The sequence below is a fragment of the Elongatibacter sediminis genome, assembly GCF_037892215.1.
Lineage (GTDB): Bacteria > Pseudomonadota > Gammaproteobacteria > Xanthomonadales > SZUA-36 > Elongatibacter > Elongatibacter sediminis.
In genome coordinates this window covers 1-230,686 of record NZ_JAZHOG010000001.1, presented here as the reverse complement: position 1 = coordinate 230,686, position 230,686 = coordinate 1, and the positions used below count along the sequence as shown (strand labels likewise).

181 protein-coding genes and 1 tRNA gene (1 of these 182 cut by a window edge) are annotated in these 230,686 nt (G+C 63.7%); 107 read left to right on the top strand and 75 right to left on the bottom strand.

What is annotated here, in order from left to right:
* Positions 1 to 933, bottom strand: the 5' portion of a protein-coding gene (locus tag V3330_RS00910) for an amidohydrolase family protein (RefSeq protein WP_354693490.1). The gene continues 519 nt to the left of window position 1, outside the view; only the first 933 of its 1,452 coding nucleotides appear in the window; it begins with the start codon at positions 931 to 933; its stop codon lies off the left edge, out of view.
* A 234-nt stretch (positions 934 to 1,167) separates the two neighbouring features.
* Here V3330_RS00910 and V3330_RS00905 point away from each other — a divergent pair, with 234 nt between their 5' ends.
* Positions 1,168 to 2,628: an amidohydrolase family protein gene (locus V3330_RS00905; RefSeq protein WP_354693489.1), complete on the top strand. Its 1,461-nt coding sequence runs from the start codon at positions 1,168 to 1,170 to the stop codon at positions 2,626 to 2,628.
* 6 nt (positions 2,629 to 2,634) lie between these two features.
* Here the strand turns inward: V3330_RS00905 and V3330_RS00900 are convergent, their stop codons facing one another.
* On the bottom strand, positions 2,635 to 3,546 hold the full coding sequence (locus V3330_RS00900) for a LysR family transcriptional regulator (protein ID WP_354693488.1): 912 nt from the start codon (positions 3,544 to 3,546) through the stop codon (positions 2,635 to 2,637).
* A gap of 162 nt (positions 3,547 to 3,708) precedes the next feature.
* On the opposite strand from V3330_RS00900, the gene V3330_RS00895 reads away from it, so the two are divergent.
* The 6 genes from V3330_RS00895 (at position 3,709) to V3330_RS00870 (ending at position 14,264) form a co-directional block, all read left to right on the top strand.
* Positions 3,709 to 4,626: a dihydrodipicolinate synthase family protein gene (locus V3330_RS00895; RefSeq protein ID WP_354693487.1), complete on the top strand. Its 918-nt coding sequence runs from the start codon at positions 3,709 to 3,711 to the stop codon at positions 4,624 to 4,626.
* On the top strand, positions 4,623 to 6,464 hold the full coding sequence (locus tag V3330_RS00890) for a DUF885 domain-containing protein (protein ID WP_354693486.1): 1,842 nt from the start codon (positions 4,623 to 4,625) through the stop codon (positions 6,462 to 6,464). The genes V3330_RS00895 and V3330_RS00890 overlap by 4 nt, the downstream gene beginning before the upstream one ends.
* 87 nt (positions 6,465 to 6,551) lie before the next feature.
* Complete coding sequence (locus V3330_RS00885; protein WP_354693485.1) at positions 6,552 to 8,834, top strand: TonB-dependent receptor; 2,283 nt, start codon at positions 6,552 to 6,554, stop codon at positions 8,832 to 8,834.
* Positions 8,835 to 8,883: 49 nt separating this feature from the next.
* The gene (locus V3330_RS00880) at positions 8,884 to 10,176 is read left to right on the top strand and encodes an amidohydrolase family protein (protein WP_354693484.1); all 1,293 of its coding nucleotides are present in this window, start codon (positions 8,884 to 8,886) and stop codon (positions 10,174 to 10,176) included.
* Positions 10,177 to 10,709: 533 nt separating this feature from the next.
* Complete coding sequence (locus V3330_RS00875) at positions 10,710 to 12,935, top strand: TonB-dependent receptor (RefSeq protein ID WP_354693483.1); 2,226 nt, start codon at positions 10,710 to 10,712, stop codon at positions 12,933 to 12,935.
* Between the two features lie 18 nt (positions 12,936 to 12,953).
* Complete coding sequence (locus V3330_RS00870; RefSeq protein ID WP_354693482.1) at positions 12,954 to 14,264, top strand: amidohydrolase family protein; 1,311 nt, start codon at positions 12,954 to 12,956, stop codon at positions 14,262 to 14,264.
* A gap of 94 nt (positions 14,265 to 14,358) precedes the next feature.
* Here V3330_RS00870 and V3330_RS00865 read toward each other — a convergent pair whose 3' ends face one another.
* Positions 14,359 to 16,605 carry a S9 family peptidase gene (locus tag V3330_RS00865; RefSeq protein WP_354693481.1) on the bottom strand — a complete coding sequence of 749 codons (2,247 nt, stop codon included), beginning with the start codon at positions 16,603 to 16,605 and terminating at the stop codon, positions 14,359 to 14,361.
* Positions 16,606 to 16,867: 262 nt separating this feature from the next.
* Between V3330_RS00865 and V3330_RS00860 the strand changes: the two genes are divergently transcribed.
* The gene (locus V3330_RS00860) at positions 16,868 to 17,320 is read left to right on the top strand and encodes a VOC family protein (protein ID WP_354693480.1); all 453 of its coding nucleotides are present in this window, start codon (positions 16,868 to 16,870) and stop codon (positions 17,318 to 17,320) included.
* A 9-nt stretch (positions 17,321 to 17,329) separates the two neighbouring features.
* On the opposite strand, the gene V3330_RS00855 is transcribed toward V3330_RS00860, so the two are convergent.
* A complete protein-coding gene (locus tag V3330_RS00855; protein WP_354693479.1) occupies positions 17,330 to 18,352 on the bottom strand; it encodes an alpha/beta fold hydrolase in 1,023 nt (340 codons plus the stop codon).
* A gap of 264 nt (positions 18,353 to 18,616) precedes the next feature.
* Between V3330_RS00855 and V3330_RS00850 the strand changes: the two genes are divergently transcribed.
* Together V3330_RS00850 and V3330_RS00845 are read left to right on the top strand one after the other, a co-directional pair.
* Positions 18,617 to 19,378, top strand: coding sequence for a hypothetical protein (locus tag V3330_RS00850; RefSeq protein ID WP_354693478.1), 762 nt, complete (start codon positions 18,617 to 18,619; stop codon positions 19,376 to 19,378).
* 85 nt (positions 19,379 to 19,463) lie between these two features.
* Complete coding sequence (locus V3330_RS00845; protein ID WP_354693477.1) at positions 19,464 to 21,485, top strand: ExeM/NucH family extracellular endonuclease; 2,022 nt, start codon at positions 19,464 to 19,466, stop codon at positions 21,483 to 21,485.
* Between the two features lie 72 nt (positions 21,486 to 21,557).
* Here V3330_RS00845 and V3330_RS00840 read toward each other — a convergent pair whose 3' ends face one another.
* Complete coding sequence (locus tag V3330_RS00840) at positions 21,558 to 23,039, bottom strand: amidohydrolase family protein (RefSeq protein WP_354693476.1); 1,482 nt, start codon at positions 23,037 to 23,039, stop codon at positions 21,558 to 21,560.
* A gap of 115 nt (positions 23,040 to 23,154) precedes the next feature.
* Here V3330_RS00840 and V3330_RS00835 point away from each other — a divergent pair, with 115 nt between their 5' ends.
* Complete coding sequence (locus tag V3330_RS00835) at positions 23,155 to 24,519, top strand: sodium-dependent transporter (RefSeq protein WP_354693475.1); 1,365 nt, start codon at positions 23,155 to 23,157, stop codon at positions 24,517 to 24,519.
* Between the two features lie 86 nt (positions 24,520 to 24,605).
* Here the strand turns inward: V3330_RS00835 and V3330_RS00830 are convergent, their stop codons facing one another.
* From V3330_RS00830 to V3330_RS00815, 4 genes are all read right to left on the bottom strand, one after another.
* On the bottom strand, positions 24,606 to 25,721 hold the full coding sequence (locus V3330_RS00830; protein WP_354693474.1) for a DUF4397 domain-containing protein: 1,116 nt from the start codon (positions 25,719 to 25,721) through the stop codon (positions 24,606 to 24,608).
* Between the two features lie 190 nt (positions 25,722 to 25,911).
* Positions 25,912 to 26,238, bottom strand: a complete 327-nt coding sequence (locus V3330_RS00825; RefSeq protein ID WP_354693473.1) for a ubiquitin family protein — start codon at positions 26,236 to 26,238, stop codon at positions 25,912 to 25,914.
* Positions 26,235 to 27,419: a sialidase family protein gene (locus V3330_RS00820; RefSeq protein ID WP_354693472.1), complete on the bottom strand. Its 1,185-nt coding sequence runs from the start codon at positions 27,417 to 27,419 to the stop codon at positions 26,235 to 26,237. Before V3330_RS00820 ends, V3330_RS00825 begins: the two co-directional genes overlap by 4 nt.
* A 69-nt stretch (positions 27,420 to 27,488) precedes the next feature.
* The gene (locus tag V3330_RS00815; protein ID WP_354693471.1) at positions 27,489 to 28,589 is read right to left on the bottom strand and encodes a ThiF family adenylyltransferase; all 1,101 of its coding nucleotides are present in this window, start codon (positions 28,587 to 28,589) and stop codon (positions 27,489 to 27,491) included.
* Between the two features lie 227 nt (positions 28,590 to 28,816).
* Here V3330_RS00815 and V3330_RS00810 point away from each other — a divergent pair, with 227 nt between their 5' ends.
* Positions 28,817 to 29,296 (top strand): DUF6265 family protein, encoded by a 480-nt coding sequence (locus V3330_RS00810; protein ID WP_354693470.1) that lies wholly within the window; start codon positions 28,817 to 28,819, stop codon positions 29,294 to 29,296.
* Here the strand turns inward: V3330_RS00810 and V3330_RS00805 are convergent.
* Complete coding sequence (locus V3330_RS00805; RefSeq protein ID WP_354693469.1) at positions 29,263 to 29,853, bottom strand: class I SAM-dependent methyltransferase; 591 nt, start codon at positions 29,851 to 29,853, stop codon at positions 29,263 to 29,265. The two genes, V3330_RS00810 and V3330_RS00805, sit on opposite strands and share 34 nt — an antisense overlap.
* A gap of 29 nt (positions 29,854 to 29,882) precedes the next feature.
* Positions 29,883 to 31,358 carry a PepSY domain-containing protein gene (locus tag V3330_RS00800; protein ID WP_354693468.1) on the bottom strand — a complete coding sequence of 492 codons (1,476 nt, stop codon included), beginning with the start codon at positions 31,356 to 31,358 and terminating at the stop codon, positions 29,883 to 29,885.
* Positions 31,359 to 31,713: 355 nt separating this feature from the next.
* Between V3330_RS00800 and V3330_RS00795 the strand changes: the two genes are divergently transcribed.
* The 3 genes from V3330_RS00795 (at position 31,714) to V3330_RS00785 (ending at position 34,443) form a co-directional block, all read left to right on the top strand.
* Positions 31,714 to 32,364 carry a hypothetical protein gene (locus V3330_RS00795; protein WP_354693467.1) on the top strand — a complete coding sequence of 217 codons (651 nt, stop codon included), beginning with the start codon at positions 31,714 to 31,716 and terminating at the stop codon, positions 32,362 to 32,364.
* A gap of 126 nt (positions 32,365 to 32,490) precedes the next feature.
* On the top strand, positions 32,491 to 33,285 hold the full coding sequence (locus V3330_RS00790; RefSeq protein WP_354693466.1) for a cyclase family protein: 795 nt from the start codon (positions 32,491 to 32,493) through the stop codon (positions 33,283 to 33,285).
* Positions 33,286 to 33,315: 30 nt separating this feature from the next.
* Complete coding sequence (locus V3330_RS00785) at positions 33,316 to 34,443, top strand: hypothetical protein (RefSeq protein WP_354693465.1); 1,128 nt, start codon at positions 33,316 to 33,318, stop codon at positions 34,441 to 34,443.
* 38 nt (positions 34,444 to 34,481) lie between these two features.
* On the opposite strand, the gene V3330_RS00780 is transcribed toward V3330_RS00785, so the two are convergent.
* Complete coding sequence (locus V3330_RS00780) at positions 34,482 to 35,396, bottom strand: MBL fold metallo-hydrolase (protein WP_354693464.1); 915 nt, start codon at positions 35,394 to 35,396, stop codon at positions 34,482 to 34,484.
* Positions 35,397 to 35,407: 11 nt separating this feature from the next.
* Complete coding sequence (locus tag V3330_RS00775; RefSeq protein ID WP_354693463.1) at positions 35,408 to 36,340, bottom strand: MBL fold metallo-hydrolase; 933 nt, start codon at positions 36,338 to 36,340, stop codon at positions 35,408 to 35,410.
* A 280-nt stretch (positions 36,341 to 36,620) separates the two neighbouring features.
* Here V3330_RS00775 and V3330_RS00770 point away from each other — a divergent pair, with 280 nt between their 5' ends.
* Positions 36,621 to 37,664, top strand: coding sequence for a hypothetical protein (locus V3330_RS00770; protein WP_354693462.1), 1,044 nt, complete (start codon positions 36,621 to 36,623; stop codon positions 37,662 to 37,664).
* Positions 37,665 to 37,673: 9 nt separating this feature from the next.
* On the opposite strand, the gene V3330_RS00765 is transcribed toward V3330_RS00770, so the two are convergent.
* The 3 genes from V3330_RS00765 to V3330_RS00755 are packed head-to-tail and all read right to left on the bottom strand — an operon-like array spanning position 37,674 to position 41,423.
* On the bottom strand, positions 37,674 to 38,084 hold the full coding sequence (locus V3330_RS00765; protein WP_354693461.1) for a hypothetical protein: 411 nt from the start codon (positions 38,082 to 38,084) through the stop codon (positions 37,674 to 37,676).
* 13 nt (positions 38,085 to 38,097) lie between these two features.
* Entirely contained in the window at positions 38,098 to 39,063 is a 966-nt protein-coding gene (locus V3330_RS00760) for an isopenicillin N synthase family dioxygenase (RefSeq protein WP_354693460.1), read from the bottom strand.
* Between the two features lie 5 nt (positions 39,064 to 39,068).
* Positions 39,069 to 41,423 (bottom strand): TonB-dependent receptor, encoded by a 2,355-nt coding sequence (locus V3330_RS00755; RefSeq protein ID WP_354693459.1) that lies wholly within the window; start codon positions 41,421 to 41,423, stop codon positions 39,069 to 39,071.
* A gap of 265 nt (positions 41,424 to 41,688) precedes the next feature.
* On the opposite strand from V3330_RS00755, the gene V3330_RS00750 reads away from it, so the two are divergent.
* The gene (locus V3330_RS00750; RefSeq protein WP_354693458.1) at positions 41,689 to 42,591 is read left to right on the top strand and encodes a LysR family transcriptional regulator; all 903 of its coding nucleotides are present in this window, start codon (positions 41,689 to 41,691) and stop codon (positions 42,589 to 42,591) included.
* A gap of 25 nt (positions 42,592 to 42,616) precedes the next feature.
* Here V3330_RS00750 and V3330_RS00745 read toward each other — a convergent pair whose 3' ends face one another.
* Both V3330_RS00745 and V3330_RS00740 read right to left on the bottom strand, forming a co-directional pair.
* Positions 42,617 to 43,027, bottom strand: coding sequence for a GtrA family protein (locus tag V3330_RS00745; protein WP_354693457.1), 411 nt, complete (start codon positions 43,025 to 43,027; stop codon positions 42,617 to 42,619).
* Positions 43,024 to 43,713: a glycosyltransferase family 2 protein gene (locus tag V3330_RS00740; RefSeq protein ID WP_354693456.1), complete on the bottom strand. Its 690-nt coding sequence runs from the start codon at positions 43,711 to 43,713 to the stop codon at positions 43,024 to 43,026. Before V3330_RS00740 ends, V3330_RS00745 begins: the two co-directional genes overlap by 4 nt.
* Positions 43,714 to 43,903: 190 nt before the next feature.
* On the opposite strand from V3330_RS00740, the gene V3330_RS00735 reads away from it, so the two are divergent.
* Positions 43,904 to 45,451, top strand: coding sequence for a glycosyltransferase family protein (locus tag V3330_RS00735; RefSeq protein ID WP_354693455.1), 1,548 nt, complete (start codon positions 43,904 to 43,906; stop codon positions 45,449 to 45,451).
* 12 nt (positions 45,452 to 45,463) lie between these two features.
* Positions 45,464 to 46,471 (top strand): threonine ammonia-lyase, encoded by a 1,008-nt coding sequence (locus V3330_RS00730; protein ID WP_354693454.1) that lies wholly within the window; start codon positions 45,464 to 45,466, stop codon positions 46,469 to 46,471.
* A gap of 3 nt (positions 46,472 to 46,474) precedes the next feature.
* On the opposite strand, the gene V3330_RS00725 is transcribed toward V3330_RS00730, so the two are convergent.
* Positions 46,475 to 47,860, bottom strand: a complete 1,386-nt coding sequence (locus tag V3330_RS00725; protein WP_354693879.1) for a sodium-dependent transporter — start codon at positions 47,858 to 47,860, stop codon at positions 46,475 to 46,477.
* Positions 47,861 to 48,015: 155 nt separating this feature from the next.
* On the opposite strand from V3330_RS00725, the gene V3330_RS00720 reads away from it, so the two are divergent.
* The gene (locus tag V3330_RS00720; protein WP_354693453.1) at positions 48,016 to 48,456 is read left to right on the top strand and encodes a hypothetical protein; all 441 of its coding nucleotides are present in this window, start codon (positions 48,016 to 48,018) and stop codon (positions 48,454 to 48,456) included.
* A gap of 231 nt (positions 48,457 to 48,687) precedes the next feature.
* Positions 48,688 to 50,172 (top strand): M20/M25/M40 family metallo-hydrolase, encoded by a 1,485-nt coding sequence (locus V3330_RS00715; RefSeq protein WP_354693452.1) that lies wholly within the window; start codon positions 48,688 to 48,690, stop codon positions 50,170 to 50,172.
* Here V3330_RS00715 and V3330_RS00710 read toward each other — a convergent pair.
* Positions 50,121 to 51,449, bottom strand: a complete 1,329-nt coding sequence (locus V3330_RS00710; RefSeq protein WP_354693451.1) for a dipeptidase — start codon at positions 51,447 to 51,449, stop codon at positions 50,121 to 50,123. The two genes, V3330_RS00715 and V3330_RS00710, sit on opposite strands and share 52 nt — an antisense overlap.
* A 162-nt stretch (positions 51,450 to 51,611) precedes the next feature.
* On the opposite strand from V3330_RS00710, the gene V3330_RS00705 reads away from it, so the two are divergent.
* Positions 51,612 to 53,759 (top strand): prolyl oligopeptidase family serine peptidase, encoded by a 2,148-nt coding sequence (locus V3330_RS00705; protein ID WP_354693450.1) that lies wholly within the window; start codon positions 51,612 to 51,614, stop codon positions 53,757 to 53,759.
* A 33-nt stretch (positions 53,760 to 53,792) separates the two neighbouring features.
* Entirely contained in the window at positions 53,793 to 56,060 is a 2,268-nt protein-coding gene (locus V3330_RS00700) for a TonB-dependent receptor (protein ID WP_354693449.1), read from the top strand.
* A 187-nt stretch (positions 56,061 to 56,247) separates the two neighbouring features.
* On the opposite strand, the gene V3330_RS00695 is transcribed toward V3330_RS00700, so the two are convergent.
* From V3330_RS00695 to V3330_RS00675, 5 genes are all read right to left on the bottom strand, one after another.
* Positions 56,248 to 57,849: an IPTL-CTERM sorting domain-containing protein gene (locus V3330_RS00695; RefSeq protein WP_354693448.1), complete on the bottom strand. Its 1,602-nt coding sequence runs from the start codon at positions 57,847 to 57,849 to the stop codon at positions 56,248 to 56,250.
* A 225-nt stretch (positions 57,850 to 58,074) separates the two neighbouring features.
* The gene (locus V3330_RS00690; protein WP_354693447.1) at positions 58,075 to 58,551 is read right to left on the bottom strand and encodes a methylated-DNA--[protein]-cysteine S-methyltransferase; all 477 of its coding nucleotides are present in this window, start codon (positions 58,549 to 58,551) and stop codon (positions 58,075 to 58,077) included.
* Positions 58,548 to 59,498, bottom strand: a complete 951-nt coding sequence (locus tag V3330_RS00685; RefSeq protein WP_354693446.1) for a DNA-3-methyladenine glycosylase family protein — start codon at positions 59,496 to 59,498, stop codon at positions 58,548 to 58,550. Before V3330_RS00685 ends, V3330_RS00690 begins: the two co-directional genes overlap by 4 nt.
* Positions 59,499 to 59,751: 253 nt before the next feature.
* Complete coding sequence (locus V3330_RS00680) at positions 59,752 to 63,219, bottom strand: S8 family serine peptidase (protein WP_354693445.1); 3,468 nt, start codon at positions 63,217 to 63,219, stop codon at positions 59,752 to 59,754.
* 521 nt (positions 63,220 to 63,740) lie between these two features.
* Entirely contained in the window at positions 63,741 to 65,420 is a 1,680-nt protein-coding gene (locus V3330_RS00675; protein WP_354693444.1) for a formate--tetrahydrofolate ligase, read from the bottom strand.
* A 215-nt stretch (positions 65,421 to 65,635) separates the two neighbouring features.
* Here V3330_RS00675 and V3330_RS00670 point away from each other — a divergent pair, with 215 nt between their 5' ends.
* The gene (locus V3330_RS00670) at positions 65,636 to 66,970 is read left to right on the top strand and encodes a serine hydrolase domain-containing protein (protein WP_354693443.1); all 1,335 of its coding nucleotides are present in this window, start codon (positions 65,636 to 65,638) and stop codon (positions 66,968 to 66,970) included.
* Entirely contained in the window at positions 66,967 to 67,446 is a 480-nt protein-coding gene (locus tag V3330_RS00665; protein ID WP_354693442.1) for a YybH family protein, read from the top strand. The genes V3330_RS00670 and V3330_RS00665 overlap by 4 nt, the downstream gene beginning before the upstream one ends.
* Before the next feature lie 55 nt (positions 67,447 to 67,501).
* On the opposite strand, the gene V3330_RS00660 is transcribed toward V3330_RS00665, so the two are convergent.
* Complete coding sequence (locus tag V3330_RS00660; RefSeq protein WP_354693441.1) at positions 67,502 to 68,218, bottom strand: DsbA family protein; 717 nt, start codon at positions 68,216 to 68,218, stop codon at positions 67,502 to 67,504.
* A gap of 382 nt (positions 68,219 to 68,600) precedes the next feature.
* On the opposite strand from V3330_RS00660, the gene V3330_RS00655 reads away from it, so the two are divergent.
* From V3330_RS00655 to V3330_RS00590, 14 genes are all read left to right on the top strand, one after another.
* Complete coding sequence (locus V3330_RS00655; protein WP_354693440.1) at positions 68,601 to 69,464, top strand: hypothetical protein; 864 nt, start codon at positions 68,601 to 68,603, stop codon at positions 69,462 to 69,464.
* Positions 69,465 to 69,483: 19 nt separating this feature from the next.
* Positions 69,484 to 69,897, top strand: coding sequence for a DUF6152 family protein (locus V3330_RS00650; protein WP_354693439.1), 414 nt, complete (start codon positions 69,484 to 69,486; stop codon positions 69,895 to 69,897).
* A 303-nt stretch (positions 69,898 to 70,200) separates the two neighbouring features.
* A complete protein-coding gene (locus V3330_RS00645) occupies positions 70,201 to 70,770 on the top strand; it encodes a gluconate 2-dehydrogenase subunit 3 family protein (RefSeq protein WP_354693438.1) in 570 nt (189 codons plus the stop codon).
* On the top strand, positions 70,763 to 72,340 hold the full coding sequence (locus V3330_RS00640) for a GMC family oxidoreductase (RefSeq protein ID WP_354693437.1): 1,578 nt from the start codon (positions 70,763 to 70,765) through the stop codon (positions 72,338 to 72,340). The genes V3330_RS00645 and V3330_RS00640 overlap by 8 nt, the downstream gene beginning before the upstream one ends.
* Before the next feature lie 159 nt (positions 72,341 to 72,499).
* Positions 72,500 to 74,914, top strand: a complete 2,415-nt coding sequence (locus V3330_RS00635) for a TonB-dependent receptor (protein WP_354693436.1) — start codon at positions 72,500 to 72,502, stop codon at positions 74,912 to 74,914.
* Between the two features lie 2 nt (positions 74,915 to 74,916).
* Positions 74,917 to 75,891: an alpha/beta hydrolase gene (locus V3330_RS00630; protein WP_354693435.1), complete on the top strand. Its 975-nt coding sequence runs from the start codon at positions 74,917 to 74,919 to the stop codon at positions 75,889 to 75,891.
* A 153-nt stretch (positions 75,892 to 76,044) separates the two neighbouring features.
* A complete protein-coding gene (locus V3330_RS00625; protein WP_354693434.1) occupies positions 76,045 to 77,061 on the top strand; it encodes an AraC family transcriptional regulator in 1,017 nt (338 codons plus the stop codon).
* A gap of 239 nt (positions 77,062 to 77,300) precedes the next feature.
* Positions 77,301 to 77,774, top strand: coding sequence for a DUF6644 family protein (locus V3330_RS00620; protein ID WP_354693433.1), 474 nt, complete (start codon positions 77,301 to 77,303; stop codon positions 77,772 to 77,774).
* A 9-nt stretch (positions 77,775 to 77,783) separates the two neighbouring features.
* On the top strand, positions 77,784 to 78,263 hold the full coding sequence (locus V3330_RS00615; protein WP_354693432.1) for a DUF6644 family protein: 480 nt from the start codon (positions 77,784 to 77,786) through the stop codon (positions 78,261 to 78,263).
* 77 nt (positions 78,264 to 78,340) lie between these two features.
* The gene (locus tag V3330_RS00610; protein WP_354693431.1) at positions 78,341 to 78,988 is read left to right on the top strand and encodes a HupE/UreJ family protein; all 648 of its coding nucleotides are present in this window, start codon (positions 78,341 to 78,343) and stop codon (positions 78,986 to 78,988) included.
* 2 nt (positions 78,989 to 78,990) lie between these two features.
* Complete coding sequence (locus tag V3330_RS00605; RefSeq protein WP_354693430.1) at positions 78,991 to 79,593, top strand: hypothetical protein; 603 nt, start codon at positions 78,991 to 78,993, stop codon at positions 79,591 to 79,593.
* Between the two features lie 175 nt (positions 79,594 to 79,768).
* Positions 79,769 to 81,118, top strand: a complete 1,350-nt coding sequence (locus V3330_RS00600; RefSeq protein WP_354693429.1) for an amidohydrolase family protein — start codon at positions 79,769 to 79,771, stop codon at positions 81,116 to 81,118.
* A gap of 96 nt (positions 81,119 to 81,214) precedes the next feature.
* A complete protein-coding gene (locus V3330_RS00595) occupies positions 81,215 to 83,428 on the top strand; it encodes a TonB-dependent receptor (protein ID WP_354693428.1) in 2,214 nt (737 codons plus the stop codon).
* A gap of 4 nt (positions 83,429 to 83,432) precedes the next feature.
* The gene (locus tag V3330_RS00590; protein ID WP_354693427.1) at positions 83,433 to 84,749 is read left to right on the top strand and encodes an amidohydrolase family protein; all 1,317 of its coding nucleotides are present in this window, start codon (positions 83,433 to 83,435) and stop codon (positions 84,747 to 84,749) included.
* 88 nt (positions 84,750 to 84,837) lie between these two features.
* On the opposite strand, the gene V3330_RS00585 is transcribed toward V3330_RS00590, so the two are convergent.
* The 3 genes from V3330_RS00585 to V3330_RS00575 all read right to left on the bottom strand — a co-directional run bounded on the left by V3330_RS00585 (position 84,838) and on the right by V3330_RS00575 (position 89,353).
* A complete protein-coding gene (locus tag V3330_RS00585; RefSeq protein WP_354693426.1) occupies positions 84,838 to 85,554 on the bottom strand; it encodes a PrsW family intramembrane metalloprotease in 717 nt (238 codons plus the stop codon).
* Between the two features lie 90 nt (positions 85,555 to 85,644).
* Positions 85,645 to 87,030, bottom strand: coding sequence for a M20/M25/M40 family metallo-hydrolase (locus tag V3330_RS00580; protein ID WP_354693425.1), 1,386 nt, complete (start codon positions 87,028 to 87,030; stop codon positions 85,645 to 85,647).
* 85 nt (positions 87,031 to 87,115) lie between these two features.
* A complete protein-coding gene (locus V3330_RS00575; protein WP_354693424.1) occupies positions 87,116 to 89,353 on the bottom strand; it encodes an ATP-binding protein in 2,238 nt (745 codons plus the stop codon).
* 157 nt (positions 89,354 to 89,510) lie between these two features.
* Here V3330_RS00575 and V3330_RS00570 point away from each other — a divergent pair, with 157 nt between their 5' ends.
* Complete coding sequence (locus V3330_RS00570) at positions 89,511 to 90,743, top strand: response regulator (RefSeq protein ID WP_354693423.1); 1,233 nt, start codon at positions 89,511 to 89,513, stop codon at positions 90,741 to 90,743.
* A gap of 30 nt (positions 90,744 to 90,773) precedes the next feature.
* On the opposite strand, the gene V3330_RS00565 is transcribed toward V3330_RS00570, so the two are convergent.
* The 9 genes from V3330_RS00565 to V3330_RS00525 all read right to left on the bottom strand — a co-directional run bounded on the left by V3330_RS00565 (position 90,774) and on the right by V3330_RS00525 (position 102,102).
* On the bottom strand, positions 90,774 to 91,853 hold the full coding sequence (locus tag V3330_RS00565; protein ID WP_354693422.1) for a class I SAM-dependent methyltransferase: 1,080 nt from the start codon (positions 91,851 to 91,853) through the stop codon (positions 90,774 to 90,776).
* A 27-nt stretch (positions 91,854 to 91,880) separates the two neighbouring features.
* A complete protein-coding gene (locus V3330_RS00560) occupies positions 91,881 to 92,780 on the bottom strand; it encodes a PhzF family phenazine biosynthesis protein (protein ID WP_354693421.1) in 900 nt (299 codons plus the stop codon).
* Positions 92,777 to 93,814 carry a threonine aldolase family protein gene (locus V3330_RS00555; protein WP_354693420.1) on the bottom strand — a complete coding sequence of 346 codons (1,038 nt, stop codon included), beginning with the start codon at positions 93,812 to 93,814 and terminating at the stop codon, positions 92,777 to 92,779. The genes V3330_RS00560 and V3330_RS00555 overlap by 4 nt, the downstream gene beginning before the upstream one ends.
* Positions 93,815 to 93,833: 19 nt before the next feature.
* The gene (locus V3330_RS00550; protein WP_354693419.1) at positions 93,834 to 94,955 is read right to left on the bottom strand and encodes an aminotransferase class I/II-fold pyridoxal phosphate-dependent enzyme; all 1,122 of its coding nucleotides are present in this window, start codon (positions 94,953 to 94,955) and stop codon (positions 93,834 to 93,836) included.
* A gap of 28 nt (positions 94,956 to 94,983) precedes the next feature.
* Positions 94,984 to 95,727 carry a ZIP family metal transporter gene (locus V3330_RS00545; protein ID WP_354693418.1) on the bottom strand — a complete coding sequence of 248 codons (744 nt, stop codon included), beginning with the start codon at positions 95,725 to 95,727 and terminating at the stop codon, positions 94,984 to 94,986.
* A 34-nt stretch (positions 95,728 to 95,761) separates the two neighbouring features.
* Positions 95,762 to 96,919 (bottom strand): lipocalin-like domain-containing protein, encoded by a 1,158-nt coding sequence (locus V3330_RS00540; protein ID WP_354693417.1) that lies wholly within the window; start codon positions 96,917 to 96,919, stop codon positions 95,762 to 95,764.
* Positions 96,916 to 99,417, bottom strand: a complete 2,502-nt coding sequence (locus V3330_RS00535; protein ID WP_354693416.1) for an FtsX-like permease family protein — start codon at positions 99,415 to 99,417, stop codon at positions 96,916 to 96,918. Before V3330_RS00535 ends, V3330_RS00540 begins: the two co-directional genes overlap by 4 nt.
* Positions 99,414 to 100,106 carry an ABC transporter ATP-binding protein gene (locus tag V3330_RS00530; protein ID WP_354693415.1) on the bottom strand — a complete coding sequence of 231 codons (693 nt, stop codon included), beginning with the start codon at positions 100,104 to 100,106 and terminating at the stop codon, positions 99,414 to 99,416. Before V3330_RS00530 ends, V3330_RS00535 begins: the two co-directional genes overlap by 4 nt.
* A gap of 130 nt (positions 100,107 to 100,236) precedes the next feature.
* Positions 100,237 to 102,102, bottom strand: coding sequence for a C1 family peptidase (locus tag V3330_RS00525; RefSeq protein WP_354693414.1), 1,866 nt, complete (start codon positions 102,100 to 102,102; stop codon positions 100,237 to 100,239).
* A gap of 229 nt (positions 102,103 to 102,331) precedes the next feature.
* On the opposite strand from V3330_RS00525, the gene V3330_RS00520 reads away from it, so the two are divergent.
* Both V3330_RS00520 and V3330_RS00515 read left to right on the top strand, forming a co-directional pair.
* On the top strand, positions 102,332 to 102,925 hold the full coding sequence (locus V3330_RS00520) for a peroxiredoxin-like family protein (protein WP_354693413.1): 594 nt from the start codon (positions 102,332 to 102,334) through the stop codon (positions 102,923 to 102,925).
* 319 nt (positions 102,926 to 103,244) lie between these two features.
* A complete protein-coding gene (locus V3330_RS00515; RefSeq protein WP_354693412.1) occupies positions 103,245 to 103,856 on the top strand; it encodes a hypothetical protein in 612 nt (203 codons plus the stop codon).
* A 25-nt stretch (positions 103,857 to 103,881) separates the two neighbouring features.
* On the opposite strand, the gene V3330_RS00510 is transcribed toward V3330_RS00515, so the two are convergent.
* Entirely contained in the window at positions 103,882 to 105,342 is a 1,461-nt protein-coding gene (locus tag V3330_RS00510; RefSeq protein WP_354693411.1) for a pyridoxal phosphate-dependent decarboxylase family protein, read from the bottom strand.
* Positions 105,343 to 105,634: 292 nt separating this feature from the next.
* Between V3330_RS00510 and V3330_RS00505 the strand changes: the two genes are divergently transcribed.
* Positions 105,635 to 106,075 (top strand): VOC family protein, encoded by a 441-nt coding sequence (locus V3330_RS00505; protein WP_354693410.1) that lies wholly within the window; start codon positions 105,635 to 105,637, stop codon positions 106,073 to 106,075.
* Between the two features lie 68 nt (positions 106,076 to 106,143).
* Here V3330_RS00505 and V3330_RS00500 read toward each other — a convergent pair whose 3' ends face one another.
* Entirely contained in the window at positions 106,144 to 107,694 is a 1,551-nt protein-coding gene (locus V3330_RS00500) for a cryptochrome/photolyase family protein (RefSeq protein ID WP_354693409.1), read from the bottom strand.
* 91 nt (positions 107,695 to 107,785) lie between these two features.
* Between V3330_RS00500 and V3330_RS00495 the strand changes: the two genes are divergently transcribed.
* Entirely contained in the window at positions 107,786 to 108,205 is a 420-nt protein-coding gene (locus V3330_RS00495) for a DUF6491 family protein (protein ID WP_354693408.1), read from the top strand.
* Positions 108,206 to 108,240: 35 nt separating this feature from the next.
* Here V3330_RS00495 and V3330_RS00490 read toward each other — a convergent pair whose 3' ends face one another.
* Positions 108,241 to 109,179, bottom strand: a complete 939-nt coding sequence (locus V3330_RS00490) for a LysR family transcriptional regulator (protein WP_354693407.1) — start codon at positions 109,177 to 109,179, stop codon at positions 108,241 to 108,243.
* 109 nt (positions 109,180 to 109,288) lie between these two features.
* Between V3330_RS00490 and V3330_RS00485 the strand changes: the two genes are divergently transcribed.
* A complete protein-coding gene (locus V3330_RS00485; RefSeq protein WP_354693406.1) occupies positions 109,289 to 109,627 on the top strand; it encodes a hypothetical protein in 339 nt (112 codons plus the stop codon).
* A 166-nt stretch (positions 109,628 to 109,793) separates the two neighbouring features.
* Complete coding sequence (locus tag V3330_RS00480) at positions 109,794 to 111,098, top strand: mechanosensitive ion channel family protein (protein ID WP_354693405.1); 1,305 nt, start codon at positions 109,794 to 109,796, stop codon at positions 111,096 to 111,098.
* 38 nt (positions 111,099 to 111,136) lie between these two features.
* Here V3330_RS00480 and V3330_RS00475 read toward each other — a convergent pair whose 3' ends face one another.
* The 6 genes from V3330_RS00475 to V3330_RS00450 all read right to left on the bottom strand — a co-directional run bounded on the left by V3330_RS00475 (position 111,137) and on the right by V3330_RS00450 (position 119,994).
* On the bottom strand, positions 111,137 to 112,477 hold the full coding sequence (locus V3330_RS00475; RefSeq protein WP_354693404.1) for an MFS transporter: 1,341 nt from the start codon (positions 112,475 to 112,477) through the stop codon (positions 111,137 to 111,139).
* A 10-nt stretch (positions 112,478 to 112,487) separates the two neighbouring features.
* Positions 112,488 to 113,573: an NAD(P)/FAD-dependent oxidoreductase gene (locus V3330_RS00470; protein WP_354693403.1), complete on the bottom strand. Its 1,086-nt coding sequence runs from the start codon at positions 113,571 to 113,573 to the stop codon at positions 112,488 to 112,490.
* Positions 113,574 to 113,717: 144 nt separating this feature from the next.
* The gene (locus V3330_RS00465; protein ID WP_354693402.1) at positions 113,718 to 114,491 is read right to left on the bottom strand and encodes a sterol desaturase family protein; all 774 of its coding nucleotides are present in this window, start codon (positions 114,489 to 114,491) and stop codon (positions 113,718 to 113,720) included.
* A 158-nt stretch (positions 114,492 to 114,649) separates the two neighbouring features.
* Positions 114,650 to 117,790, bottom strand: coding sequence for an ATP-binding protein (locus V3330_RS00460; RefSeq protein WP_354693401.1), 3,141 nt, complete (start codon positions 117,788 to 117,790; stop codon positions 114,650 to 114,652).
* 98 nt (positions 117,791 to 117,888) lie between these two features.
* Positions 117,889 to 118,809: a DMT family transporter gene (locus V3330_RS00455; protein ID WP_354693400.1), complete on the bottom strand. Its 921-nt coding sequence runs from the start codon at positions 118,807 to 118,809 to the stop codon at positions 117,889 to 117,891.
* A 12-nt stretch (positions 118,810 to 118,821) separates the two neighbouring features.
* Positions 118,822 to 119,994: a PrnB family protein gene (locus V3330_RS00450; protein WP_354693399.1), complete on the bottom strand. Its 1,173-nt coding sequence runs from the start codon at positions 119,992 to 119,994 to the stop codon at positions 118,822 to 118,824.
* A 119-nt stretch (positions 119,995 to 120,113) separates the two neighbouring features.
* Here V3330_RS00450 and V3330_RS00445 point away from each other — a divergent pair, with 119 nt between their 5' ends.
* Positions 120,114 to 120,971 carry a mechanosensitive ion channel family protein gene (locus V3330_RS00445; RefSeq protein ID WP_354693398.1) on the top strand — a complete coding sequence of 286 codons (858 nt, stop codon included), beginning with the start codon at positions 120,114 to 120,116 and terminating at the stop codon, positions 120,969 to 120,971.
* Here the strand turns inward: V3330_RS00445 and V3330_RS00440 are convergent.
* Positions 120,937 to 121,509, bottom strand: a complete 573-nt coding sequence (locus V3330_RS00440; protein ID WP_354693397.1) for a pyridoxamine 5'-phosphate oxidase family protein — start codon at positions 121,507 to 121,509, stop codon at positions 120,937 to 120,939. The two genes, V3330_RS00445 and V3330_RS00440, sit on opposite strands and share 35 nt — an antisense overlap.
* 166 nt (positions 121,510 to 121,675) lie before the next feature.
* Positions 121,676 to 121,879 (bottom strand): dodecin family protein, encoded by a 204-nt coding sequence (locus V3330_RS00435; protein ID WP_354693396.1) that lies wholly within the window; start codon positions 121,877 to 121,879, stop codon positions 121,676 to 121,678.
* Positions 121,880 to 121,995: 116 nt separating this feature from the next.
* Here V3330_RS00435 and V3330_RS00430 point away from each other — a divergent pair, with 116 nt between their 5' ends.
* From V3330_RS00430 to V3330_RS00355, 16 genes are all read left to right on the top strand, one after another.
* Positions 121,996 to 123,237, top strand: coding sequence for a cation:proton antiporter (locus V3330_RS00430; RefSeq protein ID WP_354693395.1), 1,242 nt, complete (start codon positions 121,996 to 121,998; stop codon positions 123,235 to 123,237).
* Positions 123,238 to 123,528: 291 nt separating this feature from the next.
* The gene (locus V3330_RS00425) at positions 123,529 to 124,887 is read left to right on the top strand and encodes a sigma-54-dependent transcriptional regulator (protein ID WP_354693394.1); all 1,359 of its coding nucleotides are present in this window, start codon (positions 123,529 to 123,531) and stop codon (positions 124,885 to 124,887) included.
* Positions 124,888 to 125,088: 201 nt separating this feature from the next.
* A complete protein-coding gene (locus V3330_RS00420) occupies positions 125,089 to 125,382 on the top strand; it encodes a PRC-barrel domain-containing protein (protein WP_354693393.1) in 294 nt (97 codons plus the stop codon).
* A 156-nt stretch (positions 125,383 to 125,538) separates the two neighbouring features.
* Positions 125,539 to 125,811 carry a DUF4404 family protein gene (locus V3330_RS00415; protein WP_354693392.1) on the top strand — a complete coding sequence of 91 codons (273 nt, stop codon included), beginning with the start codon at positions 125,539 to 125,541 and terminating at the stop codon, positions 125,809 to 125,811.
* Between the two features lie 271 nt (positions 125,812 to 126,082).
* Positions 126,083 to 126,373, top strand: coding sequence for a sll1863 family stress response protein (locus V3330_RS00410; protein WP_354693391.1), 291 nt, complete (start codon positions 126,083 to 126,085; stop codon positions 126,371 to 126,373).
* An 82-nt stretch (positions 126,374 to 126,455) separates the two neighbouring features.
* Positions 126,456 to 126,989, top strand: coding sequence for a MarR family winged helix-turn-helix transcriptional regulator (locus V3330_RS00405; protein WP_354693390.1), 534 nt, complete (start codon positions 126,456 to 126,458; stop codon positions 126,987 to 126,989).
* Positions 126,990 to 127,034: 45 nt separating this feature from the next.
* A complete protein-coding gene (locus tag V3330_RS00400; RefSeq protein ID WP_354693389.1) occupies positions 127,035 to 128,804 on the top strand; it encodes an N-acetylglutaminylglutamine amidotransferase in 1,770 nt (589 codons plus the stop codon).
* Between the two features lie 28 nt (positions 128,805 to 128,832).
* Positions 128,833 to 130,587: an N-acetylglutaminylglutamine synthetase gene (gene ngg, locus V3330_RS00395; RefSeq protein WP_354693388.1), complete on the top strand. Its 1,755-nt coding sequence runs from the start codon at positions 128,833 to 128,835 to the stop codon at positions 130,585 to 130,587.
* A gap of 4 nt (positions 130,588 to 130,591) precedes the next feature.
* Positions 130,592 to 131,716 (top strand): osmoprotectant NAGGN system M42 family peptidase, encoded by a 1,125-nt coding sequence (locus V3330_RS00390; protein ID WP_354693387.1) that lies wholly within the window; start codon positions 130,592 to 130,594, stop codon positions 131,714 to 131,716.
* Between the two features lie 183 nt (positions 131,717 to 131,899).
* Positions 131,900 to 132,073 (top strand): hypothetical protein, encoded by a 174-nt coding sequence (locus V3330_RS00385; protein WP_354693386.1) that lies wholly within the window; start codon positions 131,900 to 131,902, stop codon positions 132,071 to 132,073.
* 165 nt (positions 132,074 to 132,238) lie between these two features.
* Entirely contained in the window at positions 132,239 to 133,804 is a 1,566-nt protein-coding gene (locus V3330_RS00380; RefSeq protein WP_354693385.1) for an NfeD family protein, read from the top strand.
* A gap of 34 nt (positions 133,805 to 133,838) precedes the next feature.
* Complete coding sequence (locus V3330_RS00375) at positions 133,839 to 134,585, top strand: slipin family protein (protein ID WP_354693384.1); 747 nt, start codon at positions 133,839 to 133,841, stop codon at positions 134,583 to 134,585.
* The gene (locus V3330_RS00370) at positions 134,582 to 135,712 is read left to right on the top strand and encodes an alpha/beta hydrolase (RefSeq protein ID WP_354693383.1); all 1,131 of its coding nucleotides are present in this window, start codon (positions 134,582 to 134,584) and stop codon (positions 135,710 to 135,712) included. Before V3330_RS00375 ends, V3330_RS00370 begins: the two co-directional genes overlap by 4 nt.
* Before the next feature lie 50 nt (positions 135,713 to 135,762).
* Positions 135,763 to 136,173, top strand: a complete 411-nt coding sequence (locus V3330_RS00365; protein WP_354693382.1) for a GFA family protein — start codon at positions 135,763 to 135,765, stop codon at positions 136,171 to 136,173.
* Between the two features lie 154 nt (positions 136,174 to 136,327).
* The gene (locus V3330_RS00360) at positions 136,328 to 138,013 is read left to right on the top strand and encodes a trypsin-like peptidase domain-containing protein (RefSeq protein WP_354693381.1); all 1,686 of its coding nucleotides are present in this window, start codon (positions 136,328 to 136,330) and stop codon (positions 138,011 to 138,013) included.
* Between the two features lie 51 nt (positions 138,014 to 138,064).
* On the top strand, positions 138,065 to 138,259 hold the full coding sequence (locus V3330_RS00355; RefSeq protein WP_354693380.1) for a hypothetical protein: 195 nt from the start codon (positions 138,065 to 138,067) through the stop codon (positions 138,257 to 138,259).
* An 86-nt stretch (positions 138,260 to 138,345) separates the two neighbouring features.
* Here V3330_RS00355 and V3330_RS00350 read toward each other — a convergent pair whose 3' ends face one another.
* The gene (locus V3330_RS00350; RefSeq protein WP_354693379.1) at positions 138,346 to 138,792 is read right to left on the bottom strand and encodes a hypothetical protein; all 447 of its coding nucleotides are present in this window, start codon (positions 138,790 to 138,792) and stop codon (positions 138,346 to 138,348) included.
* A gap of 249 nt (positions 138,793 to 139,041) precedes the next feature.
* Between V3330_RS00350 and V3330_RS00345 the strand changes: the two genes are divergently transcribed.
* A tRNA-Ser gene (locus V3330_RS00345) sits at positions 139,042 to 139,131 on the top strand.
* Here V3330_RS00345 and V3330_RS00340 read toward each other — a convergent pair.
* The 4 genes from V3330_RS00340 to V3330_RS00325 all read right to left on the bottom strand — a co-directional run bounded on the left by V3330_RS00340 (position 139,132) and on the right by V3330_RS00325 (position 143,426).
* A complete protein-coding gene (locus V3330_RS00340; protein WP_354693378.1) occupies positions 139,132 to 139,461 on the bottom strand; it encodes a hypothetical protein in 330 nt (109 codons plus the stop codon).
* A 150-nt stretch (positions 139,462 to 139,611) separates the two neighbouring features.
* Entirely contained in the window at positions 139,612 to 140,061 is a 450-nt protein-coding gene (locus V3330_RS00335) for a GNAT family N-acetyltransferase (protein ID WP_354693377.1), read from the bottom strand.
* A 133-nt stretch (positions 140,062 to 140,194) separates the two neighbouring features.
* Positions 140,195 to 141,007, bottom strand: coding sequence for a universal stress protein (locus V3330_RS00330; RefSeq protein ID WP_354693376.1), 813 nt, complete (start codon positions 141,005 to 141,007; stop codon positions 140,195 to 140,197).
* On the bottom strand, positions 140,997 to 143,426 hold the full coding sequence (locus V3330_RS00325) for a Lon protease family protein (protein ID WP_354693375.1): 2,430 nt from the start codon (positions 143,424 to 143,426) through the stop codon (positions 140,997 to 140,999). The genes V3330_RS00330 and V3330_RS00325 overlap by 11 nt, the downstream gene beginning before the upstream one ends.
* 302 nt (positions 143,427 to 143,728) lie before the next feature.
* Between V3330_RS00325 and V3330_RS00320 the strand changes: the two genes are divergently transcribed.
* The 4 genes from V3330_RS00320 to V3330_RS00305 all read left to right on the top strand — a co-directional run bounded on the left by V3330_RS00320 (position 143,729) and on the right by V3330_RS00305 (position 148,804).
* Positions 143,729 to 144,607, top strand: a complete 879-nt coding sequence (locus V3330_RS00320) for an FAD binding domain-containing protein (protein WP_354693374.1) — start codon at positions 143,729 to 143,731, stop codon at positions 144,605 to 144,607.
* Positions 144,608 to 144,619: 12 nt separating this feature from the next.
* Complete coding sequence (locus V3330_RS00315; RefSeq protein WP_354693373.1) at positions 144,620 to 145,093, top strand: (2Fe-2S)-binding protein; 474 nt, start codon at positions 144,620 to 144,622, stop codon at positions 145,091 to 145,093.
* Between the two features lie 32 nt (positions 145,094 to 145,125).
* Positions 145,126 to 147,459 (top strand): xanthine dehydrogenase family protein molybdopterin-binding subunit, encoded by a 2,334-nt coding sequence (locus V3330_RS00310; protein WP_354693372.1) that lies wholly within the window; start codon positions 145,126 to 145,128, stop codon positions 147,457 to 147,459.
* Positions 147,460 to 147,553: 94 nt separating this feature from the next.
* Positions 147,554 to 148,804: a DUF3179 domain-containing (seleno)protein gene (locus tag V3330_RS00305; protein WP_354693371.1), complete on the top strand. Its 1,251-nt coding sequence runs from the start codon at positions 147,554 to 147,556 to the stop codon at positions 148,802 to 148,804.
* A gap of 51 nt (positions 148,805 to 148,855) precedes the next feature.
* Here V3330_RS00305 and V3330_RS00300 read toward each other — a convergent pair whose 3' ends face one another.
* The 3 genes from V3330_RS00300 to V3330_RS00290 are packed head-to-tail and all read right to left on the bottom strand — an operon-like array spanning position 148,856 to position 151,591.
* Positions 148,856 to 149,437 carry an SRPBCC family protein gene (locus V3330_RS00300; protein WP_354693370.1) on the bottom strand — a complete coding sequence of 194 codons (582 nt, stop codon included), beginning with the start codon at positions 149,435 to 149,437 and terminating at the stop codon, positions 148,856 to 148,858.
* A 25-nt stretch (positions 149,438 to 149,462) separates the two neighbouring features.
* Complete coding sequence (locus V3330_RS00295; protein ID WP_354693369.1) at positions 149,463 to 150,662, bottom strand: vWA domain-containing protein; 1,200 nt, start codon at positions 150,660 to 150,662, stop codon at positions 149,463 to 149,465.
* A 2-nt stretch (positions 150,663 to 150,664) separates the two neighbouring features.
* Positions 150,665 to 151,591, bottom strand: coding sequence for an AAA family ATPase (locus tag V3330_RS00290; RefSeq protein WP_354693368.1), 927 nt, complete (start codon positions 151,589 to 151,591; stop codon positions 150,665 to 150,667).
* Between the two features lie 328 nt (positions 151,592 to 151,919).
* Here V3330_RS00290 and V3330_RS00285 point away from each other — a divergent pair, with 328 nt between their 5' ends.
* Genes V3330_RS00285 through V3330_RS00270 form a run of 4 tightly spaced genes read left to right on the top strand, consistent with a single transcriptional unit; the run spans position 151,920 to position 158,778 of the window.
* Positions 151,920 to 154,088 (top strand): DUF1302 family protein, encoded by a 2,169-nt coding sequence (locus tag V3330_RS00285; RefSeq protein ID WP_354693367.1) that lies wholly within the window; start codon positions 151,920 to 151,922, stop codon positions 154,086 to 154,088.
* A gap of 23 nt (positions 154,089 to 154,111) precedes the next feature.
* A complete protein-coding gene (locus V3330_RS00280) occupies positions 154,112 to 155,425 on the top strand; it encodes a DUF1329 domain-containing protein (protein WP_354693366.1) in 1,314 nt (437 codons plus the stop codon).
* Positions 155,394 to 156,422: a WD40/YVTN/BNR-like repeat-containing protein gene (locus V3330_RS00275; protein ID WP_354693365.1), complete on the top strand. Its 1,029-nt coding sequence runs from the start codon at positions 155,394 to 155,396 to the stop codon at positions 156,420 to 156,422. The genes V3330_RS00280 and V3330_RS00275 overlap by 32 nt, the downstream gene beginning before the upstream one ends.
* A gap of 1 nt (position 156,423) precedes the next feature.
* Positions 156,424 to 158,778 (top strand): efflux RND transporter permease subunit, encoded by a 2,355-nt coding sequence (locus tag V3330_RS00270; RefSeq protein WP_354693364.1) that lies wholly within the window; start codon positions 156,424 to 156,426, stop codon positions 158,776 to 158,778.
* Between the two features lie 21 nt (positions 158,779 to 158,799).
* Here V3330_RS00270 and egtD read toward each other — a convergent pair whose 3' ends face one another.
* The 3 genes from egtD to V3330_RS00255 form a co-directional block, all read right to left on the bottom strand.
* The gene (egtD, locus tag V3330_RS00265) at positions 158,800 to 159,771 is read right to left on the bottom strand and encodes an L-histidine N(alpha)-methyltransferase (RefSeq protein ID WP_354693363.1); all 972 of its coding nucleotides are present in this window, start codon (positions 159,769 to 159,771) and stop codon (positions 158,800 to 158,802) included.
* Between the two features lie 4 nt (positions 159,772 to 159,775).
* Positions 159,776 to 161,044 carry an ergothioneine biosynthesis protein EgtB gene (gene egtB, locus V3330_RS00260; protein WP_354693362.1) on the bottom strand — a complete coding sequence of 423 codons (1,269 nt, stop codon included), beginning with the start codon at positions 161,042 to 161,044 and terminating at the stop codon, positions 159,776 to 159,778.
* A gap of 182 nt (positions 161,045 to 161,226) precedes the next feature.
* Positions 161,227 to 161,847: a TetR/AcrR family transcriptional regulator gene (locus V3330_RS00255; RefSeq protein ID WP_354693361.1), complete on the bottom strand. Its 621-nt coding sequence runs from the start codon at positions 161,845 to 161,847 to the stop codon at positions 161,227 to 161,229.
* A 172-nt stretch (positions 161,848 to 162,019) separates the two neighbouring features.
* Between V3330_RS00255 and V3330_RS00250 the strand changes: the two genes are divergently transcribed.
* From V3330_RS00250 to V3330_RS00235, 4 genes are all read left to right on the top strand, one after another.
* A complete protein-coding gene (locus V3330_RS00250; protein ID WP_354693360.1) occupies positions 162,020 to 163,249 on the top strand; it encodes an efflux RND transporter periplasmic adaptor subunit in 1,230 nt (409 codons plus the stop codon).
* Positions 163,246 to 166,434, top strand: a complete 3,189-nt coding sequence (locus V3330_RS00245) for an efflux RND transporter permease subunit (RefSeq protein WP_354693359.1) — start codon at positions 163,246 to 163,248, stop codon at positions 166,432 to 166,434. The genes V3330_RS00250 and V3330_RS00245 overlap by 4 nt, the downstream gene beginning before the upstream one ends.
* 7 nt (positions 166,435 to 166,441) lie before the next feature.
* A complete protein-coding gene (locus V3330_RS00240) occupies positions 166,442 to 167,641 on the top strand; it encodes an NnrS family protein (RefSeq protein ID WP_354693358.1) in 1,200 nt (399 codons plus the stop codon).
* Between the two features lie 84 nt (positions 167,642 to 167,725).
* Positions 167,726 to 168,178: a CBS domain-containing protein gene (locus V3330_RS00235; protein WP_354693357.1), complete on the top strand. Its 453-nt coding sequence runs from the start codon at positions 167,726 to 167,728 to the stop codon at positions 168,176 to 168,178.
* Between the two features lie 48 nt (positions 168,179 to 168,226).
* On the opposite strand, the gene V3330_RS00230 is transcribed toward V3330_RS00235, so the two are convergent.
* Positions 168,227 to 169,012 (bottom strand): hypothetical protein, encoded by a 786-nt coding sequence (locus tag V3330_RS00230; RefSeq protein ID WP_354693356.1) that lies wholly within the window; start codon positions 169,010 to 169,012, stop codon positions 168,227 to 168,229.
* Between the two features lie 119 nt (positions 169,013 to 169,131).
* Between V3330_RS00230 and V3330_RS00225 the strand changes: the two genes are divergently transcribed.
* Both V3330_RS00225 and V3330_RS00220 read left to right on the top strand, forming a co-directional pair.
* A complete protein-coding gene (locus V3330_RS00225) occupies positions 169,132 to 171,747 on the top strand; it encodes an amidase (RefSeq protein WP_354693355.1) in 2,616 nt (871 codons plus the stop codon).
* Between the two features lie 132 nt (positions 171,748 to 171,879).
* Entirely contained in the window at positions 171,880 to 173,787 is a 1,908-nt protein-coding gene (locus V3330_RS00220; protein WP_354693354.1) for a TonB-dependent receptor plug domain-containing protein, read from the top strand.
* A 15-nt stretch (positions 173,788 to 173,802) separates the two neighbouring features.
* Here the strand turns inward: V3330_RS00220 and V3330_RS00215 are convergent, their stop codons facing one another.
* Positions 173,803 to 176,673 carry a hypothetical protein gene (locus tag V3330_RS00215; RefSeq protein WP_354693353.1) on the bottom strand — a complete coding sequence of 957 codons (2,871 nt, stop codon included), beginning with the start codon at positions 176,671 to 176,673 and terminating at the stop codon, positions 173,803 to 173,805.
* Between the two features lie 99 nt (positions 176,674 to 176,772).
* Here V3330_RS00215 and V3330_RS00210 point away from each other — a divergent pair, with 99 nt between their 5' ends.
* A complete protein-coding gene (locus V3330_RS00210; RefSeq protein ID WP_354693352.1) occupies positions 176,773 to 178,092 on the top strand; it encodes a DUF6498-containing protein in 1,320 nt (439 codons plus the stop codon).
* 4 nt (positions 178,093 to 178,096) lie between these two features.
* Here the strand turns inward: V3330_RS00210 and V3330_RS00205 are convergent, their stop codons facing one another.
* Entirely contained in the window at positions 178,097 to 181,252 is a 3,156-nt protein-coding gene (locus V3330_RS00205) for a CHAT domain-containing protein (RefSeq protein WP_354693351.1), read from the bottom strand.
* A gap of 60 nt (positions 181,253 to 181,312) precedes the next feature.
* Here V3330_RS00205 and V3330_RS00200 point away from each other — a divergent pair, with 60 nt between their 5' ends.
* The 7 genes from V3330_RS00200 (at position 181,313) to V3330_RS00170 (ending at position 189,683) form a co-directional block, all read left to right on the top strand.
* Positions 181,313 to 182,239, top strand: coding sequence for a vWA domain-containing protein (locus V3330_RS00200; RefSeq protein ID WP_354693350.1), 927 nt, complete (start codon positions 181,313 to 181,315; stop codon positions 182,237 to 182,239).
* On the top strand, positions 182,236 to 183,165 hold the full coding sequence (locus V3330_RS00195; protein WP_354693349.1) for a vWA domain-containing protein: 930 nt from the start codon (positions 182,236 to 182,238) through the stop codon (positions 183,163 to 183,165). The genes V3330_RS00200 and V3330_RS00195 overlap by 4 nt, the downstream gene beginning before the upstream one ends.
* 67 nt (positions 183,166 to 183,232) lie before the next feature.
* A complete protein-coding gene (locus V3330_RS00190; RefSeq protein ID WP_354693348.1) occupies positions 183,233 to 183,640 on the top strand; it encodes an FHA domain-containing protein in 408 nt (135 codons plus the stop codon).
* Entirely contained in the window at positions 183,637 to 184,398 is a 762-nt protein-coding gene (locus tag V3330_RS00185) for a MotA/TolQ/ExbB proton channel family protein (RefSeq protein ID WP_354693347.1), read from the top strand. Before V3330_RS00190 ends, V3330_RS00185 begins: the two co-directional genes overlap by 4 nt.
* Before the next feature lie 11 nt (positions 184,399 to 184,409).
* Positions 184,410 to 185,921, top strand: a complete 1,512-nt coding sequence (locus V3330_RS00180) for an FHA domain-containing protein (RefSeq protein WP_354693346.1) — start codon at positions 184,410 to 184,412, stop codon at positions 185,919 to 185,921.
* Positions 185,918 to 188,338 carry an SUMF1/EgtB/PvdO family nonheme iron enzyme gene (locus V3330_RS00175; RefSeq protein WP_354693345.1) on the top strand — a complete coding sequence of 807 codons (2,421 nt, stop codon included), beginning with the start codon at positions 185,918 to 185,920 and terminating at the stop codon, positions 188,336 to 188,338. Before V3330_RS00180 ends, V3330_RS00175 begins: the two co-directional genes overlap by 4 nt.
* A 4-nt stretch (positions 188,339 to 188,342) precedes the next feature.
* Entirely contained in the window at positions 188,343 to 189,683 is a 1,341-nt protein-coding gene (locus tag V3330_RS00170; RefSeq protein WP_354693344.1) for an ICP22 family protein, read from the top strand.
* A 38-nt stretch (positions 189,684 to 189,721) separates the two neighbouring features.
* On the opposite strand, the gene V3330_RS00165 is transcribed toward V3330_RS00170, so the two are convergent.
* Together V3330_RS00165 and V3330_RS00160 are read right to left on the bottom strand one after the other, a co-directional pair.
* Entirely contained in the window at positions 189,722 to 190,585 is an 864-nt protein-coding gene (locus tag V3330_RS00165; RefSeq protein ID WP_354693343.1) for a hypothetical protein, read from the bottom strand.
* On the bottom strand, positions 190,564 to 192,519 hold the full coding sequence (locus V3330_RS00160) for an MORN repeat-containing protein (protein ID WP_354693342.1): 1,956 nt from the start codon (positions 192,517 to 192,519) through the stop codon (positions 190,564 to 190,566). Before V3330_RS00160 ends, V3330_RS00165 begins: the two co-directional genes overlap by 22 nt.
* Before the next feature lie 253 nt (positions 192,520 to 192,772).
* On the opposite strand from V3330_RS00160, the gene V3330_RS00155 reads away from it, so the two are divergent.
* The 7 genes from V3330_RS00155 to V3330_RS00125 all read left to right on the top strand — a co-directional run bounded on the left by V3330_RS00155 (position 192,773) and on the right by V3330_RS00125 (position 201,978).
* Complete coding sequence (locus V3330_RS00155) at positions 192,773 to 193,138, top strand: zf-TFIIB domain-containing protein (protein ID WP_354693341.1); 366 nt, start codon at positions 192,773 to 192,775, stop codon at positions 193,136 to 193,138.
* Between the two features lie 136 nt (positions 193,139 to 193,274).
* A complete protein-coding gene (locus V3330_RS00150) occupies positions 193,275 to 193,541 on the top strand; it encodes a DksA/TraR family C4-type zinc finger protein (RefSeq protein WP_354693340.1) in 267 nt (88 codons plus the stop codon).
* 47 nt (positions 193,542 to 193,588) lie between these two features.
* Positions 193,589 to 195,712 (top strand): hydantoinase/oxoprolinase family protein, encoded by a 2,124-nt coding sequence (locus V3330_RS00145; RefSeq protein ID WP_354693339.1) that lies wholly within the window; start codon positions 193,589 to 193,591, stop codon positions 195,710 to 195,712.
* A complete protein-coding gene (locus V3330_RS00140) occupies positions 195,705 to 197,333 on the top strand; it encodes a hydantoinase B/oxoprolinase family protein (protein ID WP_354693338.1) in 1,629 nt (542 codons plus the stop codon). Before V3330_RS00145 ends, V3330_RS00140 begins: the two co-directional genes overlap by 8 nt.
* A 324-nt stretch (positions 197,334 to 197,657) precedes the next feature.
* On the top strand, positions 197,658 to 198,401 hold the full coding sequence (locus V3330_RS00135) for an ABC transporter ATP-binding protein (protein WP_354693337.1): 744 nt from the start codon (positions 197,658 to 197,660) through the stop codon (positions 198,399 to 198,401).
* 7 nt (positions 198,402 to 198,408) lie between these two features.
* Entirely contained in the window at positions 198,409 to 200,772 is a 2,364-nt protein-coding gene (locus V3330_RS00130; RefSeq protein WP_354693336.1) for an ABC transporter permease, read from the top strand.
* Between the two features lie 3 nt (positions 200,773 to 200,775).
* Positions 200,776 to 201,978: an efflux RND transporter periplasmic adaptor subunit gene (locus tag V3330_RS00125; protein WP_354693335.1), complete on the top strand. Its 1,203-nt coding sequence runs from the start codon at positions 200,776 to 200,778 to the stop codon at positions 201,976 to 201,978.
* A 29-nt stretch (positions 201,979 to 202,007) separates the two neighbouring features.
* Here the strand turns inward: V3330_RS00125 and V3330_RS00120 are convergent, their stop codons facing one another.
* The gene (locus tag V3330_RS00120) at positions 202,008 to 202,805 is read right to left on the bottom strand and encodes a hypothetical protein (protein ID WP_354693334.1); all 798 of its coding nucleotides are present in this window, start codon (positions 202,803 to 202,805) and stop codon (positions 202,008 to 202,010) included.
* A gap of 113 nt (positions 202,806 to 202,918) precedes the next feature.
* On the opposite strand from V3330_RS00120, the gene recQ reads away from it, so the two are divergent.
* Positions 202,919 to 204,778, top strand: coding sequence for a DNA helicase RecQ (gene recQ / locus V3330_RS00115; protein ID WP_354693333.1), 1,860 nt, complete (start codon positions 202,919 to 202,921; stop codon positions 204,776 to 204,778).
* Positions 204,779 to 204,847: 69 nt separating this feature from the next.
* Here recQ and V3330_RS00110 read toward each other — a convergent pair whose 3' ends face one another.
* Positions 204,848 to 205,495 carry a YceH family protein gene (locus V3330_RS00110; RefSeq protein WP_354693332.1) on the bottom strand — a complete coding sequence of 216 codons (648 nt, stop codon included), beginning with the start codon at positions 205,493 to 205,495 and terminating at the stop codon, positions 204,848 to 204,850.
* Between the two features lie 85 nt (positions 205,496 to 205,580).
* On the opposite strand from V3330_RS00110, the gene V3330_RS00105 reads away from it, so the two are divergent.
* From V3330_RS00105 to V3330_RS00085, 5 genes are all read left to right on the top strand, one after another.
* Positions 205,581 to 206,402, top strand: a complete 822-nt coding sequence (locus V3330_RS00105; protein ID WP_354693331.1) for a M90 family metallopeptidase — start codon at positions 205,581 to 205,583, stop codon at positions 206,400 to 206,402.
* A 123-nt stretch (positions 206,403 to 206,525) separates the two neighbouring features.
* Positions 206,526 to 208,229 carry an Aq_1262 family (lipo)protein gene (locus V3330_RS00100; RefSeq protein ID WP_354693330.1) on the top strand — a complete coding sequence of 568 codons (1,704 nt, stop codon included), beginning with the start codon at positions 206,526 to 206,528 and terminating at the stop codon, positions 208,227 to 208,229.
* Between the two features lie 223 nt (positions 208,230 to 208,452).
* On the top strand, positions 208,453 to 209,901 hold the full coding sequence (locus V3330_RS00095) for an alkaline phosphatase PhoX (protein WP_354693329.1): 1,449 nt from the start codon (positions 208,453 to 208,455) through the stop codon (positions 209,899 to 209,901).
* Between the two features lie 408 nt (positions 209,902 to 210,309).
* On the top strand, positions 210,310 to 211,047 hold the full coding sequence (locus tag V3330_RS00090; RefSeq protein ID WP_354693328.1) for a M12 family metallopeptidase: 738 nt from the start codon (positions 210,310 to 210,312) through the stop codon (positions 211,045 to 211,047).
* A 121-nt stretch (positions 211,048 to 211,168) separates the two neighbouring features.
* A complete protein-coding gene (locus V3330_RS00085; RefSeq protein ID WP_354693327.1) occupies positions 211,169 to 211,663 on the top strand; it encodes a hypothetical protein in 495 nt (164 codons plus the stop codon).
* A gap of 106 nt (positions 211,664 to 211,769) precedes the next feature.
* On the opposite strand, the gene V3330_RS00080 is transcribed toward V3330_RS00085, so the two are convergent.
* Positions 211,770 to 214,943 carry a CHAT domain-containing tetratricopeptide repeat protein gene (locus V3330_RS00080; RefSeq protein ID WP_354693326.1) on the bottom strand — a complete coding sequence of 1,058 codons (3,174 nt, stop codon included), beginning with the start codon at positions 214,941 to 214,943 and terminating at the stop codon, positions 211,770 to 211,772.
* Between the two features lie 132 nt (positions 214,944 to 215,075).
* On the opposite strand from V3330_RS00080, the gene V3330_RS00075 reads away from it, so the two are divergent.
* Positions 215,076 to 215,675 carry an RNA polymerase sigma factor gene (locus V3330_RS00075; protein WP_354693325.1) on the top strand — a complete coding sequence of 200 codons (600 nt, stop codon included), beginning with the start codon at positions 215,076 to 215,078 and terminating at the stop codon, positions 215,673 to 215,675.
* Entirely contained in the window at positions 215,668 to 216,336 is a 669-nt protein-coding gene (locus V3330_RS00070) for a hypothetical protein (protein WP_354693324.1), read from the top strand. The genes V3330_RS00075 and V3330_RS00070 overlap by 8 nt, the downstream gene beginning before the upstream one ends.
* A 300-nt stretch (positions 216,337 to 216,636) precedes the next feature.
* On the opposite strand, the gene V3330_RS00065 is transcribed toward V3330_RS00070, so the two are convergent.
* The gene (locus tag V3330_RS00065; RefSeq protein WP_354693323.1) at positions 216,637 to 217,077 is read right to left on the bottom strand and encodes a DUF6524 family protein; all 441 of its coding nucleotides are present in this window, start codon (positions 217,075 to 217,077) and stop codon (positions 216,637 to 216,639) included.
* Positions 217,074 to 218,003: a transcriptional regulator GcvA gene (gcvA, locus tag V3330_RS00060; protein ID WP_354693322.1), complete on the bottom strand. Its 930-nt coding sequence runs from the start codon at positions 218,001 to 218,003 to the stop codon at positions 217,074 to 217,076. The genes V3330_RS00065 and gcvA overlap by 4 nt, the downstream gene beginning before the upstream one ends.
* 182 nt (positions 218,004 to 218,185) lie before the next feature.
* Here gcvA and V3330_RS00055 point away from each other — a divergent pair, with 182 nt between their 5' ends.
* Positions 218,186 to 218,401 (top strand): hypothetical protein, encoded by a 216-nt coding sequence (locus V3330_RS00055; protein ID WP_354693321.1) that lies wholly within the window; start codon positions 218,186 to 218,188, stop codon positions 218,399 to 218,401.
* A 432-nt stretch (positions 218,402 to 218,833) separates the two neighbouring features.
* Positions 218,834 to 220,258 carry a cyclic nucleotide-binding domain-containing protein gene (locus V3330_RS00050; protein WP_354693320.1) on the top strand — a complete coding sequence of 475 codons (1,425 nt, stop codon included), beginning with the start codon at positions 218,834 to 218,836 and terminating at the stop codon, positions 220,256 to 220,258.
* Here V3330_RS00050 and V3330_RS00045 read toward each other — a convergent pair.
* The 3 genes from V3330_RS00045 to V3330_RS00035 form a co-directional block, all read right to left on the bottom strand.
* The gene (locus V3330_RS00045) at positions 220,237 to 220,836 is read right to left on the bottom strand and encodes a DUF924 family protein (protein WP_354693319.1); all 600 of its coding nucleotides are present in this window, start codon (positions 220,834 to 220,836) and stop codon (positions 220,237 to 220,239) included. The two genes, V3330_RS00050 and V3330_RS00045, sit on opposite strands and share 22 nt — an antisense overlap.
* Positions 220,833 to 222,119 carry an amidohydrolase family protein gene (locus tag V3330_RS00040; RefSeq protein WP_354693318.1) on the bottom strand — a complete coding sequence of 429 codons (1,287 nt, stop codon included), beginning with the start codon at positions 222,117 to 222,119 and terminating at the stop codon, positions 220,833 to 220,835. Before V3330_RS00040 ends, V3330_RS00045 begins: the two co-directional genes overlap by 4 nt.
* Positions 222,120 to 222,216: 97 nt before the next feature.
* The gene (locus tag V3330_RS00035) at positions 222,217 to 223,614 is read right to left on the bottom strand and encodes a phospholipase D-like domain-containing protein (protein ID WP_354693317.1); all 1,398 of its coding nucleotides are present in this window, start codon (positions 223,612 to 223,614) and stop codon (positions 222,217 to 222,219) included.
* 148 nt (positions 223,615 to 223,762) lie between these two features.
* On the opposite strand from V3330_RS00035, the gene V3330_RS00030 reads away from it, so the two are divergent.
* Positions 223,763 to 225,163 carry an NAD(P)/FAD-dependent oxidoreductase gene (locus V3330_RS00030; RefSeq protein WP_354693316.1) on the top strand — a complete coding sequence of 467 codons (1,401 nt, stop codon included), beginning with the start codon at positions 223,763 to 223,765 and terminating at the stop codon, positions 225,161 to 225,163.
* 15 nt (positions 225,164 to 225,178) lie between these two features.
* Here V3330_RS00030 and V3330_RS00025 read toward each other — a convergent pair whose 3' ends face one another.
* The gene (locus tag V3330_RS00025; RefSeq protein ID WP_354693315.1) at positions 225,179 to 226,252 is read right to left on the bottom strand and encodes a sulfotransferase family protein; all 1,074 of its coding nucleotides are present in this window, start codon (positions 226,250 to 226,252) and stop codon (positions 225,179 to 225,181) included.
* A 322-nt stretch (positions 226,253 to 226,574) separates the two neighbouring features.
* Here V3330_RS00025 and V3330_RS00020 point away from each other — a divergent pair, with 322 nt between their 5' ends.
* On the top strand, positions 226,575 to 227,780 hold the full coding sequence (locus V3330_RS00020) for a CaiB/BaiF CoA transferase family protein (RefSeq protein ID WP_354693314.1): 1,206 nt from the start codon (positions 226,575 to 226,577) through the stop codon (positions 227,778 to 227,780).
* Positions 227,781 to 227,880: 100 nt separating this feature from the next.
* On the opposite strand, the gene ypfJ is transcribed toward V3330_RS00020, so the two are convergent.
* Positions 227,881 to 228,765, bottom strand: a complete 885-nt coding sequence (gene ypfJ, locus V3330_RS00015) for a KPN_02809 family neutral zinc metallopeptidase (RefSeq protein ID WP_354693313.1) — start codon at positions 228,763 to 228,765, stop codon at positions 227,881 to 227,883.
* 352 nt (positions 228,766 to 229,117) lie between these two features.
* On the opposite strand from ypfJ, the gene V3330_RS00010 reads away from it, so the two are divergent.
* Positions 229,118 to 229,651: a cupin domain-containing protein gene (locus V3330_RS00010; protein WP_354693312.1), complete on the top strand. Its 534-nt coding sequence runs from the start codon at positions 229,118 to 229,120 to the stop codon at positions 229,649 to 229,651.
* 73 nt (positions 229,652 to 229,724) lie between these two features.
* Positions 229,725 to 230,264 (top strand): hypothetical protein, encoded by a 540-nt coding sequence (locus V3330_RS00005; RefSeq protein WP_354693311.1) that lies wholly within the window; start codon positions 229,725 to 229,727, stop codon positions 230,262 to 230,264.
* Positions 230,265 to 230,686 lie beyond the last annotated feature (422 nt).

Genomic DNA, 230,686 nt, shown 5'->3' with positions numbered 1-230,686 from the left:
CGGGTGCAAAAAAGATTCAAACAGGCTGGCAGTCGGCACCACGGTGATCCCGCCCTCGATCAGCTCCTCGATCAGGGTATCTCCCTCCGGTATCGGATCCTCGAGACCGTGGATGATCGCCCGCGACCCGATGTCGACCGCCCGGTGGTACTCGTGCAGGTTGATGGCGTGGGAATACAGCGGCATACCGTTCTCGCTCGCGACTTCCGCGATGGCCTGCAGCATGTCGTCCGGCATTTCCACGTGGGTGCCCTGGGAACCGAGGCCGTCTTCGATGATGAGCTTGAAACCGTCCACGTCCGCGTCCACCAGTTCCAGGGCCATGCGGCGCGCGGCGGCGGCATCTTCGAGTGCGCCACCATGGCGGCTGCCCCAGCCGTCGACCGGCTTGAAGGATTCGCCCAGCGCGTAAATCGTCGGCGCGACCAGTTCGCCGTTGCGCTGTGCTTCGCGCCGGGGGAGGATCCATTCATTGGCCGCCGACACGTTAAGAACCGTGGTTACACCGTTGTAAAGAAAGGCTTTTGGCGTGTGGTCGACGACCACGGTTTTCTCTTCGGGACTCAACTGGAAAACGATTGGAAACTGCAGGTGCACGTGCGTATCGATCAGGCCGGGTACGACGAATTTGCCGGTGCCGTCCAGGATCCGTGCTCCCTCCGAGGCTTGCAGGGATTCGCCGATGGCTTCGATGCGGTCGCCGCGGATCAACAGATCGACACCCGGTTGCGGGGCGGCGCCGGTCCCGTCGATGACGGTGGTGTTACGAATCAGAACCGTCTCGGTTCTCGGGTCGGCCTTGCCCGGATGCGCCTGGGCCGGACCTGACTGGCTCGTTTCGGTGGTCGCGCCGGCCGCCGGGAACGCGGTCAGCCAGAACGCCACCGCCAGTGCGGCATGTGTCAGGCGGCGGGTAACTGGATTTCGGATCATGGGGATTGGCTCCTGGGTGATTCCGAGGCGGCCGGGAGGTCACGATGGTGCAAGCCGGCGCGGTCTGGGGCGAGTACTCGGTGCTCTTTCATTGTCGGCGGCGTATTTTCCGGCGTCAATGACAAATGGAATTCGGAATTGTTGCGTCGCCCGCAACGCATTCGGGGCAAGGTGGAAACCCGGTTCTGGCTCGTCGCGTTAGGATGAAGTGATCGGTTCTCGGTTGAGGTACGCATGATGATGCACGTCTGGATTCGCAGGTGCCTGCAGTTGGCGGTGGTGTTGTCGTGGGCGCTGTCCGGCGTTGGCTGGTGTGGCGGCAACGAGGATGCGAATGCGCCCGTGCCGGACGAATCCCGGGCCTGGCTGATCATGGGCGCCACCCTGATCGATGGCACCGGCCGCCCTGCGGTCGAAGACAGCGTGATTTACATCGTCAATGGACGCATCCGGTATGCCGGGCCGCGGGCGATGATGGGGCCGTTGCCGGAGGCCAAAGTCGTTGATGCGGCGGGCAAATTCGTGGTTCCCGGCATCGTCGATGCTCATGCGCATATCGACTCGCTCGGCGGTGTCCCCCTGCAACCCGATCAACAGGAAATCGTTCGCGATTACACCCCGTTGGCGTTCCTGTACCACGGTGTGACGACCGTGCTGAACATGTCGGCCCACGATCTCGATCGGGTGCTCGAGATGCGGGAACAGGCCCGGCGGGAACCGGCATCGCTGCTGCCTCGGATTTACACCGGCGCGGTCGGATTCACGGCCGCAAACGGCTGGGGAAGCCGCCACGGCGGCGGTTTGACCGTGGATTCGGATGTCGACGACAGCCTGACGCGATACCGCTCGCTGGACGTCGATCTGGTCAAGATCATCGACGAGGACGGCCTGGGAAAGGCCGGCGTATTTCCGCGTATTCCGGCTCAACACGCAGTGGAAATCGTTTCAGCCAGCAAGGCTGCCGGTCTTCCCGTGTTCATTCACGCCACTGACGAGCGCGAATATCTGAGTTCCATTGCCCTGGGACCGCGGGTCATCGCGCACGGTCTGGTCACACCGCAGGAACCCGGCAGCCCAATCGTCCGGGGCCTGCGGGAAAAAGGCATATTCGTTGTCCCGACAATCGTCCTGTTCGAGTCGTTCTACCGGGTCGTGGACAATCCCGAGTTACTGAACGACCCCCAACTCCGAGCCAGTGTTCCTGATTTCGTCCTGGATGCATTGCGTGACCCGGCGAATATCGCGCGCGTTTTCGCCCGCATGGATGAGGTGCTGGAGATCGACGCGCTGGACTGGGGCCGGGCCGCTGTGCCGGACCTGGAGGCCAACGTGAAGCGGTTCGTGGACGCAGGCATTCCGATCGCCGTCGGCACGGACGGGGGAGGGGCGGTGGTGCATTCCTTCCAGGGCTATAACGTGCCCCGGGAAATGGAGCTTCTGGCGCAATGCTGCCTGGACCCGCTGCAGACGATCGTGGCGGCCAGTGGCAATGCAGCGCGCATCATGGGAGCCGAAGAGGAATTCGGCACCCTGACCGAAGGCCGTTCGGCCGACCTGTTGGTGCTCAACGCCAATCCCCTGGCCGACATGCGGGCCATCCGCGATTTCGACTACCTCATGCTGCGCGGACATCTGATTCGCCGTCAGTATCTCAGCTATGCGGCCTTCGTCGCGCGGCGCGGCGCGGGGCACTGACGGGATTCAGGGCGCCGGCAGAAACGGCATGGTGGCCTCGATTTTCTGCAGCAGCCGTACCGCTCCGACCGGTAGCTGACGTCCCAGGCGGGTGATGACGCTGGCGCTGGTTTGCATCAGTTCCGGGTTGTCGATGGGGACGGCCGCCAACACACCGGCGGCGATTTCGGTGTGCGCGGCGATGGTCGGCAGGATCGTGATGCCCAGCCCCGAACGGGCGAATTCCTTCAGCGCCAGCAGCGAGTTGCTGACCAGGACCGGGTTCAGGAATACGTGTTCTTCGGATCCCGCGGAATGGATCATCTGGCTGATCCTGAAGGACTGCTCCGGCAGACCCAGTCGTTCGGACTTCAATTCGGAAAGTGTGACGGATTCGCGTTTGCTGATGGGGTGGCCGGCCTTGACGATGACTTTCATCGGCTGATCCGACGAAGCCCGGACCCGGATCTTGGCATCCGGTTCGGGCTGAAAAACCATGCCCATGTGGGCCTCGTCCTCCAGCACCATGCTGACCACGTCGGCGGTACCGGCCGTGGACATGACGATGCGGATTTCGGGGTATTGGGACATGAAACGCTGCAGAACGTCGAGCAGCAGATCGCCGATCAGTCCTTCGCCGACGGCGAGACAGACAGTGCCGCCTTTCAGCCCCTTGAGATCGCGGACCTGGGAAATGAACGCTTCCTGCTGAGTGGTGAATTCACGGTAGTAGGTGAGCGCGATCTCACCGGCCTCGGTGAGTTTGAGGGGGCTGCGATTGCGTTCGATCAGCGGTACGCCCAGTTCTTCCTCGAGTTGCGCGATCTGGCGACTGATGGAGGAGGGTGCGACGTTCAGGTTTTCGCTCGCGGCCCGCATGGTGCCGCCGCGTACCGCTTCGGCGAGATAACGCAGGCGATTGTCGTGAAATCTTGTCATGAACTCGGGAAATGCGGCCCTTGTTTTCGGTGGGTGAGAATACCTGTTGCGGTTTTTGCAACAGATTCGAATATATCTTGTTATTGATAGATCATTCAAGCACTCGTAGCCTACCGCATGAGGCACCTGCCAAATAGAAGACAATCGGGGAAAAGACTGACAGTGAACCGGGATTCCGTTGACTGGCGCGGTTATATGCCGGCCATAACCACACCTTTTGACGAGCACGGCGAACTCGACCTGGGGGCTTTGCGCTCCCTGCTCGAATGGCTGGCCGGCGAGGGCATGCATGGGCTTGTCGTCGCCGGTACCACCGGTGAATGGTTCAGCATGACCGCGGACGAGAAGGCCACTCTGTTCGGCGCGGTCGGTGAGGTGCTTCGGGGCGATCTGCCGCTGATCGCCGGATGCAATGCGTTTACCGCCCAGGAAGTGGTGCGCAACGCCATGACGGCCGAACGCAGCGGATTCGACGGCATACTGGTGACGCCACCGCCCTATGTGCGGCCGTGCGAACGTGAGGTGATTGCGTTTTACGAGGACGTCGACCGGGAAACGCCGTTGCCGATCTGCATCTACAACTGGCCGCCGGGAACCAACATCGACCTCAGCCGTGAGACGCTGGAGCACCTGTCGGATCTGGAGCACGTGGTGGCGATCAAGAATTCCACAGGCAGTCCGGCGCATTTCATCGACGTGATGCGTGCGCTGCGGGACAAAGTACGAATTTTCGGCATTCCGATGACCGAAGAAGGCATGCAGCTGGTGCTGCAGGATGCCGCGGACGGAACCATGGGCGCCGGTGCCGTGCTGGGCCGCACCCAGCCCGAGTTTTATAACGCGCTGTGGGCCGGGGATACCGAACGCGGGTTGGCGGCCGCACGCCAGGACACGCGCATCATGCGTGAATGGTTCCGGCCCGACTACACGGCGCGCTACGGGTCGGCACAAGCCATTTTCAAAACCGCGCTCAACCTGCAGGGATTGCCCGGCGGGTATCCGCGCCGCCCCATTCTGCCGCTTCAGGAGTCCGAAGTGGCGATGGTGCGCACCACGCTGGAGGAACTGGGACGCCTATGAACGAAGCCCGCAGATTCTCATCAACCACTGCCTGGCACGACATGGACGGAGCCTGCGCGAAAAGCCGCTGGCCCCGGGTCGCGACCGGACTGGCCCTGGCCATTTGGCTCACCGCCTGTGGAGACCGGGAGTCGACTCCCGCCTCCGCTGACAGTGCTGCCGGGCCTGGCTCCGAGGTGGCGTCCACCCTGCAGACTCAAGTGAATGCGTCGGAACGGCTCGACGAACTGGTGCAGCGGTACGCCGATGCCGACCGGGCGGCTCGGGACCGCAGCACACTGACCGACGTCTCGGCCGCCGCTTTCACGGCGAAGATCGCGGCCAAACGGGAACTGCTGGAAGACCTGCAAGCAGTGGATTCGGCTGCTCTGAGTGCCGAGGAACACATCGACCAGCGCGCCCTCATCGGCCAGCTGGAATCCGAAATTCACATGGCCGAGGCCCGCCGCATCTGGGAAAACGACCCCACCCTGTACGTGCCGGCCCGCCAGATCGGGCGACTGATCGAAGTGCAGTCGGCGGAGGCCGCGGCCGGACAGGCGCAGTCCCTGCAGGAGCTGCTGGCGCAGATTCCGGACCGGCTGCAGACGGCACGGGACAACCTGCGGCACCCCCCTCAGCGGTTTACCGAGGCCGCGCTGTTCCAGACCCGTGGTTCGCTGGACAGCCTGCGCAACGAAGTGGGCCCACTCGCTGATGCCGCCGCCGATTCCGAGGCTTTCTCCACGGCGCTCGCCGAGGCGGTTGCCGCGCTGGAAGCCTACGAGCAATACCTGGAAGGCGACCTGTTGCCGCAATCCACCGGCTCCTGGGCCATCGGCAAGGCCAACTACGATTACATTCTGCAGCACCGCTGGCTGATGGACGCCGACGCGGATGAAATCCTGGCGCGTGGCCGCCAGGCCTTCGCCGATACCGAAGCGCTGGCGCAGGAAGTCAGCGAACGCATTAAACCCGGCGTTCACTGGAGCGAGGTCTACGAAACGCTGAAGGACGAACATCCGCCCGCGGACGGTATCAAGGAGGCTTACCAGGCCGCCATCGACCGGGCCCAGGCCTTTGTGATTGAAAACCACATCGTGACCCTGCCGGAAGGGGAACGGGTAATCACCGTCGACACGCCGCCGGCCATGCGCCGTTCATCGCCGTTTGGCACGTTCCAGATGGTCGACCCCTTCGGCGAGGATCTCGAGGGCCGACTGGTGCTGACTCCAATCGAAGACTGGATGACGCCCGAACAGCAGGCCGAGCGCCTGCGCTCCCATCACGATGCCTGGATTCCGATCATCGCCGTGCACGAGGCCTATCCGGGCCATCACGTGGACGGTCTTAAAACCCGCGAGAATCCCCGTCTCCTGCGCCGCATCATGCGGGAACCGATTTTCTCGGAGGGCTGGGGCCTGTTCACCGAGGAAATGATGTTCGAGCGTGGCTTCCTCGAAGGTGACGACGTGCGCCTGACCCAGTTGCGCAACCGCCTGTGGCGGGCGGCCCGGGTCATTCTCGATGTCAGTCTGCATACCGGGCAGATGAGTTTCGAGGAAGCGGTCGACTTTCTGGCCGACAAGGTGCGTTTCGAGCGCTACGCGGCCGAACTCGAAGTCGGCATGTACGTCGAACGCCCGACCTACGTGCTCGGCTACCTGATCGGCATGCAGGAAATCATGAAAATTCGCGAGGACTGGATTGCGGTGAACGGGGAACCCGATCCGCCCAGCGAGTTTTACGATCCGTTGCTGAACGTCGGTTCACTGCCGCCCGCGCTGGTACGTGAATCGATGCTCGGCACATCATCCGGAAAGGGTGCGTCCGCCACTGGAGCACAAGACGCGCCCTGAATACCGGTAAACTGGACCCCTGGGGACGATAAATGGGGACACGCAGACCACGATAGCCAATGTAATTTGGAAACTGAGGAAGGTGCCATGAAATCCAGTCTGAAAAGCCTGTCAACACACACACCAACATACCGGCCCGCCCGGAACCGTCTCACTCTGGCCTTGCTGCCCGCACTGGCGGCAATGGCCGCCGGACCCGGCACCGCCTGGGCCCAGGACCAGGAGCAGGGCGCCGACGGCTTGTCGATCGAAGAGGTCATCGTGACCGCCCAGCGGCGCGAGCAGAACCTGCAGGACGTACCGATCGCGATTTCCGCGTTCAGTGCCAACGATATCGAAAAGGCCATGTTCGCCGACGTATCGGATTACCTGGTGCAGACGCCCAATGCCAGCTTCATTTCAAACGGTGCGCGGTCGCGCCGCTCAATCAGTATTCGAGGCATCACGAGCTTCGCCGGTCCCGGCACAACCGGCTTTTACATCGACGATTTCAGTGTTTCCAACAGCACCATCAATCCACCGATCATGGACATCGAGAGGATCGAAGTGCTGCGCGGCCCGCAGGCGACCTATTTCGGACGCAATGCACTGGGCGGCGGTCTGAGCATCACCACGCAGAAGCCCAACACCGACAGCTTCTCGGGTTCGGCGATGATCGACTACTCGCGCTACGACACGCTCGACATGGAAGCGGTTCTGAATGTGCCGGTGGTCGAGGATACGTTCGCGATGCGCTTCAACGCCAAGTCCAGCAGTTCGGACGGCAACATCAGGAACATCAACCCGATCGGCGGTGGTAACGACCACGATTACGATTACATCCGGGCCGCGGTCCGCTGGACCCCGACCGACAATCTGACGATCGATGCCTCGTTCGGCTACGCCAATGAGAGCGTGGGCATGCGCGAAGGTGTGCCCTCCGGCGTTCTGTCGTTTTTCGGGGCCTTCCTCTACAACGGTACGGCGCCGATTCCGGGAGTTCCCGGCCCGGCAACCGGTGACCCGGACGGTGTTGGCTTCTGGCCGGACAACACCAACCGGACCAACTTCAATACCAACCAGGATGTCGGCACCGCGATGCGCAACGGCGTGCTTCGGGTCGATTACGAACACGGCGATCTGCTGTTCACCAGCATCACCGGTTACATCAACTCGGACTTCACCCTGGCCGGTGACATCGACGGCAGCAGTCGCGATTACTTCAACGAGTTCCGTAATAATCAGAACCAGAGCGCCAGCACAGAGTTCCGCGTGCAGAACACCGGCGACAGCGCCTGGCACTGGAATGCCGGTGTCATCTACGCCGAAGACGAAGGTGAAGGCTGGAACCGCACCCTGGTGGGAGCGGAACAACTCTTCGGCTTCCCGGAAGGTGGTATCATCGATCGCTCGGATACTACCAGCAAGAACAAGTATTGGGCGGTGTTCGGCCAGATGGACTACGATGTGAACGACCAGTGGACCGTTTCGGTGGGTGGTCGTTACAGCAAGGAGAAAGTGAAAGAGAACATCCAGGGTTTTTCCGGAACGCTGGTCACCAACCTGCAGTTCTCGGACACCTTTGATGATTTCTCGCCGCGCATCGCCGCCACCTTCCGGGCCACGGATAACATGACCTGGTATGGCACGATTTCGAAGGGTTACAAGTCGGGCGGCGTGCAGGAAGCCCCGATTCCCGAGTTCCAGACCTTCGACCCGGAAACCCTGTGGAACTACGAGATCGGCCTGAAAACCGATCTGTTCGATTCGCGCGTGCGCCTGAATGCAGCCGTGTTCTACATGGACTGGGAAGACCTGCAGGTGGCCTTCCAGGAAAATTACCGCGACGAGAACGGCGACTTCCAGTTGTTCGGTGGTGTGAACAACGCGGAAAAGGCCACGTCCAAGGGTGCCGAACTGTCGGCCACCGCTCTGGTCAGCGAGAACCTGGTGGTGAACTTCAATGTCGGCTACCTCGACGCAACGTTTGACGATTTCGTCGCCGTGGTCGATTCACAGAACTACGTGCTGGACGGTGAGACGATTCCGAATTCGCCGGAATGGACCATGAGCGCCGATGCCGAGTACAGCTTCCGGTTGACCGATGCCGTGGATGGTTGGGTTCGCCTGGAGTGGGTCTATCGTGACGAGATCGAGCCGACCGTGCCGTCGGTGGTATACGCCGGATTCCCCTGGGACGTACCCAGCTACGATTTCTTCAACCTGAGAGTCGGCCTGGAACGGGATAATTTCCGGATTGTCGGTTACGTCGAGAATCTGTTCGACGAAGACTACTACACCAATGCGTACCAGAAAGCGTTCGCCGGCGGCCTGTTCATCGAGCCGTCCTACCAGAACTATGGTGTGCGCGTAACGTACAGCTTCGAGTAATAGTGACCCCCGGGGCCGTTCGCGGCCCCGGGCTTCATGGGGTAATCATATGAATCGAATTACGAAATTCGCCATCGCCTTCTCGCTTTGCCTGATCGGGGGTGCTGTATCCGCGGATGAACACGGATCTACCGTAGCCCTGGTGGGCGGCTCCGTCGTCGACATCGACAGCGGGGATTCCGTTACCAACGCCGTGGTGCTTGTCGAAGGTGAACGCATCGCCGCGATCGGTGAAGCGGGCGAGGTAGATGTGCCGGATGGTGCCGAGGTCATCGACGTCAGCGGCCACTGGTTGATTCCGGGCCTGATGAACATGCACGTTCACTACGGACTGAAACTGCCGGGCAAGATGTCCGCTGAACTGGCCAATGAAACCGAGGGTGAATTGACCCTGCGCATGGCCAAGAATGCTTACGACTCGCTGCTCGCCGGCATCACCACCACCCGGTCCCCCGGCGACTCGATGCACGGCGACCTCGCGCTGCGCAAGGCCATCGCGCGCGGGCAGGCGCACGGTCCGCGAATTTTCAGCGCCGGAGAATCCCTGGTGATCACCGGCGGCCACGGCTCGGAAGCCGGTGAGACCTACGTCGACGGTCCTTACGAATTGATGAAGGCGGCACGCCGTGAAATCAGCGCCGGAGCCGACTGGATCAAGATTCTGATTTCCGGCGGAATCGCCACCAACGGCGGGGACATCGCCCAACCGCTGATGACGCCCGAGGAAATCAATGCCGTGATCGACGCGGCGCACCGCTTCGGTGCCCAGGTGGCCGCCCACTCGGGTTCGCCCCAGGCGACTTCGATTGCGGTGGATGCCGGCATCGACAGCATCGAACACGGCTATTTTCTGGATCGTCCGACCCTGAAGAAAATGGCCAAGGCCGGTACCTGGCTGGTGCCCACCATCGTGGTCAGCCAGCCCGCGACGGCGCCGTTCTTCGAAAAGATCGGCTCGCCCCAGTGGTACCTGGACCGCCGGACATCGGTGGGCAAGGAACACTGGAAAATGCTGCAGACCGCCATCGAGGAAGGCGTCAACATCGGTCTGGGCACCGATCAGCTTCCACACGAGCCGAATGACGGCACCACGGCCACGGCGCGTGAGGCGCAGTACTACGTGGAAGCCGGCATGACGCCGTTGCAGGCGCTGCGTTCAGCGACCATCGAAACGGCCCGCATGCTGGGCGCCGAGGACGAGATCGGCTCGCTGGAACCCGGCAAGTATGCCGATATTCTCGCGGTACCGGTCGATCCGACCGACGACATTAAGGCACTTCGTACCATCCTGCTGGTGATGAAAGGGGGTCACGTTTACCGTAACGATCTGGCCACACGCTGAGTCAATGACCAACGGGATTCCCTCCCGTCGCCCAGCAACCGCCTGAGGTACGAAGTTTGACGGGCCGGCCATGCCGGCCCGTTTTTTTTATGCGTCCGTATGCCGTGAAAAAATCGTTGCTTCACAGGCAACGGCACGGTTGTTCCAGCCTTATTGTTCATTCCTTGCCTGCGCCTTAGAGTGAAGTCTGAAAATAGCCTGGCGCCCAATACGATTGTCTCGAGGCTGAACCATCGATTCCTGGAGATTCTTCGATAGCGGATAAAGGACGACCCGCGCACTCGTATCTGTTTCTGATTTGACTCCGACGAGCATTCATCGCCGCTGAATTTTCCGGCGTCATGTCGCGTTTTGAGTCCTCCGGTTAACGAATTTGCCGGCCGTTTCCGGCCGGGGCGCGCTGTGCCTGAATTTGTCCGAAAACCCGTGGAGTCAGCGGCTTTTCGGAGTTGTTCATGAAGTGTGAAGAGGAGAATTTGATGTCTTGCAGTACCAGTAAGAAATTCCGCCGGCAACTGTCAGCGGGGAAGGGAGTGAAGGCAGTCGGGCGGACGATGCTGGTGGCGATGATCACGGCGCCGTTCGCATCGTCTGTCGCCTTGGCGCAGGACGGGAAGACACTCGGGATCGAAGAGGTCGTGGTAACGGCTCAACGTCGCGAGCAGAATCTTCAGGACGTGCCCATTTCCATTTCGGCATTTACCGCCAACGATATCGAAAAAAGCATGTTTTCGGACGTCGCCGAGTATGTAACCCGCACCCCTAATGCGAGTTTCATCTCCAACGGTGCCCGTTCGCGCCGTCAGGTGAGTATCCGGGGCATCACCAATTTCCTGGGCTTCGTGGGTTCTTCCACTACCGGGTTTTACGTGGACGATTTCAGTGTGGCCGCGAGTACGATCAATCCGCCGATCATGGATATCGAACGGATCGAGATCCTGCGCGGGCCGCAAGCGACCTACTTCGGCCGCAATGCGCTGGGCGGCGGCATCAGCATCACTTCGAAGAAGCCGCATGACGCCTTCGAAGGCTCCGCGATGGTGGATTACTCCCGTTACGACACGCTGGATACCGAGGCGGTGCTGAACGTGCCGCTGATCGGGGACACACTGGCAGTGCGCTTCAACGCCAAGAGTATTTCCTCCGACGGCAACATCAAGAACATTAACCCGGTGGGCGGTGGCAACGACCAGGACTATGACTACATCAAGACCTCCGTGCGTTGGACGCCCACCGACAAGCTGACCATCGACGCGATGTTCCAGTACGCGACCGAAGAGGTTGGCATGCGTGAGGGCATTCCTTCCGGCGTGTTCTCGGACTTCGCCGGAAACGTGCTCTACCGGGATGTGTTTCCCGATCGTGATGGTGACGGGAGGGGTGACCCATTCGTCGATACGGTCGGCTTCTGGCCGGACAACACGAACCGCACGAATTTCGATCGCGCGCAGAGCGTCGGCACGAACCTGCGCAACGGGGTCGTGCGGGTGGACTACGAACACAATGACCTGTTGTTCACCAGCATCACCGGATTCATCAACTCGGACTTTTTTCTCTATGGTGACATCGATGGCAGCAGCCGCGATTTCTTCTACGAGAGACGCAACAACGAGCGTGAAAGCTTCAGCACCGAATTTCGTATTCAGAACACCGGCGACAGCCCGTTCCAGTGGAACATCGGTGCGCTTTATGCCGAAGACGACGGCACCGATTTCAATCGGACCCTGGTCGGTGCGGAAATGCCTTTCGGCCTTCCCGAAGGCACGCCTGTGGGGGTAACCGATGAGCTTTCCGGTACGGACAGTTGGGCGATTTTCGGCCAGGTCGACTATGACCTCAGCGAGCGCCTGACGATTTCCGGTGGTGGACGGTACAGCGAGGAAACCAAGACCTTCAGCATCAGCAGCGTGGTCGGTGTGGCCGAACAGTTTCTGACCGCCAAGGACACGTTCACCGATTTCTCGCCCCGCGTGGCCCTGACTTTCAGAGCTTCCGATGCCGTGACCTGGTACGGCACGATTTCCAAGGGCTACAAGTCCGGTGGCGTGCAGGTCGCCCCCAATCCGGAGGCGGAGACCTATGACCCCGAAGAGTTATGGAACTACGAGATCGGGCTGAAGACCGAACTGTTTGATCGCCGGCTGCGATTGAATGCGTCGGTGTTCTACATGGACTGGTCGGATCTGCAGGTGGCCTTCCGGGAAAATCTGATCAACGAGGACGGTGACTTCGTCCAGTTCGCCGGGGTCAACAATGCCGATTCCGCAAGCTCCAAAGGCGTTGAGCTGACGGCGTCGGCACTGTTGTCTGAACAGTTTCAGGTGAATTTCAATGTCGGTTACCTCGATGCGGAATTCGATCAATTCGTCGCGCTGATCGACGGTGACAACCGGGTGCTGGACGGCCAGGTGATTCCCAACTCACCGGAATGGACGATGAACGCGGATGCCCAGTACGACTTCCGATACTCCGATAACTGGTCCGGTTATGTCCGCCTGGAATGGAACTACCGTGATGGGATCAAGCCGACCACCACGTCGCTGATCTACTCCGGTTTTCCCTGGGACGTACCCAGCTACGACTTCTTCAATCTGCGTATCGGCGCGGAACGCGATCAGTTCCGCGTGGTGGCCTACGTGGAGAACCTGTTCGACGAGAAGTACTACACCAATGCTTACCAGAAAGCGTTCGCGGGCGGGCTGTTCATTGAGCCGTCGTATCAGAACTACGGCGTTCGTGTGACGTATTCATTCGAATGACCAGACAGGAGAATCAGTATGAGAAACCTCATGGTTAAAGCGGGGGCGCTGACGCGCCTGATGGTCTTCGTTTCGATTGTTGCGGCGACGGTAAGCCCCGCCCAGGCCGCGCCTGAGCGTGTGGCTCTGGTCGGCGGCACCGTGGTCAACCTCGACGGCGGACCGGCCCTGACCGATGCGGTCGTTCTGGTTCGGGGAGATCGCATCGAGGCCGTCGGTACACGCGACGAGATCGTCGTGCCCCCCGATGCGTATCCGATCGATGTGGACGGAAAGTGGTTGATCCCGGGCCTGATGAACATGCATGTTCATCTGGGCCTGATACTGCCGGGGAAAATGGCCACCGAACTCGCTGGTGAAACGGAAGGGGAACTCACCCTGAGAATGGCGGACAATGCCATTCGGACACTCGAGGCCGGTGTCACCACCATTCGATTGCCTGGTGACACGGCGCATGGCGACCTGGCGCTGAAGAAGGCTATCGCGCGCGGTATCGCGCACGGACCGCGGATCTTCAGCGGTGGTGAGGCTGTGGTTGTAACGGGTGGCCACGGTTCGGAATCCGGAGTGATTTTCAACGATGGGCCTTACGAGTTGATCAAGGCGACCCGTCGGGAGATCAGTGCCGGAGCCGATTGGGTGAAGATCTTCATCTCCGGTGGCATCGCGACTGATGGCGGGGACATTTCCCAGCCCCTGATGATGCCCGAGGAAATCCACGCCGTGGTGGATGCCGCACACCGGTTCGGTGCGCGAGTCGCGGCCCATTCAGGGTCGCCACAGGCCACCGAAGTCGCTGTGGACGCCGGCGTCGACAGCATCGAGCACGGCTACTTCCTCGATCGCAAGGTATTGCGCAAAATGGCGCGAGCCGGTACCTGGCTGGTACCGACCATCGTCGTCAGCCAGCCTGCCACCGAGCCCTTCTTCCGTGAACTCGGTTCTCCTCAGTGGTATCTCGACCGGCGCGACTCGGTGGGCAAGGATCACTGGCAGGCCCTGCAGACAGCGATCGCCGAAGACGTGAACATCGGCCTGGGTACGGATCAGATGGCCTTTGAGCCCAACGACGGCACCAGCGCGACGGTTCGTGAGGCGCAGTATTACGTGGAAGCGGGCATGACGCCGTTGGAGGCGCTGCGTTCAGCAACCACCGAACCGGCTCGCATGCTCGGTGCCGAGGCCGACCTCGGTTCGCTGGAAGAGGGCAAGTTCGCAGATATCGTGGTGGTGGATGGTGATCCGGCTGAGGATATCTCAGCGCTCCGTGACATCCTGCTGGTCATGAAAGGCGGACATGTTTATCGCAACGACCTTGGCGCCAGGTGACTGACCGGCGGCTTCACGCCGCCTGGGCACAAGAAGGGCCGGCACTACTGCCGGCCCTTTTTTTGCGCGTCTTACGCCTGGCGCGTGCCGGGGCTCAGAGCTTGTCGTGGAAGTAGTTCGCGATTTTCGTGTAGACGTGTTGCCGTGCGCCTTCGATGCCGTGATGTTCGTTGGGGTAGACCATCATGTCGAACTGTTTGCCGGCCTTGATCAGGGAGTCGGCGAACTGCAGGGTGAAGGCGAATTTGACGTTCTCGTCGCCGGTGCCGTGGATCAGCAACAGGTCGCCCTCCAGACGGTCGGCGAAGTTTTCCAGGTTCACGGCCGCGTAACCCTCCGGGTTGACGTCGAGCTGGTCCATCCAGCGTTCCACGCCCACGGCCTGGTAATTGATCAGGTCGATGACCGGCGCGACGCTGACACCCACCTGGAAATGCGGGGCACCCTTGGTCATCAGCGCGGCCGCGAGGTAGCCGCCTCCGCTCCAGCCCCAGAAGCCGATCCGCTCCGGGTCGACAAAAGGCAGTGAGCGCAGGTAGGTCGCGCCCTGAACCTGGTCGAGCACGGCCCATTTGCCGTATTCGCCGTAGGTCAGGTTGTAGGCCTGTTTGCCACGGCCGGCGGTGGTGCGGTTGTCCATACACCACACGAGGTAGCCCTGGGCGGCCATGTGACGGTGCCACAGATCACGCTGTGCGCCGCGAGCGCTGCCCCAGCGGTTGACCACCATCTGCGAGCCGGCGTTGCCGTAACCGTAAGACACCACCGGATAGCGTTTCGAAGGATCGAAGCCGGGCGGCTTGATCATATAGGCATTGAGGGTGATGCCGTCATCGGTTTCAAAGGTGAGGAATTCCGGATTCGGCACCGCGTATTTCGCCAGTCCCGGCAGATCGTTTTCGATCAGCGTACGCACGACATCGCCACCCGGGCGGCGCAATACCGTACGCGGTGGCGTGCTTGCATCCGACCAGGTTTCGATGACCAGGTTGTGGTCCGGGGAGAATGCCCAGGTGGTCCAGCCGTCGGATTCGGACAGCTTTTCGACATCCCCCCCCTCGAGTGAGACGCGGTAGACGTGCTGGTTGATGAATCCGTCTTTCTTGCCCGTGAAGTAGAGCCAGCCGTTGGCCTCGTCCACGGTCAGCAGCGAGGAAATTTCCCAGTCGCCGGAAGTGAGGCGGGTCTCGTTGCCGTCGTAGTCGTAACGGTAGGCGTGCCGGTAGCCACTTTTCTCCGAGGTCCAGACGAAGGCATCCTGCTCACTGAAAAACGTGAGATCGCGGGTGATTTCGATCCAGGCCGGATCGGTGTCGGTGACGATGACGCGGCTGGCGCCGGTGGTGGTGTCGGCCAGCAGCAGGTCGAGCCGGTCGTGATCGCGGCTCAGTCGCTGGATGGCGAGGGTGTCACTGCGGCGGGACCAGTCGATGCGGGGAATGTAGTCGTTGGGGTTATCACCCGTATCCATCCAGGTGGTTTCGCCGTTCGCGAGGTCGTAAACGCCAATCCGGTTCACCGCGTGCTTTTCCCCCGTGTTGGGGTACTTCATGGGCCGCACTTCGGGGTATTTGCCGAGTTGGTCGATCATGTTCCAGACCGGCACCTCGGTGGCGTCCAGGCGCCAGAAGGCGATTTTCGAACCGTCCGGTGACCAGTGCCAGGCGTTGCGGAAGCCGAATTCGGTGCTGCCGTAGTCGAAAATGCCGTTGAAGATATCGGCGTTGCCGTCCGTGGTCACGGCCCGCGTGTCGCCGCTCACCAGATCGGTGATGAACAGATTGTTGTCGCGGACGAAACCGACGTGCCTGCCGGCCGGTGAGAGCTGCACATTGCGCAACTGCGTGTTGCCGCCATCCAGCGCGCTGACCGTTCCCGTTGCGACGTCCACCACGTAGTGAGGGCCCTGGAAAACACTGTCCCAGGTTCGTTCGCGGGGTCCGTCGAGCAGCAGGAAGCGGCGGTCCGGCGACCAGGTATGACCCGACACCGCGATGGCGGCGCCCTCGAAGTCAAGGGCTGCGGCCGGCACGGCGGGTTCTTCACGGCCGGTTTCGAGATCGTGGCGAAAAATCAGCACCCGGGCGCTTTCCGCGCCATTGTCGGCGGCGCCGCCCGAGGCGCTGGTGCGCAGAAACGTGAAGCCGGAACCGTCCGGGTCCCATTGCACATCGCGCAGCCGCTCAGTGTGGAAGTCCGGGCCGGAAAATATGGGTTCCAGCGGCAGCGGAGGGCGGTCATCGGCCCGGCTGTCCGCGAAGGGCAGGGTGAGTGGCAGGATGAGGGCCAGGGTGAAGGCGCGTATCGTGGTGGCTGAGGTCAGCAGATTGCAGTGGCGCATGGGCATCTCCCGCAGTTCGACTAGGTAGGCTGGTGTTCCACCTTAAACAACGGATCGGCCGGGTCCATTGCCATCGTGTTGAAATCTTATTGCGTTTTGCGCAACTGTTTCGCTCGCGCAGGGCACGGTGCTGCGTGCGTGTCCCGATGAGGGGTACCATGGACGGCTTCAGCCACCCACACTCTGATCACGGGAGAATTCACCGATGGGGCATGCAAACCCGAAGACGCCGAAGATCGGCTGGTCAATCACCGCAGTACTCATGACTCTGGCGGTCCTGACGGCCGCGCCGGCGATAGCCGGGACCGAGGCCACCGCATCGGTCGATGAGACGGTCACGTTTTTCTACTACGATGACATCGACGCTCTGGTCCCGTTCTACGAGGGCCTGCTCAAGCTCGAAAAAACCATGGACGAGGACTGGGTCAAGATTTACCGGTTGACGCCGGGTTCTTCGGTGGGGCTGGTGGCCAATGGCCGCGGCCTGCATGCCGTGTCGGAGGACAAACCGGCCATGTTGAGCATCGTGACCGATGACGTCGATGCCTGGTACCAGCGCCTGGTGTCCGCCGGGGTGCCGGTGGTCAGCGAATTGCCGCCCGAGGACAGCGAAGCCGGCGAGGGCCGCGCGCCGGTGCGTGGATTCGTCGTGACCGATCCGGGCGGTTATACCGTGGAATTCTTTACCTGGCGCAAGCCGGAATCGTCCGAATAGGAAACTTCCTCAGTCGTAGTCACCGCCCCGCTTGACTTCGGTCCAGCGGGCGCGGCCGGCGATCTGCTCATCCACTTCCCGGATGAAAGCGCCGACCCGCTGGTTGAAGTCTTCCGGGGCTTCGAGCATGAGCAGGTGATCGACGTCCCCCATCAGGTGATAGCGTGTGTTGGGCCACAGTCGGTGGGCTTCCTGCGCGCCGGCGATGAAGAAGGGATCGCCGTGTTCGGCGACGATCAGCAGGATCGGCTGGGCCATGGTGGCCATGTCCGGAAAGTCACGGGAATTCCAGGGACCGATGTGCGTGGCCGAGGCCATGTCGGACCGCTGTGGATTGGCGGACACCCGCGGACTGTAGGCGTCGACCATGCGATGCAGCACCGGACGTACGTCGTCTCGCGACTGGGCGATACGGGTGAATCGCGAGGTCTTGGCCCGGTCGCGGCCCGCAATGACCTGCTCGAGCGTCGGTGCGGGGCCGTGCAGCGCGGTCACGGCTCCGTGGAAAGCGCTTTCCTCGGTAATGGGACTCAGCGGTATGGTGGCATCGGCAAAAGTGATGCTGCGTACCCGCTGCGGGTAGAGTTTCAGAAAGCGAATGATGATGGCGCCACCGCGCGAATTGACCACAAAGTGCGCGTCGTCGATGCCGAGGTGACGGATCAGTCCTTCGAGGTCGTTGGCGTGCGCGGTCTCGGAATAGCCGGTGAGCGGATCTTCCGACTGTCCGTGCCCGCGCCGGTCGTAGCTCACGAACAGGTAGTCGCGGCTGAATGCGTCAAGCTGCTGGCCCCACAACTCGTGGGAATAGCCCTCGCCGTGAACAAAGATGACCGGTGTGCCCGCGCCTTCGAGGCGGTAGGCCAGTCGCACCCCGTTGACCCGGGCATGGCGCAGTTGGTCGGCATCCGCCGCAATGGCGCGCGTGTAGCCGGGATCGGCGGTGGTTTGCTCGGCGATGGCGGGCAGGGTTGCCGCGAGCATTGCCGCGAGCGCGATTGCGACCCGCACGGCCCTGATGGATCGGGACATCGTCTTCTCCTTGCGGCTTGGTGCCGTGTGACCGGACCCTGACCATACCGCCGCGCGGGCCGGAACCGCAATACCACCGGCCGGGCGGGGCGGCCGGCCCGCCATTTCCTGTTGCAGTGAATGCACGGACCCCTGCGGATGGGTGCAACACCCGTGCGCCCGAATGGGCCCGCGTGCACGTCTTGGGCTAGAATCGGAGCGATCCCCCGTCATTCGGGATCTTCACGATCACACCGCACCTCACTAAGCCATTGGGAACAAACCATGAATTTGAATTCAGTCAACGCGATCAGCCGCCGCTTCGGTTTCCGGTCTACCGCTCGCCTCGTCCTTCTTGGGCTTGCCCTGGGCCTGGGTAGCGGATCAGCGGTCGCCGGCGATGCGACAGCCGCGGAAACCGAAAAACAGGTCACCGGCCTGTGGCTCTACACCGGGCTCACGACTTCAGGCGGAAACGAAATGCCGCTGACCGGCGTCTTCCTGTTCAAGGATGACACCTTCATTCAGCACGCGGTTTTCAACGGTGAGCCGTTGGAAGCCCAGGGATCGATGGCGCATGCCGGTCCCTACCAGGCGCACGCCGGTTACGTGCACCTCGTCGCCGAGCAGACCATCAGCACCAGTGGTGGCGAGAACCCGTCCCTGTCGTTCCAGGCCAACACGGAGCACGATGTCACCGTCGATCGGGACGGCGAGTCCCTGAGCCTGGTGTTCAGCATGGGTACCGGCACTGTCCAGGATTTTGAATGGGTCGGCCCCGGCGAAGGCGAATTGTATCAACTCGAAGACGGCGCTTTCGCCCTGGTCGACGGTCATTTCGTACTGGTCGAAGGTGATGCCGACGCCATCGTTTCGGGCTACGGCACGTACGATCGTGACGGAGAAAACCTGAGCCTGAACGTGATTCTCTGGACGGATGCCTCCTCGGAAGGCGCCACCAACGTGGCTGACGTGACCATCGAAGCCACCTTCGACGGCACCACCCTGACCCTGGCCGACGGTCGGTCATTCAAGGTCGAAAGCTGATCTGAGCGATGGGCGCCCGGGCCGGTTCCGGTTCGGGCGCCTCACCGCCCGGTCGGGCCTGCGCCGTGGTGACGATGAAACCGTGATGACTGCAGCGCGCAGCCATGGAATCGTCGGATGGCAGGTCGCCCTTCTCGTCGCGCTTGTTGTCCTTCTGGCTGGCGCGGCCGTTTTTCTCATCGTCAATCCCGATTCCGGCGCGACCGGGACGGGCGTTCGTACGACGGATCGGTCAGCGTCTCCAGACGGTTCAGTCCAGGCGTTGCAATCGATGGGGGCATGCGGTGATCCCGCAACGCTGATTTCGGCGGTTCAGGGTGACGGGCCGGTCAGCCCGATGGCGGGTGAGCCGGTCGTGATCGAGGCCGTCGTGGTCGGCGATTACCAGGAGACCCGCGAGACCCGGCCGTCGCGTCCTGAATTGCAGGGCTTTTTCGTACAGGAGGAAGACGCGGATGCGGACGGGAGTCCGTCGACTTCGGAAGGCCTGTTCGTTTTCGATCCGGGGAAGAGGCGGGAACTGACCGAAGGCGACCTCGTTCGTGTTCTCGGGACGGTGGCTGAATTTGCCGGTAATACGCAACTCGCGGACGTCCGGGCGATGGCCCGCTGCGAGCCCGCCGGCCCCGTGACGCCGGCGGTCATCCATCTGCCGGTAGCGCCGGACTTCGCCACCCGGGATGCCTACTTCGAGCGCTTCGAGGGGATGTGGGTCCGTTTCGACCAGCCTCTGACCGTCACCGGACAGGGGGACCTCGCCCGCTACGGACAATTGCGCCTGTCGCAGGGCGGCCGGCTGCGGCACTACGGGCAGGACGGCGCATTGCCCCTGTCCCGGGAGGGTTTCGCCAGGACGTCCGACGAACAGGCTCGCCGCAGCCTGCTGCTGGACGATTTCAATACGCAGCAGAACATCGATCCGGTATGGCACCCGCAACCCGGAGGCTTCGCGGTCGACAACGCGATCCGTACCGGCGCCACGGTTCACCGGCTCTCGGGGGTGCTGAACTTCAGTTTTGGACAATGGACCGTGCAACCGCGTCGCTCGGAAGCCGTGATCTTCGACAATCCGCGACGGCCGGCGCCGCCACAGCGCTCCGGCGACGTGATGGTGGCGGTGCTCAACGTGCTGAACTACTTCAACGGTGACGGGCGGGGTGGTGGATTTCCCACCGCGCGTGGTGCGCACTCGGAGGCCGAACTCCAGCGCCAGACCGACAAGCTGGTGGCGGCCATCGTGGCGCTGGACGCCGATGTGCTCGGCCTGCTGGAACTGGAAAACGATGGCAATGCAGAGAATGACGCCCTGCCGGCACTGACGGCCGCCGTCAACGCGGCCCTGGGTGCTCAAACCTATGCGTTCATTCCGGCCGGGCGCAGCGGTGGTGAGGACGAGATCAAGGTCGGGATGATGTTCAAGCCCGGGGTCGTCGGCCCCTCCGGCCCTTCTCGGGTATTCGCGGAACCGGCTTTCACCGACCCGAACGCAACGGGTGAGCAACGCAACCGCCCCGCGCTGGTGCAGACCTTCACGCCGGGGCCTTCCAGCGGCACAGCGGGGCGTGAATCCTTTACCGTGGTTCTGCTGCATCTCAAGTCCAAGGGGTCGCTCTGCGGGCCGGGCGATGACAGCGACATCCAGGGCAACTGCAACGGCACCCGAACCCGGGCAATAGAGGTGCTGGTCGACTGGATGGACACGAACTCGTTGTCTGCGGGGGATTCCGCCGCGCGGGCAGAGCGCAACATCCTGGTAATCGGCGATTTCAACAGTTACTACCGCGAAGATCCGCTGCAGGTGCTGCGGCGGGCGGGCTATGTCGATGTGCTGGATTCCTCCGCCCACAGCTTCGTGTACCGCGGTGTGGCCGGAGCTCTCGACCATGCGTTGGCCAGTCCGCAGCTGGCGTCCCGGCTGGCGGGTGGCGGGGTCTGGCACATCAATGCCGATGAGAACCGGTTGCTGGATTACAACGACACGGTCCGTGACAGCGGGGAAAAAGCGCACGAGGTGCGGCCCGGAAGCAGACCTCTGTACGCGCCGGACCCCTACCGCAGTTCCGACCACGACCCCGTGTGGGTCGGCCTGTACTTCAGCGACCCGTGATGGTCCCGGCGCCGGCGGTCCGGACGCCAGGGATCAGATCGTTTCGCGCAATCGGGGCAGCCCGGTAAATCCTCACGGCGCGCCTGTGCCGCGCAGGGCACGGCCGGGGAATACGCCGTCGACATGGTGGCCATCGCGAACCACGAAAGTGCCGCCCACGAGCACGTGGGTGATGCCTGCCGATGCCTGCATGGGCTGGGTGTACGTGGCGCGGTCGATCACCCGTTCGGGGTCGAACACCGTCAGGTCAGCGTCCGCGCCTGCCGCGATGCGGCCCTTGTCGGCCATCGCGGGAACGAACGGCGCCAGTCGCTGCGCCGGCAGCCAGCTCATTTTGGCCAGGGCGGTCATCAGGTCCAGCGATTGCCTTTCGCGCACGTGGTGTCCGAGCACCCGTGCAAACGTACCGGCACCGCGCGGGTGTTCGCCGCCGGTTTTCCAGCTCAGTCCGTCCGAGGCGATGTGGGCGGCCGGATGCGATATGGCCAGGTGCATGGCCTCCTCGGGAATGAAATGCGCGATCACGGCGGTGGTCTCGGCCGGGTAATCGGGCGCCCGGTAACGCTCGAAGGTTTCGCGGGTGAGACGCTCGCCGGTTTCGGTCCACACCAGGTCTCCGTAGCTCATGCCGAGTCGTTGCTGCCAGCCGCTGTCGAACGCGGCGGAACGCAGGCTGGTGCTGCCGGCGGTATAGGGATAGGCCTCGGTGGTCACGTCCACGCCGGCCGCCCGGGCACCGTCGATCAGGGCCAGCGCGATGGCGGTGTCGGCCAGGGCCGATGGGGTGATGTGCACGATGTGCAGGGCGGCGCCGGTTCCGGCCGCGTTGGCGAGTACCTCCTGGATGGATGCGAGGTTGCTGTGTGGCGGATTCCACTCTCCGCGGGCACGCCGGACGTGTACGGTCACCGGCAGGCGGTGCTCGGCCATCAGATCGAAAATGGACCAGACTTCGTCATAGCCCGCGCCGGGTGTGTATTCCAGGCCGAGTCCGGCGCCGATACCGCCCTGTGACAGGCCGTCTCTGAAACGGGCGAGGATTTGCCCCAGTTCGTTGGGGCCGGCTTCGGCGTAGGCCCAGCGCTCCGGTTCTTCAGCCTCCGGCCACAGGGCCTTGCGGATGCCGTGGTGGGAAACGGACACTCCGTAATTCAATACGGCGTTTCCGGAGCGTTCCCGGTACCACGATTCGACCGGGTAGCGTCCACCTTCGAGGTCGAGGGCGGTTGTAACGCCGTCGCGGGCCTGCAATCGATTGGCCTGATTGTCCTGGCCGTGCGCGTGGTAATCGACAAAGCCGGGTGTGACCACCAGACCGTTCAAATCGATGATCTGGATTCCTTCCAGCGGTTGCTCCGAAACCGCTTCGATGCGGTGGCCGGAGATCCCCAGGTGGCGTGTGGCATCCAGCCCGGTCGCCGGGTCCATGACCCGTCCACCGGCCAAAACGATGTCGTAGGTTTCAGCCGCGACGGCGACGCTGAACCCGCTCCCAAGACAGACCGACAGAAGCAGCGCTGCTGAGAGGGATCGGATGCGGATGAAAAGGTTCATGTTCGAGGTCCTGTCGGGTCAGCACGGATGGGTCGTCGCAACGAATGCCGCAATGGTACCCTAGGTCCGCCACACGGCGAGAAACCCAATAAAATCCGCATCAAGGGGTCACAGCATGGATCAATCCGGTCAGCACGAAACCTGGTCGTCCCGCAGCGCTTTCCTGCTTGCCGCCATCGGGGCGGCCGTGGGATTGGGCAACATCTGGCGTTTTCCGTATCTCGCCGGGGAAAGCGGTGGTTCGGCTTTTGTCATGGTCTACCTGCTTTGCGTGGCCGGCGTGGGTATTCCCATCCTGATCGCGGAACTGATGATGGGCCGGCGCGGCGGTTTGAGCCCGGTCGGAACGATGGCTGCACTGGCGCGGGAAGCCGGCGCCAGCCGCCATTGGCGCACGGCCGGTTGGCTGATGGTTCTGACGATCTTTCTGGCTGGAACTTTCTACTACGTGGTGGCCAGCTGGGTGCTGGCCTACATCGGCCTGGCGGCGCGTGGAATGTTCGCCGGCATAGACGGTTCGGGCTCGCAGTCCCTGTTTGCTGAACTGCTGGCCGATCCGTGGCGGCTGTCGTTGTGGTTCGGTGTGTTCATGGCGTTGACGATTTTCGTGGCGGCCAGCGGTATCCGGGCCGGGCTGGAACGGGCCGTGCGCCTGCTGATGCCGTCGCTGTTCGTGCTGCTGGTGGTCATGGTGATCTATGCCGCGGTGGCCGGGGATTTCGCCCGGGGCTGGCGTTTCCTGTTCCATTTCGATGCGTCCAAACTATCGGCCTCGGTGGTTCTGGCGGCCATCGGCCAGGCCTTCTTCACCCTTGGCGTCGGCCAGGCGGTCATGATTACCTACGCCGCCTACATGCCCAAAAACGTTCGCCTGTCTTCGTCCGCCTTTATCATTGCGGGGGCGGACCTGCTGGTGGCCCTGCTGGCCGCACTGGCGATCTTTCCCATCGTATTCGCGGCCGGGCTGGAGCCCAACTCGGGACCGGGGCTGATCTTCGAAACCCTGCCGGTCGCCTTCGGTCAGATGCCCGGTGGCCGTATCATCGCGACCGTTTTCTTCGTGCTGGTCGGCATCGCGGCCCTGACCTCCACCATCTCGGGGGTCGAACCCATCGTGTCGTGGGCCGAGGAGCACCGCGGCTGGAGTCGGCGCCGGGTTTCGGTCGCGGTGGGCCTGGCCATCTGGCTGGTCGGTCTGGGGTCGGTGTTCTCGTTCAACATCTGGGCCGGCTACAAACCGCTGGGGATGCTGCCGGTATTGTCCGAGAAAACGGTTTTCGATTTGCTGGAGTACGTGACAGTGAACGTGTTGATGCCGCTGAACGGGTTGCTCATCGCGGTGTTCGCGGGCTGGGTCATGTCGCGGGTACTGGTGTCGGATGAACTGGGTATTGCCGACGGCCGCCGCCTGGCGCTGTTGCGCTTCCTGCTGCGTTTCGTCGTGCCGTTGGCCATTCTCGCCATCTTCGTGTCCCAGTGATTTCGTTTACGGCCCGAATCTTCCGGGCGGCAAATAAAAACGCGGGGCCAGGCAGGCCCCGCGTTTAACGTGATGTGCGGTGCGGCTTACTGCACCAGCGTGCACGGGAGGGGCTGGGTCAGACGTTTGCCGGTGTAGATTTCCGGCGCTTCGCCGTCGAGGGTAACCCTCGCGGTGGCGTCATTGCACCCGCCGATTTCGAAATCGATGGTGCCGATGCGCTCGGTCAACACTTCCTGTCCGTCCTGCGGTCCGCCGCCGGTGCTCAGGAACAACGCGGTTTCGGCGGTGAGGCCGTCGAACGCACCAGGGGTGGAGCACTCGAAACCGTTGTCGCCAACATCTTCCTGGCAGCTGTCGAAGGTCAGGAACAGGGGATTGCCCGCCTCGTCGTAGGTGTACCAGGTGCCCACCAGGCGATTCTGGGACGGCATGGGCTGCAGAATGAAGCCCTGGCCGGATCCCTCGAGGATGTTCCACCAGCCGTTGGCGCTGTTGTCGACCGGCGTGCGGGTGGCCAGTTCACCCACCGGGAAGGCCAGAATGCCCAGCGGTTGATTGATGCCGTCGCCGATGGCGTACAGGGTGATGTTGCCACCGGCCGGAAGCATCGCGGGCAGCGGGTCGATGAAGTTGACGGAACCGTCGTTGGACGCGACCTTGAGATCGTACTCGCCCGCGGGGAGTTCAAAAAAGCCACTGGTAACGCCATAGGGCACGCCGACCAGTCCGTTGACCACGTCACCTCCGGCCGTGCGGATGGAAACTTCGGTATCGGCCGGCGCTGCGGCGAAAGGGGCCGCGTGCACGACGCGAACGTGAACCGTGGCCGGTGGCGCCATGGCATTCGCATCCTGCAGAGCCAGCAACTCGAGGTCCTGGGTACTGCCGTTGCCCACGGCGAATACGCTGTAATCAGTGTCGTCCTCGAGGCTGAACATGCCGGACATGACGGCGGTCTGCGTGCCGGCGGGAAATACTTCAATCATGTAATCGCCCGCATCCAGTTCCACATAGTCGACGAAGTCCTTGTACAGGACGCCGGTGAACGTGGTCTCGCCGTTGATGGCGATGTCGACCGCGGTGTCTTCGATTGCCGGCGCGAAAGGGGCGAGATGCAGAACGGCAACTCGCGCCGCGCCGAACGCGGGTTGGATGCCTGCACACAGCAGGGCGATCAGTGCATAACGCAATACTTTCATCGAATCAGCTCCTTCGAAATCGTGCCCGAGACACGTGCGGATTGAGTGGCTGTCGATGCGGAAGGTAACGGGATGATCGTGACCGGACCGTGAAGGCTATGTGGCGGCGCTGTGGAAGCGCGGTCGACTGTGCCGAAGCCGGGGCCGAACGGATCGGTCCCCGGGGTCGGCGTTGCGGGGGGATTCCGGCTCAGCCGCCGGATATGGCGCCGACGATCATGAACGGCTCGGTGCCGCGGGCGATGGGGTCCGGCAGTGGCTGGTCCGGCGGATCGTGGCTGATGTCCCGGGAGCAGGCGAAGAAGCGCACCTTGGGACGGCGTTCCCGGGTGACGTGGTCGCGCACGGTGCCGCGCAGCATCGGGTAATGGCTTTCCAGCGCATCGAGGATGGCGTCACGGGTGACCGGGCCGGGCACCCGCAGGGTGAGCTCCGGTTCGCAGCGCGCCAGGGTCTGCAGGTGATGGGGCAGGGTGACCCGGACCCGGCTGCCGCCATCGCCAGCCGCCGGGTTCACGCCAGGGTCTGCACTTCCACCGAAAGCACGGCGGGCAGGTCGCGCACGATGGGTTGCCAGTGGTCGCCTGAATCGGCCGAGGCATAGACCTGGCCCCCGGTGGTGCCGAAGTAGATACCGCAGGGATCACGGTCATCCACCGCCATGGCGTCCCGCAGAATGTTCACGTAGCAGTTCTTCTGCGGCAGTCCGTTGGTGAGGGCTTCCCAGTCGTTGCCGCCGCTGCGGCTGCGGTAGACGCGCAGCTTGCCTTCCGGCGGGTAGTGCAGCGAATCGCTTTCGATCGGCACCACGTAGATGGTCTCCGGTTCGTGCGCATGTACCGCGATGGGGAAGCCGAAATCACTGGGCAGGTCGCCGCTGACTTCATACCAGTTGTCGCCGGCGTCGTCACTGCGCATCACGTCCCAGTGCTTCTGCATGAACAGCGTGTCCGGGTTTTTGGGGTGGATGGCGATGCGGTGCACGCAATGGCCGACGGGGGCCGTGGGGTCGGGAATGTACTGCGAGTGCAGGCCCTGGTTGATGGGTTTCCAGCTCTGGCCGCCGTCATCGGTGCGGAAAGCGCCCGCGGCCGACACGGCCGTGAAAATCCGGTCTTCATTGTTGGGATCGATCACGATGGTGTGCAGGCACAGTCCGCCGGCACCGGGCTGCCATCCCGGTCCGGTCTCGTGGCCGCGGAGCGCGGCCAGTTCGTGCCAGGTGGTGCCGCCGTCGGTGGAACGGAACAGGGCGGCATCCTCGACCCCGGCGTACACCGTATCGGGGTCGGACAATGAGGGTTCCAGGTGCCAGACCCGGGCGAACTCCCACGGGTGCGGGGTGCCGTCGTACCACTGGTGGGTGCTCAGCGGGCGGCCTGTTTCATCGGACGTGTCGTACACGAAACGGTTGCTTTCGCCCTGCGGCATGCCGGATTCGGATGTCTCGGGGCCGTTTGGCGAGCCGGGCTGGTGCCAGCTTCTTCCGCCGTCGTCGGAGCGCTGGATGATCTGTCCGAACCAGCTGCTGGACTGGGAAGCATAGATGCGGTCCGGATCCGCCGGCGAGCCGTTCATGTGGTAGATCTCCCAGCCTGCGAAATGCGGGCCGTCGACTTTCCAGGTTCGGCGGTCGTCATCGGACGTCAGGATGAAGGCGCCCTTGCGGGTGCCGACGAGAACTCGGATTCCGGTCATTTGTCTCTACCTCGTGTGCTGGGTCTCTCCTCGTTGATCGAACGGGCGCGCGTCAAATCGACATCGACTTCAATTACCGATGAAACGGGCATAAATGCCCCGCGCGACCGTGGCTTCGTCCGTGCCCTTGACGATGGCGCGGCCATCGGCGAACAGGGTGACTTCGAAAGGCTGTCCGTTGTCGGTGAGTTGGGCGCGCAACATGAATTCGTTGACCTTGACCTGGCCGTGGCGGCGCAGGCGTTCGGCGATTTCCTCCAGTCCTGCGTTGCCCCCTTCGCTTTGCCGGTGCCGGAGTTGAACCGCGTTGCGGCCACACAGCGCGGCCGCGGTGGAGCCGGCTTCACCATCGAGATAGTCGAATCGGCGCTGCCGGCAGCACGGGCAGTTCGTGGACTCGCGAATGGCGCCGATGTCCAGTTGGGTGATGCTGTTGGACCACAGGTCGAGATTGAGCAGCCGGGTATTCACCCGGTCCAGGTTGCCGGTCAGTATTTTCAGCGCTTCATTGACCTCGAAGGCGGCGACGATGGTTACCGCCGGGCCAATCACGCCCACCGTGTCGCAGGTCGGGTTTTCGCCGGGTCCCGGGGCTTCGGGAAAGAGGCAGCGCAGGCAGGGTGTGGCGTGACTGCCGGCCGGTGAGGTCTCCCACCAGGCCGTGCCGTCCGCGCTGTGAGGCAGTATCGCGCAGGCCATGCCGGTGGTGCCCACGGCCCCGCCGTAGACGTAGGGAATGGCGTGCTTTACCGCGCAATCGTTGACCAGATAACGGGTCTCGATGTTGTCGAGACCATCGACCAGGATGTCGGCATCCGCCGCCAGGCGGGCGATGTTGGTGTGGTTGATGTCGTCGACGATGGCGGTGACCTGCACCTGGGAATTGATGCGGGCGATTTTGCGCCGGGCCGCCTCGGCTTTCGGCAGGCCTTCGGCGACGTCATCCTCGTCGAACAGGACCTGCCGTTGCAGATTGCTGAGTTCGATGAAGTCGCGGTCGACGATGATCAGGTGGCCCACACCGGCGCGGGCCAGTCCGTCGGCGGCCACGGTGCCGAGTGCGCCGCAGCCGAGTATCAGGGCGGTGGATTCCGCCAGCCGCCGCTGGCCGGCCTCTCCGAAGCCCGGTAACAGCATCTGGCGGTTGTAGCGACTGAGATCGATGGTCATGGTCCGATGTGAATGATTCCGCGGCGAGTTGCGCCGCCGCGCCTGGCCTGGCCCGGACCTGACCGTGTCAGGAACGGCCCGAATCCGGTTCAAAGCCCTGGATTCAGCCTAGCACGGCATTTGCATGCCTGTCGTTTCGGCGCCGCGAAATTCGACACGGCGACTGATTTTTGATGCGGCCGGGAAAATTTGGGCTATTCTGACAGGGAAAATCAACGGAGCCTACCGTGAACCCGTCCTTCCGCGTGCTCGTTTTCGCCGCTGCCGCCTTTCTGCCCTCCGTGCCGGTGCAGGCCGAAGGCTTGCAGCCCGATTGGCTGCAAGGGCGTTGGTGCCGTGATGCCGGCGGTATGCTGACAGAGGAAACCTGGATGGCTCCGCAGGGCGGGGAAACGATCGGCATGTCCCGCACCGTGAAAAATGACCGGATGGTGGGCTTCGAGTACGTCAGAATCGTCAATGGTGCGCACGGTCCGATGTACGTGGCCCAGCCCAACGGTGGGACAGCGGTGTCTTTCATGCTGACCCGTCGGGATGAAACCCGCCTGGTTTTTGAGAATCCGGCGCACGATTTTCCCCAACGTATCGAATATCGGCGGGATGGCGATCGGCTCCTGGCCGAGATTTCGGGTCCGGGTCCGGATGGCGATACCGTTCGGGTGCCGTTCGAGTATCAGTTGTGCGGCGGGCGGCGGCCCACGAGCTGAGCCAGTGCGACCTGGCGCCCGTCCGGATCCCGCAGCCGTCCTTCGAACGAGTACTCGATGTCCAGTCCCGTGGCGGCTTTCTGCAAATCGCCCGGACGCACCCGGAATGCCGGATTGGAGGGGCCGGCGAGGTCTTCGCCTGATGCGACCCGGAGGTGTTCCTCGCACATCAGAAAGCCCCCGGGCGCGAGCCGGTCGCACAGACCGTTCAGCAGCGGCAGATTCACGTAACGAACCATCAGAATGAGTTGATACTCGCCTGTCGTTTCGAGTGGGCTGTCGAAATCGTGCTCGATCCAGTGGATTTTCAGCCCTGCTCCGCGGGCCATGGCGCGGCCCCGTTCCAGGCCGGCAGCCGAAATATCGACGGCATCGACTTCAAATCCCCTCGCGGCCAGAAACAGGGCATTGCGCCCGGCGCCGCAGGCCACATCCAGGGCTTTGCCGCACGGGATTTTTTCAATCCACCGCTCGAGTAGCGGGGTCGGGTGCTTGCGGTCACCGTACGCGCCTTCGCGGTAGCGGCGGTTCCATTTGCTGCGGTCGGTGTCTGACATGGTGTTCCCCGTGGGCCGTGTTTCCGCGTTCAGGTGCCGTGCAGTCGCCGGCTGGCGCGCAGGCGGCGATTGCGGCGCAGCCGGCGCACACCCATCCAGGCACCGGTCAGGCACGAAATGCTGACGCCACCCATCAACATCAGCATGAACATATCCCAGACCGGCCGGCCACGCAGGAATGCGCTGAAGTCACCCCGGTGGAGTCCGTAGTGCAGCCATCGATACCAGCGACGTTCGGCGTCGATTTTCAACACGAGTTCGCCGCTGACCGCGTCGAGGTAGTAGCGGGTCTGACCGGGATCGTCGAACACGATGCGGTACACCGGGAAGTCACGTCGATCGTGATGTTCGTAATAGTAGTTGTCCTCGTCATGCAGCAGTCCGGCGTCAGCGACGGCCGTATCGGGCCTCAGTCGGGCCGCGAGCGCCTGCCATTGCTTGGGTGTCAGGGGCCGGGTCACCAGTCGCTCGTCCAGCCGGGTTTTCGCACCCTGGCGATTCAGGGTCAGGACGGCAAATTCACCGCCGATGGAACGGCCCTCCAGGCGAACCCATTGCGCGCCTGCGGCGGTCGGGCCCAGGCGGTCGATGAACCGTTCCAGCCGGGCGGGATCGATGCCCTGATCGTGCAGGCGGGCCTGCTCGGGCGCGGCACTTTCACCTTCAAGCATGCCCCAGGGGTTCATCGAAAACAGTCCGCTGACAACCCAGCTCAAAACCAGGATGCCGAAAACCAGGCCGCTGTAGTGATGCCAGAGCGAGGCGCCGCGGTAAGGCGAACGTCGGCCGTTGCTGCGCGCCTTGTATTGTTTCAGGCCGACGTAGAGCCCGATTACCGTCAGAAAGATGCCGATGAAGGTGAGCCAGGTGACGACTTGCGCCCACACGGCCGTGTGCTGGCGGAGTATCGTCGGATAAAGCCAGTGAGCAACCGCGCCCAGCCAGTTCCAGAAGCGTTGATGTGCGGTGGTGACCTGGACGACCTCTCCCGTGGTGTCCGAAACATACCATTCGGTTCCGGCTTCATCGCCGGCAGCAAAACGGTGCAGCGGCCGGTGCGGGTTGTACGCCGCATAGACAGTCCACTGATCGTTGTACAGCGCTCCTTCGTAACTCAGCGACCCCTGCACGCCGGCCCGTTCCTGCCAGGCTTCCGAGGCCCGGCGGATGCGGTCCGGCCCGGGTGCGTCGAGCCGCTCACCGCGGGCGAGGTCGAACTGCGGTCCGATCCGGCGCGGGTTGGCCGACTGGAGTTGAAGTACCGGTGTTCCGGCCAGCATCTGGATGCGGAAGCCGGTAAATGACGGGGCGGTGTCGAGTGCCCCCGGGGGTAAATGGCAGCAGGATGTGAAATCCAGAGGGTCGAGATTGGCCAGTCGGTCACGCTCACCGAGTTCCGGGTATTGCACGTACATCATGACGATGCCCGACAGGCACCACATCGCCATGATCAGACCGATGGCGATGCCGAGGTATCGATGCGTGAGAAACAGCCAGCGGATCATTCGTCAGTCGCGTTGCGGGGGAGCCGGATTCAGGAGCGGTCATTGTAAAGAGTTGCACGATCCGGGGCGCTGCAGGTGGCCACCGGCGGATCGTTCGTGCTTCCATTCGACCGAATCCGCATGCCGCCGTCTTGCCCGGGAGCGAGCAGGTTTATCCCGCGAGCGCTTTGTCAGTTTCCCGTGACCGCGACGCGGTGCAACGAGCGGAAGCCGCGATGGACTTGATCCGATGGAACCCGCAGGTGAATCAGCGGTCTGTTGGTGCAGTGACGCCGCAATGTGAGGGGCGTGTGTCCGTCGGTCTCGGTATCCCATTGCCGTCAATCCGTTTCTTTCCTTCCTGCCGGAGATTTTCATGTCGTTTGATTGTCGTGCTGTATTCAGATCCGCTGGCGCCTGGCGAGCGCTACTCGCTTTGCTTGTGTTGATCCCGGTACTGGTGGCCTGTGGCGGAGGGGAGTCGGAGCCGGCGAAGTCGGAATCCGTGGCGCAGGAGCCGGTGGCCCCGCCTCCGGCGAAGCCCGCCAGAACCGCACGGGATCCGGAGTTGCCGGATCCGACGGGACTGTTGGCGGCCCATGTTGACGGCGCGGAAATCCGCTGGCAGGTCGGCGCATCATCGCGCGGTCCGAGCCGCAGTATGTGGGAGCCTTTGAGCCCGGGTGTGATCCGGGTGGTATTGCACGGTGAGAACGGCACCGATTCGAACGCCGGCCCATTACAGGTGGAGTTCCGGCTTAACGGTCTCACTGCCGACTCGCGAATCACGTATGCGACGGTGACCCGTTGGCCCGAAGGCCCCAACGGTGCCGCAGTCGTGTCGAAGCCGGGCTGGATCACGCTGGAACTGGATTCGGTGGTGAAGAAAGGCGCGGCACTGGAACTCGCGGGGCGATTCTCCGGCCGGCTTCCGGCACCGGCCACGGGGCCCGAAACATCCGGGTCCCGGGTTCTGGTTGAAGAGGGCCGTTTCCGGGTCATGGTGCCACGTAAGCCTTATCGTTAGACTTTCATTCGAACGAACCAGTCCGGCTGGTACAATCGCTGCAATCAATACCAGTTGCGGCGACCCATCCAGAGTGGTTGTCGAATGAAGCGAGTGCGCGCGATGGCGCGTTCAGGGAGGATGAAGATGAACGGGCGGAAAGGATTCATGTGCTGTGTGGGCCTGGTGGCCTGTGTGATGATGCAGACGGCGGGTGCCGACGAGCCGGCATCCCGTATCATCGATCTCACGCATTCGTACGATGCGGACACGGTGTTCTGGCCCACCGCCGACGGCTTTAGTCTGCACAGCGATTTCAAAGGCACGACCGAAGGCGGATGGTATTACGAAGCCAATACCTTCTGTACCGCGGAACATGGCGGCACCCACCTCGATGCGCCCATTCATTTCGCGGCGGGCCGTCATCATACCGATGAAATTCCGCTGGAACGGCTGATCGGACCGGCCGTCGTGATCGATGTGAGCCGGCAGGCGGCGGCGGATCGCGATTACCAGGTCTCGATTGCCGATTTTGAGAACTGGGAAGCCCGGCACGGCAGGCTGCCGGACAACATAATCATTCTGTTACGCACCGGTTTCGCGGCTCGCTGGCCGGACCGGGCGGCGTACATGGGCACCGACGAGCGCGGTCCGGACGCGGTGGCCAAACTGCATTTTCCGGGCCTGCACCCCGATGCGGCCCGCTGGCTGGTCACCCACCGTTCCGTTCATTCGATCGGACTGGATACGCCCAGCATCGACTACGGTCAGACCGGCAATTTCGAGACACACCAGGTGCTCTTCGAGGCCAACATACCGGCTTTCGAGAACGTGGCGGCGATGGACGAGTTGCCCGCCAAAGGCTTCGAGGTAATGGCCTTGCCGATGAAAATCGGCGGCGGCAGCGGGGGGCCGTTGCGCATCGTCGCGCGCGTGCCCTGAGCAGACGGTTCGCGCGGGCGCGAGACTGACATGGCCACGGACCGGCAGTCGATGGCGCCGCTCCCGCGGTCTGCTCTGCTATTGGCCGGACTGTTGACGACTCTTCCGGCCCTGTCGGCTCCGCCGCCCCGATTCCCGCCAGAAGCCGTGTGGCATCAGGATGTCAGCGAAGCGCCGGTGCATCCCGGTTCGGCGGACATGATCGCCACCCTCGAGGGTCTGGGCGGTTTCGGCGGCACGTCGTTTACCCGGATGCAGATCGATTTCAGTCTGCAACTCGTTCATGCCGGGCCGGACAGTCCCGTACGCACCATCGTGGCCCATCCTGACGGTTACTACAGCCCCGACTGCGATCCACCGGGTACGTCCATGCCGGTTCCGGCCGACGCGGCCATCGAGGGTGTGTCGGGTCTGGACTGCGACAATCTCGGCAATGACTGCCACCTGCTGGTGGTGCAGGGCGATCTGCTGTACGAGGCCTATCGGGCGACCGCGTCCGGACCGGGGCAACTGGAAGCCCAATGCCTGGCCGTCTGGCGCCTGGACACGACCTACCCTCCTGAGGGTCGGGGCGAACACTGCACCAGTGCCGACGCGGCGGGATTTCCGATGGCGCCGCTGTTGTTCAATGCCGATGAAATCGCCGCGTCCCTGGCCGTCGACCCGGCGGGCGGGGGTGACCTCGGTCACGCCATCCGTTTCGTGATCCGCAATGAACGCATGGCCAGCGATGAATCCCTTGGCGGGGTGGGTGGGCGTCTGTATGTCCGGCCCGCATCCCACGCAGGTGGGCCGAGCGGTCCCGCGGCTTCGGTCCCTTACGGTTCGCGGCTGCGCCTGCGCGACGATTTTCCGCTGGACGGATATTCGCCGGCGGCACGGGTCATCCTGCATACTTTCATGCGCTACGGCATCGTACTGGCCGACGGCGGCAATATCACCCTGACCGCGGAAAGTGATCGCTACACCAGCACCAAGTGGTCGGAGCTGGGCATCGATTCGCGCGTTTTCGACCTGACGCCGGGCGCCGCCGACGTCACGGTGACGGATTTCGAGGTGCTGGACACCGGCCCGCGCATCGCCGAGACCTGGGACTGTGTTCGCACCGAACTGCCGCCACCCGCGCTATTCGGCGATGGTTTCGAGTCCGTTCCCTGATACGGCCCGCGGGCCGGTTGAAGCTCGCCGGCAGGTGTTTACAGGCTGACTTCGTCGGCCAGAAGCGCTCGCGCTTCGGGCGTGTCCTCCAGGCCCCAGCCGCCCATCAGGTAGTGGTGCACGACGCGGATGGCCATCTGGCCGATGTGTCCGTCGAAGCCGTCGAGGTCGCCATAGGTGTCCGCCAAAGCCGCCCCCACGAAGCCCTTCATGGGTTCGTACAACCAGATCGGCACGAAGTTCATGAAGGCGTTCTGGCATTCGATCATCACCGCCTCGATGAAATCGCAGCCGCGTTCGAAACCGGCGCGGTCGGTGAGCTCGAACCGGCCGGGAACGAACCGGTCCCAGTCGAGTTCGAGAAAGCTCCGCATGAACGGTACGAAATTGGCGAAGTGATAGTCGGGCATGAAGCCGTAGCGGGCGTTGGCCAGGATGGTATCCGAGGAGAACAAGACTCCTTCATCCCGGAAGTACGCCGCCAGGTTGCCGGAGCCGTGGGTGGGCCCGGGGTTGAGCAACTCCAGTTTCACTCCGTCGATGTTCAACTCGTGGCGTTTGCCTTCCAGCACCAGGGTCGCGGGAAGCTGGCCCTCGGCGGCGCGCGCCTTGATCACCTTGGCGCACAGTACATCGGCGACGATTTCGGCATCCGGAGCGAAGTCGGCCGCGAAGCCGGCATGGTCGAGGTGGTCGTGCGAGTAGATGACGGTCCCGACCGGCTTGCCGGGCACCGCGGATTCGATCGCGCGGCGATAGGCCCTGGCCCGGCCAGGAGTGCCGAAGGTGTCAAAAGCGATGACCTGGCTGTCGCCGGCCGCGAACAGGGTCCGGCACTGCCCGTCGGTGACGCTGAACAAGCGCTCGGACAACGCCTCGATCTGCATCTCCGGCTCGTGCGCTAGGTAAGCCTGGGCGGCCTCGTGGGTGAACATTCCGCGATTTTCGGGCATGGCTTTGGTCCTCACAGGGGGCTCAGGGCCGGTTTGATATTGCCTTCAATGCCCCAGCCGCCGGTCAGGTATTCCTGCATGTAGCGGCTGAGATTCATGGCCGCGTACTCGTAGTAGCGGAATTCATCCCGGTAATGGGGGCCGAGATGTTCGTCGGTCCAGGCGTTCAACTGGTCCCAGTCGTGCGGATCCACGCCCGCGACGATCGCTTCCTGCGCGAAATCGAACAAACGCTCCCAGTAGTCGAGGATTTCGATGAACCGTTCCCGGCTGACCGCCCAGAAATGACCCGGCACGAACAGGTCCCAGTCGAGGCTGAGGAAACGCTTCATGACGGGAACGTAATGCGTCAGGTGCCAGTCCATCAGCGTGGTGTAGCCGACCCCGTCGGCCACGGTGTCGACCATGAACAGGGTGCGGTGCTGCGGGAAATAAGCGGCAACGTTGCCATCGCCGTGGGTCGGTCCGGGGTAAATCAATTCGAATTGGCAGCCATCGATGTCGTACTCGGTGCGCTCACCATTCCAGGTTTCGTTCGCTGTTTTCTGGCCGCTGGAACCCCGCGCGTCGATGACGGCATTGGCGTATTCGTGGGCGATGATGTGCGCTTTGGGAGCGAGATCGGCGGCGTAGCCCGTGTGATCGAGGTGTTCGTGTGAATACACAACGGTTTCGACCGGCTTGTTCGGGAACACCCGGTTCATCGCGCCGGCGTAGGCCCGTGCCGTGCCCGGAGTGCCGAAGGTGTCGAAAGCGATGACGCTTTTGCGTCCTTCAACGAAAATGGTCCGGTAAATGCCTTCGCTGGCTGTCCAGATATTGCCACGCACCGGCTCGTAGCATATGTCACGGTACGCACCCTGGATCGGCAGGTCGCCCTTCAGGGTGAATATGCCGTAGTGCTCGCCGCAGTGATGTTCGTGGGGTTCGGAATCGCTTTCCATCGGGCACTCCTGTTGGGTTCATTCGTCCAATGCCGGGGCAGGTGAGCGCGCTCCGCCAGGCATTCGGTGAAACGCGTTTATACCCTTTTTGAGCTGTGCATCTCAACGTGGGCGGAGCCGCAGGTGCCTGAACGAGGTCGGCCGGCCGCGTTGCCGTAGCCATGCATTGGAGGATCCGTCTGCCTCATCGCAGTCACTTTTCATCCGGGCGACTATACTGAGTGCAAGGGCGTGCTTCGCCGCGTGCTTCGAATTCCCTGCTAACCATCGGGAGCGCTTCATGAACCGGAAAGCCAGCGTATGTGGCCTGTTCGTGATGGCTGCCCTGGTCGCATCGCCGGCGTACGCGAATTCAATCCGCAAACTGGACATCTCGGCGCTGGACGGGTACGGCGATGCGCCACGGGTGCGCGTGTACTCCACCGACGGCGAGAAATGGAATGCCGTGGACGCTACCGTCGCCGCGCGCTTCAAGGTGAAGCTGAACGCCAAATGCCGTTTCGAGGGCAAGGGCAATAAGGCTTACGAGGGTGATCTGCAGGTCGCCGGGTTCGACATTATCGGTGATACCGACCCGGCCGACTTCATGATTCCGCACTCGGGGACGGCGGAAGCGACCTTCCGATACGCCGGTGGGGAAGGGCAGCCGACCGACCCGGTCGAGGTCTGTGCTACCGAACTCAAAAAGCGCCTTTCGGAAAATAAAAACCTAACTAAATATAATATCTTAGCTAAAGGTTTTAAGGTTAATTATCCTGGGGCCTTCGAGGTCAAATACCGCATGTACTGTCATGCGACCGGCCTGGGGCGTTCGGACCTGGGTTCGGACACGACGCTGGTCAATGCGCGTATCGAGTGCGCGGCATCGGACCTGGCGGAGAAAAAGATTCCGCCGCCCCCCAAACGGGCCAAACTCAAGCCGGCACGTGCCGGCAGACTCCTGAGCGATGTGCGCTTCACGGCCGAGCCCGAGGAGCACCATGGCACCTGTCCGGTAGGCGTTCGCTTCCATGGAAAAATCACCGCGACGCGGGCCGGCGAGGTGCGCTACCGCTACGTGAGTCACGATGGACGTGAGTCGCCCGAATTCACGCTGACATTCGACGCGGCCGGTACGCGCTCGACCCGAAACTGGTCACGGACCATCGCCAAACCCGATCCGGGCGGGCAATTGGCTGATACGTCGGGTGAGGCATCGGATTGGGATGTGCAGGGCTGGTACCGGATTGAGATTCTGGCGCCGCCGCCCAAGGCATCGATCACGGCGCGCTACAGAATCGACTGCCAGGATCCGGCACCGGCGCGTCTGATCCGGCAGAACTGAGGCGGACGTTCAGTCCTCGCCGGCCGCGCGGGATTGAAGCAGGGCCTGTCCGGTCCGCAACACCTCGTTCATGTCCTCGAAAACCGTGAGTTCGCCCAGCACGATGTGCGGCGGCAGCGGAGTGTAGTTGTCGAAGTCGCGTTCGAGATCGGCGCTGCGCTCGGCGTCGTTGTGCAGGCGCATGAAGCCCGCCAGTCCCTCGGCCGTGTCGAATACGAGCCACACCGTGATGTAGCAGTCCGCGGACTCCGGTTTGCCGTCCATGCCGAAGGTGTCATGCTGCACCATGACCCGCACCGGCATCAGTTCGTTGTTCTGCTCGTAGGTGGCGATGCCCAGGGGCATGTGGACTTTCGCCCAGTGCTGAAAATCGAAGGACTCCCCGGGCTTGCGCGGGTAGCGGATACTGACGGTGTGCATGGTCGGGAACTCCTTAGTCATAGGCCTTGCGGAAACTGTCCATTACCTGTTCCCCGCAGGTGGTGGGCTCATCGCGCGGGGTTTCGCCTGGCCGGACGACCGGAATGATCGGAGTGTCGAAATCCGGGTCCACGAACATGGCGATCGACTGGCGGTAGCGGTCCGAACTGTTGACGACGCGGTGCTGGTTGGACAACAGCCGGCGGTTGGTCCATTTTTGCAGGCAGTCGCCGACATTGACCACGAAGGTGCCGGGGATCGGGTGCGCGGTGACCCACTCCCCGTCACCGGACAGAACCTGCAGTCCGCCCACTTCGTCCTGGCACAGCAGGGTCAGCACACCCCAGTCGGTGTGCGCGCCGATACCGAACTGGTCCTCGCCCAGGTTCTCCGGCTGGGGTGGATAGTACAGCGCCGAGCCGCGGGCGATGCAGCGGTCGAAGTTGCCGCTGAAGTAGCCGGGTTCGATTTCCATGGCGAGGGCGAAGGCGCGCAAAATTTTGCGCCCGACTTCGACACAGGCTTCGAAATAGTCGTTGAGGACCGGCTTCATGTCCGGCAGGAATTCCGGCCACTGGTTGGGTCCGACCAGCGGCACCGAGGCCAGTTCGTCCAGGGTGGGGCGGTCGAATTCACGGCCCCACAGGAAGGTTTCCCGGAAGTCACGACGGGTGTTGCCTTTCATGATTCCGGTGTAGGGCTCGATGTAGCCGCGTTTCTTCTCCGTGACCCGGACGGAGTTCTTGGCTTCCAGTGGGCTGGCGAAGAAACGGCCGCTGATGTCAAAGGCGGCCTTGATCAGTTCCTCGGGCACCCCGTGATTGCGTACGTAGAAGAACCCCACGCCGTTGGCCGCCTCGCCCATTTGTTCGGCTACGGTCAGTTCGGCCGCGGGGTCGGTTCTCCCGCCGGTAAGCGCGGCGATGTCGATCACCGGGATGGATTCGATCGGAATCCGCTTGGCTTTGGCAAAATTCATGTCAGTCAGAAGTAGTTGTAGCGAACGTTGATGCCGAACCAGCGCGGCTTGCCAGGCACCAGTGAATTGGCTCCGGTCGCGTTGGAGAGATCGTAACCAATCGTGAAGTAGCGCTCATCGTTGATGTTGTTGACGAAGGCCGCCACGTCCCAGTGGTCGTCGGCGCTGCTCCAGCCCAGCCGGAGGTTGCCGATAAAGTAATCGGGCATGAGCGAGGCGTCGAAATTGCGAATGTTGTCCCAGAATTCGTCGGCGTAATTGAAACTGGCCTGGGCATAGACCTGGCCGCCGAACACGGTCTGCGGCCAGTCGTAGCGAATCAGGCCGGCAAGCTGGATCTCGGGCGTGAAACTGGGTTCGCTGTCGACGAAAATGCCGGGGCCGATCTGCACGTCATAGATCTCGGCGTCGATCCAGGAGAAGTTGAACATCAGGCTCAGATTCGGCGTGGGCGAGGAGAACAGTTCGACTTCCACGCCGTGGTATTCGGCGTCGACGTTCTGCACCCAGCCGGTGATCTGGCTGAAGAAAAAGCCCTGGTAGTCTTCGTAGTCGTAGTAATAGGCGGAGCCGTTGAGGCGTGTGGTGCCGCCGAACAATCCGTCCCACTTGAAGCCGGCCTCGTAGGCCAGCAGGATTTCCTCGTTGTACGGGATGTTTTCAGGGGGGAAGCCGGCGCCGAAGGTGAACGGCGCGTTGAAACCGCCGGCTTTCACGCCGCGGTTGATTCCCGCGAAGACGAGCAGGTTATCCGTCGGCTGCCAGTCGAGCTGCAATTTGCCGCTCCAGAGGTTTTTGTTCTGGGTGTGTGCGCGCTGCGGTTGCGGCGAAAACAGGGGTGTGTGGGTTTCCAGAGTCAGGGGGTCGGTGCTGAGGAAAAAGGTTTCCTCACCTACGAAATCCTTGTTCTCGCGAATCAGGCGCAGGCCGCCGATCAGGGTCAGGCTGTCGCTGAGGTCGTACTCCAACTGGCCGAACAGGGACCAGGAATCGGTTTCCAACTGGGTCAGCGCAGTGTCCTCCCAGGGTACGCCGGCCAGGGGCAGAAACAGGTCCTGCGGGTCGGCGGTGATGGACACGCCGGTCTCGAGGTCGATGTTCAGGTAGTACGCTCCCGCCACCCAGCGCGTGCGGTCGAATTCCCCGTTCAGCCGCACTTCCTGGGTGAAGGTGTCGGCCTCGGCTTCGAACAACACGTTGATGGTGGAGGCGGGGCCGCCGTCGGCCGGCAGTCCCTGGAATTTCTCGAAGGATTTGTAATCGCTGATCGCGGTCAGGGTGGTCGAGTCGGAAAGTTGCCAGGTCAGTTTTCCCTGGACGCCCCAGGTGTCGGTTGAGTTCAGGTCTTCAAAGGCGAAATCCATGCCGCATTCGAGGTCCTCGTAGTCCTGCGGTGTGCAGCTCGGACCGTAGAGATTACCGCCGGGTGGCCGCAGGAGGTCGGCGTCGAAGGACAAGGGGTGGTCGATCGGCGTGCCGTCGGGTGCGATGGCTTCCCGGGTCTCGTTCGGGCCGGCGACGATCGTGCCCACGTGATTGCCGGCGGCATCGAAGATCGGGACGGTGGGCAACTCGAGGAACGGCGAGGTACCTTCACGGGTCCGCGCGAAGCTTCCGATCAGTAGCACATCGACATCATCGTTGGGTTCGAAAAGAAGTTGGCCGCGCAGGCCAAGGGTGTCGTCGTTGAAGGTATCCTCACCGCCGTATTCCAACGGGTTGCCATCGAGCGTGACGAAGCGTTCCGGGTAGTCGTTGTCCAGCACTTCATCGTAGTAGCTGTAGAGCACGGACATGCGCCCCGAAACCGTGTCGGACAGTGGGCCGCCGACGGCGCCTTCGAACCGGATCTGGTTGTAGGACCCGTAGGTGAAGTCGGCAAAGCCCTCTGCTTCCCGGGTGGGGCGCCGGGACACGTAGTGGACGAGTCCGCCGGTGGCGTTGCGGCCGAACAGGGTGCCCTGTGGCCCCTTGAGGATTTCCACCCGGTCGAGGTCGAACAGGCCGAATACCTGTCCCTGGCCGAATGCCACGTAGCTTTCGTCCACGTAGACGGCGACCGGCGCTTCGGTCTGGTCGTTGAAGTCGTTCTGGGTGACTCCGCGGATCGTGAACAGGGTTTTCTGGCCGCCGTTGTTGCCGCTGATGTGCACGCCTGGCGTCATGCGGGCGATATCGAAACTGTCCTCGAAACCCAGTTCCTTGATCTGAGCCCCGCTGAAAGCGGTGATCGTGATGCCGACATCCTGGATGGATTGTTCGCGTTTCTGCGCGGTCACGATGATTTCCTCCAACAGTCCGTCCTGAGCCGTGGCGGTGGTGGTCGTGAGCAGGGCGCTGCCTGAAAGAGCAATGGCCATCAGGACGCAGGTCCGGGCCCTCCGGGCGCGGCTTACGTTTGTTCGTGTTCGAGGTGGGCGGGCAACAAGCTGAATGCGCGATTCCATGACACGATCTCCTCATGAATGTCCAGTGATGGCGCGGACCGGTAAAAGGGTTCACCCGTCGGCCGGTGGCGCGGCGTGTGCCGTCTCGGTGTTGTGGCGAAAAAGTATAGTTTTATGAATCAATATTGATAATATGCATTCAGGAATAATATTGTTTATTTGAGGTAAACAATCGGTCATGAAGCACTGGGATCAACTGCATACCTTCGTTCACGTGGTCGAGAGTGGGGGGTTTTCGTCGGCGGCGGCCCGGTTGGGGGTATCCAAATCACTGGTGAGCAAGCGCATTTCCAGTCTCGAGCAGTCTCTGGGGACCCAGTTGCTGTTCCGTACGACTCGGCGCATTCACCCCACCGACGCGGGCCAGAATCTGTTTCACAAATGCGAGCACCTGTTCTCCAGCCTGGAGGAAGCAGAGCAATCCGTGCGCAATCTCGAAGACGCGCCACGCGGGCATCTGCGCATCGTCTGTACCGATATTCTGGGGGAGCGATATATTTCCCTGGCCGCGGTGCGGTTCGGACAGATCTATCCGGAACTCAAAATCGACGTGCACGTCACCAGCCGGATCGTCGACCTGGTGGCCGAAGGGTATGACCTCGCCATTCGATACGGACGCTTGACGGATTCCTCGTTGAAGGCGCGCAAGGTCTATGAACTTCCCCATGTCGTGGCGGCCGCGCCCGCATACTTCGAGAAGCATGGGCGTCCGCGCCGCATCGAGGACTTGAGCCGGCACAGTTGCCTGGTCGCCACCTTCGATCCATGTGCGACCTGGCGCTTTCGCCAGGCGCGCAAGACGGTCAGCATCGATCTGGACGGCAACTGGCGCAGCAACAACGCTTCCGCCCTGATCACCGCTGCCGTGGAGGGACTGGGGATCTGCCGTCTGCCCGAGCTGTACCTGCGCGACCACCTGGAGGCTGGCCGGCTGGAGCGTATCTTCGATCGCTACCAGTACGAGGGTTTTCCGGTCTGGCTGGTCTACCCGAATACTCGCTACGTATCCGCGAAGGTTCGCCTGTTCATCGACTTTCTGTGCGAGAACATCGAAAACCTGACCGGAGCGGGGACGGGCTGAACCGTGCAATCCGGGGCACGCCGCGCTAGCGCGACCGGTTTTCTCCGCCGTTACGGTTCGTGCCGGGGGAACGAAACACGTAGCCGGCGCGCGCGCCGAAGTTCCAGAAAAAGACCGATCCGGTCGCCAGCACTTTCACCAGCAGCATTTCCCATCCCAGCAGGCCGATGCCCGCGTACAGTACGGCCTGATGCAGGGCGAGCCCCACACCGCTGATCAGAAATACGAGGCCGAATTCCTGGCGCAGACTGAAGCGCACCCCGCTGGTGAACACGAAGCGGATGCTCAGGAAATAGTTGAGGGCGGTGGCGAGGATGAACCCGAGCGCGCCGACCAGAAGGTAGGGATAGCCCAGAAGTTTGGCGAAAACGGCGAAAATCAGGAAATCGACCACCGCCGCGGTGCCGCCCACCAGCGCATATCGGACAATTTTCACGGCCGCAGGTTGTATTTGAGAATGCACCAGATGGCGCGGAAACCGTCGCGCCAGCCTATTTTCTTGCCTTCCTGGTAAGTGCGGCCGAAGTAGCCGATGCCGACTTCGTAAATCCGGTAGCGGCCGCGGGCCAGCTTGGCCGTGATTTCGGGCTCGAAGCCGAAGCGGTTTTCCTCGATCTCGATGCTCTGAATGACTTCGCGCCGGAAAGCCTTGTAGCCGGTCTCCATGTCGGTGAGATTGAGGTTGGTGAACATGTTGGACAAAAACGTGAGCAGACCGTTGCCCATGCGGTGCCAGAAATACAGCACCCGGTGCGGGCGGTGACCCATGAAGCGCGAGTCGAATACCACGTCCGCCTGGTCGTCCAGAATCGGCTGGATCATGGCCGGGTAGTCGGCGGGATCGTATTCCAGGTCTGCATCCTGCACGATGACGATCTCGTGCCGGGCGGCGGCGAAGCCCGAACGCAACGCGGCCCCCTTGCCCTGATTGCGTTCGTGGTAGATAACCCGGGCCAGCTTGCCGTCCACCTGTTCGCGCAACAGGTCAGCGGTGCCGTCCGTGGAGCCATCGTCGATAACGATGATTTCCCGTTCCGGGCCCGGCGCCGCGCGCACGGAATCGATGACCCGGAGCAGGGATGCTGCTTCGTTGTAGCACGGAATGATCACTGACAGCCTCATGGTGGAGCGCTTCCTTTCGAACCGACCCTGGCGTGTAAGAATAGGCGAAGCGACCCGCTCGTGGCCAATGCGAGTGGTTGATGCGCCATGACTCGCGAAGCCGCGGGAACGGTACGGGTGGCGGCATCCGTGGACGTGAGCGGGTATTATTCGTGCATGCCCGTTTCCCCCTCCAGTGCCGTGGCCGGATATGGTGCCTGACCAGGCGCAGCCGGATCACCGGCCGGCGCGGGGTGGGGTTCTGGCCCTGCTCGCCGTCACGCTGCTGTTCTCGGTTGTCTGCGTATGGATGGTGACGCCGGCACCGCCGGCGGGGTTCCATTGGGACGACACCTGGTATCTGCTGATGGCTGAATGGCTTTCGATGCGGCCGGATACCTGGGAACTGGCCTGGACGATGCTGCATCTGCGCCAGTACCCACCCCTGTTTCCGTTTGTCCTGAGTCTGGCGGGCGCCGGCCTGGGAAATACCGGCACTGCCTACCTGCTCAACGCCGTAATACTGGCCTTGGCGGGTGGTCTGGCCATGTTCTGGTTCCGGGTGGAGGGCTTCGCGCTGGCGGCCGCCGTGTTCGGTGGCATCCTCGTCGTATTCAATCCGGTCGCGCTCCACTGGCTTCCGGCCCTTTTTTCCGAACACCTCTACCTGTTACTGACCACCGCGGTTCTTCTGCTGGCGGCATTGCGCCGAGACTGGATGCCGCTGTGGCTGGTTCTGGGTATTCTGCTCGGGCTCGCCGTTGCGACGCGGACCACGGGGTGGGCACTGGTCGGCGCGATCACCGTTCACCTGGTGATTGCGCGCAAACCGGTCTGCCTCGTTCTGACCCTGATTGGCTTGACCGCGGGCTGGTTGACGATCCCGTATCTGATGGTCGGTTTGCCGGATGCGCCCGGTTACCTGGATCAGTTCACCGAGCTGCCCTATGAACCCGGTGTGGCTTTTCTCGTTGATCAAGCGCTGGCGCTGTTCCGGGGCTGGTCCGACTTGTGGGGGTCCACCCTGGCCGGCCTGCTGGTGCTGGCATTCGCGCTGCCGGGCTGGTGGCTTCGCTTGCGGAAAAATCGCCCCGACGCCTGGTACGTTCCAGCCTACGTGGCCATACTGCTTGCCTGGCCGTATCCGGAGCACATGAACCGATTTTTGTGGCCGTTGGTGCCTTCCGTTGTCGTCGCCGTGCATGCGGTTTTACCACGGTGGCGCCGGTGGTCCCTGCGCGCAGCCCCGGGTTCCCTGTTACTTGCCATCGTGGTGCTGGCGACAGTGCCTGACGGACTGTACCGCAGCGTCAGCCGCCTGGTCTCGCCCCCGCCGACCGAGCTCTCCGCTCTGTCACGCATGAATGAATGGACCCGCAGTGGCGATCGGGCCACCGGGATCGAGGTGCTGCGTGCCCGGCAGCAACTCATCGCGGACGCGCAGCGCATCGGGGAACTGACCAGTCCGGCATTCTGCGTGTACAGCGAATTGCCGGCGCTGATCACCGCACAGGCCGGCCGCATGGCGGTGGCGTCTCCGTGGGAGAATCTGCAAGAAGCGGCTGACGCGGATCAGGAATGTCCTTATTATTACCTGATCCCCTCCGGATTGCCCGGCTCGACCCCGCAGGCGGTACGGACTTTCGGCGCGCCACATGAGGAACTGTTTCGTTCGTTCACGCGGGTTGGCGGTGAGGAGGAGGTGCTGGGCATTTTCTATTCGCTCGTTCCTCCGTCTCGTTCGGGTTCCCCTCAATGACGAAGGATTGCAATGACTGCTGGTAGTGATTCGGGCCACAGGGTCCGGGTGGGCTCTGAACTGAAGGCTCCGGATGCATCGGAAATCCGCGCGGCGCGCGGCCGGATTGACGGGATTGCCATACGGACACCGCTGATCCGGCTGAACTTCGATTCCGACCCGGCGGAGATTTATCTGAAGCTGGAGAATCTGCAGCCCATCGGGTCCTTCAAGGTACGGCCGGCCGGCAATGCCGTCGCGGCGCTGGATCCGACCGTGCGGCAGGAAGGGGTTTACACGGCCAGCTCAGGCAACATGGCGCAGGGAGTGGCCTATGCGGCGCGCGCTCTGGGCGTGCCGGCGACCGTGTTGCTGCCGGCACACGCACCGCTGGTCAAGGTGGATGCCGTGGAGCGATTCGGCGCAACCGTGCGGCCCATGGGCGACGATGAGTGGTGGCGGGTGCTGGATGATCATGGTGATCCCGATCAGGCCGGCACCTTCATTCACCCGGTGGCGCATCCGGACGTGGTGGCGGGGGATGCGACCGTCGGTGCTGAAATACTGGAAGACCTGCCGGACGTGGACACCGTGGTGGTTCCGTTCGGCGGCGGCGGACTGATGGCCGGTGTCGCCAGCGCCATGCGGGCGCTGAGCCCCGGAGTTCGTGTGCTTGCGGCCGAATCCGAACACTGCGCGCCGCTGGCGGCCAGTCTCGAGGCGGGCCGGCCGTTGGAAGTTCCCGGGCCGCCGACCTTCATCACCGGTATCGGTATCGGCAGGGTGCTCGAGGAAATGTGGCCCCTGGTCTCCGGTCTCGCCGACGGTGCGGTCGTGTCGTCCCTCGACGAAATCGTCGCTGCCATGGCCTTGCTGTTCGAGCGTAACCGGGTGGTTGCCGAAGGTGCCGGAGCGGCCCCGGTGGCCGCCGCGCTGGCCGGCCGGGCAGGGGCGGGCAAAGTCGTGTGCGTGATTTCAGGCGGAAATATCGGCGCCGCGCCGTTCTGCGATGTGTTGCACGGCGACGTGCCCGGTCCCTGAGCCTCAGCGGCCGAGCAGGTTGGTGCCGGCGATGATCAGAATGGCCACGGGCAGCACGTAGCGCACCAGGGCGTACCACAGTCGAAACACCACACCGTCGCGCAAACCCAGTTCATCGCGAATCGACTCGCGCCGCATCACCCAACCGGCGAACAGCGCGATCAGCAAGCCGCCGGCCGGAATCAGCAGATTGGCCGCGGTGAAGTCCAGCAGATCGAACAGGGTGCTGGTCTCGAAACCCGGAATCCAGGACAGGGGATTGAAGCCGGACAGCACGTTGAAGGACAACACGGCCATCAGGCCGCAGAGCCAGGCGATGCCGCCAATGATCACCGCCAGCGCCGGCCGGCCCATGCGCCGGGATTCCACCAGGCGCGAAACCACCGGTTCCAGCATGCCGATGGATGAGGTCAGGGCCGTCATCAGCATCAACACGAAGAACACGGTGCCGAAGAATGCGCCACCGGGCATGGAGCCGAACGCGATGGGCAGGGTCACGAACACCAGGCCCGGGCCTTCGCCGGGTTCCAGGCCGTAGGTAATGACAAGCGGGAAAACCACGAGTCCGATCAGTATCGCGACGCTGGTGTCCGCCACGGCGATGGTGCAGGCCGCGCCCGGTATCGAGATTCGCTTCGGCATGTAGGCGCCGTAGGTAATCAGGGCGCCGACCGCGATGCTCAGCGAAAAGAAGGCCTGGCCGATGGCCATCAGCACCACGGTGGCGTTGACCTTGCCGAAATCGGGTTGAAACAGAAAGCGCACGCCGCTCATGAAGTCGGTGGTGAACAACACGTAAACCAGCAGCACAACGAGCAGCACCGCGAGTCCGGGTATGAGCAATTCGACCGCGCGCGCAATGCCGGCATTGACACCACGGGCCACGATACCGATCGTGATACTGATGAACACGGTGTGCCAGAACAGCAGGCGCCACGGATTGGAGGTGAGGGTGGCGAAGAACGCGCTGGAGGACTCGGCGTCGGCACCGGCGAACATGCCGCGACCGGACTGGATGGCGTAGTCGATCACCCAACCGCCAATGACGCTGTACAGCATCAGGCCGACGAACGGGGTCAGAACCGAGAGCCAGCCAAGCAGCACCCAGAACCGGCTGGCGCCTTCCTCGGTCGCGAGTTTCTGCATCGAGCGGATGGCGCTGTTGCCGCCCCGCCGGCCCAGGGCGATTTCCGCCGCCACCAGCGGAATGCCGATGATCAGCACGCAGGCGGCATAGATCAGTACGAAGGCCCCGCCGCCGTTGACCCCGGTGATGTAAGGGAAGCGCCAGATGGTGCCGAGTCCGATGGCGCTGCCCACGCAGGCCATCAGGAATGCGCCGCGTGACTTCCAGTGTTCGTGTACGAAGGGTTCGGCTGATTCGGCGATGACGGCGGTCCCGGGTTTGTGATTATTCGCGAGTGTAGCGCAATCGTACGTGCATCATTAGCATGGGTGCTCGGTGCCGCCGGCGTGACGGGGCGGCGCGTCGTTTACGAGAGCGCTCGATACCGCCAGTCGACCGGGCTTCAAAGGAGAATTCAATGGATATCAGTGATGCGTACTGCCACACCTGTTCGTGCGTCGTCGAGGCGCCGGCGCAGGTCGCGTTCGATTACATGTCGGATGGCATCCGTCAGGGCGAGTGGACCTTCGGAAGCTGGGATCGCCGTCAGGTGGATGAGCACCTCTTCTCGGGCCGGTCCATGTTCGACGACAAGGAAACCTTCATTCGCATCGATGCGGATCTGGAGAGCGGGGTGATCCGGTACGCCATCGGCGACGATCCGAAGAACCTGCTCAGCCGCAACATGGCGCGGATCGTTGCGGGACGGGATCTCGGCTGGCCGGGCGAGCGCTGCCTGGTCACCCTGATGGCCTGGCGCGCGGAATTCATGAGCGATGACCGCTGGAAGCAACTGTGTGTTTCCCACGAGACCCAGATGTTCATCATCAAGGCACGTATCGAATCAAACCCGGACTAGCCCCCAAAAAGAACGAAAAGAATGGGGTCAGAGTAAAGGGACAGAGTGGCGCACTCTGTCCCTTTACTCTGACCCCATTTTTACTTAACTATTTGCAGAGCTTTGGTCCGGCGCGGCGCCTGATCTGGCAAAATAGCGGATGACTCGCTATTGAACGTGCAATCGAAGGAGCCAAGCCCCTTGAGAAGATTTTCTGGAATTGTCAGGTGTGCCATGCCTGGAATCGGAAGAATGTGTGTTGCAGTCTGCCAACCTGCATTTCTGTTCTTGTTGTTGGCATATTCCGATGGTGCCGAAGCGGAACCGGATGCATCCGAGCTTGCCGGGGCTTTTCTTGCCAGTACGCCGCTTATGGAGGACCTGCGCGTTCTGAGTGACGAGATTGGCGGTCGTATCACGGGGTCAGCCGCCAATGAGCGGGCGATCGAGTGGGCTGTGGAACGATTCCGTTCAGTGGGGCTCGCGGTGGAAACAGAGCCTTACCAGATGGAGCGCCGCTGGTTGCCCGGGTCTGCTGAGGTTGCCATTCAGGGCGACGGGGTACGGTTTGCACCTCGCGTTGTGGCAGTGCCGTTTTCAACAGCAACTCCATCGGAAGGAGTCACTGCGCCACTGCTGTACGGTGGGTTTGGTGAGGAGGAGGATTTTCAACGGATGGGGAATACTCTCGATGGCTCCTTCGTGCTTATCGAGACCCGTGAACTCAGGGACGAAGACGGCCTGTTGAATGGCCTGTTTGTCCAGTATGCACGTGCACGGGATATTGAGCTTGAGGCATTCAGGTCGGGAGCCGCCGGCATTGTCTACATGTCAACCCGGCCGAAGGGCCTTTTATACCAACACAAGGCATTCCTGGGACCCAGGAACGCTCACCCCATGCTGACCATGGAACGGGAGGGTGCGCAACGGGCGGTCAGACTGTTGCAGGCCGGAAAGGCGCTCGAGATTACCGTCAATATCGATGTGAACTCGGGTGGCTCGTATACCAGCGCCAACGTGGTGGCCGAGCTGCCGGGTTCAGAGTTGCCCGATGAAATTGTGCTGTTGGGTGCGCATCTCGATTCCTGGGGGCTGGGGACGGGCGCATTGGACAACGGAGCCAACGTTGCCGCCGTGATTGATACGGCCCGCCAGATACAGAGGCTTGGGCTGAAGCCCCGACGGACCATACGTTTTGTTCTGTTCAATGGTGAAGAGCAGGGTCTTCAAGGGTCTCTGGCATATGTCCGGCGCCATAACAAAGAGCTCGATCGATACGTGATGGCGATGGCAATGGACCTGGGTACTGGAAAAATCACTGATTTTTTTGCCAACGGCCGATCTGAATTGGAGCCGGTCTTGCAGCAACTGTTAGCGCCGGTGGAGGGGCTGGGGCCTTTTCGTTTTGTCAATGAACTGGCTACCGGAACGGATACCTTTGACTTCATGCTGGAGGGCATAGCGACAACGGTAGCGTTCCAGGCAGCCAGTAATTACCCATCCAACTATCACTCCGAGTCAGATACTTTTGACAAGGTTGACCCGGTGCAACTGCGCCTCAATACCAGTGTCATTGCGACATTGACCTATGGGTTTGCCAATGTCGATGTGACGTGGCGCCGGCACGATCGAAAACAGGTTGAAGCGCTGGTCAACACACTTGAACTGAAGGAGGTTCAGAAAGACTACCCACCCTGGCAGGAATGGTTTTCGGGATCACGGGGCCGTTCGGACTGAAGGCAGGCAGCAATTTCTTCTGCTGCCCGGAGTGCTCTGAGCAGGTTTCCGCTCCAGATTTTGCCTATTTCCTGCTCGGAATAGCCGCGCCGCTGAAGTTCTTCGGTGACCGCCATTGCCTCGTTTTCCTCCATCCAGCCGCTTACACCTCCGGAAGGAAAGTCTGAGCTTATGCCCACGTGATCGATGCCTACGGTATTGATCACGTGGTCTATATGGTCAACAAAATCGGAGACGGTGGCGCGCGGCCATGTGTCGTCCAACTCGATCACTCGTCTGCGGTATTCTGCTAGATCACGGCCGGTGGCTTTTCCAATAGCAGCCATGCTGGTGAATCCCATGTCGGTTTCTATTTTGCCGATGGCTTTTTTCTTTTCGGCTGGCACCTTGCGTAAATACGTTGCATAGGCCACCACATTGACCACACCTCCAGTGTCCGCCACTGCGGCCAATTGTTCGTCATCCATGTTTCTGGGAAGGTCGAACAAGGCTCTGGCGCTGGAATGTGAAGCGATAACCGGTGCGACACTGAGACGGGCAGCCTCCAGAGAGGCCTTCTTTGAAAGGTGTGAAACGTCGACCAGTATGCCCAAACGGTTCATCTCTGCGATCACCTTGCCGCCGAATTCGCTAATGCCATTGTGTTCAACCAATGCATCATTGAATTCCGCCACGGGATAGGATGAGTCCGCAATGTCATTGTGACCACTGTGTGCCAGTGTCATGTAACGGGCACCTTGTGCGTGGTATTCGGCCAGTAACGATAAATCCTTGCCGATGGCGTAGCCGTTCTCAATTCCGATAAGCGCGACCAGACGGCCGGCCTGGTTGATTCTATGGATGTCATCGACCGAGTAGGCAATCTCGATGTCTTCCGGGTACAGAACTTCCGCCATGCGGTGAATGGCAGCAAATTTATTCCGTGCGGTGGCCTTCGCAGCGGCATAGTTTTCGGGCGTTCTTGCCGACTGGCCCACGTATACCGTAAAGAAGGCGGCATCCAACGCCCCTTTCTTCATTTTCGGGATACTGACTGGATCGTCAGTCCAGACGCCGGGGTCGACATTGCCGGTGGCAAAATCAGAGGGTATGTCTACATGGGTGTCGATGGTAAGCAGGCGTTCATGAAGTGTTGACAGACCTGCCGGTTTCGTTTCTTCCGTCGTGCCTTGGGCCAGGTCTGCTTGACTGGTAAACGGGAGCAAGGCCATCAGCAACGAGGCAAGAAGCGGGACGAAAATTTCTGGCGAATTCACAAAATCATTTTTTCGGAACAACGGTTGGTTTCCCTTTGCTGTGTTCGGGTTTTTAACAGGAGGGGTTAAGCTTATACTAAGCACATAAATGCATATAAGAAATCATGCGCTGATGTGTAACGCGTAAAGTCCCCCGCGCAATTTTTGGGCCTGTGTGGCCGTTCAAGCCGATGGATGATTGTAATGGCCGCTACATCGGAAACAACAGGCGTAATAAAATTCAGGGTGTTCCTGCGCGGCGCTGTGGTTCTCGTGATTGCGCTGGGTACCCTGGTCTCCGTACTTTTCCCGCCCCGGACCGTCAGCAGTGACGAGCTGAATCTTTTCCAACCGGCAGATGTATTCGACCTTGCGTTCGCTTTGGACCCGCGCATCGCGCCTGATGGAAAACGAATTGCATATATTCGCCATTCTTTTGACATCATGACGGATCGCAAGCGCAAGACTTTGTGGCTTGCGGATCGGGCAGGAACGAAAGATCGCGAAATTCCCACGGAAGGAATCAACCCCGATTCGCCACGCTGGTCACCTGACGGGGTTCGGCTTGCCTACATCTCCAGCAATAACCGCCCGGCAAAGGATGGCAAGCGCGGGGGCAAGCACCTCGTGGTGGTTTACCAATTGATTACGGGCGAATCCACGGTTGTCGGCGCATTTGAGCACCTTCCCTCGGCGCTGGCGTGGTCACCCAATGGTGAGCACCTTGCCTTTCTGAAATTTGTCCCGGCAAAAGTGGCACATCCACTGGTGAAAATGCCCGACAAACCGGCAGGTGCGAAGTGGGCGGAGCCGGCCAGGGTGATTGATTACCTGGTTTACCGAACCGACGGCGTGGGTCTGACGAATCCGGGATACACACATCTGTTCGTCACCCCGGTCGATCCGGCAGAGGGTGCAGCCAGGCAACTCACGTCGGGTGAATTCAACCATGATGGACCGCCTTCATGGAGTGTCGATTCTCAAAAAATATACCTTAGCGCCAATCGTCGGCCTGACTGGGAATACGATGCATTCGACACGGAGATTCATGAAGTTGCCATTGCGAGCGGCGAGGTTAAGGCACTTACAGACCGAGCCGGCCCGGACAATCACCCAGTTGTATCGCCCGATGGATTGAAAATTGCCTACACAGGGTTTGATGACAGGCACAGGAGCTACCAGAAAACCGAACTCTACGTGATGAATACAGACGGTAGCGGCAGGCAGCTGATTACCGGAGAATTTGATTACGATGTACATGATCCGGTGTGGCGGAGCGATAACCGCGGTCTGTATTTTCAGTATTCTGCGCAAGGAGTCACCAGGATTGCCTTCACCAATTTGGTGGGTGAGGTTTCGGAGTTGGTGCGGAACGTGGGCGGCACGGTGCTGGACCGACCGTATGCCAGCGGTTCTTATTCCGTTTCCAGGCAGGGCGACATCGCATTTACCCTGACGGGAACCCATCGTCCCGCGGATGTGGCGGTAGCTGGCAGAGATTTGGAGACACCCAGGCAACTCACCCGTTTCAATGACGATCTGCTGAAGCCTAAAAGTCTTGGGACCGTTGAGGAAATACGGTTTGAATCATCGCTCGATCAGCGCTCCATTCAGGGGTGGGTAGCAAAGCCCCCCGGTTTCCGGTCAACGCGCAAATATCCGCTTATCCTGGAAATTCACGGCGGGCCGGACGCTAACTACGGTGATCGCTTCAGCGCTCAGAATGAGTTGTTTACCGCTGCCGGCTACATGGTGTTATTTGTCAACCCGCGAGGTAGCACCAGTTATGGCACCGAGTTTGCCAGCCTGACCGATCGTACCTATCCTCGGGATGAATTTTTTGATCTGATGTCGGGGGTTGATGCACTCGTCAGTCAGGGTAATGTCGATGAACAGAATCTGTTTATTACCGGTGGAAGCGCCGGTGGTGTTCTCACAAGCTGGGTGATCGGGAATACCGACCGTTTCCGTGCAGCCGCGGTGGTGAATCCGGCCATGAACTGGTCCAGTTATGCACTTACCACGGACCGTTATGATGTCTTTAGCAAGTATTTCTTTCCCGGTTTTCCCTGGGAGTATCCGGAACATTACTGGAAACGCTCACCCCTTTCGCTGGCCGGCAATGTCAGCACGCCCACTCTTCTGATAACGGGGGAAAAAGATACTCGAACCCCGATTTCAGAAACCGAGCAATTCTACCAGGCGCTGAAATTACGGCGGTTGGAAACGATGATGGTGCGTATTCCCGGCGCCGGTCACAACCTGGCCGTCCGTCCCAGCAACCTGATTGCAAAAGTGTCCCATATCATTGCGTGGTTTGAGAAATTTCAAACCGAGTCTTCTGTTGATTAAACCTGAACCACAGCCACAAGGAAATTAAGAGAAATGAGAAGAAAGATAGGAGAAAGTCATCTCGCGCTATTGGTTGCCGTTTCGGCAGGCCTGGGTGTGCAGGCACCGCTTGCAAGTGCACAGCAGGAGGCCGCTCTTGAAGAGGTGATCGTAACGGCTCAAAGGCGCGAGCAGACGTTGAGGGATGTGCCTATAAGCATTACCGCGTTTACCTCTGCATCGATTGAATCAAATATGATCAAAAATGTGGAGGATTATTTTGCAAAAGCACCCAACCTTTCGATCAGCGATGGAGCCACGCGGTCCGGCAATGTTTCGACCTCGAGTCACGGGCTGGCCATACGAGGTATCAGCAACGTAGGTGGTGATTCACTTTCCTACGGGTTTTACATTGATGACTTCAACACCACGCGTGCCACGGTCAATCCACAACTGGTCGACATGAGCCGGATTGAAATTCTGCGTGGCCCCCAGGGAACGTTTTTCGGACGAAATGCATCAGCTGGCGTGATCAGCCTCACGACCAACAAGCCCAATGAAAACCTCGAAGGCAATGTGTCCGTGCAATATGGCAGCTTCAACACCTGGGAAACGGTGGGAACCGTCAACTTGCCGGTGTCGGACAAACTCATGTTCCGTGCCAGCGGAAAAATCGCCGGAAGTGACGGCTATGCAGATAACTATCATCCTATTGGCGGGGACAACGGTTATGACCACAAATTCGGTCGTATCGCGGCCCGCATTCTTCCCACCGACAACTGGACCATTGACCTGACAGCGACCTTCAATGACGAAGAGCAGGATGATCTTGGCCTCATTGCCACGGGTGTTTACGTGCCGGGTGCCATTGGTGGTTTCCTGTGTTCGGTGGCCGCGCCGCAATGCCCGCATGATACCGAATTCGGTATTTACCCGGAGAATACTGACCTGTATAGCCATAACAATCCGCTGGTGGTGAAAGACGAGTATCAGATGTACACGGCGAATATTGTGTGGCAAGGCGACAACCTGAGGTTTACCAGTGTCACGGGTTATATCAATACCGATTTTCACCGCGACGGTGAACTGGATATGGGTAGCCTTGACATTGTCAACGAAGATTTCGAAGACATCGAGAAGACCGCTTTCAGCCAGGAGTTCCGCCTGCAATCCACCCATGATGGACCATTCAACTGGATCATCGGCGGAATCTGGGCCAAGGACACCCATGACGAAATTGAATCCATCAATTTCGGCGCCGACCAAACCACGCTGGATACTTTTGGAGTGTTTCCGCATTTCATCATTGAACTCAGTACGGTGGACCGGACAATCAAGAGCAAAGCCCTGTTTGCTGAAGGCACCTGGCAGGCGACGGATAAGCTGACTCTGACCGCCGGTGCGCGCTGGTCGCAGGACAAGATTGAGTTGAGTCAAACGAAAATCGATTTTGAAAGCCTTCTTCCGCCGCAATCGAGTTCAGACACATGGGAAGATATTGCACCCCGGGTTACGGCCTCCTATGCGTTTTCCGATACGGCCAATGTTTACGCGACCGTCGCCAAGGGCTGGAAATCCGGTGGCATCAATCTCGAACTGACGACGCCCGATGATGCGGTTAACAAGTTTGACGAGGAAGTGCTGTGGAATTATGAAATTGGCATCAAATCGAACTTCTTGAATAACCGGGTTCGCGCCAATCTGGCTCTGTTCCGAATTGACTGGGAAGATGTGCAGGTTAATGCAAGCCGTCTTATCCTGGAAGACGGGGAGCTCAGGAGCGTTCAGGGTGTCAGTAATGGGGCCAAAGCCACCAGTCAGGGTTTCGAGTTTGAGCTACAGGCCTTGCCGACTCCGCAGCTGGCACTTGGGTTTAACGCAGGTTACCTCGACGCCGATTGGGATGAGTTTGAAAATGCGGTTACCGGTTATGGCGAACTGGATCTCTCTGGCCAGCAGTTGCCCAAAGCGCCAAAGTGGTCAGTCAGCGCAGATGCCCAGTACAACTTTCCACTGAACACGGGTTGGGAAGGGTTTGTACGTGCCGAGTTCAGCTATAAAGACGATTACCTTTATGATGTGAATGGCACGGCCGGAGCGTTGCTTGGATATGAATTTCCGTTCCTTATTCCGAGTCACAGCGTTTGGAATTTCCGCGCCGGGATCCAAAATGACAAGTACAGGCTGGTCGCGTACGTACAGAATGCGTTTGACGACAATTACTACACCTCAACCTTCGACTTCGGGTTCTCAAACGGTGCATCGGTAGTCCCCAGCTACCGGTCCTATGGAATCCGGGGTACCGCGTATTTCGGTAAGTAATTCGGATTTGATGACAGGCGGAGGGCAGCGTTTGGCTGCCCTCCGCCTGCCCTCGATGGGCGAAAAAAAACGGGGTCAGAAAGAATGGGGTCAGAGTAAAGGGACAGAGTGCGCCACTCTGTCCCTTTACTCTGACCCCATTTTTATTGGGGGAACGCCGGGCGTGGGCCCGGCGTTCTTCTCAGGTTCAGGTAAACCGGCGGAATCCGATGACGCCGAAGCCGAGCATCAGCAGGGCCAGCACGGCCAGGCCGTATTGGTTCAGCGTGGGGATGCCCTCGAAGAACACCGTGTTGGTGACGGTGCAGGAGGCGCCCTGTCCGGCGCTGACGGTCAGGTCGAAGCAGCCGTTGTCGACTTCGATCGCCTGATCGTAAACCCGTTCCTGGACATAGCATGTGGATTCGGGGAAACCCGGGATGACCTCGGCCGTGCGCATATCCGTGCCCGGACCGTCGCCATAGAATCTCTTGCACCAGTTGGCGCCGATCACCACAATGCCCTGCGGACCTTCCTGGTTGAAGAGGAAGCGTCCGCAATCGCCCGGATCATCGTCGTCATCGTCATCGCCCTGGATGACGTCGACGTCGTTTTCACCGTTGAGATCCGTGCCATCGATGATCTCGTTTTCGCAGTACAGGGTCAGGTCGTAGTCGAGATTGACGCCGCTGCCGTCGGTGGAGCCTTCGAACACCCAGTCCTTGGTGATGACGACATCGACCGGGGCGGGTGAATTGGTGATGACGCAGTTCAAGCGCCCTCCAAATTCCAGGTTTTCGTAGGCACATGACTCGTCGCTGGTGTCCGCGCCGGTGTCGTACTCCACGTCATAGCCGGGAATTTCAGCCTCGGTGATTGCACAGTCCAGTTCGCCTTCGTCGAATTCCTCGACGACGAACAGTACCCCTTCGGTCTCGGAAATCATCGCGGTCTGCTCGAGCGGCAGGCCGGTGTTGCACGACAGGGTGACTTCGACATCCGCGGTATTGCCGTCGGTGAAGTGCTTGCGCACGCGGAACGTCGCCCGCTCCGCCGGTGCGGCGCTGCCCGCGACGAAGGCCAGGCCCACGTCGAGACCGCTACCCAGGCCGGTATCGCCCACTTCGGTGGCCTCTCCCGTGCTGGTGTTCACCGTGTACAGGATTCCATCATTGTCGACGGCGTACAGCGTCTGGCTATCCGGATCGTACGCGACACCGATGTCATTACCGTCGCTGATATTCACCGTATCGCCGATCGTGGTCCAGGAGTCGGTGCCGGCATCGTACCGGACGAGATTCTCGTCGTTATCGATCCCATAAACGTAATTGTTGACGGGATCGGCAGCCAGGCCTTCGGTGTCGCTTCCTGGCGTAGGTGCCAGTTCCGTAACGGCTCCGGTTGCCGGGTTGATCGAGCAGAGATTGTCACTGTCAGAGCCGTAAAGAACACCAGTTTCGGTGTTGTAGGCGAGGCCGCGATCACAATTGGATCCCATGTCGTCGGTGATCCGGATGTAGCCGGAGCCGTCGATGTTGACTTCGTCGAGATTATCGCTGTTGTCCACCGAGTAGAGGAAGGTATGGGGTGACGGGCTTGGCGCCAGGCCTTCAGCGGAGGCGTCGATCGAGCCGGTCATGCCGATCTGTGTGACGGCAGCCGTTGTGGTGTTGACGGTGTAGAAGGCATCGCTGCCCTCGTCGACGACCAGGTACAGCGTGCCCTGGGCGGTTGCGCTTCCCGCGGTCAGTGACAAAGTCGCGAACAGCAAAACAGCGACCCATGTGGATGGCCGGATGATCGATTGCATGACGGTTCTCCCTCGATGATTGGCCTAGACTATAGGATGTTCTGGTTCCCCGGCAAGGCGTGGGCGCCGGACAGCCGCTGCGTTGGGTCCAGCCGGGTCACCAGTCATGCTCAATCACATCGCCCAGACACCGGCCCTTTGACAAGGACAGTCCTGTTGCGTGTGATTCTCGAGGGCGGGCGTAGAATGCCGAGAATGACGGTCCGGCGCGGATTTGCCGGGGCGTCATATCCCGGGGCTGCGTTCCAGCCGCAACAGAAAGCGTTTGGCTTCGAGACCGCCGCCAAACCCGGTCAGGCTGCCGTCCGCGCCGATGACCCGGTGGCAGGGGATGACCAGCGGTAAGGGGTTGCGGCCGTTGGCCGCGCCCACGGCGCGGACCGCCCTGGGGCGCCCGATGGCGCGCGCGACATCCGCGTAGGAGCGGGTCTCGCCGTAGGGAATGTCGAGCAGCGCGTTCAGGACCTCACGCTGGAACGGGGTGCCGATGGGGGCGAGTGGAAGTTCGAACTGCTGGCGGCGGCCGGTGAAGTATTCGTCCAGTTGTTTTCGCACGGACGAGAATGCGTCGTCGTCTCGGCGCCACGTTGACGCCGCCTCGATCCGGCCCTTGCCGGTGGGAAAGCCAATATGGCGCAGGCCGGTCTCGTCGGCCGCCAGTAGCAGGCAGCCCAACGGGCTTGGACATTCAGTGTATTTCACGCTCGATTCGACTCCTGTTCGGTGGCGGGCAGGGGGCTTGCCGGCGTGTGGCGATCACGGCCCTGCGACACACCGGGGCGGTTCGACTCCCCGGGGCAGTCCGGAACACCGGCTTGTGCCCACAGGTGCATCGCGGCGTAGGCGCGCCAGGGCCGCCAGGCTTCGGCCCGGGTTTCCAGCTCGCGTTGGCCGCGGATTCCAAACAGCGATTCCGCGGCACGCAGCAGCACCAGGTCGCCGGCCGGGAAAGCATCGGGGTCGCCGCCCACGCGCATGGCGATGTAGTTCGCGGTCCAGGGTCCGATCCCGGGCAAGAGGGTCAATTGGCGTACCCGTTCCTCCGGCCGGCCTGTATCGAGTTCGACCCGCCCGTCCAGCACCGCACGCGCGAGTTCGCGGATGGCCCTGGCTCGCGCCCCTGGCATCGGCAGGTCACCGGGTTCGATGACGGACAGTTCCCGCGGCGAGGGAAACACGCTTCCCTGGGTGTCGCCGGTTCCGTAATCCCGGGCGATGCGGCCCATGACGGTCGTGGCCGCGGTGACCGAAATCTGCTGACCGACCACGGCGCGCACGGCGATTTCGAACGCATCCCAGGCGCCGGGGATACGCAAGCCCGGTCGCTGCCGTACGATAGCCGCGAGCCGGGGATCGGTTCTCAGGCCGCGTTGAATTTCGTCCGGGTCGGCGTCGAGGTCGAACATGCGGCGCACCCGGCGGACCAGCGGTTCAGGCGGGACGGCGCCGGTCAGATCGATTTCGCAAATCAGCCGGTCATGCCCGGGCATCCGAGCCACGCACAGGCTGCCGGTGTTTCCGCTCAGCCGGATATGGCGCCGGTAGCGTCCGCCCGAAACGTCTTCGACGCCCGGAATGGCGCGCCGGGCCAGAAAGCCGAGCACGGCGTCGAAATCGTACGGTGAGCGATAGTTCAGGTGAAAAGCCATGAGTGGGTTTTGCGTTGATCCTGCACGTTAGCGAGCGATCCCGATCAGGCGGATATTGAATTCTGCCCGCCGATATCGCCTGGTGTCCGCTGAAGCCGGTCATGTTAGCCCGCTGCCGGGTGACCGGCCAGCCGGAAATGGCCGGTTCTTTGCAAATGGCACTGCCTCGGTCGCGTGCCGGAAAACGACGTGCCGGCACGGAACACATTTCAGGGCGGATCACTTCCAGTAATTCCGGGTGGCAGCTCGCGGTTCAGAAGGTCGCCACGGCCAAAGCGCAGTTCGAAGTTTCAGATTCGCAGACCTCGTAGACGTAGGATTGTCCACCGCCTTTGACGCCGATGTTGTCGATGTGACTGCCGTCATTCGCGGTCGTGGTCGGGGCTCCGCCGTCGCGCCGGATGTCGACATCGGGTCCGCTGAAGTTCTGCCACGTCAGCTCGACGTGCTGCACACCCTTGACCTTATAGGGCCGGGCATCGAGCTGCAGGTCGCCGGGCGGGGGCGGCGGAGGGCTGCCGCCGACGGAAAGTGTCACCGTCGCGGTGTTGCTGAGGTCGCCATCCTGGTCGATGATCCGGTAGGTGAAGGCGTCCTCGCCGGTGAAGCCGGCATCCGGCGTGTACGTGAACGTGCCGTTGTCGGCCAGGCTGAGTGAACCATCCGCCGGCAGGGTATGGCTGTCGATCGACGAGGGGCCGTTCCCCGGGTCGTCGTTGTCCAGGACGTTACCGCTGACCGCGCTGTCGGCATCGGTGGCATAGGCGTCATCCACGGCCGCGGGGACCTGATCGATGTCGTTCTGGCTGACGACGACCGAGTCGCCGGCGGTGTTGGATCCGCTGTCGTAGGTGGCTCCGGGTTTGACCAGCTCGGTGACGGTAAACCGGACGCTGGGCGTGTTCTGTTTCAGATTGCGCTTGGAGACCGAACAGCGACCGTCGCCGCCCGTCGTGCAGGAATCGCTGCCATTGGCACCGTCGCTCCAGTTTCCTTCTACCGTGACACTTTCTTCGGGCTGGTCGTCCTGGTCGGCGATCGCAACGCCGACGGTCGCGGTCCAGCGGCCCTTGGCCGGAGGTTCGGCCGCCGTTTCGAATCCGTCGATGTAGATCATTTCCGATGACGGGGCCGCGGTCGTGAACGACCAGACGGGCCCGGGGGTGTTGCCGTCGGCATTGACCTCGTCGATCCGCCAGAAATAGGTGGTCCCCATCTGCAGCGGCCCGGGATCGTAGCTGGTGCCCGGGTGGTTGCCGCGGAACTCGCTGCCGCCCGGCGGGTTCACGGTGCCGAAATAGACATCGTGGGAATCGGCCAGGGTTCCGGGTGACCACGCCAAATCGGTGTCGGTGGACTGGTCCACCGCGCCGTCGGTGGGGCTCGGGCCGGACGGCGGTCCGGGCGGGTCGCCGGCGGGCGGATCACCGCCGAATATTTCCAGTTCGATGTCGTCGACCTGCCAGTAGTCGCCCTGGGTCTCGCCCAGGCTGTCGAAGCGAAAGCGCAGGATCACGCCGGTCTCGCCGGCGATCGTGTTGCTCAGGTCCTGCACGTAGCGGGTGGGGAAGGGATTGAAGCCCTGCCAGGTCCAGACGTTGAGCCAGTTGCCGCCACTGTCGGTGCTGGCGTCGACGTTGATGGACTCGAAGGTGTCCATGGAGAACCGGCTGCTGAAGCGGAGAACCGCTTCTTCGGCCGCTGACAGGTCCAGCACCGAGGTGCGCAGCGAGGTTACGGTCCGATGGGAGAAGTTGTTGTCCACCATGGCGAACTGGCCCGTCCCGCCGGTCAGGTTGTCGTAGCGCGGATCGCCATTGACGGGGGTGCGGATGGTCCAGCTCACTCCGCTCACGGTTTCCACCGACCAGCCGGGCGGCAGCCCTCCGGAAAAGTCCTCGTCGATGATGAAGCCGCTGCTGACCGGTGGCGGGGGATCGACGCTGATGATCAGGGCGTAGTCCTGCGGCAGGCTGTCGAGCAGGGTGCTTTTGTGGCCGACTTCGACGGTGTAGGAGCCGATGCCGGCGTCCACGATGCGAACCTGCTCCACGTTGTCGCGAATGTTGTCGCCGGTCGTGGCCGCCGCCGCGGGGTTGGCCGGGTCCAGTACCCAGGGCAGCCAGGTGCTGCCGCCGCGGATGATGCGCAGATCGAGGTCGTTCACCAGCATCAGATCGGTTGGATCCAGCGCCGGGGCCGCCGGCGTGCCCGGCGGGTCGGGCCACACCAGCGTCGCCGTGAGCACCGCTCCCGCCTGCGATACCGTGACCGGGTAGCTGTCCTGGGCGCCGTTGAGAAGTGCGGCCTCGATGATCTGGTGGTCCGCGCCAGCGCCGCTGATGACGTCAGCGGCGGCCAGGGTATTCAGCAGGCCCCAGCCGAAAGCGTAATCCGGTCCAGGAGCGGGACCCGATTCGTCCGCGGTATGAATCGCCAGCGCCTTCAGCGTGGCGGCCCGAAGATACTGACCGGGACCGTTGAGGTTTTCGTAATGTTGTTGCAACAGCAGCAGGGATCCGCTGACATTCGGTGTCGACATCGACGTGCCTGCGGCCAGGGCGTAATACGGGTCGTCGGGCCAGGCCGAGAACAGGAAGACGCCGTTGCCGACCAGGTCCGGCTTGATGCGGCCGTCGTCGGTCGGTCCCCAACTGCTGAATTCGGACATCACCACCTGGGACGGCCCGCCAATTTCGGAATAGCCGCCCGGCAGGTCGTCAACTGCTCCGACCGTCAGGATGTTCTTGGCCACGCTGTGGGTCGGCAGGCAGTCGTAACCGGCGGGCGCGCAATCGGCCGGGCGGGGCAGGGTCGAGGTGGCCACGAAGTTGCCGTCCTGATCGATGATGGTGTATTCCTCGCCATCCGGCGGGCCGTAATCCGAGCGGTCGTTGCCGGCGGCCTTGACGATCAGGTAGTACGGGGCGTCGAAGGCGATCTGGTCCCACAACTGCGATTCGGAATCGTAGTAACCGAAATTGGGATCTTCCAGGTCGGTGTCGGCTGCGCCGCCGATCCACCACCAGTTGTCGGGTGGCAGGTCGCCGATGTGGAGCCAGCCGGCCGCGACCCCGTAGGAGTGATTGGAGACGAGTTGCCCGCCGGCCGCTGCGGCGGCCATTTCCGCGGTGTCCGAATTCCAGTCGTAGGCATTCAGGTGCGCCGCATGGGCCATGCCGCGGGAATCGATGAAGGCGTTCCCGGCGCCGATCAGGGTGCCGGCCACGTGGGTGGAGTGGCCGCTGACCTCGGCGGGGGTGTCGATCTGGGTCAGGCGGCCGGTGAAGTCGGGGTGGTCCGGGAATACCGCGCCCCCGTCCCACTCGGCCATGGTCATGCCGGCGCCGTCGAGGTTCAGTCCGGCGGAACCGCCGGGCCACACTTCGTCGGTGGAGGTGGTGTCGGCCGCGACGATGTTGTTGGTGATGTAGAAGACCGGCCCGATGCCGGGTGCGATGCGCTGCAGTTCCAGCACCCGCTCATCCGCGAGAATACGGCGCAGGGGCAATCCCGCGGAGGTGGCGAATGCGCGCGCCTGTCGCCGGTCTTCGGAGTCGCGTTGCAGCAGTGCCGTGGACAGGGCCTGAAGCCGGTCCTGCCGCGTTTCGAGCGCGACCGTGCTCTGCGCCGCGGCCGTGCCGGCCAGCGCGGTTGCGATCAGTCCGGGCAGGAACAAGGTCGCAAGCGTGTGAGGATGTCGCGATTTCGACAGTGTCATGACCATGCGAGGTCCTTGTGAGTCCCCTGTCATCGTACGGCCGACCGGGTCCACTTCTGGTTCCGTCTCAGACTAAGTATAGGTTTTATCTCACGGCCTGCCGGAATGTGACCATTCGCGTCATGCGGCGACGAGACTAGTCAGTGCGACATGCGTCGGGGGTGCCGAAAAAATTTTTGTAAATTTAGAAAAAAGCCGAAAAAACAATAAGCTGAGGCAATTCACTTGTTCTGGCGCGAATGTTGCATACATATAGCTGTGGTGTCAGGACAATGGATGAACACATCCCCCCCCGACACGGAAGCACACCGCGACCCGTTTCCCGGGTTGCCGAGGAGGTTCTCTCGTCACGGATGACGCTCAGTCTCTAACAGGGGCGCACCGCACTTCAGGGAAGAAGACAGGTTTGGACACGGCGGCCAGGGACGTGCTGCGCAGGGATGCACGTTATGCGAACTGGCGACGTGGCACTGCGGACGGTCGCGCCGCTGGTTCGCTTTTATTCGGTACTCCGGGAACGATCAGAACAGTCCTTCAATTTCCCGATCGGCATCCACCCGAATGGTTTCCGAAGACGGTCTGCGCGGCAACCCGGGCATGGTCATGATGTCGCCGCAGATCACCACCACGAATTCTGCCCCGGCTGCCAGCCGAACCTCCCGGATCGGCACATCGTGGCCGCTGGGCGCGCCCAGTAGCAGGGGATCGGTGGAAAAGCTGTACTGCGTCTTGGCCATGCACACCGGAAAGCGGCCATAACCGGCTGCTTCCAGCGCGGCGAACTGCGCACGAACCTTCTTGTCGGCAATGATGTCTTCGGCTCCGTAGAGGCTCCGGGCGATGTGTCTTGTTTTGTCCCACAGTTTCATGTCGTCGTCGTACAGGGTGCGGAACTGCGCGGTCCGGCTGTCGACCCGTTCGACCACGCGTCCGGCCAGCTCTCTGGCACCCGCGCCGCCGTTTCGCCAGTGGTCGGCTACCACGCAGTCGACACCGAGTTCCTCACAGCAGGACTGGATGACCTGGTGTTCGGCCGGTGTGTCGGTGGTGAACCGGTTGATCGCGACGATGAGTGGTACCCCGAAGTGGCCCAGGTTGCGGATGTGCCGGCCGAGGTTGGCGCAGCCCTTGCGCAGGGCGGCGCAGTTCTCGCGCTCGAGATCGTCGCGGGAAACGCCGCCGTGCATCTTCAGGGCGCGGGTGGTTGCAACCAGGACGACGGCGGCAGGGCGCAGGCCCGCCTTGCGGCACTTGATGTCGAAAAACTTTTCGGCCCCGAGGTCGGCGCCGAAGCCGGCTTCGGTGACCACGTAGTCCGCCAGTTTCAACGCGGTGCGGGTGGCGATGACCGAATTGCAGCCGTGTGCAATGTTGGCGAACGGTCCGCCGTGCATCAGTGCCGGGTTGTTTTCCAGGGTCTGCACCAGGTTGGGCTGAAATGCATCGCGCAGCAGCGCGGTCATGGCTCCAGCGACCTGGAGGTGTTCGACGGTGACCGGACGGCGATCGCGGGTTTCACCGATGACGATTCGCCCGATGCGATCGCGCAGATCTTCGAGATTCGTGGCCAGACAGAAAATGGCCATGATCTCCGACGCCACGGTGATGTCGAAACCGGTTTGCCGTGGCACGCCGTTGCCGGGTCCTCCCAGTCCGCTGGTGATCTCGCGCAGGGCGCGATCGTTCATGTCCATGACCCGGCGCCAGGTGACCCTTCTCGGGTCGATGTCCAGGGTGTTGTCCCAGTGGACGTGGTTGTCGATCACGGCCGAGCACAGATTGTGCGCCGCACCAATGGCATGGAAATCGCCGGTGAAGTGCAGGTTGATGTCGGTCATGGGTACGACCTGCGCGTAGCCGCCACCCGCCGCGCCGCCTTTCATGCCGAAACAGGGTCCCAGGCTCGGTTCGCGCAGACAGATCATGGCCTTGCGCCCGATTTTGCACAGGGCGTCGCCGAGGCCGACGGTCGTGGTGGTTTTTCCCTCGCCGGCCGGGGTGGGCGATATCGCGGTGACGAGAATCAGGTGACCGTCGTCGCGGCTGTCCAGTTGATCGAGACAGCGGTAATGGATCTTGGCCTTGTCGTGGCCGTAGGGCACCAGGCCGGACGGTTCGATTCCCAGTCCGTGAGCGACGGCCGCGATGGGCAGTTTCCGGGCGGCGCGGGCGATTTCCAGATCGGAAGGCTGTGTGGGCATCGATGGTTTCCTGCAGAGAACCGGTGCCCGCTTCGTGTCCGGCGCGGGCAGGCCGGGTCGTGAGGGTTTCAAGAGTGCCAAAATCCACGGGCGCTGTCTCGGGTGGATTGCGGTCGCGGGATATTGCCTGCAATCAGCGGATTGCATCCGGTGTGTGTAATGCGTCTCATGCGGAGGTATACCCTGACCGGGGCCATCCCCGACGGAGTCTTCCGATGACGTTGTTACCAGTCCGCCCGAAGTTCATGCCGCGCCTGGCGGCTTGCGCCTTGCTGTTACTGCTGGCCACACCGGCCGGGGCGCAGGCACCCGACGGTTCGGTGTCGCCGCCGCGTGGCATCCCCGTCTCCGAGGCGCGTGATGGGCTGCCGGCCGCCTTGAGCTACCTGATGCGCCAGGGCTTCACCGCGACGAATGCCTATTACACCGGCGATCCCAATCTCTACACGTTTTTGCATTGGGAAGAGTTCATTCCGCACAACCTGGTGCGGCGAAACGGCGCGGTCAGCGTTCTGAGCACCCGCCCCGACGAACGTGTGGCCGGCGTGCGGGCCGAGTCCTCGCTCGGTGAGATGCCACTCGACGCGCTGATCGAAGACCCCCGTTCGCGAATCCAGGGCTGGCTGGTGGTTCATCGGGGCCGCATCATATTCGAGACTTATCCGGGCATGCGTGAGGACGACCACCACCTGTGGTTTTCCGTGTCCAAGACACTCGCCGGACTCGCCGTCGGACTGCTCGAGCAGGACGGTCTGATCGATGTGCAGCTCCCCATCGACGATTACCTGCCGGAAATCGGCGCCAGTCACTGGGGCGGAATTCGCATCATCGACATCCTGGATATGGCCAGTGGTCTGGACCTGCACGAGAACGAGCAGTCACGTACCGACCGATTCCACACCGTGGGTGCATTTTTCCGCATCGAACTGGGGGATACCAGCGACCTGGGGCAGTTGACCTCGGACCAGATCCTGTTTTCCGCCGGCGAGGCGAAGCCGCCGGGTGAGGTGTTCGAGTATTCGTCCCTGAACACCAAGATGCTGGGTCTGCTGGCCGAGCGGGTTTCGGGTCAGCGGCTGGCGGACTTCTTGAGCGAGCGGGTGTGGTCGAAAATGGGGGCGGAGGGTGACGGGCTGCTCGGCGTCAACCGGGAAGGCGGTCCGGCTGTCTACGGCATGATGTCCAGCCGGCTGCGCGATCTGGCGCGCTACGGCATGTTGTACACGCCGTCCCGGACCGTGGTGGCCGATGGCCCCGTGGTGCCCGAGGCACTGATCGAGCGCATCCAGACCGGCTGCCGGCATGAACTCTATCGCAAGGCACTGGAAGCGCGGGGCGCCTTCGACCCCGGTGCCGAACGCCGCTGCAATTCCCGCCAGTGGGACGTGGTGTGGGACGACGGTGATCTGTACAAGGGCGGAGCGCGCGGCCAGGGCCTTTACGTTTCGCCGGCGCGCGATCTGGTGGTGGCGTGGTTTTCCACCACCTCGGAGTCGGGCTGGATGAATTACGCACGGGCCATCGCCAAGTCCCTGGAGCCGAGGCCATGAGCCGGCTGATGATCTCCAGAGGCGCCCTGGTCGCGGGCCTGGCCCTTGCCGCGGTGCTGGTTTCGGCCCGGGCCGGCGCAGATTCCTGGAGCGCCGAGGAGCGTGCCGTCATCGCAGCGATGCAGCAGTGGGAAGTTGCGGTGGAATCCGGTGACTACGATGCCTTGGCTGATCTGTATACCGAAGATGCCATCTACTATCCCAACCAGGTCGCGCCGGTGATCGGCCGGGACGCGATCATCGAGCGCAACCGCGGTCGCGGAAACCGGGGCACCGTCGAGATTACGCAACAGGTCGACGATGTCGAAATCAAGGGTGACTGGGCGGTTTACTCCTGCGCGGCGCGGGTGGAAGTCGATGGCGGTGCCGGAGAGTCCGCGGTGGGGCACGTCCGGGTGCTGCTGCTGATGGAGCGCGGCGCTGACGGACAATGGCGTATTCACCGGGATATCGACAACCAGCCGCCGGCATCCTGACGCCGGCCGGCTCATCGGCTTTCAGGGCGGTTCGGCGTACGGCCAGGCGTGATCCTCAGGACAGGCGCGGCACGGCGCGGATCAGATCGTCGCGCATCTGGTCGAAGGTCGCGTAGCCGCGCGCCAGCGGATGATGGCGCGCGCCGACGCGTACGAACACCGTCGGGTAGCCGGTGACGCCCCAACTCCGGTTCAGGCGAAATTCTTCGAGGGTTTCCGCACGTACGTCATCGCTGTCGAATCGTTCGGCAAAGACACTGTAATCGATGTCGAGTTCGGCGCAGATGGGACGGTAGAATTCCACCGTTTTTGGATCTTCGTTGTCCACGTAGAAGCGCCGCTGCACCGCGTAGAAGAAGTCCATTTCGTTTTCCGGTGCCAGCGGCCGTGCGGCCACAACGGCGCGGCAGGCGGGTTCGGTGTCGTAATCGAAGGACTCGCGCTCGAGCAATTGGTAACGGAATTCCTGGCCGGTCATCGTTGCGATCTCACGCCAGTGATGTTCAAGGAACTGCTTGAACTGTCGATTCCAGGCATCGCCGCCGCCGGGACGCAGTCCGCCCACCACGAGGCGGAAAGGAATGGCGTTTTTGTGGCCGAATTCGTGCAGCTGTTGCAGGTTGGGAGCGATGCCCCAGCACCACGAGCACATCGGATCGCCGACATACACGATTTCCTCGGCGGCTTCGGTTGGCGCGCTCGCCCCGGGTTCTTGCGGTACGGGAGCGGGGGCGCAAACGCCTGTTTCCAGGTCACATTCGGGTGTTTTCATTCAAGCCTCGCGGATGGCGGACAAATTGAAAGAGTCTTCGGCCGCCCGTTGGGGGCCTCGGCGTCCTGCGTGGTGCCGGGGCCGGAATCCGGCCGGGCGGGCCGGCTTGCGCTGGCGCTGCGGCCGGGTGAACATGGGCTCATTACAGCGGACGTTTTCAGCAAATTCAAGCGGCGGGAGGGCCGGCAAATCGGCGCCGGAGCAGTTCTGCGGCGCCGGGATAATGGCTGCAATCTGCGGATAGCCGGGAGTTGCGACTGATGCGACGGTAGTATCCGGAGAAGTGCTAAAGTCGGTGTAATGGCAGATTACACCTCAATATCGGGAAATGAATCTGGAGCGATCAATGTCATCCTGTAAACCATTCAGGCAATTCGTGTTCGTGGCTTTTGCCGCTGTACTGCTGAGTCCTGTTGCGGCTTTGGCGGAAGAGGACTACGCCGAGGAAATCCAGCGGATGAGGGAACTCGGGCTGCAGTACGACTCGGCCTGGGAGATGTATCAGGCAATGAAGGAGAAAGCCAATGGCGGTCAACCCATGACCTGGCCGAACCTTCCGGACTGGAGCGGGGTCTACACTCGTACCAAGGGCGGCACCGCGTTCGACCCGGACGGCCCGCCGCAGGGCGAGCCGCCGAGCACGGCGAAATTCACGCCCGAGTATCATGCGAAGATGATGAAGACGGTGGAGGATCGTAAACGCGGGGTTGAATACGATCCGCTGAGCCAGTGCATTCCGCCGGGTTATCCGCGCTGGCTGGATATGCCGTTTTTGCGTGAGTTCATTCCCACCCCGGATCAGACCTGGATGTTCGCCGAAGCGTTCAACAGTATGCGGCGCATTTATACGGACGGCCGCGACCACATTCCCGAAGAAGACCGTTATCCCACTGAAAACGGGGATTCCATCGGCTTCTGGGACGGGCAGAAACTGGTGACGCACACGAACCAGTTGATGGCGCACATGTACGAGCGTGCTCAGGGGTTCTATACCGAGCAGGTCGAATCCGTGGAGATCTGGGAAAAGATCGATGATGCCACCCTGGTCGGACACGTCTGGGTTTTCGATCCGCCCGCGCTGGAGGAACCCTGGTACACGCGTCAGAGCTACACCAAGCTCGCCAACGACGACAAATTCCTGCGCATTCGTCACTGGGCGTGCAAGGGAAATCCGAATAACGATGTCGTCGAAACCGAAGAAGGTGGTTCGGATTTCAGCGATTTCGATTTTATTGAAAATGATTGAATCAGAGAGGTAGATTTCGATGAGAAATATGCATGTTGCCGCGCTTGCCATGATGCTGGGTCTCGCATCGGTGCCGGTCGCCGCGCACCACTCCGGGTCCATGTTCGAACCGGAAAAAACCGTGACCATGACCGGTGTGGTCAAGGAATTCCAGTACACCAACCCGCACTCCTGGCTTATCGTCACGGTGGCCAACGACGACGGAACGACGTCGACCTGGGGCTTCGAGGCCGAAGGGCCGAGCACCTTGCTGCGCGCCGGGATCCGGAAAAGCGACTTTTCCCCGGGCACGGAGATCACCATCACCGGCCGGCCCATGCGCGACGGGCGCACGGCGGCCTACTGGGTGAACGCCGTGCGTGCTTCCGATGGGAAGGAATTCAATCCCGGAGCGGGTTTTCAGGTTGAAGGCGCCGACAAAGGTTCATTCTGAGGAGTTCTTCCTCACGTGGCGGGCCCGCCTGCGGGCGGGACCGCTATTGACTGCCGATCGTAATCGCCCTGGCCCGGATCATCCTTCCGGGCCTGATTTTCCTTCCCGTTTTCGATGGTCTCTGGAAAATGCCGAGGGCGGTCCGAACCGTTTCGTCACCACGACGCGACTGAAGTTACTCCCCCGTTTCAAGGTCTGGACCACTGCCGTGTCTGCACGGTGGGGATCAGCCGCTGCGTTCTTCGGATAGGCGCAGGTTGGTGTGCGGGTGTGTAATCGAACAAACTGCCGAGGAACTTATTCGTGAAAATTACCAGACGATCATTGGTCGACCGGGCCCTCAAAGGCTCGCTGCTCGCCCTGACGTTCAAAGTCGGTGGCGCGTCGCTGCTGCTCACCCCCGCCGAGGCGCGGGCGCAGGACGTGCCGTTGCAGAAGCTGTCCGCCGAGCAGGCCAGAAGGCTCGGCGTGCTCGCCGAAGGCATGGTCCCGGGTTCTGAGGAACTCGGCGTGGTGCACTTCCTCGACCATCAACTGAATGCCGATCCCAACGAAGCGCTGCTGATCGCCAAGTATTTCCAGGTGGCGCCGCCGTATTTGAATTTTTATGCAAGGGGACTCGAGGTCGCCAACGGCATGTCGCAGTCCGCGACCGGGAAGTCGATCGAGGAACTGGATGCGGCCGCACTGGAGCAGTTGATTGCTTCGATGGCGCCTCCCGGGACCGTGGTCGAGGAATTCCCGATTTTTCTTTTCTACCTGTGCCTGCGGTCGGATGCCATTGACGTGGTCTACGGCACGCCGGACGGTTTTGCCCGTCTGAATGTCCCGTACATGCAGCACATCATGCCGCCGGAGGGTTGGAATGGCTAAAGTATTGGAACCGGTCGACACGGTTGTAGTGGGCACCGGCGCGGCCGGAAGTCTCATGGCGGCTGTCCTCGCCGAAGGGGGCAAGAGTGTGGTCGTGCTGGAACGTGGCAAGGCCCGCAAGATGGAAGATCTGTACAGTTCGCAGATCTGGGCGCGGCGCCTGAAATGGGGCTCACCACACGTTGCCGATGCAGGCCCGGACAGCATCTGGTTCAACTTCAATGCCGGCCACGGTTATGGCGGCGCCGCCATTCACCATTACGCAGTGTGGCCGCGCTACCACGAAGACGATTTCGAGGAAAACAGCCGCTACGGCCGTTCCCTGGACTGGCCGTTCAGTTACGACGAATTGCGCCCGTATTACGACCAGGTGCAGGAAGAAGTCGGTATGGCCGGTGACGCGGAGAAGGAAATCTGGCGGCCGCCGGGTGACCCGTACCCGTTGCCGCCGGTTCTGGTGAGTAACCACGGCCAGGTGCTGGCGCGCGGATTCGAAGCCATGGACATGCACACCGCGCCGATTCCCATGGCCATCCTGACCCGTCCGTACAAGGGTAGGCCGGCCTGTATCTGGGACGGTTGGTGCGATGCCGGTTGCCCCATCGGCGCACTCGCGAATCCGCTGGCCATCTATCTGCCGAGGGCGCAGAAAGCCGGTGCCAGGCTGCAGCCGAATGCGCACGTCACCCGCGTGATGATGGACAAGTCCGGCAAGAAAGCCACCGGAGTGGAGTATTACACGCCCGAAGGCGAAGCCTTCATTCAGCCGGCCAAGGCGGTTGTCCTGTGCGCCTTCACCGTGGAGAACTCCCGCATCCTGCTCAATTCCGCCGATTCCAACCATCCCAACGGCGTCGGCAACAGCAGCGAGACCCTGGGGCGCTACCTGATGGCGCATCCCGCGATCGGGGTTACCGGGCTGTTCGACGAGGACATGCAGAACTACCTGGGCGCCACCGGCGGCCAGTTGCTGTCCCAGGACATGTTCGACAAGAAGGGCGACCCGAACGGGGCGTTCGGCAGCCGGCAATGGGAGATCGGTCTGGCACTGAAGCCCAACGATATGCTCGGAATCGGCATGACGCGGCCGGATATCTTCGGCGCCAAGCTCGAAGCCTTCATGCAGGACGGCGCCCGACACATGGGTTCCATGGTCGGCGTGTGCGAGGATGAGCCGCTGATTACGAACCGTATCGAACTCTCCAGCCAGAAGGACGCCTTCGGTTTCCCGCTGGCGAAAGTGGTTTACGAAATGAGCGCAGAAGGTCGCAAACTCTGGCAGACCGCTGCCAAAGAGGGAGTCGATATCTTCAAGGCCGCCGGTGCCCGCGAAGCGTGGCACGGTCCGCCGGGCGGTCAACACATCATGGGGGGAACCATCATGGGGAAGGACCCGGCCTCGTCCGTTCTGAACGGGCACGGCCAGGCGCACGATGTCGACAATCTGTTCGTCGGCGGGCCGGGTGTCTTTCCCACGAGTTCCTCGATCAACTCCACGTTCACCGCGAAAGCCATGGCGATGAAGTCGGCACGCTACATGGTGGACAACTGGAGTGCTTTGAGCGGGTGAGCGAATTGCCTGTGAACAACCGGCACACGGCCGCCTGGCCGTGTGCGCATCAGAGCCGTTCGTAAGGAGGCGCGCGGATACAACAATTTTATTGCCAAGACCGCACCAGACGGCCACGCGATGACGAGCACACACAGCGAGTACGCGAGGAGTGTCAAAATGAGTAGAGGCTTATCACTTTGGGGGCCGGTGGTGGCCCTGTCAGTAGCGGGTCTGCCCGTGGGGACTTACGCTCAGAGCAATTCAGGTGCTTCCGCACTTGAGGAAATCGTTGTAACTGCACGAAGGCGCGAGGAAAACCTGCAAGAGGTTCCGGTGTCCATTCAGGCGTTTTCCGGCAATGAACTCGAACTGCGCGGGCTCGAACGGGTGGAGGATGTGGTCGCCGCGGCGCCCAATGTGATGGTCAGCGCGGGCCCCAGTACGGCATTCAATACCTTCGCCATGCGCGGCATTCCCCGGGCCGGTTTCTTCGTTGACGACGTCTGGCAGCAAAGCTCCATTTCCCTGTCGCAACGCAGCGTGATGGAACTGGACCGGGTGGAGGTGCTGCGCGGACCGCAGGGCACCCTGTACGGTCGTGATACCACGGGCGGTGCGATCCGGCTCTACACCAAGCTGCCCGCCGACACCTTCGGTGTGCGTGCCCATGCCACGGTCGGCAACTACAGCCGGCGGGACCTTGCCCTGTTCGCGGATCTGCCGATTTCCGAAACGCTCAAATCCAAGATCTCGATCACGAGTTCCGAGCGTGACGGTTACATCGACAGCATCACCATCGACAACTCCTACGGTGACATCGACGATCAGCACGTGCGTGGCGACCTGCTCTGGACGCCGAGCGAGACGTTTTCCGCCCGTCTGTCGATCGAGGACATCCAGTTCGAAGGCACCCAGGCCAATGTCATTCGCACGATTTTCGACCCCGGTGAACCCGGTATCGACGCCGGTTTCGTCGACCCCGTGGACCCGGGGCGGACCATCTTCTGGGTGCCCAATTCCCAGTACTATCAACTGGTCGGCGTGCCATTCAACTGCCACACGGACTGCATGGATTTTCCCGGCGGCCTGGTGGGTGACATGGAAAACCGGTCCGACTTCGAGGGGCCGGGCATCATCATCGACCTGCAGAACTTCAACCTGGATCTCAACTGGGACATCACCGACAGCATCAGCGTACGGTCCCTGAGTCATTATCACGAGCAATGGTCCTGGGACTACAACAATTTCGTTCCCTCCACGGTGCACTACTTCTCCCAGGGCAGCGTGCGCGACCGGGACGGCTGGACGCAGGAAATCCAGTTCACCGGTGATCACGACCGGTTCAACTGGGTAGTCGGTCTGTACGGCTGGGAAGAAAACCTCGACAACCACTTCATGCGCTGGGCGCTGTGGGAGTTCGCGACAGGTGAGCTCGATTTCAACGACGTGACAAATTCCCCGGAATGCCAGTCGTGGAATCCGGCGAGCGGTCTCGCACCCTGCATCCAGGTGCCGCCGTCGCAGGATTCGGCCACGCGTGAAGAGGAAGAGGGCTATGCTTTCTTCGGTGAGCTGACGTATCACGTGACGGACCAGTTCTCGGTCACGTTCGGCGCCCGCTACCACGATCAGAAGAACGTCGACTACACGGCCGTGTTCGGCCCGCAGACCGCGCTTCGTACCGACATCCCGGGCCGCCTGCCCGGCGGGGACGCGACGGCGTTCGCGGGGCTGATCGATCCACTCGAAGCCAAGTTCGACCAGGATACCTATCGTCTGGCACTGACTTACCAGTGGAATGACGACATCATGACCTACTTCGGTTTCTCGCAGGGCTACAACGCCGGTGGTATTTCGCGGGTGCAGATTTTCGACCTGGATAACAATGCCATCGTGTTCGATTTCCCGTACGAGCCGGAGCAGATCGACAACTACGAGTTGGGTCTGCGTTCCGACCTGCTCGACGGTACCCTGCGCTTGAATGCAACGGTGTTCTTCACCGAGTGGGACCAGATCCAGTTGGATGGCACCGTGGTCAATCCGTTTACGGGCGTGGTGCTGCCGACATTCGTGCGCACCAACGCGGCGGCCGCGGAAGCCAAGGGTCTCGAGGTCGAGGCCACCTGGCTACCAAATGCCAACTGGCAGTTCGATCTGGACTTCGGAATCCTCGATACGGGTTACACCGACATTGCCGAAGGATCGGAGCTGACCCTGGATGCACCGTTCGGCATGGCGCCGGAGCTGCAATACAGCTTTGGTGGGCAGTACAACGGTGCGTTCTCCGGCGGTACGGAATACGTCCTGCGGCTCGACTACATGTGGACCGATGGTTACAACCGGACCTATGTGCCGGGCGACCACAGTACCCGCTATACCGGCGGCAAGTACGAGCAACCTTCGTTCGGGCTGCTCAACGCCCGGGTGACGTTCCGGCCGGCCGACAATTGGGAAGTGTCGGTATTCGGCACCAACCTGACCGACGAGCGCTACACCGATGGCGGCTTCATGAGTCCGCTGCTGCAGGTCGACGATGGCACCATCGGCCGTCCGCGTGAGTATGGCGTCACCGTCCGCTTTGAATGGGAGTAAGTATGTACAAGAAGTTGTTCGTTCGGCGGTTTCGTTACGTTATTGCGGCCGTCGTGGCTGTCGCCATGTCCACTCCGCTCGCCGCCGATCCGCGAGACCGTCCGCATGTTCATGTGGGCGGCGGATTGTCGCATGTCCCGCATACCTTCACCCTCCAGGTGTGGTATCGCGATATCGTTTATGACGAGGATGCGCCGGACACGCGGCTCACCAGCCTGGATGTGTACACGGCGAATGAACCGGAACCCGATTCCCCCGTCATGGTTTTCGTGCACGGAGGGGGGTTCCGGGTGGGAGACAAGGCCTCGTCGAAGGATCTCGACCCCAAGCCCGAATACTTCGTCAGCAAACTGGGCTACGTATTCGTCAGCGTCAATTATCGCCTGCTGCCCGAAGGACGGCATCCCCGCAACGCCCAGGACGTGGCCAACGCGCTGGCCTGGGTGCACGAGCACATCGCTGGATTCGGTGGGGACCCCGAGCAGATTTTCCTGATGGGACACTCCGCCGGCGCCAGTTTGGTGGCGACGGTGGCCACCGATCCGGTTTATCTGCGCGAGGCCGGCAAGGACCTGGGGCTGCTCAAGGGCGTGATCGCGAATGAAGGCGGCTACGGGGTGGACACCGGCGTCGAAGCCAACACCCAGCGCTACGAAGGCCTGTACGGGCCGGATTGGCGGGACGAGGTCGCGGTTGCACGGGTACGGCCGGATAGCGGCATTCCGCCGTTTATGATGGTGCATGTGGCCGGTGTCGAATCCCTGGTGCCGGGCTCCGATGCGCAGGCCCGCGGTCTGGCGCAGGCGCTGCGCGAGGCGGGTGTTCAGGTCAAACTGCTGGCTGTGGACCACGTGGAACACTTCGGAGCCAACGAGCGCATGGGAGAACCCGGAGACATCATCACCGTTGAGCTGGAACGGTTTCTCGATTCAATCACCGGCCGAGCTTCGCCGGCCCAGTGGACCTCTGCCCGCTGAGCGATGCTGCGGGGGCAAGTACAGGGACGGCATTGAGCTCCATTCGGGGAGTGACGGCCCGGGTTTTTCGGCCGGGGAGTGAAGTTTGACAAAATCGTTACCGATATGCGTTAGGATGTTCGCACCATGCCAATTCGTTCAGGAGGTAAGCGAATGAACATGGAACTGGCGAGTTCCACCGCGCACCTGGCCGGTTTCAATCCGTACACCACGGATGATCTTGACGCAGCCCGCGAGCACATCGGCGGCCTGTTCGTGCCGCATCATCTCGACGTGGTGGGCTGTAACCAGGTCCTCGACGTGGTGATCAGCCAGGCCGAGTTGGAAGGCGTGTCACTGATCTATCACCGTCACGGGGCGTGCGTGAGCGTGCAGCCCCGGCTGTTCGAAGACTTTTTCCTGCTGCAGATTCCCCTGCGCGGCGAAGCCTACGTGACAGTCGACGAGAAACCGATCTACTGCCATCCGCGGCAGGCCGTGATGATATCGCCGACCCTGGGTGTCGATATGAAATTCGGGCAGGGCTGCGAGCAACTGATTGTGCGGGTCGAGCGCTCGGATCTCGAACGCCAGATGGAACAGCATCTGGGCCGCCACCTGGGATTGCCGGTCGAGTTCGCGCCGGCGGTGCCCCTGACCACCGCACCGGCGCGTGAAGTCACCAATCTGCTGCGTTACATGGCGATGTCGCTGACTCAAAGCGGCGGCATGCTGGAATCTTCCATCGCCAAGAAGCACATGTCGTCGCTGCTCATCTCCGCGTTGATCAACTGCCTGGATCACAATTACCAGGAAGAACTGATTTCCGGCAAAGCCGCGCCCCGGCCCGCCTACATCAGCAAGGCGCAGGAATTCATGCGGCGCAACTTCGCGGAGGCCATTGGCCCGGCGGACATCGCGGAGGCGGCGGATGTGAGCACCCGCGCACTGTTTGCCGGTTTTCGCACCTGTCTCAACACCACGCCGATGCGCTATCTGAAGGAGATGCGCCTGGACATGGTTCACGACGCCCTGCGCCGCATGGAACCGCGCAGGACCTCGGTGACCACGGTGGCGATGAACTACGGTTTCTCGCACCTGGGCCACTTCTGTGCGGCCTATAAACAGAAATTCGGCGAATTGCCGCGTGACACCCTGCGCCAATCTTCGTCGGGGAAGGTGCTCAACTGATCGGTCCGGCGGCGTGCAAGCGCTCTTCGGCGATGTGAATACCCCCTTTTGCTGGCCTCTGTCCCGCCACCCGCCTGCGGTGTGTGGATAAGTGCTGCGATTTGGGGATTGCCAACGGGACGGAAGTTTGGGCTAATAGCCTTCGCAAAGTCCCTGGCGGCCTGGTCGCAATGGGGTCCGGGCAATTTGGGAGTCGCGGCAGTGACTCACCGGGAGACAAGGAAAGGAGAATATCAATCGTGCTTGACTGGCTCGAAAGCACCGCGGTCGCTCGCATGGTGCAGGAAACAATGTGGGGCTATCCCATCGTGTTGAGTTCACACGCGGTGGGGATGGCGATTCTGGCCGGAATCGTCCTGATGATGAATTTCCGGGTACTCGGCCTGGCGCCCGGGATACCGCTGGATTCGTTGAGGCCGGTATATCGTGTGGCGCTGATCGGACTGGTGATCAATGTCATCTCCGGCACCATGCTTTTCGTCGCGAACGCCAGTGGTTTTGTCGAGAGCACTCCGTTCTGGCTCAAGATGGCCATGCTGGTCGTCGGGATCACCCTGTTGATCATGATGAAACGGCGGATGTTTGCCTCTGGCGGTGTGTTGGAACCGGGCGGCGGCGTCAAGGCGATGGCCGCGCTGTCGAGCGTGGCGTGGTTGGGCGTGATCGTGATGGGTCGTCTGATCGCGTACTGGGACGTTCAGGAATTCTACTAGGGGCACGGCATGGACAGCATTCTCACTTGGATGGAAAACAGCGCTCCGGCGCAGTTTATTCTGGAAACGCCCTGGGCTTTTCCCACTCTTGAAACCCTGCATTTCATCGGTCTGATCCTGCTGATCGGCTCGCTGTATGTCGTGGATCTGCGGTTCCTCGGTCTGGCGCGGCGAATCCCCTTGGACGCGGTATTGAAGTTCGTTCCGGTTACCGTGCTCGGATTCGTGATCAACCTGGTCACGGGCGTTCTGTTCCTGTTCGCCGATCCGTTCCGCTACTACCCCAATCTGGCGTTCCGGCTGAAGATGCTGGCGGTTCTGCTGGCGGGACTGAACCTGCTGTGGTTCAAGTTTTCGGTGAACCTGGATCGACTCGCCGCAGACCCCACGGCCACACCCGCCTTTACCCTGAGGCTGATTGCCGGCCTGTCGCTGCTGTTGTGGACGAGCGTCATCGTGTTCGGCCGCCTGATTCCCTACCTCGAGTGATAAACGGCGTAACCCCGGCTTGGCGGAGGCGGTCTTTCGGCGCCGGTCACCCGTGGAAGCTCGGGCTGGCGGCATGCGTGGCGGCCGCGGGTTTGTGGCCGCTGGTACTGGCGGCGCACGATGTCTCCCGCAGCGACTCCGTGTTCCTGATGCAGAACAGCGGTACGGCGGTTCTGGCTTATCTCTACCTCGGGGCCAAGCATATGGTCACCGGGGTGGATCATCTCCTCTATCTGGCCGGCGTGATCTTCTTCGTGCACCGGGTGCGCGAAGTCGCGCTGTACGCGACCCTGTTCGCACTGGGGCACAGCACGACCCTGCTGGTCGGCGTGCTCGGAGGCGTGCACGCCAATCCCTCTCTGATCGATGCGGTCATCGGTCTGTCGGTGGCCTACAAGGCTTTCGAGAACATGGGAGGCTTCAGGCCGTTGGGCATGCAACCGGATCCCCGGGCCGCGGTCGTCATTTTCGGTCTGTTCCACGGCTTCGGGCTGGCGACCAAGCTGCAGTCATACAATCTCGCGCCGGACGGCCTGGTGATCAACATCCTGTCCTTCAACCTGGGGGTCGAACTGGGGCAGGTTGTGGCCTTGACGGTGATGCTGACCCTGTTCACCCTGTGGCGCAGGCAGGGCGGTTTCGACCGTCATGCTTTCGCCGCCAACTGGGTATTGATGACGGCCGGCCTGGTCTTGATGGGCATCCACCTGACGGAGTATTTCTAGACATGTCACAGCAGGAAAACAACGCGGCTCCGGCAGGTACCGGCAAGGCCACCCTGATCGCCGTGGTGGTCGCGGCCGCAATTCTGGCGGCGATCATCCTGAGCTCGCGCGAGGAAGAAGAAGCGGCGCCGGCCGCGGAATCGCGAGAAGCTTCGAACAGCGCTCAAGAGGCGCCGGTCGCAGCCCCGGAGGATGATCTGGCGGCGCTGATCCAGGGCAATATCCGTCCGGCCAAACCTGGCACATTCCGACGATCCGACAGTGCCTACCGTACGGAGACGGTATCCATTCCCCTGCCGGTTTCAGGGGAGGTCGAGGTCAAGGCGCACATGAAGCCGGGCGACACCATGGTGTATAGCTGGACCTCGCCGCAATCGATGTACGTTGACGTGCACGGTGAGCCCTACACCTATCCGGATGAACCGGCCGTGCGTTATGAGGAAATCGACGGCGTTCAGTCGGGGCATGGCCGGCTGACCGCCGCCATCGAAGGCATGCACGGCTGGTACTGGCTGAACACCGGCGAAGACGACGCCGTGATCGAATTGCAGGTCAGCGGTTACTTCGAACGGCTCGAGGAGGTCTATCGGTCCGGCGCGGACTAGCGTTGTTGCGGATCCTGCCCCGGCAGGCCTTGCCGGGTGCCCGTTGGCCACGGGTGGATCCGCACTGCCGCGGTGCGGGGCCGGCCGTGGTGGGCCGGGATGGCTTGTTGTCGTTAGGGCACCGGGTCTAAAAATTCAATGTACTTTATGCAACCACCACCGCACCATGGCGTCCATGCTTATTCAACGCATCGGATGTGTCCGGATACGATGGCTGGCGGCATTGCTGTTACTGGCGGTTGCGACCGGGTCTGCGGCTGAGCCGTCTGCCGAAGGGCTGATCATTGTTCATGCCGGTCAGCTTCTGACCGTTCCCGGTGAGCCCCCGCAGGAACGACAAAGCGTGTATATCCGCGACGGGCGCATCACATCGATTCGGTCCGGCTTCGAGCGGGCCGAGGGCGCCACCGTCGTGGACCTGGGCGAGGCCTTCGTTCTTCCCGGCCTGATCGACCTCCACGTGCACCTGACCACCAACCCGGAACCCGGTGGCGAACTCGACGACGTGACCCGGACAGGGGCGGATCTGGCTCTCGTGGCCGCGGTGAACGCCGAACGGCTTCTCAATGCCGGGTTCACCACGGTGCTGGACCTGGGCACAGGCCGGCGGGAACACGAGGAAGCCGTATTCGCGCTGAGCGATGCCATTGAAGCCGGCCGCGTGGCCGGCCCGCGCGTGCTCGCCGTCGGGAGTCCCCTGTCCATACCGGGACAATCGCGCACGGCGCGCTACCGCGGCGATATCGAGGCGGTCAGCGGACCGCAGAACGTGTGCAGCGGGGCGGATGCCTGCCGGCGCACCGTTCGCGAGCAGGTCAAGCGCGGCGCCGACGTCATCAGTTTCTACAACACCGGCAGCCTGCTGTCGGTGCCTTCGGTGCCGATGACCTTCACCGAGGCTGAAATGCGCGCCATCGTCGAGACGGCACACGCGCTGGGCCGGCCAGTGGTCGCCGACGGCGGCAACACGGCGGGTGATGCCAGCGGGATCAACGCGGCGCTCCGGGCCGGGGTCGACTCGGTCGACACCGTAACCTATGCGGATGAAGAAACCTGGCGCCTGTTGAACAAAACGGGCGCCTGGTTCGTGCCCCACCTTTACGCGGTCGTCGCGGCGGTCGGTGATACCCCGCAAACCCTGGAGCAGGGCAGCATGGGCTGGCTGCCGCGACCGATACTGGAATTCTTGTTCGCACTCAAGCAGGAAGTGCCGTCGGCGGTCGACGCCCGGAAAGCCGGGGTGCGCTTCGCATTCGGTTCCGACCCCGGTGTATTCCCGCACGGGGAAAACGCCCGCGAATTCGCCGAACTGGTGGGTGTGGGCCTGAGCCCGGCGGAAGCGATCGCCACCGCCACCACGGGCGCCGCGGCCATGCTGTGGCGGGAGGCCGAAATTGGCAGCCTGGAACCCGGTAAGCGGGCGGACCTGATCGCGGTGGAGGGCAACCCGCTGGAGGATGTTCGTGCGTTGGAACGGGTCATCTGGGTAATGAAGGATGGCCGAGACCATGGGCCACTTCGCTGAGTGTCGATGATCTGGCGGGCAGCCGGGTCGAAATCTTTTCAAGCGTACAGAGTTCTATCAGGCAGCCGCCTCACCCCATTTATCCAGGAGTTTTCAATGAAGTTTGAATCGCGCCATGCTTTTCGCCGGTTGAGTGCATCGCTCTTGCTCGCACCTGCCATGCTCAGTCTGTCGACTTCGGTCTCCGCGCAAACCGCAGCGGGGGACGGGGCCGCTGTTCTCGAAGAGGTCGTGGTGACGGCGACCAAGCGTGGTGCGGCGTCGGTGCAGGACGTCGCGCTCAGTATTCGCGCGCTCGGAGCACGGGAACTGCAGGACAAGGGTGTGGAGGATTTTGCGGATTGGGCACGCCTGGTACCGGGGCTCACCGCCGAGGACCAGGGGCCGGGTGAAAAGCGTTACATTGTCCGCGGTATCCGTTCGGTGGGTCCTGCCACGGTCGGCGTTTACTACGATGATGCGGTGGTGACCGGGTTCAATCCGGAGGACGACGGCGGCGGACGCAACGCCGATATTCGGCTTTACGACTCGGAACGCATCGAAGTGCTGCGTGGCCCGCAGGGCACGTTGTACGGCGAAGGTTCGATGAGCGGAACGATCCGGGTCATCACCAACAAGCCCGACACCGAGTCGATGTACGGTGCGCTGGAAGGTGACGGCGCATGGACGGAACACGGCGGCGGTAGCGCCAAATTCAACGGATTCATCAATTTGCCGGCCACGGAAACGTTCGCGGTGCGGGCGGTTGGCTGGTACGAGAATGAATCCGGGTTCGTGGACAATGTCCGGCTCGGCATCGACGACGTCAATGATGAGGAAACCTACGGCGGACGTATAGCGGCACGCTGGGTGCCAAACGACCGGCTGACCATCGATGCCTCCTATACCGGTCAGAGTACCGAACTGGGTGGCAAGCAGCGCTACTTTCCGTCCATCGGAGAACTGGAAACCGATGAGTACACGGTCGATCTCTACGAAGACGACCTGGATATTTTCCAGTTGGGGCTCGATTACGACCTGGGTTTCGGCAGCCTTCACGCCAGCACGGCCTTTCTCGATCGCGACGTGTTTTTCCGTTTTGACTCGACCGAGTTGCTGATCTTTTTCGGTGTTCCGCTGCCCTTCGCCTTGGCGGTGACCGATCAGCCGGATCATCGTGAGATCTGGACCAACGAAATGCGTTTTGCCTCAAACCTGGGCGGCCGCTTCGAGTACGTCGTCGGTGCCTTTTACCAGGAATCGAAGCGTGATTTCGAAAGCAAGGTGATCAGCACCGATCTCAATGGCGTGCCCAACGGAACCGAACCCGACATCTTCGGGCGCATTTCCAGTTTTGATATCGATCAGGTGGCGTTTTTCGGTGAAGCGACTTTCGACTTCACCCCACGGGTCCAGGGTCTGGTCGGTCTTCGCTATTTCGATTACTCCCAGGATTCCTTCTCCATGGAAACGCTTCCGTTCGGCGGGTTCGATCCGGGCGAAGAGCCGCTTCCAGATCCTGCACGGTCAGCCGGCGACAGTGATGTGACGTACAAGGCCAGCCTGACCTGGTTCATGAACGATGATGTGCACTTCTACGGGCTGTACTCCGAAGGTTTTCGTCAGGGCGGCACCAATTCAACCGGTTTTGGCAATGCCATCGTCATTCCCGAAGAGTTTGAGCCGGACACCATCGAAAACTATGAATTTGGCGTAAAGACAACCTGGCTGAACGGTGGTCTGATCGCCAACCTCTCGGTGTATCGCATTGACTGGGACAATATTCAGACCCAGGAGCAGGAACCGGTGCAGGGTTTCAACTTTATCGGCAACGCCGGCAAGGCACGGGTTGAGGGTTTCGAGTTTGAATTGTTCTCCCAGCTTTCCTCCCAACTGCAACTGGGACTCGGCATCGGATACCAGGATGCCCGCCTGACCGAAGACCAGCCGGTGCTGGAAGTCGAAACTCCGGTCGGCCGTGACGGTGACCCCATTCCGTTCGTGCCGGAATGGACCGCAAATGCGTCTTTGCAATATGACTTCACCATCTCCGGACCCTGGAACGCATATGTTCGCGCCGATTATTCCTTCACCGATTCGACACAAACCCAGTTCAATCGAAATGGCGAGTTTTACAACGAGCAGGATGCATACACTCTGCTCGACCTGCGTTTCGGCATGGATTCGGGCGATTGGCGCTTCTCGGTTTACCTCGACAATGTATTCGACGAGCGGGCCGAAATCACGATAGTCGAGAACCGGGCTGTGCCGCTGTCGATTTTCACCAACCGGCCGCGTACCGCTGGAATCAGCGTGCGCCGCAACTTCTGATCTCATGTCAGGACTGGCCCGCCTGCTGGCGAGTGTCCTGTTGTTGCTGCCCTGGACGGTCCAGGGCAGTGACGATGCCGTACTCATTCAGATCGGGTGGTTACTTTCGGACCCGGCCCGTCCGCCGCTGGAAAATATCATCCTGGTGGTCAGGGACGGACGGATCACGGATCTTCGGGATGGTACAGACCGCCGTGATGCGGATGCGGGCATGCGCCAGGTGGACCTGAAGGACAAGTACGTGGTGCCGGGTTTCATCGACCTGCATGTCCACCTCACGACGCCGGCATCACCGGGTGGAGAATTGCGAACGGTTTCCCAGAGCGGTGCGGATCTTGCGCTGGTCGCGCTGGAGCTGGGTCAACGTAACCTGGCTGCGGGCTTTACCACCGTGGTTGATCTCGGTACGGGCCGGCGGGCGCACGACGAGGCCATTTATGCCTTGCGAAAGGCGATTGCCGAAGGACGGGTCACGGGGCCACGCATCGTGGTGGCCGGTAGCCCGCTGTCTCCGACCGGGGCTTCGCGCACTGGTCGCTACCGGCCCGCGGTCGATGCGGCTATCAGCCCGCCCGGAGTATGCGACGGAGCGGATGACTGTCGCCGGGTGGTGCGCGAACAGATCGCAGCCGGTGCCGATATCATCAATGTTTACAATTCCGGAAGCCTGAACGACCCGCACATGGTTCAGCAGACTTTCACGGATGAAGAGTTCGCTGTCATCATCGAGACCGCGCACGCGCTCGGCAGACGCGTCATCGCCGACGGCCACACGGCCGCGGGTATCAATGCAGCGCTGCGGGCAGGCGCCGACATCGTGGACACGGCGCCCTGGCCGGATGATGAAAGCTGGCGGCTGATGCGTGCCAACAATACGGTTTTCGTTCCCCATCTGTACGCTTTCGAGCAGGTCGTCGGCGATGCCCCGGAGTCGCTGGCAGACGGCACCATGCACTGGATTCCGAGCCCGATCATGAAGCGGCTTTACGACATCAAGAATCAGCCTTACTCGGCGGAGCGTGCCTACCGGGAGGGTGTCGCCCTTGCGTTCGGCTCGGATACCGGCGTGATTCCGCATGGTGCGAATGGCGGGGAGTTTGCCGAACTGGTGCGCATTGGACTGACGCCGGCTGAAGCCATTGGCACGGCCACGTCGGTGGCCGCGGGGGCCCTAGGACTGGAGCGCGAACTCGGTACGCTGGAAGTGGGCAAGGTCGCCGATCTCGTCGCGGTGAATGCCAACCCGCTTGAAAATATTCGTGTACTGGAGCATGTCCGCTTCGTGATGAAAGGGGGCAGGGTGGTGCGCGACGAGCGCTGAGCGTCCGGCGTGAATGGCGCAACGGGATGGCTGGCACGGTATCGATTCCGCATCCTTTCTTCAGTTTCCCGGCTTCCGTTCTCCAGCTTCAGTTCTCCAGGCGGTTCGCCGATGCTGTGTGCAGGTCGCGGATCAGGCGCAGACGCCAGATCCAGATCGCGGCGATCAGGGCGGCTGAGAACGGCAGCGCTGCGGGGGGCAAGCCGATGACGATGAAATCGTACAAGCCGTGCAGGGCCGCGGTCAGGATCAGCATGGCCAGGATGGTGCGGAACAGCCGGCGGCCGCTGAGCACGGCTTTGCCGATGAAGTATCCCCACACGGAAGCGAACACGATGTGAATCACCGGACCGGCGAAGCCCCGCGCATAGGCCTCGGTGCCGGACAGATACTCCAGGTAATGGAGATTCTCCACCGCGGCGAACCCCAGCGCGATGAACGATGCGTAAATGATGCCGTCGATGGGTTCGTCAAATTCCCGGAAATGGATGACAACCAACAGGAAAGGCAGCATTTTCGCCCCTTCCTCGATCACGCCGATAATGCCCAGAGAATAGACGAACAGGCCCGGCAGACTGGTTTGGGCGAGCGCGAACGCGTCCTGTCTCAGGTGCAGGAATTCCAGGGCCTCGTAGCCCCTGGCTCCCAGCCAGAAAGCGCCCGTGCCCAGGCCGAAAGCCACCAGCAGATGGCTTGGCGGCTCGGGCAGGTGACGGTCGGCATGCAGATGGTAGGCGCCCCAGAACACCACCGGCAGAATGACCGGCAGCAGCATGATGACTGTTTCCAGCGGATAGTCCGTCACCCGGTTCGCGTATCCCGTCAGCAGGGCGAACCATCATCTTCGGCGATCCCGGGGCCGCAGTCCATGCGCCGAGCCCGTGAGTGCGGCGGTTCAGTCGTAAACCACCGTGCTGATGATGGCGTGCATGTCCCGAACGCCGCGACGGAACGCGTCGACCCGAATGCGTTCGTCATTGCCGTGTATGCGGGTGAACTCGTCTTCCGCGACGATCGACGGATCGAATCCGTAGCTGTCGATGCCTGCATCACGGGTGAAGTGGCTGTCGGTGAAGCCGGTGGAGACCGATGGCGTGATGCTCACGCCCGGGTAGTGTTCACCGATGACGGCTTCGATGGCCTGGTACAGCTCACCATCCGTGGTCGACACGGCCGGTGTGAATGCCATGATGACTTCCACGTCCACGCCGGTGCCATCCAGCAGGGCGCGCACGTCGTCGATGAAGGCTTCCGCCGGCCGGTCCGGCAGCATGCGGCAGTCGATTTCGGCCCAGGCTTCCGGTGGCACCACGTTGATTTTGTTGGAGGCGCCCATCCGGGTCAGGGAGCAGGTGTCGCGGGTCAGGGCATGCAGGGCGGGTGACTTGAGTTGCAGGCGTTGCAGGAACCCGGGTTCTCCGATCGCGGAGTTCATGTCCGCATAAGCCTGCGCCCATTCGCCCTCGCTGTTGGGCGCGAGCCCTTTGAACATGGCATCCACCGGGGCGATGATGCGGGCCGGGAATTCATGCTCGCGCAAGCGATTGAGCGCATCGACGATGCGCGTGACCGAACTGTCCGGGTTGGGCATGGAGCCGTGGCCGGGGGTGTCCACGGCCTCGAGCCGTAGCCAGACAGGTACTTTCTGGGTCACCTCGACGTCGAAGCTCAGCTGGCCTTCCCGGTCGGTGCCACCCCCGCCCTCATTGATCAGGATGCCGGCGCCTTCGAAAATTTCCGGGTGATGTTCGAGCAGCCAACCGGCGCCATAGTAGCCGCCTGCCTCCTCGTCCGCGGTGGCGATCAGGACGACGTCACGGTTGAGGGGGAGGCCTGCGCGGTGCAAACGGATGAAACTCGCGAGCTGCGAGATACCGGTGCTTTTCATGTCCAGGGCGCCGCGTCCCCACAGGTAGCCTTCCCGGATTTCGCCGGACAGCGGCTCGGTGGTCCAGTATTTCGGATCGGCGGGCACCACGTCGGTATGTTGCAGCAGAATCAGTGCGGGTTTGTCGCCTCCCTCGATTCGTGCCCACAGATTGCCTCGGCCCGGCGCGCTTTCCGCGGATTGCCAGGAGATGCCTTCGGCGGTCAGGATGGCGCCCAGAAAGTCGACTGCCCGGGATTCGTTGCCGGGGGGATTGACGGTGTCGATGCGAATGAATTCCTGCAGCCAGTGGACCGCCTGATCCTCGATATCTACGGGGTCGTCGGCGAGCACGGGGGCCGTGACTCCCGCGCCCAGCAGTGCCAGGGCCAGCAGAATTTTCATTCCTGTCATCGGTACATCTCCTCGTCAAGAAGAACGTAATCTAGCAGGATTGAGCGGCTTGCGCGTGTGGGGGCAGACCCGATGGGGAATCGTGTCAGTTCCCGGGCAGGCAGGCGTACAGAACTTCGCGCAGTCTTGCGAGCGACACGGGTTTGGACAGAAAGGTGTTCATGCCGGCCGCAAGGCAGCGTTGGCGCTCCTCTTCGAAAATATGGGCCGTGAGTGCGATGATCGGCAGTTCGTCGGCGCTCAAGCCCCGTTGCCGAATCCTGCGCGCGGCCTCGTAACCGTCGACCACCGGCATGTTGCAGTCCAGCATGACGACATCGTAGGGCTCGCGCTCCACTGCCTGAACGGCCTGTTCGCCATTGTTCACGACGTCGATGTCCGCGACTCCGAGCGCCTCGAGTTGGCGCCGGGTGACAAGCTGATTGGTGAGGTCGTCATCCGCGATGAGAATGCGCTTGTCCGCGAGCCGTTCGTCGGCTGCGGGTGACGGCGTTTCGGTTCGGCCAGCGGGTCCCGTATCGAGTCGGTAGGGAATCTCAAACCAGAACATCGCGCCCTGGCCGTCGATGTTGCGCGCGCCGATGGTGCCCGACTGGGCCTCGACGAGTTGCCGACAGATCGCCAGTCCCAGGCCACTGCCGCCGTACTTGCGCGTCGTGCTGCCGTCAGCCTGTGAGAATGGCAGGAACAGGCGGTCGATCCCTTCCGGCTCGAGACCGATTCCGGTGTCGATCACTTCGGCCCGCAGCCGCACAAGTGGGCCTGCCTGGCCGGACTTGCGAAACCGGATTCTGACTTCTCCGGTTTCGGTGAACTTGATGGCGTTGACAACCAGGTTGAGCAACACCTGGCGAAGCCTGGAGGGGTCACCCACCAGTTTTTCCGGCAATTGTTCGTCGCACTCGAGACTCAGGTGGATTTCCTTGTCGCCGGCCGCGACCCGTGCGAGTTCCATGACCTGTCCCGTGACATGCTCGAGCCTGAAGGCTTCTTCGGTCAGGACGATCTCACCGGCTTCCAGGCGTGAGTACTCGAGAATGTCGTCGATGATTTCAAGCAGCCCCTGGGCGGAGGCATTGACAAGTTCCGCGCGGCGGCGCTGATTGTCGCTCATGTCGCCGCGCAGGAGGATCTCCGACATGCCCAGGATGCCATTCATCGGCGTGCGGATCTCGTGGCTGATATTGGCCAGAAACTGGCTCTTGGCCAATTCCGAGCGCTCCTCGACCTGGCGTTCGATGCGCAGTCGTTCGAGTTCCTCGGTGCGGGCGCGGGCTGCCTGGGCGAGGCGGCGCAGCACCCGGTTTTCAATCACGGCCAGGACGATGAAAATCAGCAACCCGATGGCGACCACCAGGCCCTGAGCCTGGCGCAGTTCCGGCCGAATGAGGCCCAGCTGTTCGAGCAGCAGATGCATGCACAGCAGAAACAGGGAGACCAGAACCAGCGGACTGCGCAACAGACTGGACGAGAGGGCTTCCTGGCGCTCGGTTTTTTCCGGCACCGAGTGAGCAAAGTCGAAATGCCGGGCGCGGGCGGCCAGCGCGATACCGAGAAAAGGCGTGGTCCAGAAGATATCGACCCAGCCCGACCCGGCCCAGTCGTAGCGCACGGTGTAGTTCAGGGCTTCGAGGTAATCGAGTGCGAGTAAGGCCGCCATGCTGACCGCCAGCAAGGAATACAACATCTTCCAGCGGGCCGACCGGGAGTAATGGACCGTCCAGACCAGCATGACGAGGATGAACACGTCCAGGCCGGTGTAAAACAGGTACGACGGAATCCACGTGGCGTACAGCTCGGGCCGGATCCGGCTGGGTATGAGTACGAAATAGGTGAACAGGCACAGGGCGAGGCCGAGAGTGCCCGCGCGGGTCAGTCGGCTTTCGGCCTGGTTCTGTTGCTGCAGTGGAGTGCGGTGCGGCAGATAGCTCAGGGCGACCAGCCAGGCGAGGTAATAGAACAGGTAGTTCAGGTCGGTGGCGAAGTCGCCCAGGGGGCGCGGCAAACCGAGCGCGTGGACGAGATTGCTGAGGCTGGAAATCCACCACAGGAAAAAGGCCAGGGCCAGACCGCGCCAGAACCGGCGCTCGTTGGTGGGCAGGCGCTCATGGGCCGACGGCCAGAGAAACAGAATCAGGCCGGGCAGGAGCAGCAGGCCGGTCTGAAGCCAGGTGTAGGTATCCTGCAGTTCCGCGTCGTGGATGAACAGCAGCGGCACATTCGTGACCAGCACGGCTGTCAGAAACACGAGAAACCACGTGTCTTCCAGAATCTGGCCCAGAAACGTACCGGTCCGGGCCGGGTTTTGTCGTACAGCAACCATGCTGTCCCCTGTCATCGGGTATCGAAGCGATTTTGGTCCGATACCCGATTCAGTATCCGGATTGACGCCGGGTTGGCAACTGTCAAAAATCGCAGGATTTCAATCCACTGCCAACAGGTCGTACACTGTCTGCTGACCGAGCAAGGGGATGCGGCCTGTGACCCTGTCCATGGATGTCCTGAAGATTATCGTTGTTGACGACAGTTCGATGGCCATGAATGTGGCCGTCGACCAGTTGCGGAGCGCCGGCCACGACGCCGAAGGCGTGCTGGGCTCCGAACAGGCGCTGGAGCGGATTCGGGCCGCGCGGCCGGATTTCGTGATCAGCGACGTCATGATGCCCGGAATCAACGGATTCGAACTGTGCCGCATGATTCGCGCGGACGAGGATCTCGCCGAGGTGCGGGTGGTGATGGCCTCGGCCAAGCCGTACGAGGCTGATCGCAACAAGGCCCGGCGCCTGGGGGCGGATGGATATATCGTCAAGCCCTTCACGGTGGCCAAGTTCGATGAAATTCTGCAATCGCTGGGCCGGATGCAATTGACCGCCTGGGGGGTGCGCGGCACCTTGCCGGTGCCGCAGGAAGGATTCATCGAATTCGGCGGCAATACGTCCTGTTATTCGCTGCAGTTTCCCGGCAACCGGGTGCTGGTATTCGATGCCGGGAGCGGAATCAAGAACTGCGGCGATTCCTTGCTGTCGGGCGGGAACCGCCATGTCGACGTCGATCTGTTCATCACCCACCCGCACTGGGATCACATCAACGCCTTCCCGTTCTTCAAGCCGTTGTATATTCCCGGCAATGTGGTCCGGGTGCACGGAGTGGCCCAGGACGAGGTCGGATTCGAAGACCTGATGGTGGCGCAGATGGACGGCATGTATTTTCCGGTGACGGTGCAGGAATTCGGCGCCCAGGTGACGTTCCACGAGATTGGTGAGCAAACCCTGGACCTCGGCGGGATCACGGTCCGTACCATGCTGCTCAAGCACCCCGGCAACTGTCTCGGTTACCGTGTCGATTACCAGGGCCGATCATTCTGCTACATCACGGACAACGAACTGTATCCGGCGGATTCAGAATACGCGGACGAGGAATTCGTCGAACGCCTGGCGGATTTCTGCCGCGTGACCGATGTGCTGGTGCACGATTGCACCTACTTCGACGAGGAATACGAGACCAAGGTGCACTGGGGTCATTCCCGGCTCAGTGAGGTCTGCCGCCTGGCGCACCTGGCGGGCGCCAAGCGGTTGTGGATACATCACCATGATCCGGACCAGTCCGATCGTGACATTGCCCGCAAGCTCGACGTCTGCCGCCTGGAACTGGAACGCCTGGAGAGCGGCACCCAGGCGATTTTGCCCCACGAGGGACAGACCGAGCCAGTCTGATTCGCCGTGCGGTCGTTTCAGACCGGTGTTTCAGGCCCGGGCTTCCAGCACCATGTTGATGTCGGTTTCCGCCGCGCGCCGCACGTGGGTGAAGCCGGCTTCGCTCAACACCTCTGTCAGGCGTTTCTCCCCGGCCTGCGCACCCAGCGCAAGGCCCACTTCCTGGGCCCTCGAGGCCGGTGTGCACACCAGCGTTGATGCCGAATAGAAAATTTGGCCGAGCAGATTGAGGTTTTCCTCGAGGGTGTCGCCGGCCAGAGGTTCCACTACCATCAGCGTGCCGTCGGGTTTCAGGCAGCTGCGCAGGTGTCTGGCCGCGCCCACGGGATCACCCATGTCGTGCAGGGCATCGAAAATGCAGATCAGGTCGAAGTCCTTCTCATCGATGCCCTTGGCGGCCGCGACGCTGAAATTCACGCGGTCTCCGAGGCCGGCATCGTCGGCGTGCTGGCGGGCCTTGTCGATGGACGGTGGGTGGAAATCGAAACCGTGAAACGTGGAGTTGGGAAAAGCCTGCGCCATCAGCAGGGTGGAGGTTCCGTAGCCACAGCCAACGTCGGCGACGTGCGCGCCGCTTTTCAGCCGGTCGACGATGCCGTCCAGCGCGGGCAGCCATGCGTCTACCAGACAGGCTGTGTAAATGGGCCGGAAGGAGCGATCGGTACCCCGGAAACAACAGGCATGGTGATCACTCCACGGTCGTCCGTTACCGCTGCGGAAGGTCTCGATCGCCGTGTCATGGGTTGCGTACTGGGCGACGAGCATCTGAAAAAAGCCCTGCATGCAGGCCGGGTGACCTTCCTGGGCGAGGACGATGGCCTGCTCCGGAGTCAGTGAAAATTGGCCGGTTTCATCGTCGTACTCGACGTAGCCGGCGGCGGCCTGCGCGCTGAGCCATTCGCGCAGATATCGTTCGTCCACCGCGGCGTGCACGGCCAGTTCGGCGGCGGAACACGGTCCGTGATCGCGCAGGGCACGAAAAACCCCCGTGCGGTCTCCGATGAAAGACAGCAAGGTGGCGAAGGTGCCACCGATGTCGCTCATGACCTTTTCGGCGAAGTCCTGCAGGCGTTGTTCATCAACGCCTGGTTGGGGTGCATTGTCCTGCATGCTGTCTCCTCCGTATGCGGATGGGGTTCAGGCCAGAACCTCTCCGCGAATGACCGCTACGGCCCGGCCGCGGATCGACATCCGGCCGTTGGAATTGCGGGTCACGTGAACCACGCCCGGCCGGCCCATTTCATGTCCCTGGCGAGCGACCAGTTCACCGTTTTGCGCTACCCGTCCGTGTTGCATCAGGTAGGCGCCCAGTCCTCCGGACGCGGTACCCGTGACCGGGTCTTCAAGAATGCCGTAGCGGGGCAGGGAAAAGAAACGGCCCTGGGTCAAGTGATCGTCAATCAGGGTGAACGCGTAGACCCCGGCGAAGTCCGGATTTTCCGGCCATAGCAGTTCGATACGCTCGCGTTCGAGCCGAATGCCGGCCAGCGCATCGAGGCTGGTCAGAGGAACGTAGCAGACCCAGATGCCGGTCCGGCAGCAGCCGATGGGAGGTTCGGGTGCGATTGCCGATTCGGGCAGGCCGAGCACGGATGCCGCGTGCTGCGCGCCGGTGGCCGGTGCGAATTCGGGTTCCAGTTGCTCCATGACCGCCCATTGCAGCTCGCCGTCGCGAAACTCCAGGCCAAGTGTGAGCGCGCCGACCGGTGTTTCGGCCCGGATGGTTCGGGACGGCGTGTCGCCGCCGAGGTCACCGCGCCAGTGCAGTGTGAACAGGGCGGAGATGGTCGCGTGCCCGCACAGGTCGACTTCAGTGGTCGACGTGAAGAAACGCAGCCGTAGATCGGCATCGGCGGTGCGGGGCGGCAGAATGAAGGCGGTTTCGGAAATGTCGTTGACCTCGCGTGCGATGGCTTGCATACGCGCCTCGGACAACCCCTCGGCATCGGGTACCACACCCGCCGGATTGCCTGTAAACGGTGTGTCGGTGAAGGCGTTAACACGCCAGATCTCAATGGGTTTCGCGGCTTTGCTCACGTGTCCTCCAGCAGCCGGTTGATCGTGGCGGCCGCCTGTTCGCAGTCTGTGCGGTCGACATTCAGACTGGTGACCAGCCGGACCCGGTGGCCGACGGCCAGGGCGCCGATGCCGTGAGCGTCGAGATCCCGCACCAGGTTGGCGGCCTGTTCGGCACCGCCGCGCATGTCCAGGTAAACCATATTGGTCTGTACGGCTTCGTGATCGATGTGGATGTGCGGATTGCCGGCCAGTTGTTCGGCCAGCAGGCTGGCGTTGGCGTGATCGTCGGCCAATCTCTCGAAGTGGTGCCGAAACGCGTAGCGGGCGGCCTCGGCCATGAATCCCACCTGCCGCATCACGCCGCCGAGCATGAATTGAACTCGCCGCGCCTCGGCGATGAACGCCGTCTCTCCCAGCAGCAGAGCGCCCATGGGAGCCCCGAGTCCCTTCGACAGGCACACCGACAGGGATCCGCCCGCCTGCACCAGGCCGCCCGGATCGGCGCCGGTGGCGATGATGGCGTTCCAGATGCGCGCGCCGTCGACGTGTACCGGTATTGCCCGGTCCCGGGTCAGGGTGAAAATCCGCTCCAGGGTGGTTTGCGGGTAGACGGTGCCGCCGCCGTAATTGGACGTGTTTTCCAGCACCACCAGAGCGGTGCGCGCGTAGGGGTTTTCCGGGTGGATCAGCGCCGCTGCGACATCGTCCGGGTCGAGGACGCCGCGGTGGCCGGCCAGCAGGTGCGCCTGCGCACCGGCCACCGCGGCCATGGCGCCGGTTTCGAAGTAGTAGTCGTGGCCGTACTGCTCGATCAGCACCGTGTCGCCCGGCCGCGTCCACACGGCGATGGCCACCTGGCCGGCCATGGTGGCCGAGGGCAGGAAGACCGCGCTTTCCTGGCCGAAGTATTCGGCGATTTCGCCTTCCAGCCGGTTGACGGACGGGTCTTCGCCGTATCCGGCGTTGCCGACATCGGCAGCGGCGATCGCCTGGCGCATTCCCGCCGTCGGCCGGGTGAACGTATCCGAGCGAAGATCAATAAATGTATTCAATGTGATATCAAATAGTTATCTAAAGTTCTGAAAGTAAAGTCTGCATATGTTCCAACCCACGTTCCAGGGCTTCCGGATTGCCCCCACCGACGCCCAGGCGCAGGTGATCGGGATAGCCGTAGGCTGACCCCGGCATCACGAAGGTGCGGTACGGGGGCGCCAGCAGACGCTTGGAGAAGGCGTCGGCCTGCAGCGGACCGCGCAGGCGGCAGAAGGTGATCAGGCCCGCCTGGGGCCGGTGCCACTCCAGGTATTCGTTTGAAGCGATGAACCGTTCCAGTACTTCCAGGTTGCGTCGGCCGTCGGATCGGGCCCGGTCTATGGCGGCGCGATACCGCTCCGGACTCATGGCGATTCGGGCGATGGCCTCGCCCATGATGTTCATGATTTCGCTGGTGTCCTCGCGCAGCACCACCGAATCGAAAATCAGTTTCGCATCACGGCAGATCAGCCAGCCGGTGCGCAGGCCCTGCAGGCCGAGAGCCTTCGACACGCTGCCGGTGCTGATGCCTCGCTCGTACAGGTTCGCGGCCGACGGCGTCGGCCGGTCTTCCCATTCCAGTCCGCGATACACCTCGTCGGTCAACACCCAGGCGCCGACGTCCGACGCCAGGTCGATCACGGCGCCCAATTCCTGTTCGTTCAGCAGGTGACCGGTCGGGTTATTGGGGTTGCACAGGAAAATCAGCCGGGTTCGCGGCGTGATCAAAGCGGCCAGTTCATCGAGATCGAAAGCCCAGCCGCGTGACTCGTGGCGGGGCAGGCGGCGCACGTCGGCGCCGATCGCTTCGCCCAGCACCAGCGGCTGCGGCCAGCCGGGCACGTCGACGATCATCTCGTCGCCGGGGCCGACCAGGTTGCTGATGGCGAGAAAATTGGCTTCGGCCGTGCCGGCGGTGACCAGCACATCGTCGGCTGAGCAGACCGGCGCGTGCCCCAGGCGGGTGACGATTCGTTCGCGCAGTTCCGGCAGGCCCTGAAACGACTGTCCCGACCAGTCCAGGCTCAGATCCGGATCGAGGTCCTGCAGGAAATCGCCCAGCCGCGGCGAGGCCGCCAGCGAATGAACGACCGAGGCTTCGGGTTGCGCCTGCATGGCGCCCAGGAATTGCTCGAACAGCATGTGAATCTTGGCCCGCATGCGCGGCAGTATACCGTTCCCGCTCGATTCACGTGCCGAGTAACAGGGCCACCGCCAGCATCGCGCCGAGGCCGCCCACGAAGCATGACAGATGGATCATCGCATGCAGCAACCCGGTTTGGGTTTTGATCTCCGGGATCAGGTCCGATGCGGCAATGTAGATGAAATTGCCGGCACCGAGAAGCACGAGTCCGGATACTTCGAACTGGCGCGATGCGAAATAGGCGAGCAGGGCGCCGATCGGAAAAGTCAGGGCCGAGATGAAATTGAACAGCAATGCCCTGCGTCGGGACCATCCGCCGTGCACCAGGCAACCGAAATCGCCGAATTCCTGCGGGATTTCATGAGCGGCTGCGGCGATCCACGCCATAATGCCGGCCCGGGGATCGAGCAGAAAGGTACTGCCGATTGCGAGCCCGCCGAGAAAATTGTGCAAACCGTCTCCAATCAGCACCAGAAAAGTGAATGGCCGTCGACCATCGGGGTCTGGGCGGTGGGAGTGATGCCATTGCAGAAACAATTCCAGGGCCAGAAACAGCGAGAATCCGGTCGCTATCCAAATCCCGGTTTGCAACAGTTCCACGTGACGTCCACCCTCCGGGATCATGTGAAACAGCGCGCCACCGAACAAGGTGCCAGCTGCGACCGAAACCGATGGCAGCAGCAGGCGTTGCAGGGTCTCACGCGGCAGGAGAACGCTGATTCCGCCGATCATGGCGATGGCGCTCATCGCGATTCCGCCGACAAGAATCCAGGTCAGGGTCGGGTTCATTGGCGAGTGCTTCTCCTCACGCAGGTCATGCGTATCACTGGCGCGGGTAACCGGTCAGTTCCAGGTATCCGGTACCTGAATTTTGCGGGCCACTGCCGCTGACGGTCACGACGCCTTCCCAGTAGGCAAAATCCACGTCCATCCACTGGTCAGGATACAAGGCCCTGACTTCGAAGACGCGTTCTATTTCCGGAATTCGGATACGCCAGTGAAGTGGCAGTTCGTGGCCCGCAACCGGTGTTCGGGTGAGAACCCGGAACTCGATCAGGTCCGGTTCGAGCGGCCGGGTGCTGCCGTCCGCCTGGATGAGTACGCCGTGCACATGGGGTGATCCGCTGGTGGGGTCACGCGGGCGAACACGAAACAGCATCAGCTTTTCCCCGGACTCCAGGTGCACGGCGAACCAGTCCCAACCGGCCTGGTCGGTTTGAAGAAACTGGCTGCTCCATTCGCGATCCAGCCAGGCGTCTCCGTGCACGGCGATGGTTCTGCCATCGACGGTCAGTTCACCCCGGGCCTGAAGAAACGGATGACTGTAATAGTGTGAACCGCCACCACCGGCATGCTTGCGGGAGAATCCGTTCTGTCCCTGGAGGACGAGGCCGCGGTCGCTGTCCAGTTCGAGCCTGGCCCCGTCGGGATGGGCGGTCGCGGACAGGCGCAAGGGCAACCAGTCGCCGGTGGTGCTGGCCAGGGTCCAGTCGTCCAGCCAGGCCCGGAAGGGCCAGGCATTCGCCCCGGCACGGGCCAGGCCGTCGTGCAGTCCGCCGCGGGCATAGCGTTGCGCCTCGCGGTGGCCGTCCGGCGTGCTGATGGCGAAATGCGCCATGTAGATCTGGGGGCTCTGCCAGGCATTGGCCGGCGGCGACGTGTCTCTTGCCGAAGGCGGCGCGGTGGCCGTTCGGAACAGGGTCCACTGCAGTCCCCAGGCACGCCCGGCATCGTCCCGCAGGTTGGCGGTCAGGTACCACCATTCGATGCGGTAGTCGGGATGGGCGCCGTGGTCGGCGGGAAAATGCAGGCTTCGCCCGGGCCTGGCCTGGCGGTAGCCGGGCTCCGCCCGCGCCAGCACCGCGAAGTCGTCCCGCGGCGGCGGATCATCCGGGTTCGAGCAACCGGTGAGAAACGGTGCGGCCGCCAGACCGGCCAGCAGGACCATTGCCCGTCCGTGTTGCGGCAGCCAGCCCTTCACGCCCGTTCCTCGCGCAACATCACCGCCGGCGGCGTGCGCAACAGGCGGATCGAAGGCCACAATACGGCCAGCACCAGGCTCGATGTGGACAACAGCGCGAGCCGGGCGAACGGCGTCCAGTCCAGCCGCAGCGGAAAACTCCAGCCGAAGGCGGCCGGCGTGACCACGCTGGCCAGGTAAGCGGCGAGCACCATTCCGAACGGCCACACCAGTGCCAGCGCGAGCACGCCCAGCAAGCCCCATTGCAGCAGCATCAGTGCTCCGCGCTCGGCTGCTGTCAGTCCCAGGCTCGCGAGCAGCGCCTGCTGGAAGATGCGGTGATGATGGATTGCGCTGACCGCGCAGAAGACGCCGATGCCGGCGACCAGGAGCGTCAAAAGGTTCAGTGCATCGGTGACCAGAAACGTGCGATCGAATGTCGCGATGCCGGCCGCCTTCAGGCCGGCCTGGTCAATGATGTCGTCCGGGGCCAGTCCGAGGGACTCGACCAGAGCCAGGCGGACGCCGGGCCAGTCCGTGTCCTCGGGGCCCCGCAGTGCCGAGGAGACCGGGGCGAGTTGCGGCCAGCAGTGGGCGAAAAGCTCGGGGGTGATCATCCACTGCGAATGCGGATTGCCGTAATCGTGATAGATGCCGACAACCGTCAGAGGGGGCACGGAGGCGCACAGGTTCACGGTGTCGCCGATCGCCCAGCCGTCCAGGCGCCAGGCACGCTCGCTGATGTAAAGGCCCTGGCCGGAGTCAAAGCGCTCGGCGGCCGCGTCGGCCGCGTCCACCCGTTGCACGGTGTTGGACCAGGCCGGGTCGCCCGGAAGGGTCACGACTTCGATACGTACGGCTGAACCGTCTGGTCGGCGGGTTTCCAGTCGGGTCCGGTAGCGGTCGATGCGGTCAATATCCGGCGCATTCGTGGCCAGCCAGTCATCGATGGCCTGGTTGCGGTCCGCGTCTCGCAGGTACAGGGGCGCGGCCAGCCGCTGGTCCAGCCAGTCGGCGGTCGCAGCTCGAAAACTGCCGATCATCGTATTCAGTCCGCTGTTGGCGACCAGTGCCAGCACCATGGCCATCAGCGCCAGTGAAGCCGGCCCGAGCAGCCAGCGGCTGTCGGCCAGCAACCAGCGGCTGCGGGCGTGCCGGGCGGGAACCATTCGAGCCAGCACGGTGAGCAGTCCGCGCAGCACCGCGGGCAGGCACAGGGCGGTGCCGAGCAGCAGGGCCGCCATGCCCGCCAGCGCGGTGCCCGTTCCTCGCGCGTTCTGTGCCGCGAGACCGGCGGCCGCCAGCAGGACGAGTCCGGCCGCGAAGCCGCGCCGGTCGCGGCGTGCCGTGGCGCTCAAGCGCCACTGGCTGCCTGCGCGGCCGAGCAGCGGTGCGCTCAGGCTTTGGCGCATGGGATGGAGTACGCAGGCCACGGCCGCGGTGGCTGTCATCGCCAGTGGCAGCCACAACGCACCGGGCGCCAGGGTGTCCGGGTAAGCGATGTAGACCTCGTAAAGTTGCGCCAGCGTGCGGCCCACTCCGGGCAGCAGCAGCGCCGCCAGCAACATGCCCAGCCAGGCACCCAACGCGGTGCCGGCCCCGAGGAACAGAACGAGTTCGGCGATCAGCGCGGCGCCGAGTTCGAGCCGGCTGACTCCGGACAGCCGCAGGCGCCGCAACAGCTCTCCCCGGTCGGTGTAGGTGAACGCCAGTGCATTGAAGGTCAGGAACACGCCGACCACGAAGGCGAGCAGGCCCATCGCAGCCAGATTGAGGTGAAAACTTCGGGTCAGCTCCCCCGGGTCGGGCGCCGTGTCGGCGGGAACGTAATGGAGGTTGGCGGGCAGCGCGTGACGCAGGGCGGCCAGGCGTCCGGGGTCGGCGGGAAAAACCAGCAGGTGACTGAGGGTTCCCGGCGCGCCAAGCGCGCTTTGCAGCGCGCCGATGTCGAGCATCAGGCGGTGACCGAGATTGGCGTCGGGCGCGACTCGCAGTGGTGGCAGATCGAGACCGTCGGAGAGCCGGATACGCGCTCCGTCGGCCAGTCCCAACTGGCGCAAGCGACCGGGCGCGATGAGCACCTGGTAGGGCGGAAGGGAAAACCCACCGAAGGCCGCTGATTGATGCTGCCCACCGGCAGGCGTGGGGGCCGCAGATGCCGGGCGGCCGGGCCCGGCCCGGGGCAGGGCGAGCGCATCGACCGCCAGCAATTCCAGCGCCGTCCCGTCGGCTGTTCGGACCTGTGTGCCCAGGGCGGGGACGACGAAGTCGAAGCCCGCGAGGCGCAGGCGAAGGTAGTCGGATTCGGGGATTCCGGCCGCGGGATTGACCGGTGCGATCTCGCCGATGGGGGCGAGGTCGAGAAGTTGTTCGCCGCGGGCATAGCTGGCTCGCGCCTGCGCATTGATCAGTTGGGTTCCCACCAGCAGCGCGTTGGCGATGACGATACTGGTGAGCAGAAACACGGCCTGGACGGGGTGTCGCCGGTAGTGCGCCAGCAGGGCATGCAGAATTCTCATGCGGAAACGGGCTCGGGCGTCGATTCGGGTTCGGCGTGCAGCCGGCCCCCCGCCAGGCGGACGCGGGCATGGGTCATTTGCGCCAGCGCCCGGTTGTGGGTCACCAGCAGCAGCGCGGAACCGGCTTCGTCCACCAGCCGGATCAGCATCTTCATGACCTGCCGGCTGAGAGTGTCGTGCAGGTTGCCTGTCGGCTCGTCGGCGAAGACCAGCCGTGGCCGGTGGGCGAGCGCACGGGCAATGGCCACGCGTTGTTGCTGGCCGCCGGAAAGCACTTCGACCGGCCGGTGGAGCAAGGTGGCGAGCTGCAGCCCGTCAATCAGTTCCCGTACCCAGTCGTCCTGATCGGGCAGGCGGTTCAGGCGGCGCTGGAACAGCAGGTTGTCGGCGACATCGAGACCCGGGAGCAGGTTGAAACTCTGAAAAACGAAACCGAGGTCACGCCGGCGCAGCCGGGCCAGATCGCGTTCCGACAGACGGCCCAGGACTTGTCCCAGCACCGTCACGGTGCCACGGTCCGGCCGTTCCAGGCCGGCGGCGATCTGCAGCAGGGTGCTCTTGCCGCTGCCGCTGGCGCCGAGCAGGGCGATGCTTCGCCCGGCGGGCAGCTCCAGGTCCACGCCGGCCAGTACTTCGAGCTCGCTCTCGCCGTCGTGGTAGGTCTTGTGAATGCCCCGCAGTTGCAGCATGCCGGTTCCGGATCGATGGGTACGGTGAGACTAGCACGCCGTTGGGGCTCCGGCGCTGATGCGGCGCGGGCGCTCGGCAAAGGACGGACTGCGTCCCGGTGTGGCGGGGCCCATGGGCCGTAAATAGTTTTCAGTAGTCGAGCGACTCGCGCGTGAATTCCTGTACCGGTGTCTGATTGGCCGACCGCAGAATCCGCCGCAGCACGTGGTTCATGGTCAGTGGATCGTTGTCGAAGCCGCCGTGGGATTCGCTGGCGCTCACCCGCGCTCCCGGCACGTCCCCCTTGGAGTAATGGATGGTGAGCCGGGGCAGTTTGCGGCGACCCACCGTCTTGCTGAAGTTCTCCATGCCCAGGATGGGTGCCCTGGGGACCGGCTCTTCGAAGGCGTTCGACACCAGATAGAGCAGGGACTTGTTGTAGGCCCGGGTGACCTCGTCGTCCTGTTCGAGTTCGTCGGTGAGGTTGTAAATCGTCATTTCCGAAATGCGAAATTCCGGATACGGGGCTTTCAGGAAAGGCTGGACCTGCCCGGTGAACAGGTCGACGGTTCCGGCGGGGGCCAGCAGGCTGGCCGTATCCACCGAGCGCTGCGGGGCGAGTTCCGCCAGCCGTTGCAGGAGCCAGGCCATCAGGATCATGCCGGTGCTGTGGCCCGCGATGTGAATCTTCAAAGGCCTGGCGTTGTCGGTCAACGCGTCGACAAAAGCCCGCAGGGTCATCGAACCCGCGCGATCGGCGTCGAAGGGTGAGCGCGCGCCGGCTTTCATCTCCCGCCACAGCGCGCGGCCGGGTACGCGGGTGAGCTTTTCGACCAGCCGGTCGATCCAGTCGCTGAACCCGCCGGCCCGCTCCTCGGCTTCGTTTCGCCGGCCGATGATCACGTCCTTGAGTTCTTCCAGCAGGCCGGTGTCGTACATCAGGTGGTAGGGGTAGATGCGGTTTTTCTTGAAGGTCTCCTTCATCGCCGCGATGCGCCGGGCGGAGGCGGCCGGGCGGTTCAGGCCGCCGTGGGCATAAAACAGCAGGTGATCGTATTTATCGGACTCGGCCACCAGCCGGGCGGTCAGGCGAACGTCTTCGAGGTTGCTCCAGTAACGCCCGTTTTCATGGAACTCGCCGTCGTCGATGTGAACGAAGTGGCCGGCGATCTCGGCGCGCGCCGGCCGCGCGTTTTTTTCGGCCGTGGCGACGTGGGAGCGGCGACGTGGTGGCAGGTGCCAGATCTGTGGGGTCGGCAGCGCCATTTGAAAGACCCAGGCGTCCTGCACGTTGAGTTGCCAGTCTTCGTAGGTCCACAGGGCCGTGCCGGTACGGCCCCATTCGGCGCCCCAGGAATTCTGCACCCAGAATCCGTCGGCGTCGTAGCCGACAATGGCGAAGGCGTGTCCGCCGACCGGCTGGCTGTCACGCACGATTTCACCACTCTCCGGATCCGGTGATTCCCAGCCGGCGTGCAACTGCGCGGAACAGAAAATGGCACCGACCTCGTTCAGGGCCGCGTGGTAATCGGAAATCCGCTGACCCAGACGGTAGTAGGCGCCCACCGTGCGATTGCGGGCGTCCTTGGCCGCGGTGATGTCCCAGGCGGGCGGGGGTTCGCCGGAATCCTGTTCGAACGGGTACAGCTTGTCCAGGCAAACGCCCATGTTGTACCAGCCCTTGATGGCGCCCCGGCAACTCGAGCCTTCGTAGTCGTCTCCGCGCCATTCATCGTAGCGGCGCGCCATGACATACAGCATTCGTGTGCTCACGGCGGTGGCCGCAGTGGTGGGCCGCCGGCGCGTGTGGGCGATCAGGCGGTCGATCGCGGCGGCCAGCCCGAATCCGGTGCACGCCCCGGTTTGTCCCTGGTCACGAATCCACAATCCCGAGGGCGGGGGCATTCGCGGCTTCAGCGGAACCAGCGCGGGTTCGTAGGTGTAGTCGCGGAAGTCCGGTGCGTCGGTGCGGGCGGTGAGCTTGAATCCGCCCAGGGTCGGCAAAGCGTGAGTCATGGTGGTGCTCCCGTTTGGAGTCCCCCCTATCCAATGTAGTGCATCGAGCTGGGAAATTCTCTCACCGGGAATTCACCACGAAACGTCAGCGCAGGTGCGTGAATTGCAATGGGCTTGTAAGAAATTCAACGGGCTTGCCGAATCAACCGCGCAGCGGGGCGCTGCGTCGCAATTTCGGTCCGGTGTGATTTTTGCATGAGGTGTTGTGAATGAAATGAAGGAGGAAGCCATGAGTCAATCGAACTACAGCTCGATATCCCCCGAACAGGCCGGTGACAGAAAATGTATTTCATCCTGCCTGCCAGTGCCGGGCGATCGCGCCCCTGAATTGCGCGCCGTTCGTCTCGACAACGGCCAGACCTGGGACTTGCACGTGTCGCGCCCGGAACGATTCACGCTGATCGTGTTTTACCGTGGCGTGCACTGCCCCATTTGCCGCGAGCAACTCGAGGAACTGGAACAGAACCTGGCCGCGTTCCGCGAGCGCGGAATCGAGGTCGTGGCGGTATCCTGCGACGACGAAGAGCGGGCGCGAAAATCGGCCAGCGAGTGGGCAGTCGATGATCTCTCCATAGTGTTCGGCCTGGAACTGGATACGGTCCGGGACTGGGGGCTGTTCGTCTCTCGTGCGATCGGTGAGCACGAACCGAAGCACTTCTGCGAACCCGGCATGTTCCTGGTCGATCGCGAGGGCCGCCTGTATGCCGCCTGGGTGCAAAGCGTCCCCTTCGTCCGTCCAGCGCTGACCGACCTGCTGAAAGCGCTCGATTTCATTCGCGACAAGGACTACCCCGCGCGGGGCACGGTCGCGCAGGCAGCCTGAGGGGGGTTGCCGCCAGGCATTCGGTCAGCGGTTCGAGCCGGGTACGGGGGGAGGGGCATGCCAGTTCGCTGGCATCGTGCGCGGTACGGGTCTGACCGAGACGTGCCGCGCTTGCTGTGATGGCTGAAGAGCCCGGTCTGTGGTATCTTTTAAATAACAGATTCGGACCCATGCGGCCCCGGTTCGTACCACGGGACTGGGCACGGCTCGGCGGCCGGGACGGGACTGCACTTCGAACGATGTGTGTCCCGCCGGTGGATTCGATGTGATCCGGACGCTTTCGCAACGGAAGCGGGTCGCCCGGCAATCGGGGACCGGGATGGCTCACACGGGTTATCTGCTTTTGTTCGAATTCACGTTTCTCGGCGTGATGCTGTGCCTGTGGTTGGCGAAACGCGGGCAGCAATCCCTCGAAGAAAATCTGGAAGTCCAGACGGTCAGACTGAGCAAGGTGGCGGGAGACTACCGCCGTATCGGTGACGGACAAGCCAGTCGCGAACTGCGCAAACTGGCGCGTGAACTTCCGATTCCCTGGGGATGGCCGAATTGCCGGAACTACCACGGCAGGGGCATGGCGACGCGATCCGCCGGTGAAGCCATGCACTATTTCGCGGAATGCCTGTTTCGTGAGAAGCAACTGGTCGCTGAGGCCGCGCCCGACCCCCGGGTGTTCAACAGCGTGCGCGCCCTGATCGAGGACCGTCACCACCCGGTGGACAAGGACGAGGTTCCGGCGGCGGCACTGGAACGCTTCGACGTGGCTGCCATCATCGAACCGGATGCGGCACGGAGCCCCAATGGGGGCTTCGCTCGTCACGACGTCTGGATGGGCCTGGTCGGGCCGGTGGCGGAATCCCGCAAGGCGGCCGAGAAAAAGCTCAAGCTCAATACCCTGGAACAATACGAACTCAAACGGCCCTGGGGCTGGTAAGCCCGGTTCTCACATTCAACCGGGTTCAGCCGGCTGATGATCCTCCGCCAGCGTGAACGGCGGCTCCAAGCTCGCGAATGACCGTCACGAACTCGTCGACGTGGCCGGTGGTCGTCCGCCAATTGGAAAACGCCGGCCGGAAAATCGTCCTCGGGCCCAGTTTCGAGGTGCCCACCAGGAATCGCCCGTCTGCCAGAACCGCTTCCCCGAGGCGGTGGTTGAGGTCATCCAGCTGCTCGTCGCTCAGCCCGCCCGGATTGAAGCGGAAGGGCACGATGTTCAACCCCACCTCGGCCAACAGTTCCAGGTCTTCCGCCGCCGTGACCCGATCGGCCAGATGCCGCGCATTGTCCAGGCAGTGCTCCACGAGCCTCCGCTGGCCCTCGCGGCCGTAGGCGGCCAGGGTCGCCCACACGGCGAAACTGCGACCGCGGCGAGAGCTTTCGGGCGCAATGGCACCGAGGGTGGGGCGCGGGTCGTCTTCCGGTGGCAGGTAGTCGGCCGTGTAGCGGAAGGCGCGCGCCATCAGCCCGTGATCGCGAACGAAGGCATAGCCGGAGTCGTAGGGTACGTTGAGCCACTTGTGGCCGTCGACGGCGACAGAGTCGGCATACTCCACGCCCCGGACCAGGTGTTCGGTGCGAGGCGAAACCCGGGCGAACAGCCCGAAAGCACCGTCCACGTGTACCCAGACCTTATGCTGGCGTGCGATGCTGATCATTTCTTCGACCGGATCGAAGGCTCCGGCGTTGACCTCACCGGCATTGACCACCACCAGGGCGGGCGCACCGTCCAGCTGGCGCAAACCCTGCTCGAACCCGTCGAGGTCGATGCGGCCGGTCGCGTCCGCCGTGAAGGTCTGCAGGTTACCGCGACCGATGCCCTGCAGCGCCAGGCATTTACGGGTGGCTGCGTGTACGAATCCCGAGGTCAGAACCGGCATCCGGGGTTTGCCGGCCAGCCCGTCCTCCGAAACATCGAAGCCGTGTTGCTCTCCCCACCACTGGCGCCCGGCCGCGAGTCCGACGAAATTCGCCATGGTGCCGCCCGTGACCATCGCCCCGGACCAGTCCGCCGGTAAACCGAACAACTCCCGCAACCAGGCGAGGGCGCGCAACTCCATCGTCACGCCGATGGGGGAAGTGACCCAGGTATAGGTCAGGGTTTCGCAGGCGGTCGCGAGCAGGTCGGCGGCCAGCGCTGCTGGCGTCGACCCGCCGATGACAAAATGGAAGCAGCGCGGCCCACCCGTATTGGCGCCGGCCTGCCGGTTGAGTTCGAGCAGCCGCTCGAGCGTGGGCTCCAGGCCATTGCCGGTTTCGGGCAGGGATTCCTCGAGGCTCTTCAGGGCGGTATCGGCGCCCGGCGGCAGGGACGTGCGGTCATCGAGGCTGCCGATGGTCTCAGCGAGGACCTCGCCGATGTTCCGGGTCAGCACTTCGGCTTCGTCACGCAGGGTCTGATCGATGGTTGGTTGGTCGCGCATCGCGCAAGGTTATCAGAACGGGCAGGTCGTGAGCAGCCGGATCACCGGCACGCCGAATTCGGGGTTGCGGGCGCCCACTGTACGGACCGAAGGCCGAAAGTCGATCCATGCCCCGTCCGGTTTTCTTGTGAATTCGAGCTGTCTGAATCCACGGTTCCGAGCCGTTTTTCCTGTTACGTCACGGTTCACATCCGTAGACTAGGGGATGCGGTCTGACCCGGTGCGCGGAGTAGTTCCCCGTCCGGGCGTGGAATGAGCCGACCGCCTCGATTCACATTCATCTGGAGTCTTCATGAAGTACCTGCACACCATGATTCGGGTCAGTGACCTGGACCTATCCCTGGATTTTTTCTGCAACAAGCTCGGGCTTGTCGAAGTCAAACGCCATCCCGTTCCGGACGGGCGTTTCACGCTGGTGTTCCTGACGGCGCCGGAAGATGTCGAGCGATTCGAAAAGGACTGGGCGCCGGCCATCGAGCTGACCTGGAACTGGGATGAATCCGGATACGACAGCGGCCGCAATTTCGGGCATCTGGCTTTCGAGGTGGACGACATTTACGCCGCCTGCCAGAAGCTGATGGACGGCGGCGTCACGATCAACCGCCCGCCGCGTGACGGCCACATGGCCTTCGTGCGCTCGCCGGACGATGTATCGGTCGAATTGCTGCAGAAAGGCGAGGCGCTGGCGCCGCGGGAACCGTGGGCTTCGATGGAGAATAGCGGCACCTGGTAGGTGTCCGGCGCGTTGCTCCCGGCGCCCTGGTGCCCGGCGATCAGGGTTCTGATTTCAGGGTTCAGGGTTCAGAGTTCGTCGATCGCTTTCAGATAGCGCTCGGCGGTGTCGAGAATGGCCGACCGCCGCTGCTCGTCCATCCGGTCCCAATTGCGGTAAATCATGCCGCTGCGCGGGTTCTGTTTCTGCCATTCGCGATGCCGTTCCATGAAATGCCAGTACAGGCAATTGAACGGACAGGCGGTATCGCCGCTGCGGGTGCCTGCGTCGTAATGGCAATCCGCGCAGTGATCGCCCATGCGGTTGATGTAATTGCCCGATGCCGCGTAGGGCTTGCTGGCGACGACTCCACCATCGGCATACTGGCTCATGCCCCGCGTATTGGGCAGTTCCACCCACTGCACCGCGTCGATGTAGATGCCCAGGTACCAGGTGTCGACGGCGTCCGGGTCGACTCCGGCCAGCAGGGCGAAATTGCCGGTGACCATCAGCCGCTGGATGTGGTGCGCGTACGCATGTTCCAGTGATTGACCGATGGCGTGCCGCATGCATGCCATGCGGGTTTCGCCGTTCCAGTAGAAGGCCGGCAGTTCGTTCCGGTGGTCCAGTTCATTGCAGTCGGCATACCCCGGCATGCGTGACCAGTAAATGCCCCGCATGTACTCACGCCAGCCCAGAATCTGCCGCACGAAGCCCTCCACAGCGGCGAGCGGAACGTTGTCCGGATCGCCGCGCCAGGCGTCGAGTACCCGTTCGATGACTTCGCGCGGCGACAGTATTTTCGCGTTCAGGGCAAAGGAAAGGCGGCTGTGAAACAGGGCCCAGCCGCGGCTGCTCAAGGCGTCCTGGTAACGCCCGAAACCTGCCAGCAGGTGTTCGGTGAAGTATTCCAGCAATTCCAGAGACTGGGTGCGGCAGACCGGCCAGTCCAGGCGGTCACCTTCCATTGTCCCCAGGGTGTCGATGCCGTGCCGGCGAATGCGGTCGGTGAGGGCGCCGGCATCGTTGTCGAAGCACAACGGCTCAGGGAGTTCGACGTCTTCGGGCAGCGGCTTGCGATTCTGCTTGTCGTAATTCCATTGGCCACCCGTCGGCGTGCCGTCATCATCGACCAGAATACCGTGGCGTTTACGCATGCGCCGGTAGAACGTTTCCATGCGCAGTTGCCGGTCGGCGGGAAACGAGTCCCGGATTGCGTCGAACGGCAGCAGGAAATGATGGCTGCGACAACAGCTCGATGGCTGGTCGATTCGCCCGCGGTAGGCCTCAAGCTGGGTCAGCAGCCGGTGCTCGTCGGGCCGCTGATATTCGAAACGGTCCGCACCCGTGACCTCGAGCAGGTGATCGAGCAGGGCAGGCAGGTCGTCGAAATCGGCGGTCTCGTCGAGATCGAGCAGCACGACCCGATGGCCGCAGGATTTCAGGGCTTCGGCGAAGCAATGCATGGCCGCGAAGAAGGCGGCGATTTTCTGGATGTGGTGGCGGACGTAGGTGGCCTCCTGACGCAGTTCGGCCAGCACGTAGAGAACGTTATCGTCGGCCGATTCAAACCAGGGGTGGTGGCGGTCGAGCTGATCGCCGAGTAACAGCCTCAGGGTTGAGCACCGGGGTATTTTCACCGGCATCGGCCGTGTGTGCTGCCCGCTTCGGAACTTAGCCCCGCGATTCGCAATCCAATGATCGATATTTGGGCAACAGGGAACAAAGCTTATGAACCTGAGATATCCGTTGTGTGTACTAGCCTTGCTGTTTCTGTCCGTGGCCGCACAGGCCGAAGACAAGCAGATGAACGAGGAGCTGGAGTACGTTTCCGGTCCTCCCGAGCAATGTATCAGGCTGCAGCGCATCGATCGAACCGAAGTGCTGGACGACTATTCCATTCTGTTCCACATGAAAGGTGGAGATATTTATCTCAACCGCTTGCCGCACCGCTGCCCCGGCCTCGCATTCCGGGATTCTTTCATGTACCGCACGTCTCTGAACCAGCTGTGCAACGTCGACATCATCACGGTGCTGGACAACATGGGCTTTGGCTTTTCACCGGGTGCGTCCTGTGGTCTGGGTCTGTTCTATCCGGTGAGCAAAGAAGATGTGAAACAGCTCAAGGAACGGCAGAAATCCAGGGATTGAGGCCCTGGTCCCGGATCGCGGCTGGCCGGCGTCCGCTAAGCGGTATGGCGGCCGGCCGCAATGGCCGCGAAGTCCTCCGCCGAAAAGGCCCGGGGCTGCCGCCCTTCGATCAGGGGAATGTAGGGCTTGATCGAATCCAGCATGAAATCGCGAAAAATGCGAATGCGTGCCGTGGTGCGCAAATCGATGTGAGAGAGCAGCCAGAAGCCTTTTGACGGAGGGCGGTAGTCCGTCGGAACCCGGCGCAGGCGGCTGGATGGATCGCCGAGACCGCACGGCAGCAACGCGAATCCCAGACCCTGCCGGGCCATGGTGAACGCCACGTTCAGCGAGTTCGCGCGGTAACGCACGCCCATCTCCGGGAAAGCGGTTCGTACCCAGTCGGGTTGCAGCAGGCGGTCACCGACCCAGGCGATCGCTCCGACGGAGTCTGGCTTTTCCCGGTGCTGTTGCAGAATTTCCGGGGTGGCGTAAACCGCGTAGGCGAAATCGGCGATGTGCGTGCCCACGACATTGGGGGGCGGTTTGTCGGTGGCGCGAAACGCGATGTCGGCATCATGCACCGAGAGGTCCAGCGTTTCTTCGGTGGCGATGAGTTCGATGTCGATGTCTGGATAGCGTTCCGAGAACCGGTTGAGGCCGGGCATCAGGAGTCCCTGGATACAGACGTCGGGCGCGGTCACCCGCAATTTGCCGCTGAGTTCCTGGCGGTCGATCTGCACCAGGCGGCTGATGGTCAGCACCTCGTCTTCGATGGCTTCCGCCGAGCGCAGAACGGCTTCGCCGACCGGGGTGATGAACCAGCCATTCGCTGAGCGATCGAACAGCGGGGCGTTGAGCGCCTTCTCCAGTGCCGTGATCCGGCGCGAAACCGTGGTCTGATTGACGCCCAGGCGGCGGGCGGCGCCTGTCAGCGTGCCTGCGTGCCCGACCTCGAGGAAACAGCGCAGATCCTGCCAGTTGATACCCTGCATATTTGCATAGTCTCTCTGCGATTAACGATATTTACCTGCGTATATGCAGACTATATCTTGAATTCCGACGCCGGGACAGCGCCCGGGGCCCCCACACAGGAGAGTCAGCATGGTTTCCGTTCATCGTTCGATGTTTCACCTGGGATTGGTATTCGCCAGCCTGGGCTTCGCACCCGCGGCCCTGGCCGTGCCGCCGGTTTCACAATTGTTCGAAAACTGCCGGGATGAAGCGCGTGTGCTGTACGCGCAGGACGGTGAGTCCGTTCGTGTGCGGCTGGACGACATGCGGCGTTCCGGCCGCGAACTGCAATTGACGGTGGTTACCCCGGCCGGCGAGACCCTGCGGGCCGTGTGCCGGGTGGATCGCAAAACCGCGGAAGTGCTGGCGCTGGAAGCAGTTGGGTCCGCGCCCGAGCCGGAACGGCTGGCAGCGGCCGACAAGCGTTGACCGCGCGGCGGCGGAGCCGGAGCCGGAGCCGCCGGCCGGTCGTCCCCGCCGTTTGGGGCATAACCCGACGCGCCGTCCGCGCTTGCTGGCGGTCCGCCGGGTCGGTTGGCCTATAATGAGCGGGAATTTCAGGCATCGCTGAACCCGGAGTCAGGCCATCGACAGATTGATTGCCCGCGCCACCGAACTGGCCGACCGGCTGATGACTTTCGTGGGGGAAACCTCCACCCTCGTGCAGTTGATGATCGTCGCGCTGGCGATGCTCGCGGCGCGGATTGTCGCCTGGCGTCTGACGCCTCGCGTCGAGGCGCGGGTCCGCGCCATTCCCAATCCGGATCACAACCTGCTGCGGGTCCTCATCGTACTGATGCGGCGCCTGGACTGGGTGATGTTCACCCTTTTCGGTTCGTTTTCCTACCTGCTGATGCGGGTATTCAGCTGGCCTGGATCCGAGTACCTCGTTTTCACCTCGCTGATGTTGGCGCTGGCCTGGCTCGGGCTGGCGATCGCGTCGCAGGCGATCCGTAACCGTGCCCTCGGCAAGCTCATCCGGGTTCTGGTGTGGACGTATGTCGCACTGATTCTGTTCGGTATCTCGGACGAGACCAGTCTGCTGCTGGATGCGGCCGGATTCTCAGTGGGGAATTTCCGCGTTTCGCTGCTCTTGATCGTGAAAATGTTCGTGTTCCTCGGGCTGTTGCTGTGGGCCGCGATCGGTCTGGGTAATTTTTTCGAGAAACGGCTGCAGAGTTCCGAGGACCTGACACCCTCCCTGGGCGTGCTGCTGGGCAAGGTGCTGAAGATTTCGCTGATCGTCACGGCCGTCCTGGTCGGGCTCTCCGGTCTGGGCATCAACCTGACGGTCTTCACGGTCTTTTCCGGCGCCATCGGTGTCGGGCTGGGCTTTGGTCTGCAAAAGGTCGTGTCCAATTTCATTTCCGGAATCATCATCCTGATGGACCGCTCCATCAAACCGGGGGACACCATTTCGCTGGGCGAAACGTTTGGCTGGATTCGCGAGTTGCGGGCGCGTTTCGTTTCCGTGGTCACCCGTGACGGTCGGGAGTACCTGATCCCCAACGAGGATTTCATCACCCACGAGGTGATCAACTGGTCCTTTTCCGATGCGCTGGTGCGGCTCGACGTCAAATTCGGCGTGTCCTACGACTCCGACCCCCATGAAGTGACCCGCCTGGCGAAACAGGCCGCGTCGGGTGTCGACCGGGTCTATTCGGCGAAGCCGCCGGTGTGCTGGATGACCGAATTCGGCGATTCGTCACTGAACTTCGTGTTGCGGTTCTGGATCACGGATCCGCGTGACGGTCTGACCAATGTACGTGGCAAGGTGCTGCTGGCCCTGTGGGACGTGTTCAAGGAGAACGGGGTCAATATTCCGTTCCCGCATCGCGAGGTGATCATGAAGACGCCGGTCGAGGTCAGCGGCGCCGCACCCACCAGGCCGCCGGACTGAACGGCAGGCGGGAAGCTCGCACCTCGCTTTCTGCGCGGTTACGAAGATTGGGTGTCTTTCAGGGATTGGCTGAGTGCGGCACCGGCCAGGCCCATCAGTGCCAGCAGGCCGATCATGCCCGCCACCCCGATCAACGGCGTCAGCACCCCGAGTGATCCGACCAGCAGGAGCATGACTCCGATGATGGTGTTGCTGACGGCCACGTAGTCGGTGCGCTTGCTGCCGGAAGCCAGGTCCACCACGTAGGTTTTGCGTCCAACCCGCACGCCGCTGTGGGCGATGCTCAATACGAAATAGGCGACGGGTATCAGCCAGGCGGATTGCAGCCAGGAAGCAGCGAATGTCGCAATCGCGAAAATGGCCAGCCCCGCACCGGCCGTGACCAGGGCGGCGAAGAACATGACCTGCCGGCTGGAACGGTCCGCGAAGCGGCCCCAGAACGGCGCGCTGACCAGGCTGGCCAGTCCGCCGGCGATGACGAACAGTCCGAGGAGGTAACCCGGTGAACCCAGTTCCCGCTGCGCCAGCGCCACGTAGTATGGCGCACTCAGGGCGGAGCACATGAGCAGGCTGCGGGTCGCGACAAACCGGCCGAAGTCCGGGTCATGGAAGATCAGGGTCAGGTTCCCCAGGGCCTCGCCGAATCCGAAGGAGCCGCCTTCGGTGGCGCCGCGATACTCGCGGACCAGCGCGAACGTGGCGGCGGCCAGCAACCACAGCGATCCGGCGGCGATCAGGGCGAAACTGATGAAGCCGAGGTCCAGGTTCTGGCCTTTGCCGAACAGCAGATACGCACCGAATCCCAGGGTGACGATGCCGGCGATGCTGGCGGACCACCCGGTCAACTGACCGCGGCGTCCCTTGGGGACGGTCTTTCCGATCACGTCCTTGGACGCCACGGAGCACAGCCCGCGGGCCAGGCTGAATACCACCAGCAGGCCCAGAATGGCCCAGCCCGCTGCTGCACCTTCGAGGGTCGCCGCCACGGCGCCGAGTCCCATGACGGCGGCGGCCTGAAGTGCCGCACCGGCGACCCAGCTCCATTTACGCCGCGGCAGCGAACGCATCCACGCGCCGATGAGCAATTGCGGAATCAGGGATCCCGATTCGCGGATCGGTACCAGCATGGCCAGCACGAAACCGGGCGCGCCCACCGCGGTGACCAGCCAGGCCAGCACGGTTTTGGGGTTGGCAATGGCATCCCCCAGCTTGGTGAAAAAGTAACTGAGCAGTAGCAGCAGGAAATTTCCGGGTGTGACTTCGCAGGCGCTGTCGGGTATATCGGTGCAGGTGCGCGCGTCTTCCTCGTTGGTCAGCTTGCGGTACAGGTCCAGAGCCAGGCCCGAGCGGAGCAGGTTGTCGGCGTTTGCGGGTTTCACTGTCGTGCTGTCAAGCGGATGGGTGAGCGGCCCGGCGCGAGTCCGGCGCCAGCGAGTCGGCAATGTACCGGGCGGCACACGCGCCACTGGTCCAGGCACCCTCGACGCGGGAACCGCAGAGCCAGTCGCCGGCCAGTACGAGAGAGTGGCCATCAACGGTGATCAGGCCGTCGTGCAGCGGGTTTTCGGCCAGTGCGTAGCGCCAGCGATGTGCGCGGGTGTGGACGGGCCGGGCATCCAGTCGGCCGGGCAACTCCTGGACGGCCGCCAGCAACTGCTTCGTCACGCTTTCGGGGTCCGATTCGAGATGTCGTTGCGACCATTCCGGCCCGGCTTGCAGCACCCAGGCGTGATCTTCAGGTCTCCCGGGTCGGGCGGATTGCGCGCAGATCCAGCTCAGAGGGCCGGAATTAACGAACGCCGCGTCGTAGTCCGCCAGCAGTGGCCGGTCGAATACCGTCATCAGGGTCCAGCAGGGTCGCATGTTCACAAACCTGGCGGTTCGGCGAATGGACTTGAACCCAACCAGTTGCGCGGCCTGATCCGGTGGCAGGGTGAGCAACAGCGCGCGTGTCCGAAGAGTGTGACCGTCTTCAGATGTCAGGCGCCAGAAATCACCGTCACGGGTGGCTTCGACGCATTTCCACCCGAAGCGAACGTCGGGCAGTTGCCGGGCGGCGTCGGAACACAGCGCGTTCATGCCGGGCACGGGAATGAAGCGTTCGGTCGAGTCCGCCGCGGCTTTGATTCCCCGCCTGCTGGCAACGGCGATGCGTGCCGTCCAGGAATACACCTTTCTCGCCTCGATCCAGGTGTCGACCAAGCGTTTGAATTCCGGGTTTCGCGCGGTGAAATACTGTGCGCCATGATCGAAACGCCATTCGTCGTGACGCCGGGTGCTCATGCGGCCGCCGGCACCACGCGCTTTGTCCACGAGGGTGATGTTCAGGCCACGGGAGGTCAGTACGCGGGCGGCACTGACACCGGCCATGCCCGCGCCGATGACGATGACATCCTTCAACGCGGACGGCGTATCGACACCCGGCTTCCGGCCCGGTTCACCTCCGGGAGTTGGAGATTTTTGCTGTTCAAACATGGACGGGATCAAAGCATAGCCGAAGTGAGCGGAGAGTGAAGGGTTGGAGCGTGGCCCGCGCCAGAACGAGGCACCGGGGGAAAGTGCCGCGCCGGGCCCGGCCTGAAACGCCGGGTCCCGGGCGGCTGACTTCGTATGGCTGTCTCAGCTCGCGCTCGGCAGCGTCGCGCGATTGTCTTCGTGCCGGCGGGGACCGGGGGAACTGACATCGCGGAACAGCAGCATGTCCGTGATGCGCTCGGAGCCACCAGCGTAAAAGCCGTGCTCGCCCTGAAAGTCCTCCGGGTTGTGGAAGGTCCCGAACACCATGTCCCAAAGGGGCAAGTCCGCGTAGTTGTAGCGGTGGATGCCGCGGCCGTGATGCACGCTGTGGCTTTCGGGGCGCTGGATGATATAGCCCAACCAACGTGGCGTGCGGAAGCTGGCATGCTGAAACATGGCATTGAAAGTCAAAAAGAATGCGGCGATCACGCCGGCTTCCACACTCAGTCCGAGCAGGGGGTAGAACACCAGACTGGCCAGGGTCGTGAACATCAGATTGTCCAGCGGGTGCAGCCAGTAAGCGCCGAACGCATCCAGACTCTCCGCGCTGTGATGCATCTGGTGCCCCATCAGCCACAGCCACCGATAGCGGTGGGCGGCGCGGTGATACACGTAGTGAATCAATTCGTAAACCACGATGCCGAACACGGCCCCGAACCCTGCTCCCAGCATGCTGAAGTCGAACAGGTGGAAATCACCCAGCAGAGTTCCCCACATCACCGAGAAGTAACCCGCGAGACAGAAGCTGACGATGGTCATGACCGTGGCGCGAATCCGCCAGAATGGGGTGGAGTCGTGGCGCCGGCCGCGGATGGCCCAGTCAAGCAGAATAAAGCCCGGTATCAGGCCGATGGTCAAATAGCCGAGAATCTCCATCATGTACCTCCCCTTGCCGGTTTGGCTGTCGTTTGGATTGGCATATTTCATATCCTCCGTCGTTGCATGAGGACCGCGAGTTCGGTCCACATGACGAAGGCGTGACAGGTCCCGGAACGATGTTCCGTCAGGGGTTACAGGTGTGGTTGCAAGCGGGCTTACAGCGGTTGGAAGCTGCAGAATCGGCCAGTCTTGATGGTTTTGTCCAGGTAGTTGCCTGCATCCATGTCCTGTTCGCCGATCCGGCGTATGGCGTCGCGTACCCGGCGGGTGACATTGACGCGGGCGCGTTCCGCCGCCTTGCCCGCGGGGCGCTCACGCCCGCCGAGACCGAAGGCCCTGCCCAGCTCGCTGCGTAACAGGTTCTGCTCGTCGAGAAGTCGGGCTTCGAGATCGTCGTCGCGCCTCAGCCGGGCTTCCTCGAGTTCGTCATCCAGATCTTCCAGGCGCTTGCGGTAAGCGTCGCGAGCCGTGTGGTCCAGCAGCGGGCCCGTGCCACCCGCGTCGGGCGTTGCCTCGCCGGGTGCCACCAGATCCAGCACATGCCATTCACGGTCGGGCGAGTTGACCAGTTGTTCGAGCCAGGCCATGCCGCGGGTTGGCTGCAGAAGGGTCGTGCGACCCCTGAAGCTGAGGCGATAGACCTCGCCGTCACAGACCAGTCGGATGTCGGAATTGGCGTGCTCGCACCCCGGAGCAGGCGTTGTGGTGGTTTTGCCGGTGGCGTCGGAGACGGAATGGGCAGCGTAATCCGCGCGGATGGCGCGCAGGGCGGTGGCGGCGCCCATTCGCTCGGCGACGGATTCGGCCATGCTCAGGAGCCGGTCAGCTTCCGCGTCGCTGCCCGCCACGCGCAGCAACCGGGCCAGGGTGTGAGCGATGGGACCGTGCCAGGCCATGCCGTAGAGGCTGGCATGGGCGCAGTATTCACGCTGGGGTTCGAGCAACGGAATGATCCGGCGCGCCAGATCCCGATCACCTTTCATGACCGCGCATTCACCGATATTGGTGATGTTGGAGATCTCACGCATGCCGATCAGGCGGTCGATGGCGCCGGGTCCGCAAAGGGCATCGGCACCCGCGCGGTCACCGGCCGCAAGCAGGTAGCGCGCGAACACCGGTCGGATGAACAAGTCATCGGAACCTGTGGCAGTGCACGCCTCGGTGATGCGTTGACGCAGCCTGTCGAAGCCCGGCCTATCCAGGGTGCCTGCTTCGAATTCCAGACACAGCGCCTGGATGGCCAGCGTCATTTCGGCGGCGTTGTCCTGCGCCTTGCGAGCGTGCTCGCAGGCGGCCGCATTGTGTGCAGAGGCCGCTTCGAATTGACCTCGTATCTGAGCCCTCAATGCCTGCGCGCTCTCGATCTTCCAATCGTAGTGCGGCAGGTCGATGCGGCGCGCCAGCCGCTCCAGGGTGTCCAGTGCCAGATCGAAAGCGGCGGGATCGCCGGATTCCATTGCATCCACCATCAGCAGGGCATGACCGCGGAACTCGGCGGTGATTTCACCCGCTGCGCGCGCCATGTCGGCGAATTCGCGATTAAACCCGGTACGTTGCGGGACCGGTGTCATGTCCATCATGGCCGCGATGGCGGATGCGAGGGTGTCGAAAAGCACTTCGGAGTCACCGGTTTCGCGTGCCAGTTCAATTGCTTCGTGCGCCATGCGGACCGGCATGTCGGGTTCGGGGTCTGGCTGCAGAGCGGCGGCCAGGCGGGCCTGCAATTGCGCGTGCAGGCCGGTTTCGTTGCCAGGGAGGACTTGCAACGCGCGGCGCAGATAGCGAACCAGCACGGGGTCGACGCTGGCGATGACGAAAACGCGACCGTAGGTCAGGGCAGCCTCGGCCATGAGTCGGGGGGACTCGAGTGTGCCGGCGAGGGCAAACACCTCGTCACACAGTTTGCGTCCGGCTTCGAGGTTGCCGGCCTCGAGCTCCACGCGGGCCCATTCCAGTATCAGGCTGCAACGTTCGACGGGGTCGGCCCCGGGTCCCGCGCCGAATGCCTCCACCGCCTTGCGATAGACCTGGCACGCTTCGGTGAATGCCAAGCGCTCACGGGCGTGCCGTGCAGCCTGCTGCCAGGCCCGGGCGGCTTCACGCAACGACCCGGAGCCGGCCGCGGTCAGGTGTTCGGCGAGTTCGGACCAGTGCCCGCCCAGGCCGCTGTGCAAGGATTCACTCAATTGCTCGGCCCGAACCCGGTGCAAACGCATCCGCTCTGTCGGGTCCAGATCGAGGTAGAGAATGTCGCGGTAGAAAATATGCGTGTAGCGGAGCGCAGCCGGACCGAGATGCCGCAACAGCCCCCCCATTACTGCTGGCTGCAGGGTTCGCTGCAGCGACGCCTCTTCCGCTTCGGTCAGCGCAGCCAGGGTTGGAATGTCGAACTCTCGGCCCAGCACCGAAGCCTGCCCGAGCAAGTCGCGGCAGTCTGGCGGCAAGGTGCCGAAATGCTGGCGAATGACCTGTTGCAGATTTGCCGGAAGCTGGGTCGGCAACTCGGTGTCGTGCCGGTTGCGCAGCAGGGCCGAGATTTCCGTGACGAACAACGGATTGCCCTCGGTGAGTGCGTGCACCTGTGACGCCAGTTCACCCGATGAGTCATCCTCCAGCGAGGGCTTCAGCAAGGCGTTGACTGCCTCCATGTCGAGCGCACGCGGGCGCATCACGGTCGCGGAGCGTGCGCACTCGCCCAGCAGTGAAGCCTTTCCCGTGAGTTGGGCGTCCCCTTCGCGCCAGGTTCCGACCAGAAGCACCGGAAGCTCGTTCAAGAGGGGGCAGAGGTAACGCAGCAGCAGAAGTGAATCGTGGTCGGCGGCGTGCAAATCTTCGAGGATGGCGACAAATGGCCCGGTCGTGGCGGTGGCGCGTAAAATCCGGCGCGCCGAATCCAGCAGCTGGAATCGCGCCTGGTCGGCATGAAGGCGAGTCGCTTTCGCTGCATGTTCGCGATACGGGTCGCTGGCCAGTTCGGGCAGCAGGCGTTGCAGGTGTGGCTTGACGGCTTCCGGCAAGTCGCGTTGTTGCAGTATCTCGCGTAAACACTGCATCCACGGCCAATAGGGGGGAGCCCGACTGGCCTCCCAACTGAATCCCCAACTCGTTTCAATGCCGGACTGCCGTGCGCGTGCCGCGGCCCAGCGGGCGAGGGCGCTTTTTCCAATGCCGGGTTCGCCAACGATGAAAATTACCTCGCCCCGGCCCTGGTGCAGTGCGGAAATCGCCACCTCGAGGGCTTCTTGTTCCCCGCTCCGCGCCTGCAGCGCGGGCAGCGCGTGGGCGTTGGTGTCCATGCATTTATGATAGACCAAGCCTGCAGGTACACCAGCGAGAGATATTCTCCGGGACGCAACGGGTGTCCCGGAAACAGGCTCCTTCCGAAGGGGAATGTCTAGGCGTCTTTTTTCCGGGGGGCGCCGGCCCGCGCAGCGAGGACCAGTCCGGCAATGACCAGGCTGCCGCCGAGCAGGTGATAGCCGAGTAGCTGCTCGTCGAGGAAAATGATGGCCAGGATGCTGCCGAAGACCGGGATCAGGTTGATGAACATCGAAGCCCGGCTGGGCCCGATGATGCGGTTACCGGCATACCAGCCCAGGTTGCCGAACACCGTGACCAGCAGGGCCAGGGCGAGGATGGCCGCCATGCTGGTCATACTGACCGGTACGGATTGCACGGTCAGGGTTTCCCACAGATAGAACGGCAGCAGCATGACCGTCCCGCAGACACTGATCGCGAACAGGGCGGCGAAGATGCCCAGTTCCCGTGGCAGTCGATGCAGGTTCAGGGCGAATCCGGCGAATCCGCACATGGCGAGCAGGGCGATGAAGTCGCCGGAAGAAAGATCCAGGCTCAGCAACACATTCAGGTCGGCCCGGGTGATCATGATGGCGACCCCCAGGAAACCCAAAAGCACGCCCAGTGCGCGCGGCCGGGTCATGGTTTCGTGGAAAACCAGCCAGGCGAAGAATACGGTCAGGGTGGGCTGGATCGCGTTGATCAGGGACACGTTCACAGCGTAGGTCCGGGTCAGCGCGACCAGGACGAGGGTCGTGCCGCCAACCATGAAAAAGCCGAGCAGAGCGGCGGCTCCCAGGTGCTGGCGCAGCAGGGGCCAGTTGCGGCGCATGCCGGGCAGCGCGAACGGCAGAAAAATCAATGCGCCGGCCACCCAGCGCCAGAACGACAGACCGATGGGCGGGATCGTCTCGTGCACCCCGCGGCCGATGATGTGGTTGCCGGCCAGGAAAAACGCCGTCAGAGTGAGTGCCGCGTAGGCCAGTCCGCTTGATCTGGAACCGGGCTGATCATCCATGAGGAGGCTCCGTCAGCCCAGGCTGTCGCGCAGGCGCCTTACGTCGGCGTGGCGGGTGGGAATGTCATCGCGGTCGGCGGCCAGGCGCAGGTCCCTGAGTTTCTCCAGGGATCTCAGCAGCACCGGCAGCGGTGGTCCGCTGGCGGTGAGGTTCTCATGGTGTTCTTCCTCGAGATTTTCCGCCGGCTTCTCGATGAATTTGTGGACCAACTGATCGTGGTGCTGTTCGGCGGTTTCGCCATGACGGCGGATGACCTGCAGGAACTTGCCGAGATTGGATCGATACCATTCCTCGTTTTCGTGGACCCCCACGTGGTCGAGAAACTCGTCCATCAGGCTGCGCCGACGCATGGTGTCGCGCAGGATGGCCTGGTCTTCCGGCGTCATGTACAGAAATTTGTCCACCAGGAGTTGGGAATAGTAGGCGTGATCGGCATTGCATACGCCGAGCAACAGGTCGATCACGTTGATGCCGGCGAAGTCCCCGGCATTGGCCCCGCGATATACGTGCAGCCCGACCCGGTGCGGCTTGAAATAGGGTCGAACGCTGTAGAAGAAGCGGTCGGTGTCCAGTTTTGCGAACAGCCGCTCGTTGTAATCGAAGACATCGTTCAGCGCATCCAGCGCGGCCTCGAGCAGGTCGTGGGTCACCGGGTGCGACACGCCCAGAGGGAGGATGCGCAGCAGGGCATCCGCGGCCCGTTTGTAGGCCATGACCGCCAGGGTGTTGTACTCGATGAAAATGGATTCGTCTTCCAGGGACGTGAAGCTCTTGTAGCGGCCATTGATGGCCCGGCTGTGAGTGCTCATGTGGCTGGTGGCGAAGCGGGGCGTGACGCCGAGCGAGGCGCCGAGCTGCATGGCCAGGGCGGAGGCCTCGTGCAACGGAGAACGGTTGTCCCGATGTGCCTGGGTGATGCCGTGCCGTTCACAGGCCGCCATGAACAGTCCGACGTTGCCCAGCAGGTCGAACCCACGGTCGAAACCTTCGTCGGTATTACCTTCCGCCAGCAGGGTCTTGATGTGGGCCTCGCCTTGCTGCCGCAGGTTCGACTTGAGGTCTTCGCCGACGTCCTGCGTGTTGGCGCGGTCCTCCTGCACGAAATACAGTTCTTCCAGCTCCGTATTGATCTCAACGAAACTGCTGCGTATCCATTGGTCGAAAGCTTGAGAATTCTGGGACATGGGGTCACACCTGGAGTCGTAATCAGGCGATGATGGTATAACGAATGAAGGAGTGATTGTCCGGGGGCGCGTAAGTTTTTGCACCGACAGTCAGCGTTTCCACAAACGGAGAGTTCGGCATGGACTTCATCATCAACAGCCTGCGCACTGACTGGCAGGCGTTTCTGGCCTATTCCCCGCGCCTGCTGTATGCGGCGATCGTGCTGGTGGTTTTCGCCATCGCCGCACGGGTGTTCGGGCATCTGGTCGGGCGGGTCATGCGGCGCAGTGAACGCCTGCGGCCCAATGAACGCTACGTGCGGCGGTTACTGACCTGGACCGTTCGGGTGGTGGGCGTGATGGCCGCGCTCGGAGTGATGGGATTCGAAGGCATCGCGGCCAGCCTGCTGGCCACCGGCGGGGTCGTCGCCATCGTGCTGGGCTTCGCCTTTCGTGAAATAGGCGAGAATCTCCTGGCCGGGCTGTTCCTGGCTTTCAGCCGGCCGTTCGAAGTGGGAGACCTGATCAAAACCGGGGGGCTGACCGGCACCGTGCGGGCCATCGACATTCGTTCGGTTCACATTCGCACCTTCGATGCCTGCGATGTGTTCGTGCCCAGCGCCCAGATTTTTCGGGTGGAACTGTACAACTACACGCGCGACGGACTGCGCCGTCCCTCGTTCACGGTTGGAGTGGCCTACCATGACGAACCGGATGTGGTGATCGATTTGCTGGAACGCACCGTCAGAGACACCGGTGACGTGTTGCCCGAACCCGCCGCGCGGGTGCAGATCAGCAACTTCGCCGCCAGCCACATCGAGTACGAGGTGCTGTTCTGGGCCGACTTGAACACCAGCCGCCGAGATCTGCTGAGCCTGTGCAATGACGTGAAAATACGTTGCTGGCGCGCGCTGCAGGAAGCGGACATGACCTTCAGTACCGACGTTTCCACGGCGCTGGACATCAAGACCCTGCCGCCGGTCGCGCTGGAGTCCTGAGCGCACGCCCCGCCTGGCGGGGCCGGATTTTGGCATGGCCGCTCAGAGAGCGATCGTCGGCCTTCTCGCCGCGAATCAGGGCCTTTCCCGCCTCCCACAGAAATTCCAGCCGACGCAATCCTGTTCGATCCCAGTATTCGGCGTACTCGGGAGTGACGACCAGCAAGTTGAGGTGGGGATCTTCCGCGCCGTCCGGGAACCACAGGTTCATGGATGGTGACCAGAGTTCGCGCGCCAACTGCGCATCGGTTTCGACTCGGGCGGTTCCGGTCAGTGACAGGTAACGTTCGCCATCCTGCAGGGTGATGCACAGGGCAGGCGAGCGCAGGACTTCCTCGAGCTTTTCATCATCGGAACGGGTCGCGAAGTAAAGCCGGGCGCCGGCGTCGTGACGGGCTATGGCCATGGGGCGGGCCCGCGGCTTGCCGTTCAAAGACGAGGTGACCAGCATGGCGGTATCGAATTCCGCGATCAGCCGGTCGAGTTGAGCGGGATCGTTGTCCATCGCCGTGTCGGTTTCGGGCGAACGGTGATTCATCGATGTTTCTCCCGGCCGCTCCCGGCGGCCAGCGTATTGTCTACAGGGGGTGTCTCGCATCCGGTTGAAGATCACGCCAGGGACCGGGCTGGTGCCTCAGGTGTCCCTGGCGCGCTCGATGACGCAGTGCCGATGTGAATCGGCCGGGTCAGTTACCGATTGGCATTTATTCGTCGAGCAGGAAAGTGACCTTGAGGTTGACCCGCCATTCGGTCACCTGGTTGTCGTTGACCACCACGGATTGCTCGTTGACCCAGGCCGACTGGATACCGTGCACGGTTCGCGAGGCGCGCTGAATGCCCCGGGTGATCGCGTCTTCGAAGCTCTGGGTGGATGCGGATGAGATTTCGGTTACTTTGGCTACGGACATGTTCTGTGCTCCTGTGAAACGGTTTCGGGGCGCGCTGAAAAGTGAGGCCCCACGCACCCATCTTAGATGCAATCATCATGCCAGCGAGCGTTGTTTGAATCGGCTATGTTGCACCGATGGAATTGCTGTACATCCTGTTGATACTTCTGGTCGTCACCCGCGCCTGTTCCGAATTGGCGGTGCGGATGAATCAACCCGCCCTGGTGGGGGAATTGCTCGGCGGTGTGCTCATCGGGGCCGTCATCGCGCTCGGGTTCGATGCCTCGGATGCCATCGCGCAGCTCGACGAAGACGAGACCTTTCAGGCGGTGCTCGACCTGGCCGTCTTCTTCCTGATGCTGCTGGCCGGTATCGAGATGCGTCCGGGTGACCTGGCCCGGGCCACCGGCCGTGCGGTGCCGATCGCGCTGGCCGGCATGCTGCTGCCTCTCGCGCTGGGCTTCGGGCTGGGGTGGTGGTGGCTGCCGGAATCGGACTGGAAGGTCGCCCAAAGCCTGTTCATCGGGGTCGCGCTGGCCATCACGGCGGTGCCCGTAGCGGTCAAGGTATTGGTGGACCTGGGCCAATTGCAGACCCGGATCGGGCAGGTCGTGATTGCCGCCGCCGTGATCGACGATGTACTCAGTCTCATTCTGTTGGCGGTGCTGACGTCCCTCATCACCGCCGGCGAAAGCGTGACGGCCGGATCCCTGCTCCGGATCGCGCTGAACGTCGCCGGGTTCTTCGCCGTTGCCTGGGTGGCCGGGCGCTACGTGCTGCCCCGCGTGGGCAGACAGGTGCGGCGCCTGGCCACCGAGCATGCCGATTTCAGCCTGCTCATCATTTTTGGCCTGGCCCTGTCCGTGCTGGCCGAATGGCTGGACATGCATTTCCTCATCGGCGCGTTCGCGGCCGGCGTGCTGTTCACCCGCAACGTGGTCGGCGAGGACACGCATGAGAAACTCGAATCGCAGACCGAAGCGGTGACCCTGGGTTTCCTGGCGCCCGTGTTCTTCGCTTCGATCGGCATTCACCTGAATACCGATGCCATTCTGCAGGCCCCGCTGTTCCTGGTGGTGCTGCTGCTCGCGGCCACCGTGGGCAAGCTCGCGGGCTCCGGTATCGCCGCTCGGCTGGCCGGCTTTTCCGGTCGTGAGTCTCTGGCCATCGGTTCGGCCATGAACGCTCGCGGCGCGGTGGAGATCATCATCGCGGACATCGCGTTGCGTGCCGGTCTGTTTCAACATCCCGACCCGCCGCCTCCGGCCATCGACTACCTGTTCTCGGCCATCGTCATCATGGCCATCGTCACCACCCTGATGACCCCGTTGTCGCTGCGCCGCCTGTTGTCGCGCGGCCTGGATGGGGGCGGGCGCTGACCGGAACGGTTGTGCCGGATCGGGTAAGCGGGGTCGTTCGCGGAGCAGGTGGCGGGCGTGGATTCGGGGCGTTTTCGCTGAAATTCTTACAAGTTTTTTTGCACAATGTTCCGTCAGGGCTGTCCCTGGCCGTTTGCTGCCGTGGCCTCTGGAGCGTGCCGCGGATCCGGGGCGTGCGCCGTGCCGATGCAACTGGGGTAAACTTCACTCTCCCCGTTTCTGTTCCGCGAAAATTCGCGGCGGGCAGGGCGGTTTTCCGTACCGGCGATGGCCGTCAGGCCCGGAGGCCTTATGCCGAATGCACTGGTCATCGATGATCAGACCGAGTCCCTGCTGCAATTGAGCGAAGTCTTCAGTGATGCGGGTTTCCACGTGGAAACGGCCAGCGACCTGAAGACGGCGCGCGACCGTCTGCTCAAGCAACTGCCCGAAATCGCCATCATCAACCTGCAGGTCGGTGACGACGAGAGCGAAGAGGAGGCGTTTCGGGTGTTCGGACGCGCGGACCTGGGGCAGGTGATGGAAATCTACCTGGTCAGTGATTCAACCGATCATCACCGCGCCGCCCGCGGGATGCAGATCGGCGCTTCGGATTTTTTCGAGCGCCCGGTTGACCTTGAGCGCCTGCGCGCGAACCTGGACCGGTTTCTGGCGGAGATGGAGTCGGACCCGGACCCGGACAGCGATGCCAACGTCCACAAGAGCGGGCGCGGACTGCTCAAGGGCGAATCACCGGCCATGCAGCGGGTTTACCGCCTGGTGCGCAAGGTGGCGCCCACCGAAGTCACCGTTCTGGTGGTGGGCGAGAGCGGTTGCGGCAAGGAGTTGATCTCCCGCTCCATTCATGAGCTCAGCAATCGGGCCGACGGACCTTTCGTGGCCATGAACTGCGGCGCGATATCCGGTGAATTGATCGAGAGCGAGTTGTTCGGCCATACCAAGGGCGCGTTCACAGGCGCCCACGCCGCGCACACCGGTTTTTTCGAGCGCGCGCGCGGGGGCACGTTGCTGCTCGATGAAATCACCGAGATGGATCTCGAACTGCAGGTCAAGCTGTTACGCGTGCTGGAAACCCGCACCATTCGCCGGGTGGGCGGTGAGAAGGACATCGAGATCGATGTGCGATTGATCGCCGCGACCAACCGGGATCCGGAAGAAGCGATCGCCGAAGGCGCGCTGCGTGAGGACCTGTACTACCGGCTGGCCGAATTCCCGATGCGGGTTCCGCCGCTGCGTGAGCGCGGCGACGACATCGTGCTGCTGGCGGAATTCTTCCTGGCCGAACAAGTGGAGCGCAACGGCATCGACAAGGCGCTCAGCGACGAGGTCAAAGAGCTGCTGCGCCTGCATCAGTGGCCGGGCAACGTACGCGAACTGAAGAACGCGGTGGCGCGTGCCTACATCATCGCCGGACCGGAAATCGTGGCTGACGATCTGCCCGGTTCGGTTCCGGCCGGGGGAGCGTTGAGCGGCGACTACGTGCGCATCCCGGTCGGTTCTCCGCTCGAGGTGGCGGAGCGCCGCGTGATTCTCGCCACCCTCGAACACTTTGAGAACGATAAACCGAGGGCCGCGGACGCTCTGGGAATCAGCCTGAAGACGCTGTACAACCGCCTCAAGAAATATCAGCGACGCGAATCTGCGGATTGAAATTTTTTTAAGAGGGTTGCAATTCCGGGGGGTGGATGGCGCCGCGGGTGCGGCTTGCCGTCCGGGTGAATCCGAATTTCCGCTCCGTTCCCCCTTTTGGCGCGTGGCATGTTTCATGCATTGATATACGGGACACGTCCGCGGCGGGCACCGCCACCGGGTCGGCCGGGCGTTCCGAGCCAAACCAGGAAGTAAATTGCCATGACAGAGAAGCCAGACAGCAGGCGCGCGGATCTCAAGCAACTGGCCGATCAGGAAGTGATCAACCGGGAAGGCGCCGAACTCGGTGCCGTGGACCAGATCATGGTCGACGTCGCCGACGGCCGCATCGAGTATGTGATCCTCACCGTCACCGACGAGCAGAACGGATCCGATCGACGGGTCGCCATACCCTGGAGCCAGTTTCGCCTGTCGGCGGATCGACATTGCCTGGAGCTGGACATCAGTCTGCGCATCCTGAACGCGGTGGCCCGCAACCGAAACGTGCTGGGTTGATTCAGGGACGGCCGGCACGGGCCTGAGTCACACCCCGGTGATCGTCTGCCCGCGATTGCGGCAACGGGGGTCTGGACCCGTGCCACCGCGCGTGGTGGAATAGTCCGACCGGCATTTCTTCCGCGGCCGCCGGTCCGCCGTTGAATGGAAACCCGAATGGCTGACCCGGAACTCAGGCAGTTACTGAAAGACCTGCACGAAAGCCTCGAGGATACGCGTGAACTGGACCCGGAAACCCGGGCCCTGGTGCACGAACTCGACGAGGATATACATCGCCTGGTCGCCCCGGAAGAGGAGACGGGCGCCGACGACATCGAGTCCGCACGGGACAAGGCGCGCGAATTGCAGGCCCGCTTCCAGGCCGAGCATCCGGTGGCCGAGCGTTTTTTCCGCGAAATCGTCGAAGTGCTTTCCAAAGTGGGCATCTGAGTCGCGGCTCCACGGCGCGCTGCAGATCATTAACCGGTCTCCACCGCTTACTCACTGACGTTCACCAACCCCTCCCAGCGCCTTTCCGGCGCGCGGTTTTACAAAGGGCTTTGTCAGATGTTCCGTGTCGGAGCAGCGGGTGATCCGCAAACCCGCCCAGGCCGCGCCATTCGGTATCGGCATCGTTCTTGCATGGATATTCCTGTCCGGCCCTGCTGGCCGGCACCGGGCGTGCCCGGTTGAATCGCACAGACCAAGGAGGTTGTTATCCATGTCAGAGACTCGTAAAGCCATGATGGACAAGCTGGACGCCAAGGTGGAACTCGCCGGCGCCCGGTTGAACCTGCTCAGGGCCAAGGCACGCGATGCGGAAGCCGATCAGCGCGTGAAACTCAACGAAAAGATCCGTGAACTGGAGTCGCGGCGTGACGATGCCTCCGATCAGCTCGATCGACTCAAGGATGCCAGCGGTGATGCGTGGCAGGATCTCCGTGATGGTGCCGAAGAGGCCTGGCAATCGCTGTCCAGCGCGGTCAGCGACGCAACGGCCCGCTACCAGTGAGGGCGTGATCCCGCTGTGATGGCAGGCCCCCGGTTGGGGATTTCGGTAGATATTTTGTGCTCAAAATATTAGTATACAAAGTATGTCTCGCGCCCCTGAAAACCCGGAGATCGACGGTTCCGAATCGCCGCACGAGGAGAGCGTGTTGCGTTCGATACGCCGAATCACACGGGCCATCGACCTGTACAGCCGCAAATTGGTTTCCAGTTGTGACCTGACCGGGCCGCAACTGGCCTGCCTGCGGGAACTGGCGCGACTGGGCGAGCTACCGACGACCCGCCTGGCGGCGGCCGTCAGTCTCAGCCCGGCGACCGTAACCGGCATTCTGGACCGGCTGGAACAGGCCGGTCTGCTGGAACGTCAGCGTCCGGAGTCCGACAAGCGTTGCGTCATGGTCACCTTGTCGGCGGCCGGCCGTGACGCCTTGCGACACGCTCCGCCATTGCTGCAGGACGGTTTCACCCAGCGCTTTCGCGCCTTGTCGGCAGCCAGCCAGTCGCAACTCGACCGGGCGCTGCAGGAAATTGTCGCGATGATGGAAGCCGAAGAACTGGATGCTTCACCGCTGCTGATACCGGCCGAAGAACCGGCTCGTTCAGCCTCCGGTTCTTCCTGACACCCCGCGGGCGCCCCCTGCCAATCTGATACGAGGACACTGCAGATGTGTGGAATCGCCGGACTGATCCGGTTCGACGGTGAGAAACCCGAGCGCGCGGCCGTTGAACGCATGATGGCGCGCATGGAAGCACGAGGTCCCGACGCCCGGGGCCTGACCGAGGCCGGCAACGGGCTGTTCGGGCATCGCCGGCTGAAGATCATCGATCTCAGTGAGCGCGGCGCCCAGCCCATGTTGCGCGAAGATCTCGGGCTGACCGGGGTCTTCAACGGCTGCATCTACAATTTTCGCGAATTGCGTGGTGAACTCGAAGCCGCCGGTTACCGCTTTTACAGCGAGAGCGATACCGAGGTTGTCCTGGCCGCCTACCACGCCTGGGGCGACTCCTGCGTGGAGCGTTTCAACGGCATGTTCGCCTTCGTGCTGCACGATCGGGAACGCAATGGCTACTTCGCTGCACGCGACCGGCTCGGCATCAAGCCGTTCTACTACCACGAGACGCCGGGTGCCTTCGCCTTCGCCTCAAGTTTGCCGGCACTGCTGGCCGGCGGCGTGGACGATACCCGGCTGGACCCCGCGGCACTGCACCGCTACCTGAGTTTTCATTCCGTGGTACCGGCGCCGAATACGGTGCTGCGCGCCATTCGCAAGCTGCCGCCGGCTACCCGGATGCGCATCGACGCCGAGGGTCGGCGGCACGAGGAAATCTACTGGACACCGTCGTTTCGCCGGGACCCCGATGATGGCGCCGGTTTCGATGAACTGCGTGAGCAGGTGCACGACACGCTGATGAAGGCGGTCAAACGCCGCCTGGTGGCGGACGTGCCAGTGGGGGTGCTGTTGTCCGGCGGGCTGGATTCCAGCCTGGTGGTCGGCCTGCTCGCAGAGGCGGGCCAGACCGGCCTGAACACGTTCAGTATCGGCTTCGAGTCGGCCGGCGGTGAAGAAGGAAACGAATTTCGCTATTCCGATGTTATCGCCGCTGAATTCGATACGCGGCATCACAAGCTGCAGATCGATTCCGGGCAACTGGTCGAGCATCTGCCGGACTGTTTCGCCGCCATGTCGGAGCCGATGGTGAGTCACGACAACATCGGTTTTTACCTGCTGAGCCGTGAAGTGGCGAAGCACGTGAAGGTGGTGCAGAGCGGGCAGGGCGCGGATGAGGTGTTCGGGGGGTATTTCTGGTATCCGCCGATGATGGACAGCGCCACGCCGCTGGAAGATTACGCGGAACTGTTCTGCGACCGCGATCACACGGAGATGTGTGAGGTGCTGATGGATGGTTATCTGGGTGAGGACCACAGCCGGAGCTATCTGACGCAACATTTTGAAGCGGCGGATGCCGAACACCCGGTCGACAAGGCCTTGCACATCGACACCACGGTGATGCTGATCGACGACCCGGTCAAGCGCGTGGACAACATGACCATGCGCTGGGGGCTGGAGGCACGGGTGCCGTTCCTGGACCATGAACTGGTCGAACTTGCGGCGCGCATTCCGCCGGAGATGAAAGTGGGCAATGGCGGCAAGCACATTCTCAAGGAGGCGGCGCGATCCGTCATCCCGGCGGCCGTGATCGATCGGCCCAAGGGCTATTTCCCGGTGCCGGAACTGAAGTACCTGAGCGGGCGCAGCCTGGCGTTCGTCCGCGACGCCCTGAACAGCGAAGCCTGCCGCAACCGCGGACTGTTTCGCGGTGAGTACGTGAAACGCATGCTGGACGAACCCGGGAAACACATCACGCCACTGCAGGGCTCCAAGCTCTGGCAGTTGGCCAGCCTGGAGATCTGGCTACAGACGCATGGCCTTTAACCGACGTTCTTCGCAGGAGGCACGGCCGATGACGCAACGCAAGCCAGGCAACCATCGCATCGAGCGGCGGTCGAGCCCTTCCGGCGGCACCCAGGTGACCGAGCCACTGCAGCATCGCGGCGAACCGGTCGAAGAGGATGCGGTCGTCGACTGCGGCTGGGGGCGCCTGATTTTCGCGCACACCTTCGCCGACATCGGCCGCCTCGTGAAGACGGTGCGGGCCGAACGCAAGGGCCGCCGCGACCTCGCGCTGTACCTGCGCGATCCGCACGTGGTGCTGGCCCAGGCGCCGCAGGAACTGTTCCTGGACCCGTCGCATACCTTCCGCTTGTGGCTGTCGAATTACCTGCCGGGTCGCATCCAGCCCAACGGTTTTGACATTCGCCGCCTGCAGACGGAAACCGACGCCGAGGATATTCAGCGCCTGTTGCTGAGCCGCAACATGGTCGCGCCGGAACCGGATTTCATCTGGGATCAGCGGCGATCGCGTGAACTGACGTGGTTCATCGCCGTCGACAGCGATACCGACCGGGCCATCGGCACCGTGCAGGGCGTCGACCACAAGCGCGCCTTCAACGACCCGGAGAACGGCTCGAGCATGTGGTGCCTGGCGGTCGACCCGCAGGCCCGCCAACCCGGAATCGGACGCTGCCTGGTGGCCCGTATCGCCGACCATTACGCGGCACGTGGCCGGGCCTTCATGGATCTGTCGGTCATGCACGACAACGATGCCGTCATCCGCTTGTATGAAAAGATGGGGTTTGTGCGCATACCGGCCTTCAGCGTCAAGACCAAGAGCGCCATCAACGAACCGTTGTTCACCGGGCCGCGGCCGGATACCGGTCTCAACCCCTATGCGCGCATCATCATCGACGAGGCCAGGAGGCGCGGCGTCGGCGTCGATATTCTGGACGCCGAACACGGTTACTTTCAGCTCAGCCTGGGTGGACGCAGCATCATCTGCCGCGAGTCACTGACCGAGTTGACCACGGCCATCGCGCTCAGCCGCTGCGACAACAAGCGGGTCACCTACCGGGTCGTTGAACAGGCGGGCATCACCGTGCCGCGGCAGCAGCCGGCGGGTGAGCCGGATGAAAATCACGCCTTTCTGCGTGATTGCGGCCGCCTGGTGGTCAAGCCCGCACGGGGCGAGCAGGGCAATGGGGTCAGCGTCAATCTGTCCACGCCCGGAGAGCTGGATGCGGCCGTGGAATCGGCCCGGCAGGCTTGCGACGAAGTCCTGCTGGAAGAGTATCGGAAAGGCCGGGATTTACGGGTGATCGTCATCGATTACCGGGTGGTGGCGGCCGCGATTCGTCTGCCACCCAACGTGACCGGCAACGGTCAGCTCACCATTCGCGAACTGATTGACAAGCAAAGCCGGCGGCGTGCGGCGGCCACCGACGGTGAAAGCCGGATACCGCAGGATGCCGAAACCGAGCGTTGTGTCGCCAATGCAGGCTATGCGCTGGACGACGTGCTGGAGGACGGTGCGGTCGTCGATGTGCGCGAGACCGCGAACCTGCATACCGGTGGCACCCTGCACGACGTCACGGACGAGCTCTCGCCCACCTTGCGGGACGTCTCGATCCGCTGTGCCAAGAGCCTGGACATGCCGGTGGTCGGCCTGGATTTCATCGTGCCGGCGGCCGGGTCCGAGGACTACGTGTTCATCGAGGCCAACGAGCGTCCGGGCCTGGCCAATCACGAGCCGCAGCCGACGGCCGAGCGTTTTCTGGATTTTCTCTTTCCGCAGACCGCGGTGAAACTTGCCGAGGAGTAGAGCCTTGCACGAAACCATCGACACCGAATACCTGACCGACTTTCTGGAAGCTCTGCTGGCGATTCCCAGCCCGACCGGATACACGGATCAGGTCGTACGCCGATGCTGTACCGAACTCGATGAACTCGGCGTCGACTACGAACTGACCCGACGCGGTGCCATTCGCGCGGTGGTCCGGGGCGAGAGTCGCGACCCGGCGCGGGCGATGATCGGACACGTCGACACCCTGGGTGCCCAGGTGCGGCGGCTGAAACCCAATGGCCGGGCGGCGCTGGTGCCCATCGGTCACTGGTCCAGTCGCTTTGCCGAGGGGGCGCGGGTGACCTTGCTGACCCGTTCGGGAGCGTACCGGGGAACGATTCTGCCGCTGAAGGCTTCGGGCCACACCTTCGGCAAGGAAGTGGACACCCAGGAAACGGATTGGGACCACGTTGAACTGCGTATCGATGTGGAAGCGAACAACGGCGCGGATCTGGCCGAACACGGGATCGCCATTGGCGATTACGTGGCCATCGACCCGCGGCCCGACATGCGCGACAACGGCTATATCAATGCGCGCCATCTCGACGACAAGGCCGGCGTGGCCAGCATGTTCGCCGCGATCAAGGCGCTGCTCGCGGGCGACGTGCGCCTGCCGGTGGATACCTACTTCCTGTTCTCCATCGCTGAAGAGGTCGGTGTCGGTGCTTCGGCCGTTCTGCATGGTGAAATCGCCTCGCTGGTCGCCATCGACAACGGCACCACCGCGCCCGGGCAGAACAGCTCCGAGAAGGGGGTCACGATTGGCATGGCGGATTCGGTCGGCCCGTTCGATTATCACCTGACCAACAAGCTCATCGACCTGTGCATCGAGGACCGGATTCCGTTCCAGCGCGACATCTTCCGCTATTACCGCTGCGACTCGGCCTCCGCGATCGAGGCCGGAAACGATATACGAACGGCTTTGATCACCTTCGGTGTCGACGCCAGTCACGGGTACGAGCGGATCCACCTCGACGCACTGGAGTCGGTGGCGCGGCTGATGGTCGCGTACGCGCGCAGCCCGGTGCAGATCAAACGCGACCGGGAGGAACTCAGTTCACTGAAGGGTTTCACCCGGCAACCGACCGAGCTGTCCGAAGAGGCCTGAAGACGGTTTTGCGTGCCCGTTCTGTATGTGAGAACTTTTCTCTGAACGTTGCGATAATACGTTGAAATCATGAGAGGAAGTGCCGGTATCTGAGTGCATTCAGGTGCGCCGGGCCGAGACCGGTGACCTCCCGCGCATCTACGAAATCGAGCGCAGAAGCTAGCCGCCGCAGCTGCGCGCGGCATGTGTCACTCCATCGAGGATTACATCCGGGCGGTGACCGACGGCCGGGTGAAAGACCGTTTCCTGCCTCTGTACCGCCGCCTCGGCTTTATGTTCGCCACGCCGCTGGCGGGCTATGAACCCGACCACGGCAGCCTCGACTACTGCATTTTCAGTTGCCGGGAACTCGGCTGAGTTTTCCGGGGATTGCGCGGGATCATCCGCGCAGGCGGCGGCGATGGCATTCGGGCCGCCGATCTGCTTGAATGAACAGGCCCTGAGCGGCGTAAGCCGCCGCGTCAAAGCCTGCGTTCCGTAGGCCGGCGCGTATCCCCGAATCCAGGGCAGGAGTACCTGTCCATGCACAATGCAGTGGCCGCGATCACCCGGTTCCGCCCGCGTCCGGTGGTGTTGGCGGTCGCGGGCGTGCTGGTGCTCATCGGGCTCGTTCTGGGTCTGAACACCGGCGCCGGCAGTGCGGAGGCGCAAGTTCCGGACGAGCCGGTCGCGACCACGGCCACGACCACTGACGTTCCGCTGGTACTGCGCATCGACATCGCCGGGCCGATCGGGCCGGCGACCGCCGGGTTTGTCGTCAGTTCGCTGGAGGCCGCGATCGAGCGCGACGCCGCGGCGTTGTTGATCCGCATGGATACGCCGGGCGGGCTGGACCTGTCGACCCGCGATATCATCAAATCCATCCTGAACTCACCGATTCCGGTCATCACTTTCGTGGCGCCGGAAGGCGCGCGGGCCGCCAGTGCCGGCACGTACATACTGTATGCCAGCCACGTGGCGGCCATGAGCCCGGCGACCCACGTCGGTGCCGCGACGCCGGTATCCATCGGTGGGCCCCCGGGGTCGAAGCCCGATGCGCCCACGCCGGCTTCCAGGCCCGATATCGACTCTGAAACCGAAACCGGGTCGGAGAGAAACGGTGACGGCGACGGAAACGAACAGGCCGCCCCTGAAGCCGGGCCGGAAGACAATTCCGAATCCGAATCCGAATCCGAATCCGGGACGGAGTCAGCGCCACTACCGGGCGATGCGATGAGCCGCAAGGTGCTCAACGACGCCGTCGCCTACATTCGCGGACTGGCCGACCGCCACGGTCGCAACGTGGACTGGGCTGAACTGGCCGTGCGCGAAGCCGCCAGCATCACCGCCGAGGAAGCGCTGGAGATCGGGGTCATCGACCTGATCGCCCGGGACGCCGAAGATCTGTTTGCGCAGGCTGACGGACGCACCGTGGCACTGGCCTCCGGCGAGCGGGAACTGGTCATCGACAACGCGCGCATCGAGCAGCGCGAGCCGGACTGGAAAACCGAATTCCTGGGGGTGATCACCAGCCCCACCATCGCCTACATACTGTTGCTCATCGGCGTGTACGGCCTGATTCTGGAAGGTTATAACCCGGGCGCGATCCTGCCCGGCGTAGTGGGCGCGATCTGCCTGCTGCTGGCCTTGTACGCGTTCCAGATGCTGCCGGTGAATTACGCGGGCTTCGGGCTGATCGCGCTCGGCGTGATTCTGATGATTGCCGAAGCGCTCGCGCCCAGTTTCGGCGTGTTGGGCATCGGCGGCATCATCGCTCTGGTCATCGGGTCGATCATCCTGATCGACACCGACGTGCCGGGCTTCGTGGTTTCACGGCCGCTGATCGGCGCCATCGCCCTCGCCAGTGGTGTCGGCCTGATGGCCATCATCGGTTTCGCGATGAAGGCGCGGCAGCGCCCGATGGTGGCCGGCCGCGAGGAATTGATCGGCTCGTCCGGTGAAGCCCTGGAAACGTTTAGCGGGGATGGGTTCGTCTTCGTCCATGGCGAGCGCTGGCGGGCACGGAGCCAATCGCCCATCGAGGCCGGGAGCGGCATCAAGGTCGTAGGCGTCGACGGACTGACTCTGGAGGTCGAGCCGGCGGATTAGCCGGTTCCGTCTCCGAATACTTCGGAGGTGTAACATGATTTTCGACTATTTCTTCGGCGTGATCGGGTTCGCGGTTCTGGCGATCCTGGTCAACGCCATCAAGATTCTGCGCGAGTACGAGCGCGGTGTCATCTTTCAGCTCGGTCGTTTCTGGAAGGTCAAGGGGCCCGGGCTGATCATCGTGATCCCCGTGCTGCAGCAGATCGAACGTGTCGACCTGCGCGTGGTGGTGATGGACGTGCCCACCCAGGATGTCATTTCGCGCGACAACGTGTCGGTGAAAGTCAACGCCGTGGTGTATTTCCGTGTGATCGACCCGGAGAAAGCCATCATCCAGGTGGAAAAATTCCTCGATGCGGTCAGCCAGTTGGCGCAAACCACTTTGCGGTCGGTGTTGGGGCAGCACGAACTGGACGACATGCTGGCCGAGCGCGAAAAACTGAACAAGGACATCCAGGCCATTCTGGATCGGCAGACCGACGCCTGGGGCATCAAGATTTCGAACGTCGAAATCAAGCACGTCGACCTCGACGAGAGCATGATCCGCGCCATCGCCGCGCAGGCCGAGGCCGAGCGTCAGCGGCGGGCCAAGGTCATTCACGCCACCGGCGAGAAGCAGGCGGCGAATGAACTGGTCGAAGCCGCCAAGCGCCTGGCCGAGGAGCCCAACGCCATCCAGCTTCGCTATCTGCAAACCCTGACCGAAATCGCCGGAGACAAGAGCAATACGATCGTGTTCCCGCTGGACCTGGTGAAGTCGGCGAAGGAGATGCTGGGGTGAGCCGTCGCGGCAGCGGGGTGTGCCCGGCTCGGAAACGCAGCGTTATCGGCGTGAGCGCTCGGGGCGGACTGATGGCCTTGCTGCTTCTGCTCACGCTCGGGCTGGTCCCGGCGGTTTTCGGAGCCCAACCCGATCCCGGTCCCGATCCTGAATCCGCCGGTGGGCTGCGGCAGGCCGACCTGGGGGAATGCGCACTGGAACTCGGCGGGGTGATCGAGGATTGCCAGCTTACCTACCGGGTCCTGGGAGATCGCGCCTCCGATGGCGGCAACGTGGTGGTGTTCCCGTCGTGGTATGGCGGTACGACGGAAAGCCTGATTCAAAGCAAGCTGATCGGGCCGGGCATGCTGGCGGACACCAATCGTTGGCAGGTCATCGCGATCGAGGCATTCGGCAACGGTTTGTCATCGTCGCCGTCCAATAGTGAACGTCAGGCGGGCGAGGCTTTTCCCCGGTTCACCATCGGTGACATGGTGGCCGCGCAATACCGGTTGCTCACGGAACAACTGAACCTGGATTCGGTGCACGCCGTGGTGGGGGTTTCGATGGGGGGATTCCAGGCTCTGGAATGGGCCGTGCGCCACCCTGGCTTTTCCCGCCGTATCGCCGCCATCGAAGGCACACCGTGGCCGACGGCTTTCGATCTCTTGTTGTGGCAGACCTGGTACCGCATCAGCGATGTCTATCGGGGAGACCCGGCCAGCCTTCACCTGGCGTCCGAACTGATGATTCGGCTCGATGCCCTGGCCCTGTGGACCCCGGGACATTTCGCGGGCATGGTGGCGCCGGCCGAACTCGACGAGTTCATGAAAGACTTTACCCCCGAACCCTCGGTCGGATCGCTGTTCGACCGCCGGTCGCAGACGGCGGCTGTGATGGGGCATGACATTCGGCGTGGCCTGTCGGATCCGCGAACGCAACTGCGCGAACGGATTCAGGCCGAAGTGCTGCAGGTGGTGTTTGCCGGTGATCACATGGTCAACCCGGCTCCCTCGCAGGAGTTGGGGCGCTGGCTGGAAGCGGAGGTGCGGGTTGTGGACTCCGGTTGCGGGCACATGGGCCCCAGCGCAGAATGCGCCTATGACGAGGTCGTTGCAGCTGTTCAGGCCTTTCTCGGCAGGCCATGAAACAGAATATTTTCAATTCATGTGTTTGAGTTCGTGAATCAGGAGACAGTATGGCCGAACAAGCCCTGAGCGGAAGCTGTCTGTGTGGCGCGGTGCGGTATACAGCGACCGGCGTGCCCAAGCGTTTTTACCACTGCCACTGTTCCCGCTGCCGGAAAGTCACCGGTACCGGTCACGCTTCCAACCTCTTCGTGGAGGGGACACTGGATTGGCAGTGCGGCAAAGATCGCGTCGCCGAATACCGGCTGCCGGACGCGAAACGCTTCGCCAACAGCTTCTGTGTCACCTGTGGGTCGCGGTTGCCGCGCTACGTGCCCGAATTCAACCTGGTTTTCATTCCCGCCGGCTCGCTGGATGACGAACCCGAGCTGCGCCCGCAGGCGCGCATTTTCGCGGATTCCCGCAGCGCCTGGTCCTGTACCGCGGCGGAATTGCCCGAATACCCCGCCTATCCCGAATAAGCCGGCTCATTTGTATTCGCGGTTACCGCGAAGTAAGTTGAGGGGACTACCGACATCGGGCCACTGGCACGAGGTTCGTCGGCCAGGTCCGGTCGGCATGCGGCAGGCCGCCGTCCGGCGGCTGTCGTCCACCTTCTTGCATGAGGGAGACACCATGGTCCAGACGATGATGATGAAGCGAAGGTTCCTTACGATTCCGATCTGCGCTGCCGTGCTCGGCGGATTTTTCAACTTCACGGCATTAGCCGCGCCACCTGCGGATGTACCGGGTGCGGGGGTCGCTCAAGCCATGACGGAACGCAGTTCCCGGTCTTTCGACCGGGGTGCGGTGATGCGTGACCGCCGTGCAGCGCACGAATGGTTGATGGGCGAGGCGGTTGTCGACGGACTGGTGCGGCCTGTGCGCGCGCCGGTATCCGCAGACGGGATCGCAGCCATCGACCGCAGTTCCCGGTCGAGCAGTCCCGAACGTGCGGGCGTGGTCCGGGAACTGAAGGTGGATGTGGCGTTTGCCGATCTGCGCGCGTCCCGCTTGAACGCGAAATCACTGGCGCGCAAGACCGGGGCCTTGCGGGCCACCTCCGACGGCGGTTTCGTGTACACGGCGGCGCTGCAGTCGCCGGGCGCGACGGCGGTGCGAGTTCATTTCAAATCCTTCCGTCTGCCACCGGCAACCGCGCTTTATCTGTTCACCGAAAACGGTCAGGTCTTCGGTCCCTATGGCGGACGGGGGCCGCACGATGATGGGGAGTTCTGGTCTCACACGGTGATGGGTGACGAGGTGTGGCTGCAGTTGCGCCGTCGTGGGCCGGTCAGCGACGCCGACCTGCGGGCGACGGGCTTTCGCATCGCCGGCGTGGGGCATCTGAGGCCGCGCTTCCTGGAGGGCTTCTGCGACTACAATGCGTCGTGCGTGCGCAATGCCGAATGCGGTTCCGATCCGACGGTCGCGGATGCACGCGACGCCACCGCGCACATGCAATGGCCTTCCGGTCCCTACATGTACATCTGCACCGGCGGCCTGCTGGCCGATACCGCGGGTTCGGAGATTCCCTATTTTCTGACCGCCAACCACTGCATCAGCAAGGGCAAGGACGCGCGCAACCTGGAAAACTTCTTCCAGTTGACGACCTCGTGCGAGAGCCAGTCTTCCTCGCCGCATCCCTGCGATGACATATTCGATCACATGTCCAACCACCCGCAGTCGCTGCGCACCCTGGGGGCGGATATCCTGTCCACGGGTCGCAGCGCGGACTACACCCTCTTCCAGTTACGCGAATCGGCGCCGGCCGGCAGTGCGTTCCTCGGCTGGTCCAGCACACCGATTGCTTTCGACGACGGGGCCGATTTGTTCCGCATCAGCCACCCTGGCGGAGCACCGCAGGCGTATTCCGAGCACACGGTGGACGTTTCCGCCGGCACGTGTCAAAGCTGGCCGCGCGGGGACAGGATCTACAGCCGGGATGTTTATGGTGCCACCGAGGGTGGTAGCAGCGGCTCGCCGGTTCTCAACTCCGCAGGGCAGGTGGTCGGGCAGTTGTCGGGTGCTTGCGGTACCAATGTCAATGACGTCTGCGACGCAGGTTCTAACGCCACCGTGGATGGCGCCTTTGCCGCGTATTACGATGAGGTCAGCCAATTTCTGGATCCGCAGGGGTGTACGCCACAACCCGAGAACTGTGGCGATGGCATCGACAACGACTGCGATGGACTGGCTGATGAGCTCGACCCCGATTGCGATCAGGGCGGGGGCTATCCGCCGGGCGCGGCCTGTGAATTCGACAGTGATTGCGCGTCGAACAAGTGCAAGGGCAAGCCGGGTGCGAAAACCTGCCGGTAACCGCGGATTCCGGCAGCCGGCAGCGGAAAATCAACTGAAAAGGAGTACTCGATGGCTACGTACGAATGCGACAAGTGCGGCATGAAGGTCAACGCCACCTGCGGGCATTGTGATGCGCCGCTGGAAAACGGCAGCCTGGAAGTCGGTGAGGGCAAAACGGTGCAGATTTCGCAGTGCCCCAACGGGCATGGCAAGATCAAGTCACCCCTGTGCTGCGGCCAAGACATGAGCTGCGCGGTGGCCTGAACGGCCGATTTGGCCGGTCCCGGATACGGGGCCGGCCATCCGCGTGGGTGAATCAGTGACCCGAAGGCCCGCACCCGGAATCGGGGCTATTCACAATTCGACGGATCGACGTCGGTCCACACCTCGCGGCCTTCGTTGTTCAGGTACACGAGTACGCAACGCCCATCCCCATCGATTCGATACCAGTAATCATCCGGCGCCGCGGCCGGTTCCGGTGCCTGTGCCGGCGGTCCGGAAACCGGAGGCGGGGCCTGCGTGGCCTTCTGGCTGTTCTGGCTGATCGCGTAAATGATCGTTCCCAGCACCAGGGCGCCGGCGGCCACCTTGACGAAGTCATCATTGTCGTCGTGACGCCGGTGCTTGTCATACCCGCGTGGGTGACGATACGGACTGTGCTGCGGTGCTGAAGGGCCGTACGTTCCGGGAGGCGCTCCGTGAGGTGCATGGCCCTCGCGCGGACCGGCCGCCTGCGCGGATCCGGCCAGTGCCAGCGATACTGCCCCGGCAAGGGTCCAGTTCAAGGTTCTGTTCATCCGGAATCTCCCGATTCACGCCAATTCGAGCCAGTTTAGGCCTGGTTGACTGAATCGAAGCTGAACGGACGCTGAATTCCCCTCCACGGCTTGACATCCGGCCCCGTGGTAACGATGATCTCGCCCCTGCCGGATAAACCGGGCGAGGGCAGGGATAGCCCGAGTAATCCCATCCCGAAATCCCGCACGACCCGGGATTGGGAGTGGCGCCAGGGAACTGGCCAGGTAGTCAACGGTGTAATACCTCGCGGAGAGGTGCCGGAGTGGTCGAACGGGCTTGACTCGAAATCAAGTGTACGGTTATCCGTACCGTGGGTTCGAATCCCACCCTCTCCGCCATTACCCCCCTCTAACCATAACCACCGGACAATTCACCCCTTCCCTCAACCGCCCCAACGGTTTGCCCTCCAACAAAGCTTCGGTAGCCGGCACCACCAGGCAGGCCGCACCCAGCCGGCGGCTGGCGTCAATCAGCGAGTCGACCCGGTTGTCCGGCAGCCGGTCCACGATGTGCCGTCCCCGTGGCAGGGTTTCCCGCAGTGTGGCTTCGAGGTCTTCATCCGATTGGGCTGAAGGTGTGATGAGCACGGCAAACCGGCGGGGCCGGGGTCCGGTGAGTTCCCGCGCCACGCTGATCAACGCACGCGCCTTTTCTTCGGAGCAGGTCAATCGCTCCCTCTAGACTACAACCCAGGACTTGGCCCGCAGGTGATTGGTCCGTGTAACGGCTTTGCATTGACAATGAACCCTCGATCGATCGAATTCCGCGGAACAGCCGATGTAGGGGGGGGCGGTCAAAAGCAGACGTTCACCCAAGCTCTATTCAACATTCCACCGAAATAATCGCTTGTCGTACCCAGTCGCCCCGAGCCGCTCATAGAACCGTATCGCCGCGGCATTGTCTGGCTCAACTTCCCACTTGATGCGCGAGAGTCCGAGTGCCTTGCAGGTTTGCTGCAACTCCCTCATCAGCGCCTCACCTAATCCGTCTCCACGAAAATCATTACGAACGTAAACGTCGTCGATTAACATGAAGTCAGCGGCAGACCAGATTGAATAGCAGACCGTGTAGGAGAGAAAGCCAGCTACAATCCCGTCAACTTCCGCAATGAGAGCCCCGACCCCGGGATCGTCACCGAATCCGGCGGCCACAAGCGAGTCCTCGTCCGTTCGGACATGCTCGGCCTGACCATGGTGTTCGGCCAGTTCCTCGATCAACTCCAAAACAACCGCAGCATCCTCTGCCGTTGCGCGTCTGATGGATGTCATGCACCTTTCCAAGGGTTCCCCATATTCGTAACCGAGGATGTTGTTCTTGCTGAACGAATTATAGTTTTTCCGATTGGACCGCCACGACGACAGGCGGCCTTCTTTTTGTTGCGCAGCGTGTGGACGTTGTCGTTCAGTTCCCCCGCACCATAACCACCGGACAATTCACCCCCTCCCTCAACCGCCCCAGCGGCTCCCCCTCCAACAACGCTTCGGTAGCAGGCACCACCAGGCAGGCCGCACCCAGCCGGCGGCTGGCGTCAATCAGCGAGTCGACCCGGTTGTCCGGCAGCCGGTCCACGATGTGCCGTCCCCGAGGCAGGGTTTCCCGCAGTGTGGTTTCGAGGTCTTCATCCGATTGGGCTGAAGGTGTGATGAGCACGGCAATCCGGCCCGGCCGGGGTCCGGCGAGTTCCCACGCCACGTCGATCAACGCGCGCGCGGTTGCGCGGTCATCGAGCGCGACGACGATGCGGCCGGCACCTGTTGGCGGCGGGTTACCGCGTTGAAGCAGGGCCAGTGCCGAAGCCCGCGTGGGCTCGAACAGGGTGATGTCCGCGGCGGACGCGGCCTCGCGCAGCAGCACCAGGGTGGGCCCACTGGCGTTGCGGAACGAGCAGCCTGCGCCGGCGCGTTCGGCTGCCTTTTCGAACAACCGGCGCGCTTCGTGCATCCGCCGGGTGATTTCGCGCCGGACGTCCGCGGCGCCGAAATCGCGCACGTCGGATGTCAGCCAGCACAATTCCTTGACGAAGGGCAGCTCGGCGGCCGCCTGCAGGCCGCTGTCTTCGATGAACACGCCTTCCAGATCCGCGGCGGCAGGGCGTTCGAGCAAGGGCAGCAGCGCATTCAGCACTCGCCGCGAGGATGATCCGCTGCCCAGAAATACAGCGATGCGGCGCCGGGCGCCCGTTTTGGGACTGCTGGATACCGCTTCAATCATCATTGGATTTGCCCGCCTCGCGCCCGAAGTTCCGGCGCTTTTCGGCCAGGTCGAGCAAACGGGCCTGGATGCGCTGGTTGATCGTCCCTTCCGGGAAGACACCATCGGCGTCGGCCTGGCCCGCATCCATGCCGGTGAGCCGCTCCAGGCACTGGTCGACGTGCTCCACCGGGTAGACCTGGAACTGTCCGTCGCGGACCGCGTCGATGACGTCGTCCCGCAACATCAGGTGCTTGACGTTGGCCTTGGGAATGAGCACCCCTTGTTTGCCGGTCAGCCCGCGAGCGGCGCAGAGGTCGAAAAATCCCTCGATCTTCTGGTTGACCCCGCCGATGGCCTGTACGTGGCCATGCTGATCCACCGAGCCGGTGATGGCGAACGACTGCGAGATGGGGGCATCGGCCAGCGCCGAGGCCAGTGCGCACAGCTCGGCGGCGGAGGCGCTGTCGCCGTCGACGCCACCGTAGGATTGCTCGAACACCAGGCTGGCGGACAGCGACAACGGGTGGTCGCGGACGTAGTGCGAGCGCAGGAAACCGGTGAGTATCATCACGCCCTTGGAATGCAGCGGCCCGCCGAGTTCCACCTCGCGTTCGATGTCGACGACGTTGCCGGCGCCCAGGGTCACCGTCGCGGTAATGCGTTGCGGGCGGCCGAAAGCGTAGTCACCGAGTTGCAGCACCGAAAGACCGTTGATCTGGCCGATGTGCTCACCGTCGGTTTCGATGACCAGGGTTTCGCGCAGGGTCTGCTCCAGCATGCGTTCACGCATGCGGCTGGCACGCCGTACCCGGCTGGCGATCGCCGTCGAAACATCTTCGGCACCGATGGATTTGGCGCCGCGTTGATCCGCCCAGTAGTGGGCTTCGCGGGTGAGGTCGAAGGTGTGGCGGATGTCCGCGGAGAGTCGCTCGACGTCGGCGGCCTGGCGCGCGCTCTCGTCCATCAACCGGGCGAAGGCGGTGCGGTCGAGCGGCAGGAGGTTTTCGTTTTCAATCATGCAGGCCAGCAGGCGGGCCAGTTCCTCGACGTGCTCGTCCGCGCGCGGGATGTCGTCCTCGAAGTCCGCCGCCACCTTGAACAGGTCCGGGAATTCAGGATCGAGCTGAGACAGCAGGTAGTAGAACCGGCGTTCACCGATCAGAACGATCTTCAGGTCCAGAGGGATAGGTTCCGGCTCCAGGGAAACCGTACTGATAAGTCCCAGGTCATCGCCCGCCGAACGGATGCGGATCTGGCGGTTGCGGATGGCGCGTTTCAATGCTTCCCAGGCCGCGGGGTAGGCCAGAATCCGTCCGGCATCGATGATCAGGTACCCACCGTTGGCCCGATGCAGGGCACCGGCGCGGATGAGGTTGAAATTGGTGGACAGGGTGCCGAACTGCGCCTCGTGCTCGATGCGTCCGATCAGTTCCGCGAAATTCGGTTGATCGGCAATCTCCACCGGGGCTCCCTCTTCGCCGCTGTGGTCGACCAGAACATTGACTGCATAGCGCATCGTCGCGCCGGGGCCGGCCTGTTGCACCGCTTCGGTGGCGTGCGGACCCGGTTCCTGGGGCGGTGATTGTGGCAGGAACAGGCGTACATTGTCGATGATGTCTTCCTGCATGGCTTTCAGATAGGCTGCCACTGCCGGAAGTTCGGTGTATTTCTGCTGCAGTTCGTCGAGCAGGCCGCTGACCGCCAGGCTGACCACTTCGCGTTCGAGCTGGCGCAGCTTCTGGCGTACTTCGCGCGCGCGCTTGGGGGTGGCGCGCATGATGCGCTGAAGTTGTTCGGTGAGTTCCTCGATGTCGGCTCTGAAGCGGGCCTGTTCTTCTTCCGGACGTTTTTCGAAATCTTCCGATTTGAGTGGTTCGCCTTCGTGCAGCGGCACGAAGGCAATGCCAGATGGGGTTTGCACCACGCCGATGCTTCTTTTTTTGGCGTTTTCCTCGACCTCGGAGAACGCGGCTTCCTGGGCTTCTTTGAAGTGTTCCTGGATGGCGCCCTGCTGAGCCTGGAAGTCCTCGCTCTCGAAGGCGAGCGGGATGGCGCTCTGCAGATCCTGGATGATCTGTTCGATATCCGCGCTCAACTGCTTACCGGTGCCAGGCGGCAAACTGAGTGCTTTGGGGCGCCGTGGATCCTCGAAGTTGTAGACGTAACACAAATCGGGTGGAACGGGGCGCTGGGCGGCTTCCTCGCCAAGAAAGCTGCGAACGAACGTGTGCCGGCCCACGCCCGGTGGGCCCAGCACGAAGACATTGTGTCCGTCGACCGCCATGCCGGCGCCGAAACGCAGCGCGTCGATGGCCCGTTCCTGGCCGGGCACGCGATCCGATGGCTCGAGGCTGGCCGTGGTGTCGAAGGATAAACCGGCCGGATCGGTGCGGCGGGCGAGGCGATCGGGCGGCAAGGGTTTGCCGGTTTCAAAATCCATGGTCAGAAGGTCCTGGTTATCGAGTCGGGTCAGCGTGGTTCTGCGTCACGGGCGGGTGATGTCGTGCCGGTATGCCGATCAGGTGTTCATGGGGATACCGTATATTTCCTGCCCGTATCGAGATGACCCGGGTCAGAAATCATTCGCCTCTGATTCACTATGGTAATACCGGACCGCGCCCGCGCAAAGCTGTGTCACTTCCGTCAAATGCGCGAACAGTTGAGCGGGATCAATGACATCCGGCCACGGGCTGATCAGGATGACGCAAACATCCAATGCCCGCTTCCCGAACGGAGCACGCCATGACCCTGAACCGATTGCAGCACTATCACCTGCCGGACAGCGGCAACGCCGTTATCGATCTGCTTGAGAAGTATCCGGACGAAGCCATGATCGTGGCCGGGGGAACGTTCGTTCACGGCCTGGCGGCGCGGGGCCTGGTCAGTCACGTCGAGGCGCTGATCGATGTCAGCCGGCTGGGACTGAATTTCGTGCGGACCGACGAAGGCCGGCTCTGGATCGGTGCAACCACCACGTTCCGGGAGTTGCTTGAAAGCCCCGAAATTGCGGGCCAGCCCCTGTTCGGCGCCATTCGGGACGCGTTGTCGTGGCCGCCGCCCCAGGTGCGCAATGCGGCGACCATAGGCGGTTGCGTGGCTGCCGCCTGTCCGTTCTTCGACATGCCGGTCGCCCTGTTGGCCCTGGCCGGAGCGGTCAGTGCCCAAGGGCGAAGCGGAGTGCGTGAAGTTCCGCTTCAGGAGTTCTACGACGGCCTGTTCGAAAATACCCTCAAGGCGGATGAATTCGTCATCGACATGAGCGTGCCGTTACCCACCGGGCGCGCCGCCAGCGCCTTCGCCAAGCTGGAAACCAATGCCAACGATCTGGCCATCCTCAATGCCGCTGTGCTGGTGAGCGCCGGCTCCGGGGGGACCTGCGACATGGCGCGGGTGTTCGTCGGCGGTGGTGTGGGTGAGACACCGGTTCGTTCGCGCGCCGCCGAGGAGGTTTTGATTGGCAATGCGTTGACAGCGGAACACTTCGTGGCGGCGGGCGAGGCCGCCAGGAATGAAATCGATCCGCTCGACGATCATCGCGCATCCGCCGCGTACCGCAAAGCGATGACGGCGGTTTACGTACAACGTGTTCTAGAGAAAGCGGCCGCCCGGCTGCGGGCCTGAGGAGGAATCGGCATGAAGGAACTGCTCACGATCGAGGTCAATGGCGAACGCCATGAGGTGGCCATCGAGAAATCCGACAGTCTGGCCCGGGTGCTGCGCGACCGACTCGGAATGACGGCCACCAAGCGGGGTTGCGATACCGGTGGCTGTGGCTGTTGCACCGTGCTGGTCGACGGACGGGCTGTTTACTCGTGCATGACGTTCGCGAAGGCGGTGGGCGAGCGCAAAGTCACCACCGTCGAAGGCCTGGTGCGCGAAGGTGAACTCGATCCGCTGCAACAGGCGTTCATCGACGCGGATGCCGTGCAATGCGGTTATTGCACCTGCGGCATGATGATGGCCGCCCGGCAACTCCTCGATGAGAACCCGGATCCTTCCGAAGATGAAATCCGCAAGGGAATTTCCGGCAACCTGTGTCGCTGCACCGGTTACAGCAAGATCGTCGATGCGATCCAACTGGCCGCCGCGGCGGGAAGACCGGCATAACGGCCGTCATACGAAGCACTGGGAGCGCTCTCATGTCTACCGAACTCAAAATCATCGGCACCAACGTGACCCGTCCGGATGCCCACGACAAAGTGACCGGCGGCAAGAACTATCCGGTCAACTTCAGCCTGCCGGGCATGCTGCATACGGGCATTCTGCGCAGTCCCTACGCGCATGCGAAAATCGTCTCCATCGATACCACCGAGGCGGAAAAACTGCCCGGGGTCAAGGCGGTTCTGACGCCTGACGATGTGCCACAGCGCCCGTTCACGCCGGTCTATTTCGTTCCGGCCCAGGCCCGCAGCATGGTGCAGGATTTCGTCATCATGAGCGATACCGTTCGGTGGGTCGGGCAGCCGGTCGCCGCGGTCGCCGCGGTCAGTCCCGAGGTGGCGGCCCAGGCGCTGGAATTGATCGACGTGGAATACGACGAATTACCGGCGGTGTTCGACCCCGAGGAAGCGGTCGGGGAAGGGGCTCCCCGTTTATGGGAGCACGCGGAAGACAACATCGCGAAGCACGCGAAATTCGAGGCCGGCGACCTGGAGGCGGGTTTCGCCGAGGCCGATCATGTGTTCGAGGGCTGCTACCAGACGCAGCGCGTTCACACCTGTTACATGGAGCCGCGGGTGTGCGTGGCTGAAGCCGATTCCCGCGGCCGCATCAAAATCCTCTCCTCGATGCAGCACAGTTTCGGATTGCGCGAGAAACTCGCTTTCGCGCTCGGCATTCCGGAAAGTGATGTGAACGTGATCAAGCCGGATTACATCGGTGGCGGATTCGGGGGGAAGCTGGACATCGGCTTCATCGAACCGATCGCATCCTTGCTGGCCCTCAAAACCGGCCGGCCGGTGCGGGCGCAGCACACGCGTGCCGAAGATTTCATCTCCACCACGCGTAATCCGATCAAGGTTTACCTGAAAACCGGGGTGAAGAACGACGGCACGTTCACCGCGCGCTACATCAAGAGTGTGCTGGACTGCGGTGCACATGCCACGCACGGTTCCGAGGTCATCATGGTGCATGGCTTGTACGGCACCTTCTTCCCGTGGAATTGCCCGAACCAGACCTGGGAGGGCTACACCGTTTACACCAACAACATGATCGGCGGTGGTTACCGGGGCTATGGCGCGCCCCAGGGCTGCTTCGCGGTCGAGTCGCAGAACGATGAGATCTGCGAAAAGCTGGGTCTGGACCCGATCGAGTTCCGCTTGAAGAACACCTGGCGCGAAGGCGACCCACACCCGGTATTGCCGGGCCACGAGCTCAATACCTACCGGCTGCAGGAATGCCTGGAGCAGGGCGCCGAGCGCAGTGGCTTCCGCAATCGCGGCAAAGCCGGCAGCGGTTCAGGCATCCGGAAACGGGGCATCGGGTTTGCCTGTCACCCACTGTGGGTCAGCGGTTGCGTGGGATTTCCGGATATTTACGAACACGCCGGAGCCACCGTGAAACTCAACCGCGACGGCACCGCCGACGTGGTCAGCGCCTGCGTGGATATCGGTTCGGGCCAGAATACGATGCTGACCCAGGTTGTGGCCGAGGAACTGAGTCTGGCCGCCGATCGGGTTCGGCTGGTCTACGCCGACACCGATACGGCTCCGTTCGATGCGCCGACCCATGCCAGCCGGGCGACGTATTCGGCCGGCACCGCGACCCGGGCTGCCGCGGTGGCGGCGAAGAAGCGGCTGTTTCAGGCGGCTGCCGCCGTCATGGAGGCCAACGCGGATGATCTGGAACTGCGCGATGGCAAGGTTGCGGTCAAAGGAGACCCCAGCACGGCCGTGCCAATGACCGACATCATCGAACGCGCCGAATCGCCGTTCATTCAGACCACCGAAGACGGACCCGCTCCGACCACGCTGGCCGAGAAGGGCACCATCATCGGTACCGCGAGCATGGCGCCTCCGTCGAACCCCTCGCCCTGCGCCGCGGAATTCGTCGAAGTCGAGGTGGACACCGAAACCGGCGAGGTCGACGTGCTCAACGTGGTCTACGCGCATGATATCGGCCGGGTGTTCCATCCCAAGTCGGCCGAAGGCCAGGTCGAGGGCGGATTTCAGCAGGGCATGGGTTATGCCCTGATGGAACATATCGTGTTCGACCCGGACACCGGCGCCTGCCTGACCGGCGATTTCCTGGATTACAAAATGCCTACCGCGGTGGAGATGCCACGCAATATCGAGAGTATTTTCATCGAATCGATCGAACCGACCGGGCCGTTCGGCGCCAAAAGCCTGTCTGAAATGTGTATCATCGTTCCGGCGCCGGCGATCGCCAACGCGATCTACAACGCAGTTGGAGTTCGCGTGAAGGACCTGCCGATCACCCCGGAGAAGATTCTGCGGGAACTGGGGCGGCTGTAGGACCGAACCGGAGAATGATGCCGGCCAGGAACCGGCAGACTGCGCCAGGTTCAGGCGGGGTGCCGGCGTATCCCGTTGCCTGGGTGAAGACGCAATGAACGAAACGCACTACACGATCCTGTTCTGGCTCAGCATGGTGATCGCGCAGGCCGGCGCCTTCGTGATTTTCAAGGATCTGGCCGATATCAGCCAATGGGTGGTGCAATCGAGCCGCCGTTTCACCATGGCGGTCTGGTACCACCGCAAACTGATCGGCGCGGTGTCGATCACCGCTCTGCTGATCGCGGTTTTGGCCTGGGTACGGCAGCCCGGCGTCTGTCATGGCGCCTTGCTGGGCGCGCTGATTTTTCTTTTCGTGTTTCAATTCGTTTCGGGAATGTTCAATCCGAAATGGATGTTCCGCTCTCAGCAGCATGCCGCCCGTTTCGTCAGTGTCCAGGAGGCACCCGACTATTTCGCCCGCAGCCTGGACCGGGCGCATTTCGGGCCCGAGTCGTATGCGAATGTCGACGACATCGAAGTGCTGGTGCTGGAAACGGACAACGGAGCGGTTGCCTATTCGGATTATTACCTGCTGCAGCCGCATGTCGTCCAGGGCGATACCATCGACGGTGAGGAGGTGATCATGACCTATTGCGGTCTGACCAACCTCGGCATCGCCTACAGTCCGCGCATCGGTGAGCGCGAACTGGACCTGACCGTGATGACCCAGCTGAAGAACAACCTGGTGCTGTTCGACCGCAACAGCGGCGAGCCGATCCAGCAGCTCTGGGGGCGCATGGAAGGCGATCCAACGTGCACGACCATGCGGGAATGGCCGACCTATCGCATGCCGTTCCGTTCCTTTCGCGCCCTGTATCCCGAGGGGAGGGTGTTCGTGAACGAAATCGCCGAGTGGGGGCGCAATCCGGTCCTGGCGGCGTGGGACCGGCTGGTCCGGCACGGCATGATGCTATGGGGCGTGGGCCTGAACTGGATCCAGAACGAGAAGCCCGCCTTTCCCACCATCGAATACACCGATCGGCGGTTGCCGATGAAGGAACTGGTGTACGCGATCAGCGTGGCGGATGATCACGTGGTCTACAGCCGGGATTTCATCATCGCGCAGGGTGGACTCATCAATGTCACCATCGGCGGCCGGCCGGTGGTGGTCTATTACGACCCCGAATACGATTCCGTAGCGGCGTTCTTCAATACCAGCGGTGGCCCGGTCGAACAGGTCGATCTGTTCGGCCGGCTTCCTGATGGCACCCGGCTGGAACGGGTCAATACGCTCAAAAGCCGGATATTCTGGTTCATCTACGTCGAGTTCTATCCCGGCACGGACGTCAACCGCGTGAACTGAGCGGCCACGGGTCCGGGTTCCGATGGTTGCCGCTTGAGGTCCGGGCCCGGGTCAGAGCAGCAACCAAAGCAGGGCCGCCAGGGCCGCACCGATACCCACGGCCCACCATCCCCAGTTCGCCCCGACGGTGACTTCGCGTCGTTCGGGCACTTCGACTTCGGCCGCGGTACCGGGTTCGGGCGCCGCACCGCCTTCGAGCTGGTTCTTCAGGTCGGCGACGAACTCGTCGCCGATGTTGTCCGCGATCTTCTGCATCATGCCGCTGCCGAACTTGCCGAGCCGGCCCACGATGTTGATGTTGGAGCTGTAAGTGACTTCGGTGCTGCCGGCCGACGGCTCGGTCAATTCCAGTTCGCTGGTCGCGCTGATGCGGCTGGCCCGGCTGCCTTCCTCGCCCTTGGTGACATAAGCGGCGAACTCGGGGGGGCGTTCCTCGGTCTGCTCGATGGCCACCTGGAAGGTGGTTCTGATCGGGCCGACCTTGACGTTGATGGCGGCATCGTATTGGCCGGGCCCGGTTTCCCGGGCCCCCTCGCAGCCGGGGATGCACTGGGCAACCCGCTCGGCGTCGGTGATGAAGGTCCAGACGCTTTGGCGGGGGGCGTCAACCGTGAAAGTGCGGGAGATTTTCATGGATGTTCCTCGGTAGGTCCGGGTTTCAGTGAACGGCAAGCGCCGGGGTGCCGGAGCGCAGTTGGCGCAGCAAGGCTTCAAGACTTTCCAGGTTGTGTGCCGGAAGAAAATCGTCGATGAAGGGCATCGCGGTGCGCATGCCCTGGCACAACGGCTGGTATGCATCGTGACTCAACAGCGGGTTCAGCCAGATCAGGCGTTGCACGGCGCTGTTCAGACGCTGAATTTCGTCGCGCATGCGTCCGGCGTCACCGCGGTCCCAGCCGTCGCTGAGAATGATGACGGTCGTGTGAGCGTGGTGCATGCGGTCTTCGAAGCGGTCGTTGAAGGCCTGGAGACAACGGCCGATATCGGTGCCCCCGCCCCAGTCGCGCACCTGGTCGCCGACTTCCTGCAAGGCCTGGGCGATGTCGCTCTGGTTGAGTACATCGGTGATTTCCGTCATGCGCGTGGCGAACACCGCGACGTGGGTGCGCGTGATCTGTCGGCGCAGCCCGTAAATGAAGTTGATGAGAAAGCGGCTGTACCGTTCCATGGAGCCGCTCACATCGCACAGCAGCAGCAGGCGGGGGTGTTGCGGGCGCGGCCGGCGGTAGCGAAGCTCGAGTCCATCGGTGCCACTGAGGGCGTTGGCGCGCAGCATGCGCCTCAGGTCCAGTGAACCGCGGTTCGCGCCGGGTGCCTGGCGGCGGCTCGGCGCCCTGGGTAACAGCGCGACCATCCGGGCCAGCAGACGCTGAGCGGTTTCCAGCTCCTCGTCCGTCATGTGCTTGAAGTCCTTGCGTGTCAGGGCACCGGACTGGCTCCATGAAAGCGGGGTGTTGCCGGGTTTGTTCTTGCTGCCGCGCTCGTCGTCAGCAAGCACGTGGAGTTGGCTCACCGCGGTCTGGGTTCGCCGGCCGGGCGCATCGTCACGGTTCTTCGGGTCGCGTTTGCGGGGTTTCGGTTCCGTGTCTTCGCTGCTGTTCCAAAAAGCGTCGAAAACGCTTTCAAACACGCCCAGCCCATCCTGGTCGGAAACCAGGGTGGCGCGGGCGGCGGCGTGAAAATCACGGCGGTCGCGGATGTCGACAAAGCGCAGGCAATCGCACAGGTCAACGAGGTTGGCCGGGGACACCGGCAGGCCGGCCTGGCGCAGGGCATGTGAAAATTGCACGAGTTGGTGCAGGAGATGGCGCTCTCCCGGCGTGCTCAATGGCTGCAAAAGCTCAAGCGGAGGCTGCATCTTCAGGCCCGGGCGCTGGCGCCTTTCACTTCATCGACCACGACGGCGAGATCCTGTTGTTGGACGCTTTGCAGATCGCGCTGGTATTTCAGGATGCACCCCAGTGTGGTTTGCAACACCTCGGTATCGACGTCGTCGGCACCGAGTGCGGTCAGCGCCTCGGCCCAGTCGATCATTTCGGCGATGCCCGGGCGTTTAAACAGGTCCTGGGTGCGGATCCACTGCATGAACCGGCAAATCTGGGTGGCGAGTTCGTCGCCAATTCCCGGAACCCGGGATTCGAGAATGCGCAGTTCACGCTGAAAGTCCGGAAACTCGACCCAGTGATACAGACAACGCCGCTTGAGTGCATCGTGCAGCTCGCGTGAGCGATTGGATGTCAGAACCACCAACGGTTTCTGTTCCGCCCGGATCGTGCCCAGTTCCGGGATCGTGATCTGGAAATCCGACAGAATTTCGAGGAGGAAGGCCTCGAAGGCCTCGTCGGCCCGGTCGACTTCGTCGATCAGCAATACGTTTCGGCGTCCGGCGGGGGCGCTGAGCGCCTGCAAGAGCGGACGGCGTAGCAGAAAATCTTCGCTGAACAGGTTGGCGCCAATCTGTTCGCGGTCGATGCCACGTGCTTCCTGCAGCCGCAGTTCCAGCATCTGCCGCGGGTAATTCCATTCGTACAGTGCGCTCTGGGCGTCGAGACCCTCGTAACATTGCAGCCGGATCAGTTCGGCGTCGAGACTGGCGGCGAGGGCCTTGGCCACTTCGGTCTTGCCGACCCCGGGTTCCCCCTCGAGGAACAGGGGTTTGCCGACGGTGGTGGACAGAAATACGGTCGTGGCCAGCATCCGGTCGGTGATGTATCGGTGCCTGGCGAATTGTCGTTCAACATCGTCGATTGACGAAAAGGGGGTAGACGGGTTTTGCATCAGTTCCATGTCCATGAATAGCAAATTCTTTGGTGCGTCCGCAAGCCGGACGGCATGAGACGGATAAGCATGGCCCGTCAGGCAGAGCCTGACAGGAATGACGGACGGGTTCAATCACAGCAGACGTCTCGAACAGTTCAAATGTTGTTCGAGCAGACCTAGATCAATTCGTTGTATGCTCCCGCCTTTAAGATGATCTCTATTGACCCGGGGCGCAACCCCCGTTGTTCAGCGATCGGTACGAATGAATTGCAGTTAAAACAAAAAACACATTCGTTGTAGTCCACGATCCGCTCCGGCCAATTCCAGAAGGGCACGATTCGGAGGAGGGAAGAGCATGAAGAGCAAGACCGGTTTTAGCTGTCCTGTCCGTTTACTGTTCGGCAGCCTGGCTGTCGGTCTTTTCCTGCTGAGCAACGCCGCGCAGGCCATCTGGTACTCCAACGACCGCAGTCTGGAAGTCCGCGGATTCATTGACAATACCACTCACGTACGCACCGACAGCGCCGAAGACGGACTGAGCAAGATGCGCAACCGGGTGCAGGTCGAGTTCTCGAAGTTCACCGAGCCGACCGGGATGTTTTCCGAGTTCTCGTTTCACGGCATTCTGCGCGCCTCCTACGATGCCGCCTACGACCTGGACGACGATTTGTGGGGCGATACCTCCGGCGGGCCAGTGTTCCTGGCCAGCGAGGGCGGGCCGGCGCTGGGGCTGCCCGGACAGGTGCCGTGGGGCGCCGCCGCATCGCCGTTCGAGAGCGCGGTGGTTCTGCCTGGAACCAACCCGTTCGTGTCCGGCACCTCGCCTTATCTCAACGGGTTTTTCCTGGGCACCAGCCCGAACGACTTCATGCGCCTGCTGAACGGCGAAATGTTCGATACCACGGGTGGTCTGCCCGGCTTCGGCGGTATCCAACTGGCCTATCCGACCCGGCCCTGCGATGTGGATCCGCGCGGCTGTATCGCCGGCTACATGGACGCCGATTCGGATAACCTGCGTTTCCCCGAGTTCAACGACCGCTACGACTGGATGCGTGAACTGTATCTGGACGCCACCATTCCTTTCGACGGCGGCAGCGAGCTCAATTTCCGCATCGGCCGCCAACAGGTGGTGTGGGGACGCACCGACCTGTTCCGCGTGCTGGACCAGGTCAATCCGATCGACTTTTCCATCCAGAATATTTACGAGGAGTTCGAAGACAGCCGCATCCCGATGGGAATCTTCTCGGCCGAGTACCGGGCCGGCGTGGTCGGTCAGTTCGACGATCTGAACTTCCAGTTCATCTGGAAATTCGAGGACTTCCGGCCGCACACGCTGGGGCAGGGCGGCGAGCCCTACACCATTCTCGGTGCCGGCGATCTGTTCCGGGCGCTGTCGACCTGCTGGCACTACGGTTGCACGGTGGGCAACTTCGCGCCCAACCAGACCGGCGGCGCGTCGCTGCCGCCGCCCATCGGGCTGGGCGCGCCCACCCTGGGCAACGGCAACTCCACCGGCACTCTGGCGACGACTTTCCCGGCGCACACCATTGGCATCCGCGGCGTCGACGCGGACCGCCCGGACGGCGCCTTCGAGGATCCCGAGATCGGCTTGCGGGTCGAGGGCCTGTACCGCGGCATCGGCTTCTCGTTCAACTTCCTGTACTTCCACCAGCAGCTGCCATCGCTGCATGGCGGCTCGGAAGGTCCGGCCGCGATCAACCCGTTCCTGTGCGACCCGGCGCTGAACCCGGTGTGCGGGGCGCTGGAACAGGCCGCCGGCGAGAGCTACCTGACCGAGATGCAACGGCCCTACCTGCTGGCCTTCGATATTCACTTCCCGCGGGTGACCATGTTCGGGGCTTCGGCCGACTTCTACGTCGAGTCGCTGAAGTCGTCGATCCGGGTGGAACTGGCGCACACCAGTGGCGAGGAGTTCGTCAACACGCTGCGCCCGTCGCTGTACTCGGAGTCCGACGTGGTGCGCTGGGTGATCGGCATCGACCGGCCGACCTTCATCCGCTTCCTCAACCCGAACCGTTCGTTCCTGGTCTCGCTGCAGGTGTTCGGTCAGCACCTGCTGGATCATGAGCTGATCACGACGCCGGGCGGCAAGGCGGGCATGCCGGACTGGGAGAACAACATCCTGACGACTCTGCTGATCCAGGGCGGTTATTTCAATGACCGGCTGACGCCGACCCTGCTGCTGGCCTGGGACTCGAAGGCACACTCGATGGTGGTGGGTCCGTCGGTCAACTGGAAGTTCAACAACGAGTGGACCGCGACCCTGGGAGCGAACCTGAAATTCGGCACCTCGAAGAATGACTTCGACGATTGCCGGGCGTGCAACCAGTTCCCACCGTTCACCGACCCGGCCGAGGGCACGCCCGGGGCCGGGACACTGCCGGTGGGGCAGTCGGTGAATCGACTGGCGGGCTTCGCGCCACTGGGCGCGTTCCGCGCCGGGCCGATAGGCATGGCGCAGGCCGAAAGCGAAATCCAGTTCCTGTTGCGCTACAGCTTCTGAACCTGCGACGGAGGTACGACATCATGAAGAAATTGATCCTGACCACCGCCGCCACGTGCGTGGTGCTGGCCGCCGGACCGGTTCAACCGGCCGAGATTGCCGAGGAAGTCATTCAACAGTCCTTTCATCCGTACACGGACTGGACGCCGGAGTTTCCGGGCTACACGCCGGGCATGACGGTCAATGCGCAGAATGCCGACACCTTCGAAGCCATCATGGACGAGGCGCTGTTCTACTTCGTGAAGAACGGCTGGGTGGAGGTGGAAACGGCACCCACGACCGAATTCCCGCTGAGTGAGAAATACATCGCCGCCACGCGCCAGAACGGCGACGTCGCGCTGACCGAGGCGGGTACGCTGACCAACTACGTGGCCGGACGGGCGTTTCCGGCCGAGCCCGACCCGAATGACCCGGATGCCGGACAGAAGCTGGTGTGGAACTACCAGTACGGATTCAACTCGGGCGACTCGGAGACCATTTACCCGTTCTGGTGGACCTTCCGCAATGTCGATACCGGCAAGGTGGAGCGGGTGATCAAGTTCGAATGGCATTTTCTGAACTACAAGCACCGGGTGGAGTTCGAACCGATTCCGGAGTACGAGGAAAACCCCGGCCAGATCTTCCGTGGCATCTACAGCCTGGTGAAAGAGCCCTTCGATCTGGCCAATACGCAGTTGCTGATTCACCGCTACGATGACGACACGAAGCGGGATGACGCCTGGCTGTACCTGGGCTTCCAGCGCCGCGTGCGGCGGCTGGCGGCGGGTCAGACCACGGATGCTTTTCTCGGCACCGACCTGATGATCGAGGACTTCGAGGGCTATAACGGCAGGGTCACGGACTACAGCTGGGAGTACGGCGGCTCGCGCAACCTGCTGCTGCCGTTCTACAACCACAATGAGATGGCACTGTCCGACCAGCCGGCCGACGACCCCACCGGTTACCGTTTCGTCGATGTGCATGGCAAGGGCAACTGCTTTCCGGCTGTCACCTACCAGTTGCGCAAGACCCACACCCTGATCGGCACACCCAAGGATCCCAACCACCCGATCGGTCGTCGCGTGATCAATCTGGATGCCGAAACCATGACCATGGCCTCCCTGATCACCTATGACCGCAAGGGCGATATGTGGAAGTGGTTCCCGATCGGCAAGACCCATTCGGACAACCACATCCCGGAAAACCAGGGCAAGGGTGTCGCGCTCGACGACTTCGCCGTGCTGCTGGACATTCAGGCGAACCATTGCACCACCTTGCAGTTCAAGAGCATCATCACCGACGAGGATAACCAGCCGAACCTGTTCAATGTCCAGCAGTTGCGCAAGCGCGGACGTTAAGGCCACACGCCTGGTCGCCGGTGCGCTGGCGCTCCTTCTGGCCGCCTGCGAGGCGCCGCTGGACCTCGAGGCAGTGCAGCGGCAGATGGCCGAGCCGGTGCGCCGGTCGGATCTGTACCAGGCAGCCGCTTCCGGTGATGGAACGGTGGTGGTCGTCGGCAATCAGGGCGTGGTTCTGACCTCGCAGGATCAGGCCGCGTCCTGGCAGCGTACCGAACTGCCGGGCTGGCCGGCCCTGATTGGAGTGGCGCATTGTCCCGGCGGCGCATTCGCGGCTCTGGCCGCCGACGGTCAGGTGTGGGTGTCCGAAAACGGCGTGTCCGGAAATCAGGGCGCAAGCTGGTCGCCGACGGTGCTTGAATCCGAGGAAGCGGTTCAGGGCATCGCCTGTGACGCGGCCAACCGTCTCTGGGTCGTGGGCAGTTTCAGCAGCATTTTCTCCAGCACCGACCTGGGCCGGAACTGGTCACTGTTCACGCTGGACGAGGACATTATTCTGACCAATGTGCAATTCCTCGATCGCGACAACGGGTATGTGACCGGTGAATTCGGCACGGTGCTGAAAACCACGGACGGTGGCGCCAACTGGGAACGCCTGCCCGATCTGCCGGCCGAGTTCTATCCCCAGGCCATGCATTTCTCCGATGTGTTGCACGGACGTGTCGTGGGCCTTCAGGGTCAGGTTCTGCTGACCACCGATGGCGGCAGGGGATGGAACGCCGAGGCGACCACCACGCGTGCGCCGCTGTACGGCATCGCGGCCACCGATGGAGCCCTGTACGCCGTCGGCGGCGAAGGCAATATCCAGGAACTGCGCAATGGCCACTGGCGCGCGGTGGATCACGGCAAGCCGATTCGCCTGTTCCTGCGCCTGGTGCACGGGCTGGAAGATGGCCGTTTGCTGGTGGGGGGGCAGGCGGGAGCCCTGTACGTCATCGATCCGGCGGGGTCCGCGGCCGGGTCGGCAGACCGTGGCGCGGCCGTGGCAGGGCGCTGACATGAGTTCAAAACGCGGCGACCGTCTGTTCGAACGCCTCGGCGACCTGCTGTTCGACCACCGAAAGGTCGTTCTGGGCCTGATTTTCGCCGTTACGGCCGGATTCGCCTGGCAGATTCCGTCGGTGAAAATGCTGTCCGATTTTGCCCACCTGCTGCCGCAGGATCACCCCTACATCCAACTGCACAACTCGATTCGCGATACCTTCGGCGGCGCCAACATCATCATCATCTCGGTGGAGGTGGACGAGGGCACGATCTTCACCAACGACACCCTGGACCGCATCCACCGTATCACCCAGGCGGTCGACGAGGTCACCAACATCAATCACAACCTGGTGACCAGCCTGACCCACCGCAATATCCGCAAAATCTCCCAGACCGCCGGCGGGACCATACAGTCGCAGACGTATTACGATCCGCAGAAGGGCGGGTATACACCGGCCGAGCTCGAACAGATGCAGAGCGACGTGCAGTCCAATCCGCGGGTTTACGGTCTGCTGGTCTCCCCCGATATGAAATCGGCCCTGATCAAGGGCACCCTGAACGAGGGTGAGTTGCGCTACCGCGTGGTGTTCGACGAGATCCAGGCCATCCGCGAGGCCGAAGCGGTCGAGGGCCTCACGATTTATGCGACCGGGCACCCGATGCTGGTCGGCTGGATCGACTCGTACAGCGGGCAGATCCTGCAGATTTTTCTGTACACGATTTTCATCGTGTTGCTGGTTCTCGTGGTCTATTCACGACGCCTGTACGGCATTCTGCTGCCTCTGCTGGGCATGATTCTGACCAGCATCTGGGGTGTCGGCTTCATGGGCTTTTTCGGCTACAACCTCGATCCGCTGATGCTGGTGGTGCCGTTCCTGATTTCGGCCCGGTCGATGTCACACGGCATCCAGAAGGTCGAGCGTTATTACCTGGAGCTGAGTCATACGCATGACCGTATCCTGGCGGCGCGCAACACCTTCAATTCACTGTTCCGGCCCGGCTCGCTGGCCATCGTCGCCGATGCCGCGGCGCTGGCGCTGATCGGCCTGGGGTCGGTGCCCATCAATGACCGCATGGCGGTCTACGCCTCGTTCTGGGCGCTGAGCATGGTGGTCACGGTGCTGGTGGTGATTCCGATGATGCTCGCCCTGCTGCCCCAGCCGAAGCAGGTGGAGGTCAAGCATACGGTTCTGAAAAGCATATTCCCGAAACTGGCCGCGGTGACCGGAACGCCGCGGCGTTCCCGCATGGTGCTGTGGGTGTGCCTGGGTATCGCCGTGGTCGCGGCCTATTTCAGTTCCTGGGTGGTGGTCGGGGAGCCGGAGCCGGGATCGCCGCTGCTGTACAGCGACCATGACTACAACCTGTCGTCCCACGCCATCAACGAGTCCTTCCCCGGCTCCGAGGAGCTGTTCATCATCGCGCGTACCGACGAGAAGGGCGGCCTGAAACAACCTCACATCATCAAGGCCCTGCGGGACTTCCAGGTGTACATGCTGCTGGACGAGACCCTGGGCGGCGCCAAGGGCCTGCCCAACCTGGTGATGCAGGTGAACCAGATGACCCGTAACGACGACCCGCGCTGGGCCATCATCCCGGGTCAGCCACTGGATGTGGGCGGTCTGATGTACATGTACATGATGTCGGCGCCGATTCCGGGCGCGCTGCTGGAGTTCATCGACACCGACGAACGTCTGGCTAACATGGTGTTCTACTACAAGGACCACACCGGTGAGACCATCCGGCGCGCCATTCACATGGCCGAGACCTGGATCGAGGAGGTGGGCAGCGGTATCGAGGGCCTGCATATCGACCTGGCCGGCGGCCCGGTGGGGGTCACGGCCGCCATCGACCAGGAAGCGTTCCAGACCAACCTGATCGTGGTGCCGGCCGTGCTGGTGCTGATCCTGGTGTTCACCGTGTGGTTCTACGGCTCGCTGCACTCCGGCGTGATGATCCTGATGTCGATGGGCTTCGCGACCCTGTTGGCGTATGCCTGCATGGGTATCCTGGGCCTGGGCCTGAACGTGAACACGGTGCCGATGATCGCGGTGGGGATCGGGCTCGGCGTCGACTACGCGATTTACATGATGGATCGGATCCGGGAGGAGATGCACATCGTCGACAACCTGCAGGAGGCGGTGAAGCGGGCCGTGAGCACCACGGGGGTGGCGATCGCCGTGACCGCCACCACGCTCATCGGCGGCATCATCATGTGGATTTTCATCTCCGAACTGCGTTTCCAGGCGGATGCCGCTCGGCTGCTGATGATCATGCTGATTCTGAACGCCTCGGCGGCGATGTTCCTGGTACCGGCCTGGGTCGACGTGTTCAAACCGCGCTTCATCATGCGTTCTTCCCGGGAGTAAGGCCGCCTGGCCGGCGCGGGATCAGTCGCGCGTGCAGAACTGCACGCTGAACCATTCGCGCGGATCGGTCCACACCTGTTCCACCGTGAAACCGGCCGCCTCGGTCAGGCCGCGAAATTGTTCCTGCGTGTATTTGTGGGAATACTCGGTGGTGATGAATTCATCCTGCCGCAGTGTGAAAGTCTCGCCGCCGATTTCAAACGTCTGGTCCTCGCGGCTGACCAGGTGCATTTCGATTCGCCCCATTGCGTCGTTCCACACGGCCCGGTGCTGGAACGCCGCCGGGTCGAAATCGGCGCCGAATTCACGATTCAGCCGATACAGCATATTGCGATTGAAGGCGGCGGTGACGCCGCGATCGTCGTTGTAGGCACGTTCCAGCACCGCGGGATCCTTGCGCAGGTCCACGCCGATCAGCAGGGCGCCGCCGGCGCCGGCTTCCTGGTGCATCACCCGGAGCAGGTCCAGCGCCGCATCGGGCAGAAAATTGCCGATGGTGGAACCGGGGAAATAGACCAGGTTGCGGCGCGGTGGAATTTTCGGGTCCGGCAGCGGAAACGGCCGGGTGAAATCCGCCGCGACCGGCAAAATTTCGATATCCGGAAAGTCCTGCGCCAGACTGCGTGCGGCCGCCAGCAGGTGATCTCCCGAGATGTCGACCGGCACGTACGCGGCGGGACGTTCGAGGTGTTCGAGCAGGGTGCGGGTCTTGAGGCTGGCGCCACTGCCGAATTCGATCACGCTGGCCAGGGGGCCGGTCCGGGCCGCCATGTCGCCGGCGTACCGCTCCATGATGTCGAGTTCGGTGCGGGTGGGATAGTACTCCGGCAGCTCGCAGATCCGTTCGAACAGTTCGGAGCCGTGTTCGTCGTAGAAAAATTTCGGCGGCAGGGTTTTCTGCTCCTGCCGGAGCCCGGACAGGATTTCCGCCAGGTCGCCGGATGTGGCTTCGGACTGTTCGGTGAGTAACACCTTGCGTGCTGCGGAGTTCATGCCATCATCCCCCGTCCCGCGCGAGCCGAAAGCCCAGGAACTGCCAGCGCGCATCGGGATAGAAGAAACTCCGGTAACTGGCGCGAATGTGGTCGGCGGAGGTGACGCAGGACCCGCCGCGAACAGTCATCTGGTTGCACATGAATTTTCCGTTGTACTCGCCCAGCGAACCGGCGAGTGGTTTGAACCCGGGGTAAGGGGCGTAAGCGGATTGCGTCCATTCCCAGACATCTCCGTAGTATTGGGGGGAATTGCCGTTGGCCGGTACAGGATGCCAGTAGCCGGTTTCCAGCAGGTTTCCCTCGACCGGTGATTCGGCGGCCGCGACTTCCCATTCGGCCTCGGTGGGCAGGCGTGCGCCGGCCCAGGTGGCGAAGGCGTCGGCCTCGTAGTAACTCACATGGCAGACCGGCGCTGCGGGGTCGATGGCGCGCGGGCCGGCCAGGGTGAATTCATGTTCGAGATCCTCGTTCCAGTAGAGCGGGCGTTTCCAGCCCTGTTGCTGCACCGCGGCCCAGCCGTCGGACAACCACAAGGCCGGCTCGCGATAGCCTCCGTCGCGCAGGAATTCGCGAAATTCACCGTTGGTGACCAGTCGATCGGCGATCGTGCAATCGGGCACCAGCACGCGATGCCGCGGGGTTTCGTTGTCAAAACAGAAGCCGTCGCCCCGGGCGCCGATCCGGTGGATGCCTCCGGTCAGGGCTTGAAATCCGCACGCTGCGGGCCCGGCACCCGCCGCGGCCATCGGCAGGTCCGGATTGACGGCGGGTTGCAGCGGGTTTACCGAGAACACGTGCTTGATGTCGGTCAGCAGCAGTTCCTGGTGCTGCTGCTCGTGATTGAGGCCGAGGGTCAGCCGGAACTCCAATTCTTCGTGGTCCGCCTGGGTCGCCAGCAGTTCCTGCATGGCCTGATCGACATGCTCGCGGTAGGCGAGAATTTCAGCCACCGTCGGGCGCGACAGCAGTCCGCGTTGCGGCCGCGGATGCATGTCGCCGGCCGACTGGTAGTAGGAATTGAACAGATAGTGATAGTGCGGATCGTAGGCTACGTAGCCGGAGGCATACCTGGCCAGCACAAAAGTCTCGAAGAACCAGGTCGTGTGCGCCAGGTGCCACTTGGCCGGACTGACATCCGGCATGGTCTGGACCACGTAGTCCTCCGGTTCAAGGGATTGGCACAAGGCCGGAGTGAGATCGCGCACGGATTGGTAGCGTTCGCCGGGCGCAGGCGATCCGGGGCGGGTGGTGCCTGCCGCTGTCGAATTCATTGTGCTGGGCCTTTCCGGTCGCGAATCTGAAGGGTACGAAGCTGCATGCCGCCTGTCAAAAAGAGTCGGTTCAATCGGTGTTGGAGGCGCCCGCAGGTGCTGCGCGGGACGGTGGTCAGGTCATTAGACCGGAACAGGTGGTATTCGATTGCCCCGCAGTGCGCGGTGGAAGCGAGGGGGGGTCAGTCGCCGTCGATGTGGGCGTCGACGAGGGTGCGCACCGACCAGTACAGGCTGTCGATGGGGCAGTCGGAGCGGTCGAAGATAAGCTGGCAGACGTAGCTGCCTTCGATCAGCAACATCAGGGCGTCGCCGAGTTGGTCGGGGTCCTGCGCGCCCATCTCATGGCTCAACGCGCGCAGCCGCCTGCGAAATTCGTTCTTGTGTTCGGTGATGACCTGGCGCCCCGGATGTTCGTCATCATTGATTTCGACGATGGCATTGGCCAGGGGACAGCCGTGGCTGGTGCTGGCGCAACTGGCCATCTGGAACGCGTCGATCAGGGCGAAGAGCTGGGCCTTGGGATCGCCCTCGTGAGGCGCGACTGCGTCGTCCCACCACGCCCAGAACTCATTCTGGTGGTCGCGCAGACACTCGGCGACGAGCTCGTCCTTGGACTGAAAGCTGCGGTACAGGCTCATCTTGGTCGTGCCCGCCTCGGCGGCGATGCCTTCCACGCCAACGGCGCGTATGCCATTGAGATAAAACAGTTCCTTGGCGGCTTCGAAAATCCGCTCGCGGGCCGGACGGCGGCCTTTGCGGGTGGTTTTCGGAGTTGCTTCTGCGGTGTTCGATGTCGCCATGACCTTTGACCTGTTGACAGTGGGAGTGACCGGTCAGTAACATACGCAATGTTACCGAACGGTATAGTCACATTGAGAGCATTTTTGCAGTGTGAGAAATCCATGTCAAGTCCCTGGGATTCGTGGATCCGCAGGGTGGCGGCGGCAAGCCGCCGGAGAAGGAGTGTGAATCATGTCACGGTCTAATTTCATGTGGGCGGGCCTGCTGGCGGCAGTCGGCCTGCTGCTGTCGTCGTGCAGCGAAAGCGGTGCGGAAACCCGTCAGGCTCCGCCTCCGCCCCCGGTCAGCGTGGCCGAGGTGGTGGCGAAGGAAGTGCAGCAATGGGATGAATTCAACGGCCGGATCGAAGCCGCCGAAACCGTTGAAGTCCGCCCCCGCGTATCCGGTTACATCGAAGCCGTGGCCTACGAGGAAGGCCAGGAGGTGCGCAAGGGTGACGTGCTGTTCGTCATCGATCAGCGCTCGTACCGCGCGGAACTCGAACAGGCCGAGGCGGAACTCGCCCAGGCCCGCACCGAAGCCGAACTGGCTCGTACCGAGCTGGCGCGGGCGCGTAAGCTGGTCGAGGCACAGATGATCGCGGAGGAACTCTTCGACCAGCGCGCTGCGGCTGCGGAGCGCGGCGAGGCCGCCATACGCGCGGCCGAGGCCCGGGCCGAGGTGGCGCGTCTGAACCTGGAATTCACTGAAGTGCGTGCGCCGATCGACGGCCGCGCCGGGCGGGCGCTGGTCACGCCTGGCAACCTGGTCTCCACCCAGCCCAATGCCACGCTGCTGACGACCCTGGTGTCGATCGACCCGATCTATGTGTATTTCGAGGGTGACGAGCAGACCTACCTCCGCTACGTGAAAATGGCCCGCGACGGGGAGCGTCCCAGTTCGCGCGATGCGCACAATCCGGTTCGGGTGGGGTTGGCGAATGAATCGGGCTTTCCTCACGAGGGCTACATGGACTTTGTCGACAACCAGCTCGACGCCAGCACGGGCACCATCCGGGCACGCGCTGTGCTGGACAACAGCCAGCGGATCTTTACCCCGGGGCTGTTCGCCCGGGTGCAATTGCTGGGCAGCGGCAGCTTTCCGGCCCTGCTGATCGACGACAAGGCCGTTCTGACGGACCAGGACCGCAAGTATGTCTACGTGCTGGGACCGGACGACCGTGCCGAACGGCGAGACGTGACCCTGGGCCGGGTGGTCGAAGGCCTGCGGGTCATCACGTCCGGCCTGCAGCCGGGCGACCGGGTGATCGTGCACGGGATTCAGCGCATTTTCATGCCGGGCATGCAGGTGGCACCCGAGCCCATCGCCATGGGTGACATGCCGCACAGCGCACCACGTATCGCCGCGCTGGAGCGCGACGGCGAGGATGCCGCCGCTACCGTGCTGGAGCCGGGCAGATGAACTTCTCGGGTTTTTTCATCGAGCGGCCCATCTTCGCCGCGGTGTTGTCGATCCTGATTTTCATCGCCGGGGCCATCGCGATACCGCAGCTTCCCGTGACCGAATACCCGGACGTGGTGCCGCCGACCGTTCAGGTGACGGCGAGCTATCCCGGCGCCAATCCCCAGGTGATCGCCGAAACGGTGGCGACCCCGCTCGAAGAGGCCATCACCGGCGTCGAGGACATGATGTACATGAAGTCGGTGGCGGGCAGTGACGGCGTGCTGGCTCTGACCGTCACCTTTGAACCGGACACCGACATCGACCAGGCCCAGGTGCAGGTTCAGAACCGGGTGAGCCAGGCCCTGGCACGCCTGCCGGAAGACGTGCGCCGGCTGGGCGTGACGACGCAGAAGCGTTCGCCCAACCTGACCATGGTGGTGCACCTGACCTCGCCGGACGGGCGTTACGATGCCGTCTACCTGCGCAATTACGCGGTGTTGAACCTGCGTGATCAACTGGCGCGTCTGCCCGGTGTCGGCGAGGCGGTCATATTCGGTGCCGGCGATTATTCCATGCGGATCTGGCTGGACCCCGATCAGGCGGCCGCCCGCGGACTGACGGCCGGCGATATCGTCAACGCCATTCGCGAGCAGAACATACAGGTTTCGGCGGGCCGGCTGGGCGCGCCACCGCAGCCGGTGGCCACCGATCTGACCCTGTCCATCAACACCCGGGGACGGCTGGTCACCGAGGCCGAATTCGCCGATATCGTGGTCAAGACCGGCGACAATGGCGTGATCACGCGGCTGTCGGACGTGGCCCGTATCGAACTGGGTGCTTCCGAATACGCATTGCGCGCGATGCTGGACAACAAGCAGGCCGTGGCCATTCCCATCTTCCAGTCTCCCGGCTCCAACGCCATCGAGCTGTCGAACGGCGTTCGCGCGAAGATGGCCGAACTCGACGACCGCTTTCCCGAAGGCATTTCCTGGGAGGTGGTGTACGACCCGACCGTGTTCGTGCGCGATTCCATCGCGTCGGTGATCAAGACCCTGCTGGAAGCCATCGTGCTGGTGATCATCGTCGTCATCCTGTTTCTGCAGACCTGGCGGGCGTCCATCATTCCGCTGCTGGCGGTTCCGGTATCCATCGTCGGTACCTTTGCGGTATTGCTGCTGCTGGGCTTTTCGATCAATACCCTGACCCTGTTCGGGCTGGTGCTGGCCATCGGTATCGTCGTGGACGACGCCATCGTGGTGGTCGAGAACGTGGAGCGCAATATCGAACGGGGCCTGTCGCCCCGGGCGGCCGCGCACCAGGCGATGCGTGAAGTCAGTGGCCCCATCGTGGCCATCGCCCTGGTGCTCAGCGCAGTGTTCGTGCCGATGGCGTTTCTGGACGGTGTCACGGGACAGTTCTATCGCCAGTTCGCCGTGGCCATCGCGATATCGACGATTATTTCGGCGATCAATTCCCTGACCCTGTCGCCGGCGTTGGCGGCAGCCCTGTTGCGGCCACACGGCGCCAGTCCCGACGGGCCGACACGCGTGATCAATGCGTTGTTCGGTTGGCTGTTCCGACCCTTCAACCGGGTATTTCAGCGCAGTTCCCGGGCGTATTCGCGCGGGGTGGGCCGCAATTTCCGGCGTGGTGGCCGGATGCTGGCGCTGTATGGCGGTTTGCTCGTGCTGACCGTGTTCGCCTTCCAGTCGGTGCCGGGCGGATTCGTTCCTGGCCAGGACAAGCTCTACCTGATCGGCGGGGTCAAGATGCCCGAGGGTTCGTCGCTCGATCGGACCGAAGCGGTGGTGCGGCGGATGGGTGAAATCGCGCTGGCCACGGAGGGCGTCGATCACGCGGTTCAATTTCCCGGTCTGAACGTACTGCAGTTCAACAACACGCCGAATACCGCCACTGTGTTTTTCGCGCTGGCCCCGTTCTCCGAGCGTGAGCGAAGCGCCGGCGAGATCGTGCAGGAACTGAACATGCGGCTGCAGAGCATCCAGGAGGGCTTTACCTTCGCGATTCAGCCTCCGGCCATTCAGGGCCTGGGTACGGGCGCCGGTTATTCCCTGTTCGTTCAGGACCGTGCGGGACTGGGTTACGGCGCCTTGCAGGATGCCGTACAGGCCTTGTCCGGGGCCTTGTCGCAGCAAACCGGTTTCCAGTATCCGATTACTTCGTACCAGGCCAACGTGCCGCAACTCGAAGCCACCGTGGACCGGGTGCGGGCCAAGCAGCTTGGCGTGCCGCTGACCGAGGTTTTCGAAGCGCTGCAGGTTTACCTGGGGTCGATGTACGTCAACGACTTCAACCGGTTCGGCCGCACCTTCCGGGTGATGGCCCAGGCCGATGCATCGTTCCGTGACGAGGCCGGGGACATCACCGATCTGCGGGTGCGCAACAACCGCGGTGAAATGGTGCCCATCGGCAGTGTTGTGACGGTCTCGCAGTCCTTCGGGCCGGATCCGGTCATCCGGTACAACGGCTATCCGGCGGCCGACGTCATCGGCGAGGCCGATCCGAGGCTGACCTCTTCGAGCGAGGCCATCGCCGCGATCGAGGCCCTCGCACCGCAGGTGCTGGGCAGTGGCATGGATTTCGAATGGACGGATCTCAGCTACCAGCAGGTGACCCAGGGCAATGCCGCGATGATCGCCTTTCCGCTGGCGGTATTGCTCGTATTCCTGGTGCTGGCCGCCCTGTACGAGAGCTGGGTTCTTCCCTTGGCCGTGATCCTGATCGTTCCGCTGGCGGCGCTGGCGGCCCTGGGAGGGGTGTGGCTCACCGGCGGGGACAACAATATTTTCGTCCAGGTGGGCCTGGTGGTGCTGATGGGCCTGGCGTGCAAGAACGCCATTCTCATCGTCGAGTTCGCCCGTGATCTCGAACGCCAGGGCATGGGCGTGCTGCGTGCCGCGATCCAGGCCTGCCGCTTGCGCCTGCGGCCCATCGTGATGACGTCGGTAGCCTTCATCGCTGGCGTGGTGCCGCTGATTCTGTCCAGTGGCGCCGGGGCCGAAATCCGGTATTCCATGGGTGTGACCGTGTTTTCCGGCATGCTCGGCGTGACCCTTTTCGGGTTGATCCTGACGCCGGTGTTCTACGTGGCCCTGCGCCGGCTGAAACCGGTGAGCGGACGGCCGGCCAAGACGGTAGAATCGGAAGTCCAACCAGGAGCGCCCGCCTACCACCACACATGAGTCCGGTATGAATCTTCAAAGCCCGATCCGGCCGTCGCGCATGACGGTTCTGTTCTCTTACGGTTTTCGTCCGTTCTTCATGCTGGCCGGATGGTTTGCGCTGGTCGGTATCGGCGCCTGGTTGTGGCTTTACACCGGCGGATTTGCGTGGGCACCGGGACTTCCCACCTCGCAGTGGCACGCGCACGAAATGCTGTTCGGATTCGTGGTTTCGGCCATTGCCGGTTTCATGCTCACCGCGGTGCCCAGCTGGACTTCCAGCCGGGGCTTCGCGGGCTGGCCGCTGGTGGTGTTGACGGTACTCTGGGTTGCCGGGCGGCTGGCCATGGCCTATGCCGGCTTGCTGCCGTTTGCGCTGGTGGCGGTGGCGGAACTGCTGTTTCTGCCTGCCGTGGCCGCGCTGCTCGCGCCGCCGTTGCTGCGCTCACGCAATCGCAACACGCCTTTGCTGTTCGTATTGCTGGCCCTGTGGTCCGCAGACATCGTGTTCATGCTGGCGCTGCAGCGTGGCGATGCCGCACTGGCCGGGTCAGCCGTGCGGTTTGCGTTGAATCTCGTGTTGTTGCTCATCACCGTCATAGGCGGGCGAATCGTTCCCGCGTTCACGGCCAATGCGCTGCGGGCGCGGGGTGTCACGCTGCGCATGCGCAGTCACGCCTTGCTGGAACGTGCCGTCATCGCGCTGATGGTTCTGGTGGTAATCACCGACCTGGTGCGGCCCGGTGGCACCGTGGCGGGCTGGGTCGCTGCCGTGGCGGGCTTGTTGCAGCTGGTGCGCATGTCGGGTTGGAACGGGCACCGGACCCTGCGTGATCCCATCGTCTGGGTGCTGCACGCGGGATATGTCTGGATTCCGGCGGGATTGCTGCTCAAGGCGGCGGCGTTGCTGGGCGGTTTCGCCTGGGCGGCTTTCTGGTTGCACGCGCTGGGCGCCGGGGCCGCCGCGGTGATGATTCTCGCGGTCATGTCCCGTGCCTCCCTGGGCCATACGGGACGGGCTCTGAAGGTCGGCCCGGCGATGGCGGTTTCCTACCTGCTGTTGATCTTCGCGGTCATGGTGCGGGTATTCGGGCCGGCAGTGTCCGGCTGGTCCTATGCAACGGTCGTGCAGGTGGCCGGTGGTTTGTGGCTGGCGGCATTTTCGATATTCGCCGCTATCTACACCCCGATGTTCCTGGCGCCCCGCGTCGACGGGAAGTCGGGTTGATTTGACCCAGATCGCCGGGTTCGGCTGCCCGGTCCGCTAGCATGGAAGTCACCGGTTTCCCGAGCGGGCAGGGGAGGAGCGAAAATGTTGAACCTCAATTCCATCATGACCACCGATCTGGTGACGGCGCAGCCGGACGCGACGCTCGCCGAGGCGCGAACCCTGATGCAGGAACACCGCATCCGGCATCTCCCCATTGTCGACGGCGACGGTGATTTCATCGGTCTGCTTACGCAAACCGATGTGCTGGCCGCCACCGATTCCTTCCTGCGCTCCGAGGAACAACGCCTGCATGCCTCGGACATCCGGGTCGAAGATGTGATGATCACCCGCATTGTCACCGTCGGTCCCGGCGCCGGCCTGCGCAAGGCCGCGCTGTTTCTCGAAGAACACAAGGTGGGTTGTCTGCCGGTCGTGGAGGACGGCCGGCTGCTGGGCATCGTGACCGATACCGATTTCGTCGGCGTGGCGATCAATCTGCTGGAAACCCTGGAGGAGTCCGAACCCGTCGAAAACGGGTTTGATGACGAGGAATAGCAGGCTGGCGGCCGGCGGTTCGGCCGGCGATTGGGGCATTGGGCCGGTTCAGCCCGTCAACACCCAGCCGCCGTACAGCAGTCCGATGGAAACGAAGGCGACGACCGCCAGCACCGCCACGAACGGAAAAGCCACCACGCGTGTCACTCCATTGACGGCCTTGCCGATGGCGGCCTGAACCGATTGGATTCCGCGCTCGGCTGCGTCCAGCCAGGCCGCCGCCTGCGCGGGCTCGGCCGGCGCGCCGGTTCCCGGGGCCTCGGGGGCGGCCCGCGCGATGCGGGCCGCCAGGCGGGCATCCGCCAGGCGGAAAAACCGTTCGGTGAGTTTGCCGGCCAGCCTGCCCAGGAAGGGGATTTTTCGTTCCAGGGTCTCGATTACGATCGGCAGTATGACAATCGTATTGACGCCCTGAAATATCTCCAGCGTGCCGGGAAAAGCATCACGGTCGCGCAAGCGCATGCGGGCGGTGCTCACGTCACGGAGCGCCTGCACGCACAGATCGGTGGAAATGTCGAAAACCTGCTTCATGTCTCCGCCCATGCGCTGGATGAACAGCACCAGGCCGAGCAGTACGCCGTTGACGATGACGAGCAGGCTGCCGGGGAAGACGAGCAGGGTGCGAAAAAAAGCGTTGTCGGTGAGAAAGAACAGCAACACGATCAGCAGCAGCAACAGCCCGACCGGGCGGGACAGAGAGCGGCCGAGATACAGCGGGAATGTGACTGCGTTGCCGATGGCGGCGGACAGCCGGGGGTCGCGGTAGCGGCTGAAGTCGATGCCGGTGCGCGCCTTGAGGTCCTCGTTGATCCTCTCGGTCCTGTCCGAATCCATGAGTCTCCACTTTCCGCTTACCGGCTGAAAAGTGTACGGGGGCGCAGCCACGCCGTCGAGCCGGGTACGCGGCGGGCTGACGTATACTTGCGCCCAATGACAACCGCCCCGGCTACACCATGACCTCGATGAGATTCGTCCCGAGCCCTTCCTGTGCCGATCAGGCCCGCCGCGCCGGGCGTTTCCCGCGCGGTGCGCTGCCTCTGGTTTTTTTCTTACTGGCGAGCGTTTTGCCCGGTTCCGCGGCAGCTGCCGATGCGGCGCCGGTGCCGCTCGATCGTTTCGCGAAACTGGCGCTGGCCTGCGTGCACCAGGAATACCCGAACAAAATCGCGCACGTGCTGGAGAGCGACGCGGATGCCGGACCGCCGCGCCGGCTCACGCCGGTATTTTACGGTTGCTACGACTGGCATTCGGCAGTGCACGGTCACTGGTTGCTGGTGCGGCTTCTGCGCCTGGCGCCCGGTGAGGTCGATGCGGTGGCCATCGAGGCCGCTCTCGACCGCAGCTTCCAGGCGGACCTCGTCGCGGCCGAGGTGGACTACCTGTCGCGCGAAGCGCGCCAATCGTTCGAGCGCCCCTACGGCGCGGCCTGGTTGCTGCAGCTGACCCACGAACTGCGCGAATGGGACGATCCCCGGGCGCGCCGCTGGCTGGCCGCCCTGGAACCGCTGGAGCGCCTGTTCGCCGAACGCATGCGGTCGTGGCTGGAGCGGCTTGCTTATCCGATTCGGATCGGCGAACACGCCCAGACCGCCTTCGCCTTCGCACTGTTCATCGACTGGGCCCGCACCGCGGGTGACACCGCGTTCGAGGCGCAGGTGGCCGGACTGGCCCGGCGGTTCCATGGTCACGACACGGCGTGTCCGCTGGCTTACGAGCCGGGTGGACAGGATTTTCTCTCCCCGTGCCTGGCCGAGGCCGATCTGATGCGCCGGGTGCAATCTCCGGTGGAGTACGCGGCCTGGCTGCACGAATTTCTTCCGGGTATTCCCGAGGACGGGAACGGCCATTGGCTGCCGCTGGCCGAGGTCACCGATCGTACCGACGGCAAGCTGGCCCATCTCGACGGCCTGCACCTGAGCCGGGCCTGGGCGCTGGCCGGCATGGCCGCCGGCCTGCCCGACGCGGATCCGCGCAAGGCGGCCATTGCCGCGGCGGCACGGCTGCAGGCCAGCGCCGGCCTCGCCGCGGTGACCGGTGAACATTATGAAGGCGGGCACTGGCTGGGCTCGTTCGCCACCTACCTGGTAACGGGACGTGGAACGGGGTCTGAATTCGACAGCGGGGCGGTAGCGTCGGGTGCGGAGACGCAGCCGGAGGTGGCGCGCCTGCTGCGCGGCCGAATGGCGCGCTGGGAGCCCAGGGTGAACGCGGTCATCGCGCTGGTTGACGACCTGGAAGCGCAGGCCAGGGCGCTGGCGGCCGAGCCGGAACCGCGCGGGCCGTTGCACGGACTGCCGGTTCTGCTCAAAGACAACATCGAAACCCGGGATCTTCCCACCACGGCCGGTTCCCTGGCGCTGGCCGGGAACCGCACCGGGCGCGATGCTGAAATCACCCGGCGGCTGCGGGCGGCCGGGTTGCTCATCGCCGGCAAGACCAACCTGTCGGAATGGGCGAATTTCCGCAGTTCGAAGTCGACCAGCGGCTGGAGTGGAGTGGGCGGTCTGACCCGCAATCCCTGGGACCTGTCGCGCTCGGCCTGTGGATCCAGTTCCGGTTCCGGGGCGGCGGTCGCCGCCGGCTACGTCCCTTTCGCGGTGGGCACCGAAACCAACGGCTCCATCGTCTGTCCCGCCGCGTACAGCGGCATCGTCGGAATCAAGCCAACCATCGGACTGGTCAGCCGGCGCGGCATCGTCCCCATCGCCCACAGCCAGGACACGGCCGGTCCAATGGCCTACCGGGTCCGCGCGGCCGCGCTGCTGCTGGCGGCGATGGAAGGCCCGGATCCCGGGGATCCGGCGTCCGCGGCGGCCGCGGATCATTTCGGGCGCGACTATGTATCCGCGCTGAGCCCGGATGGTCTCAACGGCCTGCGCATCGGCGTGGTGCGCTCGCGCGACTTCGGGGACGGATCCGACGTAGCCTTCGATGTGGCGGTGGAAGACCTGTCCGCCGCCGGCGCCGCGCTGGTCGATGATCTGGCCTTGCCGGACTGGCCGGATGGATTCTGGGAACAATCCCTGGACGTGTTGCTGTACGAGTTCCACCACGACCTCGACGCCTACCTGGCCACCCTGCCGGGCGAGTACGGTGGCCTGAGCCTGCAGCGCCTGGTTGAATTCAACCGCGCGCAGGCCGACCGCGAGATGCCCTGGTTCGGCCAGGAACTGTTCGAGTCCGCTTTGGAGAAAGGCGGGCTGGAGGAAGTGGGCTACGTCACCGCACGGGCCAGTGTTCAGGCCTTCACCCGGGCCGCGATCGACGGGCTTCTGGCCGAGCACGGGGTGGATCTGCTGGTGCTGCCGACCAATGCCCTGCCGTTTTCGATCGACCTGGTGCACGGCGATACCTTTCACGGCGGCACCAGCAGCATGGCGGCGATTGCCGGCTATCCGCACATAACCGTGCCGATGGGACGGGTAAAGGGATTGCCGGTCGGGCTGTCCTTCATCGGAACCGCGTTCTCCGAACCCCTGCTGATACGCGCCGCCTATGCTTATGAGCAGGCTACCGGGCACGGCCGTACCCTGGAGGGCGAGGATCCCTGGAGCCTGGATTCGCGTTGATTTCGAACCGGTCGGACGGGGCCGGAAACCATACCCTGGCGTCCGGGGTCGTCCGCGCTGTTTGTCTATAATCCCGGCCCTTGTCGCCGGGACCGTATCCCGGCGCGACGTAAACGGGACGCTGGACAGCAGATGAATCTCATGGGAATTCCCGCGGCGCGGTTCGGTGTGTGTTGTCTCGCCGTGTTGCTGCAAACCGGCGGTCTGCGCGCGCAGGACGTGCCACCGACAGATGCCGGAGAGACGGCCCACGCGGACGATGCCGAGGTCGGAACACTGGACCCCATCGTCGTGCGTGGCCAGCGGGTGGCGATTCTGCAACCGGCCACCACCTACGCCAGCCTGGCTTCCGCCTTGCGCTACGATCCGTCGGTGCAGCTGCAGCCGCGCGGGCTGCCGGAGTCCCAGGCGGACGTGACGGTGCGGGGCGGACTGTTCGAGAACACCGGTTTTCGCATCGGCGCCATCAACATCATCGACCCGCAGACCGGGCATTACGCGGTGCAGTTTCCGATCGACCCCGAGATGCTCACCGCGCCAGAACTGCTCACCGACACGCAGCATGCCGTGCTGGGCTTCAATGCCAGCGTTGCGACCGTGCAATACCGGCCGGCAGGCTTCGGTTCCGGTGGCAGCGTGACCGCCGGTGCGGGGTCGGACGACCTGCGGTTTGGCGTGCTGCGAGCCGCTTCGGTCGCTGAATTGGCGGATGGGCGCGAGATCGGGGGCCGGGTATCGCTGGCGGCTTCCCGGGGCGACGGAAGCGTGCCCTTCGGCGACCATGACTTCGAGCGCTACGCGGCCCAGGTGCGGCTCGCCGACGATGATTCCGAAACCCACCTGCTGGCCGGCTATCACGATACGTTTTTCGGCTGGCCCGGAGCCTACACGGGGTTCGCATCCCTGCCGGAAACCGACCGCACGCGAATGAGCCTGGTGCTGGCCGACCATCGCCGCTCCAACGCGGCGGGCTGGTGGGAGATCACCGCGGCGTGGCGGCGCCTGGAAGACGACTACGATTTTGACCGGCGCACCACGGAAGCCGGGGTGCCGGGTTCCTTCGATCACGAAACCCGGGCGGCGATGCTGGGCATGAGCGCGGAACATCGTTTCGCCGGGGTGGACTGGCTGATGAATCTGCAGTTCACGGCCGACCGGCTGGTTCGTTCCACCGATCTCACGGTGGGCGATTTCTCATCCCGCAGCTACCTGGCTTTCAGCCTGGCGCCGACCTTCGTGTGGCCCCTGGAAGACGGCCGCATCCTGAGCCTGACACCGGGCCTGCGGGCGGACTGGAGCAATCGCGACGAAGACGCCGTGTCGCCGCTGCTGGGCATCGGGCTGGAAATACCGGGTGCCGGTGCGATGACCCGGCTGGGGCTGGATTATGCCCGCACCACCCAGGTGCCGGGTTACACGGCACTGAAATCTCCGCCGGCGGGTCTGTTCGGCGGCAATGCCGCTTTGGAGCGGGAGTATGCCGGTACGATCACGGCGCACGTCGATCACGAACGCGGCGCCTGGCGCTGGCGGGGCGCGATCTTCCGCCGCCACGATCGTGACCTGGTCGACTGGACCTTCACCCGGGGCGCCCCGTTCGCGCGCCAGGCCAACCCGGTGGACATCGACGTCTGGGGTGCCGAGGCCAGCGTCGAATGGCAGTCGGGCTCACTGTGGCTGCTGGCGGCTTACGCCTGGCTGGACAAGGACGCGGATTACGGTTCCGCGACCGTGGACGCAAGCTATTACGCGCTCAACTTCGCCCGGCAGCGTGCCACCCTGGCCGTGGCCTGGCGCCCGGCCCGGAGTTTCGAACTGCGGCTGGATAACGCCTGGCGGCTGGCCGAGGAAAACCCTCTGCGCGGCACCGGCCGGCGCTCGTTGCTCAGTTCCCTGGCCGGCGTCTGGCGGCCGGGCTTCGCCGCCGGCGTGGCGGCGGTGTTCGCGGTGGACAATATCGGTGATGACGACTTCGAGGAATTTCCCGGCACGCCGGCGCGGGGCCGGCAATGGAGCGTGTCGATCCGTTACGGCTGGTAGGCGGCCGGACCGGGCTCAGTCCTGGTCAGTATCATCGGCTTCGAAGCGGTCACCGCCGATGCTGTCGCCCCAGGCTTCGAGTTCCACCCGCGCCCGTTCTTCGAGGGCATCGCCGGTCGTTTCCTGATCGCCCGACTCGATGTCCTTGCCGATGCGTTCGGCGGCCTCGTTCATTTCGCGGATGGCGCGCTTGACGGCTTCCGCCGCGCCCTCGCTGCGGATGAACTGGCCGTTGTCGAAACTGACCTTGTAGGAGGTGTGGGTCGGGCATTCGCACACGCCGATCAGCAGGGTGCCGTACAGCGATTCCAGCCAGGCCTTGGCGAAACCATTGCCCTCGGCGCCGGCCTCGAGTTCGGCCGCGGCGTCGATTTTCGAGGTCAGTGAGCCGGGACGATGATCCGAGGCCAACAGTTTGCCGATGGTCTCGCCGCCGCCGATGATGGCGCTGTCTTCCTTGTCCTCGCGTTTGTACACCACCCGGTTCTCGGTGCTGCCGTCATCGCTGTCACCACCGACCGTGACGGTGGCCGTTCCGCTGGCCCTGGCATACGTATCGCTGGACGGATCGGTGATGGCGTCCACGCCGGCTTCCAGTGCTTCGCCCAGCCCCGCTGGCAGTTTGTCGGCGAGGTACTCGATGTTGGCCTCTTTGACCGCGTCCAGCGCGCGGAAATACTCGATATTGTTTTCCAGCGGATCGAAGGCGTCCGAAGCGGCCTTGATCCACATCAGCGCCGCGCCGCCGACCACGGACTTGCATTCCTCGCCGTGTTCGAACGACAGGGTGTGAATCCCGGTCCCGCTGGACGATGTACTGATGGGGTCGGTCCACCACACCCACTCCTGGCGGCTTTCCTCGAGGAACACGGACTTGGCGTAGGCGGAGGAAAATCCGCCGATGTGGTCGTGGCCCCAGATGGAATACGCGGTGGAGGGCGGCGTCGACGTGGCATAGGCTTCGCTCGCTTCTTCGACGGCCTTGCGGATGCCGGTGCGTATCTTGTCGCGATCGTCTTCGTTGCCGTAGGCGTCGTCGACCACCACGTCGACCGTCTGCGGCGTGTGTTCGAAGTGTTCATCCGGGGTGCATCCCGGGCCCAGGGTTTCCGCCGGCGGGACCGGTTCGTCTTCGGTGTCGGCGACGGGTTCCTGGCCGGTGGCTTCGGGGTGACTGAACACCTTGGCTTCGACGCCGACCAGGTCGAAGGCGCCCCAGAAGTCATCGGCGCCCTGCTGAACCCGCTCACGGTCCTCGGGTGGCGCCGCGGTGATGGGCGTGCCGGTGTTCTGTTCGTACTGCGCCTCCAGGCGCTCGGTGAATTCTTCGCGGGTGTACGGTTCGCCCTTCATTCCGGCCGCGAAACGCCACAGGGTCTGCTGCGCGACCGCCTCGTGTTCGCGTTCCGGATTGCCGCTGAACGGGGTGGTGAGCGCGCCGCTTTCCTGCAGGTCCGCTGTGGCGCGCTCGATCGCCCCCACCGCGGCGATCAGCAGCGGGGCGGCGAGCAGGGGTTCGGTGTCCGGATCGACCGGCCGGGGCAGTGGCTGGTCGGTGCCGGGCACCCGGATGCCGGGCGGTGGCGCCGCACCATCGGCCGGTGCAATGACCACGGGATCGGCGGTGTCATCCGGTGTCACCCACTCGTCCACCGGCGGCAGCGCTTCGCCGGCCGGAACCGGCGGGCGGCGCACGTCGCCGCAATACCCGTCGATTGGTACGGCGACGGTAGCGCCGGGGGGCACGACCGAGCCCGGCCGCGGGGCGCCGATGTAGCTTTGAAACCGGTGGGTGGAGGGGATGTAGAACGCGGTTGCCGGCAGCGTGACGGGCGCATCGCTGTCGTTTCTGACATTGAGATCGGCGATGTGGCCGGTGGTGCGTCCGGTGCCCCGGGCGGCGGTGACGACGAGACCCTCGGGGAGCGAATAACCGCGCCTGGCGGCGGGCAGTCTGGCTGAGCCGGTGGCGGCCAAAACGGCGATGCCGCTGCCGGCCGCCGCGACCAGGACCGGAGCCGCCGATGGACACGGCGATGATCCGTCCGTTTCACCCGGAGGCAGGATATCGACGGCGCCGTCGTCACCCGGCTGCAGCAGCCAGCGGGAAGCCACGGTGGTGACCGGTTCGCGGGCGGGCAGGGTGCTGTGCGCGTACAGGGTCAGCGGACCCAGTGCCTCCAGGTCCGAGGGGGTCAGTCTGAATCGCGCCCCCAGTTGGCGTGCACCGCCGTAGGCGCGCTCGAAGCCCAGTTGCCGCCAGGTGCCCGGCACCACGGCCAGGTCATCCCCGGGTACGTTGAATCCGTCGCTCCAGCGGTCGTCCCAGCCTCCGGAATCCCGGTTGACGACCTGACCATTGACGCTGGACGAGCGGGACCAGGATACCGACAGCGAGCCTTCGGACCAGAGTTTGTAGATCTCGTACGCTTCCGGGTACAGACGCCGCCCGTCGCAGGACTGCAGGAAAATCGCCTGGAAGGTGCCCTTGTCGTCGGCGTCTTCGATGCGCGTGCTGACCAGCAGGCTTTCGTCCTGCCAGGCGGCTCGGGCGCCGGTTTCCAGGTCGAAGGCGGACGCTTCGAAGGGGGTGTAATCGAGTTTGCGGGTGGGGTCGCGCCGGGTGCGCGGGCGCTCACCGCGGTCTTTCGATCCGCCCAGCACGCCGCCGAGCAGTCCGCCGACCACGCGCGAGGCGGTTTCGGGTTTGCCCACCGCGCTGCGCGGACCCACCGTGATGGCGGCGGAAGGATCAGATGGGTCTGCAGTGGCGGCGGAGTCGGTTTCGAGGGCGGGCAAGGGGTTGGAAGACGCAAGCAGCCCGGCGGCCGTGATCCAAACGGCAACGAGAGTCTTGCTGATTCGATCCGGGAGTGCGGCGGTCATGAACCTCCCCTCTGTATACTGAGTCAAGCAGACAGATGGGGTTTTTGCAACTGAGCGCCCGGCGGCCGGTCCGCCCGGTGAGGTGAGGGGAACACCGACATGATTCGCAAGGGAATTCGCCCGCGCATACGTCCTGTGATCGACTGGCCGTTCACCGGGACCGCATGGCGTGCGGTGTATCCGTTCCGCCGGCACTGGCCGGCGATCGCCATTGTTCTGGTGCTGGACGCCGTCTTCCTGGTTCCGGCGGTCGGGGCGCTGCGTGAGGCCGTGGGCGGTTGGGCCGGATTCGAATCCCTGTTCGACCTGGTATTCGCCATTTTCATCAGCGCCTGGTTGCTGGGCTGGTCGATTGCGCCACTGCTGCTGACAATGATACTGGTGGCACTGCTGTTCGGCCGTGAGGTGATCGTGGCGGACCGGGGAAGGCTCCGCCTGTTCATCGGTCTGCCCCTGATCGGCATCGCCGCGGATTACGATCCGTCGCGCATGCGAAACGTGCGGTTTGAACGGCCCCCGCCCAAATCCGGCAAATCGTGGCGTGGTGCACACCTCGCCTTCGATTACGGCGCCAACACCGGCGCTTTCGGCTCGCATCTCGATCCGGTCGCGGCCTCGGGTTTGCGAAACCGGGTCGAAATGGTCACCGGCGTGAGCTTCGGCCGGGGTGAGGCGGAGCCCGTGGATCTCGCGGGGCAATGGGAGCCGAACCCCATATTGTCCGCGGCCGCCGACGCCGGCGAGGCCGTGGACCCGTTGACAGAGCCGGCAGCGCCGGCCGAGCCGCAACGTGAAAGCAGGCTGGCTTCACTGTCGTCGCTGGCGTTGATCGCCGCCAATCTCGTACCCGTGGCCGGCACCGTGTTCCTGGGCTGGCGCCTGAGCGACGTCATGGTGCTTTATTGGGCCGAAAGCGCAGTTATTGGCATTTTCAACGTGATCAAGATCGCCATGATCGGGCGCTGGGCGGCCCTGCTGGCCGGCCCGTTCTTCGTCGGACACTTCGGCGGTTTCATGGCCGTGCATTTCCTGTTTATTTACACGCTGTTCGTCGAAGGGCCGCGGTCGGATTCAGCCGGCGATCTGACGGAAGTCGGTCGCTTGTTCGCGGACCTGTGGCCGGCGCTGGTGGCCCTGGCCGTCAGCCACGGTTACTCCTTTTTCGCGAATTTTGTGGCGCGTGGGGAATACCGAAACCGTTCGATCAAGGATCAGATGAGCGATCCCTATACGCGTATCGTCTTCATGCACCTGGTGTTGATTTTCGGTGGCTTCGTCGTTTTGTTGCTGGGTGAGTCGACGCCGGTTCTGCTGGTGGTGATCGCCTTGAAGGTCGCGTTCGATCTGCGGGCGCACTGGCGCGAGCACGGCAAACAGAAAAAGGTCACGGACGCGGCCAGGGATGAGTCGGATCCGTGATCGCTCAGTCCATGTAAATCTGCAGCGCAGGCCAGACCGTGATCGCCGCCCGGCCTTCGGCCAGGTAGTCCCGCTTGGTCCGGTTGAGGGCCTCCAGCGGGGTTTCGCCGGACTCGAGGTGGCCGTAGAAGCGGCGCATGAAGGCAGCGCCCGCGGCATCACCCAGGGGCCACAGGCTGGCCACCACCCGTTGGACTCCGGCACCGAGCAGGCCTTCAATCAGGCCGCCGCGGGTGCCGAGCGCCGATGGGCTGATGCCATCGAAACTGCATTGGCTGAGCACGGCCAGTCGCGCCGCGACCGGCGCCGGCAATTCGTCGGCGAACAGGTAGAGATGCTCGGGCGGGTCGGCGTTGTCGGACATCAGCAGGTGAGATCCGGTGGTATCGCCGAGGTTCTCCACGGCCGGCATGGCCAGGTGCAGCAGACCGGCACCGGTGAAGCGGATGTCGCGGAACTCGTCCCACTGCAGTGCGGCGCCCTGGCGCACCGTGAGCCCGGGCCCCACGTAGTGGTCGGCCACGACGCGGAGTTCGGCGGACGGGGCCCGCGTCACGGTGAAGTCGCCCGCGCCGGTCTGGCGGTTGCCGGCCAGAAAGACAAGTTCGGTTTCCCGGGTATCCACCGCGGCAGCGAATCGATCCAGCGCATCCAGTGACAGGATGTTGACCACCCGGTGGTGCGCGCCGAGGGCAGGGCCGCCGGTGGTCAGGGCGTCGAGCGGCACACCCTGCAGCACGCCCAGCGGGAGAAACGCGATATCGGGACGCAGGGCGTCCGCCACGGGTGGCAGCAGCAGGCGTCCGATGGCGTCAAGCGAGGCGGTCAGTCCGTCGGCGTCCCGTCCGCGCGCCCGCTCCCGCAGGGCCGCCGACTCCCGGGCCAGCGTGCGTGAGCGGTTGGCGTCCCAGCGCGGGGACACGATGCGCAGCCGTTCGGCGTCGCCCAGCCAGGCATGCGCCGCGTCCTCGCCGATGTAATACACCAGCAATGAGGTCTGCGGCGGTAACTGGCCGAGCCGGTTCTGCAGGGCCGCGGCCCGCGCGGCGAGACTCAAACGACTGGCCCGGTCATCCATCTGGCGCAGCAGCCGGTCGAGTTCCCCCGGCCCCGTTTCGCCGCCGCCTTCCGCGCGCACGGCGAACAGGGAGCGGAGGCGGTCCGTCAACGGGTCGCGCTGTTCAGAGGTTCCGTCCACCGGGAACGGCAGGGCGGGGGCCGCCTTGCCGGTCGGCGTGCGAATCGCGTCCAGCGCCGCCAGGGTGCGGTAGGCCGCGCGCTCACTACGTCCATCCGCCAGCGACAGGTTCAGGTACGTATCGAATACGGACTCGCGGCGCGCCCGGTACCAGGCGCCGAGAACACCCGGGAGTTCCGCCCGGTAGAACAGGATGTCGCCGAGCAATTGCTCGACCTGTTGCGCCGCGGTCGTGCCGCGACCTTGCGCGCGGTACCACTCGACCTGCAACCAGCGCGCCTCGAACGTGTCGGCCGGCTGCGATCCGGCCCATCCCGTGCGGGGTGGCTGCGGCAGTTCGGGGCAGGATTCGCCACCCACACACAGGCGCAGACGGCTGAGCGCAGCGAGGCCGGGCAGCCGCGCTTGCGCGGCGCGCCGCGCGGCCTCGCGGAAACGATCACGGGCCGTTGCGGTCATGTGGCCCGCCCGGATCCATTCGTCCACGCCGAGGTCGTAGGCCAGCCGGGCCAGGCCGGCCGGGCGATTGGCGAACTTGGCCTGCTGCTCGCGGGTGGCGGCGGCGGCTTCGAATTCACCCCGATGGCGGCGCACGGTGGCCAGGGTCGCCCACGCCTGCATCAGTTCAGGCGCGAAGGCCGACGCGGGTGCGCGAGGAATGGCGTCGACCAGTTGTTCGGCCGCCTCCTCGAAACGGCCCGACTGGTACAGCGCCTGTCCGAGCAGCAGGCCCACCGGGCCGCGTGCGTTGTCGTCATCCAGCCGGGCCGCCAGATCAAGGGCGCGCCGCAGCACCGCAATCGCCTCCACGTGCCGATAGGCCTTGTGCAGCAAGCGGCCCTGTTCGTAGAGATAACGCAGCGTGTCGCGTTGGCTCGGTGTATCCGGGGAGGCGGGAGTGCCCGCCAGCGGCGCTCCGGATGCCGGGGTGCGTGACTCGATCTGCTGCATCATCGCGATGGCGGCTTCGGTATCGCCCAGCCGTTCGTGCAGCTCGGCCGCGTGACGGCGAATGGCGTTGGCCAGGTCGGTGTCGCCATTGAGGGCCGTGACCTGCAGGGCCTGGTCGTAGGACGTGAAGGCCGCGTCGTATCGCGTCTGCTGCTCCCAGGAAAGACCGGTGTTGAACAGCGCCCGAGCCCGTTCGTGCTGATAATCCAGTTCCGCCGCCGCCTGTGCGGCTTGCGCCAGTACCGCCCGGGCCCGGTCGAGGGTGGCCGCATCGGAACGGGCGCTGGCCAGCGCCATCAGCGCGCGGCCCTCGAGTTGGCGGGCGGCGAGCTGCAGCCGGGCATCGCGCGAACGCTGCGCGCCGGTGAGCACCATGCGCGCGCTTTCAACGGCGCTAACGGCGTCTCCCAGCCGCTCGAGCATCAGGTGACCGGCATAGAATTCCGCCCACAGCATGGGCTCCTGCATGCCCAGGCGGTCGAACAGGTTGACCGCCTGGCGTGCCGAGATGACTTTGGCCTGCCACAGGTCGAGCCGGCCGGCAGGCGCGGCTTCCTGGGCGTGCGACAACAGCCGGTAGGCCTGCTGGAGCAGCTTGTGGTCGGGTCCCGCCGGATCGAAGCGAACCAGCTCCATGTCGATACGGGCGCGATCGCTGCGCCGCGCGATGCTGACCTCGATGACGAGTTGGCGCGGCGCGGAGACGGCTTCGACGAACTGGAACACCGGGCCCAGGCGGAGTCCCGGCATGCCCGAACGCTTGAAGGGTTTTTCGCCGGCTTCGGAGATCACCGACTCGAATTCGGCCTCGAAGGATTCCAGTCGAAATACCAGGGAGGTGCCCGGCGCCTGCTGGTGCAGATATTCCTTGGTGACGGGAGGTGGTGCGGTTTCCGGGCCGGTTACGTCCGCCGCAGCCCGGCGCGGGGCGGTGATGGCGCAGACCAGCAGGGCGGTCAGGAACAGGCCCGCGGTGGCGCGCAAGCTGCGTGTGTCGCCGAATCGGTTCATGACGGTGCGAACGAAGTGGTCATTGCCGGGTCCAAGGGGTTTTGCTAACGTCCCAGCGCCATGCGACGCCCAAACCGGGATACTGCCGTATTCACCACTTCCGCCGTGGATCTTTTCGCTTCCGCTTTGGGTGCGTTCATTCTGCTCGTCATGCTGTTGTTTCCTTTTTACCGTAATGCCGGCGACGCCACGGCTCATTCTCGGACGCTGGACGTCATGGAGCAACGGGCGCTTGCGGCCGGCGATGTCGCGCAATTGCTGCAACGCCGCGAATCGCTGATCGACGCCGTGGAGCAGGCCGAATCCGGAAATCTCGAATCCGAGCGCCGGCTGCAGCGCGCGCGAGAGCGCCTGCAGGCCCTGCGTGACCTGCCGGAAATTCCGCGCGCGGCCCAGACCGAACCCGAGGATCCGGCGATCGAACCGGATATTCCGGCGCCGGTGGCCAGTGATGAATTCTCCCTGCTCGGTATCGCGACGGCCGCCAAGTCCTTCGTGATCGTCATCGACATGTCCGGAAGCATGCTGTCGTACTCCCGGCTGATGATCGACTCGGTGCTCGAAGTGCTGGATCCGCTGGACGCCACCAATCACATCGCCGTCGTGGGCTACCAGGGCGACCCGTCACCGGTGCTGTGGGCCTTTCCCGACCGCACCAGCATGCTGCAGGCCACACCGGAGAACCTGCGCGACATCCGCGCGTTCGTCCGTGGCCTGGCGCGCAACTTCGCCGGCTCGACGCCGACCCACGCGGCGCTGATGGCGGCCATGCAGTACCGCCCTGACGCCATCATCCTGATGAGCGACGGGGCGCCGGATAATAATCCCAATTTTATCGTTCAGGACATCAGCAGCCAGAATCGGTTCACCGAATTCGAAATTCACACGGTGGCGATCGGCGACTATACCGAAGACCGCACCCTGGTGATGTTTCTGCAATCCCTGGCCCAGCGCAACGGCGGCGATTTCGTGGGCGTGTCCCGATGAAGGCCCGGCGGCGCGGACTGGAGGTGTTTTCCCTGTCGGCGATCGACCTGTTCGCATCGGCGATGGGCGCCTTCATCATCATCACCCTGATCCTGATGCCGGACTACCAGAAGGAAGTCCGCTCTCAGGGCGACCTGGAATTGCTGGAGGAACTGGCGGGACGGACCGAGGCCGAATTAGACCAGGTCGAGTCCGGTGTCGCGGCCCTGGAACGCCGGCTGAGCGCGGCCCGCCAACGGGCGGCGGTACTGGCGGCCGAGCAGGCCGATGTCGCGTCGGCGATACGGGTGGAGGAGGCCGAGCGGCTGGCCCAGGCACCGCCGCCGGCACCGGTGCCCGAAATCGAGGAAGTCGTCGAGGAGCCCCGCGAGGTGTCGTTTCGCTTTCTGGGCCTGAAAACGCGCCAGACTCGCCTTCTGTTCCTGGTGGATATGAACGGTTTCCTGGGGCAGCACCGGCAACTGGTGCAGGACACGGTGCTGCGTGGCATCGAGGCGCTGGACGACGGCTACGAGTTCGCGATCCTCGGATTTCAGCAACTCGATTCCGGCATCCGTTACCATCGCTGGCCGGAAGGCGACGACCTGGTGCGTGTTTCCTCGCAGTCGCGGGCCGGGGCGCGGCAATTCCTGGCTTCGCTGGATGCGGAATTCCGCGGTTCGTCGTCGCTGCTCGATGCGCTGGATCGGGCGTTCGCCAGCTCCGCGCGGGCCATCGTGCTGGTGTCCGACGGACTGCCCAATCCCGAGTTCAACCGGAACCTTTCTGGCTCGGCGCTGGTCCGGACCATTACACTCGCCAACAGGCAACGCCAGGAGATTCATACCGTGACGATTGGTGATTACTTCAAATACCGTGGAACGGTGGAGTTCATGGAGGCCCTGGCCCGTGCGAACTCCGGGCAGTTCCTGGCCCTGGCCCCCTGATGAAAGGACGAAAACGCATGCCGCAACGACACGATTCCAAGCAGCCCCGGGCCGGGGGCGGGCCGGCATGACCCGCGTACTGAGTCTCGGCAGCCACGATTCCTGTGATCTGCAGGTGGAAGGCGACACGGTTTCACCGGTCCACGCGCACGCCGAGCTGACCGGTGACGGTCAGCTCGCGGTGATGGATGCCGGCTCGGAGCACGGTACCTGGCTGCGGCGCAACGACCAGTGGATACGGGTGCTTAAAGTCCACCTGGGACGGCAGGACCGGATACGTCTGGGCGACGCGGAAATCGACGTCGGGCAGCTTGCCGAGCGCTTCGGCACGCATGTTCCGGTGCAATTGCGCGACCTGGATCAGCTGCGGCTGCCGCGACGCCTGCGCGAGCGCCTGGATGACCTGCAGGCGCGCGCTTCGATCAAGCGGCCGCGGCGCAATCCCGAAACCGGCAATATCGAGGAAAGCCGATGAATTCGCTGATGTCCCGACGACTGGCCGCACAGGCGATTGCGCTGCTGGTTTCCCTGCTGTTCATCGTTCTGATGGCCCGGTTCCTGCCGACGACGGCCGCCTCGATTCTGCTGGACGTGAAACGCGAAACCTGGCCTTTCACGATCCAGAATGCCCTGTGGATCGCGTTCTTCGCCGGCCTGGCCGAGTTGCTGGTGCGCTGGCACGGTCTGCGCCTGGAGGAACGCCAGTTCGATCTGAACTACCTGCCCGTGGACGAAAGCACCGTGCTGCGTCCCGGCGACGATGTAACCCCGATCTACCGGCGGGTGAGAGAAAACCCCCACCGTGACCAGTGTTTCGTGCCGCGGCTGATCGCACGCTGCGTGCTGGGGTACAACCTGAGCCACTCCGCCGACCAGACCAATTCCCTGCTGAATTCGTCGCTGGAACTGTTCATGCACGAGATGGAACTGCGCTACAACATGATTCGTTACATCATCTGGCTGATCCCGTCGCTGGGATTCATCGGCACCGTGGTCGGCATCATGCTGGCCCTGAACTACGCCGGCGACCGGGCCAATGTCGAAAGCCCCGACATGCTGTACCAGGTGACCGAGCGCCTCGGTGTAGCCTTCAGCACGACCCTGCTGGCGCTGGTGCTCGCGGCGATCCTGGTGTTCATCCAGAGCCTGGTGCAGGGTGGCGAGGAGCGGGCATTGAACCGGGCAGGCCAGTACTGCCTGGATAATCTCATCAATCGGCTGTACGCACCCTGAGCGCGGTATCGATGCGGCCATTCCACGACCTTCCGGCCGGTCCGGTTCATTGCGGCCGTCAAGAATTCTCCGGCGGTGCGCGATCGGGGATTCGCGCCGCCGGACCGTACCTGTTCTGCGTGCTGGCCTGGCTTCTCGTCGCAGGGTCCGTCTGCGCGCAGGCCCCGGTTGAATCCGGCCCGGACCTGCCCGACTGGGCGGTCCTGGTGCTCAAACCCGTCGGCGACAAACGCGTCCGGCCCGTGACCGGGGTCGTCGTATCGCCCCGGGGGCAGGTGATCGTGCCGGCCGGGTTCGCCGCACCGGGCGATGTGCTGTTCGTGCTGGACGGTGGCGCCGACATCTTCGAGCACGGCCGCACGGCGACGGTGGCGGACGTGCACCCCGCCAGCGGTATCGCGCTGCTGGACGTCGATGGCCTCGAACGGGCGCCGGTCCGGCTGGCCGCCGGGTCCGTTGCGGACGAGACCCGCCTCCATCTGGTGGCGTTTCCGCCGGCCGAACGGATTGCCGAGGGAGACAGCGTCATTCGCCGGACCACCTCGGCCGGTGCGCTGGCGAGAACCGCCAGCGGATCTGACACCGGATCTGCCGATGCCACGAGCGCGGCCGGTTCCGGCTTGCCCAACGTGACCGGACCGCTGCTCGACGACTGCGGCGGACTGGCGGCTTACAGCATGGCGGGCGAGTTGGCGGGCATGGCGGCCTCGCCGGACACGTCCTACCTGCCGGCCGATCGCCTGGCCCGGGCGCTGGCCTCGCTGGGGGTCGCCACCCGGGCGGCGCCTTGTGGCGTGGACGGTGATGCCGCCGCCGAGGCGGCCGCCGGTGACTCCGCGGCTTTGAATAGCCCGGAAACTCAGGATATGGCACCGGCGCGCGAGACGAGTACCCAGGCACCGGCTGACGGGCTCTCGTCGGCTGCCGGGGAAGCGGACGGCGTGAGGCTGCCGTGGTGGGGGTTGCTGCTCGCTGCTTTGCTGATCGTGGCGGTTTATCTGAGTCGCCGCAGGTCGGCCCGGACCTCGGCGGCGCCGGGGCTGCTCGACGACGGCGTGGTTGCCGAAGGCCGGCCGGTCCGCGCCGCGGATGTGCGCGAAGATGCCGGCGCTCCGGCGAGCGGTTGGCGCCTGCATGTCGTCGGCACCCTGCCGGGCGGAGCGGCCTTCGAACGCCGTTGTAGCGTCAACCCGGCGGCGATCGACGTACTGATCGGCAGCGGTGATGCCGATATCCGCATCGAAGGCACCGGCATCGCGGCGCACCACGCGCGCCTGGGCGGCAGTGTCGGGGCGCTCACGCTGACGGATCTCGGGTCGGCGGGGGGAACGTGGATCGGTCGTGTGCCCTGCACCCGGGGTGAAATCATGTTCGTGACCGAAGCGGATACCCTGGCCGTGGCCGAAGCCACGTTCACGGTTCGTCTGGCCGGTGCGGCCGGCGCGGGGGACGATTCGAACGCCGATCCGTCTCCCGATTCAAAAGCCGATTCCAAACCTGCCGCGGACGACAACGCATCATGACCGACTTGCTTCTGGTGGACGCGCTGCCCGCAGGGACGAAAGTGGGTGATTTCGACCTGCTGTCGGTGCTGTCCGCAACCGACACGGTCATCGCCTACCGGGTGCGTGAGAGCGCGACCGGCGCCGATTTCGTTTTGCGGGAGTTCGCGCCGGCCTCCCTGGTCCGCCGCCAGGCCGACGGCCGTCTCGTGACCACGAATATGGATGCCGAGGCCGCATTCCAGCACGGCGTGGCGCGTTTTCTCGCCAATGCCTCCCGCAGCGCCGCCCGGAACCATCCGGCACTGGCCCGCAGCATCCGCGCGTTCCGCGCCAACGGGACGGCGGTGCAGTTGCTGGCCTGCCCGCCGGGCCGGCTGTTGTCGGAGCAGGTGGCGGGCACCGGCGCGGTGCCGGCCGAGCGATTGTCCGACGCCGCGCGTCCCCTGCTGGACTTGCTGGCCGAGCAGCATACCGACGGATCGCCGGCGGGACGGATCGCACCGGACCAGGTGATGTTGCCGGACCTGGGCGGGGCGGTATGGCTCGGTGCCGGCATGGACGTCTCGGTGGAACATCCCGGTGATCCCGTGCTAGCGCCGGAGCATCTGGCGGAAAACGGCGAGTTGGGGCCGTGGACCGACATTTACGCGCTGGCCGCGACACTGTACACGGGTCTGTTCGGCAGCGAGCCGCCACCCGCGAGCGAGCGGCTGCGGGCGCAGCACGAAGGCGGCGACGACCCCTTGCAGCTGCCCCGGGAGTTCGAGGATTCCCGTTCCAGCGGGAATTCGGCGGGCACGGAATTACTCACGCTGATCCGTCGCGGACTGGTGCTCGATCCCGCCGCACGGCCCCGCAGCGTGCGGGAATGGCGGGCGCGTCTCGGCGGTGCGGAAGCGGACGCAGCGGCGGATCAGGATGGCCGAAAGGGCGCCGCACCCACCGCCTCGAGTCGGCGTGGCTGGCTCGGTGTGGCCTTTGCCGCACTGGTGCTGGCCATTGTCGTGACCGTGGGCTATTTCGCCCTCGAATGGCAAAGCCGCGACGCCGCTCAGCGCTCCACGGCGCAGGCACTGGCCGACGCAGCGGCCGCCGCCGAGGAGAACCGCCGCTGGCAGCAGGCACTGGAAACCGACGCGGTGGTGGCTTACCGGGCCTTCATCGAGGATTTTCCGGAGTCGCCGCGCATCGCGCAGGCGCGTGAGTTCCTGCAGCGCCTGGAGGAAAAGGCCTGGCCCGGAGTGCTGGAGGAAAACACGCGGGCGGCCTTCGAAGCGCACCTGGAAACGTTTCCCGACGGCCGTTATGCGACCGAAGCCCTGGCGAGAATCGAGGCTTTCCGCCAGGAGGAGGCCAGGCTGGCTCGCGAGCAGGCCGAGCGCAGGCGCCGGGACGAGGCCGCCTGGGAGGTGGCCAGCGCGGACGGCAGCGTCGCAGCGCTCGACCGTTACCTGGCCGAATGGCCGGCCGGGGCACATGCGGCCGAGGCGCGTGAGCTGCGCGGACAGATGCAGGTCGAGCACAATGACACGGCCCGCTTCGCCCAGGCTCGCGAGGCGGATACCCTGGCCTCGTGGCGGGCCTACCTCGACGATTTTCCCGCCGGCCGGCACGTCGATGCGGCGCTGGCGGCGATCGATCGCCTGACCCTGCGTCCGGGCAAAGCGTTTCGGGACTGTGAGACCTGTCCGGAAATGGTCGTCGTTCCGGCCGGGTCGTTCTGGCAGGGCTCTGCCGACAGCTCGCCCCTGGCGGTCAGCCTGGAAAAGCCGCGCCGGCGCGTGACCATCGATGCTCCCTTCGCGATCGGCAAGTACGAGGTGACCCTGGCCGAGTGGGACCATTGCGTCGAGGCGGGCGGCTGCGAGACCCGTCCGGCCGATAACGGCTGGGGACGGGGCCGCCGGCCGGCGATCCTGGTGTCGTGGCACGACGCCGCCGGCTACGCGGCCTGGTTGAGTGAACTCACCGGGGAACGCTACGCATTGCCCAGTGAGAGTGAATGGGAATATGCGGCCCGCGCGGGTGAAGAGGGCGATTGGCTGGGCGGGTCTGCCGAAGCGGTCTGTGCCTGGGCCAATGTGGCCGGGGCCGAGTCCGGGTTCGACTGGCGGCACACCGGATGCGCGGACCGCATGGCGGCCTCGACCGCGCTCGCGGGGTCCTTGCGCCCCAACGACTTCGGACTGCACGATATGATCGGTAACGTGGCGGAATGGACCCGCGATTGCATGAACCTGTCATACCTGGAAGCCCCGACGGACGGCAGCGCCTGGTCGCGGGGGCTGTGCAGTTCACGCATGACCCGCGGGGGATCGTGGTTCTCCGGCTCGCGCGACATCCGCCTGCCGGCGCGGTTCAACCTCAAGAGCGGGGACCGCAACGACTTCACCGGTCTGCGCGTGGTCCGGCGGGTCGAGCCGCAGGAGGAATAAGCCGATGACCCATGCCGCCAATGCCACCGATGCGCCGAAGCTCCGGTCGGCGCCAGCGGGTCGTCCCGAGCCGCAGGCCGCCCGGCGTGCGGCTCGCTGGGGGCGGTGGGGCGCGATGGCCTCGCTGCTGGTGTGCCTGCCGCTCGCGGCCCAGGAGCCCGTGCGCGACGCGGGGTCCGAGGCCGGCGACGCGGCAGCCGCGGAGGCGGAGACCTCCAGCCGGCGGGTCGACGAGAGCGAAGAGAACTTCCGCCAGCGGATGGAATTGCGCGAGCAGCGTTTCCGCGACCGCCAGCCATCGAATACCACGTTTTCCTATTCCACCAGCCGTGAAGGCAAGCTGGCCAACCTGCCGCCCGAGTCCCAGCGGCACATTCGCGAACAACTCAGCGACCTGGTGATCGAGAGCCGCTTGTGGGAGCCCGGGGTGGATTTGTCCGACTACCCGTACGAGCCCAGCGAAGCGGCAGCCGGGGACGCCTTGCTGGCGCAGCAGGAACGCGAGGCGTGGGTGGAGCAACTGCAGAAATACCAGGAGGCCGAGCAGGCCGCGCATGCCGCCGAACAGGCCGCGGCGCGGGCGCGCGAGGCTGGCGGCGGGCCGGCGGGCGAGGCGGCCCAGGGTCAGTCCGGCGCCGCACCGGGAGGCTCCCCGGGCAGAAGTGACGGCGCCCGCTCCGAAGACTCCGGTGACGCGTCCGCGGCGGAGCGGCAGGCCAGCCGGGCCGGCGCCGCACAAGCGGCGGACCGGGAGTCGGCCGAGTCAACAGAGGCGGCCCGGGAACCCTCCGGTGTCACCGAGAGCGCGCTCGATTACCTGCGCCGGCAGGGGCTGGCGCAACAGCCGGGCGGTGGCGAAGGGGACGACCCGGACGGAAGCTCTCCCACGGGTAACAGCGGAGCGCCCGGCGAAACTGGAGAAGAAGCCGGCGACGCGGCCGGTGAGTCGTCGCAATTGGCGGCTGCGGGCGAGTCGGGTGCGGAAAATGCGGACGGTGATGAGTCGACGGACGCAGGTGAGGAGGAATCGCTGGCTGCCACCGATTCGCCCTCCGAGCCAGAGTCCGAATCCGCGCCGGCCGGCACCGTCGCCGTGAGCGAACTGGCCGGGCTGGATGGCGCCTTGTCCTCTGACTCTTCCATCACCCGGGCGGCCGATTCCCCGGCAACGGATGGCTTGCAGATTTCCGCCACGGACCCGCAGCCCGCCGCAGGAACGCTGGGCATCGAGGATTTGCGGCTGATCGATCCGCGCTTGCTTCGGGTTCTGCCCGAAGAACCGGTTGCGCTGCCCGACGAACAGCCGGAGGATTTGCCCGGCGACGGGTCGCCGGACGGTTTCTGAGCGCGGGAGAGCGACGGGCTCCGGGCGGGGCCGTCTGCTCAATCGACCTGGGAGGCGGCCTCGATCAGTTCGTCGGACGGATCGTCCGGCGTTTTCTCCGGCACCCCGTACTCGCGGTAAACGTACTCCACGGCCCTCAAGTGCTGGGTGAAGGCGTCGAGCCGGGGGTCCACTTCGAGCAGGCGCTGATAAGCTTCGATCCGGGTGCCGGTCTCGCGCAGCGCCTTTTCGGTGATCGCAGCCAGTTCGCGGTCGAACTCCCAGAACTCCATCATGTTGCGCAGATAAATCGTTTTGTCCTGGTACACGGCCAGGCCTCGCCGCCAGGAAGAACGGGCGGGCGAGTCGTCACGTCCCCGCCCTTGATCTTCGAGGGTGATGGCCAGCGCACTGCGAATAATCAGTGCTTCCTCCGCCAGCCGGGCTGGGTCGACGGCGGTCACCGCTGCGGGAGATTTCTGCGCGAACCGGGCGATGGCGGCGCGGATGCCGTCCTCATTGGCCCGCGCGTAGCGGAACAGCCGGGCGGCGCGGGCCACCGTCTGTCGCGGATCGGCGATCCGGTTCAGCGGGGTTTGCAATGCCTCGACATCGATCGGTGGGGTCAGGCCACGATCGGGCGGTGACGTCGCGCCGGCGGGATCCAGTTCGACGGCCCACGCGATGCTTGCGCCTTCCGCGACCATCAGGGCGAGGTTGAGCAGACGGTAGGATTCGACATCCGCGATGCCGGAGGGCGGGTCCGGCGCGTTCTCGTCGGCGTTCAGCAGGCCGGGGAGCAGGCCGGGCAGCAGGCCGGGCAGCAGCAGGGCGGCCAGCCAGGCAAACGCCCGGCTTCTCCGGACCGGTTCCCGGGTTCGCCAGGCTCCGGTGGCGTGGCTCAGAACAGCGGGCGTGTCCATTCCCGCTCCGATGCCCGGCCGGTTTCACGACCCGCTGCGTAACTGAACCATTGCGGCCTTTGCCCGGGTTCGTGCCGGGCGACCACACCGTCCGGCACGCCTTCGCGGAAGCGGCCTTCGAAGAATACGGCCCCGACCGAACCCGGGCGCACGAGAATCATCCCGCCGTTGCCGTGGGCGCGTCCGTCGCGTGCCTCGCCGGCGTATTCCACCACGCCGTCGCTGCCGCTGAGAATGCCGTAGCCGCGGCCCGTCGCGCGACCGTCCTCGCAGCCTCCGAACCAGCGGCCGTCGGCCTGGAATTCCGGATGACTGAAGCGGCAGTGCTCATCCGCGGTGGTCTGCAATGAACGTACCCGCGACTGGTAGAGCGCGGTGGTTTTGTCGCGGAACTCCGCGAAACCGCGCGCGGTGATGCGCTCACGCGATTCCATCCACTCCATCTGCACGTCGATCTGCTGGTCGAGTTCGGGCGCCATCAGCGCCATGTATTTTTCGGTGATATTCGCCGATCGCGCGCGGGTTTTCAGGCTGGAACGCGCCGTCCACACCGAACCGAGCACCAGCGCCGGAGCCACGCTCTGCAGGGCGGATGCCACCGCCGAGCCGGAAACCGAGGTGCCGTACACCGACCCGGCCAGCATGGCGATGGTCAGGGCCGTGGTCACGTTCTGGATACGGGCCAGGCGCCGGCGCTCTTCGAGCATGCCGTACTCGGCAGCGATCATCTGCCGCATTTTCTGTCCGTAGTCGCCTTCGTAAGTGCCCTGGAAAACCTTTTCCGATTGGTCCGACAGGAACACCTTTTCGGCCCGGATCAGTGCCTGGGCGAGTTGCAGGCGCGCGCGCACCGACTCGTCCTCGCTGCCGGCCAGGTAGACGTTCGCCAACTCCGGGTCGAAACGCAGCAGGGCGGCATGGCGCTGCAGGAACAGTGCGCGCTCGATATCGGCCTCGTGCAAGAGGCGCACGATGCGGTTGGCGGCACCGTCGACGAAGCGGTCGGCGAAGGGATCCACGCCCGGGGTCTCGTCCAGCCGGGCCACCAGCAGCGGGTCCATCTGCACTTTTTCCAGGGGATAGACTTCCACGGCGGCTTCGCCCGGCCGGATTTCGCCCGGTGCGCGGCGTGGCACTCCGACCGGGTTCAGTTCGCGCAGTTGCAGGAATCCGGTGAAATCGAGGGAGCGCGGGGGAGCCGGGGGCGGATACCGGACCATGGCGGTGCGTTCCGCTTCCGCGGCCGCACGCGACAGCGCCCACGCCGATTGCACCAGGGGCTCGCTGCTCAGCACGAGGCCGTTGGTGGCCGGGCGCAGCCAGCGGTCGCCGTGGACCACGATCAACGGGGTGACGAGATCTCCGAAGGTCAGCGGTGGCGCGTCCATGACCTCGCGGATATCGGGGTAGGAATAAACGTTGAAATCGATCGTGAGCACGCTGGGGATCTGTTCGGAAGCCAGCATCGGCCGACTGCCCAGTCCGGTTTCGCGGTCCCAGGTGATCATGTGCGGCGAGAGCAGGACGGAATGGTCGGGGAGGGTATCGCGCAGTTCGCGGTACAGCGACATGGCGAAAAAGTTGGACTTGGCGATGACGGCCTGTGCGACCCGGGTCATGTCGGTCCGCAGCATCACTTCGAGCGGCACCGGGTCGCCGATGGCCTGGTTGCCGTAGGCCTGGTAGAAGGAATGTTCGGCGTCGGCATGAATCAGCGCCGGGTAGCGAATGACCACCAGCGCTTCGGGTCCGTCCGGCAATGCGCGTTCCGGCGCCGGCGCTTCCTGGGCCCGGTAAACAGGCGTGGAAGTCCCCCGGGCCATGCCGGCACAGCCATTCAACAGGCCGACGGCGGCCAGCATGAGCAGCAGCCCGACGGCGCCGCCAGGCGGTCGTGAACGGGTTCGGTGTGGTGATTCGGAGTCAGCAGGCATGTAGGCGTGTGGTTACCGCTCGGGCAGAGTGTCCAATTCCGGCGGTTTGGACCGGAACCGGGCACAGGAATTCCCCTGGATCGCCGCATCCGGCAAAGAAAGATCGCCTGGGGCCACGTCCGCTATCCCGGAGCTTGTCGAATGAGGGGTCATTCTACCTGCACCGGCCTTTCCGGTCAGGTCGTGCGAAAGGCTTTGACCGGGTTTCCGGCGTGATCCTAGAATAAGCGGACCCAACCAGGAGCGCGCCCAGATGAATTGCCCGAAGTGTTTCTCCGCCATGGAAGTCGTTTCGTTCAGTGGTATCAAGGTGGACCGTTGTACCGGCTGCAAGGGTTTGTGGTTCCAGCCCGATGAACTTTCCGAATTGCGCCAGGACGACTGGATGGCGGATTACGTGCTCGACGACGGCAGCGCCAGGGTGGGGCGTGAGTACAATCGCGTGCGTGATATCGCCTGTCCGCAGTGCGAATCACCAATGCAGCAGGAAGCCGATCCCGATCAGCCGCACATCGTTTACGAGAGCTGCCCCAACGGCCACGGCGTATTTCTCGATGCCGGGGAATTCACCGATCTGGTGCACAAGACGTTCTGGGACCGCTTCAAACCGGCGCAATGACGGCCGGCCCGGCGCAGAGAGCCGGGCGTGCGTCGGCCCCGCTGGCGCACCACGGGCCTGGGTGCAGGTCACTTGCAATGTCGCCGCGTCCCGCGTAGAAACGGGCCTGTAATCTTTGCAGGAAAGGACGGGTGTCATGGCCGGTGGCTGGAGCCGCGACGGTGCGGTTCAGGATCAGATCGATGCGAGCGTCGAGGACGCGGTTCAGCGGGCGCGCCGTTCGCTGCCGCGTGGTCCCGGCCGCAAGCTCTGCGCCGAATGTGACGAGCCCATCCCCGAGGCCCGCCGTGAGGCCATTCCCGGCGTGCGCCTGTGCGTCAGCTGCCAGGAGGCATCCGACCGCGCTTCGGTCGAGCACAGCGGCTACAACCGGCGCGGCAGCAAGGACAGCCAACTGCGTTGACTCGCGGTTTCCCCGGATGGTTTTTCCCCGCAGCATGAAGGTGTGCCGTGACCGGCCCTGATAAAGCCCGTTTGGCCGTCGACATCGGCGGCACGTTTACCGATATCGTGCTCGAGCGGCCGGGGGCGCCGAGGCTGACGGCCAAGCTGCTGACGACCCATCAACAGCCGGGCGAAGCGGTGCTCGCCGGCATCCGCGATGTGCTGCGGCGCGCGGAGCTGCAACCGGCCGATCTCGGCCTGATCATCCACGGCACCACCCTGGCGACCAATGCCCTGATCGAACGGCGCGGTGCGGTCACGGCGCTGCTGACCACCGAGGGTCACCGTGACGCGCTGGAAATGGCGCACGAGGACCGGTTCGAACAGTACGACATCATGATCGACCGGCCGGCCCCGCTGGTGCCCCGCTATCTGCGTCTGCCGGTTCGCGAGCGTCTGGACCGCAACGGCGGCATTCGCATCCCGCTGGACGAAGCGTCGGTTGAGGCCGCCCTGCCGGTGCTCGACGAAAACGCGGTCGAAAGCGTGGCCATCGGTTACCTGCACGCCTTCGTCAACCCGGAACACGAGCAACGCACCGCCGAGTTGCTGCGGGCGGCCCGTCCGGACCTGTCCATCACCCTGGCTTCGGAAGTGTGCCCGGAAATCCGGGAGTTCGAGCGCCTGTCCACGGCTTGCGCGAACGCCTATGTGCGCCCGCTGATGGCCCGCTACCTGGAGCGCCTGGCGCAACAACTGGCCGAGCTGGGCATTCGCTGCCCGTTCCTGCTGATGACCTCGGGTGGCGGCCTGACGACGCTTGAAACCGCATCCCGTTTCCCCATCCGCCTGGTCGAGTCGGGTCCCGCCGGCGGAGCCATCCTAGCGCGCGAGGTGGCCCGTCAGGCGGGCATGGATCGGGTGCTGTCCTTCGACATGGGCGGCACGACCGCGAAATTGTGCCTGATCGACGGCTTCGAACCGTTGACCTCCCGCAGTTTCGAGGTGGACCGGGTGTACCGGTTCAAAAAGGGCAGTGGACTGCCGGTGCGTATTCCGGTGATCGAAATGGTCGAGATCGGCGCGGGCGGGGGTTCGATCGCGCGGGTCGACAGCCTCAAGCGCATCCAGGTGGGACCGGAGAGCGCGGGTTCGGAGCCGGGGCCGGCGGCGTATGGGCGCGGTGGCGAGCGGCCGGCCGTCACGGATGCGGATCTGTGCTTGGGCCGGGTGGTCAAAGACCGCTTCGCCGGCGGAGCCTTCGCGCTCGATGCCGGGGCGTCCGAGCGCGCCATCCAGGCCGATGTCGCGGATCCACTGGAACTGGACACGCGGACGGCGGCCCACGGCATCGCCGAGGTGGTGGACGAGAACATGGCGGCCGCGGCCCGCGCGCATGCCGCCGAATTCGGCCTGGATATCGGCAGCCGCGACATGATCGCCTTCGGCGGAGCCGCGCCCCTGCATGCGGCGCGGCTGGGGGAGAAACTGGGCGTACGGCGGATCATCGTGCCGGCGCAGGCCGGGGTGGGATCGGCGGTTGGCTTCCTGTTGGCCCCGGTCGCTTACGAAGTGGTCCGAAGCCGCCAGCAGCACCTGGAACAACTGGAGCCCGAACGGCTCAACGAACTGTTCGATGAAATGCGTGAAGAAGCCCTGGCGGTTGTCCGGCAGGGCACGGCTTCCGAGGCGCTGGTCGAGACCCGGCACGCCTACATGCGTTATGTCGGCCAGGGGCACGAGATCGCCGTTCCCTTGCCGGAAGGACCCTACCGCGAATCCGACCGGGAGGTGTTTCGCGAGGCCTTCGCCGATGCTTACCGCGCGTTGTACGGCCGCACCATCGCGGGCGTGGGTATCGAGGCGCTGAGCTGGACGCTGAGTATCGCCGAAAAGACCCCGGCGGCGGAAAAAGCCGCTCCGGATCGGCCGGCCCGCAGCCGTGGCGGGTCCGAGCCGGTGGCGCACGGTGAGCAGCCTTTGTGGGATCCGGAACGCCTGCGCGCGGACACCGCGGCCGTGTACCTGCGCGGCGAACTGGCTGCGGATTGCCGGATTTCAGGGCCGGCGCTGATTACCGAGGACCAGACCACCACCGTGGTCAGCGCGGGGTTCGTGGCCACCGTCGACGCCGGGGGCAACCTCATCCTGGAGCGCAAGCCGGCACAGGGGAACGAAGATCATGACTGAGACCGGGGCGCTCGGGCGCATTCACACGCAATTACTCTGGGACCGCCTGCTGGCCGTCGTCGAGGAACAGGCGCAGACCCTGATGCGCACGGCGTTCTCCACCACGGTGCGCGAAGCCGGCGATCTCTCGGCCGGGGTGTTCGACACGCGGGGACGGATGCTGGCGCAGGCCGTGACCGGCACGCCGGGGCATGTCAACGCGATGGCGGCCAGTGTCGGGTTTTTCCTGGAGCGGCATCCCATCGGCTCGCTGGTTCCCGGAGACGTGCTGGTGACCAACGACCCGTGGTACGGGACCGGTCACTTGAACGATTTCACCGTGGTGACCCCGGTGTTCCGGGGCGCTGAATGCGTCGCCCTGTTCGCGTCGACTTCGCACATCGCCGATGTCGGCGGACTGGGCTTCGGCCCCGACGGCCGCCAGGTGTACGAGGAGGGGCTGAACATTCCCATCGGTCACCTGTACCGGGCTGGTGAAGCCAACGAGACCTTGCTCGACATCCTGCGCGCGAACGTGCGTGATCCGGTGGCGGCGGAAGGCGACCTGTATTCGCTGACCGCCTGTAACCGGGCCGGCGCCGAGCGCCTGTTGGCGACCCTGGAGGAGTTTTCGCTGGAATCACTCGATGCGCCCGCCGAACGCATCATCGGCCAGTCCCGTGAAGCGATGCTCGCAGGCGTGCGCGACCTGCCGCACGGTTGTTGGCGCAACGCCATGCGCGTGGACGGTTACGACGAACCCGTGGACCTGGTGTGTGCCGTGACGATCGGTGACGAGGGCATCGACGTGGACTTCGAAGGGACCTCGCCGGCCTGCGCCCACGGCATCAACGTGCCGCTGACTTACACCCAGGCCTACGCCTCGTTCGGAGTGCGCTGCGTGGTGGGGAATGACGTACCCAACAACGCGGGTTCACTGGGCGTGGTGCGGGTGGCCGCGCCGGAGGGCTGTATCCTCAACGCGCCCCGGCCCGCCGCGGTGTCGGCCCGGCACGCCATCGGCCAGATGCTGCCCGATGTGGTGCTCGGGGCACTGGAGGAGCCGCTGGGCGGCCGGGTGCCGGCCGAGGGGGCCTCCTGCCTGTTCGGACCCGTGTTCCTGGGCGGGCGCGGGGTCATTCCCGGCAGCCGGGGCGAGCCCTTCGTCATCAACGCGTTTTATGCCGGCGGCACCGGCGGGCGGCCCGGCAAGGACGGCCTGGACTGCACGGCGTTTCCTTCGGGCGTGCGCAGCACGCCGGTCGAAATCACCGAGAATGCGGCGCCGCTGATCATCTGGCGCAAGGAATACCGTCCCGATTCGGGCGGCACCGGCCGGTTTCGCGGCGGTGCGGGTCAGATCATGGAGTTCGGGCATGCCGCGGACGAGGCATTCGCAGTTTCGAAAATGTTCGACCGCATCGGTCACCCGGCGCGAGGCCGGCAGGGCGGGTCCGCCGGCGCCCCGGCCCGGGTCTACACCAGCGGCGGCGCGGAACTGCGCGGCATGGGCCGGGAAGTCATCCCCGCTGGCGAGCGCATGATCCTGGAAACAGCGGGGGGTGGTGGTCTGGGTGATCCGGAACAGCGGGCCGAATCGGAGACCGCGGCCGACCGGCGTAACGGTCTGACCGATTCCTGATCGGCCGTGCCGCTCTGCGTATCTCGCAAATATTATAAAAATGCATAACTAACAATTAGTTATTTATTTATTATTAGAAACTACTTCATTTAATTTTCGCGTCTGTCGGTGCCGTTGGCCCTATCCCGTGGACGCTGAACCGGGGCCTCATGTGCACGGCCCCTGACGTCCCCGGAGGCTCGAGCTTCCGACCCGAGCCGGCAAACGGTTTCAGCAATCGCTGCGCCAGGCGCGCGGCGCCAGGTCAAGCAATCCGGCGGATTCCGCACCGGCTGCCGTGACCGGTTGCTACTATGCTCCTGACCAGGTTTCCGGAGAAGTCGCATGGCGAGCACGCGCGTGGCCGGGCCGGCCGGGGAGGCGGGCGACGTCGTATTTCACGTGCATGGCGTCACCAAGATCTACCGCATGGGCGAGGTTTCCGTGCGTGCCCTGCGTGGCGTGGACCTGGATTTGTATCGCGGTGAATTCATGGTGCTGCTCGGCGCGTCGGGCAGTGGTAAATCCACGCTGCTGAACATTCTCGGCGGCCTGGACACGCCGACCGAAGGGGAAGTGCGTTACGCCGGGCGGGATCTGGGCGGCGCTGATGAGCGCGAACTGACGCTCTACCGCCGGCATCACGTCGGCTTCGTATTTCAGTTCTACAACCTCATTCCCAGCCTGACCGCCCTGGAGAACGTCGCCATCGTCACGGAGATCGCGGCCGAACCGATGAAGCCGGAAGCCGCGCTGGACCTGGTGGGTCTCGGGGAGCGGAGACATCATTTTCCCGCGCAGTTGTCCGGCGGTGAACAGCAGCGGGTAGCGATTGCCCGGGCGATTGCCAAGCAGCCGGCGGTCCTGCTCTGCGACGAACCCACCGGCGCCCTGGATTCAAAAACCGGCATCATGGTTCTCGAAGCCCTGGACCGGGTCAACGCGGAACTGGGCACCACGACCGTGGTGATCACCCACAACGTGGATATCGCGCGCATGGCGAATCGGGTGGTGCGGTTGACCGACGGTCGGGTGGCCGAAGTGCACCGCAACGAGACCCGCACGCCGCCTTCGGACCTGCACTGGTAGACGGGCGGTGAAGGCACTCAATCTTAAACTGTGGCGGGAACTCTGGGCCATGCGTCTGCAGGCCGCGGCGATCGCGCTGGTGGTCGCGGGCGGGGTCGCCATGTTCATCATGTCCCTGAGTTCGTTCGATTCCCTGTACCAGACGCGTGAGCGCTATTACCGGGATCACGGTTTCGCGGACGTTTTCGCCGGCCTCAAACGCGCGCCGGTGGCCGTGGCGGACCGGATCCGTGACCTTCCCGGCGTCGACCGGGTCGATCACCGGGTCGTGGCCTACGTGAGCGTGGATATCGAGGGTTTCGATGAACCGGTCAGTGCGCACCTGGTGTCTCTGCCGGTGGACAGCACCGGTGATCTGAACCGCCTCTATCTGCGGCGGGGCCGGCTGCTGGCACCGGGGGCGGACGACGAGGTGCTGCTGAGCCAGGAATTCGCCGCGGCACATGGCCTTGACCCGGGCGACACGCTGAACGCGACCATCAACGGCCGCCGCGAAAAACTGACCGTGGTCGGCCATGCGCTGTCTCCGGAATACATCTACCAGATCGCCCCGGGTGCCGTTTTCCCGGACTACCGCCGGTACGGCGTGATGTGGATGGCGCGCAAGCCGCTGGCGACGGCCTATGACCTCGACGGCGCGTTCAACCACCTGGCCATCCAGTTGATGCGCGGGGCCCGGCCCGAAGCGCTCATCGAGCGGCTGGACGAAATGCTCGGCCGTTACGGTGGTTCGGGGGCGATCGCGCGGGCGGACCAGTTGTCGCACCGCTTCCTGACCGAAGACCTGAAACAGCAGCGCACCATCGCGACCGTCTTTCCGCTGATTTTCTTCAGCGTCGCGGCCTTCCTTCTGAACGTTGTGGTCAGTCGCATGATCGGGTTGGAGCGCGAGCAGATCGCGGCCCTGAGGGCCTTTGGTTATGGCCGCCTGGCCATTGGCTGGCATTACAGCGTGCTGGTGCAGGTAATCGTACTGACAGGATCGGCCCTGGGCATTGCCGCCGGTGTCTGGATGGGAAAGGGGATCAGCCGGATCTTCCAGTCTTTCTACAGTTTCCCGTACCTGCACTACGTGCTGGAACCAGGCGTGGTCGTGGCGGCGGTGCTCATCGCTTCTGCGGCGGGTCTGGCCGGCACCCTGTACGCGGTGCAGGGCGCTGCGCGGCTGCCGCCGGCTCAGGCGATGCGCCCGGCGCCGCCGGCCCGCTATCGTCCCACCCTGGTCGAGCGCCTGGGCCTGGGCCGGCTGCTGTCACAGCCGGCGCGGATCGTTCTGCGCCAAATCGAACGGCGGCCGCTGCGCTCGGCACTCGGTCTGCTCGGGATCGCGATGGCCTGCGGCGTCATGATGATCGGTGATTTTCAGGAAAGCGCCATCGACCGGATGATCGCGGTTCAATATGGCTTGAGCCAGCGCGAAGACTTGCTGGTGACCTACGTGGACCCTGCGCCCGCGCGCTCGCTGCATTCCCTGGCCGCGCTTCCCGGTGTGCTCCATGCCGAAGGATTCCGGCAGGTGCCGGTGAAGCTGAGCCATGGTCACCGCAGCTATCGCACGGCGGTGCAGGGCATTGCTCCGGCGAGTACCCTGCTGCGACTCATCGACACGGATCTGCAGCCGATCGAATTGCCCGGGGAAGGCGTGGTGATGACCGACTGGCTGGCCGGCCTGTTGCGGATTTCGCCGGGCGACCTGCTGCGGATCGAAGTCCTGGAACTCGACCGCCCCGTGATCGAAGTGCCGTTGGTGGGGCTGTCCCGGCAGTACATGGGCGTGAACGCCTACATGCGCCAGGATGCCCTGAATCGGGTGCTGGGTGAGGGCCGGGTCGTTTCAGGCGCCTTGCTGCGCATCGATGCGGACCACGCAAACGCCATCAACGCGACCCTCAAAGACGTGCCCCGCATCGCCGGGGTCGTGGAGCGCCAGGCCGCCATACGGGCCTTTTACGACACCCTGGCCGAGTCGGTGCTGTTCTTCACCATGATCGCCACCCTGCTGGGCGCCAGCATCGCATTCGGGGTGGTCTACAACAGCCTGCGCATCGCCCTGTCGGAACGCAGTCGTGAACTGGCCAGCCTGCGGGTTCTCGGGTTCACGCGCGGTGAAGTGGGGCAGATACTGCTGGGTGAACTGGGGGTGCTGACCCTGCTGGGGATTCCGCTGGGTTTCGCCGTGGGTTTCGGGTTGTGCGCGTTCCTGGCTTTTCGTTTCAACACGGATCTCTACCGGATTCCGTTGGTGCTGGGCCCCGGGGTCTATGCCTTCGCGGCCCTGGTGGTGCTTGTATCCTTCATTGTGTCCGGTCTGATGATCTGGCACAGTCTGGGCCGCCTGGACATGGTGGCCGTGCTCAAGAGCAAGGAGTGAGTCATGCCCTCGATCCTGGCGCGACATCCTTACATCACCCTGACCGCCGTCGCGGTCGCGGCATTGCTGGCCTGGGGATTCTGGCCGGAACCGGTGCGGGTCGAACTGGCGACGGTCGGACGGGCGCCGCTGGTGGTCACGATCGAGGAGGAGGGACGTACGCGGGTCATGGACCGCTACGTGGTCTCGGCGCCGGTGGACGGGGTGGCCTGCCGGCTCGAGTTGGAAGTCGGCGATGCGGTTTCCCGTGGCGAGTTGCTGCTGAACATTTCCCCGCTGGCATCCCGGGTCCTCGATTCGCGCAGCCGGGCGCAGGCGGAAGCGGCGGTCGCCGCGGCCCGGGCTTCGCTGCAGTCGGCCGGTGAACAGTCACGGGCGGCGGTGGCGGCTGCCGACCTCGCGGCCAGCGAACTGGCCCGACTGACGCCGCTGATGGAGCAGGGGGTGGTCAGCCGGGACGCGTTCGACCGGGCGCAGGCCGAGGCCCGGCGCGCCGAGGCGGCTCGGCAATCGGCGGCGTTCCAGGTCGATGTCGCGCGGCACGAACTGGAAGCAGCGCGCACCGCCCTGGAGGTTGGATCCGACGCGGCCGACGGCAGCGGCGAGCGTGTGCCGGTACGGTCACCCATCGATGGCCGCCTGCTGGCCCGCTGGCATGAGTGTGAAGGCCCGGTTCGCACCGGAGATCCGCTGCTGGAAGTCGGCGATCCCTCCGCGCTCGAGGTCGTGGTGGAGCTGTTGTCGGCCGATGCGGTGCGGGTACGGCCGGGGATGGACGTGGTCCTGGATCGCTGGGGTGGCGCCCAGGGGCTCGAAGGCCGGGTGCGCACCGTCGAGCCCACCGGTTTCACCAAGGTTTCGGCCCTGGGTGTCGAGGAGCAGAGGGTCCGCGTGATCGTGGATATCACGTCCGAGCCGGAACGGTGGCGCCGGCTGGGCGACGGCTATCGGATCGAGGCGCGCTTCGTGCTGTGGCGGGATGACGATGTGCTGCAGGTTCCGGCCAGCAGTCTGTTCCGGCAGGGCGAAGGCTGGTCCGTGTTCGCCGTCGAAGGCGGACGGGCGCGCATGCGTACCGTCGCGGTGGGCCATCGTACCGGGCTGGCCGCACAGGTTCTCGAGGGCCTGTCGCCGGGGGAGACGGTAATCACTTATCCCAGTGACGCGATCGAAGACGGCATCCGGGTCCGTCCCTGGACGGATTGAAATGCCGGTACCGGTACCGGCGGCCGGCTTCAGGCGCCAGGGTCGGTCGGCCGCGAATCAGCAGGTGGTTGTGGCGCGGCCGCGGCTTCCGCTTTGCGCTGGCGTTTGCGCGCCCGACGTTGCGCGAGGTACTCGGATTCCAGGCCGTCGCCCAGAAAATAGACGTAGAGCGTGGCGTAGGTGAAGAACACGGTGAGGACAGCCGCGATTTCCAGCGCGCGGACCCCGGCGGCGATGCCGGTGCCGATGGCCACCAGGATGAACAGGGCGTCGAAGGTGTCCTGCAGGGCCCTGCGGAATTGCACGCCGGCCACGATGCCGGCCAGGCTGAAGGCGAGCGCCAGACTGTGTTGCACCACCAGCACGATGGCCGCGACCACCCCCGGCAGGATCAGGGTGGTTTCGTCCAGCGAATGATCGTACGAGCTGACCTGGTGTATGCCCTTGTGCACCCAGGAAACCGGCAGCATCAACAACCACACTCCAATCAGGACGATGGCCAGTTGGCGGGCGTAGCCCAGCCGGTCGAGTTCGTTGGTGGCACGCAGCACAGTGTTGACGATTTCGATGTCGTTGCTCGCCGCCGGAACGTCCGCGATCCGGTTGACGGTCAGGTCGCCGCTGGCGGCGAGATCGGTCACGCCGCCGATGGGCAACTGGTCGGTGAAGCCGGGAATGGTGACGGCCAGCACGAAGATCGCCACCACGAGAATCAGGTGATACAGAAGGATTTTGCGCAACAGTCCCCAACCGCTGCGCCGGGACGGCGGGCTGGGCCGTTGCTCTCCGTCGCCCCAGGACGGCGGTGTCTCCCGTTTCTTCGACATGGTCTTAGTTCCCATGAATTAGGCCCCCGTGACATTCGTTCCCAGGGTGTTGGGCCCCTGACCGGGTAGGATTTTTACCCGATTGTACGCCAATCGTTCGCGGCCGGTTCACGGTGACGTATACTCCCCGCGTGCAAACGACCCGGCCGGCAAATCCACCCGACGATACGGCACGGCCGCTGGAACATACCCTGCAGCAGGTGTTCGGGCTGCAGACCTTCCGCCCGCACCAGAAGGACATCATCGAGCACGTGATCGGAGGCGGCGACGCCTTCGTGCTGATGCCCACCGGCGGCGGCAAATCGCTGTGTTATCAGTTGCCGGCCCTGCACCGGTCCGGAACCGGAATCGTCATTTCGCCGCTGATTTCCCTGATGAAAGACCAGGTGGATGCGCTGACCGCGAACGGCGTGCGCGCGGCCATGTACAACTCCAATCTCGATGCGGCCACCGCGCGAAGCGTGCTCGCGCAGTTGCGCGCGGGGGAACTCGATCTGCTGTACGTGGCTCCGGAGCGGGTCATGCGGCAGAATTTCGTGGCTACCCTGCAGCAACTCGAGATTGCCCTGGTGGCGATTGACGAGGCCCATTGCGTGTCCCAGTGGGGCCACGATTTCCGGCCCGAGTACGCGGCGCTCGGCGCGCTGCGCGAGGCCTTTCCCGGGGTGCCCTTCATCGCGCTGACCGCGACCGCGGATCCGCACACCCGCGAGGACATCGTCGGTGTCCTGGGGCTCGAAGGCGCGCGACGCTTCGCCACCAGTTTCGACCGGCCCAACATCCGCTACACCGTGCTGGAGAAGAACCAGCCGCGCCGGCAGTTGATGCGTTTTCTGGAGTCGCGGCGGGAGGAATCGGGCATCGTTTACGCGCTGTCGCGCAAGCGGGTCGAGGAAGTGGCCGCCTTCCTGGCCGCCGAAGGTTTCGCCGCGGCCGCCTACCATGCCGGGCTGCCGGCGGCTGAACGATCCGCCGTTCAGGAGCGCTTCCTGCGTGACGACCGGGGCATCGTGGTGGCCACCGTGGCCTTCGGCATGGGCATCGACAAGCCCAATGTGCGTTTCGTCGTGCATTACGATCTGCCCCGGCACCTGGAAGCGTATTACCAGGAAACCGGACGGGCCGGGCGTGACGGCCTGCCGGCCGAGGCCCTGTTGCTGTTCGGCACCCAGGATGTCGCAGCCGCGCGGGCGCAGATCGAGCAGGGCGGCAGCGAGACCCAGCGGCGGATCGAGTCGCACAAGCTGAGCGCCATGGCCGGTTTCGCCGAAAGCCTGACCTGCCGCCGCCGGGTGCTGCTGGGTTATCTGGGCGAGAATCTCGAGACCGATTGCGGCAATTGCGACGTCTGCCTGGTTCCGCCGGAACGCTTCGACGCCACCGATGCGGCGCGCAAGGTTCTGTCCTGCGTTTACCGGGTGCGGCAGAACTTCGGCCTGCGTCACGTGATCGACGTGCTGCGCGGCAGCGACAGCGAGCGCATTCACAAGTTCGGCCACCACCGGCTTTCCACCTGGGGTATCGGGCGCGAATACTCGACCGCCGAGTGGACGTCCATCGTGCGGCAGCTCATCCATCGCGGCTATCTTGTCCAGGACATCACGCGCTATTCGGTGCTGCGCCTGACCCCGCTGGCCCGGGCCCTGTTGCGCGGCGAGGAGACCCTGGAACTGGCGCGGCCACGGGTGCGCGAGGCGGCCGGTTCCGCCGGCCGCAAACCGGCCCGCGCCGCGGTCGAACTCGATGCCGACGAGCAGCGCCTGTTCGAAGCGCTGCGCACGCTGCGCAAGCGGCTCGCCGACGAGCAGGGCGTGCCGCCTTACGTGATTTTCGGTGACGCGGCGCTGGCCGAGATGTGCCGCCAGCGGCCGGCCAACGAGCAGGAGTTCCTGGCCATCAACGGAGTCGGGCAGGTCAAGCTGGAACGCCACGGCGCGGCGTTTCTCGAGGCCATCGCGGAGGCCGCCGGCTAGGCGGGTTCGAGTACCGTCCGGTTTCGGCCCGGATCCCGGCCATCTTCGCGCCGTCGCCGCGGCCCGGTCTCAGCCATTTTGCGAATCGTCCGAGCCGCGCTCCAGCGTGGCGAGCCGGTCTTCCAGTGCCGCGACCGCGGCTTCCAGGGCTTCCACCCGGCCGGCGAGACCGCTGCCGGTCGCGGCGGGTCGTTCGGCGGCGACGGGCGCCTGCGCTTCGGGTACATCGGGCTCGCCGCACAACAGGTGAGCGTAGCGCCCTTCCTTCTGACCCGACTGCCGGGGCAGGGGCGTGACCATGGGCGGTTCGTGGTTCTGCAGCCGTTCCAGCGCATGGTGAACGTCGTCCAGGTCGTCGAACTCGTGCAGGCGGTGCGCGTGGTTGCGCAATTCACCGATGGTTTGCGGGCCGCGCAGCATCAGGGTCGCAAGCAGCGCCAGGCCGGGGCTGTGCAGGTTCCAGGCCTTGCCCGCCTCGTGGCTGTAACGCGAGACGCGCGAGCCCCATTCCTCACGCACCAGGTGCAGGCTTTCCAGTTCCCGCACGGCATGGCCCACTTCACCTTCGGTGTAGTTCGTCACGGGCAGACGCGAGGATTTCTGATTGCAGGCCGTGCGCAAGGCATTGAGGGTCAGCGGGTACTGATCGGGCGTGGTCTCCGCCTTCTCGATCAGGCAGCCGAGAACACGCACCTGGATGGGACTGAGTTCATTCATGGCCAGGTTTCCTGTGTCCGGTCGTTGCGCATAGACTACACGGCACCCTGTCATCCCGCAGCACCTTATCCGTGAGCCCCGTTTCATGATCATCGCCTGGCTGATTCTGCCCCTGTCCCTGCTCGGCATCGTGCTCGCCCTGTGGGTGCCGAGCCTGCGCCTGAAACGTGCGCTGGCCCGCCCGTTTCCGGCGGAATGGTCGCGCATTCTCGAACGCAACCTGCCGGTCTACCCGCGCCTGCCGGCCGAACTGCGTGAGCGGCTGCACCGGTTGATCCAGCAGTTTCTGCACCAGAAACACTTCACCGGGGTGGCGGGACTGGAGATGAACGATGAAATCCGCGTGACCATCGCGGCCGAGGCCTGCCTGCTGATACTCAACCGGCCTTCCGGAGTTTACCCGGCACTGCGTTACATCATCGTGTACCCCGGTGCGTTCGTGGTGGATTACGAGGACGTGGACGAGGCCGGTGTGGTCGATCCCGAACCGCGGGAGCTGCTCGGCGAGTCCTGGCAGAACGGCAAGGTGGTGCTGGCCTGGGATTCGGTGATGCGCGGCGCGCGCAATTTCGTCGACGGCCAGAACGTGGTGCTGCACGAGTTCGCGCATCAGCTGGATCACGAGAGCGGCTATGCGGACGGCGCGCCGCTGCTGGGCGGTGAGCACAGCTACCGCAGTTGGGCCGAAGTGCTGGGCGAGGCGTACGAGGTATTGCAGGAGTCCAGCCGGGACGGGCGCGAATCGCTGCTGGACGAGTACGGCGCAAGCCACCCCGCCGAATTCTTCGCGGTGGCCACCGAGACCTTCTTCGAGCGTCCGGGCCAGATGGCGCGGCACCACCGGCGTCTGTTCGAAACCCTCAAGGCGTATTACCGGGTGGACCCGCGTGAGTGGCTCGACCACTGACCCGGAATCCAAATCCCCGAATCCCTCCACGCCCGTCATCCGTCCGTCATCTTGATGCGCTAGCTTGATCAGCCGCGTGCCGCCGGGTGGGTGGCGTCCGCCAGTTGAGATCCGGAGACTCCTTTGAAACTGCCTTTCGTAGCGATGATAGCCGGCCTGAGCGCCGTCACCCTGACCGGGCTTCTTGTGACCCGATGGGCGCCCGCCGCGCCCGATGCCGAAGCGTCCGCTCTGTCTGAAATCGCGATTCATGACGAACTCGTCGCCTACTTGCGGGAACTGGACAGCCCGGTCCCGGAACGGCCGCCAGTGCATCCCGCTCTGGCGCTGTATAACGCCGAAGCGATCATTCCCCCGCAATGCTATACGCGCACCGAAGGGCAACATAATCCGTGCTACGTGTGTCACCAGGACGAGATGCGCGGCCGCGAAAACCGCATGAACGACGGCGTGCTGCAACGCCAATACCAGTTCAGTGAGGTCGGATTGAAGAATCACTGGCGAAACCTGTTCGAGGATCGCAGCGAGCGTGTTGCGGCCATAACCGACGAGGAAATCCTGGCCTGGATCGGTCAGGACAACTATTCCGAACTCGCGCCGCGGTTGGTCGAGGCGGACTTCAAGGGCTGGATTCCCGACCTGAAGGACCTGGATCGGGGCGCTGCCGCTTTCGATGAGGAAGGCTTCGCACGGGACGGCAGCGGCTGGGTGGCGTTCAACTACAAGCCCATGCCCAGCACGTTCTGGCCCACCAATGGTTCCACCGACGATGTGATGATCCGGCTCGCTCCCGAGATGCGGCGCCGAGCCGACGGTACCGAGTCACGCGATGTCTACCGGGCCAACCTGGCCATCCTGGAGGCGACCATCAAGGGGCTGGATGAAGTAACGACCCATCCAATCGATGAAACCCTCATCGGGGTCGACCTCGATGAAGACGGCATCCTGGGCGAGGCCCGCGTGGTGCGCCGTACCGATGCCTACGTGGGCGAGGCGACCGGTTGGTTCCGGCAGGAATGGCTGTATCCGCTGGGTACCGAATTTCTGCACACGGTGCGTTACGTGGGCATTGCCGAGGACGGGACAATCGGGCCGTCCCGCCGCATGAAGGAAGTCCGGTACATGCGCAAACACTACGTGTTGCCGCATTTTAGTCTGTACAACGCCTACCTCGAAGAAGGCTACGCCAAGGAAGCCGGCTATCTGCCGGGCTACATTGACCAGGGACCGCACGGGCTGGACAACGAGATGGGCTGGCTGATCCAGGGCTTTATTGAAGACCGCCGGGGACGACTGCGCGCCAGCACTTACGAGGAAAACCTGTTCTGCATGGGTTGTCACACATCGGTCGGATCCACCATCGACAAGGTGTACAGCTTCGCGCGCAAGGTCGACGGTGCGAGCGGCTGGGGCTATATCGAACTTCACGGGATGCCGGATGCACCCAATCGGGGAGAGCCGCGTGGTGAAATCGCCACCTACCTGCAACGGGCCGGCGGCGGGGGCGAGTTCCGCAGCAATCCGGAAATGCAGGCGCGCTGGTTCGATGCCGATGGGCGGGTGGACCTGGCTCGGGTGGCGGCGGCGCCGGACGTGTACACCCTGATCACGCCGTCCCGTGAACGCGCTCTCGAATTGAACAAGGCTTACCGGGTGCTGGTCGACGACCAGGACTACATTTACGGACGCGATGCCAGCGTAGTGCCGCCGGCCAACGTTTACCGGCAGGTTGATCCGGAGTCCGTGCCGACCCTGCCGGAAGAGCGGGCCTGGCGCTGGGACATCCGGCTCGACTGGAGCGGTCCGTCCGGAAGCGCCTCGCGGTAGCGGGTGCATCGGACGCTCGGGGCATTGCGCCCGGGGAAACTGAAACATTTCACGTCAGAAAACCGGTTCGATTCTTCTAACTGTCACCGCATCGACAAGGCCTTGTCACGAAGCGTGGTTAGGCTGGATCTCGGCAGCCGGGAAACTCCTGACGCGTGGACTTCCCACGCGGAATTTACCGGTCGTCTGTCTCCGGAAATCAAGCCAAATTGAGGATTACACCATGTTGAAATTCCGTAAGGAACCGCTGGTCGCGGGAATGCTGCTCGCGTTGTCGCAAACCGCAGCCGCCGGTACTGAACCGTTCTTCGTACCCCTGACCGAATCCGCCACCGTTACCGTTCCGAATTCAACCGAAGAATTCACCGCTCCCTGGATCGCGCCGGCCGGGGTGACCCAGGAAATCCTGACCAGTCTGGACGAAGTCGAAGCCGATGCGAACCAGTCTGTCGTCCGGGTGCCGGGTCTCGGCTCGGGTGCTTCCATGTTCGACATGATCGCCTACGATCCCACCGGCCGTTATCTTTTCATCCCGCACGAAACGGGCATCGGGGCCGGCGTGTCCCGTTATGATATCTGGAACGATCGGATGGAGACGCTGTTCTCCGGCGACCTCGGCGGCCTGGAGGGCGATTGGAGTGGGGACTGGGGTGCGTTCGACCCGGCGACCTTCACGCCGGCGGGTACCCTGATCATGGGTGAAGAGTGGTCCGGTACGGGACGCGTGATGGAAATTCAGAACCCGCTGGCTCCGGCCGACCGGATTCGCGTCCGCGAACTGGACACGGTCGCCAACACGTCCCACGAAGGTCTGCGTTTCAGCGCGGACGGCAAAACGCTCTACTTCGTTGACGAATGGAATTCCGGCGCGATTTACAAGGTCGAGTTCAAGCAGGCGAACAGCTACAAGGCGCCGGGCGTGACCTACGTGCTGGTGGCCGATGATTACGACGGCGACCCGACTCTGAACTACAATCAGGGCAACAATGCCACCGCAATCCGCACCGGTCTGGCCACGTGGGTTCCGTTGACCAACAAGGCGGGCAAGCCGCTGACGTCGATCAATCCGTTCAGGAACGGACCGACCGACAATCCGGTTACCAATCCCGATACCCGCGGCGGACGCGGTGCGGCTGACGAAGTCGGCGCCACGCCGTTCGGTCGCCCCGAAGATGTCGAAGTGGGTCGCCTGGTCAATGGCCACGAAGTTCTGTACTTCGCGGCCACCTCGGAGCGAACCGTTTACTCGGTGGAAGAGATCGGTGAGGGCAAGGCCATCATCCGCAAATTCGCCAGCGACGTGGAAACGCCGAAGAATCTGGGTTTTGACGGCACCACCGCGGAAATGAACTCGCCGGACAATCTGGCGCAGGACGCGCACGGCAACATCTACATCATCGAGGACGCACCCAACGGTTCCTCCACGGGTGGTGACGTGTGGTTCGCACGGGATGTGGACGGCGACGGTGTGGCCGAATCCGTGGATCACTTTCTCAGCCTGCGGGTGGCCGGTTCCGAAGCCACGGGCCTGATTTTCAACCCGGCTGACCCCTATGAATTCGTCATCGCCGTGCAGCACCCGGCCAGCACGAATCTGGACGGGGTCCCCGGAGGTCTGGGCGACTCGGTCTGGCGATTCGATCTCGAGGGCACGGCGTTCCCGACGCCCTGAGATCACTCCACGCCGGCCTCGGGCCTCCGCCAGCACCCGATCAAAAACACCCCGCCAGCGCGGGGTGTTTTTTTGCCCGTTCGATTCCGGCGTGACCGGAATCTTCCGCTCTGGCCCGGAAGGCCGCGACACGATGCGCTGCGGGTCGCTGACCGGGTGCGTCGAGTTCGACCGCTGCCCGGGTTTTGGGGCTGCTAGACTGCTGTTTTGGCGTCCCCGGTGACGGATAAGGGTCGAATTCGGCAAAAAACAGTACTTTTTGACATTTACGTGAGAGAAAACCACCGAAACTGACACTTCATTCATAGGCCGGTCGCCCGGCAAGGGCCTCATGCGGTGCTGGACGCACGCTGAGGCGGGCTGCCCGATGGCTTGGCCAGCGGCAAGTGAGAAGGGATTGCCGACAGAATGAAGAAATCTGTTGCGGTGGCCGCGACCGCACTGTGCTTGACCGTGGCCGCGGAGGAACTTCCGTGGCCCGTCGATGCGCAGCGGGTCGCGGACAGTGAAAAGCCCTGGATGTGGCGCAACGGGCGGTTTACCTACGAACTCAGCCCCGAAGTCGCCCGTGACCCGATGCGCCGTGCGGTATTCGAGCAGGCGTGCCGTGAACTGGTGTCCGGGTCAGCCCTGCGCTGCGTTTCCCGCGGCGACCCCGAAGCCAGCGGCGATACCGACTACGTTTACGTCGTCGATGGGCCCGCCAATCATTCCATGGTCGGGCGTCAGGGCGGCCGCCAGCGGCTGGGCATCCGCAGCTGGAACAACCGGTTCAAGGTCGCGCACGAAATCAAACACGCCCTGGGCTGGGCTCACGAACAGCAGCATCCGCTGCGCGACCGCTACGTCGAGGTGCTGTTCGACAATATCCCGCCGGTCCGCCACATCCATTTTGAGATTTCCGATCTCGGCAATGAAGGGCCGTACGATTTCGATTCCGTCATGCACTACTACCCGACGGATTTCGCTTTGCCGGCACGCCGTTCGCTGCGGGCACGCCCCTCCCATCAGGACCAGGAAACCCGGATGGGTCAGCGTAATCATCTGTCGGAGACGGATCTGCTCGAAATCCGACTGGTATACGGCTTCCCGGAATCCCGGCAGGACTCCGGCTCCAACGCTCGGCAGTCGAGGCCGGGTCGATGAGCGTCGCCCCCGGGCCACGCCGGCTGTGTGCTGAAAGCCCATTCTCATTAAACGATTTCAGGGGATTTACCCCACCCGGACCGGCAATACCGCCGGTCCTTTTTCCACTGGAGATAGAGCAATGAAACGAGTGATTATTCTGATCCTGGCCCTGTTCGGCAGCGCCCCTCTGTTGGCGGATTGCCCGCCTTTCGCCCTGCATGGCGACTGGAACGTGTTTTACCCCGATGACGCCGCGCCCGACAGCGTACTCAAAGCCGGCAGCGTGCTGGAAATCCGTTACTTCAAGGAGCACGACACCTACACCGTCAAGCTGGATGATCCCGCCTGGTCGGCGCGCCGCAATACCTGGGCCGCTGAATGCCTGGGCGATGTCGCCGTGCTGACGGGCGTGCTGCAGGAGCGTTACGGAACCGATCGGGTGATGGTCGAGGTCAATCGGGTCAAGGACGAACGCGAACTGGTTGCACGGTCGAGCGGGCGCCGCTCGCTGGATCAGATCAGCATCCGGGTGCTCGACTGCATCGGCCTGGAATGCGATTTTGCCCGGCAGTCCGATCCGGAATCGCAAGCGCTTCCGGCGGCCGATCCGGGTCATGCCCACGCCGATCGTTGATCGTGGTAATCCCTCCCGGGGGCATGGGGCCGGGCACGTCCATTCGGCGTGCCTGTCCCTCCCGGTGTGCCGCCGTGAAGGCGGATCCGGGCCCCGGGCATGGGGTTCAGCGTAGAAACAGTTGAAACGCGGCCCACAGCCGTGGAGCGCCGTCTCCGTTACTGATTGACTCCAGCTTGGCGGCCCGCAGCGCGGTCGCGAGATCGGCTTCCCGGGCCAGCGTGTAGAAGCGGGACATCAGGCGCGCCGTGTGCTGGTCGGGCACCGGCCACAGGCTGGCGACGACTCCTTCGCTGCCGTGCTCCAGAAACGCCGAAACGAAACCCAGATGGGTGTCGAATTCGAACCGGTTGACCCCGACCGTACTGCACGCGCTGAGCACCACCAGGCGGGATTGCAGGCGTTGTTGTCCGAGGTCGGCCGGTGTCAGGGTCTCGGCGCCGAGGTCGCCACGCCCGGATAGACGGATGCTCGAGAATTCGGGGTAGGCCCGGTCGATCACGGCATGACTGGCGATGTGAACCAGGTCCGCGTTGTTCAGCCCGGGGCCCGTCAGGCGTTCGCGGGTGAGATCGGGGCCGGCCAGAAGTTCGGTATGGGCGTTCGGAAAACGGCTGCGAATGGCCGCGAGTTCCGCCGCGGTGCCGGCCAGTTCCGCCTGCCCCCGATCCAGGTCGGTGGGGTTGCCCGCCAGGAGAATGTTTTGCGGCTGCAGGGGCCGTTGCAGGCGCTCGACCGCCGTGCGCAATTCAAAACCTTCGGCCAGGTTCATGAAGGCGTGTTGTTGCAGCAGGTGTTCGCCATCCACTTTCAGGGCTTCGATCGGGAAGTCGCTGAACACGCCGGAGCCGACAAACAGCACCCGCTCCGCCAGGTGAGCCCGCAGCGGCTCGATCAGGCGCGTTCCCCATTCGGCCAGTTCCTGCTCCAGCGGCGGGTAGGCGATGGCGCGCAGCGTTTCCTTCAGGCGAGCCAGTTGCCGCGGTGTTCCATCGGTCCAGGGCAGGCGATGCAGCCGCAGACCGTTGCGGTCGCCGGTCCATGCATAAATCGCGTCCGGTGCGGCATAAAACGTCAGCAGGCTCCAGCCCTCGGGCAGGGCGCGTGTCCGCTCGACAACCTCCGCGGCTGACATCGGTGGACCGGACAGGTCACCGGGGCGGCTGAGCAGAAGGTGCTGGTCGAGTTGGCGCTGCGCCCGTTCGGTCTCCTCGGCGCTTTGCGCCTGGGCGCGCTGCGCCAGCAGCACCCGTGCGGTTTCGGTAAAGTCGGCATCGCCCCTGTCCGCCGGATCTGCCGCGGGCGCGGCAAGCCCGGCGCCGGTGCCACGCAACCACAGCAGGGCGCTGAGCGCGCGGGCGCCGGTTGCTCCCGGGCCGTCGCGATCGTTCAGGGCCAGGTGCATGTACGTATCGAAAATTTCGCGGCGGGCATCCCAGTACCAGGCCCCCAGAACTCCGGGCAGACGCTGGCGCAGGTACTGCATGTCGGTGATCAGTTTCTGCAGGGTGGCCAGTGCCGCCTCCTGCTGGCCGCTGCCGGTCTGCAGGCGGGCCCAGACGTAGCGGCCCTCCAGGGCGGGAACGGATGCCTGGGCGGCGGCCAGCACCGCGTAGTCGTCCTCCAGGGCCTCGAGTGCGCACGAAGGCGCAGGCGGGTCCACGAGCCGACAGGCGTGCAGCCGGTTCAATACCTCGTGTTCGCGAAAGGGGGTGGATGCGTAGCGGTTGGCGCTTTCGTCGAACAGGGCGGCGGCCCGCGCCGGATCGCCCGCGGCCTCGGCATCCCGGGCGGCGCCGGACAGCCACTCGGCGTGATCGGCATCGGTCGCGAGATACTGCTCCTGGCGGGAGCGGTCGTCACGCATGGCGGTGAATTCGCCGTCGCGCCGTTCGAGATCCGCGCGCAGGTCGTAAGCGCGCCGCAGCCCGCGTCCGTTGCGGGATGCCTCCAGGTCGGGAATGGCCAGTTCCAGGTTCAGCCGGCTCTTGTCGGACTGCCCCATTTCGCGATAAGCCTCGGCCAGCAGCAGGCGATTGCGGCCCAGGCTTTCCACGCGGCCTTGTTCCTGCGACAGGGCGATGGCCCGGTCCAGGACTTCAAGCGCTTCCGGAAAACGGTAGAGCTTGATGTAGTACATGCCGAGCAGGTTCAGCAGATGCTCGACTTCATGGGGCTGGGTGTGCTCGTCCAGGGAATCGAACATGCGCAGCAAGGTGTCGATTGATTGCGTGATGCGTCCGAGTTTTTCGTGTGCAACCGCCATGTTGGTGCCGATCAGGTAGACCAGGTAACTGTCTCCGCCCTGCATGGAGCGTTCCAGCGCCCGGGCGTACTGCTCCAGCGCCTCCTCCGGCCGGTCCTGGTAGTGCCAGGTGATGCCGGAGTTATTGGTGGCCCAGATCAGCTCGAACGCGTTTTCGGTCTCCTCGGCAATCCGGCGCGCCCGGGTGAATGCCTGCTGCGCGCGTTCGTAGTCGGCCAGGGCGCGGGCAGGGTCCGCGTCGGCTTCGCGTTCAATGCGAATCTGTCCGGACAACTGGTGAGCCAGCAGCAGCAGGCGCGGGTCGTCCAGGGAAGCAGCTTCTTCGATGATGTCTTCGACGTCCGCCAGTGCCTCGGAGTAGCGGTACAGCGGGTAGTAGGCGAAATAGGCGTGGAAGTAGCGGGACCAGAGCGCTTCGTGGCGCAGACCCAGTCGGCTGAAGGCCCGGGAGGCCGCCTGCAGCGCCGCCAGGCGGGGTTCCCACGCCTCCGCGGCCTCGCCCTCCGTATACTGAAGGCCCCGTGTGAACTCGCGCCAGGCCTCGAGCTGAGCTGCGCCGGAGCGCGTACTGGCATCCAGTGCATAGCGCGTGATGTGCACCTGGCGGTCGGCCAGGGCATGGATGGTTCGAATCTCCAGTCGCAATGAATTTCCGGGTGCCGCCGTCTCCCCGGTGGCCGGTTCCAGCAGATGCCAGACCGGGGCGGTCCGCAGGAAGTCCACGGCGATGTCGCTGAGAACTGCAGGGGCGTCGTCCGATCCGTGAACGATGCGGGACTGCAGATTGACGCCCGGTGCTTCGATCAGCAACAGCACCGGTTCCGGACCGGGTTCGAGCGCCACCGTGGCCGGCTGGCCGGGGGCGGGGGCGTCGATGACCGTGGTATCCAGCAACCGGGGCACGGGCGGGGGTGTCTGGCGGCAGGCCGCCAGTGAGGTCAATAGCAGTACCGGCAACAACAGCCGTACCAGGGCCGCGGGGAGCGCGCTAAGCGATTGATTTCCTGAGCACACTTCGAAGTTGCTCCCGCCACGCCGGTCACCGGGGTGGCTGCGGTTTTCAGGAGTCCGTATTTCCGGCAAATTCAATGTGATAACCTGATTGTTCCGTCGCAATTTTGACCATACTAAGGGGCTGTCCCTTCCGTGCAGGAAGCCGCCAATCAAGACCGCAATCTCGTCGACCGCATACGTTCGGGCGACGCGGAAGCGGAAACCGAACTTGTCACGCAGTTTTCCCGTGGTGTCGGCCTGATGCTTCTCAAGCATACGGGGGACGTGCAGGTTGCGCACGACTTGAGCCAGGAAACGTTTGTCGTGGCCCTGCGCCGGTTGCGGGCCGGTGAACTCAGGCGGGATGACCGTCTGGGCGCCTTCATCCGGCAGATCGCGGTCAACCTCTCCATTCAGCATTTTCGCAGGGAAAAACGATTTGTTCACTCCGCAGATGGGATAATTCAGCCACAAGTCGCACTAAAGGATCGGACGGAAGAAAAACTGGACCGGAGCATGACGCGGGAATTGCTCGTGGATGTCCTGGACCAGTTGTCCATGCCGCGTGATCGCGAGCTGTTGCGTCGGTTCTACCTGAATGATGAGGACAAGGAAAGCATCTGCCAGGATCTGGGGCTGTCAGCGCAGCACTTCGACCGGGTGTTGTACCGGGCGAGGCAGCGGATGCGTGAACTGATAGAGCAGCAGAAAGGACTTCGTTCCCTTTTGTTTGGAGGCTTGCTGGATGGTTAAAACCCACTATACGGACGCATGGATCGACCGGTATCTGCGTGACGAGCTGACCGCGGAGGACGAAATGCGGTTTGAAACGGCCCTGCTGGAATCACCGGAATTGCAGAGCGATCTCGAAGCGGCGCTGGCGGTGCGCCGCGCCCTGGAAATCGAAATGCAGGCCGATCGCGCTGCCCCGCCTGTCGAAACGCCCGCCGTCGAAGGGCAGACACCGTGGATTCCCATGGCACTGACGGGCAGCCTGGTGGTCGTGGTGTTGAGTGGCGTGATGTACTGGAACGTCAGCCACGAGATGGCGGACCTCAGAAACGGGATGCAAGCGCTGGAGCGGCCGCACAGTCACGAGGTGCTGGTCCCTCTGGACATCATGCGTTCGGCTTCAACCGATATTCCCGAGGCGGTGATCTATAAGCCGACGGGCGGTGAGTTCATCGCGCTCGACATCGAGCTGACCGCGATCGCCCGCGAGGCCGGGCATCTGCGGATGGCGCTGCGCAGTCCCGAGGGACTGGAAGTCGCCACCTGGCACGCATCGGCGTCGGCCAACGGCCGGGTGCGATCATCATTCGATCCCGAGTTTCTGCCAGAAGGCCAGGTGTGGCTGGAAGTGCAGGACAGTGAAGGGACGATGCTCGATCGCCGCTTGCTGGAATTCCGCTAGGTAAAAGAATACGGCCGGGCCTGGGGCTCCAGGTCCGGAGTCTGCCTGATTGAGCGCTGCACGGCGACTCCCGAGAGCTGCCGCGCTCGCGGGAACTCGCGGCGAATGCGCCCGCGGCGGAAATTCAGAAAAAATTTCGGATCAGGTGAGAGATTTCCCGGTCTCGTCGCACTAATGGTGTGTGTGTGGTCGGCCCGGAGCTGACCGGCGCGGTCTGCGCGGATACGCCGTCATGGCGTAATGACCAAGCCGGCTGGCCTCCGGGCCGGTTTTTTTTGGCTCGACGAAAATCATCCAGGCTCAGTCGTCGTCCACTTCCAGTTGTCCGCTCAGGCGCCGCCAGATGTGCGACCAGCTCAATCCGATGGCGAGCAGGGTGGCGAGCGCGACCAGGGCCAGCCACGTCGCCGCACGCGCGGAATCGGCCCGTATCAGCCCGATCTCGACCAGCAGCCAGATGCCCGCGCCGATCAGCAATCCGCCGATGAACACCCCGAAGCTGCCGAGGCTGCGGTTGGTGGCGATAATGAACACCGACCAGCCGGCCAGAAGCACGGCGCCGATGAACAGGTGCAGCGCGCCCAATTCCCCGTCGCCGACGGCACCCGTGACCCAGTGAAAAAAGGAGGTGCCGGACGGGTTGTAGCTGGCCAGGACCAGGATGAGGGCGGCAACCCAGCGTACGGCGAATGCTCCGAATCCGAAACGGCTGCGGCCAGAACTGGCGTTTGAACGTGTCACGTCGGGTTCTCCTTGTTGGTTTCGGGTGAAGTGTAATCGACCTGGGGCTTTTCGAACTCGGCACAGGCCGACTCGAGCCAGGCACGAAACATCGCGACCTTGGGCAGCTCGAAATACTCGGGCGGGGCTACGAAGTAATAGCTCCAGTCGGTTTGCACCACCGTCGGAATGGGGCGTACCAGGCGTCCGGCCGCGATGTCGCGGGCAACCAGGGACCAGCGGGTCAGCGCGATGCCCTGATCCTGTTCCGCGGCGATCAGGATGCTCAGCGAGTCGTTCAGCAGCGCCCAGCGGCTTTCCCGGCTTTTCTGACCGATGACCCGGAACCAGGCGTCCCACACGGTGCTTTCCACGTACAGCAGATCGTGTTCCAGCAGTTGTTCGGCGCTCTCGATCGGGCCGATCCGCTCCAGCAACCGCGGGCTGCACACCGGCAGAATCCAGTCGTCGAGCAGATGGGTGGCCCGAACACCCGGCCATTGACCCGCTCCGAAGCGGATCGCCGCATGCACATCGGAGTCTTCGAACGACGTCAGGCCGTTGTCAGCCTGGATGCGCAGGTCGATCTGTTCATGTGTGTCGGAAAAGCCGGCCAGGCGCGGCAGCATCCATTTCTGCAGAAAGGTCGGCATCATCGTGACATTGAGCACGCCTTCGCTGCGTTCCTGCTCCACCAGGCGAACGGCGCGCCGCAGTTCGGCCAGTCCGTGCTGTACGCCCGGCAGCAATTTGCGGCCGGCTTCGGTCAGGGTGATCTGCCGGCCTTTGCGATAAAACAAGGGTTGGCCGAGCTGTTCTTCGAGTGAGCGGACCTGGGAGCTGACAGCGGCCGGGCTGACATTCAGAAACTCCGCGCCCTTGGCGAAACTCAGCCGGCTGGCAACCGCTTCGAAGGTGCGCAGTGCGTTCAGGGTGACGTTTGGCATATAGTTAAGAAAAACTTAATCGAAAAAGAATTTATACCGTTGGAAAAACTTAACTGAAAACCCTATATTGATGCTGCGCAAAGAACTGACAAAACGGTTAGTTACAGACTGTTTATGGAAACTGTTCTTTGCATGTACCTGAAACCAGAACCGCACCAATGGGTGCCGAAGGAGCATAGCACATGTTAACGAAATCCGTGATGGACACGGCACAGGACCGGGTCGGTATCGCCGCGGTTGCCGAAACCGTCGCAGCGGCCCACCTGGCCGACACGACCGCAGCCAATACGGCTGAATACGATCGCGACGAAATCCAGGCTCGCCGGTTGCGCCGTCAGCGCCGCCAGGATCGTGCCGCACGCCGCAATCTGGCTGGCTGGACGGTGCGGATGTGGTGATGGCTATCACCTCATCTGCTTGTTCAGACTGCCATCCTGTAACCCTCTGAAGGGGTCCGGGTTCCGCCGAATCGGCCGGAGCCGGACCCCTTCGTTTTGCGTTCTGCCCGTTACTCCCCCTCTCCACGATCCATTCCGCGATCCATTCCACGATTCATTTCACACCTCGTTTCTGATCTCGGTTCCGGCAAGCCAGCCCGGTTAATCCACACCGGCCTCGACTTCCCGACCTCTGCTGCATAAGCCGTACCGGCGCACCGGCGCCACGGATATCGATTTCTCACCCATCAGCTTCCGCACATCCCGTCCCCGGCCCTGATCCGCGGCGGTCTTGTGACTGTTATGCACCCCGGACGCCTCATCGGCTGACTCGCTGGCCGAATGATGGGACACTGTGGCCGGGAGAGTGAAGAGCATCGAGGAGGCCGACTGATGGATCCGGTGGTACTGGCGTTCCTGTTCGGAGGGCTGAGCGCCCTGTCCCTGCCGTTGGGAGCGGCCCTGGGTATCTGGCTGCGGCCCAGCCTGAAAATCACGGCCGCCGTGATGGCCTTCGGCGCCGGCGCCCTGCTGTGCGCCCTGTCGCTGGAAATCGTGGCCCAGTCCCTGGCCCATTTTCCGAACCGGGCCCAGGAAGGCTTCGCCTGGCTGGCCACCGGGGCACTGGCGGGTTGCGTCATTTTCATCCTGCTCGACCGCGTGCTGGCCAACATGGGCGGTTACCTGCGCAAGGTGTCCACCATCGGTTCGCGTTTCAAGCACCTGCGCAAACAGCACTACCGCGAAATCCTCGACAAGCTGTCGGTGGTGGACCTGATGCTGAGCCTGCCACCCGAGGAAATCCGCCGCGTGATCAGCGACATCGAAAAGCGGACTTTCACCGCGGGGGAAATCATCTGCCACGAGGAAGACCCCTGCGATGCGCTCTACCTGGTCGAATCCGGCCGCGTGCGGGTGGTGCGCCCGGACGGTGAGGAGGAGTTGCTGGAACCGGGCCAGGCCTTCGGTGAGCGGGCCCTGGTGACGGGGCTGGCGCGGGTCGCCCGTGCCACCGCCGAAGAAGCGACCGTGGTCTGGGAAATCCACAAGGACGATTTCCGCGAGGTGGTCGAGGTCTCGCCGGAACTGCGCCGCCGGCTGCGCGAAATGGCCCGCAACAACCACCACGAAGCGCCGCGTGACGGCATCGAACCGGTGGAATCCAGCGCCTGGCTGGAGGCGGCCAGTGAAAACCTGGAATCCGAAGTGGGTGATCCCACCGAGGCCGACATGATGCACGCGGTGAATGCGCAGCGCGGCAAGGGAAGCAATGTCGCGCTGGCGATCTGGCTGGGGATCGCGCTGGACGGCATACCCGAATCCCTGATCATCGGCTCGACCATGGAAGGCAGTACGGTCAGCCTGGCGCTGATTGGCGGCCTGTTTCTCGCCAACATGCCCGAAAGCATGTCCAGTGCCGTGGTCATGAGCCGGCAGGGCGGCCGGGCGGCGCACATCCTGGTGATGTGGATTTCACTGATGATCATGACCGCGGTCGGCGCCGCGCTGGGTAATGTCTTCATCGCCGATGCGCCGCCGCATCTGCAGGCCCTGCTCGAAGGCATGGCGGCCGGCGCGATGTTGGCCATGATCGCCCAGACCATGCTGCCGGAGGCTTACGACCACGGCGGCTCGTTGACCGGGCTGATGACCGTGATCGGCTTCCTGGTGGCCATCTACATGGGCACCCTGGACGACGAAAAACGCATCGAAGGGCTCGAAGCCGGGCATGCCGGAAGGCATCCGGCGACAACGGAAGTGGTTTGGCGCAGCGAGGCCATCGCCGCGCATCCGTTTCAGAAAGACGATCCCGGCTGATCGAGGAACGCGCGCTCTTCGTCGGTCGAGGTTCGGCCCAGCGCTTCGTTGCGGTGCGGATAGCGGCCGAAACGGTCGATGATGGCCTTGTGTTTGAGTTCGAACTCGTAATTGCCGGCAAGCGCCGGGTCACTGGCGTACAGGCGCACCGCGTCGTCGTGATCCGCCGGGTCTTCGCTGTGCATCAGAGGCAGGTAGAGAAAAGCGCGCTGCTGCGGGGAAAGTTCGGTATCGGCCCCGGCGGCGAGGGCCTCCCGCGTGCGGGCCACGGCCTGCTCATCCTGGGCGAAGGCGCGTGCGTCGTCCCGGTACAGGTTGCGTGAGAACTGGTCCAGCACCAGGATCTCGGCCAGGCGGCCGGTGGGGCTGATGCGCCAGTGGGGCAGGCCGTGCGACGCCGCCTGCCGGTGCAGCGCGCCGAAGCGGCGCTGCAGTTGCGCATCGAACTGCGGGTCCTTTTTCCACCAGTACGGTTTGATCTCCTCACTGAACCAGAATTCGATCACCTCGTCGGGCGTGACCTCCCGGTCGCCCGGTGCCTCGCTGTTCCGCCGATCCTTTTGCTCCGGGCCGGTCACGGGCGGTCATCCGCCAGGCCGAACGGAATGCGCTTGAGCGCCACCTGGCCGTTGCTGACCACCACCAGGGGATCCTGCAGCACGCGCACGTCTTCGAGGGGATTGCCGGGCACCACGACCAGGTCGGCCTCGTAACCGGGTTCGATGCGGCCGGTGCGGTCATCGATCCCCAGCAATTCGGCCGCGCTCACGGTGGCGGCCTGCAGCGCCTCGAACGGACTCAGGCCCAGCCGCGCCAGGTGCATGACCTCCAGCGAGATGCGGTTGATGGATTCGTTGTCGTAGTAATTGTCGGCACCGGTGGCCAAGCGCACCCCGATGCGGTGGGCGTCGCGCACCGCCTGTTCCAGGCGTGGAACCATGTGCGAGCCGCGCAGCCGCAGCACGTGATCGTACTGCTCTTCGTTCATTTCCAGCATGGTGATCACGGTGGGTACGAACCAGGTGCCACGCTCGCGCATCTCCCGCAGGGTTTCCTCGCTCAGGTAGGTGCCGTGTTCGATGCTGCGGGCGCCGGCCCGTACCGCGGCCCGGGCGCCTTCGTCGCCATGCGTATGGACCATGACCGGCAGGCCGTGGCGGCGCGCCTCGTCGACGACGATTTCGAGCTGGGCCTGGGTGTAGACCTGTTCGCGGGGGTCGGTATCCGGCCGTCCGGCCCGCTCGGTGCCGCGGGTTTTGATGACATCGGCGCCGCGTTCCGCGTTGATGCGAACCAGCAGCCGCAGTTCGTCCTCGGTGCGCACCCCGTTCGCCAGCGGGGCCAGCCGGGGGTCGGCGAGAATCGACTCCTCGAGGCCGGGGGTCACGTAGACGCCGGCCGCGATCACATCGGGTCCGGCGATCCGGCCTGTTGCCGCCAGCGCCTTGAGGCCGACGTCCTGGTAAGCCGGCACACCGGCGGTGCGCACGGTGGTGGTCCCGGAGGCCAGGGCTCGCGCGGCCTGCTCCAGGTTATCGAGGTGGGTGTGGGCGTCGATCAGGCCCGGCACCAGGGTGTGGCCGGCGCAATCGATGGTCTGGCCCGCCGGCGGCGCCGCCTGGCTGCTGTCCGTGATGGCTTCGATCCGGCCGTCGCGGATGTACACGCTGCGGTCCGGTTCCAGGGTTTCGGACAGGCCGGTGAACACCAGGCAATGGCGCAGTACGAGGTCGGCGGGGCGGTCGGCGTCCGCGGCCGGCGCCGGCGCGGCAAACAGGAGGCCGCTGAGCGCCAGTGCGCAGTGGCGGGCGGCGCGGTGTTTCAGGACGTGGGTGGGCGTTCGCCGGTGTTGTCGGGTCATCGATGATTCATCCACTTGGGTTCGGGGTAGCGCCCCACACCCTAACGCGGTGCCGCGGGCTTCGCCAGGCTCGGGGCGTACAGCCCGCCTCGCACGCTCACAGGTAGGGTGAAAACAGCGCCGCGGCGGCGTCGCGCAGCCGCACGGGTGTGCTGCGGGCGTTGATAGTGGGCATGGTGTAGGTCGAGCAGGTGGGCACCAGGGCTTCGAAGTGCGTGGCCAGGTGTTCGTTCAGGGCCGGATCGAACACTTCGACCCCGACCTCGAAGTTCAGACGCAGGCTGCGCGGGTCCAGGTTGCTGGAACCGACCAGCGCATAGTCCTCATCGATGATGATGCACTTGCTGTGAGCGAAGGGCGCCGGCCGGCGCAGAATGCGCACGCCGGCGATCAGCAGTTCGGCCATGGTGTGCTGCAGCGCCCACTGCACCACCGGCCAGTTGTTCGTCTCCGGGATCATCACCCGCACGTCGACGCCGGACAGCGCGGCGGCCTGCAGGCAACCCGTCAGCGCGCGGTCGGGCAGAAAATAGGGCGTCATGATCCATGCACGCTGCCGGGCGCGGCCGATGGTGCCACCGATCAACAGCGCCAGTGAGTCGAGGGTTTCATCGGGGCCGTCGGAGATGACCCGCACCTCGGCATCGCCGGCGGGAACGGTACGGGCCTGGCGGTGCGAGAGCTTCTCGCCCCCCATGAACCGCCAGTCTTCCTCGAACAGGCGGACGAACTCGCCGACGGCCGGCCCCTCGAAGCCAAAATGCAGGTCGCTGGCGCGGTGGCGGGAGTGGCCCCGGGCCAGTTGGCGGTCGCCGATGTTCATGCCGCCGGCGAAGGCCAGGGTGCGGTCGGTGATCAGGAGTTTGCGGTGGGTGCGCAGGTTGAGGCTGAGGCTGGGCGGGATCAGGCGCAGTGGCATGAACCGGCGAAACTCCAGTCCCGCCTTGCGAAACGCGCGGGCGACGGTCGGGAAGCTGTAGCGCATGCCGACATCGTCGATCAAAACGCGCACGTCGACGCCGCGGTCGCGGGCGCTGGCCAGGGCATCCACGAACTGCTGGCCGGTGCTGTCGTTGTCGAAGATGTAGCTGCTCAGCAGCACCTCGCGGCGGGCCGCCTGAATGGCGTCCAGCATGGCTGGAAAGGCTTCCTCGCCGTCGTGGTAACAGTGCACCGAATTGCCCGGTTTCAGACCCAGCCCGGTGATGGCGAAGCCGACGTTGTCGAGACAGGCTCCGCCCTCGGGCAACAGGCCCGCGCGGCGCCAGCCGCCTTCCGGCTCGACCCGCAGCGAGATCCGGCGCGCCTTGCGGCGTACGCGATTGATGCCGAACAGCAGGTAGAGCAGGGCGCCGGCGACCGGAAACACAAGGATCAGGCCGATCCAGCCCAGCGCGGAACGCGCATCGCGTTTGTACAGCAGCACGTGCACCACGCCGATAGTGACGATGACCAGGTACAGGCTGATTAGTGAGAGCAGATACTCGAGTATCACCTTGGAGGGGTTTCCTCTGTTCCGCCGGAGCCCCGATTCTAACCCGCTGCCGGGGTGGGAAGCGCTGCCGGTTGGGGCCGGGCGGCGCGATTGCTTTTGCCGAAAGGCCACGCCATGCTGTGCGCTGCACGATTCGGAGGCAGTTCGCATGGCGGCGCACAGTGAGGCCCGGCCCGATTTTCGGGATCATCTCCGGGACGAAAAAAACAGCAAATCCCGGCGCGGGCAGTCGGCCGCTGCGCCGCTTGATGCCCGCGCCGCCCGCGCCGCCCGCGCGGCGCACGTGGATTCGTATTACGCGGCCACCGCCCGCGAGGTGCCGGACCTGCCCGCGCTGGAGGGCACGGTCGAAGCGGACGTGTGCGTGATCGGCGGTGGTTTTACCGGCCTGTCCTCGGCGCTGCACCTGGCCGATCGGGGCTACCGGGTGGTCTTGCTCGAAGCCGAGCGCATCGGCTGGGGCGCGTCGGGCCGCAACGGCGGCCAGTGCACCATCGGACAGCGCCAGCCGCAGGACGAACTGGAACAGAAATTCGGCTTCGACGAGGCGCGCCGGCTGTGGGACCTGGGGGTGGAGGCGGTCACCACGGTGCGTGAACTGATCGGCCGTTTCGATATCGATTGCGATCTGAAGCGCGGCAATCTCGAGGCCGCCTTTAAGCGCAGCGATGCCGAGTGGTGCCGGCGTCACGCGGAGCACATGCGCGAGCGCTACGGATTCGACTGCCAGTACGTGGAGGGCGACGAACTCGAACGCCTGTGCGGAACCCCGAAGTTCCGCGGCGGCATCGTGGAACATGAATCCGCCCATCTGCATCCGCTGAACTACGCGCTGGGCCTGGCCCGGGCCGCGCGTTCGCTGGGAGCGACGCTGTACGAGGGCAGCCGGGTGCTGGGCTACGACAGCGGCTCGCCGACCCGGGTGCGCACCGCCCACGGCGAGGTGCGGGCGCGTCACGTGGTATTGGGCTGCAACGGTTACCTGGGCCGCCTGGAACCACGGGTGGCCGGGCGCATCATGCCGATCAACAACTTCGTGCTGGCGACCGAACCGCTGGAGGCCGATTTGCGCCAGCGCCTCAACCCCGATGACCTGTGCATGTTCGACACCAAGTTCGTGGTCAACTACTGGAAGCTCAGCGGCGACGGCCGCATGCTGTTCGGCGGCGGCGAGAATTACACCCGGCGGTTTCCCGCCGACATCAAGGCTTTCGTGCGCCGCTACATGCTGGAGCTGTATCCCAACCTGGCCGACACGCGCATCGACTACGGCTGGGGCGGCACGCTGGCCGTGACCATGAACCGGCTACCGTGCTTCGGCCGGCTGGATCCGGACATCTATTACGCGCTGGGTTTCTCCGGCCACGGCGTGCAGATGGCCACGCTGGCCGGCAAATTGATCGCCGAGGCCGTGGCCGGCTCCGCCGAACGCTTCGACGTGATGGCGCGTATCCCCTCGCCGCGCTTTCCGGGCGGCACCCTGCTGCGCTGGCCGGGCCTGGTGCTGGGCATGCTGTATCACGCACTGCGCGACCGCCTGGGTGATTGAACGCCTGGGCGCGGGCTACAGCGCCATGCCTTCCAGCCGGGCCGGGATGTCGAGTTCACGGGTGACCGGGTCCAGGCGGCTCACCACGGCGCTGATCTCCGCGGCGTGCTGCCGGTAAACCCGTGCGTTTTCGACCGAACGCGTGTGTTCGTCGTACTTCTGATTGGGGTCCTTGGAGTGGCGTGCCAGGATGGCATCGTCCGTCATGCGCCGCAGCTCCGCGGGCGAGGGATCGTGGCCGAAAAAACGGCACACCCGGGTCAGCACCGCGGCCGGTTCGGCCAGGAAATCACGCATCGCCAGGGTCCGCACCCGGCCGTTGTCCGCGGCCCGGCAGTGGTGCAGAAAGTTGTAGTGGCTGGCGAGCCACAACAGCCCGCAGGTCTCGAGAAAGCTCGCGCGGCCGAGCTCGCGGAATTGCGGACAGGTCTCCAGGAAGTCCGAGTACGCCGCCACCCGCGCCAGCAGATCCGGGATTTTCCGCCGCGTCTCCCCGGGCTTCTTCAGGTTGGCGACGAGAAATTCCGGCAGGCTCGAATGCAGGTAGATGAGCTGGCTGTCGGGGCTGTGGTCGATGACGTCCTCGACCAGGTTGTTCGACACGTTGGATGCCTTGATCACCACCTGGTTGCCGTGGGAATAGTTCTTGGCCAGCAATTGCAGGTGGGTTTTCAGTACCCGTCCCCAGCCGCGCGGCAACTCCCCGTTGGCGCCGGATTCCCGCTTGAGGTCGGACAACTGCCGCAGGATCTGCGGTTCCTTGAGGCTGAAGAAGGCATCGGATTCGGCCAGGCAGCGGGCCAGCAGGGTGGAGCAGACAAAGGCATGGTGGAAAATGAAGTGCTGGCGGGGCCGGGTTCCCGGCTCGTTGCCGACGAGGTCGGTGAGATCAGCGGTGGATATCGTGAACTGGCCGCGGGCGAACGGTGCCAGGCGGATGTCCACGAACGGCGCGCGGCCCAGCAGTTCCTCGTTGACGATCAGGAATTCGGAGGTGCCTTCCCGTGCCTGGTAGTTGAACAGGTAGAACTCCGGGTCGGCCAGCAGGCGGTTCACACTGACCTTCATCTGGTTGGCGGCAACGAGCATTCGGGGTCTACTATTGCTTTCGTAGTTAACAGTTTGACGCCATTCGGGGTGAAAGGGTTACCACGACACGACAGAACGCCGGAATCCGTCGACGAGTGGTTGGAAGGGCGGCGGCGAATGGAATGCGCCGGACGCCGGCGCCACCGCCGCGACCCACGTCAGGAACGCACCGGTTGCGGCTTGTCGGGCGGACGGCGCATTGGAATAATAGTGCCCCTTTCGAGCACGGCGGCAAGGCCGCGAGGATGAACCTGATGACGGCACGCCGATTCGGCCCGCTACGGATGTATACCCGAATGGCCAACCGGGCGGGACCCGCCCGATGACCCAGGCGGCGCGCCCGCTGGAGGGCATCCGGGTACTGGAACTGGGCCAGTTGCTGGCCGGACCGTTCGCGGGCTGCGTGCTGGCCTATTACGGCGCCGAGGTCATCAAGGTGGAGCCGCCGGGCAGCGGGGATCCCCTGCGCACCTGGCGCGAAGTCGACGAGCAGGGCACCTCGTACTGGTGGCGCAGCCTGGCACGCAACAAGAAATGCGTCACCGCGGACCTGCGCACCGACGAGGGCCGCGCCCTGGTACGGCGTCTGGCCGAGACCTGCGACGTTCTGCTGGAGAACTTTCGCCCGGGCGTGATGGAGAAATGGGGGCTGGGGCCGGAAGACTTCAAAGAAACCAACCCGGGACTGATCTTCGGGCGGATTTCCGGCTACGGCCAGACCGGTCCCTATGCCGGCAAGCCCGGCTTCGCCTCGGTCTGTGAAGGACTGGGCGGCCTGCGCCACGTGAACGGGCACCCGGGCGAAGCGCCGGTGCGGCCCAATCTGAGCCTGGGCGATACCGTGGCCGGCCTGCACTGCGCGCTGGGCGTGGTCATGGCCTGCCTGCATCGGGCCAACAACCCCGGGGTGCCGGGGCAGGTGGTGGACACGGCGCTGTACGAGGGCGTATTCAACCTGCTCGAGGCGGTGGTGCCCGAGTTTTCCGGCGCCGGCGCGGTGCGCGGCCCTTCGGGCTCCACCATCACTGGCATCGTGCCGACCAATACCTATCCCTGCGCCGACGGCAAATACATCATCATCGGCGCCAACGGCGATTCCATCTTCCGCCGCCTGTGCGAAGCCATGGGCCGCCCCGACATGGCGGCGGATGAACGCCTGGCAACCAATCGCGGCCGGGTCGAGCACGAGCAGGAGATCGACCAGGTGATCGCCGCCTGGACCGGCGGCCTGGATTCGGCCGAGGCGCTCAAACGCCTGGAGGAGGCGCGGGTGCCGTCCGGACCCATCTACAGCGTCGCCGACATGTTCACCGACCCGCACTTCCGCGCGCGCGGCCTGTTCGAGCCGGTGGAAGTCGATGGCGAGACCCTGGAGATTCCGGCGCTGGTTCCACGCCTGAGCGACACCCCGGGCCGCACCGACTGGCCCGGCGGGCCGGTGGGGTCACACAACGCGGCGATCTACGGCGACCTGCTGGGGATGGACGAAGCCGAACTCGAAGCCCTGCGCGAGAAGGGCATCATTTAAACGGACTTCTTCTGCGCGGATCTCTTACGAACGCGGTGCCCCGCGACTGGCCGGGCACGGGTTCCGCCCGGCCGCCCGATGCCGGCCGCTGGCCGCCTCGCTACAGTGCCTGGTAGGGCATGGAGAAGGTGTCGCAGGAGTCCATGCTTCCGTTGTTCAAGCCCTTTTCGAACCAGTATTGGCGCTGCGCGGAGGTGCCGTGCGTAAAGGCATGCGGCACCACCCGGCCCTGGGTGCGCTGCTGGATGGCGTCGTCGCCGATGGCATTGGCCGCGCGCACCGCTTCCTCGATATCACCGCGTTCCAGGTAGTGCCGGTTGTGGTGGGCCCACACGCCCGCGTAGCAGTCGGCCTGTAATTCCAGGCGCACCGACCACTCGTTGTAATCGTCCTGCCCGCGGCGCGCGTGGACTTTTTGGGAGGCGCCCAGCAGGGTCTGCACGTGATGGCCGATCTCGTGCGCGATCACGTAGGCCTGGGCGAAATCGCCGGGTGCGGAAAAGGCCTTTTCGAGTTCGTCGTAAAAGCTGAGGTCGATGTAAATACGCTGATCGGCCGGGCAGTAGAACGGACCCATCTCGGCACGCCCGAAGCCGCAGCCGGTGGACAGGCTGCCCCGGTAGGTCACCAGTTCCGGCAGCCGGTACTGCTCGTTGTTGGCGGCGAAGCGCGCGGTCCAGATGTCCTCGGTGTCGGCCAGCACCACGCGCACGAACTCGAAACGCTCGCGCTCACTTTCCGATTGCCGCACCGGTCCGGAGGAAGTGGCGGAAGGGCCGGAAGGGCCGCCAACCAGTTGCGCGGGATCGATCAGGCCGGTCTGCCACAGCACGACACCGACGATGGCCATGACGATGATGCCCTTGATGCCGAACTTGCGACCCACCAGGCTGAGCACCGTGCCGGCCGCCGAGCCACCGCGCCCGCCACTGCGCCCCCGCGCATCCACCACCCGGTCACTGCCGCGCCTGCCTTTCCATTTCATCTGCGATTCACCTTCTTTGCCACCGCCCCGATCGGGCCGGAATCCGCGTGCAGCTTAGCGCGCCCGCACGCAATCTCAAAACGCCGGGAAGCAAACATGCCATTCGTCATCAGCCAGGAATCGGCCGCTGGGGAAGGTTCGAGCGCCTGGCTGGCGGACCCGCGCCAGTATTGATGCATACAGGCGATACCATTGTCGTTCCGTGCCGGCCATGAGATGCTTGTTCGCAGCCGCTGCTGAGTGCAAAAAGCCGCAACAGCGTCATGCAGTCGTGGCCGCTTTGACGGGATCAGCACGCCATCATTCAACGTGGGCGTACACGCAACTGGGAAAACCAATGCGAAATGCCGGCATGTTTGTAATCCTCCTCCTTGCTTCAGGCAGCGCAGCGAGCGATGCCACCGGCGCCGAAGGCGAGCCCGCACCGCCGGATCCAACGCCGAGGGTGCTGCACGCCGAGGAAGGCGAGCGGCTGGACATGATCGACGGGCGCTACGTGCTGCTCAAGGCCACGGCGGAGAACACCGGCGCGAGTGAGTTGATGATGGGCACCGAAGCCCTGCCGCCGGGCACGGCCATTCCCGTACACAGCCACGAGGCCTACGAGGAAATCATCTTCATCCACGAGGGCGACGTGCGCCTGACCCTGGGAGACGAGGTGGTCGAAGCCCAACCCGGCACCACGATGTACGTGCCGCCCGGCACCTGGCACGGAGTGGCCGCGCACGGCGACGAGCCCGCGACCATGCTGTTCATCTTCCCGGAACCCGACATCGCCGAGTTCTTCCGCCGGGTAGGGCAGAAACCCGGTGACCCACCCCCGGAACTGACCGGCGAAGACTGGGCCGAGATCATGCAGCGACATCAAATGCGCGCCCGCGACTGAACACCTGGACCGGCCTCAACTGCACCCGTAGCCGAAAACCCAAAAAAACCCAAAAAAACCCAAGACAATCAACATGAACCTAGATCACTTCGTACAGGACTGCATCGACGCCAACCGCGAAAGCGAGCCACAGGCCGCGGTACTCGAAGTGCTGGCGCGAGCCGTCAGCGCCCCGGCCAAAATGCTGGCCGCGGTCGGCGAACCCACCCGGGCCGGCATCTCGGTGATCCACCGCTCCCCGGAACTCACCATATTCAATGCCGCCTGGACACCCCGCATGAACCTGATGCCCCACAATCACAAAATGTGGGCGAACATCGGCCTCTACTCCGGCCGCGAGGACAACCTGTTCTGGCGCCGCTCCCCGCAAGCCATCGAAGCCTTCAGCGCGAAAGCCCTGTTCGCCGGCGACGCCGCGGCCCTGCCCGTAGACGCCATCCACTCGGTCACCAACCCGCTACCGCGCTTCACCGGCGGCATCCACATCTACGGCGGCGACTTCTTCGACACCGCCCGCAGCCAGTGGAATCCGGAAACCCTGGACGAAGAACCCTCCGACGGCGACGTGATTCGCGCCCTGTTCGAAAGCGAGAACGAGCGGCTGGGAATCTAGCTCAGGTAGAACACGCCTGTGACTTGCGACGAGTTCGCAGGGGGCAGGCTGTGTGTCTGACCGTTGGGTTCACTTGCGAAGGGGAGGGAGTGCCACGAAAGGGCTTCGGGAAAGGTAGCGCGAATTCTCTTTTTTCATATGGAGAAGGAAGGGTGGAACTTGTATAGAAAACAGAGTGCTATTGGATGTTCGTGATTTTGATGTGACGTGTTAACAGGGCTGTTTCTCGTTTGTGTGCGGCCAGTATTTAAAAACGCGGTGAGAGATTTCAACCTGATACAGCACTAATAAGTAATACAGCCTGAAGTTTTTGGGTATTATCGAGCCCTATTCTCACTAAATGTAGTTAGGCACATTTTTTGGGGCACTACACGCGACAAATTCAAGAGAATGCTCAGAAAATTGAGCAGCTCCACAATCGC

Coding starts and splice junctions, on each gene's coding strand:
- V3330_RS00905 (WP_354693489.1), top strand. CDS start 1,168: ATGATGATGCACGTCTGGATTCGCAGGTGCCTGCAGTTGGCGGTGGTG.
- V3330_RS00900 (WP_354693488.1), bottom strand. CDS start 3,546: ATGACAAGATTTCACGACAATCGCCTGCGTTATCTCGCCGAAGCGGTA.
- V3330_RS00890 (WP_354693486.1), top strand. CDS start 4,623: ATGAACGAAGCCCGCAGATTCTCATCAACCACTGCCTGGCACGACATG.
- V3330_RS00885 (WP_354693485.1), top strand. CDS start 6,552: ATGAAATCCAGTCTGAAAAGCCTGTCAACACACACACCAACATACCGG.
- V3330_RS00880 (WP_354693484.1), top strand. CDS start 8,884: ATGAATCGAATTACGAAATTCGCCATCGCCTTCTCGCTTTGCCTGATC.
- V3330_RS00870 (WP_354693482.1), top strand. CDS start 12,954: ATGAGAAACCTCATGGTTAAAGCGGGGGCGCTGACGCGCCTGATGGTC.
- V3330_RS00865 (WP_354693481.1), bottom strand. CDS start 16,605: ATGCGCCACTGCAATCTGCTGACCTCAGCCACCACGATACGCGCCTTC.
- V3330_RS00860 (WP_354693480.1), top strand. CDS start 16,868: ATGACTCTGGCGGTCCTGACGGCCGCGCCGGCGATAGCCGGGACCGAG.
- V3330_RS00855 (WP_354693479.1), bottom strand. CDS start 18,352: ATGTCCCGATCCATCAGGGCCGTGCGGGTCGCAATCGCGCTCGCGGCA.
- V3330_RS00850 (WP_354693478.1), top strand. CDS start 18,617: ATGAATTTGAATTCAGTCAACGCGATCAGCCGCCGCTTCGGTTTCCGG.
- V3330_RS00845 (WP_354693477.1), top strand. CDS start 19,464: ATGACTGCAGCGCGCAGCCATGGAATCGTCGGATGGCAGGTCGCCCTT.
- V3330_RS00840 (WP_354693476.1), bottom strand. CDS start 23,039: ATGAACCTTTTCATCCGCATCCGATCCCTCTCAGCAGCGCTGCTTCTG.
- V3330_RS00835 (WP_354693475.1), top strand. CDS start 23,155: ATGGATCAATCCGGTCAGCACGAAACCTGGTCGTCCCGCAGCGCTTTC.
- V3330_RS00830 (WP_354693474.1), bottom strand. CDS start 25,721: ATGAAAGTATTGCGTTATGCACTGATCGCCCTGCTGTGTGCAGGCATC.
- V3330_RS00820 (WP_354693472.1), bottom strand. CDS start 27,419: ATGACCGGAATCCGAGTTCTCGTCGGCACCCGCAAGGGCGCCTTCATC.
- V3330_RS00815 (WP_354693471.1), bottom strand. CDS start 28,589: ATGACCATCGATCTCAGTCGCTACAACCGCCAGATGCTGTTACCGGGC.
- V3330_RS00805 (WP_354693469.1), bottom strand. CDS start 29,853: ATGTCAGACACCGACCGCAGCAAATGGAACCGCCGCTACCGCGAAGGC.
- V3330_RS00800 (WP_354693468.1), bottom strand. CDS start 31,358: ATGATCCGCTGGCTGTTTCTCACGCATCGATACCTCGGCATCGCCATC.
- V3330_RS00795 (WP_354693467.1), top strand. CDS start 31,714: ATGTCGTTTGATTGTCGTGCTGTATTCAGATCCGCTGGCGCCTGGCGA.
- V3330_RS00790 (WP_354693466.1), top strand. CDS start 32,491: ATGAACGGGCGGAAAGGATTCATGTGCTGTGTGGGCCTGGTGGCCTGT.
- V3330_RS00785 (WP_354693465.1), top strand. CDS start 33,316: ATGGCCACGGACCGGCAGTCGATGGCGCCGCTCCCGCGGTCTGCTCTG.
- V3330_RS00780 (WP_354693464.1), bottom strand. CDS start 35,396: ATGCCCGAAAATCGCGGAATGTTCACCCACGAGGCCGCCCAGGCTTAC.
- V3330_RS00775 (WP_354693463.1), bottom strand. CDS start 36,340: ATGGAAAGCGATTCCGAACCCCACGAACATCACTGCGGCGAGCACTAC.
- V3330_RS00770 (WP_354693462.1), top strand. CDS start 36,621: ATGAACCGGAAAGCCAGCGTATGTGGCCTGTTCGTGATGGCTGCCCTG.
- V3330_RS00765 (WP_354693461.1), bottom strand. CDS start 38,084: ATGCACACCGTCAGTATCCGCTACCCGCGCAAGCCCGGGGAGTCCTTC.
- V3330_RS00760 (WP_354693460.1), bottom strand. CDS start 39,063: ATGAATTTTGCCAAAGCCAAGCGGATTCCGATCGAATCCATCCCGGTG.
- V3330_RS00755 (WP_354693459.1), bottom strand. CDS start 41,423: ATGGCCATTGCTCTTTCAGGCAGCGCCCTGCTCACGACCACCACCGCC.
- V3330_RS00750 (WP_354693458.1), top strand. CDS start 41,689: ATGAAGCACTGGGATCAACTGCATACCTTCGTTCACGTGGTCGAGAGT.
- V3330_RS00740 (WP_354693456.1), bottom strand. CDS start 43,713: ATGAGGCTGTCAGTGATCATTCCGTGCTACAACGAAGCAGCATCCCTG.
- V3330_RS00735 (WP_354693455.1), top strand. CDS start 43,904: ATGGTGCCTGACCAGGCGCAGCCGGATCACCGGCCGGCGCGGGGTGGG.
- V3330_RS00730 (WP_354693454.1), top strand. CDS start 45,464: ATGACTGCTGGTAGTGATTCGGGCCACAGGGTCCGGGTGGGCTCTGAA.
- V3330_RS00720 (WP_354693453.1), top strand. CDS start 48,016: ATGGATATCAGTGATGCGTACTGCCACACCTGTTCGTGCGTCGTCGAG.
- V3330_RS00715 (WP_354693452.1), top strand. CDS start 48,688: ATGTGTGTTGCAGTCTGCCAACCTGCATTTCTGTTCTTGTTGTTGGCA.
- V3330_RS00705 (WP_354693450.1), top strand. CDS start 51,612: ATGGCCGCTACATCGGAAACAACAGGCGTAATAAAATTCAGGGTGTTC.
- V3330_RS00700 (WP_354693449.1), top strand. CDS start 53,793: ATGAGAAGAAAGATAGGAGAAAGTCATCTCGCGCTATTGGTTGCCGTT.
- V3330_RS00695 (WP_354693448.1), bottom strand. CDS start 57,849: ATGCAATCGATCATCCGGCCATCCACATGGGTCGCTGTTTTGCTGTTC.
- V3330_RS00685 (WP_354693446.1), bottom strand. CDS start 59,498: ATGGCTTTTCACCTGAACTATCGCTCACCGTACGATTTCGACGCCGTG.
- V3330_RS00680 (WP_354693445.1), bottom strand. CDS start 63,219: ATGACACTGTCGAAATCGCGACATCCTCACACGCTTGCGACCTTGTTC.
- V3330_RS00675 (WP_354693444.1), bottom strand. CDS start 65,420: ATGCCCACACAGCCTTCCGATCTGGAAATCGCCCGCGCCGCCCGGAAA.
- V3330_RS00670 (WP_354693443.1), top strand. CDS start 65,636: ATGACGTTGTTACCAGTCCGCCCGAAGTTCATGCCGCGCCTGGCGGCT.
- V3330_RS00665 (WP_354693442.1), top strand. CDS start 66,967: ATGAGCCGGCTGATGATCTCCAGAGGCGCCCTGGTCGCGGGCCTGGCC.
- V3330_RS00660 (WP_354693441.1), bottom strand. CDS start 68,218: ATGAAAACACCCGAATGTGACCTGGAAACAGGCGTTTGCGCCCCCGCT.
- V3330_RS00650 (WP_354693439.1), top strand. CDS start 69,484: ATGAGAAATATGCATGTTGCCGCGCTTGCCATGATGCTGGGTCTCGCA.
- V3330_RS00640 (WP_354693437.1), top strand. CDS start 70,763: ATGGCTAAAGTATTGGAACCGGTCGACACGGTTGTAGTGGGCACCGGC.
- V3330_RS00635 (WP_354693436.1), top strand. CDS start 72,500: ATGAGTAGAGGCTTATCACTTTGGGGGCCGGTGGTGGCCCTGTCAGTA.
- V3330_RS00630 (WP_354693435.1), top strand. CDS start 74,917: ATGTACAAGAAGTTGTTCGTTCGGCGGTTTCGTTACGTTATTGCGGCC.
- V3330_RS00625 (WP_354693434.1), top strand. CDS start 76,045: ATGAACATGGAACTGGCGAGTTCCACCGCGCACCTGGCCGGTTTCAAT.
- V3330_RS00615 (WP_354693432.1), top strand. CDS start 77,784: ATGGACAGCATTCTCACTTGGATGGAAAACAGCGCTCCGGCGCAGTTT.
- V3330_RS00605 (WP_354693430.1), top strand. CDS start 78,991: ATGTCACAGCAGGAAAACAACGCGGCTCCGGCAGGTACCGGCAAGGCC.
- V3330_RS00600 (WP_354693429.1), top strand. CDS start 79,769: ATGCTTATTCAACGCATCGGATGTGTCCGGATACGATGGCTGGCGGCA.
- V3330_RS00595 (WP_354693428.1), top strand. CDS start 81,215: ATGAAGTTTGAATCGCGCCATGCTTTTCGCCGGTTGAGTGCATCGCTC.
- V3330_RS00590 (WP_354693427.1), top strand. CDS start 83,433: ATGTCAGGACTGGCCCGCCTGCTGGCGAGTGTCCTGTTGTTGCTGCCC.
- V3330_RS00580 (WP_354693425.1), bottom strand. CDS start 87,030: ATGACAGGAATGAAAATTCTGCTGGCCCTGGCACTGCTGGGCGCGGGA.
- V3330_RS00575 (WP_354693424.1), bottom strand. CDS start 89,353: ATGGTTGCTGTACGACAAAACCCGGCCCGGACCGGTACGTTTCTGGGC.
- V3330_RS00565 (WP_354693422.1), bottom strand. CDS start 91,853: ATGCAGGACAATGCACCCCAACCAGGCGTTGATGAACAACGCCTGCAG.
- V3330_RS00550 (WP_354693419.1), bottom strand. CDS start 94,955: ATGCGGGCCAAGATTCACATGCTGTTCGAGCAATTCCTGGGCGCCATG.
- V3330_RS00545 (WP_354693418.1), bottom strand. CDS start 95,727: ATGAACCCGACCCTGACCTGGATTCTTGTCGGCGGAATCGCGATGAGC.
- V3330_RS00535 (WP_354693416.1), bottom strand. CDS start 99,417: ATGAGAATTCTGCATGCCCTGCTGGCGCACTACCGGCGACACCCCGTC.
- V3330_RS00530 (WP_354693415.1), bottom strand. CDS start 100,106: ATGCTGCAACTGCGGGGCATTCACAAGACCTACCACGACGGCGAGAGC.
- V3330_RS00525 (WP_354693414.1), bottom strand. CDS start 102,102: ATGACTCACGCTTTGCCGACCCTGGGCGGATTCAAGCTCACCGCCCGC.
- V3330_RS00520 (WP_354693413.1), top strand. CDS start 102,332: ATGAGTCAATCGAACTACAGCTCGATATCCCCCGAACAGGCCGGTGAC.
- V3330_RS00515 (WP_354693412.1), top strand. CDS start 103,245: ATGGCTCACACGGGTTATCTGCTTTTGTTCGAATTCACGTTTCTCGGC.
- V3330_RS00510 (WP_354693411.1), bottom strand. CDS start 105,342: ATGCGCGACCAACCAACCATCGATCAGACCCTGCGTGACGAAGCCGAA.
- V3330_RS00505 (WP_354693410.1), top strand. CDS start 105,635: ATGAAGTACCTGCACACCATGATTCGGGTCAGTGACCTGGACCTATCC.
- V3330_RS00495 (WP_354693408.1), top strand. CDS start 107,786: ATGAACCTGAGATATCCGTTGTGTGTACTAGCCTTGCTGTTTCTGTCC.
- V3330_RS00490 (WP_354693407.1), bottom strand. CDS start 109,179: ATGCAGGGTATCAACTGGCAGGATCTGCGCTGTTTCCTCGAGGTCGGG.
- V3330_RS00485 (WP_354693406.1), top strand. CDS start 109,289: ATGGTTTCCGTTCATCGTTCGATGTTTCACCTGGGATTGGTATTCGCC.
- V3330_RS00470 (WP_354693403.1), bottom strand. CDS start 113,573: ATGTTTGAACAGCAAAAATCTCCAACTCCCGGAGGTGAACCGGGCCGG.
- V3330_RS00465 (WP_354693402.1), bottom strand. CDS start 114,491: ATGGAGATTCTCGGCTATTTGACCATCGGCCTGATACCGGGCTTTATT.
- V3330_RS00460 (WP_354693401.1), bottom strand. CDS start 117,790: ATGGACACCAACGCCCACGCGCTGCCCGCGCTGCAGGCGCGGAGCGGG.
- V3330_RS00455 (WP_354693400.1), bottom strand. CDS start 118,809: ATGGATGATCAGCCCGGTTCCAGATCAAGCGGACTGGCCTACGCGGCA.
- V3330_RS00450 (WP_354693399.1), bottom strand. CDS start 119,994: ATGTCCCAGAATTCTCAAGCTTTCGACCAATGGATACGCAGCAGTTTC.
- V3330_RS00445 (WP_354693398.1), top strand. CDS start 120,114: ATGGACTTCATCATCAACAGCCTGCGCACTGACTGGCAGGCGTTTCTG.
- V3330_RS00440 (WP_354693397.1), bottom strand. CDS start 121,509: ATGAATCACCGTTCGCCCGAAACCGACACGGCGATGGACAACGATCCC.
- V3330_RS00435 (WP_354693396.1), bottom strand. CDS start 121,879: ATGTCCGTAGCCAAAGTAACCGAAATCTCATCCGCATCCACCCAGAGC.
- V3330_RS00430 (WP_354693395.1), top strand. CDS start 121,996: ATGGAATTGCTGTACATCCTGTTGATACTTCTGGTCGTCACCCGCGCC.
- V3330_RS00425 (WP_354693394.1), top strand. CDS start 123,529: ATGCCGAATGCACTGGTCATCGATGATCAGACCGAGTCCCTGCTGCAA.
- V3330_RS00420 (WP_354693393.1), top strand. CDS start 125,089: ATGACAGAGAAGCCAGACAGCAGGCGCGCGGATCTCAAGCAACTGGCC.
- V3330_RS00415 (WP_354693392.1), top strand. CDS start 125,539: ATGGCTGACCCGGAACTCAGGCAGTTACTGAAAGACCTGCACGAAAGC.
- V3330_RS00410 (WP_354693391.1), top strand. CDS start 126,083: ATGTCAGAGACTCGTAAAGCCATGATGGACAAGCTGGACGCCAAGGTG.
- V3330_RS00405 (WP_354693390.1), top strand. CDS start 126,456: ATGTCTCGCGCCCCTGAAAACCCGGAGATCGACGGTTCCGAATCGCCG.
- V3330_RS00400 (WP_354693389.1), top strand. CDS start 127,035: ATGTGTGGAATCGCCGGACTGATCCGGTTCGACGGTGAGAAACCCGAG.
- ngg (WP_354693388.1), top strand. CDS start 128,833: ATGACGCAACGCAAGCCAGGCAACCATCGCATCGAGCGGCGGTCGAGC.
- V3330_RS00385 (WP_354693386.1), top strand. CDS start 131,900: ATGTGTCACTCCATCGAGGATTACATCCGGGCGGTGACCGACGGCCGG.
- V3330_RS00380 (WP_354693385.1), top strand. CDS start 132,239: ATGCACAATGCAGTGGCCGCGATCACCCGGTTCCGCCCGCGTCCGGTG.
- V3330_RS00375 (WP_354693384.1), top strand. CDS start 133,839: ATGATTTTCGACTATTTCTTCGGCGTGATCGGGTTCGCGGTTCTGGCG.
- V3330_RS00365 (WP_354693382.1), top strand. CDS start 135,763: ATGGCCGAACAAGCCCTGAGCGGAAGCTGTCTGTGTGGCGCGGTGCGG.
- V3330_RS00360 (WP_354693381.1), top strand. CDS start 136,328: ATGGTCCAGACGATGATGATGAAGCGAAGGTTCCTTACGATTCCGATC.
- V3330_RS00355 (WP_354693380.1), top strand. CDS start 138,065: ATGGCTACGTACGAATGCGACAAGTGCGGCATGAAGGTCAACGCCACC.
- V3330_RS00350 (WP_354693379.1), bottom strand. CDS start 138,792: ATGAACAGAACCTTGAACTGGACCCTTGCCGGGGCAGTATCGCTGGCA.
- V3330_RS00335 (WP_354693377.1), bottom strand. CDS start 140,061: ATGACATCCATCAGACGCGCAACGGCAGAGGATGCTGCGGTTGTTTTG.
- V3330_RS00330 (WP_354693376.1), bottom strand. CDS start 141,007: ATGATGATTGAAGCGGTATCCAGCAGTCCCAAAACGGGCGCCCGGCGC.
- V3330_RS00325 (WP_354693375.1), bottom strand. CDS start 143,426: ATGGATTTTGAAACCGGCAAACCCTTGCCGCCCGATCGCCTCGCCCGC.
- V3330_RS00320 (WP_354693374.1), top strand. CDS start 143,729: ATGACCCTGAACCGATTGCAGCACTATCACCTGCCGGACAGCGGCAAC.
- V3330_RS00315 (WP_354693373.1), top strand. CDS start 144,620: ATGAAGGAACTGCTCACGATCGAGGTCAATGGCGAACGCCATGAGGTG.
- V3330_RS00310 (WP_354693372.1), top strand. CDS start 145,126: ATGTCTACCGAACTCAAAATCATCGGCACCAACGTGACCCGTCCGGAT.
- V3330_RS00305 (WP_354693371.1), top strand. CDS start 147,554: ATGAACGAAACGCACTACACGATCCTGTTCTGGCTCAGCATGGTGATC.
- V3330_RS00300 (WP_354693370.1), bottom strand. CDS start 149,437: ATGAAAATCTCCCGCACTTTCACGGTTGACGCCCCCCGCCAAAGCGTC.
- V3330_RS00295 (WP_354693369.1), bottom strand. CDS start 150,662: ATGCAGCCTCCGCTTGAGCTTTTGCAGCCATTGAGCACGCCGGGAGAG.
- V3330_RS00290 (WP_354693368.1), bottom strand. CDS start 151,591: ATGGAACTGATGCAAAACCCGTCTACCCCCTTTTCGTCAATCGACGAT.
- V3330_RS00285 (WP_354693367.1), top strand. CDS start 151,920: ATGAAGAGCAAGACCGGTTTTAGCTGTCCTGTCCGTTTACTGTTCGGC.
- V3330_RS00280 (WP_354693366.1), top strand. CDS start 154,112: ATGAAGAAATTGATCCTGACCACCGCCGCCACGTGCGTGGTGCTGGCC.
- V3330_RS00275 (WP_354693365.1), top strand. CDS start 155,394: ATGTCCAGCAGTTGCGCAAGCGCGGACGTTAAGGCCACACGCCTGGTC.
- V3330_RS00270 (WP_354693364.1), top strand. CDS start 156,424: ATGAGTTCAAAACGCGGCGACCGTCTGTTCGAACGCCTCGGCGACCTG.
- egtD (WP_354693363.1), bottom strand. CDS start 159,771: ATGAACTCCGCAGCACGCAAGGTGTTACTCACCGAACAGTCCGAAGCC.
- egtB (WP_354693362.1), bottom strand. CDS start 161,044: ATGAATTCGACAGCGGCAGGCACCACCCGCCCCGGATCGCCTGCGCCC.
- V3330_RS00255 (WP_354693361.1), bottom strand. CDS start 161,847: ATGGCGACATCGAACACCGCAGAAGCAACTCCGAAAACCACCCGCAAA.
- V3330_RS00250 (WP_354693360.1), top strand. CDS start 162,020: ATGTCACGGTCTAATTTCATGTGGGCGGGCCTGCTGGCGGCAGTCGGC.
- V3330_RS00245 (WP_354693359.1), top strand. CDS start 163,246: ATGAACTTCTCGGGTTTTTTCATCGAGCGGCCCATCTTCGCCGCGGTG.
- V3330_RS00240 (WP_354693358.1), top strand. CDS start 166,442: ATGAATCTTCAAAGCCCGATCCGGCCGTCGCGCATGACGGTTCTGTTC.
- V3330_RS00235 (WP_354693357.1), top strand. CDS start 167,726: ATGTTGAACCTCAATTCCATCATGACCACCGATCTGGTGACGGCGCAG.
- V3330_RS00230 (WP_354693356.1), bottom strand. CDS start 169,012: ATGGATTCGGACAGGACCGAGAGGATCAACGAGGACCTCAAGGCGCGC.
- V3330_RS00225 (WP_354693355.1), top strand. CDS start 169,132: ATGACCTCGATGAGATTCGTCCCGAGCCCTTCCTGTGCCGATCAGGCC.
- V3330_RS00220 (WP_354693354.1), top strand. CDS start 171,880: ATGAATCTCATGGGAATTCCCGCGGCGCGGTTCGGTGTGTGTTGTCTC.
- V3330_RS00215 (WP_354693353.1), bottom strand. CDS start 176,673: ATGACCGCCGCACTCCCGGATCGAATCAGCAAGACTCTCGTTGCCGTT.
- V3330_RS00210 (WP_354693352.1), top strand. CDS start 176,773: ATGATTCGCAAGGGAATTCGCCCGCGCATACGTCCTGTGATCGACTGG.
- V3330_RS00205 (WP_354693351.1), bottom strand. CDS start 181,252: ATGAACCGATTCGGCGACACACGCAGCTTGCGCGCCACCGCGGGCCTG.
- V3330_RS00200 (WP_354693350.1), top strand. CDS start 181,313: ATGCGACGCCCAAACCGGGATACTGCCGTATTCACCACTTCCGCCGTG.
- V3330_RS00195 (WP_354693349.1), top strand. CDS start 182,236: ATGAAGGCCCGGCGGCGCGGACTGGAGGTGTTTTCCCTGTCGGCGATC.
- V3330_RS00190 (WP_354693348.1), top strand. CDS start 183,233: ATGACCCGCGTACTGAGTCTCGGCAGCCACGATTCCTGTGATCTGCAG.
- V3330_RS00185 (WP_354693347.1), top strand. CDS start 183,637: ATGAATTCGCTGATGTCCCGACGACTGGCCGCACAGGCGATTGCGCTG.
- V3330_RS00180 (WP_354693346.1), top strand. CDS start 184,410: ATGCGGCCATTCCACGACCTTCCGGCCGGTCCGGTTCATTGCGGCCGT.
- V3330_RS00175 (WP_354693345.1), top strand. CDS start 185,918: ATGACCGACTTGCTTCTGGTGGACGCGCTGCCCGCAGGGACGAAAGTG.
- V3330_RS00170 (WP_354693344.1), top strand. CDS start 188,343: ATGACCCATGCCGCCAATGCCACCGATGCGCCGAAGCTCCGGTCGGCG.
- V3330_RS00165 (WP_354693343.1), bottom strand. CDS start 190,585: ATGGACACGCCCGCTGTTCTGAGCCACGCCACCGGAGCCTGGCGAACC.
- V3330_RS00160 (WP_354693342.1), bottom strand. CDS start 192,519: ATGCCTGCTGACTCCGAATCACCACACCGAACCCGTTCACGACCGCCT.
- V3330_RS00155 (WP_354693341.1), top strand. CDS start 192,773: ATGAATTGCCCGAAGTGTTTCTCCGCCATGGAAGTCGTTTCGTTCAGT.
- V3330_RS00150 (WP_354693340.1), top strand. CDS start 193,275: ATGGCCGGTGGCTGGAGCCGCGACGGTGCGGTTCAGGATCAGATCGAT.
- V3330_RS00140 (WP_354693338.1), top strand. CDS start 195,705: ATGACTGAGACCGGGGCGCTCGGGCGCATTCACACGCAATTACTCTGG.
- V3330_RS00135 (WP_354693337.1), top strand. CDS start 197,658: ATGGCGAGCACGCGCGTGGCCGGGCCGGCCGGGGAGGCGGGCGACGTC.
- V3330_RS00125 (WP_354693335.1), top strand. CDS start 200,776: ATGCCCTCGATCCTGGCGCGACATCCTTACATCACCCTGACCGCCGTC.
- V3330_RS00120 (WP_354693334.1), bottom strand. CDS start 202,805: ATGTCGAAGAAACGGGAGACACCGCCGTCCTGGGGCGACGGAGAGCAA.
- V3330_RS00110 (WP_354693332.1), bottom strand. CDS start 205,495: ATGAATGAACTCAGTCCCATCCAGGTGCGTGTTCTCGGCTGCCTGATC.
- V3330_RS00105 (WP_354693331.1), top strand. CDS start 205,581: ATGATCATCGCCTGGCTGATTCTGCCCCTGTCCCTGCTCGGCATCGTG.
- V3330_RS00095 (WP_354693329.1), top strand. CDS start 208,453: ATGTTGAAATTCCGTAAGGAACCGCTGGTCGCGGGAATGCTGCTCGCG.
- V3330_RS00090 (WP_354693328.1), top strand. CDS start 210,310: ATGAAGAAATCTGTTGCGGTGGCCGCGACCGCACTGTGCTTGACCGTG.
- V3330_RS00085 (WP_354693327.1), top strand. CDS start 211,169: ATGAAACGAGTGATTATTCTGATCCTGGCCCTGTTCGGCAGCGCCCCT.
- V3330_RS00070 (WP_354693324.1), top strand. CDS start 215,668: ATGGTTAAAACCCACTATACGGACGCATGGATCGACCGGTATCTGCGT.
- gcvA (WP_354693322.1), bottom strand. CDS start 218,003: ATGCCAAACGTCACCCTGAACGCACTGCGCACCTTCGAAGCGGTTGCC.
- V3330_RS00055 (WP_354693321.1), top strand. CDS start 218,186: ATGTTAACGAAATCCGTGATGGACACGGCACAGGACCGGGTCGGTATC.
- V3330_RS00050 (WP_354693320.1), top strand. CDS start 218,834: ATGGATCCGGTGGTACTGGCGTTCCTGTTCGGAGGGCTGAGCGCCCTG.
- V3330_RS00040 (WP_354693318.1), bottom strand. CDS start 222,119: ATGACCCGACAACACCGGCGAACGCCCACCCACGTCCTGAAACACCGC.
- V3330_RS00030 (WP_354693316.1), top strand. CDS start 223,763: ATGGCGGCGCACAGTGAGGCCCGGCCCGATTTTCGGGATCATCTCCGG.
- V3330_RS00025 (WP_354693315.1), bottom strand. CDS start 226,252: ATGCTCGTTGCCGCCAACCAGATGAAGGTCAGTGTGAACCGCCTGCTG.
- V3330_RS00020 (WP_354693314.1), top strand. CDS start 226,575: ATGACCCAGGCGGCGCGCCCGCTGGAGGGCATCCGGGTACTGGAACTG.
- ypfJ (WP_354693313.1), bottom strand. CDS start 228,765: ATGAAATGGAAAGGCAGGCGCGGCAGTGACCGGGTGGTGGATGCGCGG.
- V3330_RS00010 (WP_354693312.1), top strand. CDS start 229,118: ATGTTTGTAATCCTCCTCCTTGCTTCAGGCAGCGCAGCGAGCGATGCC.
- V3330_RS00005 (WP_354693311.1), top strand. CDS start 229,725: ATGAACCTAGATCACTTCGTACAGGACTGCATCGACGCCAACCGCGAA.